Genomic DNA, 228,419 nt, shown 5'->3' with positions numbered 1-228,419 from the left:
ATAACCGGACAGCACTAAATCATTGCCGGATTTGCGGAACTCGGTTTCCGACAATTTAATGCCTTCCATACGTAAAGTATCATTAACCGAATTGGCCGAATATTCATAGACAGAGTCCTGCCCATGACCTTTGGCAAACACATAAGTATCCGAGCCATCTCCACCGTTCAGGTAGTCATTGCCCGCACCGCCGATTAAGGCATCGTTGCCACGATAGCCATACAGCGTATCATTACCTTCGCCACCCTCTAAACGGTCGTTACCGTCGTTGCCATACAAATAATCGTCACCGGCAAAACCTTGCAGAGTGCTGCCGTAGCTGAAAGCCTGAAGATTATCGTTGCCTTCACTGCCGTTTGATACCAACGCCTTTACGACTTCTACATTCAACTTACTGCCGTCAGCGAACACAATCTCATCCACCTGGTGGCCGCTGCTGGCATCTTGATGGAAATAGCTGCTGATGGTTACCCGGTCATTGCCCTTTTTGGCGGCAATCACCAAATCGTTATTGTTGCGGCTGAAGCGGAAGTCGCTTTGCACCGTATCGGTAAAGCGGATGGTGTCTTTGCGGCCGGCGGAGACATCGTAGTTATACACCGTGTCTTGGCCGAAGCCTTTGGCAAAGACATAGGTATCGGAACCTTCGCTGCCGTTCAGGTAGTCATTGCCCGCACCGCCGATTAAGGTATCGTTGCCACGATAGCCATACAGCGTATCATTACCTTCGCCACCCTCTAAACGGTCGTTACCGTCGTTGCCATACAAATAATCGTCACCGGCAAAACCTTGCAGAGTGCTGCCGTAGCTGAAAGCCTGAAGATTATCGTTGCCTTCACTGCCGTTTGATACCAACGCCTTTACGACTTCTACATTCAACTTACTGCCGTCAGCGAACACAATCTCATCCACCTGGTGGCCGCTGCTGGCATCTTGATGGAAATAGCTGCTGATGGTTACCCGGTCATTGCCCTTTTTGGCGGCAATCACCAAATCGTTATTGTTGCGGCTGAAGCGGAAGTCGCTTTGCACCGTATCGGTAAAGCGGATGGTGTCTTTGCGGCCGGCGGAGACATCGTAGTTATACACCATGTCTTGGCCGAAGCCTTTGGCAAAGACATAGGTATCGGAACCTTCGCTGCCGTTCAGGTAGTCATTGCCCGCACCGCCGATTAAGGTATCGTTGCCACGATAGCCATACAGCGTATCATTACCTTCGCCACCCTCTAAACGGTCGTTACCGTCGTTGCCATACAAATAATCGTCACCGGCAAAACCTTGCAGAGTGCTGCCGTAGCTGAAAGCCTGAAGATTATCGTTGCCTTCACTGCCGTTTGATACCAACGCCTTTACGACTTCTACATTCAACTTACTGCCGTCAGCGAACACAATCTCATCCACCTGGTGGCCGCTGCTGGCATCTTGATGGAAATAGCTGCTGATGGTTACCCGGTCATTGCCCTTTTTGGCGGCAATCACCAAATCGTTATTGTTGCGGCTGAAGCGGAAGTCGCTTTGCACCGTATCGGTAAAGCGGATGGTGTCTTTGCGGCCGGCGGAGACATCGTAGTTATACACCGTGTCTTGGCCGAAGCCTTTGGCAAACACATAAGTATCCGATCCACTGTCTCCGGTAAGAGAATCATTGCCCGTACCGCTAACTAAGGTATCGTCACCATCACCGGCATACAGGTAATTGTATCCTTCCCCGCCATCCAAACGGTCATCCCCATCCCCACCGTATAGATAGTCATGGCCTGAACCGCCTGTGAGCACATCGTTACCGCCGTTGCCATATAACCTGTCATCGCCGTCGCCGCCGTCCAGGGTATCGGCATCAGCGGAACCGATCAGCCAGTCATCACCGGCCAAACCGTTCAGCGTGCTGCCGCCGGCATAGGCATATAGCCCATCATTTCCTTCGCTGCCTTGCTGTACCAGCACCTTGACCGCTGCCACATCCAGTTTGCTGCCGTCAGCGAACACGATTTCATCCACCTGGTGGCCGCTGCTGGCATCTTGATGGAAATAGCTGCTGACGGTTACCCGGTCATTGCCTTCTTTGGCGGCAATCACCAAATCGTTATTGTTGCGGCTGAAGCGGAAATCGCTCTGCAGCGCATCGGTAAAGCGGATGGTGTCTTTGCGCCCGGCGGAGACATCGTAGTTATATACCGTATCTTGGCCGAAGCCTTTGGCAAAGACATAGGTATCGGAACCTTCACCACCGGTAAAGGAATCATTGCCCGCCCCGCTGATTAAAGTGTCGTTGCCATGATGGCCATACAGTGAGTCATTACCATCCCCGCCTTCCAAACGGTCGTTACCGTCTTCACCGTACAGATTGTCATTGCCGGCACCTCCGATCAGCACATCATTGCCGTTGCGGCCGTACAGGTAATCATTGCCGTCGCCGCCGTCCAGGGTATCGGCATCAGCGGAACCGATCAGCCAGTCATCACCGGCCAAACCGTTCAGCGTGCTGCCGCCGGCATAGGCATATAGCCCATCATTTCCTTCGCTGCCTTGCTGTACCAGCACCTTGACCGCTGCCACATCCAGTTTGCTGCCGTCAGCGAACACGATTTCATCCACCTGGTGGCCGCTGCTGGCATCTTGATGGAAATAGCTGCTGACGGTTACCCGGTCATTGCCCTTTTTGGCGGCAATCACCAAATCGTTATTGTTGCGGCTGAAGCGGAAGTCGCTTTGCACCGTATCGGTAAAGCGGATGGTGTCTTTGCGGCCGGCGGAGACATCGTAGTTATACACCGTGTCTTGGCCGAAGCCTTTGGCAAACACATAAGTATCCGAACCTTCGCCACCGGTAAAGGATTCGTTGCTCTTACCGGAAATCAGCAAATCGTCGCCTTGGCCGGCGTTCAGGTAGCCTGAGCCGTGACCATTGAAATTAAAGCCCCACATCACATCATTGCGCTCGCCGCCGGATGTTCGGCTCAATGCGTTCACAGCATCTTTGCCCAGGCTGTCCGTCCATTCCGCCAGTGTCCCCGCAGTCTTGGCTTCGTCGATAAAGCGTTCCATCAGTGCCTTGCCGGCCACCGCCCAATCGCTGGCTTTGCCATACGCCAAAAATTCGCCCAAATCCACAAAAGCCTTATGCGCATTTTCGGTGTGGACTTGCTCAAACAGGGCGGAGACGCCGCTGTAATCCAGTTTGAATTCGTTATTCTCCAGCGTAAAGCCGATGGCGTTCAGATAGGGCTGCAAACGGGTTTGGAACAGCAGGCCTTGGTAGAGATTGGCCGACAGGCTGTCGTAAGTGGTGCGGGCTACCTGAATAATGTTTTTCGCCTGATCTTCAGTGGCGTAAGCCAGACGGCGCGAATCCTGGCCGGTAAACGCATCCAAAATGCGGATTTTGTCTTTGAGCGCATCAAAATCATTCAGCGTCTGCTCGGACAACACCACCTTGCCCTCGCGGATGGCTTGGATTTGGGAAGGCGTCAGCGCCAAAGCCGGCGCGCCGTTGCGGCGGGTATCGCCCCAGCCCTCGTCCGGGTTGCCCGTACCGCCGCCGCCCCAATCCGGCAGCAAAGCCGTGGGCAGGCTTAAAGTGGGGGTATAGCTGCCGTAGCGGCTGTCGGTCTGCGCCCAGGCCGCCATCAATTGATCCAGCTGCGCCATCTGCTCCGCCTTGGTCTCGGCAGCGGCATAAGCCGCCAATACGGCAGACAGGCTACCTGAAAGCGCAGCGGCCTCGCGTAAATCGCGCACACGCCCCATGCCTTGCAGATTCGGCGCCTGTCGCTGCTCGTCGGTCAACTCAACCGTTTCGCTGTGCCGGCTGAAGAGCAGATCGGCGGCCAAATCCAAATCGCCCATTTGCGCCGTAGTGCCGTCGGTTTTGGTATAGCTGCCGGATTGGGCGAGAAAGTTGCCGTTGCCTAAATGGGTATTCGGTGTGGTGTGCGCCAGATTTAGCGCCTGAACGCCGACATCGGCCAGGGCAAACAATTCGCCGCTTTGGCTGATGCCGTCTTGATTGAGATCGCGCCAAACGCGCAGGGAAGAGAAAGCTTGGTCGGCAGCATCTACTTTGCCGTCACCGTTGCCGTCCAACTCCGCCAAAGCCGCATAACCGTGTGCGGCGCGGCTGCCGTCGGCCAATAGGGTGTTGTCGCCGAACAGTTCGCCGCCATTGTCAATCATGCCGTTGCCGTTGCGGTCGTAGACCAAAAAGCCGTCATCGGCGGCCACCCAGCCGGTGGCGGTGCGGATGCCGTCTCGGTTGTGGTCGAACAGGCTACCTGAAAAGCGGTTGGTGCCGACGGTTTCGAGGCCGTCGCCGTCGAGGTCTAGGGCGAGGGGGTCGTAGGAGTAGGATTGGCCGGAGCGGTTTTGCTCATTCCAAGGATTTAACCAACCAAAGGAAGAGTTGCATAGTAAGGGGTCATCCAAAAACCAGTTCCTAAATCGTTCTTGAGCATATTGCCTAGCCATATCGCGAAGACTGTCAAGTAATTCATCTTTAAAGCGTCCTACGCCTTTTTCATTAATACTGTCTCCTAAACCTCGGGCCAAGGAAGAAGCCAGTAGGCTGGCGGCCTCACCGGTTGATTTACCTTCAATAATCAGATAATTTTCAATATTGATACGGTTGGTATCCATAGCCAAACCAAAGCCCCATATCCCGCCCTTGTCTATGATGTTGTGAACTAGGGTATTGATTTGTAAATCAATAGCGGCTTCTTTCGAAACGCCGTTGTTTTCTAAAGCACGAGTATAGCTTTTTTCAATTTCGTATGTGTCGGGAGTTTTTCCATTATTTCCCTTAATATATTCTGCATAGTTACGAAAATGACTAAGTGCCACATCACTAAACTTCTCTCTCCGTACATCTGTTCCTACGGTCTGATCCCAAACATGTGCCACTGCATTTTTCATCCAAGCGTGCATTCCTTTTGGTTCCCCATTGGGATCGACAATTGCGGCGGCATCATCGGCATAACGGTCTCCCAATCCGGCTAAATATTTCCATCCGCCAGCGGTATTTCCCAAATCAACGTATTGCATTAATTGCTGGATTTGTTCCGGAGTAAGCTGAATCGGTTTTTTATTTCTTTGGCAAAACATGGCATTTCTCCTTGTACTAATTAACAATCATACTTTCAATTAATTGGTTCAAACGTTGGTTAAATTGAATGGCATCATTAATGGGAAATTCATTTCCAGGTTCATAATCTAAGTAGTAATGCACATATAAGTTATTACGACAAGAAAATGCTTGCACAACAAACTTACCATTATGATCTTCTTTTCTAATTCCTAAAATTGTTTTCTCGTTTTCATCTTCAAAATAAATGTCTTTGCTCCTTGTAGGATTAGAATTATTTTCAAAACCAATATAGCCGCTAGGTAGTCCCGACATATAAGTATAGCCATGATTAAGCGATTCCTTCATACGTTCAAGACTATTTAGATTTTTACATTTCTCTCCACTATAAATTAACATGCTAACGGCATCCGATCCTGTTCCGTTATCATGATTTTTAAAATGATGCTGTGTTTTTTGGTTATAGGGCGATAAAGTTTCCATTTCAGCCACCATTAAGCGTAAAGGCTCTATTTCATGACGATTGTCATTATTTTGCAACCACATTTGTTTTACTTTATTTGAATATTCATATAAATAACCATAAGGCACATCTAAATGTACTCCTGCCACATCAAAACGGACGGTATGTTCATACCCGCTTACCGGTACATCCACTTCTTGCTTTTGTTTCATTTCGGTTTCTCCTTGAAAACAGGCATTTAATAAAAAAACGCTACACATCCATAAATAAAGAAGTTTTAATTTTATTTTCACGATACCCCCGCTTTCATTTATTGCATATCGTTAATATATCCGTATGATTGGGCATAAAAAGCAGCTATTTAGGCTACCTTAAAACCCCATTCCCATATAGCATCATTTACCACCTCGACATAAGCCGCCAATACGGCAGACAGGCTACCTGAAAGCGCGGCGGCCTCGCGTAAATCGCGAAGCCGCCCCATGCCTTGCAGATTCGGTGCCTGCCGCTGCTCGTCGGTCAACTCCACCACTTCGCTGTGGCGGCTAAACAAATGGTCAGCGGCCAAATCCAAATCGCCCATTTGCGCGGTGCTGCCGTCGGTTTTGGTATAGCTGCCGGATTGGGCGAGGAAGTTGCCGTTGCCTAAATTGGTATTGGGTGTGGTATGCGCCAGATTGAGCGCCTGAACGCCGACATCGGCCAGGGCAAACAATTCGCCGCTTTGACTGATGCCGTCCTGATTGAGATCGCGCCAAACGCGCAGGGAAGAGAAAGCCTGGTCGGCAGCATCTATTTTGCCGTTGCCGTCGGTATCCAACTCCGCCAAAGCGGCATAACCGTGTGCGGCGCGGCTGCCGTCGGCCAATAGGGTGTTGTCGCCGAACAGTTCGCCGCCATTGTCAATCATGCCGTTGCCGTTGCGGTCATACACCAAAAAGCCGTCATCGGCGGCCACCCAGCCGGTGGCGGTGCGGATGCCGTCGCGGTTGTGGTCGAACAGGCTACCTGAAAAGCGCTGAGTGCCGACGGTTTCGAGGCCGTCGAGGGCGAGTGGGTCGTAGGTACGGATTTGGCCGGAGCGGTGGAGATTATTATAGTCAGCCGGCTCATTAAACCATCCCTGATTTATTCCCACTCCTAGTATTCCTAAACCAGCACTAATTATTAGTCCAGGTATTGCCACTGGGGCTCCTACAGTAAATGCACCAACAGCACCAATAATTGCGACGGCATTTCCTGTAACAGACAAAATATCTCCAGGGCTAATTTGTTCTCCATTTTTTGCATCAGTTAATATTTTACCTATAGTTAATACCATTGATGCAGGAGCTAATGCTAATGTTGTAATAGGGTTAAATGTGGCAGCTGTCGCAACTATTTGTCCTGTATTGCTCAGAATGTTGATATTACTAGGGTTGTTTGCCATAGATGCTGCAGCATCTGTAGTTGTGATAATTGCGACACCTCTTTCGATTGTTTTTCCAACACCCATATCCTTAAATCTCCTAAATAATAGAAATAATTAAAAAAAACGCAAATAAAATTGATATATTGCGATAAGTTAAATACCTTCTTAAAAAGAAATTGCTATCTGGTGATTTCTTTAATTTTACTTCATAAATATATTTAATAGTAAGAGATGATATTAAGAAATAACCCCATCCTATCCAATAAAAGAAGCCAATCTTTTTGGAAATATAAAAAGACCATGGAAGTTGATTGGTGTAAGCCATTTTATTAACTATAAAAAATAATAGAATTATAGTAATTAAAATACTTAATTTATCCATTAATGATTGTATCTTGGTATATTTTTCCATATTTTTGTTTTGATTTTTAACTAATTTTCGTTTTAATTTCTTGATCAAGTTAGATTGAATACTTGTATCCGACAGGAGGCTAAAAATACGACAGACCGCTGATGGCGTGCAATGTATCCCAAATCTCCCTTGCCGTAAAGCCAAAATAAGTTTAAAGCACTATTTATTATATTGTCATTATATGTTTGAATTTATTAAAAATAAATTCTAATTCTCTCTGCTTAGGCTACCTGAATTCTGCCCCCGCTGCCCCAGCAACAGTCATTGGCTGTCCGCCGCCCCATGCCTTGCAAATTCGGTGCCTGCCGCTGCTTGTCGGTTAACTCAATCGCTTCGCTGTGGCGACTGGAGAGGGGATCGGCGGCTAAATCCAAATCGCCCATCTGCGCCGTGTTGCCGTCCTGATCGAGATCGCGCCAAACTCGCAGGGAAGAGAAGTCACGGTTGGCAACATCTGCTTTGCGGCTTTATGTAAGCCGTTTGAGGGAAACGTAGCTGAACGGCTTTTTGCTTGCACAGACCAAATAAACTGAAAGCACTCATCTGTTCATTCTTTTTATATGTATGAATTTATTCATCTTAAATCCCATCTTGGCCTGCTTGGGCTACCTGAAAGCGTGCCGTCGTCCATGCCAATTTGACCGGCTGCGGCTGCCGTTACTGCTGCGGTGTTGCGGCTTGATTGCGCTCTAGACTCTTTACACCCAAAGTGGCTTGCGCTACTATCCGCCGCACTTGTTGTTGGCAACCTATCTGTTTGAACAGGTAACGGTTTTTCTTTTATCTCTCTCTGATTTTGCTTGGTGTGCGTATGTCTTTCCGTTTGCAGGCTTTCCGCGATTTGTGGCGTCGTTATGCCGCCGTTTGGCGCAGTGTTTGGCCGCTGCGTTTCCAATTGGATCCGCCCAAACGTAGTGAAGACGAGTTGGCTTTTTTGCCCGCCCATTTGGAATTGACCGAAACGCCGTTGTCCGCCGCACCGAAATGGGCGGCGCGTTTTATTATGTTGTTTGCGCTTTTGGCGTTGGCTTGGGCCTTAATCGGCAAAATGGACATTGTGGCGGTGGCGCAGGGCAAAACGGCGCCGGACGGGCGCAGTAAGACGATTCAGTCTTTGGAAACGGCGCTGGTACGCAAGATTGCGGTGGCCGACGGGGAGCATGTGCAGGCGGGGCAGGTGTTGGCGGAATTGGAGGGGGTCGGCTCGGAGTCGGATGCGGTGCAGTCGCAGCAGGCTTTGCAGGCGGCGCGTTTGAATACGCTGCGTTTGCAGGCGGTGTTGGCGGCGGTAGCCTCGGGCCAGCCGCCGCGTTTGGACCGGCAGCAGGCGGCGCAATGGCAATTAGGCGACGAGGCGGTGACGGCGGCAGAGGTGTTGGCGGCTAATCAGTATCAGGCATGGTACACGCAGGATGCGCAGTTGCAGACAGAATTACGCGCTCGGGAAGCGGAGGCGCGCGCGGTACAGGCGCAGGCGGACAAGCTGGCGCAGATGACGGCGATTGAGGCGCGGCGCACGGCGGATTTTAAGGAGTTGCTGGCAAAGAATTTTATTTCGCAACACGCTTATTACGAGCAGGAGGGCAAGTGGATTCAGAGCCGCCACGATTTGGCCAGCGAGCGCAACCGTTTGCAGCAGATTCGGGAGCAGATGCGCCAGGTGGCGCAAAGCCGGCAGTTGAATACGCAAACGCTGGAGCGCGATACGCGCGATGCTTTGCGGCAGGCGGAGGAGCAGGCCGAGCAGTTGGCGGGACAGGCGGAACGGGCGGGGCAACGCCGCCGTTTGATGACCTTGACCGCGCCGGTGGACGGCACGGTGCAGCAGCTGGCCGCGCATACGGTGGGCGGGGTAGTAACGGCGGCCCAACCGATTATGGTGGTGGTGCCGGACGAGGAGCGGATGGAGGTGGAGGTGATGGTGCCGAACAAAGACATCGGCTTTGTGCGCAGCGGGCAAGACGTGGTGGTGAAGATCGAATCGTTTCCTTATACCCGCTACGGCTATCTCACCGGCAAGGTGGCGAGCGTGGGTTTGGATGCGGTGGCGCATGAGCAGCTGGGTTTGGTGTTTCCCGCCCGCATCACGCTGGATGAGCATCAATTGGTGGTGGACGGCCGGCCGGTCAAGCTGACCGGCGGCATGAACATCACGGCGGAAATCAAAACCGGACGGCGGCGGGTGATCGATTATCTGCTCAGTCCCTTGCAAACCAAGGTGGACGAAAGTTTGAAAGAGCGTTAGGGCTGGGCCTAATAGGACGGTAGCCGGCAGGCTACCTGAAAGCGGTTGCCGGCGGTTTTCAGGTAGCCTGTTTCTTGTACCTGTTCATGGTATTGGGGCCGGACGGTGTGACGGCATAAGACGGTTCGATTATTTTAGGCGGTGTTGACATATGGGGCGTGTGCTTCGATTCCCCCGGCCGGGTGTGTGGCTGGGGCTGTGTTTGGGTTTGTGGGCGGCCGAGGGTGCCGCTTTCGATTTGCTGGAAGCGTTTGCCGCCGCCAAAACCCATTCCGCCGATTATGCGGCCGCCCGTTATGCGGGTGAGGCGGAGGCGGAGCAAAAGCGGCAGGCATTGGCGCCCTTGCTGCCCCAGGCGTCGGCCACGGCGCATTACCGCCATCAGCCTGCTTCGTCTGCCGCCGACAGCAGCAGCCGCGGCTGGCAGGTGCAGGTGTCGCAAGTGCTGTTTGATCCGGCGCTGACGGCGCAATACCGCCAAGGCCGTTTGGCGGCGGAGGCGGCCGCTTGGCGGGTGAAAGAGGCGGAAAGCCGTTTGCTGTTGGAAGTGGCGCAGGCCTATTTGGCGGTGCTGCAACAGCAGGATAGCCTAGCGGCCATCCGGGAGGAGAAAGCGGCCTATACCCGCCAACGCCAGCAAGCAAGGGCGCTGTTCGACAAGGGAGCGGCCACCATTGTGGATGTGCACGAAGCGCAGGCCGGCCACGATGCGGCCTTGGCCAAGGAAATCGATACCGTCAGCCGTTTGCAGCTGGCGCGGCACCGATTGGCCGACCTGACCGGCTTGACCGAGACCTTGCCGCAGGCCTTGCCGCCAGCCGGCCCGCCGGCGGACTGGCTGGCCGGCCGTTCGGAAAGCGATTGGCAAACTCTGGCCCGACAGCACAATCCGGAACGGCAGTTGCAACAATTGGCGCTGGAACAGGCACGGCAGGCTGTGGCGGCGGCGCGTGGCGGACACAGCCCCAAACTGAGCCTCAACGGCGCTTATCAGGATCACCGCAACACCCAAGACTACGGCGGATTCGACCGGCATTACCGCAGCAGGGGCGGCAGCGTATCCGTGCAACTGAATATCCCGCTCTACAGCGGCGGGCAAACCGCCAGCCGGGTGCGCGAAGCCGCCGCCCGCGAACTTCAGCAGCGGGAACTGCTGACAGCGGCCGAGCGGCGGGTGCGCCTGGCCGTACATCAGGCGTACCGGCAAACCCATGATGCCCGTTACCGCATTCTCGCCCATCAGCGGCTGTGGGAGAGTAACCGAAGCAAACTCGAATCCGTCCGCCTGGGCCGTCAGGTGGGCGTGCGCAGCAATCTGGACGAATTGCAGGCGGTTCAGGCCGAAGCTGAGGCGCGGCAGCAATTGGCAGAAGCCCGCTACGGACAAATCATGGCGTATTTGCAGTTGCTGGCGCACAGCGGTACGCTAACCGACGAAACCGGCTGGGCGGTACTGCGCCAACGCCTGTACGGGCCGGCCCGTCCGTCTGATCCGTCTGATCAGAGCAGCAGCCGGGCACGGTAATCATCAAATCAAGCGGCTGCTTAGGCTGAAGATGGAAGCGGAAACGGTGGTTACCGGCAGCCACAAGGCTACCTGAAAGCAGTCTGCTACCGTTCTAAACGGCTTTCAGGTCGCCTCTACAAATGCCTCAGCGGCGCTCTGCGTCATGGGGGCTTTCAGGTAGCTTTTGCGCTTGCTTGTATCCAGGTAAGCGATTGCTTATTTGAACGACAAAGGGCTACCTGAAAAGTTCTCAGGTAGCCCTTTATCTTTAAAAGCCGGATGCTTGCCTCAAGCCAACGGCGCAGCCGCCAGCAGGGGCTGGTTTTGCGTGGCGGCCAAGGGGGCGGCCGCGCCGCCGCTGCCGGCGCCGAAGGCGGCCATGGCATGCACCAAGCCGCTTGCGCTGTCGGCCAGCAGGGCCTGCACTTGGTCGGGTTTGAGAATTTGGCCGTCGGCAAACTCCCAATTCACCACCGCCTGCGCGGTTTGGCTTTGTCCATCGGCAAACTGATTCTGAATCAGAATGCTGTCGCTGCTGTCGTGTTTGCGGATCCACAGGTCTTTGCCTTCGCGTTTGAAACCGACCTCGGCCAGCTTGGTGTCTTTGAAGTAGATATGGTCTTCGCCGCCCTCGGCTTGAATCGTGTCTTGCCCCCAGCGGCCGGAGAAGACATAAGTGTCGGCACCGGCCCCGCCGTTGAGTACGTCGTTGCCTTCTCCGCCGTTGATGACGTCGTTGCCGCCCATGCCGAAAATGGTGTCGTGGCCGCCGTAGCCATTGAGGTCTTCGTCACCGTCAGTGCCGACAATGCGTTCGCCGTTGGCCGAACCGTTCAAAGCCAGTTGCACCACATCGGCCGGTTTGATGATGGTGCCGTCGGCAAACTCCCAGTTCACCACGCCTTGTGCTTGCCAATCCGTATTGTCGGCAAATTGCTTGACAATTCGCACGCTGCTGTTGCTACTTGCTTTTACCAACAGCAAATCTTGGCCGTCCCGGATAAAGCGGATTTCCGACAACAGCGTGTCGCGGAAATACATATGGTCTTCGGCTTGTTCGGCATAAACGGTATCCTGCCCCCATTCGCCGCTAAATACATAGGTGTCGGCACCGGCACCGCCGACCAACACATCGTTGCCGGCTCTACCGTTGAGAATGTCGTTGCCGGCACCGCCCGTCAGATGATCGTCGGTAAAATAGCCGTGCAAATCGTCGTTTCCGTTACCGCCGATGCGTCTGCTGCCCTTTTCGGTAAACAGAATCCGCAGATCAATTTGTTCGTTGCTGCTGCGATCCGCCAAAAACAGCGGCTGCCAATTTACGGTGGCGGCTTGATGGTCGAGGTGGTAGCCCGAAATATGCAGGGCATCGCCTTCAATACCGTTGCGCATCACCAAACCGTTGCGGTCGAAATCAAACGACCAGTCGGCCAAAGCGTCCAGCACAATCGTGGACGTGCCTTCCGTGTCGTCCACCGTGGTTTTGCCGTCGCCGTTGTCGACAAAATAAACGTCGTCGCCTGCCTGCCCGTTCAGATAATCGGTGCCGGTGCCGCCTATCAGATGGTCATTGTCGTCGCCGCCGAGTATAAAATCATCACCGGCATTGCCGTACAATTCATCGTGTCCGCTGCCGCCCCATAAAGTGTCGTTGCCGTAGCCGCCATCAAGAAAATCGTTACCGGCTCCGCCGTCGAGAAAATCGTTGCCGGCCATATAGTCGGCCGCTTGATCTGGACGAACGCCCAAGTCACCCCACAGCTTATCGTTGCCATCGCCGCCATAGAGGTGGTCGTCGCCCCAAGCGCCCACCAATTGATCTGCGCCTGCGCCGCCGTAGAGGGTGTCGCCGTGGTCTTGGTCATTGTTGAGTGTGCCGGCGCTGTGTGTCTGATAGTCGCCTATCAAGGCGTCGTTGCCTTCATCGCCGTATAGCAAGTCCTTGCCGGCACCGCCGAATAAACTGTCATCCCCTTCGCCGCCTCTTAAGATATCCTCATCTTCACCACCGTCTAAGTAATCATCACCCTTGCCGCCATCCAATTGATCGCGGCCGGAGATTTGGGGATTACGCTCGGCTTCTGATTTGAAGTCGTCTCCCCATAGGCGGTCATGGCCGTCCCCGCCAAGTAAAGTGTCTCCGCCGCTGCCGCCGATAAGTGCGTCATCGCCATTACCGCCATCCAAATAATCGGCACCGTGATCAGCCAGCGACGTGAGGTCTCCGTCATCGCCCCATAATTGGTCGTCTCCTTCTTCGCCGTATAAGAAGTCACCACCACCGCCGCCAAGAAGATAATCGTTGTCCGTTCCTCCGTATAACCAGTCGTTACCGTATCCCCCTTCCAAGCTATCCTCGCCTGCCCGACCATAGAGATAGTCGTTGCCGTTGAGCTCTTTGTTACGCATGCGGTCTGCGTCGTCGCCCCACAACCTGTCGTTGCCCTCGCCGCCGTCCAGATAATCGTGGTTGCCGCCACCGACTAATTGATCATTGCCGCCACCGCCGTAAAGCGTATCCCGCCCGTGGTAACGGACATCCAAGTAAGCCGCTCCCGCGGCAAAACGCTGGTCATAGTCTGCTTGGTCGCCGTAGAGGGTATCGTTTCCTCCGCCGCCATAGAGCGTATCGTCATGGCCGTCCCCCACCAGAAGGTCGTTTCCTTCGCCGCCGTCCAAAACATCGATCCCGTGTTCTTGTGCCGGCACGTAGTCCAAAGTGTCGGTTTGGAGTATGCCGTCGCCGAACAAGAGGTCATCGCCGGCGCCGCCGTAAACCGTATCGCTGCCGTTCATGGCGCGGATAAAATCATTGCCGGAAAAGTAAACAATACGGTTGGCAGCGGCATCGTATTCCGCACCGTCACCCTCAATCACATCGTTTTGATTGCTGCCGTAGATATAGTCGTCTCCGTTTCCGCCGCTGATCCGGTCGCCGCCGGTTTCCGCCGAATCCTGCGTAAATTGACTGGCACCGGAATACACCACGGTATGCTCCCCCTTCCGGCGGTACACCCCCCATTTACTGCCGGCAAAAATCACTTTCTCACCGTCAGAGGGCATCTGCCACCGGTCGTTCGGTGAAGTGCGCAAACCAAAATTCAGGCTAGAGTTGGCCATAATAAAGTCCATGCCGTCACCACCGCGCAAGGTGTCGGCTCCGCCGCCGCCTACCAAGAAATCATTGCCCGCACCGCCTTCAATCACATCATTGCCTTTTCCGCCGTCCAGCGCATCGTGGCCGAGGCGGCCTTCGATATGGTCGCCTAATCGGGAGCCGAAAATAATATCGTCAAAGCCGTCTTTTTCATAAATGCCGTTGTTTAGGCGGCCGTCTGGCAGACGTTGGGTGGCCGACCATTTATAAGTGTTGTAGCCCGGCTCGCCCAGTTTCACATGCAGATCAATTTCAGTGCCGATCAGCTTGGCGCGGAAATCGCCCACATAAGCGCGCAGCGTGGAGGCGGCAGACTGATTGCCCATCTCCAGCCCCAACATGCCCGGCTGCCAGTTTTGTATACGCACCGTAAACGCCGAGGTGGGAGAATGGTGGCTGATGATTAAGGTATTGTTGTCCAATAGGCTGTAGGCAATATAATTGGCCTCGTCATACCAAGTATTGCCGTTAAGCAAGCGCCGGCCGCCGCTCAAACGCAGCCCCTTCCATTCCAAATGCCCAGCGTTATCGGCATCCGCAATCAGATTATGGCTGCCGTTGGCAATGCGGTACACATCATGGCCTTGGCCGCCGGCCAAAATATTGTAGCCCGTGCCGCCGTCCAGCGTATCGTTGCCTGCGCCGCCCAACAAAACATCGTCGCCGCTGCCGCCGGTAAAGACATCGTTGCCCGCGCCGCCGGCCATCAACTGACTGAGCGCGCTGCCGGCAGCATCTGCGTTTACGCCTTGTTGCCCGGCAGCCAAACTCCATTGCTGCTTGTCGGCCAGCGAAGAAGCCGGCCGCTCGATGCCGTGCGCCGCCAATACTTCGGCCAGCCAGGGCAGGGTGTATTGATGCGAGCGGTTGCTGGAAACCGTGGTGCCGTTGGCACGGGTATTGATGCCGCCGCCGTAGTCCTCGCCCGCCGCATGGATATAGCGCAGCAGGCCATCGGCCGCCTGTTGGAAAAACGGCTTGCCTGAATAGCGGTAGTCTTCGCTTTGGTAGTAAAACCATTCCAGTAATTGCACTGCCACCATTTGCCGAATGGGTGTAGCGGTGGGCTGTACTTCTAACAAACGCGCCAGTTCCGCACCCAATACATCCAATACCGGATAGCCGTTAATAAGCTGTTCATTAGCATCATTGCCAAATTGTTTGTCCAGGCCGCCGATATGCTGTTTCACTAGACGCGTTAAAATATCTTGATTCTCTGAATATTCCGCATCGGGCTCGGCATATAGCTCCGCATCAAACAGCAGTTTGAAAAACTCGGGGTTGGCCGCCAGACTTTGGCGCAAAGCCTCGCTGTTCAGCACGGCTTGCAGCAGCGTAATAGAATGTAATTTCTTTGCTTCTTCAAAGCTGGGGGCATCGGGGTGGCCTAAAGATCCGCCTCCAAACCAAAAGAGCAGAGCCTCAATGCCCAGTGTACTTGGAAAATCATGGCCTGAAGCCAGCCTGTGCTCTTGCCCTTCGCCGATAATCGCACCAAAGTCATGTTTTATATCAAATGGATAGAATTCATCTCCTATGCGTTGGGCATTGTCGCGTAGCGGTTCTAAAAATTCGCCGCCAACATGCCAACTGCTCACATTTCTTCTGCGGTTGGAAAACAGCTTCTGGATTTCTTTGTTATCTGAAGGAGGTAGATCGGAAGTAGATACTGTGGGGTAGATATAGTCATATAGTGCGGCATTCTCATATTTTTCCTTTTGCATCAGTTCATGAATGCGCGATAAAACGCCACGGCTAAATGCGGCAGCTTTAAACGGTGCCGGATCAAACACCACTGCCCGCTTGTCAAAAAATATCGACATCAGGGAAGCCAAACCGCCGCCCAAAGAATGGCCGGTAAAAGAGACTTCCGCATTCGGATGTTGTTTGAGCGTTTCCAATACCAACCGAACGGCCTGAAAAATTTGAGGGCTGGCAATGCCTAAAGCCGTAGGGATATTGGCTACGCCAAAATCTTTAATCAGCGTTTCATTGCTGCCGGTAAAGGCAATCACGATTTGATTGCCTTTTTGATACACGCCGGCGGAAAAGCCGGTAAGCGGATCATCGTCCTGCCAGCGGATTTCTTCTATGTCGGTAGGAATAGTGATTTTATTTGCCCGAGTACGGTCATAAACGCGGGCGGCCAATTGGGCATATTCTTTCTCAGTAAGCATGGTTTTTCTCCGTTTTAGTTGATTTTTGGATTAACATCCTGAGCGATAAGAAGTATCAATGATTCGATATTCTGGAGCTGCCTCTCCCCCTTTCTCCCATTCCGGTTTGTCACGTAAGCGCAGAATTTCCGGCATTTCTTTTTTGATTCGCCACTCAATATTCGGCCGACGCAGATTCAAGCCCATATCGAATTCCACTTGTTGCCAAACCCCGTTATAAGCCTTGTATTGGCGATAGGCAAAACTGCTGTTCCAGTCGAAGCAATGCCTAGGAATCACCACCATAAACCAAACCCCGTGCTCATCCCGATCCAAGACCATCGGTTTCCATTTGTCCGACCATACGGGCGGCGGGGGTAAGCCTTTGGCATCCAGCACCTCCACTTCGTTTTTTAAAATCTTGTCATCGCTCTCCGGCAGAAAGCCGCCTTCCCGCACAGCCAGCCGCCGCTCCACCAAAATCACCGTGCCGTCGCTCAGCGCCACTTCCTCTTTCCAGCTTAGCCGCGTCATCGGCTCCAATTCAAAACAGCCCGCCAGCCACAGCGCGGCGGCGAGGAGTAGGCTGTAACGGTAAAGTTTGCGCATGGGTATTCTCCTGATGATTGCGGATGGTGCAGGCAGCCAAGGCTACCTGAAAAGCCAGCGTGATGGAATAGGCTGACTACTCAAGATTTACGGCTTATTATTTGAAGGAAAAAGAAAAAGATGTGCGCGGTGTCAGGAGAGGCAGGGCTAAGCCTTAAGGGAAGCCGGTTTCCGTATCGCGACTGCTTGCGGGATTGGTCCGATTTGGGAGTGAGGGCTGGATGTTGGTGAAGAAATTTTACGAAAATTGGAATAAATTAACGGATTGAGAGGCAATGACGGTTTTCAGGTAGCCAAACCGCCGCCCAATGAATGGCCGGTAAAAGAGACTTCCGCATTCGGATGTTGTTTGAGCGTTTCCAATACCAAGTGCACTGCCTGCATAATTTGGGCATTATTGCTACCGAGAGCAGACGGAATATTGGCCACGCTAAAATCTTTAATCAGCGTTTCATTGCTGCCGGTAAAGGCAATCACGATTTGATTGCCTTTTTGATACACACCGGCGGAAAAGCCGCTTTTTGGATCATCGTCTTGCCAGTGGATTTCTTCTATATCGGTGGGCAGAGTGATTTTATTCGCCCCAGTACGGTCATAAGTACGGGCGGCCAATTGAGCATATTCTTTTTCAGTAAGCATGGGTTTTCTCCGTTTTTAGTTGATATTGAGATTAACATCCAGAGCGATAAGAAGTATTAATGATTCGATATTCTGGAGCAGCCTCCCCTCCTTTCTCCCATTCCGGTTTGTCCCGCAAACGCAGAATCTCCGGCATTTCTTTTTTGATATACCACTCGATATTCGGCCGGCGCAGATTTAAGCCCATATCGAATTCCACTTGTTGCCAACCGCCGTTATAGGCCTTGTATTGGCGATAGGCGAAACTGCTGTTCCAGTCGAAGCAATGTCTGGGAATCACCACCATAAACCAAACGCCGTGTTCATCCCGATCCAAGACCATCGGTTTCCATTTGTCCGACCATACGGGCGGAGGGGGTAAACCCTTGGCATCCAGCACCTCCACTTCATTTTTTAAAATCTTATCGATACTTTCCGGCAGCAAGCCACCTTCCTGCACAACCAGCCGCCGCTCCACCAAAATCACCGTGCCGTCGCTCAGCTCCACCTCCTCTTTCCAGCTTTGGTGGGTGAGCGGCTCCAATTCAAAACAGCCCGCCAGCCACAGCGTGGTGGCCAGGCAGAGTCCGTAATGGCGAAATATCAACATAATGGCTCCTTGGATGTGTCCATTGTGAATTGCATTTTCAGGTAACCTGAAGGCTACCTGAAAAGACGGCATGATGGAATAGAATTCCTATTCAATATTTACCGCTTATTATTTGACGGAAAAGGAAAAAGATGTGTGCAATAGAAGGGGAAGTAGGGCTAAGCCTTAAGGGAAGCCGGTTTCCGTATCGCGACTGCTTGCGGGATTGGTCTGACTTGAGAGTGAGGGCCGGATGTTGGTGAGGAAATTTTACGAAAATTGAAATAAATTTACGGATTGAGGAGCAATGACGGTTTTCAGGTAGCCAAGCCGCCGCCCAGCGAATGGCCGGTAAAAGACACTTCCGCATTCGGATGTTGTTTGAGCGTTTCCAATACCAACCGAACGGCCTGAAAAATTTGAGGGCGGCAATGCCTAAAGCAGCAGGAATATTGGCCACGCCAAAATCTTTAATCGGCATTTCATTGCTGCTGGTAGAAGCAATCATAATCTGACTGCTTTTTTATAGACATTTTATAGACGCCGGCGGAAAAGCCTATGAAAGGAAATGAAAATGTGATAGCCGATAAAGCAAAGCAAATCTTTAAGAGACGATGAATTAAATTTAGGGGGAAGAATCAGTGCTGATAGGGAAAATTCATTGAGATTGAAATAGTTTAACTTAGATACATAGCGATGTGGTGTGATTGCTTTTGTACTACTCTTTCCAAGCATACTCCTCTAATGCCATTGAGCAGATATTTTCGGCATATTCTGATAAATCTTACGGCGCTCCGATCTGTTAATGTTTCTTAGTGATTTCCCGCGTCGCCAAAACTGTTAATTGCTGTCGATTATATAGGAGATAGCTGCTTGATTATCATGTCTAGGAAAAATAATAGGATTGTGGGAACTAATGATTAAAGTTTATGCTGAATTGTACACTTCTCAAAATTAAAAATTTTTTACATTATATGTCTTTATGTTGATATGGTATCAGATGTGACACTATATTATTAAGGGGCTTAGGAAGCAAAATTCATTTTAAGAGATTCTCGCGCAACATTCCCAACAGCACTTTATACAAATCGTCATGCCTGTGATTGAAGCGGAACTCAGTTTCTTTTAAATGCAGGTAAAACGTATGCTTCGGCACCCCGTTAAATGGTACCAAGCGATGCTTCGCGTAGCTCCAAAAAGATTCGATACCGTTGATATGCTGAGCGCCGCGAGCAAATTCATTATCACCATGACGCACTCTGAAGTGCTTCGCGAAGCCCATATCGACCAATCCCTGATAACCGCGCCATCCATCAGTATGAATGACGCTCTCAACAGAGATATGTCCTCTGATAACCTTTTGTAACGTTGCTTTTGAAGCATCGGAAACGATTTCGGTATAAACCTTGTCATCTCGTTTGAGTATGCCGAAAACAATCGTTTTACCGCCTGCACCTTGCCCGCGTTTGCCGCGGATACGTTTGGCACCGAAATAGGATTCGTCCAATTCCACTATGCCGCACAAAGGTGTCTGCCGCTCACATTCGTCAGCCAATCGTCGCCGTAGTTTCAGGTACAGGCTGTTGATGTTTCTGACACTGATCCCTGTCAGTTTGGCGGTGTCGGAAGCGGTCAGATCCAAGGAGAAAAGCCGCAGGATTTGCCGGAATTTGGGCTCGGTAATTTTGCTGAACTTTTGGTATTTGTTTTTTAATTTCATTTCAGAAGCTTATCACTGAATTTGGTGATTTTGCTTCCTAAGCCCCTAATTAATTACTACCCAGCCGATCTGAAGTAATTGGCACACTCTTGAGCCGAGAACAGATCAACCAGCTGCCCCATGCGCTGCCACAGCGCACCCACCGTGCGCTCGCCCGCCCTGCGCAGCAGCGCCTTGAACTTGGCAAACAGCTTCTCGATGGGGTTCAAATCCGGCGAGTACGGCGGCAGATAGCGAATGCTGGCGCCCACGCCTTCGATGGCTTCTCGCACGCCCGCCACTTTGTGGCTGGAGAGGTTGTCGGCAATGACGATGTCGCCAGGGCGAAGTGTCGGGCACCGAAAGGTTTTGACCCACGCCAGAAACACGGCGCCATTGATGGGGCCATCGGTCACCATGGGGGCCGTCAGTGCATCACAGCGCAAGGCGGCAATGAAGGTGCTGGTCTTCCAGTGCCCATGCGGGGCGCTGGCCACGCAGCGTTGACCGCGCGGGGCGCGCCCGCGCAGCGGCGTCATGCAGGTGCTGCTCCAGGTCTCGTCCAGAAATACCAGGCGCCTGGCATCGAGCCGGGCCTGCTGCTGTATCCAGCTCGCCCGTGCCTGCTGCACGTCTTCACGTTCCTGCTCGCTGGCGTGCAGCGTTTTTTTTGAAGCTCAGCCGCCATTTGTTGAGCTGGTGCCACAAGGCCGAGGGTTTGATGCTGATGCCATGCTCGCCCAAACGCTCGCACATTTGCACCAAGGTCAGATCGGGATCGGCCTTGATCCAGTCGCGGATCATGCCCTCTACTGGCGCCAGTCGGGAGATGCGCTTGCCGCCTTGCTGCCTGCTGCTGCGCTCGCCTTCTTTTTCGAAGCGATCACGCACCCGATATACCCACATGCGGCTGACTTCATAACGACGGGCAATGGCGCTGGGGCGCTCTCCGCGCTCCAGCGCTGCCACAGCACTCGGTCTCGAAGGTCTTGCGAATAGGCGCGCATCTCATGCTCCGACTGGTAGAAAACCCTATTATGTAACATTCTCAATCAAAAATGCTCTAGGTACTCATTTAGGTACCAAACCCAGAGTGGATAAAAATAATACCCTGATAAATCAGGGTATTATTTAAGGGGCTTAGGAAGCAAAATCACCAAATTCAGTGATAAGCTTCTGAAATGAAATTAAAAAACAAATACCAAAAGTTCAGCAAAATTACCGAGCCCAAATTCCGGCAAATCCTGCGGCTTTTCTCCTTGGATCTGACCGCTTCCGACACCGCCAAGCTGACAGGGATCAGTGTCAGAAACATCAACAGCCTGTACCTGAAACTACGGCGACGATTGGCTGACGAATGTGAGCGGCAGACACCTTTGTGCGGCATAGTGGAATTGGACGAATCCTATTTCGGTGCCAAACGTATCCGCGGCAAACGCGGGCGAGGTGCAGGCGGTAACACGATTGTTTTCGGCATACTCAAACGAGGTGACAAGGTTTATACCGAAATCGTTTCCGATGCTTCAAAAGCAACGTTACAAAAGGTTATCAGAGGACATATCTCTGTTGAGAGCGTCATTCATACTGATGGATGGCGCGGTTATCAGGGATTGGTCGATATGGGCTTCGCGAAGCACTTCAGAGTGCGTCATGGTGATAATGAATTTGCTCGCGGCGCTCAGCATATCAACGGTATCGAATCTTTTTGGAGCTACGCGAAGCATCGCTTGGTACCATTTAACGGGGTGCCGAAGCATACGTTTTACCTGCATTTAAAAGAAACTGAGTTCCGCTTCAATCACAGGCATGACGATTTGTATAAAGTGCTGTTGGGAATGTTGCGCGAGAATCCCTTAAAATGAATTTTGCTTCCTAAGCCCCTTAATTAAATCGAAACAGCTCTAATGCCAAACACTCCCCGCATACCGGCCCTTTCGGTGTTCCGCTAACCCGCTGACCGTTGGCTGTATCGGTAGAGACCATGCAGAGAGCCAATCAGGTACTTCAAATACGACTCTGCTGCCGTCCATAAGCTAACCGACACTGATCCCGATTAGCCTCCTATTTCCTCCATCCCTTACGCAGAAAAGGCGATTGGATCGTCGGATCGGATGCGCCGTACAATTTTCATCAAGTGGATGCAGCCCCTTAGGGTATTTGCCGGGCGTGCAATCAGCCTTCAAACAATCTAAGACCGCTGCCCCATTTGCGAAGTATTTCTGCATTGTGCGTTTATGTGCTATGTGTTTAGTCTCGTAATTAATTGGTTCAGATTCATTCCGAACCATTCAGGCTGGCCGTCCCACTGTTTGCAGATGAATTCGCAGGGTGAGACCTTTGCAAAACCTCTATCTGCGGCGCATTTCTGCGTTGTGCACTGCTCGCTCGTTTGCCTACATAGATGATATGTCTTCGCTCGCTGCTCTGCTACGCATTGAACTGCGCCGCAGATAGAGGTTTTGCAAAGGTCTCAGGGTATGAGCTCTCCTTCAAGATCTTAAGCTTAATAAAAAACCCGGAACTTATAGATTAAAGTACCGGGTAATGAATTTTTCAATCAATTATAAATTTTACAAATTATAGTTTAGAAAATTTCTCTCCAACTAATGCGCCTTATATTCTGCTCATTAGGGAAGAAAACTTTGGAAACAAAAGGACTGCCATCAGTTGTTTTACCAACTTGAAGTGCCTGATTATTAGGTCCATAGATAATACCGGCTCCACCACTCAGATCTTGCTTTAATCTATATCCTGCTGAATTGGGATTGTTAGTGGTAAATTCTTTAATAACGCCACCACTATCAACTTTTAAGGGATATGTATAACCTGTAGATTTGGTACTACTACAAGACAACGTGGGGGAACTTCCATTAATATAAGTATTTAAAATTAAATACTTATCCTTTTCAATATGGATATTATAAATAGCTTGTTCATATTCTATAGATCCATCAGGCGGTGGTTGCGTAATAGAACCCAAATCCAAGTACCAACCATCATGAATATTCCAGTCAATTTTATGATCAGTCAGAGAATCATCATTACCAAATGACTGCTTTAACAACCTGGTGTGCACAATTTCTGGTGTAGTATTGCCACCACCACTGGGAAAATTCTTAACAGAGCGATCCCTTAATCCATACACACTTTGCACGGCATTAGCATAGGTAACACCCGCTCCTAAGTAGCCTTCTTTCCGCTGTCCCGTACCGAAGCTCAAGACAGGATCACGATTAGTCTTTGCATCTATAGCCACGCCAATTTTAGTGGTAATCGGTTGCTGGGTGCGGGTAGTAAAAATTTTCTGAGGCTGGCTATTGGCCCATGTTGTGGGATTGTCTGAGCTAAGATTGAATCTCCAGACATTCCCTTTTAAATCACCCGCATAAGCATAATCATATATTCTATCTCTATCTAAATCCACTGGTGTCACATAGGCAATACCATTTGGATTATCTAAAGTACCCGTCTCTCCAGTACTGATAAACGTAAATGAGGGTTGACCGGTCGCATTATCAATGGACATTACATAAATACCTGCAGGTCCATCATTAGCCGTACAATTTCCATTTGCTTGATCAACCGACGAACACCAACCATTACCAAATACCGCACCCCAATTTCCATCATGGAAACGGCCAAAGACCGGGGTACCATATGTGTTACCTAAATTTTTCCAAATAGGATTGGCTGAATCATAAGACCACTCGCCAACAACGCGAGCCCCTGCGTTAGTATTCCTGCTAGTAAATTCTGCTGGATCCGTAACATCCAATGCATAAATAGCATTGCCACCAGCTCCCAAACCGCTCATCAACCACGTATGCCAAGACCCTCCATAAAATACATCTCCAACTGCCGGAGCTGCATCATTATAGAAGTTATGTGCATATTGAGGATGACTGAAGTTTAGGCTGTCGTTAGTCTTATGAATGATTCGCTGCAGCACTGCTGAAGGCATATAAGCCAACACTTCTGCACCATCATTATTGGCCGAATCAAAACTGCCGTCGGCTTTATTACTACCGGCGCGGAAACCATGTAAGAATCCATCATTTGAACCTGCGTATACTACATGACCACGCTGTTTATGAGTATTACTAAATGCGGTGTAGCTCTGCCCGCTATTTTCAGGCATAGCTGCAACAGGATAGCGATAATCTTGCCACCTTTGCTGATACTTGCTATTTGACGGCGCACCTACCCAAGTCGGGCTAGAGTTGATCACATCAGCTAAAAGGCTTTTTCGCGCCCTAAACAAACCAAATCCAGCCCTGATCTGTTCTTGGCTAATATCACCTTTCAGATATTCCAAACGCTGTTGTGCAACTCCAGCGGCGTCACTCGGCATCTCTAAGCTGTTTTGCTGTGTAGAAGAAAGATTATTCCAATCTAAGCTAACACCTTGGCTTCCATTCCAAGTCCAAAACACACGTGTGCGCCTATCTTGGGCGGATACGCTACTTTGAGTGGAGTCACAAATACTGCTTTTATGCAATTGATTACCGCCATTCAATTTACAAGCAGCATCCCAAGTTGCCTTCGTATCAAATGCATAAGTATCAGTAGACGCACTATATAGGAGACGATAAGCCAAAACCTGTCCTGTCCAATATAGCGGGTTATACGAAGAATAGAAGAGATGGCTATCGCTAACCAACTTTCCGTCTGGCAAATTGATAGAAGCATCACCCTCCGATTGGCTAGCAGGAGCAGCCTTAAAGCATGTTACCTCGTGATTATTATGCGAACCACCGGTAGCACCCATAAAACCAAAGCGGAATGCCCTAGGTAAAGGACCGTTTTGAGCCACTACATCATAATCCAACATAACCGGCTGATATGTACCAGCGTTATAGCTATACCAAACGCTGGCTTTGCCATCTTCGGTAATTCTGATTCGGTATTGAATCGGTCTAGCCTGGCTTCTGCTTCGAATATGCGAACCATTAGTGGCCATTGGCTGAGTCAGAACAGAGTGTTGAAAATATTTATAGTTATACAACTTCAACTCAGATCTAGATGGATTATCAACAGGATAAGCATCACTTAACCGAACAGGGTTGCGACCTGCAGGTACAAAATCCCGGCTTATCGTATATGCCCCGTTCCTACATATACTTCTTATAGCATTAGCAATTTCTTGCCGTTGTTGAGCATTCAGTGCAGCAGCTGGGGTTGCCGTATGCCAGCGGGCACGCCATCTATTTTTAACATCATTAGGCACAATTCCCCATTGCATACGGTTATAAGCGTCCTGCAGAAAACGATCAGGATTTGACATATAGCCATAATTGATAGAGCCGGCACCACGGATACCGATGGTATTGGGCGTAAGATTATCCTGACGGGCAGGGTTAGTGAAGCCCGTGTTGGTATTATCACCTCGATTGACATAGTTGCCCCATTCATCCATACCGATGCCAAAATAACCCCCATCTACACCACTGAAAACAGGGTTGGCATTAGAGCAAGAATAACCCAATGAACCTCCACTAGCACCTAAAGTGGGCGGCTTATCGGCATCCGCCAAGAAAAAGGTCATACCATCCGCCCCGGTACCACCCCATGTGTAAGTGGTAAAGGTAATGTCAACCCCATCATTGGTTCCGAATTCAAAATTCGACACAATACCGCCTACACGGTAACGTTCAGTAGGTGTCAAACGCAATGCGCCATTTCCGGCCCGGTCATTTCCTGTTCTACATCTAGGAGGATCTCCTGCTACCGTTCCCGTGGGTTTTATCGTCCCTACACCTGCAGTCAAACAAGCAAAATTGTCTACTGTCGCATTTTGTTGGATCGTGTACTGGGCATGTATTACGCCGTCACCTGGTAAGGGCATTAACCAGTCATTTTTTAAGGTTTCGCCGGTAAAGTCTTCCTCAATCACCAGCGCTGAAGCTGTTATTGGCATTAATACGGCCGCCAGCAAGCCGACAATTGGCTTAACTGGAAAAGTCTGTTTTTTGTTAACCCGCATAGCAAACCTCCGCTTGTATTGGTTTTCTCTATTTAAAATTAAAACATTAGCTGAGCCGCTTCATTCAGCACTCAATAATTTCAGGTAATTGATTAGCGTGCCAAGATTGAGCAAGAACGCCGATTCCGAGAAACCGGATTGATTTCAAATCATAAATATATTGTAGCGTATTCCGAGTTTGGCGAAAACTTGGGAGCGTCAAATTTCCAAGCAAATAAGATGCCAGATAAGCCATATTTTCAGGCCGCCACACGCCTGCAAGTTTCATACCCCCACCCATTCTTAAGCAAATAATCAATCTACTGGCATATTTTCCCGCTTTCAGGTAGCCTTCCGCCATCCCTTGCCGGATGACACGTCCTCCCGTACAACTAATCTCAACTGATAAGGAGAACACTGATGACAAAAAAACTGCTGGCCGCCGCCTTGCTATCTGTCGTGCTGGGCGCTTGCGCCACCACTGCACCCGACGGCAATGTGCCCGCCAATACCGCAGCCTTAAGCGCCGCTGCCGATTATGCCGGCAAACAGCTGCGTCAAAGCGAGCAAAAAATCATTGCCTATTACAACGCCGACGGCGAACTGACCCAACAGCCGATGCGCGGCGGCTACTACCGCATGCTACTGGGCCGCAACGCCGACGGGAAAGCCGTGGTGCAGGATTTCTACCAAGACAGCCAGACCAAACAAATCAATGCCGTGGTGGTGCCTGACGACAAAGATTTACAAAACTTTGATGTTGCGGTTACCGAAGGGCGCACCATTTGGTACACGCCGGAAGGGCGGGTGACAAATTTTGTCGATATTCAAAATGGCAAAAGCCTGCGCGGCGGCTATTATGACGAACAAGGCCGCTTGGTATTGAGCATTGAAGGCGACCCGCAAAGCAGCAAATGGAGCCTGACCGGCTTCTACGAAAACGGCAAACCGATTTTCATCACACACACCCAAAACGACAAAACCAACAATCTGTATTTCTACGAGGAAGGCGGCAAAATGGCCCAAATCAACCAGATTGAAGGCAATGTCGCATTCTGGAACAAAGACGGCAGCAACGCGGAAAACAGCGAAATCGCCACCGTATTGCAGAAAACACTGGAACGCTCAGATTATTTGATGCGCAAATACCTGCGCTAAGCCGGATAATGTTTTCCTGCTCACGATAAAGGCTACCTGAAAACCCTTTCAGGTAGCCTGATTTTATTCAAACAAAAATCAATCGTCGGATTCGCGGCGGATAATCAGCAGCGGCAGGCTGGTTTCGCGCATCACGGTTTCGGCGAAACTGCCCATCAGCAAGTGCATCAAGCCGCTGCGGCCGTGCGTGCCCAACACCAGCAAATCGGCTTTTTGCTCGGCAGCATAGTCCACCAAGCTCTTGGCCATATCACGGGTGTTTTTATTGATGACCAGCAGATGTTGGTGAACTTTGGCATCGGCGCCCAACACTGCTTTGGCCTGCTCGGCCGCCGCTTCCAAAATTTTATTGCCCTGAGTGGTGGCCACGGCTTCGTAGCCTTCGTATTGCAGAAATTCCGGCGCCATGGTGGCCATGTATTCGGCAGGGTTGGCCACGTGCACCAAGGTCAGCTCCGCATTGTTCATTTTGGCCAAACCGCAAGCATGGGCCAAAGCGTTCTGAGAGGTACGGCTTCCGTCCACGGCGATCGCAAGGTGTTGATACATGAGTTGTTCTCCTTATCATAAACGCCCCTCAGGGCAAAGTAGGCATCCTGCCGCGCCGGCGCACACCGCATAGGCGGCGTGCCGCCTGCTTGGCAAAGACTGCTATACGGTATAATAGCCGCCAATGCGTACCCACGCATCCTTTTTTTAGCCGTTTTTTGACTTGAAACAGATGATTGAGCATTCTCCCGCTACCGAGCGCCGCTTCGGCGGCATTTCCCGGCTGTATGGCCCTGCCGTCCTCAAGCGTTTTGCCAGCGCACACGTCTGCGTGGTGGGCGTGGGCGGCGTCGGTTCTTGGGCGGTGGAAGCTTTGGCACGCAGCGGCATCGGCACGCTGACGCTGATCGATTTGGACAATGTGGCCGAATCCAATACCAACCGCCAACTACACGCCCTGAGCAGCGATTTCGGCAAAGCCAAAGTGAGCGCATTGCACGAGCGCATCTGTCAAATCAACCCGACCTGCACCGTGCACGAAATCGAAGATTTCGTCACCGCCGACAACCTGCCCGAGCTGTTCGCCCAACCGTTTGATTTCGTCATCGACGCCATCGATCAAATCCGCGTGAAAGCCGCCATGGCCGACCATTTTGTCCGCCAGCGCCAACCCTTTGTCATCAGCGGCGGCGCGGGCGGACAATGCCATCCCGCCCTCATTGCCTGCGCCGACCTGAGCCGCGTTACCCACGATCCCTTGCTGGCCAATCTGCGTTACACCCTGCGCCGCCACTACGGCTTTCCGCGCGGCGGCGACAAAATGCGCGTGCCCTGCGTGTTTTCCACCGAAAACGTCACCCCCCCGCAAAGCGGCGCTGCTTGCGCGGCCGACACCGCGCCGCAAGGTTTGTCTTGCGCCGGCTACGGTGCCAGCATGCTGGTGACCGCCGCATTCGGCCTGCATTGCGCCCACGCCGCCATCGAACATTTGGCGGCGCAGGCTACCTGAAAGGCAGATGCTTCAAATGAATGCCGCCCCGCCGCTTTCAGGTAGCCTTGCTCCTGCTCCGCCCGCCGTGGCCTGGCTGTTCGGCCAACCGGTTACCGACGTGCCGCAGGATTTGTTTATCCCGCCCGACGCACTGCAAGTGGTGCTGCACAGTTTCGAAGGCCCGCTCGACCTGCTGCTCTACCTCATCCGCAAGCAGAACATCGACGTGCTCGACATCCCCATGCTCAAAATCACCGAGCAATATTTGGCCTACATCGCCCAGATGGACGCCCGCGATCTGGACCTCACCGCCGAATACCTGCTGATGGCCGCCGTGCTGATCGAAATCAAATCGCGCCTGCTGCTGCCCCAACCGCCCGCCGCGGAAGACGAAGAAGCCGGCGACCCGCGCGCCGAGCTGGTGCGCCGCCTGCTGGCCTATGAGCAAATGAAACTCGCCGCCCAAGGCTTGGACGCCCTGCCCCGCGCCGGCCGCGATTTCGCTTGGGCCTGGCTGCCGCTGGAAATCGCCGTGGCTGCCAAACTGCCCGAGGTGCACACCGCCGACCTCACCCAAGCCTGGCTGGCCATACTTTCCCGCGCCCGCCACCACCGCAGCCACGCCGTGGTGCAGGAAGCCATTTCCGTGCGCGCCCAAATGAGCAGCATTTTGCGCCGCCTGCAAGCAGGCGGCTGCCGCTTCTGCGAACTGTTCCGCCCCGAAGAAGGCGCTGCCTATGTGGTGGTGAACTTCATCGCCCTTTTGGAATTGGTAAAAGAAGGCCTGGTGTGCGTGGTGCAGGAAGCCGACGCCTTCGGCGACATCGACATCAGGCTGCAAGAGGGCACCCTTCACGATACGCCGGCCAACACCGATCCGGAATCGCTTGCTCAGGCTACCTGAAAACAAACCCGCCCATGCCGCATGACGCCGTGCGCCCGCCGCCATCTTTACACACCGCCGCCAATTCGGTTTAATTGGCCGCCGTTTATTCCTTTACCATGAACACTCACCCCCCATTCCAAACCATCATGCCGCACAATCCCGAAATCTACCGGCTGCTCAGCCAGCATTACGTCAGCCTGCCCCACTGCATTGCGCTCGGTCTGCGCTACGAAGACATCGACGCCGGCCGCTCCGTATTAAGCATAGCCTGGCAGCCCCAACTGGTCGGCCGCCACGACCGGCAAACCGTGCACGGAGGCGTCATCACCACCCTCATCGACGTCGCTTCCGGCTGCGCCGTGGCCGCCCGCTTGGAAAAAGCGGAAATCATCGCCACCCTCGATATGCGCATCGATTATATGCACCCCGCCGAGCGCAACCGCCGCATTTACAGCCGCGCCGAGTGCTACCGCCTGGCCGGCCAAGTGGCCTTCGTGCGCAGCATCTGCTACCAAGACCACCCCGACGAGCCCATCGCTCTGGGCACCGCCACCTTTATGCGCACCCCCGTTCCCGCCGCCGAGCAAGCCAAACTCCACGCCCTGCTGAGCCAATCATGACCACATTCACCCTTTCCCAAGAACGCACCGCCCGCGCCGCCGAAATCATGCCCTACGCCGCCTTTATCGGCCTGCAATGCGGCGAAGACGGCCAAGGCGTCCCGCTGTTTGCCCTGCCCTACAAACGCGACAACCTCGGCAACATCTTCCTGCCCGCCCTGCACGGCGGCCTGATCGGCGGCTTTATGGAAAGCTGCGCCGCCCTGTTTCTGCTCCAACAGGCCGACTTGGCTCAACTGCCGAAAATGGTCGATTTCTCACTCGATTATCTGCGCAGCGGCAAACCCGAAACCCTGTACGCCCGCTGCCTGCTCACCCGCCAAGGCAGCCGCATCGCCAACATCGCCGTAGAAGCCTGGCAGGCCGACTCCGCCAAACCGGTGGCCGTGGCCCGCTGCCATTTTCAAATGCCCGACGCCGATTAAGCGCCCCGCCGCCCCAAAGGCTACCTGAAACCGTTCTCCCCTGATTTGACAAAGAAAACAGCCGAAAATAGAATCCCGCCTACCTTGGTTTCACCCGAACGCCACCCACCGCAGCCATGAGCAAACACGTTCTTCTTGTGTCCTATTCCCAAACCGGCCAGCTGTCGCGCCTGTGCGACAGCTTCGTGCGCGACTTGGCTGCGGCGGACGACATCCACGTCGAGCGGCTGGTTTTGCAACCCGAGCGCCCATTCGCCTTTCCTTGGCGGTTTATGGATTTTTTCAACACCTTCCCCGAAACCGTCCACCTGCGCCCCGCGCCCAACCGCCCTTTCAGCTTGGCGCGCGAGCGTTACGATTTGGTCATCATCGCCTACACCGTGTGGTTTCTCTCGCCCGCCCAGCCGATTACCGCCTTTCTGCAATCGGCACAAGCGGCGAAAGTGTTGCGCCACACCCCGGTCGTCACCTTAATCGGCTGCCGGAATATGTGGCTGATGGCACAAGAAAAAACCAAAAAACTGCTCGACAAAACCGAAGCGCGCTTGGTGGGCAACGTGGTCAAAATCGACCAATGCAGCAGCGCCGCCAGCTTCATCACCACCCCGCTGTGGATGCTCACCGGCCGCAAAAAAGCCGTCTCCTGGCTACCTGAAGCCGGCATCAGCGAGGCCGAAATCGAAGACGCCGCCCGCTTCGGCCGCCGCATCGCCGAGCAGCTGCGCAGCGGCGGCCCGCTCGATGAAACCCTGCTGCAGGGCATGGGCGCCGTCAAAGTAAACGAAAAGCTGATTCTCAGCGAACGCTTCGCCCACCGCAGCTTTTATTTATGGGGCAAGCTGATTATGGCCGCCGGCCGCCGCTCGCCGCTGTTGCGCCGCGCCATGGTGGCTTTTTACGTGGTGTTTCTGATTGCCATCATCCTCACCGTGGTGCCGGTGAGCGCCCTGCTCAAACGCCTGCTCGCCCCCCTGATGCGCGACAAAATCCGTCGCGAAAAAGCCTATTACAGCTGGCCTTCCGGCGAATAAACACACGGCGGCCGCAAATTGCCCGCCCTATTTTCAGATAGCCCGAACATGAACCGACCCAGCCAACATTGGCGCGCCGACGATTATGCCCGCCATGCCCGCTTTGTTGCCGATTACGGCACACCACTGCTGGATCTGCTGGCAGCGCAAGCCCACGAGCGCGTTCTTGATTTAGGTTGCGGCGACGGCGTGCTGACGCGGCAAATTGCCGCCTGCGGCTGCGATGTGGTCGGTTTTGACGGCAGCGCCGAATTGGTGGCCGCAGCCGCCCGCCTCGGCCTCAAGGCCATACAGGGCGACGGCCAGCAGCTGCCGTTTAATCAGGAATTCGACGCCGTGTTCTCCAACGCCGCCCTACATTGGATGACCGATGAAGCAGCCGTAGCAGCGGGAATCGCACGCGCCTTGAAACCCGGCGGCCGTTTGGTGGCCGAGTTTGGTGGCCACGGCAATATTGCCTTGATTCAACAAGCGCTTACCGAAGCCTTGACCGCCCACGGGCTCGCACCACAGCCGTGCTGGTATTTTCCCACAGCCGAAGCCTACACCGCCTTGCTGGCACAGCACGGCCTGCAAACCGTACACTGCCAATTGTTCCCGCGCCCCACGCCACTGCCCACCGGCGTAGCCGGCTGGCTGACCGCCTTTGCCGACCCTATGCTGCCGGCCATGCCGGAGCACACGCGGCAAAGCGTTCTGCAAGCAGCAGCCTCCTTGGCCGAAAGCCGCCTGGCGCGAGAAAACGGCCTGCCGGTGGCCGATTATGTGCGCCTTCGGGTGGTGGCCTTTAAGCAGTAAACCTAAACAGTAAATCGTTCCGCCGGTAGGCTACCTGAACGCCTTGCCCGCCGGCGGACACCACACCACTTACCACAAGAGAACACAACTTGACTGCCTTATCCGACGTTTACCTCACCCACATCGCCGCCTTCCTGCCCAACGATCCTGTGGACAACGAGCAGATGGAAGCGGTATTGGGCATGGCGGGCGATTTACCCTCGCGCGTGAAAAAAATGATTCTGCGCTCCAACGGCATCCGCAGCCGCCACTACGCCATCGACCCGCTCACCCGCGCCGCCACCCACACCAGCACCGAGCTGGCCGCCGAAGCGGTGCGCGGCCTGTTGGCCCAAGGCATCGCGCCGGCCGACATCACCAGTCTCGCCTGCGGCACCTCTTATCCCGACCAAATCATGCCCGGTCAGGGCGTGATGGTGCACGGCCTGCTGCCCGAAATCCCGCCTTGCGAAGTGGTGACCACCGCCGGCGTCTGCGTGGCCGGCATGGCCGCGATGAAGCAGGCCGAACGCGCGGTGCGCACCGGCGAGCACCATCTGGCGGTGGCGGTGGCTTCCGAAGCCGCCTCCGCCGTGATGCGCGGCGAAAACTTCCGCAGCGAAATCGGCCACCAAAAGCTGGCAACCGCCAAGCCGGAAATCGGCTTTGAAAAAGACTTCCTGCGCTGGATGCTGTCGGACGGCGCCGGCGCGGCGGCACTGAGCAACCGGCCGCTTTCAGGTAGCCTGAATTTCAAAATCCACTGGATCGAGCTGTTTTCCTATGCCAACGAAATGCCGGTGTGCATGTATGCCGGCGGCGAAGTGGCAGACGGCAGTTTCACCGGCTGGAAAGGCGTGCCGCCGGAAGAGCGCGAACAACGCAGCCTGATGGCCATCAAACAGGATGTGAAGCTGCTCAACGAACACATCATCCATTACACAGTGGAAAAACCGCTCGCCGCGCTGATCCCCAAACACGGCCTGCGCGCCGAAGACATCGACTGGTTCCTGCCGCACTACTCCTCCGGCTTTTTCCGCGACAAAGTGGCCGCCGGCCTGGAAAACGCCGGCCTGCCGATTGCACAGGAAAAATGGTTTACCAATCTGCACGAAAAAGGCAACACCGGCTCCGCCTCCATCTACATCATTCTGGAGGAATTTATGCGCCGCGCCGATGTGCAGGCCGGCCAGAAAATCCTGTGCTACATTCCCGAAAGCGGCCGCTTCTCCAGCTGCTTTATGCTGCTCGAAGCCGTTTAGGGCGTGTCGTCATAATGCTTGCGAAGCGGTTTTTTGAGGCAAAATCTGCAGCTGCAAGGCAAAAAGCGCAGCAAGATTGGACATCTTGCGAGCATTTTTAACGCCGCAGATGCGGGTTTTGACCAAAAATACCGCCGCAACGCTTTGTGACGACACGCCCTAGAACCTTTCAGGTAGCCTGACCGCCCAAACGAGCCCCGCCATGAAGATTGACGACATCCCGCAGGACAACAGCAAAACCTACCACGGCCACCAAAAAATCATCTATGGCACGCGCAACGGCCAATACCAAGCCGCCACCAGCACCGGCTGGCAGGACGAAGCCTACGCCACCGAGCAGGCCGTGGCCGACTTGGACGAGCAAACCGCCGCCGCCCGTCGCGAAGTGGAACAAGGGCAGCGCTCCCCGCTCTACTACTATATGTTCCGCTACCGCCACGACGAAACCTCGCTGGCGCAAAGCACCGGCCTGTGGCGCTGGCAGATACGCCGCCACTTCCGCCCCGAAGTCTTTGCCAAGCTGAACCCCGCCACGCTGGCCAAATACGCCCAAGCCTTCCAACTCAGCCCGGAAGCGCTACGCCGCCTGCCCGACGATCAGGCTACCTGAAAGCGCACCATGCAAGACTTCCCCCACCAACACACGGCCCACTGCGAAAGCGGCGTGGTCTCCACCCTGCTCACCCGCCACGGCTACGCGCTCAACGAAGCCCTGGTCTTCGGCCTCGCCTCGGCGCTCACCTTTGTTTACGTGCCCGTGGTCAAACTGGCCGGCATGCCGCTGATTTCCTACCGCATGGCGCCCAAAGGCATCATCAAACGCTGCTGCCGCGCTTTAAAGGTGCCCTTGCGGATGCGCAAGTTCTCCTCGCCCGAAGCCGGACAGCAGGCGCTGGATGACGCCCTGGCCGAAGGCAAACTGGTCGGCCTGCAGACCTCCGTGTTTTGGCTGCCCTATTTCCCACCCGAAATGCGCTTCCACTTCAACGCCCACAACCTGCTCGTGTACGGCTGCGACGGCGGCGACTACCTCATCAGCGACCCCGTGTTTGAAACCGTGCAGCGCTGCCCCGCCGCCGACCTCCAACGCGCCCGCTTCGCCAAAGGCGCACTGGCCGCCAAAGGGCTGATGTACACCATAGACGTCCAAGCGCCGTCCGATTGGCGCCGACGCCTGCCCGAACTGTTGCGCCGCGCCATCCGCAAAAACGCCAAACATATGCTGGCGCCTGTGTTTTTCGTCGGCGTACGCGGCATCCGCACCGTGGCCAAAACCATCGAACGACTGGCCGAGAGCAAACAGCCGGAAAAATACCGCAAACTCTATCTCGGCCACATTGTGCGCATGCAGGAAGAAATCGGCACCGGCGGCGCCGGCTTCCGCTATCTCTACGCCTACTTTCTCGAACAGGCCGCCGACATCTGCCAAGAGCCGGCCTTCCAAGCCGCCTCCGAAGAAATGACCGCCATCGGCGATGAATGGCGTCAGTTTGCCAGCCTGTGCGTGCGCCAGTGCCGCAAACCCTCGCCCCAAGGTTACCGCGAAACCGCCGACTTCCTGCGCCGCCTGGCCGACCGCGAAGAAGCCCTGTGGCGGCGGCTGGCCGATCAGGCTACCTGAAAGCCGAGCCCGCCATGATCCGCATCGAACAGCTGTCCCACCGCTACCCCGGCGCCGCCGCGCCCGCGCTTAACGGCGTCAACCTCGACATTGCCGAAGGCGAAACCCTCGGCCTGCTCGGCCCCAACGGCGCCGGCAAAACCACCCTGATGTCGCTGCTGGCCGGCCTGCAGGGCGTGCAGCAAGGGCAGATTTTTTTCGACGGCATCCCCTTTGGCTGCCTCAGCAAAGCGCAGCGGCACCGCATTTCGCTGGTGCCGCAGGATTTCGCCTTCTATCCGCTGTTGAGCGTGTGGGACAACCTCAAATTTTTCGCCGCCCTGTATGCCGTCAAAGACCGCGCCCATCTCGAGCGCCTGCTGGAGCAGACCGGCCTCGCCCCCCACCGCGGCAAGCTGGCCAAACACCTCTCCGGCGGCCTCAAGCGGCGGCTCAACTTCGCCATCGGCCTGATCAACCGCCCGCGCATGATTTTTCTCGACGAAATCACCGTCGGCATCGACCCCGAATCGCGCCGCTTTATTCTGGAGAGCGTGGCCGAACTGGGCCGCCAAGGCGTTACCGTCATCTACACCTCGCATTATCTGCAGGAAATTGAGCAGCTATGCCAAAAGCTGGCCCTGCTCCACCACGGCCGCCTCATCTACCAAGGCAGCGTGCCGGACATCCTGCAGGCCAACAGCGCCGGCAGCCTCAGCGTGCGCACCGAGCCGCCGCTGGCCGAACACGACCTCGCCGAACTCCAAGGCTGCCGCGAAGCCGACGGCAGCGTCCGCTTCGATACGCCGTCTGCCGAGCCGCTGCTCGCCGCCCTGCACCAACGCGGCTACCGCCTTTCGGCTTGCCGCTTCGGCTTTGCCTCGCTGGAAAGCTTTTACCTCGATTTTTTGCAGCGCTCGGCTGCCGAAACGCCTTTCAGGTAGCCCGAACAGCATTCTCCAGCCAGGCTACCTGAAACCGATTCCATCTTTGCCCCCACACCCATCATGCTGATTGCCGCCATCACCAAAGAACTCAAACTGCTCAGCCGCGACCTGCACGGCGTGGCGGTGCTGTTTATGATGCCGATTGTGTTCATGCTCATCATGTCGGCCGCCCTGAGCAGCAATCAGGACAACCTCAACCCCAACGCCCAAATCGTGCTCTTGGGCCCGCCGGACAACGCGCTCAACCGCCAGCTGCACCAAGCGCTGCAAAACGAAAACCTCAATGTGCGCGCCGCGCCGCAAAGCGAGCTGGCCGAATGGCAAACCGCCCTGCAGCAGGGCGGCATCGACCTTTTGCTGCTCAACCCCAACAGCGAACAAACCCCGCTGAGCGAAGAAGCGCCGCTGCGCCTGTGGCTGAACCCCGACACCGACCGCGGCTGGCTGCTCGGCATCAAAGGCACGCTGCAAAAACATTACACCGAGCAACGGCTGGCCGCCTATTTCGACGGCAACGACATCGAATTGGACAACAACCGCAACTACACGGTGCGCAAAATCCAAGACGAGGTAAACGCCGAATTGGACGACAAATTCAACCAAATCAGCAGCTATCTGAGCCGAGACCTGTGGCAGGAAACCTACCTCAACCGCCAAGGCAGCGAAGTGGCCCGCCCCAACTCCGTGCAGCACAGCGTGCCGGCCTGGCTGATTTTCGGCATGTTTTTCATCATGATTCCGCTTTCCAACGTGATGGCCATGGAGCGGCAGACCAACACGCTCACCCGCCTCAATATGGCCCGCGCCCCCGCTTCGGCGCTGATAGCGGCCAAAATGATTCCGTATTTCCTCATCAACCAGCTGCAGTTCGCCGGCATGGTGGCGCTCGGTTATTGGGTGCTGCCCAAGCTCGACATGCCCGCCTTCACCCTGGCCGGCAGCCTATGGCCCTATGCCGCCCTGTCGGCCGCCGTCAGCCTGGCGGCCTTGGGCTACGGCCTCTTGGTGAGCGTACTGGCGCGCAGCACCGAACACGCCGTGGTGTTGGGCGGCGGCGGCATCATCATCATGGCCGCGCTGGGCGGCATCATGGTGCCGGTGCACGTGATGCCCGAAGCCATGCAGCAGATTGCCCAGTTTTCGCCGATGGGCTGGGGGCTGGAGGGCTTTCAAAAACTGCTGCTCAACCACTATACTCTGCCCCAAATCCAACCCTGGCTGCTGCGGCTGGCCGGCTTCGGCCTCGCCACCCTCGCCGCCGCCGCTCTCCTCTACCGCCACCAATTAAAAACACAGGCAAGATTCTGATGGCTTACCGCTTCACCCTCGAACCCGACAGCTTAGAACGGGAACTGAAAAAACTCATCCTGCAGGAAACCGAAAAAACCGACGACGTCGATTCCGCCGCCTTTACCGACGACGCCCCGCTGTTCGGCCCGCAAAGCCCGGTTGGCCTGGATTCGCTCGACGCCCTGCAAATCACCGTTGCCCTGCAGGCCCACTTTCAGGTGCGCCTCAACGGCGACCGCATGGTGCGCAAACACATGGGCAGCGTGCGCGATTTGGCCGCCTTCGTGCGCGCCGAACACGGCTCGGCTTAACTTCCATAACCACATTCCGGCTTTCAAAACCTGTTCAAAGTCTTCTTGCGCAGCGGTTTTTTGAGGCAAAAACTGCAGATGCGAGGCGAAAATGCGCGCAAGATTGAACATCTTGCAAGTATTTGCAACGTGGCAGATGCGGAATTTTAACCAAAAATACCGCCGCAACGGAGACTTTGAACAGGTTTTCAGGTAGCCCCACCACACCTCACACACATGCCCCTTCCCGTTTATTTATGCGGCGGCAGTTACGACTGCGCCCAAGGCCGCAGCGGCGAGCCGAACCTGTTCAGCCATCCCGACGCCGCCTTCCGCCCGCCGCAACCGCAAACCGTTTCCGCCCTCGGCAGCCGTCAAGCGCTGCCGTATTTCAAAGCCTTCGCGCCCGATCTGCTCACGCTGCCCGATTTGTGCCGTCTTGCCGAAGCACACATTCTGGCCGCCGCCGAAGATGCCGGCTGGCTACCTGAAGAGCTGGCGCACATCCCCCTGTTTATCGGCTCCACGTCCTACGTCATGTCCGACCGCGAAGCGCGGCAAACCGCCCACGGCCCGCACACCCGCTACGCCTTCGACCAAATCGCAGGCTACCTGAAACAGCGCTTCGGCCACCCCAATGTGTTCAGCTTCGCCACCTCCTGCACCTCCTCCGCCCAAGCCTTGGTGGCCGCCGCCCAAACCGTGGCCAACGGCTTTTCACCCCGCGCACTGGTGCTCGGCTTCGAGAGTTTCAACCGCATGACCTTCGAGCACTTCCACGCCATGCACCTCCTGGCCGAACACAGCGGGCGGCTGCCTTTCCAACAGGTCGACGGCATGATTTTGGGCGAAGCCGCCGCCTGCGTTGCCCTCCGTGCCCAAACGGCCCGCGCTTACCAAGCCCGCCTGCTCGGCCCCATCGGCCAAACCGACTGCCACAGCCTCACCGCCAGCAGCGAAGCGCCGCTGCGCCGCCTGTTGGCCGACTGCCTGCGGGCGGCGGGCCTCAGCTCCTCAGACTTATGCGCGGTCAAAACCCACGGCAGCGGCGGCAGCAGCGACGACATCGAAGCCGCCGTGCTGGCCGATCTGCTGCCGGAAGTGCCTGCCATCCTGCTGAAACCCTATACCGGCCACACCCTCGGCGCCACCGCCGCCCTGGAAAGCGCCCTGCTGCTGCACGCCCTGCGCCGCGGCTCTCTGCCCGCCCTGCCCGGCAAGCACGCCACCCATCCGAACTTGCCCACCCTGCACGGCCGAACCTTAGACAACGGCGCTTACCTGCATTATTTCTTGGGTTTCGGCGGCAGCCACAGCGCCTGGGTGCTGGATTGGCAAACCTGATTGCGAGAACCCCATGCTGTCCGTTTCCGACACCGTTTTCTACCTCAACGCCGCCCATGTGTACCGGGCCGCCGCAGACGACACCGATGCCGAACTGCGCCGCCGGCTCAAACAGCAGTACGGCATCGATGCCCGCCGCCTCAGCCGCTTCACCCAGCTCGTCCTGCTCGGCGCCCTGCCGCTGCAAAACAGCCTGCCGCCCGACACCGCCGTGTATTTGGCCTCGCCCTTCAGTTCGCCCGGCAAAATCATCCGCCTGCGCGAAAAACTGCATCGGGACAATCTGCCTTCGCCGCTGGATTTCATGGCCAATCTGCACAATGCCGCCACCTTCCACCTGATGCAGGCGCTGGGCTGCCACGGCAGCAGCGTGTTTGCCGCCGCCGACGCCAGCCATCCCGCCCGCCCGCTCTATCCCACGCTCAACCACCTGCTCGCCCATCCCGAGCACAGCGTGCTGCTGGGCTGGGCCTACGAGCAGCAACAGCCCGGCGAAAGCGAAGGCAGCCTGTGGTGGCACTTGTCCTGCCGCCCCGGCAGCAATAACATCGCCTGCCTGCGCTGGGCCAACCACACCGAAACCACCACCGCCCCGCCGCCGGCCGCCGACGGCGCGTTCTTCGACAGCGCACTCGCCTTCCACCGACTCGCCGCCGACCACGGCCTCACCCTGCCATCCGACGGCATTTTCCCCGCCCTGCAAATCCGCCCAAGCGCAGCCTGAACCGTTTTCAGGTAGCCCCCAACCAAAGAGCTACCTGAAAACAACCGCCGCGGCATATACCCTTTGCTTATAAGCATACAAACACAAATCATTTGTTTCCCCGTGTCATTGTCCGTATCATGCGGCCGTCATCAGATTAAACAGAAGGAATCCGCACATGAACATCGCCAATAGCATCACCGACCTGATCGGCAACACCCCGCTGGTTGCCCTCAACACCCTGGCCGCCGGCCTGCCCGCCCGCGTGGCCGCCAAGCTCGAATTTTTCAACCCCGGCAACAGCGTCAAAGACCGCATCGCCGTGGCCATGATCGACGCCGCCGAGAAAGCCGGCAAAATCAAAGCCGACACCGTGATTGTGGAGCCCACCAGCGGCAACACCGGCATCGGCCTGGCCATGGTGTGCGCCGCCCGCGGCTACAAACTGGTCATCACCATGCCCGAAACCATGAGCAAAGAGCGCCGCATGCTGTTGCGCGCCTACGGCGCCGAACTGATCCTCACCCCCGGCGCCGAAGGCATGGGCGGCGCCATCGCCCGCGCCCAAGCACTGGTGGACGCCCACCCCGAGCAATATTTCATGCCGCAGCAGTTTGAAAACCCGGCCAACCCCGAAGTACACCGCCTGACCACCGCCGAAGAAATCTGGCGCGACACCGACGGCCAAGTCGATATTTTCGTCGGCGGCGTCGGCACCGGCGGCACCGTTACCGGCGTGGGCGAAGTGCTGAAAGGCAAAAAACCCGGCGTACAGGTGTTTGCCGTCGAGCCGGAAGCCTCGCCCGTATTGAGCGGCGGCGAAAAAGGCCCGCACCCGATCCAAGGCATCGGCGCCGGCTTCGTGCCTAAAATCCTCAACACCGGGGTGTACGACGGCGTGATCCGCGTGCCCAACCAAGCCGCTTTCGACACCGCCCGCGCCGCTGCCGCCAAAGAAGGCCTGCTGGTGGGCATTTCCTCCGGCGCCGCCATTTGGTCGGCCTTGGAACTGGCGAAAAAACCGGAAAACGAAGGCAAGCTGATTGTGGTGGTGATCCCCTCCTACGGCGAACGCTACCTCTCCACGCCCCTGTTTGAAGACTTGGCTTCTTAAACCTGAGCAAAAGATACGGGCTACCTGAAACCGATTTCAGGTAGCCCGTATCTTTTGCCCGCCCCCGCTTTTTCCGCCCGACAGAGGTGGTAAAATGGCGGCCTGATTTTTTGCCGACAATGGCGGCCCAACCATGAAAATCCTGATTCTCGGCAGCGGCCAAGTAGGTGCCACGGTGGCGCAAAACCTGGCCGAGCTGCCCCACCACGATGTGACCGTCATCGACAACAATCCCGAAGCCCTGCGCAGCATTAGCAGCAAGCTCGACGTACAAACCCTGGCCGGCAACGGTTCCTCGCCCGCGGTGATGGCCGAAGGCGGCGCTTACGACACCGACCTGCTGCTGGCGCTCACCCGCAACGACGAAAGCAATCTGGTGGCCTGCAAACTGGCCGCCACGCTGTTTAACATTCCCAACCGCATCGCGCGGGTGCGAGCTTCCGAATATCTGGAATACCGCGGCGAACAGGCCGAAGAAGACAGCCCTTCGGCACTGGAAGTGTTTGAGGTCACCGAATCCATCTGCCCCGAGCAATTGGTCACCGAGCGCCTGATCGGCCTCCTCAACCACCCCAGCGCCTTACAGGTGTTGAAGTTTGCCGACGACAAAGTACGCATGTTGGTGCTGCGCGCGCAAAAAGGCGGCCTGCTGCTCGACAAACCCATCCACGCCATCCACGAGCACCTACCGGCGGACGTAGACTGCCAAATCTGCGCCATCTACCGCAACAACAAGCTGATTGTGCCCACCGCGCAAACCGTGATTCTGCAGGGCGACGAAGTGTTTGTGGCCGCCGCTACCGAGCACGTGCCCGCCGTTTTGCGCGAACTGCGTCCGCTGCAACAGCCCACCCGCCGCGTGATGATTGCCGGCGGCGGCAACATCGGCTACCGGCTGGCCAAACAGCTGGAAAGCCAGTTCGACATCAAAATCATCGAGGCCGACGAAAAACGTGCCGAATGGCTGGCCGAGCAGCTCGACAACACGCTGGTGCTGCAAAGCTCGGCCACCGACGAGAGCCTGCTCTCCGGCGAATACATCGACGAAATCGACGTGTTCTGCGCGCTGACCAACGACGACGAAACCAACATCATGTCGGGCATGCTGGCCAAAAGCCTGGGCGCAAAGCGGGTGATCGCCATCGTCAACCGCTCCAGCTATGTGGATTTGCTGCAGGGCAACACCATCGACATCGTGGTGTCGCCGCATTTGGTCACCATCGGCTCGATTCTGGCCCACATCCGCCGCGGCGACGTGGTCGCCGTCCACCCGCTGCGCGGCGGCAGCACCGAAGCGGTGGAAGTGGTGGTGCACGGCAACACCGACACCTCGAAGCTGGTCGGCCGCCGCATCGAGTCCATCCGCTGGCCCAGCGGCTGCCATGTGGCCGCCGTGGTGCGCGGCGATGAAGTATTCATGGGCCACAAAGACATCGTGCTGGCCGATGGCGACCATGTGATCCTGTTCGTCTCCCGCCGCCGCGTGGTGCGGGAATTGGAAAAGCTGATTCAGGTGAAAATGGGCTTTTTCGGCTGAAGCAAGTGTCAAAAAAGTGCCGTCCCGATTCGGGCGGCACTTTTTACTCAATACCATCGGCAGTGGCGGTTCAGGTAGCCTGCCGGATGCTCAGCGTTTGCCGTAAGCGGCATCGAAGATGCCGATGATGTCTTCCAAGCTGGCTTGCACCGGATTGGTCAGGCCGCAAACGTCTTTCAGCGCGTTTTCGGCCAAAATGGTGAAGTCTTCGCGTTTCACGCCCAGCTCTTCCAGCGATTTGGGAATGCCCACCAAATCGGCCAGTTTCTTGATGGCCTCAATCACACCCAAGCCGGCCAAGTCGGCATTGTTGGCGGCCAAGGCTTGGCCCACTTGGTTCAGGCGCGCTTCGGCGGCACGCATATTGTAGGCTTCCACATGCGGCAGCAGCAGCGCGTTGCAGACGCCGTGCGGCAGGTCGTAGAAACCGCCGAGCTGGTGCGCCATGGCGTGCACATAGCCCAAAGAGGCGTTGTTGAAGGCCATGCCAGCGAGGAACTGCGCATAGGCCATTTGTTCGCGGGCTTCCTGATTGTTCGGTTCGGCCACGGCGGTGGGCAGGTAGGCGGCGATCAGTTCGATGGCTTTGATGGCGCAGGCATCGGTAATCGGGGTGGCGATGGTGGACACATAAGCCTCAACCGCGTGGGTCAGCGCGTCCATGCCGGTGGCAGCGGTCAGCGACGCAGGCATGGCCTCCATCAGCGAAGAATCGTTGATCGACAGGGTGGGGGTTACGTGTTTATCGACAATCGCCATTTTCACGTGGCGGCTTTCGTCGGTGATGATGGTGAAGCGGGTCATTTCCGAAGCGGTGCCAGCGGTGGTATTGATGGCCACCAAGGTCAGCTGCGGTTTGTCGGATTTGTCCAAACCTTCGTAGTCTTCGATTTTGCCGCCGTTGGTGGCCACCAAAGCAATGCCTTTGGCCGCATCATGGGGCGAACCGCCGCCCAGCGACACCACGAAATCGGCACCGCTCTCTTTCAATACCGCCAAGCCGGCATTCACATTGCCCACGGTAGGGTTGGGCTGTACGCCGTCAAACACTGCCGACTCGACGCCGGCTGCGGCCAGTTTGTCGGCCACCAGCTGGGCCAAACCCAGCGACACCAAGGGTTTGTCGGTAACAATCAGTGCTTTTTTAAAGCCGAGACGGGCAATTTGGGCCACGCCTTCGTCTAAGGCGCCGGCGCCGATCAGGTTGCGGGTAGGCATAAAAAACTGAGAAACGGCCATGGTTGTGCTCCTTGATAGTGATGGTGGGGCTCCGTTCACACCTGTTTCAAGACGGTAGGCAGCGGAGCAGTACGCTTCAGGAAACCGGATACGGCCAGTTGCCTGACTTCGTTTTGAATTGTACGCCGCCCCTGCAGCTGCGACGTGCCGTAACTTTGCGCCAAGTCAAACTTCGCGCAAAAAATACGGCAAGGGCGCAAACAACAAGGCGGCAACTGAGTTGCCGCCTTGTTGCGGTGAGGCCATTTGGCCCATTCACCTTCATGCGCTGTAATGGGCCAAGATGCCGACAAACACCACCCAGCCGATGCGGTTATTGCTCAGAAAGGTGCGGAAGTGCTGCCAGCGGTCGCCGCGACGCATCTCGTGGTATTGCCCCCATTGATGCCACAGCACATAAAGCAGCGCCAGCCAATACGGCCATAAAGCCTCCATCCACACGCCCACCCCCGCCATCAACAGCACAAACAGCCCGTGGCAGAACATGGTGGCGGCCACATCATGGCGGCCAAACGTGATGGCCGAAGTGCGGATGCCGATTTTCAAATCGTCCTCCTTGTCCGACATCGCATACACCGTATCGTAAGCCAGCGTCCACGCCGCATTGGCCGCATACAGCACCCAAGCCTGCCACGGCACTTGGTTTTGCACCGCGGCAAACGCCATCGGAATGCCGAAGGAAAACGCCAGCCCCAGATAAAATTGCGGCAGCGGGAAAAACCGCTTGGTAAACGGATAGGTCAACGCCAAAAACAGCGCCGGCAGGCTCATCAGCCAAGTGAGGCGGTTGAGCGGCAGCAGGCATAACGCCGCCAAAAGGCACAACAGGGCCGTCAGCCACAGTGCTTCTTTTTCCTTCACCCGGCCGGCGGCGAACGGACGCTGATTGGTACGCGCCACCGCGCCGTCGAAGTGGCGGTCGGCAAAGTCATTGATCACGCAACCGGCGCTGCGCATCAAAAACGTGCCCACAGTAAACGCCGCCACAATCGGCCACGGCGGCAGGCCGTCGGCGGCAATCCACAAAGCCCACCAAGTCGGCCACAGCAAAAGCAGCGTGCCGATGGGTTTGTCGGCACGCATCAGTTGGAGGTACACGCTCAGGCGGTCGGCCCAAACGGGCGGCAAAGCGGCGAAAAGGGTTTGCATCATAGCGGCGCTTCCTCCGTTCAAACCGCGCGCCCGTAGCCGCTGGCTTCTATTAAGAAGCCAAAGCCCAGCAGCAGCAACACGGCCAGCAGCGTTACCGCCACCATCACAATCAGATAGGCTTTACAGAAATTGGCTTTGTTCGGATGGGTGCGCCCGTCAAATGCCCACACCAACAGCAGTACCACATTCAACAGCGGCACGGACAACAACACCAGCGTCAGCAGCCAGTCGCCCACCGTCATCACCGGTGCAACAGCCTTGTCATCCGCCGGCGGCAAAGGAGGTTGGTAAGGAGCATTCATCGCTTCGCTTCCTGCTTCAATCGGTTTAATCCAAGGGAAAAGTCAAACGTAGGTCGAATACTTGTATCCGATCAAGCTTACGACTACCTGAAAGATTTTTCCTAAGCGCATTATCCATGTGTCGGATTAAGAATCCGGCCTACCTGACTTTCAGGTAGCCTGCTTCATCCAGATAGCCACAGCGCCCAGCCGATCACGGCCGCCACATTCAAACACACCGTCAGCCAAAACACCCGCAAAAAACCGGGCTTGCGGGTTTTGTGGCGCAAAAAAGCCTGTGCCAACCAAGCGCCCGGCCAGCCGTTGGCCAAGGCCAAACCGTGCAACAGCCGCTCCGGCACCCGTCTGAAGCCGCACACCGCAGCGGCTTTATCATAAGCATAAACCGCAAACAGCAAAGCGGCAGCCGGCAGATAAGACAGGGCCGGTAACAAGGGCAAACGGCCGGTAATCACCAAGGCGGCCAAAATACCGGCATACAGCACCAGCCCCAACGCCGCCGTCACACGGCCGCGCCACCGGTACGGCATCCCAGGCTTCAGCCGCCGCGCCATTTTTAGGCTACCTGAAAAAACCTTGCAGGGCGGGCAAAAAGCATTCGGTCAAACCCAACACCTCACCGCCGGCGGCAAACAGCGAACGGCGCGCCCACACGCTGCCTTCTGCCGCCGCTAACCAGCCCGCAGGAACGCGGGCAAAGGCAAACGGGCTGCGCGAAGCGCGGATGCCGCCGCCGAACAGCTGCGCACCCAAAGGCTGGGTGCCGCAATCGAGCACCTGCTTCCAGCCCGCGGCATCGTCGGCACACACGCTGCGCGCCCACACCACCGGCTCGCCGTCCAGCAGCAGGTGCACTTCGCGGGCATAAAACGCCGCCGCTTCGGCCGGCAGGCATTCGTCCGCCCACAAATCCCGCGCTTTCCCCTGATGGCGCACCTGCACGGCAAACGCCGCTCCGGTGGCCATCAGAGCGGCGGTAAGCGACTGTTGGCGCATCAACTCGGCCAAGGCGGGCGCCACGTCGGAAAATTGCGGCCGCCAGTCGAGCGGCGGGCGGGCAGCGGAAGGATGCTTCATCGGTTTCAGGTAGCCCCTGTGGGGCAAAAACGCTAAGATGGGCGGCATTGTACACCGAAAGGAAAAGCGCATGAATCTGATTCTCTGGCGGCACGCCGAAGCCGAAGAAGGCCACGACGACCTGCAACGCCGCCTCACCGAAAAAGGGCACGCCCAAGCCCAAGCCGCCGCCCGCTGGCTGCGCGGCTACCTGCCCGAACACGCCGAAGTGTGGGCTTCAGAAGCCCTGCGCAGCCAGGAAACCGCGGCCGCCCTCGGCCTGCCTTACCGCATCGTGCCCGCGCTCAATCCCGTCAATGCGGTGGAAAAACTGCCCGCCCTGCTGCACAGCTGCCGCAGCCGGGACTGCATCGTCTGGGTGGGCCACCAGCCGTGGATCGGCCAATTGTGCGCCTATCTGCTCAACCGCCGCTGGACTGACGAGCCATATTGGTCGGTAAAAAAATCCGGCATCTGGTGGTTCCAACTGGATTTCGACGCCGAAGGCCGCCCCGAAGCCAAACTGAAAGCCGCCATCACCCCGCAAATGCTGCTGACTTGACACAGCAAAACTTGAAACCCGGCGCAAGGCACCCATGTAAGTGCCAGTTTTCACACACTCAAACACTCAAAAGGACCAGCCATGCCGAACACCCGCGAACCCCGCCGTCCCGAATCGTTCATTCCCGAATTCCGCCGGCGCCGTCTCGACGAAGGCAGCTTTTTGCGCAAACTGAAACGCTTCTCCCTGCGCCTCGGCCGCCCCGCCGTACAGCAGCTGTATGCGCTTTATTTTCTGTTTAAATCGCCGCATACCCCCAAACGCGCCAAGCTGATTATTGTGGGCGCACTGGTGTATTTCCTCAGCCCCATCGACAGCATCCCCGACCTGCTCGGCCCCTTGGGTTTCAGCGACGATTTGGCCGTTATCGCCCTAGTTTATGCCCAAATGAAACAATACCTCACCGAAGACCTCAAAAACCGCGCCAAAATCGCCGCCCAAAAACTCATCGACAATAATTCATAAACTATTTTCTGCTTTTTTCAGGTAGCCTTTCAGGCTACCTGAAAGCTTTTTCCCATCCATATCCATAAAACAAAACACTGCACGCCATGTCCCTCGCCTTGCACCTGCCCCGCCTGCAACGCCTCGGTTTCCTCTGCGAAACCGTCCGCCCCGAAGCGTTGAGCCGCCCCGAGCTACCGGTTTTCAGTTCGGAGCTCGCCGCCGAACTCGGCATTCCCGACTCCGTGTTCGTCCAAGCCGACACCGTGGCACAACTGAGCGGCAGCGCTGCGCGCTACGACCCCGCCCCCATCGCCACCGTTTACAGCGGCCACCAATTCGGCGTGTATGTGCCGCAGCTGGGCGACGGCCGCGCCATGCTGCTGGGCGACCTGGCCGCCCCCGACGGCAGCCGCTGGGAAATTCAGCTCAAAGGCAGCGGCAAAACCCCGTTTTCCCGCTTCGCCGACGGCCGCGCCGTATTGCGCTCCACCATCCGCGAATACCTCGCCTCCGAAGCCATGCACGCGCTCGGCATCCCCACCACCCGCGCGCTGGCCATTACCGTCTCGCCCGACCCCGTTTACCGCGAACAGCCAGAAACCGCCGCCGTACTCACTCGCGCCGCGCCCAGTTTTCTGCGTTTCGGCCACTTCGAATATTTTTACCACCGCCGCCAACACCAGCACCTCGCCCCGCTGGCCGACTACCTGATTGCCGAACACTACCCCGAATGCCGCACAGCCGAAAACCCCCACCTTGCCCTGTTTGAGACCGTTACCCGCCGCACCGCCGCCCTGATCGCCCAATGGCAGGCCGTCGGCTTCTGCCACGGCGTGATGAACACCGACAATATGTCGCTGCTCGGCCTCACCATCGACTACGGCCCCTACGGCTTTCTAGACGGCTTCAACCGCCACCACGTCTGCAACCATTCCGACGCCGGCGGCCGCTACGCTTACAAAGAACAGCCCTATGTGGCGCAATGGAACCTGCTCAAACTCGGCTCCGCCTTCCTGCCGCTGGCCGCCGAAGCAGAACTCATCGCCGTCATCGAAAGCTTTGTCGGCCACTACCAAACCGGCTACCTGAACGCCATGCGGCAGAAACTCGGCCTCAGCCACAGCCAGCCCGACGACGCCGAACTCGTCCACGACCTGCTCGACGTGCTGCAACAGGCCGAAGCCGACTACACCCTGTTTTTCCGCCGCTTAGCCGAAATGCCCGCCGAACACCAGGCCCCGCTGCCCGACAGCCTGTTGCGCCTGTTTCCCCACGCCGAGCGCCTCATCCATTGGAGCGGCCGCTACAAACGCCGCCTGCGCCAGGAAAACCTGCCGCCGGCAGAACGCAAACGGCAGATGGACGCCGTCAATCCGCTCTATGTCCCGCGCAACTACCTGCTCGAACAGGCCATCGCCCAAGCCCGCGACCACGGCGATTTCGACGGCGTCCGCCGCCTGAAGGCCTGTTGGCAGGATCCGTTTACCGAGCGCACCGAATACGCAGACCTGGCCGACACCCCGCCCGACTGGGCGGCCGACATCTGCATCAGCTGCTCCAGCTGACGCCCGCCGTTTCAGACACCCACCGTTTAAGGAATCCGCCATGACTGATTATCGCGCCCTGCTGCCGCTTTTCACCTATCTGGGCCTGCTCGGTGCCTGCGCCGCCGCTCCGGAGCAGGTTGCCGAACCCGGCCTCAAGAGGGTTTGGATGGTCAGCGAATGGCCCGGCTTCACCCGCGAAGCGCTCACCGCCGCCCAAGCCCGCCTCGACTTGAGCGCCCTGCCGCATGGCGGTGCCTACATGGGCTGCAACCGCCTGATGTTTCAGGTAGCCGACGTCCATCCCCTGCGGGCAAGCGGCAGCTTGAACATCGGCTCCGTCGCCGCCACACGCATGCACTGCCCGGGCCACATGGATTTGGAGCAGGCTTTCAGCCAGCACTTCCGCCGCTTCCAACACTACCGCTTAAGCGGCCACCGGCTGACCCTCGAAGATGCCGAAGGCAACACCATCCGCCTGATTGCCGAAGATTGGGACTAACCGGCCCTTTGATTGAAGCGGCCGGCCAGCGTCGCATCCGACGTATCCAAACGCCCGAACAGGCTACCTGAAACTTTCAGGTAGCCTGTTCGCCACAAACAATTCAACAGATTTGCCTCATCTCAGCCATATCCATAAAATTTGACGCCAAAAATTACTTTTAATAGGCATTAAATTCTGAAAAATAGAATTCATAAGCACATAATGCCATTATGAAAGTTTTTAAAAGCTTAAACCCCGCGCTACAATGCCGCCCGTTTTCCCCTCTATCGAGCACATCATGCTGAAACAAACCGCTATCGCCTTGCTGTTGGGCAGCCTCACCCTGACCGCCCACGCCCAAACACCCGCCGCTCCCGACACCCTAAACCGCGTTATGGAAAGCAAAACCCTGCGCGTCTGTTCCCCCGGCGACTACAAACCCTTCAGCTTCGACCACAACGGCCGTTTCGAAGGCGTGGATAACGACCTGATGGACGCCCTAGCCAAATCTTTGGGCGCACGGGTGGAAATCGTCAAAACCAGCTGGCCTACCCTGATGAGCGACTTTACCTCGGGCAAATGCGACATCGGCGTTGGCGGCATTTCCATTACCCTGCCCCGCCAGCAACAGGCCCTGTTTACCGAACCCTATTTCACCAACGGCAAAACCCCGCTCGTGCGCTGCGCCGATGTGGGCAAATACCAAACCGTCGAGCAAATCAACCGCCCCGAAGTGCGCATTGTGGCCAACCCCGGCGGCAGCAATGAAAACTTCGCCCGCACCGTGCTCACCCATGCCCGTCTGACCATGCATCCGGAAAACCTCACCATTTTCCAAGAGCTGATCGACGGCCGCGCCGACGTATTCGTGACCGAAGCTGCCGAAGCCATTGTGAAAAGCCACGAGCACAAGGGCGTACTTTGCGGCGTCAACCCCGACCGTCCCTTGCGCCCGGCGCAAAACGGCTGGCTGATTCCCGACCGCGACTTCCGCTTCAAAGCCTATGTCGACCAATTCCTGCACTTGGAAAAACTGTCCGGCAACCTTGACCGCACCATCCGCCGCTGGCTGCCGCAATAAGCATCGGCAGGGGGCGCCTGCCCAGGCTACCTGAACCAAAAAAATCCCGCACGGTAGGTTCGTCCGTGCGGGATTTTTTTGGTTCAGGTAGCCCGAATGCTTAAAACACCTTTCTCCGCCCTTCAAACACCTGAATGCTGTAATCGCACACCGTAGCGGCGCACTGCTCCATATTGACGGTTAAGGTATGGCTGCCGCTTTCCGCAGCCTGCCAGCCGAATACGGGGAAAGCATGGCTTTCCTGATTGGCCTTCAGCACACTGCCATCGTATAGCAAAAGCAGATCGATGTCGCTGCAACGGCGGTCGCAATCGGCAAAAAACGTATAATGCCGGCCGGCGCTCAGCTCAATCTGATAAGGCCGCGACTGCCCGTTGGGCAAGCTGCCGCTGATGACCTGATGCGGCTTGGCGGACGGGTCTTCCTTGCTCATCATATCGCTGTTCATTTGCTGCGCCTGCAACAGCCAATCGCTCTTGGCCGATGCCGCGGCGCTGAACAGCAAGAAAAACAGAAACAGTTTGCGCATGGGTCAAAACCAGTCAGAAGATAAAGATGGGGGCCTTGGTGCCGGCGGCAGCCAACCCCCGCCGCTTACTCGGCCGCTTGGCTGTGATCGGCCTCATAAATCACCACGCTGCCTTCGAAGGCATGCACAGTGGCGGCGCAACGGGAACGGGAGCAGGTTTCCATGCTCAAATGCAGCGTATGCGTGCCGCTGCGGGTGGCCCGCCAACTGAACAGCGGCTGGTCGTCCGCCAATCTGTCGGCGCGCAATTCACGTCCGTTGTGACTCAAAGACAAATCAATATCGGAACAGGCTTGGTCGCAATCGCCGTAGAAGGTGTACACCTTACCGGCGCGCATGGTCACCGGCAGGGTGAACACTTGCCCGGCCGCCAGGTTGGTGCGGCGCAAAAACAGCTCTTTGGCGCCCGGATCGGCGTTTGCCACCACTTCGCGGTTGACATCGTGCGCTTCCTGCAGCACATCGGCTTGTGCCGGCAATACGGCCAAGGCCAGCAACACACCCAAACCCCATGTTTTCATGATCTTCATGGTCCTTACTCCCAGTTTCTCGGTTTTTATGCCTTTCCTTCCGCATCAGGCTACCTGAAGGTTTCCGCTGAGCAGACATTGGCGCCGCTCGTTTTCAGGTAGCCTGACCGGGGAAAGTTAAAGACGGGTTTGATTAATCTTCGTAAACCATTTTGCTGCCTTCGAAGATGTGGGCGCTCACGGCGCAATCTTCGGTACTGCATTCTTTCATCGGAATGGTCACGGTGTAAGCACCGCTGCGGTTGGCGCGCCAGCTGAACAAGGGCACGCTGTCCGCCATCGTATCGCTTTTCACTTCGCGGCCGTTGCGGCTGAGTGTCAAATCGATGTCGGAGCAGGCATTGTCGCAGTCGCCGTAGAAGGTATAGACCTTGCCCGCGCGCAGGTTCAGCGGAATGGTCAGCGTTTGGCCTTGCGGCAGACGGGTTTCGCGCAACATCAGCTCGCGAGCGCCCGCGTCTTTGTGTTGCACCACTTCACGGTTGGTTTTATGGGCATTTACCAAAGAAGTGTCCAAGTCTTTGTTGCTTTCGAAAATTTGGGTGCTGTAGCGGCATTTATCGGTATCGCAATCTTCCATGGATACGGTCAGCTTGTATTCCCCGCTTTGGCTGGCGCGCCAAACAAATTCGGGGGCGTCGCCCGAATCGGTGAGCGAACGGATGGTTTGGCTGCCGCGGCTCAGGGTCAGGTCGATGTCGCTGCAGTCGGTGTCGCAATCGGCAAAGAAGGCATAGTATTTGCCGGCGGTCAGCTGCACGGTTTCACTGTGTTTTTCGTCTTCGGCCAAGCTGTGGGTGAAAATCGGGCGCTCTACGGCGGTGGGGTCGGCTTCGAGAATCTTGTTGCGGTTGACTTTCTGCGCTTCCGGCAACCAATCGCCGCCGCTGCCGCCGCTGCTCACCACTTGGGTGCCTTCAAACGCCTGCACGTGGGCACGGCAGCGCGAATCGCTGCAGTCTTTCATCAACACTTCCACTTGGTAAGCACCGCTCTTGTCGGCCACCCATGAGAATACCGGCGCATCGCTGCCGCCGCGCTCGCTGTGCACCTCGGTGCCGTTCAGGCTGACGGTCATGTCGATGTTGCTGCAGTCGGTGTCGCAATCGCCGAATACGGTGTAGGTTTTGCCTGCCTGCACGTTCAGGGTGGTGCGGCCGGTTTCGCCTGCTTTCAGATTCAGATGGCGCAATTGGATTTCACGGGCTTGGGCATCGGCTGCTTTCACCGTGTTGCGGTTGATTTCCTGCGCGCTGCTCAGATAGCTGTCTGCCGCCCAAGCCGGCACGGACAAAACGGCCAATACGGAAACTAAAGCAAGTTTTTTCATGGTATATCCTTCACATTAAGAATGATTAAGTAGGCGATTCCATTTCGGAAATCCGCAGCGGAACCAACCGTCCCGCCGCAATGAGCGGCACTTCCCGCACCATGCCGGCGAAACGGGCAGACAAATGCCCGCAAACCCTTGCCAATTATGCCTGCTAGTCCGATTTGTTGCCAAGCAAATTTAAGCGGTCAAGCAGGATTTTCAGGTAGCCGGAACGTCTGCCTTATGTTGCTCTGCAACATCCGTCCGGCGGCGCTTGCGCTTGCTCGGACGAGATAGCCGCCTTTCGGAAAATCTGCTAAATTGCCGCCGCAATCAGGCGGAAAAGGTTTCCGCCGAGTATGGTTTTTTCTGCCCGGCCCCGCCGGGCGAGACGAAACCGTATTCGCTTCAGACAGCTACAAACAAAGGAGAAATCATGAGTCATCTCGACTGCATCCGCAACGACATCCGCAATATGCGCGCCTATCAGGTGGCCGACGTACCGGCCGGCTTTATCAAGCTGGACGCCATGGAAAGCCCTTACGACTACCCCGAAGACATGAAAAAAGAGCTCGGCCGCACCTTGGCCGAAGCGCCGATCCGCCTCTATCCCAACCCCGCCACCTGCGGCCTGCTGCAAGTGCTGCGCGACACCTACCAAATTCCGGACGAAGCCGATGTGGTGCTGGGCAACGGCTCCGACGAGCTGATCGAGCGGCTCACCATGTTGGTGTCCAAGCCCGGCGCCAAAGTGCTGGCGCCCGCTCCGTCTTTTGTCATGTACCGTGTGAATGCCGAATTTTTCGGCCTCGAATTCATCGGCGTGCCGCTGCGCGAAAACTTCACCATGGACTTGGACGCCATGCTGGCCGCAGTCAAAGAACACCAGCCGGCCCTGGTGTTTATCGCCTACCCGAACAACCCCACCGGCGGCCGCTTCGCCCGCGAAAAAGTGCAGGCCATTATTGATGCCGCACCCGGCATTGTGGTGGTGGACGAAGCCTACGGCGCCTTCTCTTCCGACAGCTTCCTCGGTGAAGCGGGCAAAATTCCCAATCTGGTGGTGCTGCGCACCTTGAGCAAAATCGGCTTCGCCGGACTGCGCATCGGCTACGCCAGCGGCACACCGGCCTTGATCAACGAGCTGAAAAAAATCATCCCGCCCTACAATATGAACCAGCTCAGCCTGGCCGCCGCCGAGTTTGCCCTGCAATACCGCCCCTTCATCACCGAAAACATCAACAAGCTCAAAGGCGAACGCGAACGGATGCGCACCGCCCTGCACGCCTACCCCGCCATCCGCGATTTCCCCAGCGAAGCCAACTTCCTCACCCTGCGCGTGCCGGATGCCAAAGCCCTGTTCGACAAGCTCTACGAGCACAACATCTTGATTAAAAACCTGCACGGTACCCATCCGCTGCTCGACCAATGCGTGCGCATCACCATCGGCCTGCCCGAGCACAACCAGGCCGTGCTGGCCGTATTGGCCGAAATGTACGGCAGTTAAGCAGTTCGTTTATTAATCCTATTCAATATTCTCGCCCGTTTTCAGGTAGCCTCTTTCCTATGCAGGCTACCTGAAAACCCATACGGGCTACCTGAAAAGGCGCCTGCCAAGCCTGCTCCAATATTCCCCGCCCCTTCTTCCTCTTCCTGACGGCACCGGCTCCCCGCCCGCCGCCATTCCGCTATATAATGCCGCTCTTTCCACCGATTGGGCGCCCCCATGCTGATTCACCCCCAATTCAATCCGGCCATCATCGAATTCGGCCCGCTGGCCATCCGCTGGTATGCGGTCAGCTTTATCGTCGGCTTCATGCTGTTCATGTGGCTCGGACGCCGCCGCATCCGCGCCGGCCACACCGTTTTCACCCAAGAAATGCTCGACAATTTCTTTACTTGGGGCGTATTGGGCGTGATTTTGGGCGGCCGTTTGGGCTATGTGCTGTTTTACCGACCCGACTTCTACTTCGCCCATCCGATGGAAATTTTCAAGGTTTGGCAGGGCGGCATGTCTTTCCACGGCGGCTTTCTCGGCGTGTTGATTGCCATGGTGCTGTTTGCGCGCAAATACCGCATCAGCGTACTCAAAGTGTTCGACTTCATCGCCCCGCTCACCCCGCTGGGCTTCGCTGCCGTCCGCCTCGGCGGCAACTTCGTCAACGGCGAATTATGGGGCCGGGTTACCGACCCCAACGCCTTTTGGGCCATGGGCTTCCCGCAAGCCGCCGCAGCCGACCACCAACTGGTATTGGCCGACCCCGAACGCTGGGCGGCGGTGTTCGAACAATACGGCATGCTGCCGCGCCACCCTTCCCAACTCTACCAAGCCGCACTTGAAGGCCTGCTGCTGTTTGCCGTGCTGTGGTGGTTTTCCGGCAAACCCCGCCCCGACGGACAAACCTCCAGCCTGTTTCTGCTCGGCTACGGCGTGGCGCGCTTCATCGCCGAATTCGCCCGCGAGCCGGACGACTTCCTCGGCCTGCTGTCATTAGGATTGTCGATGGGCCAATGGCTGAGCCTGCCGATGATGATACTCGGCCTGGTCGGCATGATTTGGTTCGGCCGCCGCCGGCACCCGGCCCAAACCGCCGCCTAAAATCGGCCGCCGTACCCACTTCAGGCTACCTGAAATCTTTCAGGTAGCCTGAGACCTTTGCAAACCCTCAGATGTGGATGCAGTTCAAGGCGTAGCAGCACAGCGGGTGCAGACATATCACACGATAGGCAAGCGAGCGAGCAGCGCACAACGCAGAAATGCACCGCAGATGGGGGTTTCGCAAAGGTCTCAGCCTGAATCTTTGCCGCCCTGCTCACCTTCCTATTCCATAACGCACATTAGATTCATTGCCCCTACCCGGCACAGAAAAATTATTTTTAATAAAAAATCAGAATCTTAAATAAAATTTTTCACCCCAACCTGATTTTTTTGTCTGCCGAAAAAGCCTCAAAACCGTTTTCTCGAACCCCAACACCACCGTTTTTTCATCACAAACGAAACCGCCCCCATCCCGAGTATTGCCCTGCTGCTGCCAAAGCACACGAAACGAAAAGCAAACATTCGTTTTTGTGGGCTTGCGAACACCGGTGCCGACATCCGGCCGGGGCTAGCCAAAGCCGCAAAAAAGGGGTACATTTACTGCACTGCAACAAACGCAGAAACCATATAAAACGCTAATCAGAACAAAGGATTGCATCATGTCTCAATATCAAGACCAAATCAAAGCCGCTTCACAGGTTCAAACCGAAGCCGGTAAGGGCTGGCATGCCATCAACCCCGAATACGTTGCCCGCATGCGCCTGCAAAACCGCTTCAAAACCGGCTTGGACATTGCCAAATACACCGCCGCCATCATGCGCCGCGACATGGCCGAGTATGATGCCGATTCCGCCAACTACACCCAATCGCTCGGCTGCTGGCACGGCTTCGTGGCCCAGCAAAAACTGATCTCCATCAAAAAGCATCAGAAAACCACCAACAAACGCTATCTCTACCTGTCCGGCTGGATGGTGGCCGCCATGCGTTCCGACTTCGGCCCGCTGCCCGACCAATCCATGCACGAAAAAACTTCCGTGCCCGCGCTGATTGAAGAACTGTACACCTTCCTGCGCCAAGCCGATGCCCGCGAACTGGACCTGCTGTTCACCGATTTGGATAACGCCCGCACTGCCGGCGACAAAGCCAAAGAACAAGAAATCCTGAATAAAATCGAAAACTTCGAAACCCACGTAGTGCCGATTATTGCCGACATCGACGCCGGTTTCGGCAACGCCGAAGCCACTTATCTGTTGGCGAAGAAAATGATTGAAGCCGGCGCTTGCTGTATCCAAATCGAAAACCAAGTGTCCGACGAAAAACAATGCGGTCACCAAGACGGCAAAGTAACCGTACCGCATGTGGACTTTCTGGCCAAAATCAATGCCGTTCGCTACGCATTCTTGGAATTGGGCGTGGATAACGGCGTGATCGTTGCCCGCACCGACTCTCTGGGCGCCGGCCTGACCAAACAAATCGCCTTCTCCGCCGAACCGGGCGATTTGGGCGACCAGTACAACAGCTTCTTGGAAGGCGAAGAAATTACCGACCTGAGCCAAGTGAAACCCGGCGACGTAATCGTGAACACCAACGGCAAAACCATCAAGCCGACCCGCCTGCCCAGCAACCTGTTCCAATTCCGTAAAGGCACCGGCATCGACCGTGTGGTATTGGACTGCATCACCTCTTTGCAAAACGGCGCAGATTTGTTGTGGATTGAAACCGAAAAACCGCACATCGGCCAAATCAAAGAGATGGTGGACAAAATCCGCGAAACCATCCCGAACGCCAAACTGGTGTACAACAACAGCCCGTCTTTCAACTGGACGCTGAACTTCCGCCAGCAAGTGTTCGACGCATGGAAAGAAGCCGGTAAAGACATTTCCGCTTACGAGCGCGACAAACTGATGAGCGCCGATTACGACGACAGCGAATTGGCAAAAGAAGCAGACGAACGCATCCGCACCTTCCAGAAAGATGCGTCAGCCCAAGCCGGCATCTTCCACCACCTCATCACCCTGCCGACTTACCACACCGCCGCCCTGTCCACCGACACTTTGGCCAAAGGCTACTTCGCCGAAGAAGGCATGCTGGCTTACGTGAAAAACGTTCAACGCCAGGAAATCCGCAACGGCATCGCCTGCGTGAAGCACCAAAACATGGCCGGTTCCGATATTGGCGACAACCACAAAGAGTACTTTGCCGGCGAAGCCGCGCTGAAAGCCGGCGGCAAAGACAACACCATGAACCAATTCTCCTGATTCTTCTGTAATCTGTGATGTTTTAGACGGCCTTTCGGCCGTCTCTTTTTATGCCTGCCCGACACGCCCTTGCACCACAGCTCCTCCCTATCCGCCGCAAATTTGACGCTTCTCGGCCGAAGGCGTATAAACGGGCTGCACTCTTGATTATTTATTTTCGGGAAACCGACGCCGGCTCCGGCGCTGCTTCGGTTTCCCTTCATTTCCCCCAACCATAAGGAAGCATCATGAAAACCTATTTGCCCGCTTTATTGGCCTCCGCCCTGATCCTTGCTGCTTGCGGCGGCGAGTCTGCCCCTTCCGCCCCGCCTGCGGCTTCTGCCCCTGCGGCCGCCTCCGCACCCGCTTCCGCACCGGCCGACCACAGTCACCATGCCGCTTCCGAAGCCCCCGTGGCCGAAGCCTCCGCTCCTGCCGCCGCAGCCGCGACCGGCTGTACCGTGGCCGTGGAAACCGGCGACGCCATGCAATACAACACCAAAGAAATCAACATCCCGAAAAGCTGTGCCGATTTCACCATCATCCTGAAACACACCGGCACCATGCCCAAAGCCGCCATGGGCCACAACATCGTGATCACCAAAGCCGGCGACATGAACGGCGTCAATAGCGACGGCATCAGCGCCGGCGTAGACAAAGGCTACCTGAAACCCGACGACGAGCGCGTGATTGCCGCCACAAACATGATCGGCGGCGGCGAAGAAACCAGCGTCACCTTCCCCGTCAGCAAACTGAGCGCGGATGGCGAATACAAATTCTTCTGCACCTTCCCCGGCCACGCCGGCGTGATGAACGGCCAAATCAAACTGGTTGACTAAACCCCTTATCCCGCCCTCAGGCTACCTGAACTGCGCCCCGCGGCCGTTCAGGTAGCCTGAGGGCGGTTTGTTCCGACTAACCGGCCAATCTAAAACCTCCCTTTCCCACCCCACACCATGCACGAACTCCACCTTTCCGCCCAAAACAAAGCCGGGCGCTATGCCGAACTGCTTCCCCAAATCGAAGCCCTCATCAGCGGCGAAACCGATGTAACCGCCAATCTGGCCAACACCGCCGCCGTGCTCAAACACAGCTTCGGCTGGCTGTGGATCGGCTTTTATCTGGTCCGCGGCCGAGAGCTGGTGCTCGGCCCCTTCCAAGGCCCGCTGGCCTGCACCCGCATCCCTTACGGCCGCGGCGTATGCGGCCAAACCTGGGCCGAACGGCAAACACAAATCGTGCCCGACGTCCACGCCCATCCCGACCACATCGCCTGCTCTTCCCTGTCGCGTTCCGAAATCGTCGTACCCGTTTTCAATGCTGCCGGCGAAGTGTGCGCCGTACTGGACGCCGATGCCGACACCCCCGCTGTCTTCGACGAAACAGACGCCCAAGGCTTGGAAGCCGTCTGCGCCTTGCTCAGCCGCCATCTGTTTGCAAACAGCCCATAAGCGGCCGCTAAAGGCTAACTGAAACGCATCGCCTGCTTTCAGGTAGCCTTTAGCGACGCAACGCTCTATAATTGCGCGTTTTCATTCTCATCCGGCCACCCCAATCTGCGGAGTCCACCATGAATTTCGAACAAGCACGCTTTAATATGGTCGAGCAACAAATCCGTCCGTGGGACGTGCTCGATTTCGACATCCTCGATGCCCTGTCCGACCTGCCGCGCGAACGCTTCGTGATGCCCGAGCAACTCGGCTATGCCTATGCCGACACCGCCCTGCGCCTGCCCAACGGCGGCCAGATGCTGGAGCCCAAAGTCATCGCCCGCCTGATGCAGGGCCTCAAGCTGCAAAAATCCGATACCGTGCTCGAAATCGGCACCGGCTCCGGTTACGCCACCGCCCTGCTCGCCACCCTGGCCGGCCGCGTGATCAGCGTCGATCTCGACGAAACCCAGCAGCAACGCGCTGCCGCCGTATTGGCCGAACTGGGCATCACCAATGTCGAATTCCGCGTGCTCGACGGCTTGCACGGCTTGGGCGACACCTTCTCCGCCGTTTATGTGGGCGGCTCCTGCCCGGTCATGCCGGAAAAATTGAAACAGCAATTGGCCGAACACGGCCGCATGGCCGTCATCGTTGGCGAAGCCCCAGTGATGCGCGCCACTTTGGTCGAACGCACCGGCAGCGACACCTTCAGCGAAACCGTGATGTTCGACACCGTCGCCCCGGCGCTGCACAGCAAGGCCACACCTGCGCCCGGCGCTTTCCGCTTCTAAGCCACAGCAAACAGCCCCGCCTTCGCGCCGGGGCTGTTCTTTCATCTGCCGCCACACACTTGCGACCCGCTCTTCTTTCAGGCTACCTGAAACCGCACACACCTTCTGCCGCTATGTCCGCCATCCAATCCCTATCCGTACACACCCTGCAGCAATGGCAGCAGGAACAACGCCGCTTCATCCTGCTCGACGTGCGCGAAGACGATGAAGTCGCCTTCTGCCGCCTGCCCGGCAGCCTGCACCTCCCCATGCATCTGGTACCGCTGCGCCACAACGAGCTGCCCGACGACCAAGCCATCGTGGTGTACTGCCACCACGGTATCCGCAGCCTTCAGGTAGCCCGTTTTCTCGAACACGCCGGCTTTGACGAACTGTACAACCTCAGCGGCGGCATCGACGCCTGGTCGCAACTCATCGACCCCGAACTGCCCCGCTACTGAAGCGGCCAATGCAAAAAAAGCAGCCCTCCAAGGCTGCTTTTCATCAAAAATGGCGCACCCAACAGGGATCGAACCTGTGACCTCCAGCTTCGGAAACTGACACTCTTCCAACTGAGCTATGGGTGCTTAAGGGGCGTAAGATTAGCGCAAAACGGCCGACAAGGCAAAACAATTTTCTCGCCGATGCTGCCCGATATTTCCGCCTTTTTTGAGTTAAGCCAAATTTTGCGATTGGAAACCCCTACCGAATTCAGTATAATCCCGCAAAATATTGTAAACCCGTTTACAGAAATCAGAACACGCGGCCGAGCGGCGCACACCGCCCAACCCGCGGTTTTATAACACAGCAATCACCACCAAAACGGCGAGGCCCACCTCAAATGAACTCTCACCCAAACAGCGTAAAAGGCTCTGCTCTGACTACCCTAATCGGCGGCATCGTCATCTTGCTTGCCGTCTTGTTTTTCCTGGTTAAACTGGCTACCGGCGGTTACTACAGCGATGTGGAAGACATGAATCCCAACGCTGTGGAAACCCGCATCAAACCGGCCGGCGGCCTGCTGCTCGGCGACGGTACGCCTGTGGGCCAACGCGAAGGCAAGCAGGTCTTCGACAAAGTCTGTATCCAATGCCACGGCGCCGATTCCAATGTGGCCTTCTCTCCCAAAATTACCCACAACGCCGATTGGGCGCCCCGCATTGCCAAAGGTTTTGAGACTTTGGTGAAACACGCCATCGACGGCTTCGTCGGCCCCCAAGGCGGCTCGATGCCCGCTCGCGGCGGCGACACCACGCTGACCGATGACGAAGTGGCCCGCGCCGTTGCCTACATGGCCAACGAATCCGGTGCCAGCTTCAACGCACCGGCCGTACAGAGCGAAGGCGGAGAAGCCGCCGCCTCCGGCGAACAAAGCGCCGCAGCCGGCGACAGCTCGGCTACCGGCAAAGCCGTGTTCGACAAACTGTGCGTTGCCTGCCACGCCGCCAACTCCACTTTCCCGAATTCCCCCAAAATCACCCATAACGACGACTGGGCACCGCGCATTGCCCAAGGCCGCGAAACCCTGCTGAAAAACGCCATCCAAGGTTTCAAAACCATGCCGGCCAAAGGCGGCGACCCCAGCCTCTCCGATGCCGAAGTAGAAGCAGCCGTCGCTTATATGGTGAACCAATCCGGCGGCACCTTCTAAAGTTTCCTGCCAGCACGCCTTCGGGCGTGCTTCTCTTTTTCCGATGCACGCTATGCAAGCCGAACAACTTTTCCGCACCCTGCCCGCCGGCCAGCCGCTCGACATCATCGGCGACGTCCACGGCGAAATCGACGCCCTGCTTTCCCTGCTGCACCACTTGGGTTATCGCACCGACGGCAGCCACCCGCACAACCGGCTGCCGGTATTTGTCGGCGACCTCTGCGACCGAGGCCCCGACAGCCCTGCTGTTTTGGCGCTGGTTGAACAATGGATGGCCAACGGCCGCGCTCAAGCCGTGCTCGGCAACCACGAAATCAACCTCATCACCCACGACCCGAAAGACGGCTCCGGCTGGTATTTCCCCGAACGGGCCGAACGCGATGCCCGCCAATACGCTCCCTGGCGGCACCACCCCGAACCGGATAAAACCGCTTTGGCCGAACGGTTGGCACAATGGCCGCTGGTTCTGCTGCGAGACGACATCCGCATCGTTCACGCCGCCTGGCTGCCCGACGCCCTTGACGACATCCGCGCCAATCTGCATCAAGCCGACACCCTGCCCGGCCTCTACCGCTTCTTCGAGCAACGTATGGAAGAAGAAGCCAAACAAGCCGATTGGTATGCAGGCTACCTGAAAGAGCAAGAAACCCATGCCGCCCAGATAGAGCAGCCCGACGCCGAACTGCCTTTTCTGCTCGGCACCGCGCAATACGACCTCCACCGCAACGGCAGCAACCCCATCCGCAGCCTGGTCAGCGGCATCGAAACCGCGGTGAATGCCCCTTTCTACGCCAACGGCCGCTGGCGCTTCACCACCCGCCTGCCTTGGTGGCAAACCTACCACAGCCCCACCGCCGTTGCTTTCGGCCACTATTGGCGCCGCTGGCCCAACCTCGGCCAAAACCGCCTGTTTGACGAAGCCGCCGACAGCCCGCTCGGCACCAGCCGCAACGCCTACTGCGTGGACTACGCCGTCGGCGCCCGCTGGCGCAGCCGCCGCCACGACGGCGATCCGCAGGCGTACCGCCTCGCCGCCCTGCGCTGGCCGGAAAAAACGCTGCTTTTCGATAACGGCGAATGTGCCGCTTTACGCTGAACCAAGGCATCTCGTCTCCCCATCCTCCGCCTACTCCCCAACGCCGAATACGATGACCGACTTCACCTTTTGGCACTATCTGGCCATTTTCCTGCTCGGCATTGCCGCCAGCATCATCAACATCATGGCAGCCGGCGGCTCCAATCTCACCTTGCCGATGATGATGGCTTTCGGTGTCCCGCCCGACATCGCCAACGGCTCCAACCGGGTCGGTATTTTCCTGCAATCGCTTACCGGCCTGCGCGGTTTTGCCAAGGCGGGCAAAATGCCCACCACCGATTTGCGCGGCATCCTGCTGCCCACCCTGGCCGGCGGCCTACTCGGCTCCCTGTTGGCCGCCTTCCTGCCCAACAGCCTACTGAAGCCGCTACTGTTGGGCGCCATGTTGGCCGTCGCCACCCTGATGGCGGTCAAACCCAATCTGCTGCTGGCGGGAGAAGGCCGCCACGCCAAGACAGTGCGCGAAACCCCGAGAGCCGCCGCTTGGCTATTTGCCGCCGGCGTGTACGGCGGATTTGTGCAGGCAGGCGTTGGCTTTCTGATGCTGCCCATTTTGGTCGGCCTGCTGCATTACGATCTCTTACGCGGCAACGCGCTGAAAATTGCCTGCACCCTCGGCTTTACCTCGGTTGCCTTGGCCGTGTTTCTGGTTAACGGCCAAATCTGGTGGGGCATCGCTCTCAGCCTGGCGGCCGGCAACATCATCGGCGCCCAACTCGGCGTGAAGCTGGCCCTTTCCATTCCCGCCGAACGGATGCGCTGGCTTCTGTTTGCCATGACCTTGGCCGCCGTAGTCATGGCGTTTCTGAAGTAGCCCCACACCCGCCAAGCAAACAGCCGAAACCGGCCATCGGTTTCGGCTGTTTATTTGCCATCGTTTATCGGTCTCAGGCTGAGACCTTTGCAAACCCCCCAGATGTGGATGCAGTTCAAGGCGTAGCAGCACAGTGAGTGCAGACATATCATATAGATAGGCAAGCGAACGAGCAGTGCACAACGCAGAAATGCGCCGCAGATGGGGGTTTTGCAAAGGTCTCAGGCTACCTGAAAGCCAAAACTAATACCCTTAACGCTTCTTCAACAGCAATCCACTCTCGATATGCGGGGTAAACGGAAACTGGTCGAACAAAGCCGCGCGTTCAACACGGTGGCTGGGCAGCAAGGCATCCAGATTGGCGCGCAAGGTGTCGGGGTTGCAGGACACATAAATAATGTGCTCAAAGCGGCTCAATAAAGCCAGCGTATCGGCGTCAATGCCGGCGCGCGGCGGATCAACAAACACAGTGGAAAAACGGTAATCGGCCAACTCGATGCCCTGCTCTTTCAAACGGCGGAATGCACGCTGCCCTTGCCAGGCTTCGGTAAACTCCTCTGCCGACAAGCGGGCCAGCCGGATATTGTCGATGCCGTTGGCCGCCATATTCCATTGCGCCGCCTGCACCGATGTTTTCGATACCTCGGTGGCCAGCACCTGATTGAAATGGCGCGACAAGGGCAAGGTAAAATTGCCGTTGCCGCAGTAGAGTTCCAACAAATCGCCACCCAAACCCTGTGCGGCCGAACACGCCCACGCCAACATCTGGCGGCACATCTGTGCATTGGGCTGGGTAAAGCCGCCTTCTGGCTGGCGGTATTGCCATTGCCGCCCCTCCACTTCCAACACTTCGGTCACAAAATCCTGCGCCAACACCACCTTCTGCCCGCGACTGCGGCCGATGATCATGATGCCCAGCGCCTGTTGCAAGGCAGTGGCGGCAACCTGCCAAGACTCATCCAGTTTTTTGTGGTAAATCATGCTGACCAGCATCTCGCCGCTTAAAGTGGCGAGAAATTCGCATTGATACCAGCGGTTTTTCAACACCGGCATCTTTTTTACCGCCTCCAGCAAACGCGGCATCAGGCGGTTAATGGCTTCGGCCGCCGGCGGAAAATCTTGCAGACGGATCAGCGAAGCCGCCCCCGCTTTCTGGCCGGGCGCAAACATGGCATAACTGATTTCTTCGCCTTCATGCCAAATGCGGAATTCTGCCCGCATCCGATAGTGCTGTTCGGGCGAGGCGTGCACGGCCCAATCCGGCATGGCAATGCCTGCAAACAATTCTTGCAGGCGGGCGGTTTTCTCGGCAAGTTGCGCCGCATAGCGCGGGCTGTGATGGGTGTTCATGAGCAGAAGGTTATCTCAGATTAAACAATACGGTTAATAAATCTTCCCGGCAAAAAATACAGCAGGCTACCTGAAAGCTTTCAGGTAGCCTGAGCGCCAAGCGCAGCAAGCGGCATCTTATTTGCCCGCATTGCGGCGGTTGAATTGGATGCCGAGCTGTTTGAGCTTGCGGTAGAGATGGGTACGCTCCAAGCCGACTTTCTGGGCCACCCGGCTCATATTGTAGTCTTCCTGGGCGATGTGGTATTCGAAATAGCGCCGTTCCAAATCTTCACGCAATTCGCGCAGCGGCAGATCAAAATTGAAACCGCCCACCATCTCGGTCGGCTGATTCAGCGTGAACTGCTTGAGCACGGTTTGCACGGCATCCACGCCGATTTCGTTTTTATCGGCGGTTAAGGTGATGCTTTTCACCACGCTGCGCAACTGCTCGAAATTGCCCGGCCAGTCGTATTGGCGCAGGGCATTGAGGGCGGCGGTGTTGAAACGCACCGACGACGCCACCTCACTGCCGGCGGAGAGCTCGTTGATGATCTGGCCGACCAAAAACACAATGTCGTCGGGTTGGCTGCGCAGCGGCGGAATCGACACCATCAGCGCGGAAAGTTGGTTGAGCAGACGGCTGTCCTGCTCGGGCCGCACCAACAGCTCCTGCAAAGGCTGGCTGCAGGCGCAGACGATGCGCACATGGTAGCGTTCGGCCTTGCCCAACATAAACAGAATGCCCTGCTGCACGGTTTTGCCGTACTGGGCGATGTCGCCCAAATACAGCACGCCGTTGCCGGCTTTTTGCAGCAGTTCGATGGGGGTGCTGCTGATTTGTTCGATTTTGCCGGGCTCTACCCACGGTGTGTTGCCGTTGTGGAAGTAGCGGGCCACCATTTCAAACGGCGAACCGGGCTCGCCGGTCAGCAAAACGGGCGATTGGGTGCGGGCGGCGCGCTCCAGCTGCTGGTTGAGCGCTTTGATTACCTCGCTGTTGCCCAGCTTGTCCAGCGACATACTGGAAGCGGCCTGCACTTCGCCGTGTTTCAAGGCCCGTTCCACTGTGGCCAACAATTTTTGCAGGGCAATCGGTTTTTCCAAAAAATCCAAGGCGCCGATTTTGGTGGCCTCGACTGCGGTGTCAATGCTGGCGTGACCGCTCATCATCACCACCGGCATATTGAGCTGGCCGGATTTGGCCCATTCTTTCAGCAGGGTGATGCCGTCGCAGTCGGGCATCCAGATATCGAGCAGCACCATGGCCGGCCGGGTTTGGTTGCGCAGCTGGCGGGCCTCCTCGGCGTTCTCGGCCAAAGTCACCGTATAGCCTTCGTCTTGAAGGATTTCAGACAGCAAATCGCGGATGCCGACTTCATCGTCTACAATCAAAATATCACTGCTGCGCATCGTTCTCCACCAATAGGGGTAAGGTTATTTTCACACACGCTCCGCCATCGCGGCGGTTGGACAAGCTGATCCGGCCGTTGTGTTCTTCCACGATTTTTTTTACTACCGGCAAACCCAGCCCGGTACCGGAAGGCTTGTCGGTCACATAGGGATCAAAAGCATGGTGCAGCATATGCTCGCTGAAGCTTTTACCGTTGTTCAACACAGTCAGGACAATCTTGCCTTCTTCTTCCTGCGTGTCGATCTGTACTTCCGGCCGCTCGGCTTCGGCAGCGGCTTCGGCGGCATTTTTGAAAATATTGTGCAGCACCTGCCGTATGGCGCCGGCATCCGCTTCAATATAGGCCTTTATATTACTCAAATTGGCTTGAAATGTACAACCCGCGCCCTCGTAGAGCAGCAGCAGCTCTTCAATCAAGCGGTGCAGATCGAGTTTTTCCAGATTCAGTTTCGGTGCTTTGGCGTAATTGCGGAAAGCTTCCACCATATCTTTCATGGCGGCTACCTGATTGACGATGGTATCGGTGGCGCGCATCAGCATGGCGGCGTCTTTATCGGCCAGTTTGTCGGCCAGCTTCCACGCCAGGCGCTCGGCTGAGAGCTGGATGGGCGTGAGTGGATTGCGGATTTCATGCGCCAGCCGCTGCGCCACCTCACCCCACGCCGCTTCTTTTTGGGCGCGTACCAAAGCCGTGACATCGTCGAACACCAGCACCGTACCGGAACCGTTATCTTCCGGCAGCCGGGTGGCTTTACCCAATAAAATCCGAGCCTCGTCGGCGGAAGTATAAGGAATCTGTACGGCTTGATCGGCCTCCACCGTATCCAAAATGGTGAGCAGCACCTCGCCGACCAAAGCACGCTCGATACCCTGTTTGTGCCAGGCATGAACATCACTGCCCATCCAAGCCGACACGGCCTGCCCCAATATCTGCTCTGCGCTGTCGTTGCAGGTTTTCAGGTAGCCTGCTTCATCAAGCGTGACCACGCCGCTGGTCAAGCTGGACAGCACACATTCCAAATAATGCCGTGCCGCCTCCTGCTCGCTGCGCGCCACATCCAATTGGGCCGTCATGTGGTTGAACAAAGTGGTCAGCCGGCCCAATTCGTCATTGCGGTACACCTTCTGCATCTGCGTGTAATCACCCTGCGCCACCGCACGTGCGCCGGAAGCGAGCGCCAGAATCGGCGCCACAAAACGCTGGGCAAAATACAGCGCAATCACCAGCGCCAATAAAATTGCCAGCAGGGTGGCCACCAATAGAGTAAACAGGAAAAACGTCTGCAGCCCTTCTTTGGCATAGCTCACTTCGGCATAGCGGGCGCGGGCAGACTCGATCAGGGTCACGTCATCGGCCACCTGCTCGGGCACCGGCTGGCGGAAAAACAGCACATACCTCTGGCCGTGGATTTCCGGCAAGGCCAGCCAGCCCTGCGCATACAGCACATTGCGGATGCTCTCCAAATTACGCACCGAGCCGTTTTGACGGATGGCCGCCAAAACTTCCTGACTCAGGTGCGGCGGCATCAAATCGCTTTGGCGGCGGAATTCGGCCGCCAATTCACGGGTAGCGGCGTCATACAGGGCCAGCTGGCTGAAAGCCTGCTCTTTGTCCACATACTGCAAAGCCGCCCGCGCATCCTGCTGCAAAGACATTTCGCCGATTAAGGCTACCTGAATACTGCCGGCCCGACGCACCGAAGTATCCAAAGACAAATCCAGCGCCGATTTGCTCAAACTCAGGCTGCGGGCCAGCGCTTCTTCGGTTTCGTTGCCGAACCAAGAATTGATGCTGTGGGAAATAAACTGCGCCGACACACCGAACAAAAACAAACCCGGCAACACCGCCACCAGCATAAACATCAGCGCCAGCCGGGTGGCAATCTGCGAGCCGAACACCCGCTTGCGCCGATTGCGCCACAATTTCCACAATTGAACCAATAATACCGACAATAAAGACAACAGCAACAAGCCGCTGAGCCCCAGCACCCACCAAAAATACTGCGACAACTTGCTGCCATGTCCGGTGGCCAGGGCCAACACATACAGGGCCAAGGTTCCCAATACCGCCACCACCATTAAAAATCGGCGCATCTTTTCGGCCACCTCAGCGGGTATTGACGGTGAGTTTCTGCCAACCGGAATCCAGCTGCCAGTTTTTGGAGGTCACGCCGTTAATTTGGAAGGGGCGCGGCAAATCGCTGATGCTGAGGCTGAGGCGCACATCGGCGGCCACCTCTTCCGCTTTGGCATCCGACAGGGCACCCTTGTTCAGCACCTGCCAGTTGGCCACCGCACCCACGGCGCGCAAAGCGTTTTGCAAGCTGCCGTACTCGGTGGAAAAAGTGCCTACGGTCACGCGGTAGCCGTCGGTCAGCGGATGGTAAGTGAGTTTGTAATTGATGGTTTGCGCCGAACCCACCAGTTGGCTGAGACGCGAACGGTAGGCCGTCCAAGTGGGCGACTGCAAACGGTAGCTGAGTTCGAAATTGAGCGGCACACCTTGTTTTAAGGCTACCTGAAGCTGATCGGGCAGATCGGTTTGAAAACGGCTGTTGATGGAAAGCTGCCCGTTTTGGGTTAAAGACGCAGTAGCACGGGAGGCGTTGATGCCTTCTGCCGAAGCAGAGGCTGCGGCCAAGGCCAAACACAACGCTGCCAACCCCGCTCCGAAACCACGCCGGCGGCAGGCACATTCAGCCTGTCTGCCGTCCGGCAGGCGCGGCAAACGCAACAGGGCGGGCCGTATTTCAGCCCATTTTGTCGAGAAGCGCGTAGTAAAAGCCATCTTGTCGGTCATTCGGTAACAGGGTTTCGCTGCGCTGGCACACCGCATCGGCATGCCGTTGTAGAAAATACTGCAGCTGGCCGTCGTTTTCTTCATGAAACAGCGAGCAGGTGGCCAGCAGCATCCGTCCGCCCGGCTTCACCAGCTGCCAGAGCTGGTCGAGTAATAGCGTTTGCTGGGCGGCGGTTTTCGCCGCATCTTGCGGACGGCGCAACCATTTGATGTCGGGGTGGCGCCGCACCACTCCGGAAGCAGTGCACGGCACATCGGCCAACACGGCGTCAAACGGAGGGCCATCATAACACGAAGCCCATGCCGCTGCGTCAGCCGCTTCAGTGTGCGCCTGCAGACCCAGGCGCTGCAAATTGTCACGCACCCGCTGCAAGCGGTAGGCATCAATATCCAAGGCAGTCAAACGGCAATCGGCCCATTCCAACAGATGCCCGCTTTTGCCGCCCGGCGCGGCGCAGGCATCCAATACCCTCTCGCCATCGTGCACATCCAGCCATTCGGCGGCCTGCTGCGCCCCCCAATCCTGCACCGAGACCACACCCTCGGCAAACAGAGGCAGAGCGTCCACTGGCACCGCCTCGGCCAACATCAGCGCATGGCTGCCCAACACCGTGCCGTCCATGCCGTACTCGCGCAACACGTTCAGGTAGCCTTCCGCATCCATACGGCGGCGATTGACCCGCAAAGTCATCGGCGGATGGCGGTTGAACGCAGCGGCAATATTATGCCAATGCTTCGGATAATCGGCACGCAAGCGCTGCAACCACCACGCCGGCAAATTGTACTTGCCGACTTCATTGCCGGCCGCGGCACGCAGCAGCGCTTCGCGCTCGCGCAAAAAACGGCGCAGCAGGGCGTTACACAAAGATTTGTACTGCCCTTTGCCGATACGCGAAGCCGCCCGCACCGCCTCATTCACCACCGCATACTCGGCGTTGCGGCTGTAAGCCAGCTGATACAGCGCCACCAGCATCAGACTGCGGATATCCGAACGCTGTAAAGGCTTATTCAGCATACTGTCCAACACCGCATTGAGGCTACCTGAAAAGCGCTGCACACCGAAAGCCAGGTCTTGCAAAGCGCCGCGCTCCTGCGCCGTCAAGCCGGGATGCTCGCGACGGATATCGGCCAGCACATCAGACAAATTGCGGCCGTCTTTCACCGACTGCACCGTTTGCGCGGCCAAAGTCTGCACCGAAGACAAACTCATGCATCCGCTCCGAAACGGCTGCCTGCCGCCAAATGGCGGCCGGCGGCAAAAGCCGACGCGCTCATGCGCTTGCCGCCGGCCGGCTGCACGGTTTGCAGGGATAAAGCGCCTTCGCCGCAAGCCACCACAATGCCGTTGCCGTCCGCACGCAAGACGGTGCCTGGTTCGCCCTTGCCTTCGGCCGGCACCGCCGCCCAAATTTTCATCGGTTTGCCGCCATAATCCAGCCATGCGCCCGGCACCGGATTGAAGGCGCGGATTTTGCGTTCGATGACCGCCGCAGGCTGCGTCCAATCCACTTCGGCTTCGGCTTTGCTTAATTTTGGCGCATAAGTCACCCCTTCTTCCGGCTGGGCTTGCGCCACCCGGGCCTGATAATGTTGCAAATCAGCAACAATCGCAGCCGCCCCGATCGACATCAAAGCGTCATGCACCTCTTGGGCCGTATCGTTTGCCCGAATCTCATAAGAATGGCGGCTCAACACGGCACCGGTATCCAAACCCGCATCCATCTGCATGATGCAAACACCGGTTTCGGCATCACCGGCCTCAATCGCCCGCTGTATCGGCGCCGCACCGCGCCAGCGCGGCAGCAAAGACGCATGGATGTTCAAACAGCCGTAACGCGGAATGTCCAACACCGCCTGCGGCAAAATCAAACCGTAAGCGGCCACCACCATCACATCGGCTTCGCACTCGCGCAGTATCTGCCAAGCGGCTTCATCACGCAAAGTCGGCGGCTGCTCTACCCGCAATCCCAAATCCAACGCCGCTTCTTTTACCGGCGAAGGCTGCAGCTGCATGCCGCGCCCTTTGGGGCGGTCGGGCTGGGTCAGCACCAGCGGAATCTCAAAACCGGCCTCGGCAATTGCCTTCAGGGCAGCGGCGGCAAAATCCGGCGTACCGGCAAAAATCACTTTACGAATCATGCTTTCAGGTAGCCTTCCACGCTCACAAGGTATGCTTTTCCATTTTGCGCATTTTGGTTTTGATGCGGTCTTGTTTCAGACGGGACAAATATTCCACAAACACTTTACCGTTTAAATGATCGATTTCGTGCTGGATGCAAATGGCCAACAAACCGTCTGCCTGCAGAGTGTATTTTTCGCCGTGCTCGTTGAGGGCTTCCACCGTCACGTTTTCCGCACGGGTCACCTTATCGTAAATACCGGGTACCGACAAACAGCCTTCCTCATACACGGTTTCGCCGTTCTTCTCGATGATCATCGGGTTAATCAGCACGCGCAGCTGACTGCGGTCCTCCGACAAGTCCATCACGATTACCCGCTCGTGCACATTTACCTGCGTGGCGGCCAAACCGATGCCGCGCGCCTCATACATGGTTTCCGCCATATCGGCCACCAGCCGGCGGATGCGGTCGTCCACCTCCGCCACCGGCTTGGCCACCGTGTGCAGGCGTTCGTCGGGATAATGCAAAATATTCAGTAAAGCCATTTGCTGCTACTCTCAATCAATGTGTGGGTTGTTTGGCCTCTCAGCCCTAAAAACTCGGCTTATTTCGGGCGGGATACTGGCGTAACCGCCCTAAAATGTTCTATGATTCTGTTAATTTCAGCTACAACAACGTAAATAAAGCGTTATTCGAAAAATCCGACTTTTCAAAATCAAAGGGAAACATCTTATGCAAAAACGTATTATAACCCTGCTTTGCGCCATTGGCTTAACCGTTTCTCCGCTGATTGCCAGCGCCCAGCAAATCCGCCTGCGCGCCGACGCGCCCGCCCGCTATACCGTCCGCCAAGGCGATACTTTGTGGGGCATTTCCGGCAAATACCTGCAACGCCCGTGGCAATGGCGCCAACTGTGGGGCGCCAACCGCAGCAGCATACGTAATCCGCATCTGATTTATCCTGGCCAAGTGCTGGTGTTGAGCTACGTCAACGGCCAACCGCGCTTGGGCGTGGAAAGCGGCATCCCCACCATCAAACTGCAGCCGCGTATGCGCGAAACCTCTTCGGGTTACGGCATTTCCACCATCAACATGAACTACTACCGCATGTTCATGCGCCACCCGCAGGTCATCCCGCAAATGGACACCAAAGACGCCCCGCGCCTCATCGCCGGGCCGGGAAACAAAACCATGTATTCTTTGGGTGACCGCGTGTACGCACACGGCGTGAGTGAACCGGGCGAATACTTGGTGTACCGCCCCGTCAAAGACATCCGCGATCCCGACACCGGCAAATACTTAGGCCAACAAGTGGTGTTCACCGGCAAACTGGCCACGCTGCCGGTGACCAACAGCGCGCTCGACGCCCGCTCGGAACAGGATGCCGAACAACTTCCCGACAACGAATACTACACCCGCCTGCACCCCTTGGTGCGCATCCCCACCCAAACCGCCCAAGCCCTGCAGATCCGCGAGCAAGTAGCCGAAATCCGCAAAGGCGATTTTCTACTGCGCTATAACGGCGAAGAAGATGCCTTCAATATGATGCCCCATGCACCGGCCCAGCCGATTCGCGCCAAAATCGTGAACATCTTGGAAGGCGTGAGCGAAGCCGGCCAATTCAGCACCATTACCCTCAACAAAGGCTCGGCAGACGGCTTAAACAAAGGCACCGTATTGAGCATTTACAGCCAACGCCGCCAAGTCCGCGTGGACAGCAGCGACCGTCCCACCGGCAAATTTGTCAGCATTCCTTCCGAGGAGCTGGGCTTGGCCATGGTATACAGCGTGGGCGAGCATGTGTCATCCGCCATTATTCTGGAGTCCACCAGCAATGCGTCTGTGGGCGACTTGGTGGCCGAACCCAGCCGCGATTTGGACAACATGAGCAACGACACCCGCCATGTGCCGAATACCCCTCAAGGCCCGTACAACTACGAGCACCATCAATTCGATATCCGCAGCAATATCGATCCGACCCGCTAACACATGGTTTTTTCTGAGCCAAAGGCTACCTGAAACCGCTTCAGGTAGCCTTTATTGATGCGCTACCCGAGCAAAACAAACGCTGCCTGCTTGTCATGCTTTCCAACAATCGTCAGTTTGGATAAGCAAACCTGAGACCTTTATAAAACGCCATCTGCGGCACACTTCTGCATTGTGTGTTTCTGCCCCGAGTACCGCTCACTCGCTTAGCCTTGTATGTAATAGGTCTGTCCTACGGAGATTGCTAGCGTTCACACTCACCGCACTACTACGCCTTGCACTGCATCCGCACCTGGGCTTTTTGAAAAGTCTCAGGCTACCTGAAGCCTTTCAGGTAGCCTGTTTTTTGATTGGGCAGGTTTACGCCAATTTGGCTGCCACATCGCGCAAAGCGGTGCGGACACCTTCTTCAATCACCGGATGATAGAACGGCATATCCAGCATTTGGCCGATGGTCATTTCCTGCTGGTGCGCCCACGCCAACAAATGGGCCAAGTGCTCGGCGGAAGGGCCGATGCCTTCTGCGCCGAGGAAACGGCCGCTGGCACGATCGGCATAGACGCGCAAATGCCCCTGGTTCACCAGCATCACGCGGCTGCGGCCTTGATTGTGGAACGATACCTCGCCCACTGCTATGGATTGGGCAAAATCCTCTCCATATTGCTGCTCCAGTTGGGCGAATTTGGCACCCACGGTCATGATTTGCGGACTGGTAAACACCACGCCGATCAGGCTGCGGCGCAAACCGGGGCGGATGTCTGGATAGCGGCCGGCATTGTCGCCGGCAATCTTGCCTTGGTCGGCCGCTTCGTGCAGAAGGGGAATTTGGTTGGAAGCATCGCCGGCAATGAAAATATGCGGGATGCTGGTCTGCATGGTCAGCGGATCGGCTTCAGGCACGCCTTGTTGGTCGGTTTGGATGTCCAAAACGTCCAAGCCAATCTGGTCCACATTGGGGCGGCGGCCAACCGCAGCCAGCAGATAATCGGCCGTCAGCACGCCGCTCTCGCCGTCTTGCGTCCAAGCCACTTCCACCTGCCCCGCTTCATTCAGGCGCACTTCGGTTTCTGCATTCAGGTGCAACACCAGCTCTTGGCCGAAAATGTCACGTGCTTTTTCCAGCACCACGGGGTCGGAAATGCCGCCCAAAGAGCCGCGCATGCCGAAAATCTCGACGCGCACGCCCAAGCGGCTCAGTGCCTGCCCCAACTCCAAGCCGATCACGCCCGGGCCGAAAACGGCCACGCTCTCAGGCAGGGTATCCCATGAAAAAACGTCGTCGTTCACAATCAGACGATCGCCCAAGGCTTGCCACTGGGGCAGAATCAAGGGGCGGGAACCGGTGGCAATCACAATCCGCTCGGCATGGATTTGGGTGTGATCATCCACCTGCACAGTGTGCTCGTCGATGAAGCGCGCTTTGCCCAAGATACGGCGCTCGGCCGGCCATTCTTCCACATCGCTCAACACGAAGCCGACAAAGCGGTCGCGCTCTGATTTGACGCGCGCCATCACGGCCTCGCCGTTAATGCGGATGCTGTCTTGATCCAGCGTCACGCCGAAAGGCTCGGTGTGGCGGGCGTGATGGGCGGCCTCGGCGGCGGCAATCATCAGTTTGGACGGCATGCAGCCGACGCGGGCGCAAGTGGTGCCGAAATGGTGGTCTTCGATCAGATAAACGTTTTCGGTGTGCTGGCGCGCGTTACGGAAGGCGCTCATGCCGGCCGTGCCGCCGCCAATCACCACCACATCGGCATTCAGTTGTTTCATTATGGTTTCCTTAAAAATAAAAACAGGGTTTCGATAAAATGGATAAGCGTTTCAGGTAGCCTGTTTGCTCCGGCACAAACTGGTACAAACTCAAGCAGGCTACCTGAAAAGCCTGAAGGGAATTAAAGAGCCGCTTATCCAGCGGCTCCCATGGGTATGTGTTTATGGTGTATTAGGCAAAGTATTTTTCCAGCTCTTCGCTGCCGCCGATGTATTTACCGCCGATAAATACTTGCGGAGCGGAAGTTTTGCCGGTAATGGCGCGTACGGAAGTGGTGCTGGCGTCTTTGCCCAACACGATTTCTTCGTAAGCGAGGCCTTTTTCTGCCAGCAGTTCTTTGGCTTTGGCGCAATATTGGCAGCCGGGCTTGGTGAAGATGGCCACAGACTCTTGTGCTTTCCAGTTCGGATCGATGTGTTTCAGCATGGTGTCGGCATCAGACACTTCGAAGGGGTCGCCTTCTTTTACCGGCTCGATGAATACTTCTTCAATCTTGCCGTCTTTTACCAACATGGAGTAGCGCCAAGAGCGGTCGCCGAAGCCCAGCTGGTCTTTGCTCACCAACATGCCCATGCCTTTGGTGAATTCGCCGTTGCCGTCGGGCACGACTACGATGTTTTCGGCTTCTTGGTCGGCCAACCAAGCGTTCATCACGAACGTATCGTTTACCGAAATGCACGCAATGGTATCTACGCCGCGGGCGTAAAACTCTTTGGCCAGCTCGTTATAGCGCGGCAGGTGGGTGGAAGAACAGGTGGGGGTAAAGGCGCCGGGCAAGGAGAAAACGGCTACGGTTTTGCCTTTGAACAGATCGGCGGTGGAAACGTCTTTCCAAGCATCGCCTTGGCGGGTGTGGAACACCACGTCGGGCACATTTTGACCAACCAGTTCGTCACGGGTTTTGATGTTGACTGACATAAATCTCTCCTTAGCTAAGAGAAGGTGTGAAAATTAAAGATAAATTAAACTTGCGCAGTATAGCGGCTGCTGACGGATTTGTATAATTTACAGTTCAAATAATACAAATTGATTTGCACTATAACTGTTCCAACTGCCTCCCGACTCTTGCCGGCTGCCTGAGCAGCAAGGGAAGCTGACTGACCGCAACAAGCCATCAAGCGCCCTGCGCCTGTTTTCAGCTTGGGCAAGTCGGGAGATTTTCAAGTCGGCTCCGATGAGAGAATACGGTTTCACATTCCCCACCCTCTCGGTTTACAATTCAGGCTACCTGAAAGGAGCGGCACGCATGAACGTGTATCGGAAAATTTTATTGTCTGTGGCAGCTTTGGCTGCTTTTTGTACGGCCTTCTCCCTGTGGATGCAGTACGGCTTCGGCTTCGATCCCTGTGTCATGTGCATTGTGCAACGCATGGCCATTTTATTTGCCGGCCTGGCGGCCTTCGTTTTGGCCTGGCTGCCGCAACGCCGAATGTGGGCGCGCCTTACCGCCGCCGTCGGCGTCAGCATCCCCGCTGCGTGGGCGGCTTGGACGGCCGTGCAACAACTGCACCTGCAAAGCCTGCCGCCGGCGCAACAACCTTCCTGCGGCGCCCCTTGGACCTTCCGCCTGCAAAACGCGCCTTTGTTTGATTGGTACGAACCGCTGATTCGCGGTTTCGGACAATGCGGGGTGATAGAAAAATTTCTGGGCGTACCGTTTCCCTGGTGGTCTCTGCTCGCCTGCGCCGCCATGCTGGCCGCAGTATGGGGCGGCTTGTGGTACAGCCGACGTTTTGAACAATAATGGTTGATCTATGAATGTCATCAAATTGGTGGTGGGCCTCGGCAATCCCGGCCCGGAATACGCCGACACCCGCCACAACGCCGGCTTTTGGCTGGCGGACGAACTGGCCTGGCAATGGAAAGCCGCCTTCAAAGAAGAAAAAAAGTTTTTCGGTGAAACCGCACGCGCCAAGCTGCCCGGCGGCGAAGTGTGGCTGCTGAAACCGAATACCTATATGAACCGCTCCGGCCAAGCCGTGCAGGCCCTGGCCCAATTTTATAAGATTGCGCCGCAGGAAATTCTGGTGCTGCACGACGAATTGGACATCGCGCCCGGGCGCATCAAATTTAAACTCGGCGGCGGCAACGGCGGCCACAACGGCCTGAAAGACATTCAAGCCAAGCTGGGCAGCGCCGATTTCTACCGCCTACGCCTCGGCATCGGCCACCCGGGCGAGCGCAACGAAGTGGTGAACTACGTTTTGAAAAAACCGCGCGCCGAAGAGCGCGAGCTGATTGATGCCGCCGTGCGCCGTTCGGCAGAAAACATGGGGCTGATCCTCAGCGGCGACTTTGCCGCCGCACAACGGCAGCTGCATGCGGCCGCCTAACGGCAGATACCGCCGCTGCTCATCCGCTTAATCCGCTTCACACACGCTTGAAAATACATCAAAATCAGCCTTCACCCGACAAACCGGATTTTAAGGATTAAGAACAAGGAGAAGAAAATGAGCACCATGCTGAAAACCGTATATGGCTTGGCCGTTGCTTTGGCCGCCGCCCCCGCACTGGCCGGCCCCGCGCAAACATACCAAGTCAAAGACCCGTATCAGCAGCAGCACTTGGAAATTAGAGGCAACCGTTTCGACATCAACACCGTTGGCGCCAACAGCAACCTCTGTCAAATTGACGGCCGCTTCCAGCGGCAAGGCAACCGGGCGGTTTTCAAAGACGGCGAGGGCTGCGAAGTCCGCTTCCGTTTTGAGCACGACCGCGTGACGGTAGACAGCCCTACCGAAGCCGCCGCCACCGCCTGCCGCCACAATTATTGCGGCCATAACGTTATTTTTACCGGTGAATACAGCCGCCTGCCCGCCGCCTGCACCGATCAAGGCATCAAAAACAGCGAACAGCGCTTTCAGGTAGCCTACCGTGCCGGCCGCTTTGCCGAAGCGGCTCGGATTCAGCAACACAGCCTGAACCGCTGCGAAGACTTTATGTGGTTCATCGACCGGATGAGCGCCCGCAACAATTTGGCGGCAGCGCACAAAAATGCCGGTGACCAAGCTGCCTGCCGCCGCGCCTTGACCCCCTTTGTCGCCGACCCGGCGAAAGGCCCCGACATCGAATTCAATCTCTCCACTATTTGGCGCGAAGATTTCGACCGCCAACTGCAAGCGGCGCAATCCCACTGGCAGCAATGCCAACCCTAGCCGCCGTTTAACGGGCAAGGTCCGGCACCCTGCCCGCACGGCCAACGCCATACCGACGGGAAACCGACAACGGTTTCCCGTTTCCGGCAGGCGGCATCCCAAGCGCCTCCTGCCGGCTTTTCAGGTAGCCCCATTCACCAAAACATCATGAAATACCAAGACCTCAGAGACTTTATCGCCATGCTTGAGCGCGAAGGCCGGCTCAAGCGCATTGCCCGACCGGTGTCGCCGCATCTGCAAATGACCGAAATCGCCGACCGCGTATTGCGCGCCGAAGGCCCGGCCTTGCTGTTTGATCAGCCGGTGCGCCCAGACGGTTCGCGCTATGGTTTTCCCGTGCTGGCCAATCTGTTCGGCACGCCCGAACGGGTAGCAATGGGCATGGGTGCGGCGGATGTTTCGCAATTGCGCGAAATTGGCAAAACGCTGGCTTATCTGAAAGAGCCGGAGCCGCCCAAGGGCATAAAAGACGCCTTTGCCAAATTCCCGCTCTTGAAAGACATTTGGAGCATGGCGCCGCATGTGGTGAAAAAAGCGCCGTGCCAGGAAATCGTGATCGAAGGCGACGACGTCGATTTAAACACCCTGCCGATTCAGCATTGTTGGCCGGAAGACGTGGCGCCCTTGGTCACCTGGGGGCTGACCGTGACCCGCGGCCCGCATAAAAAACGCCAGAATCTGGGCATTTACCGCCAACAGTTAATCGGCAAAAACAAGCTGATCATGCGCTGGCTGGCGCATCGCGGCGGCGCACTGGATTTTCAGGCGCATAAAAAAGCCCACCCCGGCGTGCCCTATCCGGTGGCGGTGGTGTTGGGCTGCGACCCGGCCACCATTTTGGGCGCGGTGACGCCGGTGCCGGATACCTTGAGCGAATACCAGTTTGCCGGATTGCTGCGCGGCTCGCGCACCGAATTGGTGAAATGCATCGGCAGCGATTTGCAGGTGCCCGCGCGTGCCGAAATCGTGCTCGAAGGCGTGATCCACCCCGACGAAACCGCGCTGGAAGGCCCGTATGGCGACCACACCGGCTATTACAACGAGCAGGATTGGTTCCCCGTGTTGACGGTGGAACGCATCACCATGCGCGAAAATGCCGTGTACCACAGCACTTATACCGGCAAACCGCCCGACGAGCCGGCCGTGCTGGGCGTAGCCTTGAACGAGGTGTTCGTGCCGCTGCTGCAAAAGCAGTTTCCCGAAATCGTCGATTTCTACCTGCCGCCCGAAGGCTGCTCTTACCGCATGGCGGTGGTCAGCATCAAAAAACAATACGCCGGCCACGCCAAGCGGGTGATGATGGGCTGCTGGAGCTTTCTGCGCCAGTTTATGTACACCAAATTCATCGTGGTGGTGGACGACGATGTGGATTGTCGCGACTGGAAAGAAGTGATTTGGGCCATCACCACCCGCATGGACCCCGTGCGCGATACGGTGCTGGTGGAAAACACGCCCATCGATTACCTCGATTTCGCCAGCCCGGTTTCCGGCCTCGGCGGCAAAATGGGCTTGGACGCCACCAACAAATGGCCGGGCGAAACCCAACGCGAATGGGGCCGCGTGATCCAGCGCGACCCGGCTACCGTAGCGGCGGTAGACGCCATGTGGAGCGAATTGGGCCTCTGATTCCCTCCGACTGCCAACAGGCTACCTGAAAACATTTGGCTGCGCAGAAACTGCGTTGCCCGTTTTCAGGTAGCCTGTTTTGCGTTTCTGCGCCTTAGCAGAAGCCTGTTTCGGGCTGAGACCCTTCCCCTTTTCGCTTTTTCTTTTCCGCAGTGCAGCACAAGTTGCACGCTGGGCACAATTTTCCTGCACTCTGGTACAAGTCAGTCTCGAGCCTTCGCTTTAATCTGCGTCCCTAGCGGAGCCTTCCCCGCCATATCACAAACCTTCCGTTTTCTACATCGGAATCCGCCCGCCGCCCGAGCCGCTTCGGCAAACGGCAGACAATCCAAACCACTATAAAGGAGAAACCTCATGGCCGGTGTGATGCAAAACCCCAAGCCCCAAGCGGCCGACGATGCCGTTTCGGATGTTTCCACCGAAATCGTCAGCGAACACGACCGCGCTTCCAAAGGCTCGCTCACCATGGCTTGGTGGGCGGTGTGCAGCGCGGTGTTTTTCATTGTGGTCGGCATTGCCATGGCGCGCGCCTACGGCACCATGAACGCCATCATCGGCCTGTTGGTGACCGTGGTGTGTTACAGCGTCATCACCGCAGTGCTCACCCGCTACGCCATCCACACCGGCTTGTCGGTGGGGCTGTTTTCGCGGGTGTTGTTCGGCGCCAAAGGCGCGGCGCTGGCGACGCTGATTTTCTTTGCCACCGCCATTTACTATGCCGTGTTTGAGGGCGCGGTGATTGCGGTGGCGCTCAACCATATGTATCCGGGCATTTCCTACACCGTCGCCGCGCTGATTGTGGTGCTCTACAGCGTGCCCTTGGTATTCGGCAGCGTGCAAAACTGGCTCGACAAATTTAACGGCGTGCTGCTGCCGTTTTACGTGCTCGGCCTCTTGGGCGCGGTGGCGCTGGCCACGGCCAAATACGGCTACAGCAACGACTGGCTGTCGATGGGCCCGGCCGACGCCTCGCCCTGGGGCTGGTGGAATGTGTGCGTGTATTACATGGGCGTGTGGGTGATCACCATGTTTGCCTTCGATTATGCGCGCTTCGGCAAAAAAGAAGACGTCCAATACCACACGCTCATCAACTTCGGCGCGCCGTTTTACCTGGTGGCCTTCGTGCTCAGCGGCCTGGCCGGCATCTATTTGGTGAGCATTATTCCGCACGGCGAAGAATTGTCGGAAATCACCATTGCCTTCAGCCTCATCGAGCTGATGGGCATCTTCGGCCTGATCTTTGTGTGGATTACCCAAACCCGCATCAACACCGCCAACTATTTTGTGGCCACCACCAATATGCAGGCCTTCTTCAAAGACACGCTGCGCCTGAACTGGAGCAAGATGGTGTGGGCGATTGTGGTGGGCGTGGTGGTGTTTTTGCTGATGCTGGTGGACGTGTTTGCCTATCTGTTGCAGGCCCTGGCCTATCAAGGCATTTTCGTGGTGGCCTGGGTGGCGATTGCGCTGACCCACATCCTGCACCCGCGCCGCATTCAAATTTTTGGCGAAGTGCCGCAAATCCGCAGCGCAAAACTGCCTGCCTTCGAGCGCAGCGGTCTGGTGGCCTGGTTCGGCGCCACCATCGTCGGCGTGATTCTGATGAACATCGGCGGCGTGTGGACCAACTGGTATGCCACCGTCACCTTCTTCACCGCCGCCATCCTCTATGCGCTGCTGATGCCCAAACACAAACAAAACGTGATTGCCGATTAAGCCCTGCTTCAGGCTACCTGAAAGCCGCCTGAGGGTTTCAGGTAGCCCACAGCCCCACCGATGGATTCCGTTTCATCATTCAATAACGAGGAGTAAACCATGAGCCACATCGATCCCATCACCCTATCCGTGGTGCGCGGCGCGCTGGAAACCGCCCAGCGCGAAATGACGCTCACCCTGGAGCGCACCGCCCGCTCCAGCGTGTTCAATCTGGCGCACGACTACAGCAACGCCCTGTTCGACCATCTGCCGGAAATGATTCTGCAAGGGCAGGACATCCCCATTCACCTAGGCTCGCTGATGCCGGCCATGAAAGCGGTGGCCGAATATTTCGGCGACGACATCCACGAAGGCGACGTGATTTACCACAACGACCCGGTGATGAAAGGCAGCCACATTCTCGACTGCTGCATGTACAAACCGGTGTTCTACGAAGGCAAGCTGGTGTTTTGGGCGGTGTGCAAAGGCCACGTCACCGACATCGGCGGCCCGGTGCCCGCCGGCTACAACCCCGACGCCAAAGAAATCTACGCCGAAGGCCTGCGCATTCCGCCGGTGAAACTGTGGGACAAAGGCAAACGCCGCGACGACGTGATTAACCTCCTGCACAGCAATATGCGCGCCCGCCACAACCAGGAAGGCGATTTGAACGCCCAATACGGCGCCTGCCGCGTGGGCGAGCGCAATATGATCCGCCTGCTCGACAAATACGGCGTGGAAACCGTGCAGGCGGCGATTGCCGAACTGAAAAACATGGCCGACCGCCACATGCGCTCGCTGATTGCCTCCATTCCCGACGGCAGCTACCGCGGCGAAGCGGTGCTGGAAGATTCCGGCCACGGCATGGGCGACCTCACCATCACTGCCGACATCACCATCAAAGACGACAATGTGCACATTGCCATTTCCAGCCCGCCGCAAGTGCCTTATTTCATCAACTCCTACGAAGGCAACTCCATGTCGGGCGTGCTGCTGGGCCTGATGATGTTCGCCCAAGTGCCGCCGCCCTACAACGAAGGCCTCTACCGCTGCGTCACCGTAGACATGGGCCCCAAAGGCACGCTGTGCAACGCCAAAGAGCCGGCCCCGCACGTCAACTGCACCACCACGCCGATGGAAACCCTCACCGACGCCGTGCGCAAAGCCTTTGAGGCCGCCGCCCCCGACCGCATCAGCGCCTCCTGGGGCCACGCTTCCGGCATCAACATCGCCGGCATCAACCCGGACACCGGCGAGCAATACGTTACCATGGTGTTGGCCTCCATCATTTCCGGCGCCGGCGCCACCCAAGTGATGGACGGCTGGCATGCCTGCGGCCCGCTGTGCTGCTTCGGTGCCTTGAGTTCCGGCGACATCGAATTGCTGGAATACCAATACCCGATTCTGATCCACAAATACGGCCTGACCCCCGACTCCGGCGGCGCCGGCCGCTACCGCGGCGGCTGCGGCACGGTGTGGGAAGTGGAGCCGCTCAACCACACCATGACCGTGATCGCCTTCGGCGAAGGCCGCCAGATTCCCACCATGGGCGCGGCAGGAGCGCAAGACGGGCTGCCCGAGCGCAAACTCGGCCGCCTCGAAATCGACCTGCCCGACGGCAGCACCGCCGTACACATCCAAAACACGCTCACCACCATCGAGCCCGGCCAGCGCGCGCGCAACTACAACCCCGGCGGCGGCGGCTACGGCCACCCGCATGATCGCCCGGCCGCCGATGTGGCGCTGGATGTAAAACGCGGCATCGTGTCCGCCGAAGCAGCCGAGACCGAATACGGCGTGGTGCTGAATGCCGACTTCAGCGTGGACGAAGCCGCCACCGCCGCCCGTCGCGCCGCCTGACGCCACTCCGTAGGGCGGGCATCCCTGCCCGCCTAAGCAACACACCGGCTTTCAGGTAGCCCATCTTCACCACAGGCTACCTGAAAGCCCCCAAAAATTGAAAACCAATCATACAAAGGAAACACCATGAAAAACGAATTCCGACTGGGCGTGGACGCCGGCGGCACCTTCACCGATTTCGTGCTGGCCGAGCGCGACGGCAGCATCCATCTGTTCAAAGCCCCCTCCACCCCCGAAGACGGCACCTTGGCGATTGCCGCCGGCCTGGCGCAGATGGCGGAAAAATTCAACCGCCCGGTGGAAGACATCATCCAAAACTGCGACTTCTGCATCAACGGCACCACCGTGGCCCTCAACGCCCTGATTCAGCTCAAAGGCGTGAAAGTGGGCCTGCTCGCCACCGCCGGCCATGAAGACAGCATCGAAATCCGCCTCGGCCACAAAGAAGAAGGCTACCGCTACGACGCCAGCTATCCGCCCGCGCCGCAACTGGCGCCGCGCGAACTGCGCTTCCCGGTGCGCGGCCGCATCCTCGCCGACGGCAGCGAGCGCGAACCCTTAAACGAAGACGACATCCTCAAAGCCATCGAAGCCTTCAAACGCGAAGGCGTGGAAGCCGTGGCCATTTCCTTTGTATGGTCAATCAAAAACCCCGCCCACGAACAACGCGCCAAAGCCCTGATTCAACAGCACCTGCCCGATGTGTTCGTCTGCTGCGGCAGCGAAGTGTATCCGCAAATCCGCGAATACACCCGCACCTCCACCACCCTGGTCAACGCCTACCTCAGCCCGGTGATGGCCGCCTATGTGCGCAAAATCGACCAATACTTCAAAGACCTGGGCGCAGCGCAACCGGTGCGCTACTTCCAGTCCAACGGCGGCCTGGCCGTGGGCGACATCATGCGCGAACGCGCGGTGAACGCCATCAACTCCGGCCCCGCCTCCGCCCCGCAAGCCGGCCTGTTCATCGCCGCCCCCTTCGGCATCGACAATGTGATTACCGTGGACATGGGCGGCACCTCGTTTGACATCACCCTGGCCAAAGGCGGCCAAACCAGCCTCAACCGCGACATCGACTTCTTGCGCAACCGCATCGGCGTGCCTATGATCCATGTGGAAACCCTGGGCGCGGGCGGCGGCTCGATTGCCCACGTCAACACCTTCGGCATGCTTGAAGTCGGCCCGCAGAGCGCCGGCGCCACCCCCGGCCCCGCCTGCTACGGCAAAGGCGGCACCCGCCCCACCGTCACCGATGCCAACCTCGCCCTGGGCTACCTGAAACCCAATGCCGTGCTCGGCAAAAGCGTGACCCTCGATGCCGACAAAGCCCACCGTGCGATTAAAGAACACATCGCCGACCCGCTCAACATCGACACCGCCCACGCCGCCTACGGCATCAGCGCCATCGTCAACCAAAACATGGCCAACGGCATCCGCCGCATCACCATCGAGCAAGGCTACGACCCGCGCGACTTCGCCCTCATTTGCGCCGGCGGCGCCGCCGGCATGCACATCATCCCGCTGGCCGAAGAAATGGGCATCAAACAGGTGCTGGTGCCCAAATTCGCCTCCTGTCTGTGCGCCTTCGGCCAGATTATTTCCGATGTGAAATACACCTATCTGGCCACCGAAGCCATGCTGGTGGCGCCCGACGCCGACTTCGACTCGCTCAACGCCACCTTAGCGCGCATGGAAGCCGAAGGCATCAAACGCCTGAAAGAAGACGGCTTTAGCGATGCCGACATCGTCATCGAGCGCAGCATGGAAATGCGCTATCTGGGCCAAATCCACGAATGCACGGTGCAGGTGCCCAACGGCAACATCGACGCCGACTTGGCTCTGGAGATTCTCGATGCCTTCCACCGCCGCCACGAGGCGCTGTTCACCTACTCCGAAGCCGACAGCCCCGTGGAGCTGGTGAACGTGGAAGTCACCGTGCGCGGCTGCGTGGAGAAACCGCAAATTCCGCATATTCCCAGCGCCACCACCGGCGTGGAAGACGCGCTTACCGAGCACCGCAACATGATCTTCGACGGCAGCCACCACTGGATCAACAGCCCGGTGTACGACGGCACCCGCATTGGCGCCGGCCACACCGTACACGGCCCGGCCCTGATTGAAGAGCCCACCACCACCATCGTCATCAAACCCGGCTGGCAGGCCTATCTGCACGAATCCGGCACCTATTTGCTGACACCGGAAGAATAATTCCGCGCCAAGCCAGCAACAGCCTTTCAGGTAGCCTTCGGGCTACCTGAAAGGCTGAGACCTTTGCAAAACCCCCAGATGTGGATGCAGTTCAAGGCGTAGCAGCGCAGCGAGCGCAGACATATCACACGATAGGCAAGTGAGCGAGCAGCGCACAACGCAGAAATGCGCCGCAGATGGGGGTTTTGCAAAGGTCTCAGGCTGAACGCCGTATACCATCCCGGCAGACATTGCTATCGGCCAAAACCAAATTTTTTTGAATTTTTAACTAAAAAAGTCCAGTAAACATCATTTTTTAAAACGGTTTTTACCTGTTCAAAATTAAATGTTATATTTGCCGACACAAAAACAATAGCGTCAGAGGCAAAACCGATGAGCACCCACCACCAGCATTTCTCCACCCTCAACCTGCCCCCCGGCCGCAACAGCTGTCGCGCCTGGCAGGAAACCGTGTGCCGCACCCTGTTCGACCTCGACATCAGCAGCAGCCGGCCACACTTCAGCGGCTCACTGGAAAGCAAACGCATCGGCCGCCTCGACGTGGCCCGCATCAAAGCCGACCCCGCGGTTTACACCCGCACCCGCGCCCATCTCGACCGCGCCACCGAAGAAGAATTTCTCATCACCCTCAACACCCACAATCCGGTTACCTTCCGCCAGCTCGGCCGCGACACCGTGTGCGGGAGCGGCAATTTTCTGCTCGAGCTCTCCCACGAACCCTACGATTTCATCGCCCGCCAAAGTATGGATGTGCACGTTTTCAAAGTGCCCAAATCCCTGCTGAAAGAATACATCCGCCAGCCCGAGCGCTATTGCGCGCTCGATTTCGACGGCCACAGCGGCATCGGCCTGCTGTTCCGACGCTACGCCCTCAACGCCGTGGCCATGCTCTCCGACCTCAACGGCGCCGATGCCGATATGGTGGAAAAACAATTGCTCGAACTGTTCGCCCGCGCAGTGGAAAAAGACGCCCGCGTGCTGGCTTCCGCCGACTCCGCTGTGCGCGCCGCTCACCTTTTGCGCATCGAGCAATACGCCAACGCGCGTTTGGACCGCAGCGACCTCTCGCCCGAGCAAACCGCCGCCGCCTGCCAGATTTCCGTGCGCTACCTGCACCTCTTATTCAAAGACACCGGCACCACCTTCTCCGACTGGCTGCGCAGCCGCCGTCTGGAAACCGCACGCCACCGCCTGCTGCAACCGCATTTCAACGGCACGCTCGCCCAATTGGCTTACAGCCTCGGCTTCACCGACCAATCCCACTTCTCCAAAGCCTACCGCCGCCACTTCGGCGAAAGCCCGCGCGACACCCTCAACGGCCGCAACAACGCCGTTTAAACCCGCCGTCACCCCGCTTACCCGCTTCATCGGACAAAATACTGGCAGCAGGCAAAATAAAACCTTTGCCACACCGGCCAACCTTACCGCTCAAACTCAGGCTGAGACCTTTGCAAAACCCCCATCTGCGGCGCATTTCTGCGTTGTGCGCTGCTCGCTCGCTTGCCTATCTAAATGATATGTCTGCGCTCGCTGTGCTGCTACGCCTGGAACTGCATCCACATCTGGGGGTTTTGCAAAGGTCTCAGGCTACCTGAAAAGCCCGCCGATTGTTCAATGCCGCATATCCCGCTACAATAGCCCCCGTTTTTCCACTTGCCGTTTTCCTTCCATTCTTTTCAGGTAGCCTTTTATGAATCCAGCCGCCGAACGTGTGTTGCAACACTTTCAGGAGAGCATTGCCGCCAAGCAGCAAGCCGCCGAATTGCTGGCCGAACCGGTGGCCGCCGCGGCCGGCCTAATGCTGCAATCCCTAATGGAAGACGGCAAAATTCTGGCCTGCGGCAACGGCGGTTCCGCCGCCGACGCCCAACACTTTGCCGCCGAGATGACCGGCCGTTTCGAACGCGAGCGCATGGGCCTAGCCGCCATCGCCATCACCACCGACACCTCCGCGCTGACCGCCATCGGCAACGACTACGATTTCAAGCGCATCTTTTCCAAACAAGTGTCTGCCCTAGGCCGCCCCGGCGACGTACTGCTCGCCATTTCCACCTCCGGCAATTCCGCCAACATCGTCGCCGCCATCGAAGCCGCCCATGAGCAAGACATGCGCGTAGTGGCCCTAACCGGCCGCGACGGCGGAAAAATCGCCGGCCTACTCGGTGAAGACGACATCCTGCTCAACGTGCCGCACCAACGCACCGCCCGCATTCAGGAAATCCACATTCTCATCATCCACGCCCTGTGCGACCACATCGACAACGCCATCTTGGAAGGCCTGTAAACCGCTTCTCCGACAAGGAAAACCGTATGAAACCTTATGCCCGCGCCTTACTGCTGTCCACCGCTCTCGCCACCACCCTGTCCGGCTGCGCCGCCGCCCTGCTCGGCGGCGGGGCGCTGGGCGTGATGTCCGCCACCGAACGACGCAGCACCGGCGCCCAAGCCGACGACCAAGTGATGGAACTGCGTGTGCAGGAAAGCGCTCTCAAACACCTGCGCGCCAATAACAGTGTGCCCGGCTTCGAACCCCGCCTGTCGGTAGTCAGCTTCAACCGCCACGTCCTGCTGATGGGCTTGGTGTCCAACGAGGCCGATAAAGCTTTTGTCGAGCGCGTGGCCCGCGCCGAACAAAATGCGGCGCAGGTTTACAACCATATTCAGGTAGCCCAAGCCCACCGCAGCTTCGGCGACGTCAGCAACGATTCCTGGATCACCTCCAAAGTCCGCACCACCCTGTTGGGCACCGCCGGCATTCCCTCCAACCAAGTCAAAGTGGTCACTTACAACGGCATTACTTATGTCATGGGCATCCTGACGCCGGCCGAGCAGCAGCTGGTCAGCCAGACCGTCAGCACCACCGCAGGCGTGCGCCAAGTGGTGACGCTCTACGAAACCTTTGTTCCCAACCGATAAGGACATCTCATGACCGACAACACTCCGCCCAAGCCCGCCAAAAAACGCGGCCTGTTCGGCAAGGTCATGTTCGGCCTGCTGCTGCTGACCGCCATCGTGGTGGCGGTACTGGTATTTCTGGCCTGGCAGGCATTGAGCCACCCCGGCACACCCGCCGGCGGAGCCGCCTCCGACCCGAATAACGGCAGCGTAGAAATCTGGCAGCCCAACGGCGCGGTTTCCGCCAGCCAGGTATATGTGCCGGTTACCGGCAACCTGCCGCCCGCCGCCAGCGAAGCGGCAGTGGAAAGCACCGAAGCGGATACGACACCCACTCGCAATGAACGGGCGGAAACCGCACCGGCGGAAACGCCGGTAACGGCCACTCCCGCGGCCGAAGTGCCGCTCCAGCCGGTCAACACTCAGTCCGCTGAAACCGAAATCAAACCGGTCAACACTCCGCCGACCCGCCAACAGCAGCGCCCTGCCCCGCGCCGCCAGCAAGGCAACCCGGAAAATCCGGTGGACAATCTGTTTTAATAAACACGGCGCCAATCACACAGGCTACCTGAAACCTTATCCGCTTTCAGGTAGCCTGATTTTTTCCCATCAACGGGGAATACATCTTTAGAATGACGTGTGTGGCTTCCACCCTCAATAAAACAGCGCAGTCCATCAGTCAAACTCAACCAAACAGCAAAAAACCTCTGCACATTCATGCAGAGGTTTTTTATTTTATTTTGGCGCGGTGGACGGGGCTCGAACCCGCGACCACCGGCGTGACAGGCCGGTACTCTAACCAACTGAGCTACCACCGCGCACTGGAAACTTGGTGGGTGATGACGGAGTCGAACCGCCGACATTCTGCTTGTAAGGCAGACGCTCTACCAACTGAGCTAATCACCCTTGAAAACTGTTTCCGCATCGCTGCGAAGCGCGTATTAAAACAAAACTACACCTCCTGTGCAAGCCTTTTCTCAACCGCAGCAAACAGAAATCCAGCAGTCTATTGTTTACAAATCGAATTATGTTAAGAAGTTTTATCTTTTCTGCCGCCAACTCCTCGGTATTTTCTGCCCGCCTCCTTATTCGACAATCGCGCACCTGCCGCCCTTTGCCTTTATAATGCCGGCCGTCAAAGGATTCCCATATTTATGAACGCCGCCATCCACACCCGGCAACCCGACCCCCAAGCCGAACAAACCCTGCTCGCCGCCGGTACACCACCGCTGCTGGCACGGCTGTTTGCCGCCCGCCAGGTTTCCCGCCCCGAAGAGTTGGAAAACCGACTCAACCGTCTGCTGCCCTATCGGGATTTGAAAAACATCGAGGCGGCTGCCTGCCGTTTGGCCGACGCACTGGCCCGCCAAGAAAACATCCTCGTTTTGGCCGACTACGATGCCGACGGCGCCACCGCCTGCGCCCTCGCTATGCTCGGACTCAGCCGCATGGGCGGACAGGTAAACTTTCTCGTACCCAACCGTTTCGAGCACGGCTACGGCCTCACGCCCGAACTGGCCGAGCTGGCCGCACAACAGCAAACCAAACTGCTGTTGACGGTGGACAACGGTATCGCCAGCATCGCCGGCGTACAACGTGCCCAAGCGCTGGGCATGGACGTGCTGATTACCGACCACCACCTGCCCGGCAGCGAACTGCCCGCCTGCATCATCGTCAATCCCAACCAGCCCGGCTGCCGCTTTCCCAGCAAAAGCCTGGCCGGGGTGGGCGTGATGTTCTACGTTTTGAGCGCTTTGCGGGCAGAGTTGCGCGCGCGCGACTGGTTTGCCGAACAAGGGCTACCTGAAATTCAGCTGGCCGAGTTGCTCGACTTAGTGGCCGTCGGCACCGTGGCCGACGTGGTCACGCTCGACCACAACAACCGCATTCTGGTGGAACAAGGACTCAAACGCATGCGTGCCGGCAAAACCCGTCCCGGCATCCGCGCCCTGTTTCAGGTAGCCAAACGCGACATCGCCAAAGCCAAACCCTTCGATCTCGGCTTTGCCATCGGCCCGCGCATCAATGCCGCCGGCCGCTTGGACGACATGAGCGTCGGCATTGCCTGCCTGCTGGCCGAAGACGATGCACACGCTGCCCTGCTGGCCGAAGAGTTGAACGGACTCAACCGCGAACGGCGCGAAATCGAGCAATCCATGCTGGCCGAAGCGCAAAATTTGGCCGAACAGATTGCCGTCAACGGCCGCTTCGGCATCACCGCTTTCCGCGAAGACTGGCACCAAGGCGTGGTCGGCATCGTCGCTGGCCGCCTGAAAGACCGCTTCCACCGCCCTGCCATCGTGTTCGCCCCGGCCGACAACGACGAAATCCGCGGCTCGGGCCGTTCCATTCCCAAGCTCCATCTGCGCGATGCCTTAGACCTGCTCAGCAAACGCCACCCCGATTTACTGTTGAAGTTCGGCGGCCACGCCATGGCTGCCGGCTTAAGCATTCGCGCCGCCGATTTCGGCCGCTTCGAAGAAGCCTTCGAGCAGGTATTACAGGAACTGCTCGACGAATACGACCTAACCCGCACCTTCCTCACCGACGGCAGCCTGCCTTCCGCCGCACTGTCGGTGCAAACGGCCGAAAGCCTGGCCGAACCGGTTTGGGGACAAGGCTTCCAGGCACCGAGTTTTTACGATGAATTCGACGTACTCTGGCAGCGCGAAGTCGGCGTCGGCCACCGCAAAGCCGGCCTCAGCCGGCACGGCCGCACCGTAGAAGCCATGTTTTTCCGCTGTCCCGAGGCGCTGCCGCCCAAAATCGGCACCGTTTACCGACCGGTGGCCAACGAATGGCGCAACCAAACCGAATTGCAACTGCATATTGATTATTGGGAAGCTTGTTAGCGTGGTTTGACAGCCAATGCAATATCGACCCCCCTTCTTGCTAATTGAACTGCCCTGCTCCTCGCCTCCCAACCACCTTTACCACGCCGGCTCTGCCGCCGGTGCCGCCAAACAGAGCACAGTCTGGCGCGAAAAGAACAAAACTGTTTGGGCAACGCCGCGAGTCTTCTAGCGTCCGCAAAAGCGGGCACGGCGAGAGCAGCGTGCATAGCAAACCGGCCACTACAGCCGTTTTGATGTCGATGCCGTTCAAGGTATCGCAGCGCAAAAAGTGTGAACGCCAAAAATTCCTGCGGAACAGACAGTTCAACTACACGGCTAAGCGGACAGTACTCCCGGGGCATAAACAACGCACAATGCAGAAAGACACCGCAGATGGGGGAAGATTCCGAGGGGCGAAGTAACGGAAACCTTGTGGGCGGAGGATAAGATCTAAAACGCCTTTCTGAACATGGCGTCCAACAACACCCTAAAACGCATCTTCGGCAGATTTCGGGCTACCTGAAAACACTTTCAGGTAGCCCGAAGTATGCTTAAACAATTCACTTAACATGACTTTCTGATTCTTAACGATTGCTTACCCTTTGCCGCATTGTTATACTCGCGCTTTTGTTTTTATTCAGGTGTAATCGAAACATGAATGCTGTGGTTTTGGCCGTATTGGTCATGCTGTTGTTATCGGTGGCCAGGGTGCATGTGGTGTTGAGCCTGGTCATTGGCGCGTTTGTGGGCGGCTTGGTGGCCGGCCTGCCTTTGGCCGACATCAAAGACGCCGTATCCGGCGAAGTGCTGACGCAGGGCGTCATCACCCATTTCCAAGCCGGTTTGTCTGGCGGTGCCAAAATCGCTCTTTCTTATGCCATGTTGGGGGCCTTTGCCATGGCCATCACCCATTCCGGCCTGCCGCAGCAACTGGCCGGCGCTGTGGTGCGGCGTATGGAAGGCAACGGCCGGCGCGACACCATTCCGTCCGCCGTCAACTGGGTGAAATGGGCGCTGATCGGCGCTTTGCTGGTGATGGGCGTGATGAGCCAAAACGTGATTCCCATCCACATCGCCTTTATTCCGATGATGGTGCCGCCGCTGCTGCTGGTATTTAACCGCATGCAGATCGACCGCCGCCTGCTGGCCTGTGTGATGACTTTCGGCCTGGTGACGACTTATATGTTCTTGCCCGTCGGCTTCGGCGCCATTTTCCTCAACGAAATTCTGCTGGCCAATATCGACAAGGCCGGCATGAACGTGAAAAACCTGTCTGTGATGCAGGCCATGGCCATCCCCGCTTTGGGCATGGTAGCAGGTTTGCTGGTGGCCGTATTCATCAGCTACCGCAAGCCGCGTGTTTACCGCAACACCGAAGCGGATTTCCGCGCCGAACAGCGGGCTGAAAACCAACCGAAAATCTCCCCCTACCGCAGCCTGGTGGCCGCCTTGGCGATTTTGGTTGCCTTCGTGGTGCAGCTGGTTTACGACGACGCCCTGCTGCTGGGCGCCATGCTCGGCTTCGCCGTATTCATGGCGCTGGGCGTGGTGCGCCGTCAGGAAGTGGACAGTGTGTTTGACAGCGGCATCAAAATGATGGCGATGATCGGCTTCATCATGATTGCCGCACAAGGCTTTGCCGAAGTGATGAAGTCCACCGGCCAGATCCAATCGCTGGTGGACAGCAGCGCCTCCCTGTTTGCCGGCAACAAAGGCGTGGCCGTGCTGGCCATGCTGCTGGTTGGTCTGCTGGTTACCATGGGCATCGGCAGCTCGTTCTCCACCCTGCCGATTATCACCGCCATCTATGTGCCGTTGTGCATCAGCATGGGCTTTTCGCCGCTGGCCACCGTTGCCATCATCGGCACCGCCGGCGCCTTGGGCGATGCCGGCTCACCCGCTTCAGACTCCACCCTCGGCCCGACTTCCGGCCTGAATGTGGACGGCCAGCACGACCACATTTACGACAGCGTGATCCCCACTTTCCTGCACTACAACCTGCCTCTGCTGGCTGCCGGCTGGATCGCCGCCATGGTGCTGTAATGAATCATCCGGAAGAACGGCTCACCGAGCTGGAAATCCAGCTGGCCCTGCAAAACGAATTATTGGACAGCCTGAATGGCACGGTAGCCAAAATGCAGCAAACATTGGATCTGCAACAGGCACAGCTGCGCTGGCTGTATAGCCGGCTGAACGAAGGCAGCAGGCAACACGGCGACAGCCCGTTCGACCCTGACGCCGAACTGCCGCCGCATTATTGAACCGCCGGAAAAAGATTCAGGCTACCTGAAAACTGTTTCAGGTAGCCTGATTTCATGCCGAGACCTTTGCAAAACCTCCAGATGTGGATGCAAGTTCAAGGCGTAGCAGCGCAGCGAGCGTGAACGCTAGGAATCCCTGTGGGACAAACATATCATCTACACGGCTAAGCGAGCGAACAGCACACAACGCAGAAATGCGCCACAGATGGGGGATTGGCAAAGGTTTCATGCTGTTCAAGCAATAAGCAGAGACCAAGACCCTTGCAAAACCATCCGTTCCGGGACAGTCAAGCAAACACACATTGTTATCCAACCTCCCACATCTCAAAATCAGCTTGGTAGCAACCCCATCCAACCCCGATTCATTAAAAACTTCAGGTAGCCACAGGCTACCTGAAGTCCAAATTCAACCATCCTGCCAAACAACAACCCTTAAGGTTTAGCGGTTGCCGGTTTGGCCGCTGCAGGCTGTTGTGCCGCCGGACGGTTATTGGGGCGGGTTGCCGGTTGGGCCGCAGGCCGTTGCGCAGCCGAACCGCTCACGGTCACCTGCTCGGAAATGCGTTGGAATGTGACACCGCTGCCGATGCCGCGGACGTTTTTCAGCTCTTCCACCGATTTAAACGGACCGTTGGCATTGCGGTATTCGATGATCGCATTCGCCTTGGCCGGGCCGATGCCGTTTAAGGTTTGCAGCTCTTGGGCCGTGGCCGTATTGATATTGACTTGCGCCCACAACAGCGAAACATTCAACAAAGTAAACAACATGAACAGCAGTTTTTTCATGGCCATACTCCTTTGAATATCATCAATAAAAAAGGCACCGTTTTCGCAAACGGTACCAATAGAGTAAAGTGTCTTTATTTATTCGGCAAGCGGTTTTACATAACAATCAATCGTCAAAACCATGCGGATTGTTTTTTTGCCAACGCCAAGCGTCTTGCATCATCTCTTTCAGCCCGCGTGTGGCCTGCCAGCCGATCTCTGCTTGCGCACGGGAAGGGTCGGCATAACATTCGGCAATATCGCCCGGCCGGCGCGGGCACAAGGCATAAGGCACGGTTTGGCCGGATGCCGCCTCAAAAGCTTTCACAATCTCCAACACCGAATAACCGTTGCCGGTGCCGAGGTTATAAATATGCGTGCCACCCAAGCCCGCCTTAGCCTGCATGGCTTTCAAATGTCCGTCGGCCAAATCCACCACATGAATATAGTCGCGCACACCGGTGCCGTCTGCCGTCGGATAATCGCTGCCGAAAACCGACAACCGCTCCAGCTTGCCGGCCGCCACTTGGCAGACATAAGGCAGCAGATTATTCGGAATGCCGTTGGGTTGTTCGCCAATTCGACCACTTTCATGCGCCCCGATGGGATTAAAATAACGCAGCAGGATCACACTCCAGCGCGGATCAGCAGCCTGAATGTCCTGCAAGATACGCTCCACCATATGTTTGGAAGTACCGTAAGGATTCGTTGTGCCGCCGGTGGGAAACGACTCGGTAATCGGCACGCTGGCGGGATCGCCGTAAACAGTGGCCGACGAACTGAACACAATATTAAACACGCCGGCTTTAGCCATTTCCTCTGCCAGAATCAGGCTACCTGAAACATTGTTGTCGTAATATTTCATCGGTTCGCGCACGCTCTCGCCCACCGCTTTTAAGCCGGCAAAGTGCATCACGGTTTCTATCGGATGGCGGTCAAAAATTTGCCGCAACAATTCACGGTCTAGAATATCGCCGCGATAAAAAACCGGCTCTTGGCCGCTAATCTCAGCAATGCGCTGCAAAGACTTCTCGGAAGCATTGCAGAGGTTATCTAACACCACTGTTTCATAACCGGCTTCTAACAATTGGAGCACCGTATGAGAGCCAATAAATCCGGCACCGCCGGTTACCAAAACTGCCATGATTGTTCCTTATTTGTAATGATGTTTTCAGGTAGCCATCCAATACAAAGGCTACCTGAAAACATTTAGCGCGCGCCGAAACCAGTGAGCATGGTTTTAATGGTTTTAAAAAAAATCAGCACATCTAATGAAAAAGAAAAATGTTTGATGTAGTAAAAGTCGTGCTCTACTTTAACTTGTGTTTCATCTACGTTAGCAGCATAACCATGCATTACCTGAGCCCAACCGGAAATACCCGGTTTAACCACATGGCGATAATTATAAAAAGGTATTTTTTCTTCAAATTCATCTACAAAAGCTTTTTGCTCTGGCCTGGGGCCGATTAAGCTCATGTCACCTTTGATAATATTAAAAAATTGAGGTAATTCATCAATGCGTACTTTTCGGATAAATCTTCCTACTTTCGTTACACGCATATCGCCGAATGCCGCTAACTTAGCTCCATCTTTTTCAGAATCTATACACATGCTTCTGAACTTATAGATTTTAAATTCTTTACCACCCAAACCGACACGATTTTGCACAAATAATACAGGCCCAGAACTTTCCAATTTAATGGCTATTGCTGTCATCAACATCAAAGGCAGAGTAATCGGCAGGCTGACCAAAATACAGATAAAATCCAATAAATATTTAATCAGCATATAATTTTTTGACGGCAACAATGATCCTAAGCTGTTTTCATACATATGGTGAATTTTCAACCGCCCAGTCAGGCTCTCTTCTATCGCTCGAATATGATAAACAGGTATGCCTTTTAATACTTGTTCCGCTAGAAATTTTTGCCAATCGGCATGCAAATTTGGATCATGCAGGTCTGCCACGTAACCCTGTATCTGAGATGGCGGTATGTCAATTGGATTCGCCAATTCAATCCAGTGAACGTCAGGTAATAAATTAGCATTGGCTGCTTTTGAAAATGGTAAATAAGCCAAAACTGGCTGCTTGCGAGTCCTCAGTCTAAATCCCCACAAGCATACTGCATAAGAAGTAATAAAGCCAAGCAGCAAAAACCATAAAGAATAAGGCAGCCCCAATATCTTCAACACTGCCCAAGCAGACAAGAACCACAAGACTGAATTAGGCAGCACTGAAAATACTGACTTCCTACCGGGATAGTTGGTAATCGAAAACAGAGATTTAGCGCTAACGAAATGAGCAATTGCCACCGCTAACATACTGATAACATAGGCATGCCCCTGATATTTTCCTAACCAGGGCAGCAAAATAATATATGGCAAGAAAGCGCTGATACCTACCCCAAGCCATAAACGGATAGGAAACGAATACAAAAATCTACTCATGTCAATATAATTTCATTTAGTTGTTCTCAGGAAAATAGAATAAAATTTGACTAATAAAGTACTTGGCATTATTCGTATACCTGCACGAACTAAAAATAGAATATAAGCAGATAAAGGAGATTGAATTTTTAATTTCAATTTCAAGTCTAGCAGCTGCTTCTCACTTTTAATGTACTGCCATCCGCGACGCCGCTGATGCATTCCATTACCAATACGGGCGTACACTAAAATATCTGGAATATTGGCTACTTGATAACCAACACCGATAACACGCAGCCATAAATTATAATCTTCCATAAACAAATGATGCTGGTAGCCTCCTAAGGACGTAATCACATCTCTTCGGTAGGCTACAGTCATATGGTTAAATGGACATCTTCGTTTAGAGTATTCAAGAACTTCCTGATGTGTCTCAGGTACATTCTTTACTACATTTAAATCATATGGTTTTTGATTAAACTCAAGGATTGAGCCACCCAAAATAGCAACACATTGATTTTTTTGTATAAATTTTACCTTCCGCTCAAACCGATTAGGTACACAAATATCGTCGGTGTCCATACGAAACACCCAATCATGGCTGCAATGCTTCAAACCTTCATTTAATGCTTTTCCTAAGCCGACATTTTGAGGCAAAGGAATAACTTTAATAGGTAGTTTGGATTGATACGTCTCAACAACGTGTTGTAACTCAGCTGTAATTGGTCCATCAAATACCAACACGATTTCATTTGCCTGGATAGTTTGCCGAAGCAAACTTTGCAGGCACTGCTGTAAAAACTCAGCCTCTTCCCGAATATAAAGAGACATCAAAACAGAAAATGGAATCATAAGGTATCAGCCAGCCAACAAAACAATCGCTAAATGCATATGTTTTCTAAAAAATACATTTAAACTAAAATATCTATACAAATGCCTCAGAAAAATCATCCCATCGTATTTTTCTGAGGCATGAGTCTTTTAGATCATCACTCCTGCAAAACCCTAAAACCGCTCCAACTCCGGAAACGGCATTTGTCCGTTTTTCACATGCAATTTGCCATATTCTGCGCAACGGTTTTTGGTGGGAATATTTTTGTCCGCATTCAGCAAACCGCTGGGGTCAAACGCATATTTGACGCCCCAAAATGCCTCGCGTTCCGCATTATTGAACTGAACGCACATCTGATTGATTTTTTCCATCCCCACCCCGTGTTCGCCAGTGATGGTGCCACCTAGGCGCACGCATTCTTCGAGAATTTCGACGCCGAATGCTTCGGCCCGTTCCCATTCGCCTTCATTGGCACTGTTGAACAGAATCAGCGGATGCATATTCCCGTCGCCGGCATGGAACACATTGATACATTGCAGATTGTATTTCGGCTCAAGGGCGGCAATATATGCCAGCATTTGGCTGATGTGACGGCGCGGAATGGTACCGTCCATGCAGTAATAATCGGCATTCAACTGTGCTGCAGCCGGAAACGCATTTTTTCGGCCCGACCAAAAAGCCAAACGTTCAATTTCGTTGCGGGACACTTGCAAACGGATGGCGCCGCTTTTCTCCAATACTTCTTTCATGCGGCCGATTTCTTCCGCCACTTCTTCCGGCGTGCCGTCGGCCTCGCACAGCAAAATGGCTTCGGCATGGGTGTCGTAGCCGATATTCAGGTAGCTGTCCACCGCTCGAGTGCAGGGGCCGTCCATCATTTCCAAACCGGCGGGAATGATGCCCGCTGCAATCACATCGGCCACCGCATTACCGGCCTTACCCATATCGTCAAAGCTGGCCATCACCACTTGCGCAAGCTGCGGGGTGGGAATCAGCTTCACCACCACTTCGGTTACCACGGCAAACATGCCTTCGCTGCCGATAAATACGGTCAGCAAATCCAAGCCGGGTGCGTCCAAAGCGTGGCTGCCGAATTCCACCACTTCGCCGCTAATCGTAATCGCCCGAACTTTCAGTACATTATTTACGGTCAGGCCGTATTTCAAACAATGTACGCCGCCAGAATTTTCGTTCACATTGCCACCGATGGAGCAGGCGATTTGGCTGGAAGGATCGGGCGCATAATAAAGTTTGTAACGGGCGGCGGCCTCGGAAATGGCCAAATTGCGCACGCCCGGCTGCACCGTGGCGGTACGCGCGGCTTGGTTCACTTCCAGAATGCGGTTGAACTTGGTCATCACCAGTAACACGCCGTTCTCCTGCGGTAACGCGCTACCGGCCAAACCGGTGCCTGCGCCGCGCGGCACAACGGGAATATTCAAGCGGAAACAGGTGCGCAATACTTTTTGCACTTGGGCTTCGGTTTCCGGCAACACCACAATCAACGGCCGCACGCGCAAAGCCGACATGGCGTCGCACTCATAAGGCGTGATTTCGGACTCGGTCACCAATACTTCCATTTCCTGCCATTCGTCCGCCAAAGTGCGGACGATGGACGCACGTTCGTCGGCAGTGAGTTCGTGTAAAGAGCGCATCGTGTTCCTAGATTGATCGTTATGGATGAAATAAAGCGGAAATGTACCATAAACCGCTTACCGCCGCAGCGGTTACACTCACAATACAATGAGAGAACTTGATAATTCATAAATAAAAAACACGCACTTTTACCGAGAGCGCAATAATGAAGGCTACCTGAAACCTTCAGGTAGCCTCTTGCCATAGAGATTTAAGCAGTGTCAGCGTTGCCGCGCCTTAAACCGCGGATTGCTTTTGCAAATAACATACACTTTGCCTTTACGCCGCACAATCTGGCAGTCGCGATGACGTTTTTTGGCCGATTTCAAAGAAGACAGTACTTGCATCATTTATCCTTTTTCAAGGCATTCATCATATTGCCGTAACGCTGGGTAAACACGCTGGCTCGGCCTTGTTTGCTGTGTTCGCGCTGGCGACCGGTATAAACCGGATGTGAGGCCGACGAAGTATCCAGCATAAAAACAGGATACTCCTGCCCGTCCGTCCATTGCATGGTTTGGGTAGTGGGCGCACAAGAACGAATCAACCAACCTTCATTGGCACTGCTGTCGTAAAACAACACGGTACGGTAATTTTCAGGGTGGATGCCGGGTTTCATGATCAATCTCACTTTTGATTGTTATAATATAACATTATATGAAACCTTGCCGGCAAAATCAAGAATTATTCTCAAACATTCTTAACGATCGTTTGTTACGCACACCCCATCAAACATCCCCTATCTTGCATGGCTTATAATCCCAAGCGTTCCGACACCACATTGCGCCATGTCCATCGAAAAAATCTATTATGCCGGCCTCACCTTACTGCTGGCAGTATCCATGCTGCTCAGCCCGTTTTTTTATGTCCGCCTCCGCAAAACCGCCCGCCAAAGACCAACTGCCGCCCGTTGGCGAAAAGTCTGGTTGGCGAACCTGCTGGCTACACTTCTGGTCTTACTCATCTGGTGGTGGCTTCGCGCCTAACGAAACGTGCCCATCAGGTCAAACGACGCAGGCTACCTGAAAGCCCGACCAACTATCCGCCAGACAGCTTTCAGGTAGCCTGACCCAAGCCGCCGGAGCGGCCTATTCCCTGTCCTCTTCACTCCAGGCATGCTGCAAGGCATAGCGGATGTGCTCGCCGGAGAAACCGCGGTAGGCCAAAAAGCGCTGGGCACGAGCATATTCTTGCGGTGTGGTCGGCGGCACTTTGCATTTTTTGCGCAACACTTCGCAGGCCGTCTGCCGCTCCGCATCGGGTTCCGGCAACACCGCCGCAATGGTTTCCTCATCCACACCCTGTTGGCTCAAACTTTTTGCCAGCCTCAAGCGGCCGTAACGACTGCTTTTGCCGTGCACATAACTCTCGGCATAACGGCTGTCCGACTGCCAATGCCGCTCAGCCAACTCCTGCAGTAAGGCATCTACCTCTTCCGTTTCCTCGGCATACGGCAACAGCTTGCGCCTCAATTCGGCCTTCGACATTTCCCGCCGAGACAAATAAGCCAACGCCCTGGCGCGCAGCGACTTAACCGGCTTCACGGGCCGCTTTCAAAACAGGGGCCAGATAATCGTAGATTGCCGGCAAATCGTTTGCGATCCAATCCGGCCGTGTGGCTTCATCGGCAGCCAAGGTATCCATATCGGCATAACCGTGCCGCACGCCGATGCTGAAACAACCTGCCGCCTTGGCCGCCAAAACATCGTTGGCCGAATCGCCCACCATGACCAACTCCTGAGGCGACACCCCCAACACCTCGGCAGTATGCAGCAAAGGCAGTGCCGACGGTTTACGCTCCGGCAAGGTATCGCCGCCCACAATCAGGCTGAATTCATCGGCCAAACCCAACTGGCGCAACAACGCCACCGCCAGCACTTCGCTTTTATTGGTCACCACCGCCAGCGGCAGCCCCAGGCTTTTCAGCAAACCCAAAGTAGTCACCGCCCCGGCATACGGCCGGCTGAATACGCTCAGGTGCCGCGAATAGTAATCCACAAACACCGCCAAACCACGCTGCCATTGCACCTCGTCTGCCACACCGTCCCGATTCCCGCTCAGCGTACGGTGCACCAGCACGCCGATGCCGTCCCCCACAAAAGAAGCCAAAGTGGCATCATCCAACAGCGGCAAACTTTCGCTGCTGCGCACCGCATTGGCCGCAGCTGCCAAATCGGCTATAGAATCTACCAAAGTACCGTCCAAATCAAACGCCACGGCACGGATGTTTTTTGCTTTCGTCATTTCCAACTCTTTCTTCAATTGACAACCTTCAAATAACAAGCAGATTCTAACTTTTCAGGTAGCCTAAAGAAACTGCCACCACACGTCATGCTTTCCGGTCAGTCAGCAGTGGGCTGAGACCTTTGCAAAACCCCCAGATGTGGATGCAGTTCAAGGCGTAGCAGCGCAGCGAGCGCAGACATATCATCTAGATAGGCAAGCGAGTGAGCAGCGCACAACGCAGAAATGCGCCGCAGATGGGGGTTTTGCAAAGGTCTCGGGCTACCTGAAAACGCCCTTCTCATACCGAGTTGGATTGGTACGGTTTGCTTTTTTCTAAATTTCATCAAAAAAGAATATTTTTGCACTTTTTCGGCCATGCGTCTTATGTCCTACATTTACTTTACACTTGTAAAGGCATATACTTACTGTGCAGTCGTAAAGCAAAGGGAGCTGTTCGCAACTTGTGCCGAACCGGTAATTCGGCTCAAGCGCTTTTCGGAAATGCAACTTGCAGGGATGTCCCGATCTAGGGTTCGCGAGTGCCGGCTCTGATGTCGGCGGATGAAATATTTTCTTTTAACTTGTGGAGATTTGTCTCATGAACTACGATAAAACCGTAGCAGAAATGTTGAATGTAGACGGCGCTTTAGCCGCCGCCGTAGTGGATTATTCAAGCGGTATGTTATTGGCCGGCGGCGGCAGCCCCGCCATCGACTTGGAAATCGCTGCAGCGGGCAACACCGAAGTGATGCGTTCCAAAGTAAAAACCATGCAAATGCTGGGTTTGAAAGACACCATCGAAGACATCCTGCTCACCTTGGGCACCCAATACCATCTGTTGCGCCCGCTCGCGCACCACGAAGGCCTGTTCCTGTACTCTGTACTGGACCGCTCTAAAGCCAACTTAGCTTTGGCACGCCGTTCATTGGTTAATGCCGAGCGCAACTTAGGTTAAACATTCCAAAATAAACAGATTTGACACAACCGGTCGTCAGAAAGACGGCCGGTTTTTGTATTTTTGCCATAAATTTTGTTTCCATCAAAACAAAAACTATACTCAAGCAAGCGCTAAATTTATACTCCCTGCGCATTCTGCTGGTTATCCGGCCAAAGCATTCCCGGCCTGAGCAACACACATCAAGCAGTTGCCCAAATCCGTTACCGAACGGAAAAGAACAGGAGCGAAACCGACCGCTTCAATCAATTTAATGAAATGGAGATTGTTATGAACTACGATAAAACCGTATCCGAGATGCTCAATGTTGACGGCGCTTTGGCCGCCGCCGTGGTAGATTATTCCAGCGGCATGCTGCTGGCCGGCGGCGGCACCCCTTCTGTCGATTTGGAAATTGCTGCCGCAGGCAATACCGAAGTGATGCGTTCCAAAGTGAAAACCATGCAAATGCTGGGTTTAAAAGACACCATCGAAGACATTCTGATTACCTTGGGCACCCAATACCATCTCATCCGCCCGCTGGCCAACCACGAAGGCCTGTTTCTTTACTCGGTATTAGATAAATCCAAAGCCAATCTGGCACTGGCCCGCCGCTCCTTGGTAAACGCCGAGCGCAATCTGGGCTAACACACACAAATAACAGACATCAAACCAAACCGGCAAGCCAAACTATGGCTTGCCGGTTTCTCTTTATTCATTTTCACCATTATCGGCGGCTCCCCTACTCATCTTATCTGCTGGCAAATGCCATGCAAGCCGGAAAAAAACGCGCGAAAATCAGATTAGCTTACGGCTGAGCGGACAGCGCAGCCTGTCACCAATATTGCGAAAAAAATCAACGCCAATTTTGTCCATCTCAATATCGATTAAGACGTATCGTCAGAAGCTAGGGAGAAATGGAAAGAGCCGAAAGCAAAGCTCTCTTTTTTGTGGCTAATGTCCGGGTCAAGCCTTTATTTGCCGATGCAGAAACGGGAAAAGATCACGCCCAAGAGGTCGTCGGCGGTGAATTCGCCGGTGATTTCATTGCAGGCGGCTTGTGCCAAGCGCAGATGTTCGGCCAACAATTCGAGCTGATGGTTGCCGCACAGCGCGGCCAGCGCCAGTTCTGCCTGCGCCTGATGCAGGGCATGCAGGTGGCGGCTGCGGGCGAGAAACAGGCTTTCGCTTTCGCCCTGCCAGCCGATTTCGTCAAGCAGGGCTTGTTTGAGCAGGTCGAGACCGGCGCCGGTTTTGGCGGAAAGGCGGATCACCGTGTCGGCGCCGCTGAGACTACCTGAACGGCCCGCACCGGGTTCGGTGCCGCGCAAATCGATTTTATTGTGGATTTCGATGCGTTTCAGGCTTTCAGGTAGCCTGTCGAGAATGGCACGGGTAGTGGGGTTGATGCCTTCCTGCGGGTCGATCAGGATCAACGCCACATCGGCTTCCTGCACCGCCTTCTGGCTGCGCTGGATGCCGATCTGCTCCACCACGTCGTCGGTTTCGCGCAGGCCGGCGGTATCGATAATGTGCACCGGCACGCCGTCCAGCGTGATCTGTTCGCGTACGGTGTCGCGGGTGGTGCCGGCGATGTCGGTTACGATGGCGATGTCGTCGCCGGCCAGGGCGTTGAGCAGGCTGGATTTGCCCACGTTCGGCGCGCCCACCAGCACCACGTTCATGCCTTCGCGCAAAATGGCACCCTGCTGCGCCTGTTGCAGTACGGCGGCCAACTGGGTTTGCAGCGCGGCCAGTTTGCCTTTGGCGTCGGCGGCTTCGAGAAAGTCGATTTCTTCTTCGGGGAAGTCTAAAGTGGCCTCCACCAGCATGCGCAGGGTAATCAGGTCGTCCACCAGGCGGCGGATGTGATCGGAAAACGCGCCTTTCAAGGAACGCAGCGCCATGCGGGCGGCCGATTGGCTGGAGGCGTCGATGAGGTCGGCCACGCTTTCGGCTTGGGCCAAGTCCAGCTTGTTATTGAGGAAAGCGCGCTTGGTGAATTCGCCCGGTTCGGCCAGGCGGGCACCGAGCTGTAGGCAGCGTTGCAGCAGCATCTGCATCACCACCGGCCCGCCGTGCCCCTGCAATTCGATGACGTCTTCGCCGGTGAAGCTGGCCGAGGCAGCAAAATACAGCAGCAAACCGTTGTCGATGGCGTCTCCTTGTGCATCGTAGAAATCGGTATAGACCGCCATGCGCGGTGTCGGCGTTTTGCCGCCGCTCAGGGTTTGCGCCAGCGGCAGCAGGTCTTTGCCCGACAGGCGCACCACGCCGACGCCGCCGCGGCCGGGCGCGGTGGCAATGGCGGCAATCACGGGCAGGGAGGAGGACATGGCAGACACCTATGGGGAAGTTTGAATTGCTGCCGATTATAGCTTTGGCGGTAAAGCAAAGCCAATGTGCGGCGAAGACGTCTGAAAAATAGGTTTACCCTGCTTTCAGGTAGCCTTTACAATAAAGCGGTTTCCAATTAACCCGCCAATAAAAGGATGCAGACCATGCTCAGTCCCGAACAAGTACAAGCCATGATTCAAGCCGTTGTGCCGTGCGAACACTTGGAAGTGGAAGGCGACGGCCACCACTTTTTCGCCCATATTGTTTCTTCGGCTTTCGAAGGCAAAGCGCGTTTGGCGCGCCACCGTCTAATTAAAGACGGATTGGCCGACAAACTGGCCAGCAATGAGCTACATGCTTTGTCAATCAGCACAGCCGCCACACCGGCAGAATGGGCGGCCAAACAAAACCGTTAAACCTGCCGTTTTAAACAGGAGGGCGTGATGAAAGCGTTTGTGTTAATGTGTGCCTTAATCGGCGTGGCTGCCACTGCGCAGGCGAAGGATCTGTTTATTTGCCACAATTCGGATATCCATGTGCTTGTCAGCCGCAGCGGCAACACGCTGCACTACACCGCCTGGCCGGATGGCGGCTCGCGCAGCCGCCCGGCTTTGCGCTTGCGCGGCGGCGTGCAGCGTGCGGAAGGAAGCGGGGTGTGTGCCCACCGGGTATGGACCTTCCGCAGTGGCCCTTACCGTTATCAAGTGAGCGACGGCGGGTGTTATTCCGATGAGGCGCCGGAGGATTACACCGGCCGCGTAACGGTGTCACGCAACGGTGAAACGGTATCGCGCTTTTATTGCCATGATCTGTAAACGGCCGATGTAAAAAAATGAAACGCGGGCGCGGAATGCGGTCAATAAACCTCCGCATTCCGCTTATATCGAATGAAGCTGTTGAATGAAACGGTTGGCACTCTGAGAAATTGCTTTATAATACGCAGCATCGCAGATAACCGTTTTGGCAGATAAAGGAAAGATGATGAGCAATCAAGAAAATGTTTCTTTGGAAACCCTGATGCAGCAGAAAAAGGAATTGGAAGCCCAAATCCAACGCAAAATCACAGCCGACCGCAAAAAGAAAATCAACGAAATTTTATCGATGATGAATGCCTTCGGCATCACCGTGGCCGATTTGGAAAAAGGCGGCCGTAAAAAAACCGGCTCAGCCTGTTATAAAAATCCGGAAACCGGCGCCACTTGGGGCGGCATCGGCAAACGCCCGAAATGGATTGTGGAAGCCGTGGAAAAAGGCATCGACATCAAAACATTTTTGGTATAAGCCGCTAAACGAACAGGCTACCTGAAAAGTTTTTCAGGTAGCCTGTTCGTTTACGGTAAAAGAAAATAGGCTGAATTATCAGCCGCCGGCCAAAGCCCGGCGCATGGCTTGGATTTCCGCCGCATAATCGGGCTTGCCGAAAATGGCGGAGCCGGCCACAAAGGTATCGGCACCGGCAGCGGCCACTTCGGCGATATTGTCGGCCTTGATGCCGCCGTCTACTTCGATGCGGATGCGGCGACCGGTTTCGTTTTCGTAGAGGTCGGTGAGCGAACGGACTTGGCGGATTTTGGTGAGGGTTTGCGGAATAAATTTCTGGCCGCCGAAACCGGGATTCACCGACATCAACAACACCATGTCCACCTTGTCCAGCACATTTTCCAACACATACACCGGGGTGGCCGGATTCAGCACCAAGCCGGCTTGGCAGCCGAGTTCTTTAATTAAGCCGAGGCTGCGGTCGATGTGGCGGCTGGCCTCGGGATGAAAGGTAATGATGTCGGCGCCGGCTTGAGCAAAGGCTTTGATCATGTCGTCCACCGGCTCCACCATCAGGTGCACATCAATCGGCAGCTGGGTATGCGGGCGCAAGGCGGCGCACACCATCGGCCCGAAAGTGAGATTGGGGACGTAATGGTTGTCCATTACGTCGAAATGAATCCAGTCGGCGCCGGCGGCGGCCACTTGGCGGACTTCTTCCCCTAAGCGGGCGAAGTCTGCCGATAAAATACTGGGGGCGATGCGGTAGTCAGTCATAATCAACCTTTTACAAAAATTTAAGCAAAACAGCAGGGTGTTTTTTAATAAATACAAATAAATTCAAAATGCGGCAGGTAGGCTGAATTTACATAAGCTTACTATAAGTATACCCTGTTTCACGCGCTGCTTTGTATACTGGCGGCCAATTTTCACCGCCTGCTTGCCGGGCATTATAGACCGCTCTATGCCCATGCGTTCCACCGCCTTTTACGCCCGAATACTGCTTTGCGCTGCCTTATTGTCCGGCAGCGCGCTTGCTTATGCAAACGGGCAAGGCTGCGACATCCGCCAATTGTCTTTAAGCGCCGAACAGCAGGATCAACTGCGCCGTTTGCGTGCCGACTACCGCCACCGCTCCGAAGCCTTGCTAATGCAGATGCGCAGTGCGCGCCAGTACGCAGCAGGCGGCCCGCGGGCAGTGCTGACCGCCCCCACCTTCGATGAAAACTTAGCCCGCCATTATGTGAACGGCAAATACGCTTTGCAGATGCAGCGCGAAATCGAAAGCCTGCGGGCGCAACACGCCATGTTCCAAGTGCTCACGCCGCAACAGCGGCAGGAATGGTTGCTGCGTTGCGTGCAAAGTTAAGCAAACAGCCGCATGAAAAATCAACAGATACCGTATTCGGTGACAAGCTAAATCTAACATTACTTACATAATTTAACCTTTCAAGCATTGGCCAACAACCTGCCGTTTACATATCTTAAACCCTGCGGCCGAGCACAAGCCGAACCACTACCGCCCTCCGGTTGGTGGCTACCTATCGGCCGCAAACTGCTGCGCACTTTGCAACCGCTAGGCAGCAGAATGAATGCGTTTGTCGAAGGGTTGGCCGCTTTTGAGAATGGCGTAAGCATACTTGACGATTTTCACCATCATCAACACATAGACCTGCTTCGGATGCTTGCCCTGCTTGATTTTGGCTTCAAACCAAGGCCGCCACAGCTTGCTGTTCAGGCAGGCAGCGCGTGCGGCAGGATATAGGGCTTTTCTAACCGATTTATCGCCCATCTTGGACAGCTTATGCGCCTTAACACTTGTCCCCGACTGTTTGATAATCGGAGACAGACCGAGATAGCTGATCAGCTTCTTGGCCGAGGCAAATTTATCCATATCCACCAGCACCGACAACAGCCAAGCCGCTGTTGTTTTGCCCACCCCGACAATGCCGGTCAGTAGTTTTTGCTGTTGGTGCAATCCGGCATCGGACTCAATCACGCTTTGCAGCTCAGCGCGGCAATTCTCTATTTCCGATTGAATCGCCCCCATCATGCGTTCAATGCTGGGCTTCACACGCTCATCGGCCACCTGATGGCGGTTTTGTTCGGCATTCAGCAATACCAGCAACTGATCAATGCGGCGGTTCAGATTCTTTAGGTTTGCCCGCGATACCGGCAATGGCCGCCAAGCAGGCGGGCTTTCTTTTTGGCAGTAGAGAGCAATCAGGCGAGCATCTTGCTTATCTGTTTTGGTGCGGCGCAGATTGTAATCGGCATACAGTTTGATGCTCAGCGGGTTAACCACGCTAATCTTAATACCTTGCTCAAATAGGGCATTGGCCAAGGCCAAATAATAATTGCCCGTGTACTCACAGCAGGCATGAATGCAGTAGCTTTGTTTTTCGTATTCGCGGATACGCTCAATCAATGTTTCTATACCGGACGGATTATTCTTTACTTGGATAATATCCCGCCCGCCGAAACAGGCGTCTATGGTCAGTTTGGACACATCAAGACCCACAGCAAGCAGTTTCTCCACTCTTTCTATTCTCCAATCCTTATATGATGGCTCAAAGGCCAAAGATACCGTTATGATTCGCGGCAAAGGGATGCCGCACCCGCCAATCTTTCGTAATTGCTTATACAAGGCTACATGCAGGCGTGGTGCGGCGATTGACTGTATCACTGAGCCAATACCGGCGCATCGTTGCTATACGCAATATTCTGACGCGGCTGCCCGTCTAAGGCCAGTATCTGCGGCCGTTCTTCCGGCGGCGCTTCGGCAGGGCGGCTATCGGCCGTTTGCCGCTGTTCCCGATACGGATCAAACGGCAAGCCTTCATGGGCATATTCACGGCACAGGGCTTCGGGAATTTCCCTGATTTTGGTTGCCTGGTCGGTATAGCAGGCGCAGCCGCTTTTGCCGCCGTCTATGCAGGCTGCCACCCGCTCAAATGCCTTCACTTGACGGACGCCGTTATAAATGGGCTTGGATTCGGGTTTTTCGGCCAAGGTGGGTACAAACATTTCCGGCGTGAGATTGCCGCCGTTGGCATAGCTGCCTACAGTATCCGGTACACCGGCAGCGGCAGGATCGGAAGCGGCCTGTTCTAAGCCGGGAACTTCCCTATCAGCGCTGTAGTTTTGCTTCAGCATTTTGTACGAGACAAACAAGAATATGGGGGCCAATACCAAGGCCAGCGGCAAGACGTACACCCATTTGCTGCGCTTGGTTTTGTTTTCGGTGTGAACTTCGGCAGAGTCGTAAAGGTCATAAACCGAATCATCCAATTTGTAAATACTGGCAAAAGCGTCTTTGGCTTGCGTGATTGGGTTATTGGCGCAGTATTTCCATTCAAGCAGGGTACGCATACCAAGCTTGTTTGCGGCAATGTGCCAATGCTTTTTGACCAAGCCGCGAAGATTCAAATCAAGATATTTCGGATTTTGGGTCAGCACAAAAATATCAACGCCAAGATGGCGGTGGGTATTCAACCACTCGACATTAGGCGGCACTTTGGCGCCCGGACTGCGGGCAGGCCAAACATCTTGCGCTTCGTCAATGATTAAAATGCTGCCGTGGTTTTCCGGTTTCTCTATCCAGTCGTAAACATCATGGAACGACAGTTTTTCATCGGTGGACGCTGATTGTTCTTTCAGTTTCGACGATACCGGAATATGCGACAGTTTCAGCCCTTTGATGTTGGTGAACACTTTGCGGCTGATGCCGTTTTCATCCGGCTGAAACATCGGGTCTTTTGCCATCATGGAAACGAGTTTCAGCGTTTTACCGGAACCGGGCGTACCGGTGATCAATACCACTTCTGCCATTTATTTCCCCTTCCCCAGACTGGTGCCGAGCTTGGTCATACTTTTGAAGGTCAGGATGAAAGCCAATGCGCCGAAAAATATATTCAGCACGACCCCGCCGCCGCTCAGATAAAAGAATTGCAAGACCGCTTGCGGCGCTCCGCTGACGGCATTGAATATTTCATCCTTGAAGCGGTTCACGACAACATCCAAACCGACATAGGTAATGGCGGTCAATCCCAAGGCGGTAAAGATGCGCCCGGCTACAGACAGCAGCATAGGCAATAACGCAGCGAGAAATTTCATAGCCTACCCCTCAAATAGAACTGGAAACGGTACGGATACAGAAAAAACCGGCTACTACCCACGCAAGGGCAATAATCAGATACCGCAGGCGGGAGGCCACTTCGCAGGCTTGGGTGAACTCCCAAGCGAAGGTTTTGCTGGCACCCATGATGTCAATCTGAAAGTTGACCGGGGCGGGGCATTGGCCGTCTGTGGGGAAACGGTTCTCAGGCTGGAAATCAATCCGGACGGTTTTTTGCGGCAGGCTCAAATCGCCGGCGTCCATCGGCTCAGGCTGTTCGTCGCAGGCCATGACGTGGGGGTATTTCCGGCAGAGGTCATCTTTCTCCTGTTCGCCCTGATTGCCGGACTGGCTGCCGCTGCCGGCATTGTTTCCGGCACTATCGCCACCACCGGGGGCGGTGTCGGTGCCGGTGGCCGGCGGATTGTCAGGAGCAGGGGCGGCGGGACTGTTAGGCTGGAGATCGGGGCGGTCGGTCAGGGTTTCGCGGACGCAGCTTTGACCTTTTTCACAGTCGTAGAATTCCCAGCGGGCTTGCTTGGCTTTGCCATCTTGCGAGTCAGTGAAGGGCTGACTGTTAACGATAGTGCCGGGCAGGACGTGGACTTTGGGCGCGGACCAATCGCTATCGGACAGATCGGCGGCTTGCAGGACGGCTTCGGGGTTTTGGGCGGCGATGGGCTCAAGGAAACGCTGAAATCCTGCATCGGTCATAGGAGCACCGCCACCCGTAGAATAGGTCATACCTCGATGAATAACTTTATTAGGGGATCTTAAATCCTGAAAATCGACAAATAAGACATAATTAAGTTGATCGTACTTACAACTTACAACATCACCAAGATATTGATTTGCGGCAAAATGAGATCGTTTAACTCTTGGACAAAAATAATTTTCAATATCGGATTTTTGGACAAATTTCGGGCCAGCAATCATATTAGATTCAGACATCACGTACATCCCGTTCTGAATACAGACACCATAAGAGGACATACAGGAAATACCGGGTGATATTAAATTATTTGATACGGGATCATATTCATAGCCCTGCTCAATCAGGCTATCGAGGATTTGACCCAGGATCAAAGAGCCAACAAGACCCTGAGGCGTGAAGCGGGCGTAGCGGAGCTTGCCCAAAAGATTTCTGGCAACAGCCGCCGCCCTAGCAGAACGAGTAACAGTAGCAGGAACATTTCCTGATAAACGGCGATAATTCCCGTCAATAATAGATATTTTTTCTGTACGAACATAGGTATTAGACCCATTAACATAGGTATTAACACTTTGAGTTGCAGTACGATATGTTACAGAAACATTTTTCCCATTCACATTAACATTAGCTGTTGACGTTTTCGGAATCGTGCTCACTTGGGGGAAAGCCGTCTGCATAAAAAATAGCAGAAAAATCAGAAGGCTCAATAATACAAGCCATCTTAAAATGAAAACCTTGCGAATCGTGGGAGCAAATGAAATAAGAGTTATCCGGAAAGAATACATAGTATTTACCATTCACATAACGATTCAGATAATAAGCAACATTATCTAGAAATTTTTCTGAATCAAAATTCTCAACCCAATGAGAAATAAAGACTTCCGCTAAATTTTTCCCAAAATATTGCTTACGAGAAGCAATATCGCTCAATGACTCAATCTTGATAAACATCTTCGAATCCTAACATTGTTAAATAACGTTAGGAATGTACCACATCAAGGCTTCAGCACCAAGCCAGAGAACACCACGGCAGCGAAGCCGAGCAACCACCAGAAATCAATCATCATTCCACCCCTTGCGGACTACCGAGACTTTTCACAAAATTCAACACGAGCCGGAAGCCGAATACCACGGCCATCAGGATAACGAACGCTGTACCGATCTGCGCCCCTTCTGAAAATTGTTGCATCGGATCGCAGGGCGGATGCGACAGGGTGATTTTTTGGCCGTTGAGATACCAGCCGAGACCTTTGCAAAACCCCCATCTGCGGCGCATTTCTGCGTTGTGCGCTGCTCGCTCACTTGCCTATCTCTATGATATGTCTGCGTTCGCTGCGCTGCTACGCCTTGAACTGCATCCACATCTGGGGGTTTTGCAAAGGTCTCCAGCCGTCTGTTTGTCTCTGTGGCCGCACAAGCTGCCCGTCTGCGGAAATGGCAGGGGAAGCGGCGGACAGAATCAGATCGTCTGCTTCGCTTTGCGAACCCAGGCATTGAATGCCGACACGATAGCCCATGCTTCCCCCTATTGTTTATTTGACGCCTTTAATCATGCTCCAAGCCATCTTGAAGCCTTGGATGGCGAGAATGACGGTAATGGCAGCCATGCCGACGGCAGACACCATGGCAACAAAGCCCATGATGACGCTGGCGACTTGGGCGCCGATGGCGGCGGCATCAAAACCGCCTGAGCTTGGATTGGCCGCAGCCACGGAAGAGACAGCCAGCAGCGAGCCCAGTCCGAGGGCAGCCGGTGCGGCTTGTTTGACTTTTGCGCCGTAGCGCACAATTTGATTCATGCGTTTCATGATGTTTCCTTTCGTTGATTACAAAAAAGCTGCTAGGGTGGGATTTTTCGGGCGCAGCCGATACCCGAAAGCATCAACCGAAGAAGTACCAAAGCGATGCCACGAACAGAATCAGGCAGGCGAAGAAGGTACTGATCAGCATGGGGATGGACATTTTCATTTCTCTTCCTTTCTTAGAGAGGGATGGGCGGCTTGTGAAAGGATTTTTGCGACCGCCGCCCGGGAGCCGCAGAAACGGACATTATTTGCTTTCAGGTTTGCCTACCGGTTTGAAGCTCATTACCTGATGCAGGGTTTTGTTGCCTTTCTTAACCGGCATAATTTCCAATTCCGCTTCCAAAGGCAGCTTGCCCTTGTATTGCAGCAATTCCTTATGCGCGGCTTCATCACCAAATTCACATTCGAGGGTGTCGAAGCCGAATTCATTGGCCGAGCCGCTGAATACGGGGATTTCAACGGCAATGCGGGTATAGTCGTAAGATTGGCCGTTTTCGGTTTGGCCTTTATTCCATTTCACTTTTTTAACAAGCACTTTCATGATGTTTCCTTTCATTGGCTGGTAAAGTCAGGATTTAAAATGCTCATGGGGACGGCGTAGCGGTCATATGCCCATTCTTCATAGGTGCGACGGCGGTAATGGCTGTCGTCTTGAACTTGGCCGAATTGGGCGGTTAATTGTTGACGCTGTCTTTCGAGCAGGTAATCCTGCATACTGCGGTGCTGCATGCGGGATTCTGGACGCGGCTCAATGCTTAAGCCGAGGGATTCGATGATTTCCATTTCACTCAGTGGCAGGCGCTGGTGCAGATGGAAGAAACGATCACGCGCTTCGAGAAAGCGGCAATCAAAGGCTTCAGGGGTCAGACGCTTCGGCAGTTTGGCCGCAGGGTTCAATAAGGCATCAACCACTTCGTCATTGCTGAAACCGAGGTGCTTCAATAGCTGGATGGCAGGGCTGCACTGAATCGAAGCATATTTGACAACATGCTCAAGACCAATTTCCTGCTGCTTTTTTACCAGTTCGCACTTTTCGGGGGTTTCTTCATAACGGCGGAAAAGCTCATGGAATACGGGATAGGCACCGGTCAGATATTCACCGGGGTTAATCAGCACTTCATGATCAATCACAATATCCCGATTCCGCATACGGAATTCGACACGTACCCACGGGCTTTCAGAATCGCCCTGCTCTTTGCCTTTTTCGTAGATCACACAAATGCGGGAGCCGTTTTTCATGCTGCCGACCACAAAGGTTTTGCCCTTGTTCAAATGCGGTTGCAGCCAATCGGCACCGATGCACTGGCCTTGCGGTGTGGTATGAACGGCAGTAAAGCCACCGTTTTGCCAATCCTGATAAGCTTGATTGACGGTATATTCACCGTTCAAAAAATCATGGGATAAATCGACGCGGGTAATTTTGGCGTAGGGCGCACGTTCCTTCATCCACTGGTACAAACGGGTTTCCCAGCCGTCTAATGCTGCGGCCAAACCATGACCGGTAAAATGAAGCAGCACGGTTTCTTTTTGACGCTTACCGCCGAATGCGGCATAACCGTAATTGATGCGCTCACTGCCCATTTGCCACGAGACGGCATAACCGTTCATGCCGTTTTTCTGAAATGACAAACCGTAGCCCATAATTTCGGCCATATCGGCGGAAATGGTAGCGGCCAGTTCATCTTCGGTGCCAAGCTGCCCTTCACGGATGAAAACGGATTCGGAAACCGTGAAACTGAGGGTATCGATGAAAGCCGCCGTACCGATGCCGCGACGAAGCGGGATTTCTTTGGCCTTGCCGTTGACCATTACGAAAGTGCTGTACATTTCGCTGATGGCTTCAACCGGAGCAGCCGCCCCTTCTTCCAGTCCCCCCGTGTTACTAGCGGGGGGTGCCTTCGGCGCGCTTGCGGCGTCTGCGGCAGAGCCGCTAACCGCCTCCAGCACGCACGAGGCATCCTGCGGCGCAACCATGCCCTGAATATCGGCAGCAATGGGAGAAGGAGCAAAAGACTTGGCAGACATCAAACCACCTCTTCGATATACAGAGACACACCCAGCTTTTCAGCGTGGGTAATAGCGGACAATCGGAAAACGGGCGAAACTTTGAGACCGTCCGAAGGGATGGCGGCCATATCGATAATGGTTGAGTGATCGGGAGAGAGACAGATAGACAGGGAAACAACCGTTTCACGGAACAGTGGGCAATACTGGTTATTCAGCAGAACGCAGGGATACTGGCGGACAATCGGCATGGCGGGTGCGGTCATGACTGCACCTCATCATAAAAAGGTACCTGCAACTGATTGGCATAAAAACTGCCCAATAAACAGGACTTCGCCTGTTCTAGCGACAAGGCAATATCAATATTTTGAATAACCGCACAACGGTTATCAGACAGACAAATCAGAACAATCAGAAAACTACCATCACGCTTTTGCACGATGCACGGATATTCACGATTCATAAAAAAGCCCCTTTCACTTGGCAGGTTTACCAGTGCAAGGAGCTGTATCAGCCTTATGAAAAGATGATGGATGCTAACCAAAGATACCGTTAGATTTACAACCCCTTACAGGGGGCGAATATATAAGGCTACCTGAAACGGCTTTCAGGTAGCCTGATTTGCGTTATCTGCGATAACTGGTAACAGGCCGCAGAACACCAGCGGTTTGCATTCACCGTTGGCCGCCGAATCCGTTACAATAGCGGCCTTTACGGCCATCCAAGCATGATTTTGAGAACACCATGACCATCAAAACCCGTTTTGCCCCCAGCCCCACCGGCTACCTGCACATCGGCGGCGTGCGCACCGCCCTCTACTCCTGGGCCTTCGCCCGCCACCACAAAGGCGAGTTCCTGCTGCGCATTGAAGACACCGATTTGGAACGCTCCACCGCCGAATCGGTCAACATCATCATGGACGGCATGCAATGGGTGGGTTTGGACTACGACAACGCCGGAGACGTGGTGTATCAAACCCGCCGTTTCGACCGCTACAAACAGGTCATCGCCCGCCTGCTCGAACAAGGCCACGCCTATTATTGCTACTGCAGCAAAGAGGAACTCGAAGCCATGCGCGAACAGGCGCAGCGCGAAGGCACGGCCACTTACGACCGCCGCTGGCGGCCCGAACCGGGCAAAACCCTGCCCGAGATTCCGGCCGGCCGCGAACCCGTGGTGCGCTTTAAAACGCCCACCGAAGGGGTGACCGCCTGGCACGACTTGGTAAAAGGCGAAATCAGCATCCCCAACAATACCTTGGACGACCTCATCATCGCCCGTGCCGACGGCACCCCCACCTATAATTTCTGCGTGGTGGTGGACGATTGGGACATGGGCATCACCCATGTGATCCGCGGCGATGATCATGTGAACAACACGCCCAAGCAAATCAATATCTTAAAAGCCATCGGCGCCGAATTGCCGCAATATGCTCACCTGCCGATGATTCTGAACGAGCAGGGCCGCAAAATCTCCAAGCGCAGCGGCGACACGGTGGCGATTACCGAGTTCGACCAAATGGGCATTCTGCCCGAAGCCCTGCTCAATTATCTGGCCCGTTTGGGTTGGGCGCACGGCGACGACGAATTCTTCACCATGCAACAGTTTGTGGAATGGTTCGACCTGAAAAACGTGTCCGCCTCCGCCAGCCGCATGGACGAGAAAAAACTGTATTGGATCAACGGCGAGCACATCAAAGCCGCCGACAACCGCAAACTGGCCGAGCTGGTGCAGCCCCGTTTGGCGGTGCGCAATGTCCACGACACCGCCCGCCCGCCGTTGGAAGACGTGCTCGCTTTGGTCAAAGACCGCGCCCAAGACCTCAACACGCTGGCCGACGAATGCCTTTATTTCTACCGCAAAGCCACGCCTGCCGAAGCCGATGTGCAGAAGTACTGGGATGACGAAGCCGCCGGCCGCATGCGGCGCTTTGCCGAGCGGCTCGAAGCCCTGCCCGAATGGAATGCCGAAAGCATCCACGCCCTGTTCAAGCCCTTCTGCGACGACGAAGGCATCAAAATGGGCAAACTCGGCATGCCCTTGCGTTTGGCCGTGTGCGGCACCGCCAAAACGCCGTCGGTGGATGAAGTGTTGTCCCTGATCGGGCGCGAAGAAGTGTTGCACCGCATCCGCAGCCATTAACGCAGTCGGGCTACCTGAAAGCCTCTTTTGCTTTCAGGTAGCCTTTTGCTGCTCCTCATTCATTATTTTCATTTGATCTGCTTTTCGTGAACCAACTGCTGCTTGATTTTCCACCGCCCTCTGAGCCGGCTTTCGATGCCTTTCTCGGCCAAGCCAATGCCGAGCTGCTGCACGTTTTGCAGGCCGGGCAGGCGCCGTTTGTGTATCTGTGGGGCGAAGCCGGTTCCGGCAAAAGCCATCTGCTACAGGCTTGGACGGCACAGGCCGGAGAACAGGGTAAGACGGCCTGTTATGTGGATGCGGCCGGGCAGGCGCTCACCGAAGACAAGGCACAGGCGGAGCGTTTGGCGGTGGATCAGGTGGAGTGCTTGGATGAAGCCGGGAAAGCCGTCTTGTTCAACGCGTTCAACCGCATTCGCCAAAGCGGCCAAGGCGCGTTGCTGCTCAGCGCTTCGTGTGCCCCGGCCGCTTTGGCGGTGCGCGAAGATTTGCGCACCCGCATGGGCTATTGTCTGGTGTACGAAATCCGGCCGCTGAGCGACGAAGAAAAAATCCACGCCTTAATCCAAGCCGCACAAGCCCGCCAGCTGCATATCTCGCCCGATATTTTCCGCTACCTGCTCAACCACTGGCGGCGCGACATCGACAGCCTGCTGCGCCTTTTGGACGCGCTCGACCACTACGCCGTCACCCGCCAGCGCACCATCACCTTAGCCCTGCTCAAACAATTGCTGCAACAACAGGATACCCCGTGAACCTCGCCATTTTCGACCTCGACCACACCCTCATCAATTGCGACTCCGACAACGAATGGCCGCGCTACCTGATGAAAAAAGGCCTGGTGGACCAAGCTTTTGTCGATATGAAAAACGAAAAGTTCTACCAAGATTATCTGCAAGGCCGCCTCGACATCGACGAATTTCTCGCTTTCCAGCTGGAACCGCTCAGCCGTTTCAGCCGCAGCGAGTTGGATGCCATGCACCGCGAATTCATGGCCGAATTCATCCTGCCCAACATCAGCCCGCTGGCGAGAATGCTGGTGAAGAGCCACCAAGACGCCGGCGACGTACTGCTGATGATTTCCGCCACCAACGAATTCATCATCACCCCCATCGCCCGCGAGTTCGGCATCACCGAAGTGATCGGCGTCAGCCTGGCAACCGACGAACAGGGCAATTACACCGGCGGCTATGTTGGCACCCCCAGCTTCAAAGAAGGCAAAATCACCCGCCTGCACGAATGGTTGGCCGCACGCGGCGAAACGCTGGCCGACTACGGCAAAAGCTATTTTTACAGCGACTCGCGCAACGATTTACCGCTCTTGGAATTGGTGAGCGATCCGGTGGCGGTCAACCCCGATGCGGTGATTGCCGAAACCGCCGCCAAACGCGGCTGGCCGGTGTTGAATTTTATGTAAGGCTGGCAATAGCCAACAGGCTACCTGAAAACGAGCGGCGCACAAACTCGCGTCGCTCGTTTTCAGGTAGCCTGTTGGCTGTGAATTCAGATAACTTTTTTGATTTCTTGCCGACCTTCCCCAATCACTATATCATCCCCCGTGCCGCTTGGCAGTCTGTTTGCCGTGCGGCATCTTTAAATATCGTTTGATTGGTTTTGGGAGGGACATCATGCAGAAAAAAACAGTTGTGTTGGCGGCACTAGCCGTCTTGGGCTTGTCGGCTTGCGGCAGCAGCGGTTCGGGCGGCGGTGTTTCGGTGGACGGCAGCCTATCGGGCAACAGCGGCTCGAATGGCGGCAATCAGACCGGAGGCTACCGCACTTCCTTGTCGTTTGTGCCTCAGGCGCAGCGAGCCGCGGTGATTCGAGAAAAAGTCGGTGATCCTTTAACGCAGCAAGATGTGGATGAATGGTATAAAGATTGGATGCAAAACACCGGCCGTTCGCTTGCTGAGGCAAAACGCACAGTAATCAGCTTCACGGTGAACGGCCAAAAACTGCCCGATTACAGACCGAAAGTGGGAACAGTGATTCCCTTGCAAGATCGCCTGCTCAACGGGCGGCAGGATGAGCCGGTGGCGTTGTATGATGTGATCACCAAAGAAACGGTAGACGGCCAAACCGTGTGGTCGGAAACTTCACGCATCATCAATATGCCGTATTCCATTACCGAGATATACCACATTACCAACAAAGGGGGCAGACCAGTCAACGAGATTCACGCCGGCTCTGACGGGCGACCCACCACGCCTGAAGAGTGGCGCAGCTTGGGCAATAACGGCGTGTTGAAATACGAAGGCATGGCAGCGGATTTGAACAGCCAAGGCCGCTTCCACTACAGCTTGAACTTGGGCAATAAAACCGGCAGCGGCCGCATCAGCGGCTTGACATACGGCGAGGTAGTGTTGGAGTCAGCCAAATTTAATGCCACCGATTTTCGGGTGCTTGGTTACGGGTCGGCACGCAAAGTGGGCGGCGGCAGCGGACAATATACTGCCGAGCTGTCCGGCCCGAAAGCCGAGGAAGTGGGCGGTTACATTTTCATGCATGATAACCACAACATCATCTTCGGCGGCCGCCAGCAATAAACAGACTCTGATTGCGCGGAAAGGCTACCTGAAAACTTTTCAGGTAGCCTTTTCTGCGGTTTAGATAGACCAGTTCAATTGCTGCCTAGGCGGATGAAAGGAAAGGAATGCAAACACACAAGCTGGCGGCGGCGTATTGTCTGGCTCTGATGCCGGCGGTACAGGCGCAGCCTTTATTGCCGCCGGCCGAGCCGGTGGTTTTTGAGCGCGTTTGGCCTCAAACGTGGCCGGAAACCGGGCCGGAAGAAACGGCGCCTTTGTTGCCTGCGCTGAACACGGTAGAAACGCCGGCCACTTTGGAAGCAGCGATTGCCCAAGCCATGCAAACGCGGCAATGGGCAGTTCTGGGCGATTTGTTGGCCCGCTATGCCGCCGTGCAGGGGCATAACCGAGACGTGTTGCGTTATGCACAAGGCGCGTGGCTGCGTTCGCAGCAACAACATGAAGCGGCGGCAGCGCTATATCGCGAATTGCTGGCAGACAGCCCGCATTTGGCCGTGCCTAAGCTGGAATTGGGCATTTTGTTGCTTGAAGACCGCCGTTTGCAGGAAAGCAAGGCGGTGCTGCAAGAAGTGCAGCCGGCTTTGCCCGAGCCGCTGACCGAAGCCGCGCGGGCATATATTCAAGCAGGCGAGCGCATGCAGGATTGGCGGTTTTCGGCGGGCGTGAGCTACGAGCAAACCGATAATGTCAATCAGGCCGCCGGAGAGGCGCAGCCGCTTTTGGGCGGTATCCGCTTTACATTGAGTGAAGACAGCCGCCCCAAGGCGGCGCACGGTGTGCGTTATTTTGCCCAAGCCGAGCAGGAGCGTAATGTGGCCGGCCGCCACTATCTGCGCTTGGCCGGTGATGCCGGCGGCATCCGCTATTGGGACAACACCGCCTACAGCGAGCAAAGCTACGGTGTAGAAGCGGGCTACCTGAACCACGGCATTGCGCACAGCTGGAGCCTGGTGCCGTTTTACCGTTTTAACTTGTTGGGCGGCCATGCCTACGGCAGGCAATACGGCGTGCGGGCGGAGTATGAACGCCGCTTTGCCGGCGGCCACCGTTGGTCGCTGCGCGCCACCCATACGCGCAAACATTATTCGGCCGCCCGCACCGAAGCCGTTTACGGCGGTTTCAACCATGCCTTGTCGGCCACGTTTTCGCGGGTGTTCTCGCCCGATGGCGCGGCATTTGCCGGCGTGGATGTGTCGCGCGATCGAGTGGCGGATGACTCGGAATCGTCTTGGCGCGGCGGCTTGAGCGCGGGCGGGACATACCGTACCGCCTGGCTGGGCGTGCGTAGTCACATACGCTACGGCTGGCGACGTTTTGACGAAAATTACCGCCTACACCTTTTCGGACGCTGGGCGGTAAACGAGCGGCGGCGCGACCGCGAATATCAGGCCGGGGTGTCTGTGTGGTCGCCAAAATTGGCCTGGCGAGGATTGACGCCACAGCTCAACTACCAATATCGCCGCACCGACAGCAATATTTCGGCTTTGTTTTCCCGGCGGCACAGTGCTTGGTTTGTGAGTGTGGAAAAGGTTTTCTGATGATGGAGGGCAAACCGCCCAACCGCAACAGGCTACCTGAAAACGAGCGGCGCACAAACTTGCGCCGCTCGTTTTCAGGTAGCCTGAGACCTTTGCAAAACCCCCATCTGCGGCGCATTTCTGCGTTGTACGTTTATGCCCTATGGGTACTGCTCGCTCGCTTGCCTATCTTCATGATATGTCTGTCCCACGGGGATTCTAGCGTTCACGCTCGCTGCGCTGCTACGCCTTGAACTGCATCCACATCTGGAGGTTTTGCAAAGGTCTCAGCCTGTTTTTGTATATGCAATGATTTAGAAGGTATAGCCGGTTTGCAGTTCTTCGTCACCCACCAGCTCGAGCAGCAGTTCATAGAACGGCGCTAAGGCCGCGTAGCGGCGGGTGGTGCGGCGCAGGTAGTTGAGGAAGCGCGGGATTTCTGGGCGGTATTTATCTTTGCCGTCGCGGTGCCACAGGCGGGCGAAGATGCCGGCCACTTTGAGGTGGCGCTGTACGCCCATCCATTCGAAATCGCGGTAGAAAACGTCGAATTCGGCGGGTACCGGCAGGCCGGCGGCGCGGGCTTTTTCCCAATAGCGCACGGCGATGTCGATCACGAATTCTTCTTCCCATTCGATAAAGGCGTCGCGCAGCAGAGAAACCAAATCGTAGCTGATCGGGCCGTAGAGTGCGTCTTGGAAGTCGAGCACGCCCGGCCGGCCTTGGGTGAGCATCAGGTTGCGCACGATGAAGTCGCGGTGTACGAACACCTGCGCTTGGGCATTGAGCACGGGCAGCAGGGCGGCCAAGCCTTGTTGCCAGAGCTGTTTCTGCTTGAAGTTCATGTTGCGCCCCAGCTCTTTGGCCATAAACCAGTCGGGAAACAGCTGCATTTCACGCCGGAACACGGCTTCGTCATACACGGGCAAAACGTCGGGCCGGCTGGATTTTTGCAGTTCCACCAGCGTATCTACGGCGTCGAGCAGCAGCAGTTGGTGCATTTCCGGCCGGGTATCGTGTTCGAGGGCGGCCAGATAAGGCACGCGGCCGAAGTCTTCCAGTGCGGCAAAGCCCTGCGCGGTGTCGTGGTGGAAGACCTGCGGCACATGGACGGTGGAGAAAATATCGCGCACCTGCAGATAGGGTTCGATGCTCATTTTGTCGGGCGGGGCATCCATGCAGACCACGGTGCGGCCGTCGCCAAAGGTGGCGCGGAAGTAACGGCGGAAGTCGGCGTCGGCAGCGGCAAAGGCGAGCGTGAAGTCTTGTTCGGGATAGCGCTGCCGCAGCCAGTTTTGCAATTCTTTTTCTCGTTGCATGATGGTTTTCGGTGGGAATCGGGTTAAAATGCGCGCCATTTTACTGGCAAAATCGAAATAGGGTGATTCTTTTGCTCCGTTTATTCCGACCGAATCCCGTGGCTGTGGCCGTGTTGGCCGCTTGGAGTCTTACCGGCAGCCTGGCCGCCGCGCCCGTGCCGCTGGCTCAGGAAGGAGTGCGCTGCGACAGCCCGGGTGCCCCCAAGCATCTGATTGAGCCGATAGGCGCCGATGCGGGAAATGCGCCCGCAGACGGCGCCACGCGCATTGAGGCAGAACGGGTGGCCGGCCAGAGCGATGTACGGGTGCGGGCGGAAGGCGATGTGGTGGTCTCGCGTGACGACCAGGTGATTCGGGCCGATTGGATCGACTACCATCAACCTCAGGAAACCGTACGGGCGGGGGAAGCCTTCACCTTGGAGCAAGGCAACGGCCGCGTCAGCGGAGAAGCGTTGACTTATCGTTTGGACACCCATCAGGGCGAAGCGAAAAATGCCCGTTTCGAGTCCGACGACGGCGAACGCCGTTTTCAGGGCAGCGGTGAAACCGTGCGGGTAGAAGGTGAAAACCGCTACCGCTTGGAGAACGCCCGCTTCAATACCTGCAATCCCGGCGACGAAAGCTGGTACATCCGTGCATCCAGCATCGAAGCCGATTATGACCGCAATGTCGGCGTGGCGCGTAATGCGGCATTGGTTTTGGGCGGCGTGCCGGTGTTTTACACCCCTTGGATCGATTTTCCGCTCAACGGCAACCGCAAAAGCGGTTTTTTGGTGCCGACGGTAAGCATCGGCTCGGACGGCGGCAGCGTGTCGCTGCCTTATTACTTCAATCTGGCGCCCCATTACGACGCCACGCTCACACCCACTCTCTACACCCGTCGCGGCCTTCAGGTAGCCGGTCAACTGCGTTATCTGCGACCAAGCTACCGCGGGCAAATGGATTTGGCTGTTTTGCCCAACGACCGGCTCAGCCGCCACGACACCCGCACCCAAGCCGATTGGGTACACCAACACCAATTCAGCAACAGCCTCAGCGGCGGCATCGATTTCCATCAAGTCTCCGATGACGACTACTACCGCGACTTCTACAAACGCAACGACATCGCCACCAACGTCAATCTCAACCGCCAAGCCTGGCTGAACCACCAAACCCGTCTGGGCGGCGGCCGCCTCGACAGCTATCTGACGGTGCAGAAATACCAGACACTGGCCAATGCCGACGGCTACGAAGACGCGCCCTACGCCCTGTTGCCGCGCCTGACCACCCAATGGTCGCGCAACCTGCCCTATGCCGACGTGAGCGTTTACGGCCAATTCAGCCGCTTCAGCCACGATTGGAAACAGCAAGGCAGCCGTTTGGTGCTCAGTCCGGCGATACGCGCCGAATTCAACCGCCCGTGGGGCTATTTGCGCCCCAAATTCCAACTGCACGCCACCTATTACGATTTGGACGGCTCCGGCGGCAAACCGGCCCGTTCGCTCAGCCGCGTGTTGCCGATTGTGAGCGTGGACGGAGGCCTGACCTTCGAGCGCCAGGCCGGCTGGCAGGGGCGGCGATATGTGCAGACCTTGGAGCCGCGCCTGTTTTATGCCTACATCCCCACCAAAGAGCAGGAAGACCTGCCCTTGTTCGATACCGCGGAAAACAGCTTCACTTACAGCCAGCTGTTCCGGGAAAACCGCTTTTCCGGCCACGACCGCATCAATGCCGCCAACTTCCTCACCACCGCCGTGCAAACCCGTCTTTACAATGCGGATAACGGCGAAGAGCGGCTGCGTGCCGGCATCGGCCAACGCCTCTATTTCAACCGCGACGATGTGGGCTTGGAAGGCCGGCGGACACGGCGCGGCAGCGGACGCTCCGATGTGTTGGCGTTTGCCGACGGCCGCCTCACCGACAGCATTTGGGTGAACGGCGATGTGCATTACAACACCACGCTGAATGTGGCCGACAAATACAACCTCGGCCTGCGTTACAGCCCCGAGCCGGGCAAAACCGTCAGCGTGCGCTACCAATATCGTCGCGACGGCGAGATTTACGACACTATCTACGGCAAAGTCCGGCAGGCCGATGTGGCTTTCCAATGGCCGGTGAGCCGCAATCTGTATCTGGTCGGCCGCCACAGCTATTCCTTCACCGAGCGCAAACCGGTGGAGCACTTGCTGGGCATGGAATACATCAGCAGCTGCGGCTGCTGGAGCTTCAGCGCCGTCGGCCAGCATTATGTGACCGGCGTAAACTCGAGCAAAAACGCCGTATTCCTGCAATTGCGCTTGCGCGACTTAAGCAGTTTGGGCAACAATCCGCTCGAACCCCTGCGCCAGTCTGTGCCTGGCTACACCGATATCGAAGAGGTAAACCGCAAATGAAATTGAAAAACCTGTGTTTGGCTTTGGGCCTGAGTCTGTCTTTTCAGGTAGCCTCTGCCGACGCCGTGCGTCCGGTGGACAGCATCGTGGCCGTGGTGGACAACGAAGTCATCACCCAACGCGAGCTTAATCAGGCCGTCGCCTACAACCGCAGCCAACAAGACCGCGACACCCGCCTGTCCGACCAAGAGCTGCAGCGCCAATCGCTGATGCAGCTGGTCAACCAATCGCTGCTGGTGCAGGCCGGCAAGCGCAACAATGTAAATGCCGGTGATGCCGAAGTAGAGGCCGAAATCGCCCGCATTGCCGCCGCCCGCCGTCAAAGCGTGGCACAGTTTGAAGCCGCGCAAATGCGCTTGGGCATCGACCGCCGCGGCCTGCGCCGCCAAGTGCGCGACAGCCTGATCGCGCAAAAAGTGCAGCAAAACCAAATCATGCGCGAAGCCAGGGTCAGCGATGAAGAAGTGGAAGCCGTGATTGCCCGCAATCCCGGTGCCGCCCTGCCTGAAGCCGAGCCGAAACCGCAATACCGTGCCCAGCACATTTTGATTACGGGCGACGGCGAGCGCGCCCAGCGCCTGGCCTTGCAAGTGGCGCAGGAAGCGCGCAGCGGTGTGGATTTCGCCCAACTGGCCCGCCAGTATTCGCAAGACACCAGTGCCCAACAAGGCGGTGATTTGGGCTGGATGGCTTCCGGCGAAACCGTGCCGGAATTCGAACGGGCGATGAGCGCGCTCAAGCCCGGCGAAGTCAGCCGCCCGGTGCGCAGCCAATTCGGCTGGCACATCATCCGCTTAAACGAAGTGCGCACCCCCAACTCCCGCGAAGACCGCATCCGCGCCGGTGTGCGTGAAGCCTTGGTGCAGGAAAAATCCCAAGCCGCCATGCAGCGGCTGCTGCAACAGCTGCATCAGGGCGGCTACGTTTCCATCCGTATGTAAGCAGCCGAAACAGGCTACCTGAACGCCGGCTGCGTTTCAGGTAGCCTGAGTCCTTTGCAAAACCCATCTGCGGCGTATTTCTGCGTTGCGCGTTTATGCCCTAAGGGTACTGCTCGCTCACTTGCCTCTCTGTATGATAGGTCTGTCCCACGCGGATTCCTAGCGTTCACGTTCGCTGCGCTGCTACGCCCTGAACGGCATCCACATCTGGGGGTGTTGCAAAGGTCTCGTCTTTTTACAGCGGCCGCCCGCCGGATTCAGATTGTCCAGGCCACCGTTCTTCCCAACCGTTCTTTCAGAAAGTGCCGTATGCGCCCTCTTGTTGCCGCCATCCGACTGGCTCATCTGCGCCACAATTATGAAACCTTGAAAACCATTCACGGCGGCCGCCTGTTGGCCGTGGTCAAAGCGAATGCCTACGGACACGGCGCAATACGCTGTGCGCGGGCATTGGCCGATTTGGCCGACGGCTTTGCCGTGGCCACGCCGGCCGAGGGCATCGAATTGCGCCAAGCCGGCATCGAAAACCCGATCGTGCTGCTCGAAGGCGTCTTTGAAGCGGCAGAATATGCCGAGGTGGACGCCTACCGTTTGTGGCCGGTGGTGCAGACGCAATGGCAGCTGGAAAGCCTACTGGCCCACCCGTGGCAGCGGCCGGTCAGCGTATGGTTGAAAATGGATTCCGGCATGCACCGCGCCGGTTTTTTCCCGCACAATTTCGCCCCAGCCCATCAGGCGCTGCTGCAAAGCCCGCACGTGGCCGATATCGTGAACATGAGCCACTTCGCCCGTGCAGACGAACCGGATAATCCGATGACCGCGCAACAGATGCAGGCTTTTGATACGGCAGTGGCCGATTTATCCGGCGCCTGCAGCCTGGCCAACTCGGCCGGCATACTGGCCCACCCCGCCGCGCGGCGGGATTGGGGACGGGCCGGCATCGCCCTCTACGGCATCGAACCCTTCCCCGGCGCGTGCGCCGATCTACGCCCGGTAATGCGCCTGAGCAGCCGCGTGTTTGCCGAGCGCACCCTGCAGCCGGGCGAACCGGTGGGCTACGGCGCAGCGTTTGTAACCGAACACTCCACCCGCGTCGGTGTGGTGGCCTGCGGTTACGCCGACGGCTACCCCCGTGCCTCGGGGAACGGCTGCCCGGTGGCCATCGACGGCCATGCCGGCCGCATCATCGGACGGGTAAGCATGGACATGCTGACCGTGCAGTTGGACGACCACCATCAAGGCGTCGGCAGCGAGGTGGAACTGTGGGGCGACCGCGTATCGGTGGCCGAAGTGGCCGAACGTGCGGGCACCATTGCCTACGAACTGTTGTGCAATGTGAAGCGCGCCACCTTTGTGTATCAGGAATAAAGCCAGCTGCAGAATAAAGAAAAAGCACGCCGAAAGGCGTGCTTATTTGCGTCAGGCTACCTGAAAAGCTGTGGCGTATGTTAATAACGGCCGACCACATCGATGATCATTACTTCCGATTGCGAGCCGAGGCGGAAAGGCACGCCCCAAAAGCCGTAACCGGAAGTGACAAAGTAATGGCCCAAGCCGCGCTGTTGGTAGCCGTAAGACAAATCGTAAATCCAATCGACAATAAAATTGGAGGGGAACACCTGCCCTTTGTGCACATGGCCGGAAACTTGGATGTCGATGGGCAGGGCTTGGTGCAAACGGATTTCGGTGGGGCGGTGGTCGAGCAGGAAAACCGGCTCACGAGTGTCCACCGACTTCAGCAGCTCGGCCGTGCTTTTGCGCTGCCGGTCCAGGTCGTCGGGGCGGCCGACCAGCCAGAAACCGGCGTCCAAGCGCACCACGTCGTCGTTCAGCACCCGAATACCGGCCGCTTCCAGTTCGGCACGGATGGCGTCTTGATGGCCGAACAGATCATGGTTGCCCAAGGTGGCATACACGCCGAGGGGCGCGCGCAGTTGTTGCAGATGACGTTGCATATTTTCCGAGCGGTAAGCGCGGGTGTCGTCGTCCATCAAATCACCGGGGAAGAGGATGATGTCCACCTGTTCCCGCTGCATGATGGCGCTGAGACGGTCTAGCTGGCGGGCGCCGAACAGTACGCCCAAGTGGGTATCGCTGGCCAGGCCGATGCGGACGGGACGGGGCAAGGGTTTGTCGATGGCCACCCGGTAATGGTGCACCACCGGTGTATAGGCGTTGTAAACGGAAATGCCCAACAGGAACATGAACAAAGCGGCCGCCAGCGGGCGCAGCAGGCTGCCCAAACGGGCGGGCGCAATGCGCCGCCGCAACAGCAGGTGCAACAGCCAAACGGCGCAAACGGTCAGTACGCCGTACCACAGCAGCACCATCCAGCCGGCGCTCAAACGGAAAACACCGGGCCAAACGCGCAACAGCGACAACAGCAACAGGCCGTTACCGATGCCGAACACCAGCCAGCGGACGGTGCGGCGGGCAGCGGGTTTCAGGTAGCCTTGCAGCAGCCAGAACAGCCCGCGGCTGCACAGCCAGCTGAACAATTGGAGCAAAAGAATGGCGATCAGCAGGAAATAAAGCACGGTGGTGTTTGCCCGCGGTGATAAAAAGCGGCATTCTAACACCGTCAGCGGTTCTTCGAGAGCGGTTGGCCAGGGTTTACGGTTATAATGGCGCCAGAAAAAATGCCACTCAGGAGATTACCGATGACCACCCCGCAAACCGCCATCATTCCCGACCACTGCCGCGCCGCCATTTTTATGGAAGCCGATACACAGGCTGCGCCCGCCGAGCTGGCCGAAGCCTGCCGCCGGAGTTTGGCGGCTTTGTCCGATCTGCAGACACAGTATCCCGATGCCTGCTTGGGCTTGACCATCGGTTTCGGTGCCGATTGCTGGCAAGCTTTCGGCCACACGGAAGAGGGAAAAGACATCAAGCCCTTCCGCGCTTTGGGCGGCGGTTTGGCGCCGGCCACCCAGCACGATATCCTGTTTCACATCCAATCTTTGCGCCCCGACGTGAATTTCTCGCTCGGCAAAGCCGTGCTGGAAGCCTTTGAGGGACTGCTCACCGTAGCCAGCGAAAACCACGGTTTCCGTTGGGTAGAAGAGCGCGGCTTGGAGGGCTTTGTGGATGGCACGGAAAACCCGCAAGGCGAAGAAAACATCCGTCAGGTAGGCGTCATCGGCGGCGATGCCCCCGATGCGGGCGGCAGCTATGTGCTGCTGCAGAAATACCGCCACGATTTGAAAAAATGGAACCGCTTGAGCGTGCCGGAACAGGAACAATGCATCGGCCGCAGCAAAGCGGACAACATCGAGTTTGCCCGCAGCGACCGCTTGCCCGACTCGCACCTCAACCGAACCAATCTGAAAGAAGACGGCGTCGGGCTAAAAATCGTCCGCCGCAGCCTGCCCTACGGCACGGTAAGCGGAGAACACGGCCTGATGTTCATCGCTTATTGCGCCCGCTTGTGGAACATCGAAGCACAGCTCTTGAGCATGTTCGGCGAGAGCGACGGCAAAACCGATTTACTGCTGACGCATGTGACGGCCGCGGTTTCCGGCGCCTACTATTACGCACCCTCTGTGGAACGGCTCAACAGCCTGTAAACCGGTTTTCAGGTAGCCCATGCTCACCGACAGCCATTGCCATTTGGCCGATCCCGCATTCGGCGGGCGCACCGATGCCGTGCTGGCGCAAGCCCGTGCGGCAGGGGTCGCCCGTTTTTTGGTGCCGGCGGCCCGTGAATCGGATTTTGCCGCAGTGGCGGCACTGCACCGCCCGCCGCAGATTTACGCTGCCTTGGGCGTGCACCCGTGGTATGCCGGCGAATGGCACACCGAAACCGGCGAGCGTTTGGCTGCGGCCTTGCAGGCGCAGCCGGAAATGTGGGTGGGAGAAATCGGTTTGGATTACCACCCCCGGCACCGCGCAAACGCGGCCTTGCAGTTGGCGGTTTTCCGTGAACAATTGGCGCTGGCCTCACGCTTGGAGCGGCCGGTGGTGCTGCACAATTTGAAAGCGACGGCAGATTTGACGGCGGAACTGAAACGGCAGCGCTTTGCAGCCGGCGGAATTGCGCATGCGTTTTCAGGTAGCCTGGAGGAAGCGCAGTTGCTGATACGCTGCGGCCTGCTCATCGGCATCGGCGCGCTGGTATTGAATCCGCATGCCCGCAAAGCCCGCGAAGCGGCAGCCAAGCTGCCCTTGGAATATTTGGTGTTGGAAACCGACAGCCCTTTTATGCCGCCGCCGGGAGAAGAAAGCAACACGCCGGCCAATGTTGCACGGGTGGCCGATGTGGTGGCGGCTTTGCGCGGCATCAGCCGGGAAACCGTGGCCGCGGCCACCGAGGCGAACATCGGGCGTTTGTTGGGATATGGGTAAGAAAACCGATTACCGTGGGCAGCTTGATGTCTTTACCGCCCGTTTGCCTAGTCATTCCTGACAAAGGCATTCTTTAGGCAAACAAATATTTTGATATTTATCGATCACTATCGCTGACAGCACCATGGATTGCTTTCAGCGATTTTTATTATTCCAGGATCTGTTGACACTTGGCTGATGCACCGGCGTGCCAAAGCTTCACAGCCTGAGACCTTTGCAAAACCCCCAGATGTGGATGCAGTTCAAGGCGTAGCAGCGCAGCGAACGTGAACGCCAGGAATCCCCGTGGGACAGACCTATCATACAGATAGGCAAGCGAGCAAGCAGCACACAACGCAGAAATGCGCCACAGATGGGGAGGTTACAAAGGTCTCAGCCTTAGTGGCTATGGTCGTGATGGTGATGCCCGTGTCCGCCCGGCTGCGCCGCTTCCTGCGCCGGGGTCTTCACGGTTACGGTAACCGTTTTGGCCGGCGCATGGCGGAAATGCAAGGTGAGCGGAAAGCGGAGGCCGCCGGCCAAAGGCTGTTTCAAGCCGATCAGCATCACATGGTAACCGCCCGGTTTGAGTTCGGCACGGCCGCCTTCGGCCAAGGGCAGGCCGCCTTCGATTTCATGCATCTGCATCCTGCCCTCGCGCATGCTGTGGGTATGGATTTCCACTTTCTCTGCCAAGGGGCTGCTGCCGCCTACCAAGGCATCGGTGCGGCCATCGTTGTGCAGCTGCATAAACACGCCGCCCGCCTGCTGGCCGGGCACGGTAAAACGCGCCCATGCATCGCGCACATGGATATCGGTCTGAGCCGCAGCGGCGCTAACCAAGGCCAAAGCGGCCAATAATACTTGTTTCATGAGCATCTGTTCCTGTTTGCAAAGGTCATACACAGCCGGCCCCATTTGGACCAAACTTGCGTCACATCAAGCATAAGCCTGCCACAGCGCCAAGCCCCACAACAGGGCCAGCAACACCAGCGCCAGCATTTGCGCCGCCGAGCCGACATCTTTGGCGATTTTCGACAAAGGGTGTTTTTCGGTGGACACGCGGTCGGTGAGCGCTTCCAAACCGGTGTTGACCAGTTCCACCACCAGTGAGAAAAACGAGGCCACCAACAAAATCATGCTCACCGGCAGGCTGAAGCCGGCCACGGCCAGCAACACCAGCAACACCGCATGCAGCCACACCAGCTGGCGGAACGCCGTCTCGTGGCGGTAGGCGGCAATGAGGCCGTCGCGCGAATAAATGGCCGCATTGAGAATGCGCCGCCAGCCGGTTTTGCCTTTTTGGCCGGCGGCGTAGGAAGAATGCTGCTCGGGCAAAGACATCCGTTACTCCGTTTCAGGTAGCCGCAAAAGTGCGCCACAGCGCCAGCAGCCACATCAGCAACAAAACGGCCAACAGCAGATACTGCGCCGCCGAGCCGACATCCTTGGCGCGCTTGGCCAGCTCATGCTGCGCCAAAGAGGTGTGGTCCACCGCCGCTTCGATGCCGGTGTTGATCAGCTCCACCACCAAAGACAAAGCGGAGGCCAGGATCAACACCAGCTGCACGGCCAAAGTAAACGGCAACAGCAGCGCCAGCAAGATCAGGATGCCGTTGATCCACAACAGCTGGCGGAAACCGGCTTCGTCGCAGGCGGCACGGATGCCGTCCCACGAATAACCCAGCGCGTTGATGATGCGGCGCAGGCCGGTTTTGCCTTTCATTTGCGCGGCGTAGCTCTGCACATCGGCGCAGTAAGCCTGCATTTTGTCGTGGGCACGGTCGTAGGCTTCATGCGCCTTGTCATACACTTCGTGTGCTTTGCTGCACACGTCTTGGGCATAATCGCCGGCCGGGCGGGACGGGGCCGCCGGGGTCTCGTCGGGAGTGGTGTGTTTGTTCATTATGAATAGGGTCGGGAGGCGGGAATCGGGCTACCTGAAAACCGCTTCAACGGGCGCTCCATTCGGCCACGGCGTCGATAAACAAGGCCGCCACATCGCAGCCTTGCTGCTGCATGATTTCTTGGAAACCGGTGGGGCTGGTGACGTTGACTTCGGTGAGGTAGTCGCCAATGATGTCCAAGCCGGCCAGTAAAATGCCGCGGCGCACCAATTCGGGCGCCAAGTTTTCGGCGATTTCGCGGTCGCGCGGCGACAAAGCCTGCGCCACGCCGCGGCCGCCGGCGGCCAAATTGCCGCGCGTTTCGCCCTGCTGCGGAATCCGTGCCAAGGCATACGGCACCACCTGCCCGCCGATCACCAACACCCGCTTGTCGCCGTGCACGATTTCGGGGATATAACGTTGAGCCATGATGGTGCGGCGGTCGTGCTGCATCAGGGTTTCCAAAATGCTGCCGATATTGGGGTCGTCTTGGCGCAGGCGGAAAATGCCCATGCCGCCCATGCCGTCCAAAGGCTTGACGATGATGTCGCCCTGCTCGGCCAAGAAATCGCGCACCTCGGCGGCACGGGTGCTGACCACAGTGGGGGCGGTATAGCGGTCGAAATGCAGAATCGCCAGTTTTTCGTTGAAATCGCGCATGGCTTGGCCGCTGTTGAACACCTTGGCACCCTGCCCCTCTGCCAGCGTCAGCAGCTGGGTGGCATACAGATACTGCAGGTCGAAAGGCGGATCGGTGCGCATGATGACGGCGTCGAAATCGCGCAAGGCGCACCGTTGCGGCGCGTGGGCGGCAAACCAATCACTACGGCCCTGATCGGCACCGAGAAAATCAACCCGGGCCGCGTGCGCGGTGACCACGCCGCCGCGCACCGACAAATCGCCGCTAAGGCCATGAAACAGCTGCCAGCCGCGGCGGGCAGCTTCGCGCATCATCACATAAGTGGTGTCTTTATACGTTTTGAAGCCGGCCAGCGGGTCGGCAATCACAAGCAGTTTCATGCACAGTCTTTCAAACGAAAAGCGGCCAGGCCGCAGAAGGCGCTTATGATATAAGCGGCGGGCAGCCGGGGCAAGGCGGAGTCTTTTCAGGTAGCCTGCAGGCTACCTGAAAAAGGGTTTACATCACGTCCAAAGTTTCGATGCCGAGCAATTCCAAGCCTTGTTTCAAGGTATCGCCGGTAAGCTTGGCCAGCTGCAGGCGACTGTTGCGCACGCTGCCTTCGGCCTTGAGGATGGGGCAGGCTTCGTAGAAACGGCTGAACAGGGCGGCCACCTGGTAAAGATACGCCGCCAAATAGTGGGGATGACAGCTTTCCGCCACATTGCACAGCACGTCTTCAAACTTGAGTAACTCCACCGCCAGCTGTTTTTCCAAGGGTTCGGTGAACACCGGCTGGGCGGCAGCGTCCCAGTCGCCTGCCTTGCGGAACACGCTTTGTACGCGGGTGTAGGCATATTGCAGATAGGGCGCGGTGTTGCCTTCGAAAGAGAGCATCTGATCCCAGTCGAACACATAATCGCTGCTGCGGTTTTTGCTCAAATCGGCGTATTTCACCGCACCGATGCCCACCACGCGGCCGATCTCTGCGGCCTCGGCCGGCGAGAGGGCCGGGTTTTTCTCGGCCACCAAGGCGGTGGCGCGTTCCACCGCTTCATTGAGCAAATCGACCAGTTTCACCGTGTCGCCGGAGCGGGTTTTAAAGGGTTTGCCGTCTTTGCCCATCATGGTGCCGAAGGGAATGTGTTCGGCCGTTGCGCTTTCAGGTAGCCAGCCGGCTTTGCGCGCCACGGTAAACAGCTGCTGGAAATGCAGGCTCTGGCGGGCGTCCACCACATACAGCAGACGGTCGGCCTGCAAGCGGCTCACGCGGTAGCGGATACAGGCCAAATCGGTGCTGGAATACAGGAAACCACCGCCCTGCTTCTGCACGATAAAGGCGGCCGGCTCGCCATCTTGGTTTTTGAATTCGTCGAGAAACACCACTTTGGCGCCGTCATCGTCCACGGCCAAACCTTGGGCCGTCAATTCGTCCACCACGGCTTGCAAATCGTCGTTATACATGGATTCGCCGGCCACATCGTCAGGCGTGAGCAGCAGGCCGAGGGTGTCATAGACTTGCTGGGCATGGCTCAATGAAATGTCCACAAACTGTTTCCACAGCGCCAAAACCCGTTCGTCGCCGCCCTGCAGCTTCACCACATAATCGCGCGCGGTGTCGGCAAACGCCGGGTCTTCGTCGAAACGCACTTTGGCTTCGCGGTAAAACTGCTCCAAATCGGCCAACTCGAATTCGGCATTGTCTGTTTGCTGCTCCACCATATACGCCACCAACATGCCGAACTGGGTGCCCCAGTCGCCGACGTGGTTTTGGCGGATCACTTGGTGGCCCAAAAAGCCCAGCACGCGGGCAAGGCTGTCGCCGATGATGCTGGAACGCAAATGGCCGACGTGCATTTCTTTGGCCAAATTGGGCGAAGAATAGTCGATGACCACGGTTTGCGGCTCACCGGTGCGGCGGATGTTGAAATGGCCGCTGTGCAGGGCGGCGTCCACTTCCTGCGCCAGAAAATCGGCCTTCAGGCGCAGGTTGATGAAGCCGGGGCCGGCCACTTCTGCCGATTCGATGAGGCGGTTGCCGGCCAATCGGTCGGCCACCTGCTGCGCCAGCTCGCGCGGGTTCTGCTTGCGCTGTTTGGCCGCGCCCATCACGCCGTTGATTTGGTAGTCGCCGAAATCGGCGTTTTTGGCCGGCTGCAAAACAATCGGGCTGCCGGAAAGGCCGGCGGCGGCAAAAGCAGCTTCGGCTTCTTGGGAAACAAGGGTGTGTAATCGCATCTTTTTCTCGTGACAATCAAACGGAGGCTACCTGAAAGCGGATGGAGGCTTTCAGGTAGCCTGTTTAAAACTATGATTAATGGGAATGGCCGGATTTAAGGGGCAGACGGCGCATCAGCCCATTGGTCCAGCTGGTCGCGCACATATTGGCGCGACATTTCTAGCGCCCGATAAATCTCCGCCCCCGCCGGTGCGGCGGACAACTCCGCTTTAAACAGGCGGCGCGCTTCGGCGGCCTCCCGGTTCAATACCCGCAGCCGGTCGGCATGGTTCTGATTCCAATGGCGGGTGCGCTCGTGCAGCAGGTAAGTAAAGGCAAAACTGCCGGAGCGCTGTTGGTGGTAAGCGTGGTCGGAAGCCAAATGCGCGGCCAAGATATTGTCCATCTCGCTGCATTCCGCCGCCGCTTGGGCTTCGGCTGCCTGCTCGTAGCATGTTTTGATTTCGTGTTGCAGATACTGGCCGCTGCGGCGGAATATCCGTTCCCAAGTTTGCGGCTCGAAAAATTCTTTATCGATGCCGTCGGCATTGGCGCGCCCGGCCAACAAAGCATCGCGCTCCCAGTCCATCGCCGCGGCCAAGGTGCCCGCCCGCAACAGCATTGCGGTGCGCTGCTGTTCGGGGAGATTCTGCCACTTCCCGACATCAGATTGGGCCAAGGCAGGCAGGGCCAAGGCCATCAGGCCGACGGCCAAACAAGTCTTCCATTTCTGCAGCACGACATCATTCCTTTCTTGCGGCAACGGTAGTGAAAACGGGCGCATTGTAAACCCTTCACGCCCTTAGGCGGTAGCCCTGCCTGCTTTCAGGTAGCCTTGAGGCTACCTGAAACCTGCGTGGCCGATCATTCTTATCTGGCCGCATATCTGACGGCCGCCATGCCCAACACCGTCCACAGCAAGCCGCCCAATGTGTGCAAAGCCAGCGTCAACAAGGCGGCGGCCCAATGTTCGGCCACGATGTTTTCCACCACTTCGGCGGAAAAAGCAGAGAAAGTGGTGAAACTGCCGAGCAGCCCCACCACCAGCAGCAAACGCCACGCTTCCGAAATACCCGACTGCCACACCCAACCCAAACACACGCCCATCAGCAGGCAGCCCAGCCAATTGACCAGCAAGGTGCCGAAGGCCAGTTTGTCGAAACAAGGGTTCAACCACAGGCCGAGTTGCCAGCGGGCCAAAGCGCCCGCAGCGGCGCCTGCGGCCACCAGGGCGATTTGGGCGGAAAGCGGCAGCGGCATGGCTTACAGGGCTTCGATCAAATGCTGCACCATTTGCGCCGAGTGCACGGAAGCGGTTTCCAAAAACGCCTCAAAGCTGGTGTCGGCCTGCTCGTCTGCCAAGTCGGACACCGCGCGGATTACCACAAACGGCACGCCGAACTGGTGGCAGCTTTGCGCAATCGCCGCCGCTTCCATTTCCACCGCCTGCACGCCGGCAAAACGGCTGCGGATGGCGGCCACGGCCTCGCTGCTGTGAACAAACTGGTCGCCGCTCACAATCAGCCCGCGGTGTACGCGCGCACCGGCAAAAGCCGCGGCCGCCGTTTCCGCGGCCGCACACAAAGCGGCATCGGAAACAAAACGCGCCGGCAGTTGCGGCACTTGGCCGTAATCATAGCCGAATGCGGTCACGTCCACATCGTGGTGCGCGGTCTCGGTGCCGATCACCACATCGCCCACCGCCAAGCCCTGCCCCAAACCGCCGGCGCTGCCGGTGTTGATCACGCAGTCGGGACGGTAGCGCTGCACCAACACGGCGGTGGCCGCCGCCGCATTCACTTTGCCGATGCCGCTCAAAGCCAGCACCACCTGTTTGCCGCCATAACGGCCGCTGTATAGGGTGAACGCACCGAAGGTTTCGGTGACTAGCTTGTCCAGACTGTTTTTTAAACGCTCGATTTCCGGCTGCATGGCGCCGATCACGGCAACGGTTTGTGTGTTCATGTTTGCGTGTTCCAAAATACGAAACGCACTGCCGCGGCAAACGGACAGTGCGCCAACAAATAAAAGCTTACTGGGCGGCGGGCGGCTCGGCAGCGGGTTTGGGTTCGGCCTGCTGCAGGCTCACGGCGCGCGCCGGAACAATAGTGGAGATGGCGTGTTTGTACACCATTTGGGTGACCGAAGTATTGCGCAGCAATACCACGTATTGATCGAAAGATTCCACTTGGCCTTGCAGCTTGATGCCGTTGACCAAGTAAATGGATACCGGAACATGCTCTTTGCGCAGTGCGTTCAAAAAAGGATCTTGTAACATTTGTCCTTTAGCTGTCATAGTGTGAAGACTCCGTTTTTATAATCATTAGATTTTTTAGAAAGGGAGGGCGATTGTAGCCGCGCCTTCATGATTTTTCCAACATTATTTATGTAAAAAGCACCAAAATATCCGCCGCTTTTCTGCGTCAAATCAAACAATCTGTTAAAAAAGACCGATTACTCTATTTTTCATCCGCCGTTTCAGGCTACCTGAAACCGATTGGCCGATCCGCAGGCCCTCAATCTCACACGGAGGCGCATATGAGCATCAAACAATGGCCGGAAGGCGAGCGGCCGCGCGAAAAGCTATTGCACAAAGGGGCCGCCGCCTTAAGCGATGCCGAACTGTTGGCCATTTTGCTGCGGGTAGGCACGCAGGGCATGAGCGCCGTGGACTTGGCGCGCAGCCTGCTGCACGAATTCGGTTCGCTCAACGGCCTGATGAATACGCCGGCCGCCGAACTCACCCGCCACAAAGGCATGGGCGAGGCATCGTTCTGCCAATTTGCCGTGGTACGCGAAATCGGCCGCCGCCTGCTGGCGGAGGAAATGCGGCAGAAGCCGGCTTTTACTTCGCCCGAAGTGGTGGCCGATTATTTGGTGTTGCAGTTGGCCGGCGAACCGGTGGAAATTGCCGCCGCCCTGCTGCTCAACCAGCAAAACCGCCTGATTGCGTTTGAAGAGCTGTCACGCGGCACGGTGGCCGAAAACACGGTTTACATCCGCGAGATTGTGCGTCTGGCGCTGCAACACCACGCGGCGGCCCTGATTTTCGCCCACAACCACCCGGGCGGCTCAGCCGAGCCCTCAGCAGCGGACATCGCCTTTACCCGACGACTGCATGCGGCGCTGGCTTTGGTGGACATTCCCCTTCTCGACCATTTCATTGTGGCCGGCAACCGCGCTTTTTCCCTGCTTGCCAACGGTGATTGGCGGCCTGAGGCTACCTGAAAAGCCAAACCGTGCGGCAGAATCCACTGCCGCACGGTCTGATCAGCCGCCATCCTGCTGGCGCGGCCATGTTGATCTACTGCAACTTCCAGTTCAAATTGAAATTACCGAAGTTTTGGAATTCGGGTTTGCCGTCGTAGATGGCCTGTTTGCGGCCGAACTCGTAACCCAAACCGAGCTTGTTGCCCACGCGCCAGTCATGACCGTATTTCAGCAGCCAAGTGTTCTGCGCCGCTTCGCCCGACTGCCAGAAGCGGCCCAAACCGCCGGTGAGCTGCTGGGTGAGGTGGACGCGGTAGGCCAGCGGCATGCCGTAAGACAGGTTCAACGAGCCGCTGACGGTGCTGCTGTGGCGCGGGTTGTAATAGTGTGCCTCAGGAATATCGCGGTTGCGGGTATGGTCTGCCCAAGCGCTGCCGGCCAAACGCCAGCGGTTGTGCTGCCAGAAGCTGTGCGACAGCCAAGCGTAGTAGTTTTGCCGCACGTTGTCGTCGTCAAACGTCATCACGCTGGCGCCCCCGCCGGCACGGGTATCGGCCGAATGGGCGTAATTGGCGCCGACGGTGTATTCGTTGGCATACACGTTTTGATTGACGGCCTTCACCGGCGTATTGGCGCTGTTGACCGCAGCAGCGGCCTGCAGGCTGAGGCGCTCGTTGGCGCGGTAATTGCCGCCGACGCGGGCATACGGCTTATCGTTCAAATGGGTGCCGTGGCCGGCCTCCACATTCAGGGTAAGCGGATGCAGATGGATTTCGCCGCCCAAGCCCACCCGGCCGGTACGCATTTCGTCGCCGTGGTTGGGCACATAATTGCTCTGCTGGGTCACATAAGCGCGATGACCGCCTTCGCTGCGCGGGCTGTATAAAGTGGCACTTTGCAGCCATTCCGTACCGTCGGCGGGCGAGGTGGTTTTGCTGGTTTGGCCGGAAAGACTCAGCTGGGCGGCGCGGGCATTATCGTAATGTTCCCAAAAGCCGCGGTAACGCGGATCTTGCCTGTCCATGCTGCGCGCCATTTCGGCGGCGGCACGCCAATTGCCGCTGTCGATCAGCGTCATGCCGATTTTGCTGTCGATACCGGCTTGGTTGTCGGGCGGCAGCTGTTCTTTGGCCTGACGGAACCACACCAGCGCTTCGTCGTTGCGGCCGTTCCATTGCGCCAAATCGCCGCGCAGCATCATGCCCCAGGGATCATTCGGTTTTTCCGCCAACCAAGCGTCCATCAGCTCGATGGCGCGGTCGAGATTGCCGTTCCAGGCTTCAAGGCGGACGTTCCAGAAATACTGTTTGTCGTAATACGGGTTTTCGATGCGGCGGGTGTGGGTGAAGTCGTTGGTGTAACGCTGCGGATTCCAGCGCTCCAGCTCTTGCTGGGCGTGGGTGTAGTAGCCCAAATCGGCTTGCGCCGCCACCAGATGCTCGCGCATGGCGGGCGAAATGCTGCCGCTTTGGGCCTGCTGGCGCTGCGCCAGTTCGGAATAAGTGTGGTAAGCCCCTCTCGGACTGCCTGACATCATCAAAGCCTGGGCGTACTGCGCTTTGACATATTCCGGCTGCTCGCCGTAGGGCTGCAGGGTACGGTAATCTTCTAAAGCCTGTTTGCTGTTATTGAGCGCAATCGCCGCAGCCATGCGGTCGCGCAGCGCGGCCAAATAAAGATCGCCGCCTTTTGGCGCTTCGTTCACCACTTGGCTCAGCTTGTCGTAAGCGGTTTGCAGGTTCTGCACATTGCCCGATTCGGTGCTGCTGCGCAGCAGGCTGACCGCTTGGTCTTTTTGCAGCCACAAACGGTCTTGGGCGTTGAATAAATGCGGATAACGCTCAATCAACTGCTGTTGCTGCGGGTAGGCGCGCAGCTGGGCGGCGGTGCGGTAAAGCGGCAACACCAAGTCTTCGCGCTCGGGATGGGCGGCCAATTGGGACTGCAGACCCAGCAGCTGATCAGTCAGGCTTTGGCTGCGTTGGGCCAGGTAATTGGCGGCTTGGCGGATATCGGCATCTTCGCCGAAACGGCCGCGGTAGATATCGATGTACTGCTTCGCCGCGCTGTATTGGCCGGCATCCACGGCCGTCAGTGCGGCGCCGAGAAAGCCGATTTTCAGCTGCGGCGCCGCCTGTTGCAGCTGGCCGTAATAAGCGGCAGAGAGCGCAAACTGTTTCTGGTCGCGGGCGGCTTTGGCCAGGTTTTCCAGCTCATCGGCGCTCAGCTGCGTCGGTGCGCATTGGGGGCAAACTGCCAGTGCATCGGCTTGTCTGCCTTGGCGCAGCAGAAGCGCAATCAGGTCGGCGCGCACGCGCGGGTCTTGGCTTTCGGCATACAGGCTTTGCAGGCCGCGTACGGACTCGGCCAAGGCGGCATCGCTGCTGCGGGCGTGTTGCGCCCAATGCTCGCGCTCGGCCTGAACATCGCGGGCCGAAGCCACGCCCGGCTGGGCAACCATCAGGGCAGACAATAAAACGGGAATCAAATTCGGGGTAAAACGCGACATCATAAAAACACTATACGAATACATTCAGGTTGCGCACTTTAATTCAATTTGCGCAGCTTGTGGGCAAATTTGCCCCGCAGCGGGGCGGATGCGGCAGGATTGTTGCGGCACCGATACGTTCGGCGGGCTCCTGAATGAACAAACGGTCACATCATCCGCCCTGCCGGCTTTTGCGCAGCAAAATGCGGACGGCGCCGTCGTTGTGCCGGTGCGGTTCGGCGTAGGCCAATACCTCGGGATGCTCCATCAGCCAGCGGCGCACCAGGGTTTTGAGCACCGGCGTAAAGCCGCGCGAACCCAAGCCGCTGCCGTGCACGATTTCGGCACACACCCCGCGCTTCTGCACATAAGCCACAAATTCGTTCAATACCTGCTGGGCCGACTCCTGCCGGTAACCGTGCAAATCGAGTTTGGCCACCACCGGCCAATGCCCGCCGAGCAGACGGCGGATATCGTCTTCGCCGCGGCCGTTTTTGCTGAACACGCGCGGCGGCTCGTCCCAGCTTTGGTCACCCACATAAAAATAGTCCGCCTCTTCCAGCCCTTCTTCTGGCTGCGCCCGCCGCTTAATCGGCGAAGTGTCGCGCGGCAAAACGGCGCGGTTGCTGCTTTTGAGCGGCACCACCGCGCCCACGGCAGCGGTGAAGTCCACATCCTCCACTCGTGCTTTTCTTTCCGCAGCCAAGCGTTCCGCCTCAGCCGCGCGCTCCTGCTTGGCCTGCTTGCCCAACTCTTTTAAAACATCTTGAAAAGACTGCTCCATCTGCAAGAATTCCGTTTCGGGTTTTCAGGTAGCCTCAAGTATAATGGAAAGCCGCCGGGCTTTTCATTTATCCTACCCCGCACTGTTTTCCATTCACACGGAGCCTCCCATGCAGCACACTTGTGACATCGTCGTTATCGGCGCCGGCCCTGCCGGCCTCAGTTTTGCCGCCGCAGCCGCCCCCAGCGGCTTGGACATCCTGCTGGTGGAACAAAGCAGCGAGGAAACCCTGGCCAACCCGCCCTACGACGGCCGCGAAATCGCGCTGACCCACCCCTCCCGCGCCGTGATGGAAAAACTCGGCATGTGGGCAAAAATTGCCGAAGACGAAATCTACCCGCTCAAAGCCGCCAAAGTGCTCAACGGCGGCTCTCCCTACACCTTGGACTTTCCCGCCCCCACCGACGGCAAAGGCCAGCTCGGCTTTTTGATTTCCAACCACAACATCCGCCGTGCCGCCTACGAATCGGCCAAAGCCTATCCCAACGTCCGCTTTCTCACCGAAAGCAGCGTGAAAGAAGCCCTCAACGGCAACGATAGCGTGACCGTTACCCTGGCCAACGGCGACACCGTTTCCGCCCGCCTGATGGTGGCCGCCGACAGCCGCATGTCGCAAACCCGCCGCCAGGCCGGCATTTCCGCCGACCTGCACGACTTCGGCCGCACCGTGATCGTGGCCCGTTTCGCCCACACCATTTCCAACGAAAACACCGCCTACGAGTGCTTCCACTACGGCCGCACCATCGCCCTGCTGCCCCTGGGCGAATACATGACCAACTGCGTCATCACCATCGACAACCGCCGCGTACATGAAGTGCTCGACCTTTCACCCGAAGCGCTCGCCGCCGATTTGGAAAAACAGCTGCACGGCAAACTCGGCACCATGTCGCCCGCCGGTAGCCGCCACACCTACCCCCTGATCGGCGTACACGCCCGCAGCTTCATCGCCCGCCGCACCGCCCTCATCGGCGACGCCGCCGTCGGCATGCATCCGGTCACCGCCCACGGCTTCAACCTCGGCGTTGCCAGCGCCGACTTGCTGGCCGAACTGATTGTGCAGGCCGCAGCCGCCGGCCGCGACATCGCCAACGACACCCTGCTGGAACGCTACGAAACCCGCCACATGCTGCACACCCGCGCGCTCTACCACGGCACCAACTTTATGGTGAAGCTGTTCACCAACGAAGCCCCGCCGGCCAAACTGCTGCGCACCGCCGTGCTGCGCCTGAGCAACAATCTGCCGCCGGTCAAACACCTGATTACCAAACAACTGACCGGCTAACACTTCATCGTTTTTCAGGTAGCCCGATGAGCGGAACAGGCCGAAACCTTTAGACAACCGCCCAATGTGGATGGGCTGTAAAGCTCAGCCGCCCAACAAGTGTGACCGCCGGGAATCCTTGTGAGAGAGACAAACCGGCTACAGGCTTAGGCGAGCGAACTGTCTCCTGAGGCATCAACGCACCACGCAGACATGCGCCGCAAATGGACGATTGCAAAGGCTTCAGGCTACCTGAAAGCGTTTATTTCCCAGCATGATCTTATCTGCCGCGCCCGAGCTGCGCCGGCACGCTAAAACCAACCCGCTTACCAAGGACACAACTTTCACAGAAAAAACATTGTTTTTCGGCCCCAAGCGCCCGCAACACTTGCCAAATACCGCACTCGGCGGCATAATGCGCGCCTTCTATGCCGGTGTAGCTCAGTTGGTAGAGCACCTGACTTGTAATCAGGGGGTCGCGAGTTCGAATCCTGCCGCCGGCACCACATTCACAAAAAGCAGCCTGCAAACGGCTGCTTTTTTCTCGTCTAATACCGTCTAATACAATAGACCAAGCCATTATTTATCAAAGATTTTATCTATCTTTCAGCCATACGGCTTAACCCGTCTGCTGTGCAATACCGTGTTATGCCGTCTGATTGAATAGACCTGAAATTTACGGTATTTTTTACGGTATCCCGAAAATACCGCGAAAAAATACCGTAAAAATGCCCCTGAATGACTTACAAATCAAGCGTTCCAAGCCTGCCGTCAAACCCTACAAGCTGACAGACGGCGGCGGCATGTATCTGCACGTTACCCCCGCTGGCGGCAAGCTGTGGCGCTTCGACTACGCCATAAACCGCAAGCGCAAAACGCTTTCCATCGGCAAGTATCCCGCCGTTTCCCTATCCGAAGCCCGCGCCGCTACCGAGAATGCCCGTTATCTGCTGGCACAAGGGCAAGACCCTGCCGCCGCCAAGCAAGAAGCCAAGCAGGCGCGGCAGGCGGCCTTGCTGAATACCTTTGCCGCCGTGGCCTGCCGTTGGCACACGGACAACCTGAACCGCTGGAAACCGAACCATGCCGCCCGCATCATGCGCTATTTTGAAGCGGATGTTTTCCCGCTGATTGGGCAGACACCGATTGCCGAATTGCGGGTAAGAGACGTGAAAGCCGTGATTGATGCCGTGGCCGCGCGGGGCGTGATTGAGACGGCAGAGAAAATCCGCCAATGGATAAGCAGCATCTGCAACTATGCCGCCATGCTGGAAATCATGGATGCCAACCCCGCCGCCCCGCTGGCAGGCTACCTAAAAAAGCCCGAAACAAATCACATGCCTGCCCTGCCGCGCGAAGAACTTGCCGAGTTTTACAGCCGTCTGCTGCTGGCCGATCTTGCCGCCCAAAACCGCCTATGCCTGATGCTGCTGATGCTGTGCTTTGCCCGCAATACCGAAATCAGGGGCGGCGAATGGGCAGAAATCGACTGGCAGGCAAAAACGTGGACGATTCCCGCCAGCCGCATGAAACGGCCACGGGCGCACTTGATTCCCTTGGCCGACTGGACGCTTAAACTGCTGGCCGAACTGCACAGCCTGACAGGGCAAGGCCGCTTTATGTTTCCCAGCCGTACCGCCAGCGGCTATATCAGCGAAAACACGCTAGGCACCATCATGAACCGCCTAGGCTACAAGGGCATTGCCACCCCGCACGGCTTCCGCAGCTTGGCAAGCAGCGTATTGAACGAACAGGGCTACAACCCCGATGCCATCGAACGCCAGCTTGCCCATGTTGAAGAAAACAGGATTAAGGCCGCTTACAACAGGGCGGAATACTGGCCGCACCGCGTGGAAATGATGCAATGGTATGCCGACTATTTGCGCGGCCACTACCGCCAAGCCTGCGCCCTAACTGCCGACGGCCAAGCATAGGGCTAGCTGAAACCGACCCGCGAAAGCGGTTTTTTTTGCGTCTGCTGTTTTTGCAACAGCGTTGCAATATGAATTTTTTTGAAGAAATCCACCTGATGATGAATGAAATTTTTTTAAAACGTTTTACAAGACTGCGGACAAATTTCCCAACACCATGCAATGCCGTGCAACCGCATAGCAGGGAATAAACCATGCAAGAAGCCGTATTACGGGCAAAAGACGTTGCCCGCAAAACGGGATTGTCGTTATCGGCGGTTTGGTACAAAGCCAATCCGAAACACCGCCTGCACGACCCCGATTTTCCGAAGCCGTTTAAGGTTTCCGCCAATGCCACGGGCTGGCTGGAAAGCGAAATCAACGACTACATCAAACAACTGGCCGAGCGCCGCCGAAACGAAAGGAAAACCGCCGCAAGCGCGAAATGCTGGCCGACTACCTGCAGACCGACGGCCTGCACACCCCTTACACGGTTACCGCGCAATCGGGCTGGGCAGCACGGCAAAGCGCCTATGTACTGCCCAGCGGCGAAATACTGGCCGCCGACAAGGGGAAACACGCCCCGCGCGTTATCTACAACGGCGACAAGAGCCAAGCCGCCGCCTATGCCGCCAACGGCACGCTGGCCGACTGGCAGCTTCAGGTAGCCCGCTATGCCGCAGGCAACAGCCGTTTGAGCTTGGCAATCGGCACCGCCCTTGCCGCCCCGCTGCTTGGCCTGCTGGGCATGGAATCGGGCGGCTTCCATCTGTTCGGCGATTCCCGCGACGGCAAAAGCACCGCCGCCCGCGCCGCCTTGTCGGTTTGAGGCAATCCTGCCGAACTGATGGCAAGCTGGACGGGAACCAGTCACGGCTTCGCCAATCTGGCCAATGCCCGCAATGACGGCTTTTTGGTATTGGACGAAATCGGTCAGGCCAACCCCCGCCACGTTTCGCAAACCGCCTATGCCGTAATCAACGGCATTGCCAAAATTCAGGGCGCCAAAGACGGCGGCAACCGCGAAATCAGCCGCTGGCGCGTGCTGCTGTTTTCCACGGGAGAAAAGCCGATGGATATTTTTCTTGAAGCCGCAAAAGCCGACTGGAACGCGGGGCAGGCCGCCCGCCTGCCTTCGCTGCCTTCCGATGCGGGCAAAGGCAAGGGCATTTTCGATACCCTGCACGGATACGAGAAAGGCAGCCACTTGGCCGAAGCCATAGCCGGAGCCGCCGCCCGCTGCCACGGCACGGCTGGCCGCGCCTTTGTGCGCCTGCTGTTGGACAATCCCGCCGCATTGGACGAAATCCGCAGTCTGCAAGCCGACTTTATGGCCGCCCTGCCCGATATGGACGGCCAAGCCCGCACCGTGGCCGCCCGCTTCTCTTTGGCCGCCGCCGCGCTGGAAATGGCCGCACGGCACGGCATTACGGGTCTGGCTGGCGGCTTGGCCTTCCCCGCCGTTAAGCAATGCTTCGATGCTTGGCTAGAACGCGCAGGCACGGGCAAGTTTGAAGACAGGAAAATCATGGAAAACGCCTTAGAATTTTCCCAGCGCTACTTTGACAGCGAACGCTTTATGCCCTTGCCAAGCCATCATTCTTTCTACTCGCCGACCAATTTTGCGGGCTACCGAAAAAAAGCCCTGCATGCGGAAAACGACAGCTTCTACATTTTGCCCGCCGTGTTTGTGGAAGAAATCTGCCGCGACTTCGACAAGGGCAAAGTCTGCGCCGTACTACACGCGGCAAGCTGGCTGAAATACAATGCCAAAGGCAACCGCTGGCAGCACCAAATCAAAGGCAAGGGCAGGTTTTACCTGATTTGCGGCGTGCTGCCGCCAAGTGAGCTAGAAGAATCGGACGAACTGTAAGGAAAATGGAATGAGACTGTTGTTGTTCGCTGTGATTATTGGGGTTCTGTGGTATTCGTCTTTGCTTTTTTGGATAGCGGCAAGTGTGTGTTTCCTGATTGCCGCCGCAATCGTGGCCGATTGGCTTCAGCATAGAGCGATGCAACGCGCCTTACAGCAAGCAAATCGAGAGCGCATGCAAGCCGTCAGGGTTTATCAGCGCCCCTATGATGAAGAGCGCAGCGCGGAAAATCAGGCATATTGGCAGCGACGTATGCGTAAGGGTGGATAATATTTTGATATTGCAACGGTTTGGCGGGAGAAAGCCCGCTTTTTTTGTCTGCCCGCGAGAAAAACACTATAGGAAAAACTGAAAAAGTAGCGGTTACCTCGGTTACCAACAAAACTTAACTATCTAAATCCAATACTGGCAAGGATTACAGCGGTAACCGTTGCAAAATTTAACAACGGTTACCCAGCAGTTACCGCGGTTACCGTTTTATAATCAATCAGTTAAAAATGCCGTAACCAGACGGTAACCACAGGTAACCACGTTAAATTATGTAATCGGTTACCATTTTATTTAAATTAAACAATGGATTAAATACACGGTAACCGAGTAACCGCAGTAACCGCTATGTTTTGCCTATCTATACACGTTTTTTTATGCCGCCCCGAAAATCGGCAACAGGGCAGCGCCCCTTATGGCCGAAAATGCAGGAAATGCCCGATAGCTGGCAGTATGAAAACTATTGCAGGCGGGATAATTCGGGATTATCTTGGATAAAGCGGGATGGCGGATTTTGTCGGATTGGGGCAACACAAACGGCATTTTTTGCCCTGAAGGTTTGAATATTACGGTATTTTTTACGGTATTTTATGATTTCGGAAAATGTATTTTATTAAATATCAATTGATTAAATGTTAAATTCATGTCTTGCCGCACTCATAAAACCTTGTTTTTATTAAAATTTGCCTTGAGCCGCCTATACCCTTGAGCCGCCTACACAAAGATTCGGGCTACCTGAAAACCTTTCAGGTAGCCCGAAGTGCCGTTATGGCGGCGGTCAGGTTTTGGGCAGCGTCACCCCCGTCTGCCCCATGTATTTGCCGTTGCGGTCTTTATACGAAGTTTCGCACACCTCGTCACTCTCGAAAAACAGCACCTGCGCCACGCCCTCACCGGCATAGATTTTGGCCGGCAGCGGCGTGGTGTTGGAAAACTCCAGCGTTACATAGCCTTCCCATTCCGGCTCGAACGGCGTCACGTTCACAATGATGCCGCAGCGCGCATAGGTGGACTTGCCCAAACACACGGTGAGCACGTTGCGCGGAATGCGGAAATACTCCACTGTGCGCGCCAAGGCAAACGAATTGGGCGGGATGATGCAGCAGTCGTCTTCCACGGTGACAAAGTTTTTCGGATCGAAATTTTTCGGATCGACAATGGTGCTGTTGATGTTGGTGAAAATTTTGAATTCGTTGGCGCAACGGATGTCGTAGCCGTAGCTCGAAGTGCCGTAGGAAATGATTTTGCGCCCGTCGGCTTCCTTCACCTGATTGGGCTCGAACGGCTCGATCATGCCGTGTTCTTCCGCCATGCGGCGTATCCATTTGTCGGATTTGATGCTCATCTTCATCCTTTGTTCTGTCAAAACGGCGGTACAGCGCACACACCGTCTGTTGTCCGTTGCGGCCTATTCCTGCCAGCCGCCCAGATAAGCGGCCAGCTCCTCCAGCATGGTGCTCAGCGCCTCGGCCATCAACACCTGCGAGGCAAACGCCAGGCTGGCGGCGTCGCTGCCGTGGCTGTCGGCTTCCTCCTGTAAAACATCCAGGTATTGGATGCGCTTGAGGGTGAAATCCTGAGTGAGGATAAAGGCAATCTGTTCGCGCCACACCAGTCCCAGCTGGGTCACGGTTTTGCCGTTTTTCACGTGCTGCACCACTTCGTCGGCGGTCAAATCCTGCTTCGACACCTTTACCGTGGGCGCGGCATCGCCCTGCCCTTTCAGCTCGCAATCGCTGTCGAGCTCGAAACCGCCTTCGGCCGCGCCTTTGAGCAGCCATTCGGTCATCAGGCTGCCGGGCGACTGTTTGGCATTCGGCAGCCGCGCTTCCAAACCGCCCAAGGCTTCGCGCAGCTTGGTGAGCATGGCTTCGGCCTTGGCGGCGGAAGCGTTGTTCACCAGCAGATAGCCGTGGCGGATGTCGAACAAGGCCTGCGAACGGCTGCTGCGGGTAAAGGCGCGCGGCAGCAGATCATCGGTAATCTGCTCTTTGAGTTCCTGCTTTTCCTTGCGGCCGACATTGCGCCCTTCGGCATTCTGGATTTCCGCCACTTTGTCTTCCAACACATCGCGGATCACGCCGGCCGGCAGCACTTTTTCCTCTTTTTTCAGCGCCACGCCCCAAGTGAAATCGGCAGGAAACACCAATTCGGGCGAAAAGCCCTGCGGCGCGGCAAAACCCTCGCTGAACCAGTCCAAACCCTGCACCGGCGCAAATTCGGCCTCCGCCAGCTTCGCCGCCAGCGTGTCCAAATCGGGCAGGGCATTTTTGTTGAGGAGATAAAAACTTAACTGCTTAAACCACATGGCTCGGCTTTCCTGCTGCTAAAAGCGCGGCATTATAGCCCAAATCCGCCCGCCTTCAATGCCGCCGCCCGCCGGCTTGACAGCCCGCCAAGGCGCAGTAATAATGCGCGCCTTTCCCGCACGCGCCCATCGTCTAGAGGCCTAGGACACTGCCCTTTCACGGCGGCAACCGGGGTTCGAATCCCCGTGGGCGTGCCAACCTTTCTTCACTACGAACCGTTGGTAGGCAAACCCATCCAGCTCCGCAAACCTTGGCGGGGCTTTTTTGTATTCCGGCAAAACATCGGCCTGCGGCTTAAAGCCCTTCATCACTGCCTATCGCCGCGGCTTATTCGGACTCAATCTTCTGCCGCATTGGCTTTTCAGGTAGCCTGCAGGCTACCTGAAAACGCTACGGCCATTGCCCTTATTGGGATTTGGGCTGCAGGCTTTGCAGATACAGCGCTTTTACCCGCTCAAACTGTTCCGCCGACAGCGTTTGGCGCAAAAATTCGGCGCAGCGGTTGCGGCTTTGCATGTGCATCAGTTCGGCCTGCGTGATTTGGTCCATCAGCGCCTCGCGCTGGCTTTGCAGCGCGTTGTGTAAAATGGCCTGGCGCAGATTGGCGCGCAGGGCCAGCAGGTTTTTCTGGATCGCCATGCGCACCGGCGCGGCTTCGCGGCGGTAGGCCGCCAGCGCCGCCGACTGCTCGGGGGTCAGCTGCAGGGCTTGTTCGTGGCGCATCACAATCGGCATCAGTTCGACAATCGGCGCGGTGGCGTCGCCGGCCGCCGGCGCGCCCTGCATGGCCACCGGTGCGGCGAGTTCCTGCGCGGTGTACAGTTTGCTGTGGTGGTGCGGCATGTGGGTGCAGCCCGCGCCCAAGGCCAGCACGGTCAGCCAGACAGCTGTTGGTTTCATGGTTTTCTCCTGTTCGGGTTGGGTAGTCAGCCGGCCGGCCGAGCACCTGCGCCAAGCCGGCGGCCGGAGCGATTATAGCCAAACAAGGCGCGGCATGGTTTTGTGTTGTCTGGATTTTGTGTATGCTTGCATCTTTTTTGGCCGCCGCCATGACCCACGTTCTCGTTATCCAACATCCCCGCCCCGACACCCTTGATCTGAGCGCGCTGCCCGCCAGCCTGCCCGCGCCCGTCCGCCATCGGCAAAACACGCTGCGCTTTGCCGTGGCGGCCGATTTCAGGCTACCTGAAAGCGCCGTGCTGGCGCTGCAGGCACAAGAGGCGGATGTCGGCGTGTTGCCCGATATGGCGTTTGCCGAATTGGGCCTGATTGTGAGCGATATGGATTCCACCCTGATCACAATCGAATGCGTGGACGAAATCGCCGCCGGCGTGGGTTTGAAAGAACAGGTAGCGGCGATTACCGAGCAATCCATGCGCGGCGAATTGGACTTCGAACAATCGCTGCGCCGCCGCGTGGCCCTACTGAAAGGGCTACCTGAAAGCGAGCTGCAGCGGGTGTACGACGAGGTGCTGCAATTAACGCCGGGCGCGGAAACCCTCTTGGCCGAATGCCGTACGCACGGGGTGAAATTCATGCTGGTGTCCGGCGGCTTCACCTTTTTCACCGAACGCCTGCGCCAACGGCTGGGCTTCGAATACGGCTTTGCCAACGAGCTGGTGTCGCACAACGGCCGATTAAGCGGCGAACTCAGCGGCCGTCTGATCGACGCCCAAGCCAAGGCCGACCTGCTCGCCGAATACCGCGACCGCCTCGGCCTGCGCCGCGAACAAACCCTGGCCATGGGCGACGGCGCCAACGATATTCCCATGCTGCAGGCGGCCGGTTTCGGCGTTGCCTTCCGCGCCAAACCGAAAGCAGAAGCGGCGGCGGATGTGCGCATCCGCTTCGGCGGTTTGGAAGCCGTGCGCGGCTGGTTCCGCTGACACGGCTTCTGCACCGCCCGCTGGGGCTACCTGAAACCCAAGCTACCTGAAACCCAAGCTACCTGAAATCATGAAACTGAACCGCACGCTGATTATTTCCGTCTTCATCGTGGCCAGTTGCGGGCTGGCCTACGAGCTGATTATGGCGGCGCTGGCCAGCTATCTGTTGGGCGACAGCATTCTGCAGTTTTCGTCCATCATCGGCCTGTATCTGTTTGCCATGGGCATCGGCGCGCACCTGACCCGCTACATCAAAGACGAAGACGCGCTCACGCGCTTTATCGAAATCGAGCTTTTGGTGGGCGTCATCGGCGGCCTCTCGGCGCTTTTGCTGTTTGTGGCCTTCGGCCTCTCCGCCGCGCCCTTCCGCACCCTGCTCTACGCGCTGGTGCTGATTGTGGGCACCGTGGTGGGCATGGAGATTCCGCTGGTGATGCGGGTGCTCAACCAGCAGCAGGCCGACTTCAAAGAACTGGTGTCGCGCGTGCTCACCTTCGATTATCTGGGCGCGTTGGCGGTGTCGCTGCTGTTTCCGCTGGTGTTGGCGCCGCGGCTGGGCATGGCGCGTTCGGCCCTGCTGTTCGGCCTGCTCAATGCGGCGGTGGCAGTGCTGACGGCCAAGATTTTCCGCCGCCAGCTGCCGCGCTATGCCGCCATCCAAATCCGCGGCACCGCCGTGCTGGCCGTGCTCGCCGTGGCCTTTATCTACGCCAACCACATCACCTTCCGCGCCGAACAGAGCTATTTCGGCGACCCGGTGGTGTATGAAAGCCATTCGCCCTACCAGCGGCTGGTGGTGACCCAATGGAAAGACGATGTGCGCCTCTATCTCAACGGCAACCTGCAGTTTTCCTCGCGCGACGAAGCCCGCTACCACGAGGCTTTGGTGCTGCCGGCGATGCAGATGGCCGAACGGCCGCAGCGCGTGCTGATTCTGGGCGGCGGCGACGGCCTGGCCGCGCGCGAAGTGCTGAAATATCCGTCGGTGGAACACATCACCCTGGTCGATCTCGACCCCGACATGACCCGCACCTTCACCACTTCCGCCACTCTCAGCCGCCTCAACGAACGCTCGCTCAGCCACCCAAAAGTACAGGTGGTCAACGACGACGCCGCCAAATGGCTGGAAAGCAACCGCCATCAATTCGACGTCATCATCATCGACCTGCCCGACCCCGCCAATTTTTCGTTGGGCAAACTCTATTCCGTGCCCATGTACCGCCTGGTGGCCCGCCATCTGGCGCCGCAGGGGCGGGTGGTGGTGCAGTCCACCTCGCCGTATTTCGCGCCCAACGCCTATTGGTCGGTGGTGGCCACGCTGGAAGCGGCCGGCCTCCACACCGCACCTTATCATGTGTATGTGCCCTCTTTCGGCGAATGGGGCTTTGTGCTCGCCGCCCGCGAAAACCACTTCCCGCTGCCGCAGCGCTTTGATGTGCCCACCCGCTTTCTCAACGCCCAAACCGCCGCCGAAATGTTCCGTTTCCCGCCCGATATGGCGCGGCGGCAGGTGGAACCGAACTATTTGAACACCCAGATTTTGGTCAGCTACTTCGAGCAGGACTGGAACGAAGTGATGCGTTAGAACCTGTTCATCAGCTTCCTTATTCTTGATTCAGCCCTCACCCCTTTTCAGGTAGCCTGCGGCCGTCATCTGTCCAGCCTCAGGCTACCTGAAAGCCGTTTGTCCGCCCTATGTCTGTTTCCCGCCGCCGATTCCTTGCCTACACCGCCGCCTTGGGCAGCTCCGCCGCCGCGGCCTGGCTCGGCCACCGCCACTTAAACCCAATGCCCAGCGTACAAGTAAACCGCCACGGCCTGCCGCTGGGCCACCTGCTGCGCGACCGCAGCCTGCCGCACAACATAGGCGCCGAACACCGCTGCCACACCCTCATCCTCGGCAGCGGCGCCGCCGGCCTCTCTGCCGCCTGGTATCTGGCCAAACACGGCCGGCGCGACATCGTGCTGGCCGAAGGCATGGAGCCCGACGGCAACAATGCCGGCTACTACCGCCACGGCCTCGGCGCCCCCACCGCCGCCCACTACCTCGCCCTGCCTTCCGCAGAAAGCGAATACGTGCGCGAAATGCTGCGCGACTTCGGCATCCTGCAAGCCGACGGCCGCTACCGCGAAACCGATTTGGTGCACGCCCCCGAAGAGCGGCTGCTGCACAAAAACCGCTGGCAGAGCGCGCTGCTGCCGCAGGAGGACGCCGACAGCCGCCGCTTTTACGCGCTGATCGAACAGCTGAAAACCGCCCGCGGCAGCGACGGGCGCAAACTGTTCGCCCTGCCCGTGGCCCTGTCTTCTCAAGACGCCGCCTGGCGCGCGCTCGACCGCCTCAGCTTCGCCGCCTGGCTCGACCGCGAAAACTACCGCTCCCCCTCGCTGCGCTGGTATCTCGACTACTGCTGCCGCGACGACTACGGCCAAGGCATAGACGCCGTTTCCGCCTTCGCCGGCCTGCACTACTTCGCCGCACGCGGCCCCGCCCAAGACACCGTGCTCACCTGGCCCGACGGCCTGGCCCATCTGTCGCGCCAACTGCGCCGCCACGCCGGCCTGCAGCCGGCAGACGGTTTCGCCCGCGCCCCGCAACAACCCTGCACCGTCAACGCCAGCGCCCTGCAGATTGAAGAACACGGCGACCACGTGGCCGTGGTGCTGCGCCACAACCTGAGCGGCGAAACCGTGCGCTTCCGCGCGCAGCAGGTGGTGGCCGCCATGCCGCTGATGGTGGCCGCCCGCATTCTCGCCGATGCCGCCGCTTACGGCTTTGGCCACGCCCTGCCCGAATACGCGCCCTGGCTGGTGGCCAACTTCGTGCTGCACCGATTCCCGGACGAACCAGCCGGCAGCGATTTGGCTTGGGACAATGTGGTGCACGGCGGCAGCGGCCTGGGCTATGTGGTGGCCACCCACCAACTGATCCGCGCCGCCAAACCCGAACGCACCATCTTCACCGCCTACACCGCCCTCAACCACGACCGCCCGCAAAACGTGCGCCGCTGGCTGTTGGCCGCCGGCGACCAAGAACTGCTGCACCACGCCGCACGCGACCTCACCGCCGCCTACGGCCGCGCCTTCTGGCGGCATGTGGAACATGTGGACATCAGCGTGCGCGCCCACGGTATGAGCGTGCCCCAACCGGGCTACCTGAACGACCCGCTGCTGCTCGCTCTGCGCCGCCACCGCTCCCGCCTGCACTTCGCCCACAGCGATTTAAGCGGCTATTCCGTGTTTGAAGAAGCCGTGTATTGGGGCGTGGAAGCCGCCAAACAGATTCTGGCGCAGCCGTAAACGCCGCTTCATGCCGCACCGCAGGCTACCTGAAACCGTTTTCAGGTAGCCCGATGAATCCCGTGCAAAAACCGGCACTCGGCATTGAAATTTTCCCTTATTTGCACTAAATTGCTGCCTTGCACAATAACAAGCTGTCCGCCATCCGTTTGCCGCGCGACAGGCCACCACACCCCACGGAACCACACCATGAGCACCAGCGCCCGCATCCGCGAAATCCCCTACAACTACACCTCCTATTCCGACCGCGAAATCGTGATCCGCCTGTTGGGCGAGCCGGCATGGGACACCCTGGAAAACCTGCGCTCGCAACGCCGCACCGGCCGTTCGGCACGCATGTTGTTCGAGGTGTTGGGCGACATTTGGGTGGTGATGCGCAACCCCTATCTGGTGGACGACCTGCTCGAACACCCCGAGCGTCAGGCCGCACTGGTGAAAGAAATGCGCCACCGCCTGAACGAAGTCTATAAACGCCGCGACGACAACAGCGACGTGCTGCGCTTGGTGCAGGCCGCCGAAAGCGCGGTCAACCGCTTTGCCGACAGTTTCGCCACCACCCAGCTCAAACGCGCGCAGATTTTGGAGCGCCTGGCCAAAATCACCAAAAAACACAACATCATGTTCGACGGCCTAGCGCGGGTGAGCCACGTTACCGACGCCACCGACTGGCGCGTGGAATACCCCTTCGTCGTCATCAATCCCGACAAAGAATCCGAAGTCGCCCCGCTGGTGCGCGCGCTGATCGAGCTGGACCTTACCATCATTCCGCGCGGCGGCGGCACCGGCTACACCGGCGGCGCCGTGCCGCTGGACGCCATGAGCGCCGTCATCAACACCGAAAAACTCGACCGCCACCACGGCGTGCAGTATGTGGCGCTGCCGGGGCTGGAAGGCGAACACCCCATCATCCACTGCGGCGCCGGCGTGGTGACCCGCCGTGTGGAGGAAACCGCCACCGCCGCCAAGCTGGTGTTTGCGGTGGACCCCACCTCCGCCGACGCCTCCTGCGTGGGCGGCAACGTGGCCATGAACGCCGGTGGTAAAAAAGCCGTGCTGTGGGGCACCGCGCTCGACAACCTGGCCTATTGGAAAATGGTCAACCCGCAGGGCGAATGGCTGAAAATCGAACGGGTGCGCCACAACTTCGGCAAAATCCACGACGAAGACACCGCGCTGTTCGACGTGCACACCCTCAAAGACGACGGCGAAACCATCGCCAAAACCGAACGCCTCGAAATTCCCGGCCACAAATTCCGCAAAGTCGGCCTCGGCAAAGACGTGACCGACAAATTCCTCGCCGGCCTGCCCGGCGTGCAGAAAGAAGGCACCGACGGCATCATCACCAGCGTGGCCTTTGTGCTGCACCGCATGCCCGCGCACACGCGCACCGTCTGCCTGGAATTCTTCGGCACCGTGGCCAACGCCACGCCTTCCATCGTGGAAATCCGCGACTTCCTGCTCGGCCACCCTTCGGTGAAACTGGCCGGCTTGGAACATTTGGACTGGCGTTATGTGCGCGCGGTGGGCTATGCCACCAAGGCCGCCGGCAAGGGCCGCCCGAAGATGGTGCTGATTTCCGACATCGTTTCCGACGACGAAGCCGCGGTGGAAGCCGCCGCCGAGCACATGGTCGAGCTGGCGCGCGCCCGCGAAGGCGAAGGCTTCATAGCCGTCAGCCCCGAAGCGCGCAAAACCTTCTGGCTCGACCGCAGCCGCACCGCCGCCATCGCCAAACACACCAATGCCTTCAAAATCAACGAAGACGTGGTGATTCCGCTGGAACGGCTGGGCGAATACTCCGACGGCATCGAGCGCATCAACATCGAGCTCTCCATCCAAAACAAGCTCAAACTGTGCCACGCCCTGCTGCAATACCTTTCAGGTAGCCTGCCGGTGGACAAAATGGGCACCGACCTGCCGCCGAGCGAGTTGTTGGGCGAACGTGCCGAGCACGCCAAAGCCCATGTGGAGGCCGTGCAGGCGCGCTGGCAGTGGCTGCTCGACCACCTCGACCAACCCCTGGGCGAATACCGCGCCCGCTTCGGCGAAGCGGTGAATGCGCTTTCAGGTAGCCGGGACAGCGACTCCTGCTTCATCACCATGCGCGACTTCCGCCTGCGCGTGTCGGTAAAAGAAGACATCATGAAGCCCCTGGCCGAAATCTTCAGCGGCCAGGCCGACAGCAACATCATGAAAGGCTTGGACAAAATTCACGCCAAAGTGGTGCGCGGTCGCGTGTTCGTCGCCCTGCACATGCACGCGGGCGACGGCAATGTGCACACCAACATCCCGGTCAATTCCGACGACTACGAGATGCTGCAAACCGCCCACAAAGCGGTGGCGCGCATCATGAACATCGCCCGCAGCCTCAACGGCGTGATTTCCGGCGAACACGGCATCGGCATCACCAAGCTCGAATTCCTCACCGACGAAGAAATGCAGCCCTATTGGGACTACAAAGCCAAAGTCGATCCGCACGGCCGCTTCAACCGCCACAAACTGATGAAAGGCTCGGATTTGCGCCGCGCCTACACGCCCTCTTTCGAGCTGTTGGGCTTCGAATCGCTGATTATGGAGCAGTCCGACTTGGGCAAAATCGCCGACTCGGTGAAAGACTGCCTGCGCTGCGGCAAATGCAAACCGGTGTGTTCCACCCATGTGCCGCGCGCCAACCTGCTCTACAGCCCGCGCAATAAAATCCTCGGCGTCGGCCTCTTAACCGAAGCGTTTTTGTACGAAGAGCAAACCCGCCGCGGCGTGTCAATGCGCCATTTCGACGAATTGCACGACGTGTCCGACCACTGCACCGTCTGCCACCGCTGCGTGAAACCCTGTCCGGTGAAAATCGACTTCGGTGATGTCACCGTGGCCATCCGCAACTACCTGCGCAAAGCCGGCAAACAGCGTTTCCACCCCGCCGTGGCCGCCGGCATGGCCCTGCTCAACGCCAAAGACCCGCGCACCATCAAAATCCTGCGCAAAGGCGTGGCCGAAACCGGCTTCAAGTTGCAAAACTTCGGCTACGAAATGGGCCGCAAATTCAAGCTCGGCGGCGAAAAACAGAAAGCCGAACCCGCCGCCACCCTCGGCAAACCGCCGGTGCGCGAGCAAATCGTCCATTTCATCAACCGCCCGCTGCCGCGCCATGTGCCGATTAAAACCGCGCGCGCGCTGTTGAACATCGAAGACGACAAAACCGTGCCCATCATCCGCAACCCCGCCATGCCGGAAGATGCGGAAGCCGTGTTCTACTTCCCCGGCTGCGGCTCCGAGCGCCTGTTCAGCCAAGTCGGCCTAGCCACCCAGGCCATGCTCTACCATGTAGGCGTGCAAACCGTGCTGCCGCCCGGCTACCTGTGCTGCGGCTACCCGCAGGCGGCCGGCGGCCAGGACGACAAAGCGCAGAAGATGATCACCGAAAACCGCGTGCTGTTCCACCGCATGGCCAACACCCTCAACTACCTCGACATCAAAACCGTGGTGGTGAGCTGCGGCACCTGCTACGACAGCCTCGCCGGCTACCGCTTCGAAGACATCTTCCCCGGCTGCCGCATCATCGACATCCACGAATACCTGCTGGAAAAAGGCGTGAAACTCGACGGCCTGCAGGGCCGCCAATACCTGTATCACGACCCCTGCCACAGCCCGATCAAAACCATGAACCCCACCCAAATGGCTTCCGAGCTCATGGGCAAGCCGGTGGTGTTGAGCGACCGCTGCTGCGGCGAGAGCGGCATGTTTGCGGTGAAACGCCCCGACATCGCCACCCAGGTAAAATTCCGCAAGCAGGAAGAAATCGAGAAAAACCTCAAGCAACTGCCGCAAGACGGCAGCCCGGTGAAACTGCTCACCTCCTGCCCCGCCTGCTTACAGGGCCTCTCGCGCTACACCGACGACAACCCGGTTGATGCCGACTACATCGTCATCGAAATGGCGAAAACCGTATTGGGCGAGAATTGGCAAAACGACTTCGTCCACCGAGCCAACAACGGCGGTATGGAAAAAGTATTGCTCTAAAGCGGTATAGGCAAAACTCAGGCTACCTGAAAATAGATTCAGGTAGCCTGAGACCTTTCTGTTCGGCGGCTTCTCCTCTTGGGCGCCACTCAAAGCGCCTTTTGATTACCTGGCCGCCAGCAACACCACCGCCTGCGCTTCGATGCCTTCCATGCGGCCGAGGTAACCGAGTTTCTCGTTGGTTTTCCCCTTCACATTGACCGCACCGATGTCCAAGCCCAAATCGGCGGCGATGTTGGCGCGCATGGCGTCAATGTGCGGGCGCAGTTTGGGCTGCTGGGCAATTACCGTGCTGTCCACATTCACCACACGCCAGCCGGCCGCCTGCACCGCGGCATAAGCGGCGCGCAGCAGCACGCGGCTGTCGGCATCTTTGTGTTCGGCCGCCGTATCGGGAAACAGCTTGCCGATGTCGCCCAAAGCCGCCGCGCCGAGCAAGGCGTCGGTGATGGCGTGCAGCAGGGCATCGGCATCGGAATGGCCGAGCAGCCCTTTGTCAAACGGTATGCGCACGCCGCCGAGAATCAGCTCGCGGCCGGCAACCAGTTGGTGGACATCATAGCCCTGTCCGATGCGGATATTCATAGTCTTCCTTTAAGTGAATGGTTTGCGGCATCACCGCAGAATCAGAGGCTACCTGAAAAGCCGCCGATGCGGTTTTCCGGTTTCAGGTAGCCTGTTCGGCCGCCAACAGCAGGCGGACAATGTATTCGTCCTGCGGCAGCGTCATCTTCAGATTGCGGCTGTCGCCCGCCACCAGTAAAGGCTGCACACCCAGGCGTTCGACGGCAGAGGCTTCGTCGGTAATGTCGGCAAAATCGGGGTGGCTCAAAGCCCGCTGCAGCAAATCGGCTCGAAACAGCTGCGGCGTTTGCGCCTGCCACAAACCCTTGCGCGACACCGTGGCCGCAATCGCCGAGCCTGCACCGGCGCGCTTCAGAGTATCGGCCACCGGCAAAGCCAGAATGCCGCCGGCAGGATGGCCGCCGGCTTGATCCAACAAACGCCGCAAGGCGCTGCGGGGCAAGCAGCAGCGGGCGGCATCGTGCACCAAAATACAATCGTCCGACCGGGCCAAGCCCTGCGCCAGCAAAGCATTCAATCCGTTAAACACGCTGTCGGCACGGCTTTCGCCACCGCAACGCAACCAGGTCACTCGGGCCGCTAGGTTTTCAGGTAGCCTGACTGCCTGCGCGTAGTACCCGTCTTGGGGCGACACCACCACCGCTACCCGCTCGATCTGCGGTTCGGCCAACAAACGGCGTAGCGTGTGTTCCAACACACTGCGGCCGTCAATCTCCACATACTGCTTGGGCCGGCCGGCGCCGAAACGGCTGCCCACGCCGGCGGCCGGCACCAAAGCCAAATAACGGCTCATGCCTCTCTCCGCCACAGGCTGCCGCCGTCGGCGGCTTGATCGAGGCCGTCGAGATAGGCTTCGTGCGCCGCCGTTTCGTCGGCATCGGCGTGCAGCACTCTTAAATGCGCCGGCCGCTCGGAAACAGCGGCAGACCGAAACTCTGCCCGAACATCGGTCTCTTCTTCGGCAAACTGATCCACCAAGCTGAACTGCGAACGGGTCATGCCCAAATAGACTTCGCTCAACAGCTCGCAATCGATGAGGGCGCCGTGGTAAACACGCTTGCTTCGGTCCACCCCCAGGCGGGTACAAAGTGCGTCCAACGAGTTTTTCTGCCCGGGATAAAGCTCTTTGGCCATGGCCAAGGTGTCGGTTACCTCCGCTGCCAGCTGGCTGGCGGTGGGCAAACCGGCTTTGCCCAATTCCATGTCCAAAAAGCCCATATCAAAGGCAGCGTTGTGGATCACCAAATCGGCACCGCGAATGAAATCGGCAATTTCTTCGGCCACCTCGGCAAACTTCGGCTTGTCGGCCAACTGCGCCAGGGTGATGCCGTGTACCCGCACCGCCTCTTCGGGAATATCCCGCTCCGGATGCACATACAGATGCAGATAACGGCCAGTGAGGCGGCGGTCGATCATTTCCAAGCCGGCAAACTCGATCAGGCGGTCATCCCTATCGTAATAAAAGCCGGTGGTTTCGGTATCCAGAATAATTTGGCGGGTGGGCTTCATGGCAACGGCAGGTATTTGAGTCAAAACAGGCCGCATCTTACCCAAAAGCCCGGCCCGCTGCCAGCTTCAGCCCGTTGGCCTGAGGCCGGCTCAGTGTCAGAAGGTCTGAGACCTTTGCACCCCCCCATCTGCGGCGCATTTCTGCTTTGTGCGTTTATGCTCTATGGGTACTGCTCGCTCGCTTGCCTATCTATATGATATGTCTGTCCCACGGGGATTCCTGACGTTCACGTTCGCTGCGCTGCTGCGCCTTGAACTGCGTCCACATCTGGGGGTTTTGCAAAGGTCTCGGCCTGACGATGTGCCGCCATTGGGCGGCGGCTGTCGCGGCCTGCTAAATCTTATCCGCTACCCGGCTTAAACGCTGGCTGACCGCAGGCCAGATGATTGTCGTTTCGGCAAACCGCTCGGCTCAACAATCGTAAAACCCACAGCAATTTAAACTTTATTCCTTTAAAAAACAGATTGATATTTAATCATTATAAAATAATAATAATTATCATTTGCTATTTAAATCAAGTTTGGGTAAGATACGCCACATGTTCAACAAAGCACAAGTTTGGTTGAATACCCTCTTCGGAGTATTGCTTGGCAATATTCCTCCCCTTTTGGTAGTGGTTTGTGTTCCTTTTGCGCCCCGTCTCATCGGGGCGATTTTTTTGTTCATTTTGCCGCGCACAAGCAAAATCCTCTTGTCTTTACAATTATTAACTGGCATTATCGCTCCTTCTTGCAATCCCTACGCCGGTGCCTGTTCCATATTACGGGAGCAAAACCTCGTTAATCAGGAAACCGGCCGGTACTTCACGATTCCCTTTAAGACAAGAAAAAGGAAACATCATGAGCGCTTCACATAAGCACACTCATGCCCAATGGGGCTCGCGCTTGGGCTTCATTTTGGCCGCCGTCGGTTCGGCAGTCGGCTTGGGCAACATCTGGAAATTCCCCTATATGGTGGGCTCAGGCGGCGGCTCGGCCTTCCTGTTCACCTATTTGTTCTGTATCGCCCTTATCGGCTTTCCGGTGATGGTGGCCGAGTGGATGATTGGCCGCCGCGGCCAAAAAAATGCCATGAACTCATTTGCCGATGTGGCGGCCGAAAGCCAACGCAGCCGCTCTTGGGGCTTGGTGGGCGCTTTGGGCATTCTGGCCGGCTTTCTGATTCTGTCTTTTTACAGCGTGATCGGCGGCTGGGCCGTAAACTATTTCCTGTCCGCCACCAGCGGCACGTTCAGCGGCATGGATGGTGATGCCACCGGCGCACTCTTTACCGGCATGCTGGGCAATCCGGGCAGCATGACCCTGTGGCACACCGTCTTCATGGTGCTGACCGCCGTGCTGATCGCCTTGGGCGTGACCAAAGGCATTGAGCGCGCCGCCAAAACCATGATGCCGCTGCTGGCACTCATCCTCTTGATTTTGGTCGGCTACGCCATGACCCAATCCGGCTTCTCCCAAGCCATGGAATTCCTGTTCTCGCCGGATTTCTCCAAAATCAACAAAGACGTCTTCCTCGCCGCACTCGGCCATGCCTTCTTCACCCTGTCTTTGGGTATGGGCATCATGGTGGCTTACGGATCCTACCTGGGCAAAGAAGTCAATCTGCTGAAAACCGCCACCATCGTCTGCGTATTGGACACCGTATTGGCCATGCTGGCCGGCTTGGCGATTTTCCCGCTGGTGTTCACCAACGGCTTGGACGTTGGCGCCGGCCCCGGTCTGATTTTCGTGACTCTGCCCATCGCCTTCGGCAATATGGCCGGCGGTCAAATTATCGGCATTCTGTTTTTCCTGCTGGTTGTGTTTGCCGCGCTGACTTCTTCCATCTCCCTTCTGGAGCCTACCGTTGAATTCCTGGAAGAGCGCACCTCGCTCAGCCGCGTGGCCGCTACCGTTGTGACCGCCATCGCCGCCTGGGCCATCGGTATCGCCGCCCTGCTGTCTTTCAACGATTGGAGCGGCTTCAAACTGTTTGACATGGGCATCTTCGACCTGCTCGACTACGTGACCAGCAAAATCATGCTGCCCTTGGTGGGCTTGGGCGGTATCGTATTCGCCGCTTGGCGCATGAACCAAAAAGTGGTGCGCGAAGAATTGGAAATCAGCGAATCCGCCATGGGCATCTGGAACATCGTGGCCCGTTTCATCGCCCCCATCGGCGTGATTGTGGTATTCGTGTACAGCCTGATCGCCTAAGCACGGTTACGGCATGACAAAAAAGGCTACCTGAAAACTTTCAGGTAGCCTTTTTAGGTTGGGTGATTCAGCTGTGCCGCTGCACAACCAAACGGCCTCCCTCCACACTTGAGCGCTTATCGGAGCGGCGTCAAACGTGGAAACTTTCGCCGCAACCGCATTCGTTTTTCACATTCGGGTTTTGGAATTTAAAACCTTCCTGCAAGCCCTCTTTGGTGTAGTCCAATTCGGTGCCGTCCAAATAAACATGGCTTTTCGGATCAACAAACACTTTCACGCCGTGGCCCTCAAACACCAAATCTTCAGCTTGAACCTCATCCACAAATTCCAGGGTATAAGCCATGCCGGAACAGCCGCTGGTTTTCACGCCCAAGCGGATGCCTTCGCCCTTGCCGCGTTTGCTCAGAAAATTTTGAATGTGTTTGGCGGCCTTCTCAGTCAGGGTAATCATGTTCACTTTCCTCATTCGGGTGTGCCGCGCCCGAAGCGCAGCGGTTTTTCGCCCAATCAACAGCGGCCGTGATGGCCGCTTTGGCCTGCGGGCTGTTTTTCCAACAACTGGAGCCGCTCAAAGCGGCCCCTTGTTCCAATATATCGACCACCTCGGCGGCAGCCAACGCCGCCACATCATCCAGCCCCATCTGCTGCAAACGCTTGAGCACAGACGGGCCAATGCCTTTTACGGCCAACAGGGAGACGGTTTCCTCACGGTTCAGCGGCATCATACGCTCCTCAGGCTACCTGAAAACGGCAGCATCATTGCTGAAAACCTGCTCATCATCTTCTTGCGCACTCTTGTGCAACGGTATCGAAGCAAAAACCACGAATACCGGGGGCCAATGCGCATAACAGGGAATATTTCTGTTGTCCCTTCAACGCAAAGCAACAGAGGCAGCAGGATATTGCCCCGATACCGCTGCAACGGAGATTTCAAACAGGCCCTTCGCCATCAGCAGTCAATATGCGCCGCAGCGTCTGTCCCGCCCTGCCGTTCACTTCAATGATGCAGCAGGGAAGCGGGCGACAGGTTTTATTGCGTTACAGTGGCCCGGATCAGTTTTTCGGCATTGGCCAGGCTGTTTTCCACTTCACTGTATTCGATGCGACTGCCGCGAATCAAATTGCGGGTGTCGTTATACACCACAGCCACTTTGCCGCCCTGCTCCGTTACCAAAACACGCAGCGGCAACTGCAGAGCGAAAGTCGGATCTTTCACCATCAGCGGCGTACCGGCTTTTGGGGTGCCGAATACGATGACTTTGGCCGGCTGCATATCCAGCCCGTTTTGCCGTGCCGCCGCCTGGTGGTCGATGACGGCAAAAATCGTCATCCCCTTGCTTTGAAAAGCGCTTTGCAGGCGGGCAACGGTATCGTCGAAACCGTAACGGCTGTCAAGCGCGTGACTGACCGGCGCTTGTTCGCCGCCCGCTGCCTGCACGGCGGCCGGCTGCGGGCCGGCATGGGCGGCCAGCGCCGCACAAGTAACCGCAACCAAGGCAAGAGATTTCCATTTTTTGCATTGCATTGTCTTTATCCTCATTCCTGCCGACACATTATGCCGGCTCAAATAGCCATTTAATCGGCACCGTGCTTCTTTTTGTAATCCGATACCGCGGCTTTAATCGCGTCTTCGGCCAAAATCGAGCAGTGTACTTTAACCGGCGGCAGTTCTAATTCTTCGGCGATTGCACTGTTTTTAATGGCGAGCGCCTCATCCAGACTCTTGCCTTTTACCCATTCGGTAATCAGTGAAGAAGAGGCGATGGCCGAGCCGCAGCCGTAGGTTTTGAATTTGGCGTCTTCAATCACGCCCTCTTCGTTGACTTTAATTTGCAGTTTCATCACATCGCCGCAGGCCGGCGCGCCGACCATGCCGGTGCCGACCGATTCGTCGTTTTTGTCGAACGAGCCGACGTTGCGGGGGTTTTCGTAATGATCAATCACTTTGTCGCTGTATGCCATGATGGTTTTCCTTTTCAGTATGTGGTTTGTGGCCGGAATGTTTAGGCTGTCAGGCTACCTGAAAGCCTGCCGGTTTAACGGCCGGCCGCCGGTTGGATCCAAAACCGGGGCGCTGCTTGCCGGTTGGTGGCGGGCAAGCGGGACTGGTATTCCTCCGCTTGCAAAACAAAAGGCGCAGGCGCATCCGCCGGTTTTGGGTTCAGACAATCGCGCTCCAAATGACGCCGCTGTTCTGCGTCGATCGGCGCCGGCTCGCCGAAATCTGTGCCCTGCATTTGCAAATGGCCGTGGTGGAACATGGCACTCATCGGAGCGTGCCGTATCCATGCGCCCGGTTCCAATCTCAACCAAAGATAAGGTTGGTCGCCGGTATCAAATTGGCTGATGCGGTAACCGCTCTCGGCAGAGCCTTCTGCGAAAAACACATAACGGGCACTGTGCGGCAAATCGAGCTCGAAAACGCCGCCGATGGCCTCAGGGCGGGATTCGGTGGCAAACAGCGGAGCCAGGTTGTCCGGCAAGGTCGGACGGTTGCTCCAGCCGAACAACACCGTGGTTTCACCGATACCGGCAAACGATTGACCGTCCACCGTCAGGCGTCGGGCGCGGGGAAACGGTTTGCCGGACACCGGATCGTCATCGCTGGCCCACAGCACATAGGGGCTGGGATAGGGCGACTCTGCCTGCAGAGACAGATGGTAACCGTTGTACAAATCCGTACTTTGCCAACGGCCGCCGACCGCCAAATCGACAGGCGGGGTGCGCAGGCGCTGGCAGAAACGCTGGTCGGGCAGCAAAAACAATTCCGTCACCATCTGCGGATGCACATCGCGGTATGCGCCGATAAAAGGCGGTTCAACCGGCTGCTGCGCCGAAGCACTGCCAGCCAGCAGGATACCGATGACGGCCAATCCCAGCCGTTTTCGGCCTGTTATCCGCTTGTTGTTGTCCATGTTCTCGAACCTGATACGGCTTGCTCAGCGCCCAAACCACGGGCGCTGCTGCGGCAGTTTGTCGATACGGTATTCGGCCTGCGGCTGAAACAGCGTTACATGCGGGTCATCCGGCACGCCGCTCAAGCAACCTTTGCGGACGGCATCTGCCTCTCCCCGCTCAAACGGGCGGGGGCGTCCCATATTGGCATCATTCAGCGTGAGCTCGCCGTTGTGGAAATAAGCTTCCCACACCGTGCCGGCCCGGGCGGCCTCTTCGCTCAAAATCAGCCGTACCGAGTGGCGCGGACGGCCGATGTCGAAACGGCTGATCCGCCAGCCGCCATCGGGCGCCGGATAACCCAAAAACAGGTAGCGGTGCGTCAGCGGCAGACTCTCCTTGGGGCTGAAAACACGTTGGTTGGGAGCGAACATCGGCGCCAAGTTGTCCGGTGTTTCGGGCCGGTCGCTGCTACCGAATACGGCGTCGCGTTGCAGCATAGAAAATGCAGCCGTGTTAATCAACAGTTCCGGCGCTTCCGGCTCTTCACCGGCAACGGTGGCGATTGGAGAGCGTGTGACCAACACAAAACGGCTGGGCAAGGTGCTCACGCGGGTAAACTTGAGACGGGTAACGGCGCCGTCCTGGCCCAAACGCTCCCACTTGCCGGGTGCGTAAACATCCATCGCCCCAGCAATCATGGCGAAGCAGAAAGTTTGGTCAGGCAGCACCGCCAGTGAAGCCATGCTGTCCACCGAGCCTTTTTGGTACATACCGACAAGCTCGACCTTCGGTGTTTGCGCCGCAGCAGCCGCGCTCACACCCAATAGGGCCAACAGGTAAGCAGTGCGTTTCATGTCCTTCTCCTGTGCAGACGCCGCGCCGGCCGGCAATCTTGATCAGTTTGCTGACTGCGCCCGCCGCACGGCAAAATGGTTAAGGTTTTTTTTATTATCTTTAATTTATCTTGATGTGCCTGTGTTTTGGCGAAGCAGGCTACCTGAAACCGTTTCAGGTAGCCTGAAGGGCTTTGTATCAATGTGCAGCCCATTCCACCGTATTCAAGTCTATGCCTTCCTGATGCATTTCCCACAAGGGCGAGAGTTCGCGCAATTTGCCGATTTTGGATTGAATCAGCTCGGCGGCAAATGTCACTTCTTCTTCGGTGGTCATGCGGCCGAAGGTGATGCGCAGGGAGGAGTGCGCCAATTCGTCGTTGCGGCCCAAGGCGCGCAGAACGTAGCTCGGCTCCAGCGAGGCGGAGGTACAGGCGGAGCCGCTGGATACGGCCAGCTCTTTCACCGCCATGATCAGGCTTTCGCCTTCGACGAAGTTGAAGCTCACGTTAAGGTTGGTGGCGACGCGGTGTTCTAAATCGCCGTTGATGTACACTTCTTCAATGCCTTCGATGCCTTTGAGGAAGAGGTCGCGCAGCTTGCGGGCGTGGGCGATGTCTTGCTCCAATTCTTCACGCGCCAAGCGGAAGGCTTCGCCCATGCCGACGATTTGGTGGGTGGGCAGGGTGCCGGAGCGGAAGCCGCGTTCGTGGCCGCCGCCGTGGATTTGGGCTTCGAGGCGCACGCGGGGTTTGCGGCGCACATATAAGGCGCCGATGCCTTTGGGGCCGTAAATTTTGTGGGCGGACATGGAGAGCAGATCGACTTTGGCGGCCTCTACGTCCACCGGGGTTTTTCCGCAGGCTTGGGCGGCATCCACATGGAAGATGATTTTATTTTCGCGGCAGATTTCGCCAATGGCGGGAATGTCTTGAATCACGCCGATTTCGTTGTTGACCCACATCACGGAAATGAGAATGGTGTCGGGGCGGATGGCGGCTTTGAGTTCTGCCAAATCGATCAGGCCGTTTTCCTGTACGCCGAGGTAGGTCACTTCAAAGCCTTGGCGTTCGAGTTCGCGCATGGTGTCCAACACCGCTTTGTGTTCGGTTTTCACGGTGATGAGGTGTTTGCCTTTGGTTTTGTAGAAGTGCGCCGCGCCTTTGATGGCCAGGTTGTTGGATTCGGTGGCGCCGCTGGTGAACACGATTTCTTTGGCATCGGCGTGAATCAGTTGGGCGATTTCGTAGCGGGCGTTTTCCACCGCTTCTTCCGCCGTCCAGCCGAAGCTGTGGCTGTTGGAGGCGGGGTTGCCGAACAGCTCGGTCAAATAAGGAATCATTTTTTCAGCTACCCGCGGATCAACCGGAGTGGTGGCGGCGTAGTCGAGATAGATGGGGGTGTGGATGGTCATGGTCGGTTCTTCCGTTGTTATCTGGTTTGCTTGTGTTTGGCGGCGGGCATCGGATTCAGGGCAATGGTGCGGCCGACGCCGGCGGCTTGTTTTTGGTCGAGCAGGTCTTGCAGGGAGACGCCGTTCAGGTAGCCTCGGATGGTGTGGTTGAGGTTTTCCCACAAATCGTGGGTCAGGCAGCGTGCGCCTTCGCGGCAGTTGCTTTTGCCGTTGCATTGGGTGGCATCGAAGCGGTCTTCCACCACATCGATGATTTGGGCGACATTGATGGCGGCAGCCGCTTGGCCGAGCACATAACCGCCGCCGGGGCCGCGGATGCTTTCCACCAGGCCGGCGCGGCGCAATTTGCCGAAGAGCTGTTCCAAATAGGACAGGGAGATGTTTTGCCGTTCGCTGACGGCATTCAGGCTCACCGGGCTGCTTTGCCCGTAGAGTGCCACATCCAGCATGGCGGTTACCGCAAAGCGGCCTTTGGTGGTCAGTCGCATGCTGTCCCTTGTCCCGAAATACTCAACGGGGGCGGATTGTGCAATAACCGAGTAATTCAGTCAAGTATTATCAGGCTACCTGAAACCGCTTGGCTCACCGCAAAAGCTCATCGGTAATCTGCTGCAAAAAAGCCAAACGGGCCGGCGACACCGTACCGGCTTCGGCCGCCGCTTTAACGGCACAGCCTGGCTCTTGGCGGTGGGTGCAGTTGTGGAAGCGGCAAGCGCCGACCCAAGGGCGCATATCGGGAAAATAGTGCAGCAGATCGGCCGCGGCCAGGTGATGCAGGCCGAACTCCTGCAGGCCGGGGGAATCGATCAGGCGGGTGTCCGCGTTCAGGTCGTAGAGCTGGGCGTGGGTGGTGGTGTGGCGGCCGGAATCGAGGGCGGTGGAGATATCGCCGGTGCGGGCGGTTTGGCTGCCTAACAGCGCGTTGGTGAGGGTGGATTTGCCCATGCCGCTTTGGCCGAGCAGGATATTGGTGTGCCCCTGCAACACCGGCCACAAGGCATCGGCCTGCGCCAAGGCGCTCAACACCAGCAGCGGATAGCCCAAGTTTTCGTAAAACGCCAGCTTTCCGCGCCACGCTTCGGTTTCGGGCAAATCGGCCTTGTTCAGCACAATCACGGCGCGGATGTCGGCCGCTTCGGCGGCCAGCAGGGCGCGCTGGAGAAAGGTTTTGCTGGGCGTGGGCACCGCAGCGAGCACCACCAGCAGCTGGCTGACATTGGCGGCAATCAGCTTGGTGCGCCAGGCGTCTTGGCGGTAGAGCAGGCTTTGGCGCGGCAGGTAGTCTTCAATCACCGCCTGTTCGTCGTTGACAGGCGTGAGGCGGACGAAATCGCCGCAGGCGAAATCCACCCGCTTTTTTCGGGTGGTGGCATCGAAGGTGCGGCCGTCGGGCGTGCGCACAATAAAGCGGCGGCCGTAGCTGGTGATGATTTGGGCGGTGTGATCGGGCATAAGCGGCCGGAGCGGCAAAAGGCGGCATCATAACAAGTTTTCCGCTTCGGCATAAGCCGTGCGGCGGCATGCTCGGCGGCTTTCAGGTAGCCCGGCGGTTTGGGGTACAATGCGCGCTGTTTTGTTTTACCTCGGAACCACCGTGCCGTATTGCCAGGTTGCGCTGAATGTGCCGCTGTCCAAACTGTTTACCTATGCCGTGCCGCATGATTTGACGGCAGGCACGCGGGTGGCGGTGCCGTTTGCCGGCCGCACGCTGGCGGGTATTGTTTGGGGCATGACCGACACGCCGGACGTGGCCGAAGAAAAAATCCTGCCGGTCAAACACATCTTCGCGCAAGAACCGCCGCTGCCGGAAAACTGGCGCGAACTGATGGCCTTCACCGCCCGCTACTACCATTATCCGCTCGGCCAAACCGTGTTCACCGCCCTGCCCGCCGGCCTGCGCCAAGCCAAACCCTGCAGCGTGCCCGAGCCGCCGCTGTATTACGCGCTCAACGCCGCCGGACGCGCCCAAACCGCGCCGACACACAAACGGCAGGCCGCCTTATGGCAGGCGCTGCGTTCAGGTAGCCTCACCGCCCGTGCCGCCAAACGGCTACATCCTCAGGCGGCTGCCCTGTTGGCCAAATGGCAGGCCGCCGGCTGGCTGACTGTCCATGCCGACACCCTGCAATGGGCCGTCCGCCCGACCGCGCAAACCCTGAACCCGCAGCAACAGGCCGCCGCCGATGCGGTGGTGGCCGCCGACGGCTTCTCACCCTTTCTGTTGTTCGGCATCACCGGCAGCGGCAAAACTGAAGCCTATTTCGAGATGATGGCCGCCGCTTTGGCACGCGGCAAACAGGTGCTGTTTCTGCTGCCGGAAATCAACCTCACGCCCCAGCTCTTGGCCCGCCTGCAACAGCGTTTCGCCGATGTGCCCACCGCCGTGCTGCACAGCCAAACCGCGGCAGGCGAGCGCAGCCAAGGCTACCTGAAAGCCCTGCTCGGCCAAGCGCGCCTGATCGTGGGCACGCGGCTGGCGGTGTTCACCCCCCTGCCCGATTTGGGGCTGGTGATTGTGGACGAAGAACACGACGCTTCTTTCAAACAAGACAGCGAACTGCGCTATCAGGCACGCGACTTGGCCCTGTGGCGGGCGCAACAGGCCGGCTGCGCCGTGGTACTCGGCAGCGCCACTCCCAGCTTAGAAAGTTGGTACAAGGCCCAAAGCGGCCGCTACACCCTGCTTACCCTACCCGAGCGCGCCCGCGCCGAATCCCGCCTGCCCGATATACGCCTGCTCGACGTGCGCCGCGAAGCGCTCGAACACGGCTTTTCCGCCGCCGCCATCAAGCTGTTGCAGGAAAACCATGCCGCCGGCGGCATGAGCATGGTCTATCTCAACCGGCGCGGTTTCGCCCCCGCCATATTCTGCGGCGACTGCGGCCATTTGTTCGGCTGCCCGCACTGTTCGGCCAAAATGGTGCTGCATCAGCGCAGCCGCCAACTGCGCTGCCACCACTGCGGCCACATCACACCCGTCCCGCGCCGCTGTCCCGACTGCGGCAATCAAGACCTCACCGCCGTCGGCTTCGGCACCCAGCGGGCAGAAGACCTGCTGCGCCAAGCCGTGCCGCAGGCGCAGGTGGTGCGGGTGGACCGCGACAGCACCTCGCGCAAAGACGACTGGGCCGATTTATACCGCCGCATCGACGCTGGCAGCATCGATATTCTGGTCGGCACCCAAATGCTGGCCAAAGGGCACGACTTCGCCCGCCTGAATCTGGTGGTGGTGCTCAATGCCGACGGCAGCCTCTACAGCGCCGACTACCGTGCGCCGGAGCGGCTGTTTGCCGAACTGATGCAAGTGGCCGGACGCGCCGGTCGCGCCGGGCCGGGCGGACGGGTATTGATCCAAACCCAGCTGCCCGAGCACCGCGTGTATCAGGCGCTGCTGCAACAGGATTACGCGGCCTTCGCCGACGGCGAGCTGGCCGAACGCGCCGCCTACGGCCTGCCGCCGTTTGCCTACGCCGCCGCCGTGCGCGCCGACGCCCCGCTGATGGCCGACGCGCTGGCCGTGTTGCAGCAGGCTGCCGACGCGGTGCTGCCCGTGCTGCCGGAAAGCGTACAATGCCTGGGGCCGGTGCCCATGCTGATGGCGCGGCTGGCCGGGCGGGAACGCGCTCAGGTGTTTCTGGAAAGCCCCGACCGCAAAGCCCTGCACCGCGCCCTTTCCGCCTGGCAGGAAGCCGTGCAGGCCGCCGCCAAAACCTGCGCCGCCTGTCGTTGGTCGGTGGATGTCGATCCGCTCGATATGTAAGCCTCCACCCCATCCCTCAGGCTACCTGAAAACCCCTTACCCAACCGAACACGCCACGGAAACCGCCGATGACCACCCGCCTAAACCGCCTCTTATTCGCCGCCGCCCTCGCCCTCTGCTTTCAGGTAGCCTCCGCGCTCGATTTCGGGCGCATGCGGCCGGACGAAGTGGCGGTGTATGTGCAAGACGTGGACAACGGCGAAGTGCTGCTGGCCCACCGCGCCGATGTGGGCATGAATCCCGCCTCCACCATGAAGCTGGTGACCGCCTTCGCCGCCTTCCGCGCCCTGGGCAGCGACTTCCGCTGGCAAACCGAATGGCGCAGCAGCGCCCCCGTCGGCAACGGCGCCCTGCACGGCGACCTCTATTGGGTGGGCAGCGGCAATCCCGTGTTCGACCAGCCCGACCTGATCGCCATGCAGCAACAGCTGGCGGCACAAGGCATCGCCAGCCTCAACGGCAAAGTGGTGCTCGACCGCAGCGTGTGGCGCGGCCACGGCAGCGCCGATGGCTTCGAGCACGATGCCGACCAAGCCTTCTCCACCCCGCCCGACCCGCACATGGTGGCCTACAAAGTATTGTGGGCCACCGCCGGGCAGGATGCCGACGGCCGGCCCGCCTTCCAACTCAATCCGCCGCTGCCCGGCATCCGCACCGACACCCTTCAGGTAGCCTGGACGGGCGGCCGCTGCGGCAAACTGGCCAACCACGTTTCCGCCGTGTGGGAAAACCAGTCCCTCGTTTTCAAAGGCCGCCTGCCGGCCGCCTGCGCGGGGCAGAAAATGTTCATCAACCTATTTGACGCGCCGCGTTTTGCCGAAGAGAGCTTCCGCGGCCATTGGCTGGCACAGGGGCTGGGCGGGCTGTACGGCTTCGGCCGCGGCACCGCCCCCGCCGGCAGCCGCGTGCTGGCGGTGAACCGCTCCAAGCCCTTGGCCGAAGTGCTCAGCGACATGAACAAATTTTCCAACAACCTGATCGCCCGCAGCGTTTTCCTCACCCTCGGCCAGCGCGAAGCCGGCGGCCGCAGCGCAGTGAACGCCGAAGCCGCCGTGCGCCGCCAGCTGGTGTCGGCCGGCCTGGACGACGAAGCCTTGGTGTTGGAAAACGGCTCCGGCCTGTCGCGCCGCGAACGCGCCACCGCCCGCTTCCTCGGCAGCATGCTGTATCAGGCTTACCGATCGCCCTTCCGCCAAGCCTTTATCGACACCCTGCCGATTGCCGGCGTGGACGGCACCCTCAAAACCCGCTTCCGCCAACTCGGCACCCCCCTACGCATGAAAACCGGCACCCTGCGCAATGTGCGCGCCCTGGCCGGCTACTGGCTGCCCGCGCACGGCCGCCGCCTGGCCGTGGTGGTGATCATCAACAGCGAGCGATCCGACGGCTACCTGCCCGACTTAGACGCCCTCGTCAACCGCATCGTGCGCGATCTGAGCACCGCCAACCGGCTTGAAAGCACGGGCGGCGCCCCCAATTAGGACCCGTTCAACAACTTCTTGCGCAGCGGTCTCTCGAAGCAAAAACCGCAGATGCCAGGCAAGAATACGCGCAAGATTGAGCATCTTGCCAGTCTTTGCAACGCAGCAGATGCCGGATTTGGACCGAACATACCGCCGCAGCGGAGATTTTGAACAGGTTCTGAGGCCAACCGCCGCCGGCCACCCCCATCCACCCTCACCGGAACACACCGCCATGAAACCCGTTACCATGTACACCGGCCGCTTCTGTCCCTACTGCCAGATGGCCAAAATGCTGCTGGCGCAGAAAGGCGTACACGAAATCACCGAAATTTCTGCCGACGCCCCCGAAGTACGCGCCCGCATGATCGAACTCACCGGCCGCCGCACCGTGCCGCAGATTTTCATCGGCGACACCCCCGTCGGCGGCTTCGACGACCTGCGCGCTCTCAACCAGCAAGGCCGGCTGGACGAAATGCTGGCAGACTGAAGCGTTTTCAGGTAGCCTAACGCCCGTTTTTCCACCCTCACAGAAAGAACGCCATGAGCGAGCAACAACAACCCGTATTCAGCATTGAAAAACTGTATGTGAAAGACCTGTCGCTGGAAGTGCCGCACGCCCCGCAAATCTTCCTCACCCAGGAAAGCCCTGACGTGGAACTGAAAGTGCACCACGAATCGCAAAAACTGGAAGACAATTTCTACGACGTCAGCGTGGTGCTCACCGTCACCGCCAAGCTGGCCGACGGCCGCGTGCTGTTTTTGAACGAAGTGGCGCAAAACGGCATCTTCCGCCTGGAAAACATTCCGGAAGACGACGTGAAAGTGCTGCTCGGCATCGCCTGCCCGAACATCCTCTACCCCTATGCGCGCGAAGCGGTTTCCTCCGCCATCACCCGCGCCGGCTTCCCGCCCGTGCTGTTGGCGCCGATCAACTTCGAAGCCATGTACGAGCAACAGCAAGCCGCGCCCGCCGGCAACGCTTAAGCCGTCCCGATACGCAAACATCAGGCTACCTGAAACGCTTTCAGGTAGCCTGATCTGTTTTGAGAGACGAGCAAACATTTGCGGGGCGGACATCGCCGCAAATCGCGGCAGCCTGAGACCTTTGCAAAACCCCCAGATGTGGATGCAGTTCAAGGCGCAGCAGCGCAGCGAACGTGAACGCCAGGAATCCCCGTGGGACAGACATATCATGAAGATAGGCAAGCGAGCGAGCAGTACCCATAGGGCATAAACGCACAACGCAGAAATGCGCCGCAGATGGCGGGTTTGCAAAGGTCTCAGCCCCTCATCGTGCCGACACCCCTGCCCGCTTCATACCGCCGCCGGCCACACCCGCGCCACCACTTCGGCCAAGGCCGATACCAACGGGTTTTCCTCATACTCGGCAGGATAAACGAAATTCAATTCGATGGCAGCAGCCACTTCTTCCACCACCGCCACCGGCAGGCCGCTGCCGATGGCTTTCACAGCCGCGCGGCGCGGCACAAAGGCCACACCCAAGCCTTGGGCGGCCATATCGATCATGGCCGATGGGCGGTCGCATTGGATGCGGCTAGGCGGCGACACCTTCAGCTGCCGCCACAGTTGCTGGATGTGTTTGCTGCTGCCGGAAGCGGCCGACATATCGATCCAGTTGCAGCGGTTCAAACTCTTGGGCAGACCGGCGCGGACGGTTTCCGCCTCGTCATGATGGCAGAGCAGCACATACTCCACCTGCTCCAAAGGCACGGCCTGCACGCTGCGGTAGGGGTTGCTGCCGAGAAAAAAACCGGCGTGCAGCTCTTTTTTACGCACCGCATTGATGAGGTCGCCGCTGAGGCCGAAACGGAATTTGAGGTGCACATCGGGCAGCTCGTCGCGCAGACACTGGGCCAGCTGTGCGGTTTTTTTACTGCTCAAGGGGTGGATGATGCCCACTTCCAGCACATCGGTGTGGCTGCCGGCCAAGCGGCTGGCGAAATGGTCGAGGCGGTGCATGTGGCGCAACAGGGCTTCCGCTTCGGGCAGCAGCGCACTGCCGGCGGCGGTGAGGCTCATGCCTTGGGCATTGCGTTCGAAAAGCTGTACGTCGAGATGCCGCTCGATGGCTTTGATTTGGGCGGAAACGGCCGGCTGAGAAAGGTGCAGGTTTTCCGCTGCCTGCGTGAGGTTGCCTTGGTGGGCAACGGCGACAAAGCTTTTTAACTGGTTGAGATCCATGGCGTGTTCCCTGCGTTGGATGGAGGGCGGAAGGGCTTGCGGTGTGCCGTCAGGCTTGCATTGTGAAGATACGTTTATTCTGAATGCAAATCAAGACTGCACAGCGAAACCGATACCGCTTTCACCCAAATATTGTCCATCCCCGCGGGCCGCACCATCCAAATAAGCGGCCGCCATGCGGGCAAAATCTTCGCGTACCCGCTGCATCAGCGGCGGCGATACTTGCCAGCCGTGCCAATACACCGGCACATCGGCAAAACGGCCGGGAGCCAAGTCGCACAGCAGACCGGCCGCCAAATCGTCACGGCTTTGGCAGTCGGGAATCATGCCGTAACCGAAGCCGAGCCGCAGCGCCTGATAAAAAGCGTTGTTCGAGGGCACCGTATGCTGTTGGCAATGATCGGCCCGGATGCCGAAGTGTGTCTGCAAAAAATCATGCTGCAAACGGTCTTTGCGGTTGAACACCAGCAATGGGGCCCGACGCAAGCTGCTGCGATCCACCCCTTCAGCAAACCATTGCGCCGCCGTCTCGGCAGCGGCCAACAGGCGGTAGCGCTGCGCCCCCAAATAGTGCACTTCGCCAGCATGCTGCGCCTGACTGCGGCTGCTGAGGGCGGCGTGCACTTCACCCTCGGTGAGCAAATCGAGGGTGTGGTTTTGGTCGTCGGCATACAGGCGGTACAGCAGCCGGTGGCGGTGTTTCAACTGGGCCAACACCGGCATCAGCCAGGTATCGAGAATGTCATAATTCACCGCCAGCCGCAGCACGAAAGGCTGCGGTTCGGCAGCCAGTTCGCGCTGCATTTCCTGCTCCAGCATATCGGCGCGGCGCAAATAGCCCACCAGCTTGCGCCCGGCAGGCGTGGCCCGCAGCGGCGGACGGCGGGTGAGCAAAAGACAACCGGTTTGCGCCTCCAATCGGCGGATGCGTTGGGACACGGCAGACGGGCTCAGATGCAGCTCGGCTGCGGCCTGCTCGAAGCTGCCGCTGGCCAATACCTGCAAAAAAGCGGCGGCGAGTTTGGGATCGGTGAGCATAATGGAAACCAAGATGGGGATGCGTTTTTTTCAGGTAGCCTGAATCGTATTGCAGCGCATGGCCGCCGAACGGATTTTGCGGCATAGTGCGGGCTCAGACAAGCAAGAGAAAAGAAGCGCCGATGTGGGCTTATTATCTGAAAGGATTGATGCTGTGCGCGGGGCTGATTGTGGCGATCGGCGCGCAAAACGCTTATGTGCTGCGGCAGGGCCTGCTCAAGCAGCAGGTGCCGCTGGTGGTGGCCTTTTGCTGCGTGTGCGATATGCTGTTGATCGGCGCGGGAGTATGGGGCTTGGGCCGGGTGGCCGTTGCTTCGCCCGGCTTGCTGCAGGCGATGACGTGGGGCGGCGGGCTGTTTCTGCTCGGCTACAGCCTGCTGGCCGCGAAACGCGCCTGGCAGGGCGGCGGGCATCTGGTGCTGGATACGGAGCACACCCGGCCGCAGCCGGCGGGCAAGGTATTGGCCACGGTGGCGGCGATGACGTTGCTTAACCCGCATGTCTACCTCGATACCGTGCTGCTGATCGGCGGTGTGGCGGCTGGTTTTGCCGCAGCGGAAAAGTGGGCGTTCTGGCTGGGGGCGGCCAGCATGTCGGTATTGTGGTTCTGCAGCTTGGGCTTCGGCGCCCGCCTGCTACAACCGTTGTTCCGCCGCGAGGGCGTGTGGCGGCTCTTGGACACGCTGATTGCGCTGATGATGGCCTATTTGGGCATCGGCCTGCTGCGGACGGTGTGGTAAATAGACGGTGTGGTAAATAACGGGCGCCCCACCGCCAAAAAGGCTACCTGAAAGCTTTCAGGTAGCCTTTTTGCATCATAAGATGAAACTCAAATTGCCTGTTCGGCCTTCAGCTTCAGCAATTCGCGGGCGGGCGATGTTTCCGGCAGCTTTTCCAAAGCCTGACGGTAAGCGGCCACGGCTTCTTCCGGTTTGCCTTGGGCAAGATACACATCGCCCTTGGTTTCCAGAATCTGCGCCTCGAATGCGGCATCTACCGGCTGTGCCAGCGTGGCGAGCGCGGCATCATACTGCTGCTGCTGGAGCTGCACGGTGGCCAAACGCTGGATGGCCAAGGCGCGGATCAGCGGTTCGTCTTGGTATTTCAACACCCAGTTCAGGTGGCCGGCGGCTTCGTCGTAACGGGCTTGGCCGTAGGCATAGCCGGCCTGCATCAGCGTGGCTTGGGCGGCCGATACGGTGGCGGGATATTCGCTTTGCAGCTTCACCAACACCTCGGCAGACTGGCCGTGCTGGCCAGCCTGATATTTCTGCGCCCAGTCGTCAAACAAGGCCACGGCTTCGCTGTTTTTGCCGTTTTGGTAGCTTTGGTACACCACCCAGCCCAAATACGCCAGGGCGGCGGCGGCCAGCACGGCAAACAGCCAGCGGCCCCAGCTGCGCCAGAAATGTTTGAAATTCTCGATTTCTTCTTGGTCTTTTAAATCGTAAACAGCCATTATTCAGTCCATTCTTTCAGGGTGGAAAGCAGGTGCCCGGCCGGCACGGTGGTCTGGCCGCGGCCGCCCTGCATGTCTTTGAGGGTAACGCTGTCCGCCGCCAGCTCGCTTTCGGCCACAATCAGGGCGAAGCGGCTGCCGCTGGCGTCGGCTTTTTTCATCTGCGCTTTCAGGCTTTGACCGCCGCAATACTGCTGCACGTTCCAACCCTCGGCACGCAGGGCGGCGGCGTGGCGCATGGCGGCCAACGTGCTGCCTTCGCCCTGCTGCATCACAAACACATCCGGCGCTTCGTCGCAAGGCAGGCTGCCGTATTCGCGCACCAAAAGCAGCAGGCGTTCGATGCCCATGGCAAAACCCACGCAGGCGGCGGGCTTGCCGCCCAACTCTTCAATCAGGCCGTCGTAGCGGCCGCCGCCGCATACCGTGGCTTGGGCGCCGAGTTTGTCGGTGGTCCATTCAAACACGGTTTGGTTGTAGTAGTCCAAACCGCGCACCAGGCGGGGGTTTTCCACATAGGCAATGCCCAGGCCGTCGAGCAGGGCTTTCAATTCGCGGTAGTGTTGTTGTGAGGCTTCGCCCAAATAGTCGGCCAAACGCGGCGCGCCGTTGCAGATGTCTTGCAGATCGGGATTTTTACTGTCGAGCACGCGCAGCGGATTGGTGTGCATGCGGCGGCGGCTGTCTTCGTCCAGCTGCGCCTCATGGGCTTTCAGGTAGCCCACCAGCGCTTCGCGGTGGGCGGCGCGTTCTTCTCGGTTGCCCAGGCTGTTGAGTTCCAACGTGAGGTGTTCGGCAATGCCCAATTCGCGCCACAAATCGGCGCTCATGGCGATGATTTCGGCATCGATGTCCGGCCCTTCAAAGCCCAGCGCCTCGATGCCGACTTGGTGAAACTGGCGGTAGCGCCCTTTCTGTGGCCGTTCGCGGCGGAACATGGGGCCGATGTACCACAGTTTTTGCGGGGCGTTATACAGGAGGTTGTGCTCCACCACCGCACGCAGGCAGGAGGCCGTGCCTTCGGGGCGCAGGCTGAGGCTGAGGGTGTCGTTGGAGTCGGCAAAGGTGTACATCTCTTTGCCCACCACATCGGTTTCTTCGCCGATGGAGCGCACGAAAAGGCCGGTCTGCTCCACGATGGGGGTGCGGATTTGGCGGTAGCCGAAGCGGCGCGTCCACGCCGCCACTTTGTCTTCAAATGCCTGCCAGAAGGCGGCGGTGAGCTTGAAATCTTTCTGCTCCACCGGCAGGAGATCGTTCATGCCTTTTACGGCTTGGATTTTTTGTCCCATGATGTTTTGCGGGTATGCGTTTGCTGAATTCGGAAACGGCGCATGATAGCACATCAGGCTACCTGAAAGGATGTTCAGGTAGCCTGCTGGTTTATCCTACCGGCTCATCAACCCAAAGCCTTGCGCGCGCCGGCGAACATTCTGTACCAGCCGGAAAGTTCGCTGTTTTGCCAATCGTCGGGATGCCAGCTCATTTGGGCGGTGCGGTACACGCGCTCGGGGTGCGGCATCATGATGGTAACGCGGCCGTCGGCATTGGTTACGCCTGCGATGCCTTGCGGCGAGCCGTTGGGGTTGAGCGGGTAGGTTTGGGTGACTGCGCCCAAGCCGTCCACATATTGCAGGGCGATGTTGAGGCCGTCTGCGCCCGCAGGAAGCCCCTGTGGGGAAATTTTGCCGCCGATATGGGCGAAATCGGCGCGGCCTTCGCCGTGGCTCACGACTACGGGGAGATGGCTGCCCTGCATTTCGGCCAGAATCAGCGAGGGCGATTTGGGCACGTTGACCATGCTCAGGCGGGCTTCAAACTGTTCGCTTCTGTTGCGTTTGAACTTCGGCCAGCCTTGCGTGCCGGGGATGATTTCCGCCAAGTTGCTCACCATTTGGCAGCCGTTGCACACACCCAAAGTGAGCGTGTCGCCGCGCTCGAAGAAGGCGCTGAACTGGTCGCGCAGTTCGGGGTGGAACAGGATGGATTTCGCCCAGCCTGCGCCCGCACCCAATACGTCGCCGTAGCTGAAACCGCCGCAGGCGGCGAGCATGTGGAAGTCGGCCAGTTTCACGCGGCCGGCCATCAAGTCGCTCATGTGTACGTCGTAAGCATCGAAGCCCGCGCGGGTAAAGGCGGCAGCCATTTCCACCTGTCCGTTCACGCCTTGTTCGCGCAATACGGCGATTTTCGGCTTGGCACCGCTCGCGATAAACGGTGCGGCGATGTCTTCTTTAAGGTCGAATTTCAGGTCGGCAAACAGCGCGCTGCGTTGGTTGTCTTCCAGCAGGGCAAATTCGCTGTCGGCGCATTCGGGGTTGTCGCGCAGGCGTTGGATTTGATGGCTGGTTTCTTGCCATGCTTGTTGTAATTTCAGACGGCTTTCGTTGAAAATCACTTCGCTGCCGCTGGAGATGTGCAGTGTGTCGGTATCGTTGGCTACGGCAATTTTTGATACCGCATCACTCAAACCAACGGCGGCAAATACTTGACGCACCGCTTCGGCATCGGCTTGGCGTACTTGCAGCACCGCGCCCAGCTCTTCGTTAAACAGCACGGAAAGCGCATCTGCGTTTTCAGGTAGCCGAACATCCAAGCCGCAACGTGCAGCAAACGCCATTTCCGCCAACGTAGCAAACAGGCCGCCGTCGCTGCGGTCGTGGTAAGCCAGCAATTTATCTTCGGCCACAAGCTGCTGGATCACTTGGTAAAACGCTTTCAGACGGCCTGCTTCGATATCCGGCGCTTCGCCTGCCATATCGTTATACACTTGGCTTAAGGCCGAGCCGCCCATGCGCGCTTTGCCGAAGCCCAAATCCACGGCCAGCAATACGCTGTCTGCCGTGTTTTTCAATTCGGGCGTAACGGTTTTGCGCACGTCCTGCACCGGCGCGAAGCCGGTAATAATCAGGCTCAACGGCGAAGTTACCGATTTTTGCGTGCCGTTGTCTTGCCACACGGTTTTCATCGACAGCGAATCTTTGCCCACGGGAATACTGATGCCCAGTTCCTGACAGGTTTGCGACACAGCTTCGACGGTGCGGTAGAGTTTTTCGTCTTCGCCGGCATTGCCGCAGGCGGCCATCCAGTTGGCGGAAAGTTTGATGTTGCCGATGTCGCCGATATTCACGCCGGCGAGGTTGGTCAGCGTTTCGCCGATGGCCATGCGTCCGGAAGCGGGCGCGTTAAAGAGGGCAACGGTCGGTTTTTCGCCCATGGCCATGGTTTCGCCTTTGTGGGTGTTGAAGCCCATCATGGTTACGGCGGCATCGGCCACGGGGGTTTGGTAACGCCCTACCATTTGGTCACGGTGGGTCATGCCGCCAACGCTGCGGTCGCCGATGGTAATCAGGAAGTTTTTGGCAGCCACGGTGGGCAGGCGCAACACGCGGTAGGCGGCTTCTTTCAAATCGATATGGCTACCTGAAAACGGTTTTTCCCCACAGGGACTTCCGTCGGTCGCAGACGGCCTTACGGTGTTGTCACTGCGGGTGGTTTTGGGCGGTTTTCCGAGCAAAACGTTCAGCGGCAAATCAACGGGATGGTTGCCGTACAAATCGTCGCGCACTTGCAGATGGCCGTCGTCGGTGGCGGTGCCGACCACGGCAAACGGGCAGCGTTCGCGCTCGCAGATTTGGCGGAACAAGTCTAAGTGTTCGGGCAAAATCGACAACACATAACGCTCTTGCGCCTCATTACACCAAATCTGCATCGGGCTTAAGCCGTGCTCTTCCAGCGGCACGTCGCGCAGTTTGAATATTGCACCGCGGCCTGCGTCGTTGACCAATTCGGGAAAAGCGTTCGACAAGCCGCCTGCGCCGACATCGTGAATGGCAATAATCGGATTGCCTGCGCCCAACTGCCAGCAGCGGTCGATCACTTCTTGTGCGCGGCGTTCGATTTCGGGGTTGCCGCGCTGTACCGAGTTGAAGTCCAAATCGGCGGCGTTGCTGCCGGTATCCATAGAAGAGGCTGCGCCGCCACCCAAACCGATCAGCATGCCGGGGCCGCCGAGTTGCACCAATAATGCGCCTTCGGGGATTTGGTCTTTATGAGTTTGGCCTGCCTGAATGTTGCCCAAGCCGCCGGCAATCATGATGGGTTTGTGGTAGCCGCGCATTTGGCCTTCGAACGCTTCTTCAAAGGTGCGGAAATAGCCCAAAAGGTTGGGGCGGCCGAATTCATTGTTGAACGCCGCGCCGCCGATGGGGCCTTCGATCATGATGTCGAGCGGGCTGCTGATGTGGTCGGGCTTGCCGTAGCCGCCTTCCCACGGTTGTTTGAAATCGGGGATGTTGAGGTTGGATACGGTAAAGCCGGTCAAACCCGCTTTCGGGCGTGCGCCTTTGCCGGTGGCACCTTCGTCGCGGATTTCGCCGCCCGCACCGGTGGCCGCGCCTGCGAAAGGTGCAATGGCGGTGGGGTGGTTGTGGGTTTCCACTTTCATCAAAATGTGCGTTTCTTCTTCGCTGAAGCGGTAGCCTTGCTGCTCGTCCGCACGCGGGTAGAAACGCTCGATTTTCGCGCCTTCGATGATGGAAGCGTTGTCTTTATAGGCCACAATCGTGCCTTCGGGGTGGGCATTGTGGGTGTCGCGAATCATGCCGAACAGCGATTTGGGCTGTTTTTCGCCGTTTAAGATGAAGTCGGCATTGAAGATTTTGTGGCGGCAGTGTTCGGAGTTGGCCTGTGCGAACATCATCAGTTCGACATCGCTGGGGTTGCGCTGCAAGGCTTGGTAGTTTTCCAGCAGATAGTCGATTTCGTCGGGCGACAATGCCAAGCCCAGTTCGCTGTTGGCTTGTATTAAAGCGTCTTTGCCTTTGCCTAAAACGTCAACGGTAGCAAAAGTTTGCGCTTCGGGGTGGGCGAAGAGCTGCGAGGCCGTCTGAAAATCGGGCAACACGCTTTCGGTCATGCGGTCGTGCAAGAGGGCGGCCCATTGCTGTTTTTGCTCGGCGTTCAACTCGCCTTTCACCCACACCGCCATGCCGCGCTCGATGCGTTCGATTTCACCCAAGCCGCAGTTGTGCGCGATGTCGGTGGCTTTGGATGCCCACGGCGAAATGGTGCCGATGCGCGGGGTGATTAAAAACAAATGCAGGCTGTTTTCGGCTTCGGGTGTTTTTTCGACACTTTCTGCTGCTAACAAAGCCTGCAATTTTGTTGCGGTTTCGTGGTTCAGCGCGGATTCGCTGCTCACAAAATACCAAAATTCGCTGCTTAATTCTGCTTTCGGCAGGCCGGCGGCCGCGGCTTTTTGCAGGAGTTTTTCGACACGGAAATCAGACAGGGCGGCAACGCCGCGCAAGGGCAATACGACGGACATGATGGCTCGTGCTCACACAAAATCGGAAAGATAAAAAGAGAGGCGGATTATACGCGAAAACGCCTTTCCCCCACCCAAGATTTTGCCCGCGCAGGCTACCTGAAAGCTGTCTGCCCGCCCGCAGGCGGCGCAGGCTGGCAGATACGGCGGGCTTGTGATAGCGTAAGGCCTGTTTCAGTCAGGCCGGCGGCGGTATTGGGAGTCAAGCATTCCCGCCACACGGCCATTTTACCGAGGACACCATATGAAAAAAATCGAAGCCATCATCAAACCGTTCAAGCTCGACGACGTACGCGAAGCGCTCACCGAAATCGGCATCACCGGCATGACAGTGAGCGAAGTGAAAGGGTTCGGCCGCCAAAAAGGCCACACCGAAATCTACCGCGGCGCGGAATACGCGGTGGACTTTCTGCCCAAAGTGCGGCTGGAAATTGTGCTGGCCGACGACTTGGTGGAGCACGCGGTGGAGACCATTGTGCAGGCAGCGCAGTCGGGCAAAATCGGCGACGGCAAAATTTTCGTGCTGCCGGTGGAAAGCGTGATCCGCATCCGCACCGGCGAACGCGACGAAGCGGCGCTCTAAACACCCGCCCCGGCCAACTTCAGGCTGAGACCTTTGCAAAACCCTCAGATGTAGATGCAGTTCAAGGCGTAGCAGCGCAGCGAGTGTAAACGCTAGGAATTCCTGTGGGACAGACATATCATGAAGATAGGCAAGCGAGCGAGCAGTACCCATAGGGCATAAACGCACAACGCAGAAATGCGCCGCAGATGGGGGTTTTGCAAAGGTCTCAGGCTACCTGAAAACAGCCGGCACCGTTATGCCACCGGTGCCGGCTGTTTGCTTTCAAGCCGAATCAGGCCACGCCGTAGCGGTCGCGGTAGGCCTGCACCGGCGCCAGGTGTTCGCGGAACTGTGCATCGTCCTGCAACAGCGCCAGCAAATCGCGCAGACTGGCAATCGCCACCACCGGCAGGCCGTATTGCTGCTCCACTTCCTGCACGGCGGATAATTCTCCGCTGCCTTTTTCCATGCGGTCGAGCGCAATCGCCACCGCCGCAGGCGTGGCGCCGGCGGCTTCAATCAGCTTGACCGACTCGCGCACGGAGGTGCCGGCGGAAATCACGTCGTCGATAATCAGCACCCGCCCTTTAAGCGGCGCCCCCACCAGCACGCCGCCTTCGCCGTGGTCTTTCGCCTCTTTGCGGTTGTAGGCAAACGGCACGTTCACGCCCTGCTCGGCCAACATCATGGCGGTGGCCGCCGCCAGAATGATGCCTTTGTAGGCCGGGCCGAACAGCATGTCGAACGGCACCTTGCTTTCCAAAATCGCTTGGGCGTAAAAACGCGCCAGCGCAAGGGTGGCCGCGCCGTCGTTAAACAGGCCGGCGTTGAAAAAATAAGGCGACTGGCGGCCGGCCTTGGTGGTGAATTCGCCAAACTTCAATACTTCGCGCTCCAGGGCGAAACGGAGGAAATCCTGACGGAATGCGGACATGCTGTGCTTACCTTTGCAATCAAAATTCGAAAAGCGGGCATTATATCGCCAAAAGGCTACCTGAACGCCGCCGCCGCACAGAGAAACCCGCGCTGCTGGTTTTCAGGTAGCCTTCATAGGCGGTCTGGCCGCCACTGAGCTTAATCAAACCCGCTATATTGGAAAGGCTACCTGAAACCGCACACTGCGCTTTCAGGTAGCCTGTTTGCCGCAGGCCAATCATCAGGCAGCGGCAAGGGAATTTACCAATAACCGAGCAGTTTCCACCACAGGCCGCCGATCACCACAAACACCAGCAGGTTCACCACGCTCATCACAAAGCCGGCTTTCCACCATTCGCCCAGGGTGGTGTAGCCCGAGCCGAAAATCACGGGAGAGGTGCCGGTAGCGTAGTGGGTCAGCGTCATCATCAGGCTGGAAGCGGCCGCCATCAGCAGGGCGAACAGCATGGGCGGCGCGCCCAAGGCAATGCCTGCGGTGTAGAACGCGGCCAGCATGGCGGTGATGTGGGCGGTGGTGCTGGCGAACATATAGTGGGCATACATATAAGCCAGCAGCAGCAGCGCCGAAGCGGCCACCCAGTTCAGCCCCATCTGTTCGATGCCGCCTTCCAGCACGCCGGAAAACCAGGCAATCAGGCCGAGTTTATTCAAGAAAGTGGCCATCATCACGAGTGCGGCAAACCAAGTGACGGTATCCCACGCGCTTTTTTCTTTCAGCACATCGTCCCACGACAACACGCCGGAGAGCAACAGCAGCGACAGGCCGACAAAAGCGGTGGTGGTGGCGTCCACTTTCCAGCCGTCGCCCAGCAGCATGGCCGGCACGCCCGCCCACAAAATCAGCAGCAGCGCAAAAATGCCGAGCATGATTTTTTCACCGCGGTTCATGGCGCCCAATTCGTTCAGCCGCTCTTTGGCAAACTGCGCCGCATTGGGCGTTTCTTTGATTTCGGGCGGGTAGATGAAATAGAGCACCAAGGGCATCAGAAACATCGCCGCCAAGCCGGGCAGCAGCATGGCCAAGGCCCAAGTGCCCCAAGTGAGGTGGATGTCGGAATTGGTGGCCTCCGCAATCAGGTTCACAATCAGCGGATTGGGCGCGGTGGCGGTGATGAACATGGCCGAGGTGATCGGATTGCTGTGGTAGTTCACCAGTGCCAGATATTTGCCGATGCGGCCTTGCGTGCCTTTTTCGGGATCGGAATCGTAGCTGGCGGCAATCGCTTTCATCACGGGGTGGATGATGCCGCCGCCGCGTGCGGTGTTGCTCGGCGTAACGGGGGCGAGCAGCAGCTCCGACAAAGCCAGGCTGTAACCGATGCCCAAGGTTTTTTTGCCGAACAGGGAAATAAACAGATAACCGATGCGTGCACCCAAGCCGGTTTTCAGAATGCCGCGCGAAATCATGATGGATACGCCGATCAGCCAAATCAAGGGGCTGGCGAAACTGCTCAAGGCGTCTTTAATCGCATCGGCGGGTTTGTCGGCGGTTACGCCGGTGAGCGCCACCAGCATGATGGCCACCATCGACAAAGCGCCAATCGGCATGGCCTTGCCGATAATGGCGGCAATCACGCCCACAAACATGGCCAGCAGTTTCCAGGCTTCGGGTTTGACCTCGGCCGGAGTGGGAATCAGCCACACCGCCACGCCCAAACCCACGGCCACCGCCATCGGAATCGGCTTGAAACCGAGTTTGCTCCGGTTCTCGTTTTTTTCGCTCATCGTGCACTCCTTGTGAATGTGATGCAGTTGAGGGGAGCTGCCGCCCGAAGGCAGCAAGCAACTCAAATGTAACAAGAATCGCACGGACAGGGTTTGACCGGACGCAAAGATTGGCCGCTTCGCACCGCCCGCGGCCAAACAAAACAGGCTTTCAGGTAGCCTGAAAGCCTGTCACCGCGTTCCTTAATCTGCCGCCAAGCCGTTTGCCTCAACATCGAAACGGCGCACCTGGCGGATAAATTCGCGCATTTTATGCGGGCATTTCACGCCCGGCGCGCTTTCCACCCCGCTGGAAACGTCCACCGTGCAGGCGCCGGTTTGCCGCAACGCCGCCGCCACATTGCTCGCATGCAGCCCGCCGGACAAAATCCACGAAACGGCCAGGCGCTCGGGCAACACCGACCAATCGAAAGCATGGCCGGTGCCGCCGTATTCGCCTTCCACATGGGCGTCCAGCAGCACGGCACGGGCATCGGCATAACAGGCGGCTGCCTGCATGATATCGGCCGTCTCGCGCACCCGCACCGCTTTCAGATACGGGCGTTGGAACTGGCGGCAGAATTCAGGCGTTTCGTCGCCGTGAAACTGCAATACGTCCACCGGTACTTGCGACAACACTTGGCGGATGCATTCGGCATCTTGGTTCACAAACAACGCCACGATGCTGACAAAAGGCGGCAAGGCAGCGGCAATCTCGCGGGCGGTGTCGATGCCGATGTGGCGTTTGCTGCCCGGATAAAACACCAGGCCGACGGCGTCTGCGCCCAATTCGGCGGCGGCTCGGGCGTCCTCCGCCCGGGTGAAGCCGCAGATTTTGATGCGTGTGTTCATCTTTCAGGTAGCCCCTGTTGTTGCAAAAACCGCTGCAAAGCGGCCTCGTCGAGATGCCAATGGCAGATTTCGGTGTCGCCGTGCAACAGCACCGGCACCAGCTCGTTGTAGCGCGCCTCCAGTTCGGGATCGTCGTCCACATCCTGCACGGCCAGCTCAAAGCCGTAGCGCGCCTGATACGGCTGCAAGTCGGCACGCATGCGGTGGCACAGGCTGCAATATTCGCGAAACAGCAAAGTTAACGTCATCGTCTGGCTCCCAAAATCAGGTTGAGGCTACCTGAAACAACCATTCCGGCACGGGCGGCGTGGCCACACCCCACTCGGGCGGATAATCCACGCCGGTCAGATACAGGCCGTCGGGCATAAAAGTGGGCGGCGCCTGCAAACGGCTGCGCGCCGCCAGCAATTCGGCAAAGCCCGCCACGCTGAGCCGGCCGCTGCCCACATACACCAGTGCGCCCATGATGTTGCGCACCATGTGGTGCAAAAAAGCATTGCCGTGCAAATCGAGTGTGATCAGCGACGGCGTGCCGCCCAGCGTGGCGCTGTAAAGGGTTTTCACCGGTGATTTGGCTTGGCATTGGGCGGCGCGGAAGCAGGAAAAATCATGCTCGCCCACCAATAAAGCCGCCGCCTGCCGCATTACCTCCAAATCCAAGCGGTAATGCGTCCACCCTGCCCGGCCCACCAATAAAGGGGAGCGCACCGGCGCCGACTGCAACACATAGCGGTAGCGGCGGCCGCAGGCGTCGAAGCGGGCATGAAAAACGTCCGGCACCGACTGCACCCGCCACACCGCCACACCCTCGGGCAGATGGGTGTTCACCCCGCGCACCCATGCCTGATCGAGCCTGTCGGCACGGCTGTCGAAATGCACCACCTGGGCCGTGGCGTGTACGCCGGTATCGGTGCGGCCGGCCGCCACCACCGTAACCGGTTCGCCGGCCATGCGGCTCAAAGCCTCTTCCAACGCGGCCTGTACGGTGGCCACGCCGTCGGCCTGTTTCTGCCAGCCGAAAAAGCGGCCGCCGTCGTAACTGAGCCACAAAGCGCGGCGCCTGAAGCCGTGGGAAGGCGGAGAAGAAATCATGTGCTCCATTGCGTTTGCAAAATCAAAGGTCTCAGGCTACCTGAAAGCCTGGCCGGACAACACCGGCCCGACCGATTGTAAAGACAAAACCAACCCGGGCAGTCAGCCCGGGTTGGCAGCGGTCATACCGTCAAACGGTTAACCCAATTCTTTCAGCAGGGCTTGGGCTTGCGCCTGAATGCTGCTGCCGTTGGATTCATTGACCAATTCCATCAAAGTCTGACGGGCCGTATTGGCATCATCAATTTCCAAATACATCTTGGCCAACTCCAGCTTCGCTTCCAGCGCCTCTTGCGGCAGCGAAGCCTGTTGCTGAACCGCTTCCGCCCAATCCAAGGCTTCGGCTTCCAGTTTGGCCGAATCAACCGGCTGAACCTCGGCACTCTCGAAAGCCGTGTCAAAAGACAAAGCGCTATCCGCGGCTTCCACGGTGGCGGGTGCAGCCGCTTCTTCTGCCGCCTGCAGGGCGGCAGGTTCGGCATCATCCACGAAATTCAGGCTGTCCAGATTGAAATCCAAACCTCCGGCTTGGTCGTCAAAACCGGGCGCCGGAGCAGGCTCTTCGGCGGCCACAGCCAAAGACAGATGGTCATCAACCGCAAAGTCTAAAGCAGACACCTCTTCTGCGCTCACTTCCGGCTGCCAATCTGTCTCAAAGCTGACCGCTTCCTGCTCCGCAGCGTAGGCGGTTTGTGCCAATGCGGCCGGTTCACCGACATCGAAAGACAAACCGTCGTCTTCCTCGGCACCAAACGGCAGGGCTTCAACCGGCGCCGTCACCTCGCCAACAGACGCGGGGGCTTGCGGCTGCGCAGACAGATCAAAATCAAACTCAGCAGCCTCCGGAGCCGTTGGCTCTTGGTCTGCCACAAACTGCGGTGCAAGCTCTGCTTCAGCCGCAGATGCTTGCAAGCTCTCTTCTACAGGCGGGGTTTCATCTTCCCACACCCAAGCCAAATCATCTTCAACGACCGGCGGCGCAGGCTCGGCAACCGGCGTATTGTGTGCGGCAGGCAATGCCTCATCACCGAAGTTTAGCCAATCGTCGGCAGACTTGGCCGCCACCGTAGCAGCTGCCGCCACACCGGCAGCCGTGGTGGCAGTTGCCGGCTCAGCAGAAGGCGGCTCGGCTGTCGGCGAGAAGGGGGTGGGGGTGGCCTCCTCTGTTTGGTCTTCCAACCAGCTCCAATCGTCTTCTTCTGCCACCGCTTCGGCTTTTGCTGCAACGGACTCAGTGTCCGGCGTATCGCCCAAATGCTGCTGCTCGGCCAATTGGTCGAGATTCAAATGCAGGTCGTCTTCTGCTACCGCACCGGCGGCGGCGGTCTGCGCCGTCTGGGTATCGGTTGCCGGAGCCGGGCTGTTGATGTCTTCGAAGAACAAATCATCTTCGTCATCGACGGGGGCGCCGGCTGCCGCTGCTCCCGCATGGGGTTTTCTACGACGGTTGGACAGCAGATAGGCCAGGCCGCCGAGAACAACGGCACCACCTGCTCCATACAACGCCCACTTCATCCAATCGGGTTGCTCTTCCTGAGGCGCAGGCGTTTCCGCCGCCGGCGCAGGTGCCGGTTCGGCCACCGGGGGAGCAACAGGCTCGGATACTTCGGCAGCCGCAGCCTCAGATGCGGCCGCTTCAGAAACGGCCACCGCTTCGGAGGCCGTCGCCTCGACAGGCGCAGGCACCGGTTCGCTAACCGCCGGCACTACCGGCTCTGCGGTTTCGGCAGGCTTCGCTGCCGGCTCGGGTGTAGCGGGCGGCGTGGCGCTTTCTGCGGCAGGTGGCGTTTGTGTTGCCGGCGCGGTTTGTTCTGCCGCTTGGGCAGACGGTGCCGCCGTCTCATCCGCAGCAGCACGCACACGGATTTGGCTGTCTCGTGCCAAACGGCGCAACTGGGCCGCTTCGGGAATAATCAGCGTTGTGCCGCTGTACATCAAATCGGGGTTGCCGTTGCGGAACGACTTGGGGTTGGCCCGCACCAAAGCATTGATGGTTTGGCGCAAAGTCATGCCTTCAGGCTGCACGCGCTGGGCGATGTCCACCAGCAATTCGCCGTCTTTCACCTGATAGCGCGAACCGCGTACCACTTCTACGCGGGCGGGCGCCTGCGCTGGGCGCGAACGGTTGCGCTCACGCTCGCTTTGACGGCGCGGCTGCTCTGCGGCACGCTCGCGGCCGGGCTTGGGCGCCTCTTGGGCCGCACGCCGCGCAGGCTGCGGCGCAACAGTGGGCGCCTGATAATCTTTGGGATCCAACATGGCGGTGTATTGGCGGTTTTGGTTGCCTACCCCGAGCCAAAAAGTAACGACCGGCTCTTTCATCGGTGCGCTCGAACGCAAGCGGATAACGGCACGGTCGCTGCTTTGTTGGACAACAGTCGCGGTCAGATTGGCACCGATTACGGCCGGTTTGACCGAGCCGGCCAAGGCCCGCGCTTCATCGCCGGTTACCACTACGGTGCCGGCAAAAGGCTCGTCCAAATTGGATTGAACCTGCAGGCCGCCCATGGCGGCTGAGGCATTGAGCGATGCCGCCAAGCCCAAAGAAGCGGCGATCAACTTCACTTTACACTGTTTATTAAACATTAAACCTCCCTTAACAGCCCGAATTGAATTTGCACCGACTTTTTCAGACGCGGCACCGCACCGACGGGGACCGCTTATGCGGTCATTCGCACAAATACATCACGGTAAGTCCAAACAATTCGGGCATCATATCGTTTCTTAAACCCGTGTGCCAAGCATCTTAAACGGTTTGGCCCTGTTTCAGACACGAAAGTGAAACATTTTTTACAAAAACTTGCCGACGCTTTTGTGAAAAGGCTACCTGAAAACCGTTTTCCGCATCCTGCTGCGGCAAAATGATGCATTCTTCCCTTTACACAGGTATGATTAGGGCATTTTTAAATTTAGAGCTTGCTCTTAATTCACTTAGGCGACGAGTTGATCTTTCCGCCTACCGGTCGGCAAGCCGCCCATACAGGCATCCCTGCAACAGGGTCTGCCCCATCAACCCAAGATTAGGAATACCGCACCATGCTGTTTATGCTGATGGCTTCAGATGTTGAAGATTCTTTAGAAGCCCGTTTGGCCGCACGCCCCGCGCATGTGGCCCGCTTGAAGGCCCTGCAGGAAGCAGGCCGTTTGGTATTGGCCGGCCCCTGCCCCCTGCCCGACAACGATTCGGCCTTTTCAGGTAGCCTGATTGTGGCCGAATTTGATTCGCTGGATGCGGCAGAAGAGTGGGCGGGCCAAGACCCTTATGTGGAAGCCGGTGTGTATGCCGAAATTCTGATTCGTCCGTTTAAAAAGGTGTTGCCGGAATGATTGCCGACACCATCCGCCAGCGCCTCGAGGCGGCCTTCGCGCCCACCACCCTCGAATTGGCAGACGAAAGCCACAAACACGTCGGCCATGCCGGCAACCGCGGCGGCGGCCACTACCGCCTGCTGATCGTCAGTCCGGCGTTTGCCGGCATGAGCCGCATCGCCCGCCAACGCGCTGTGCAAGAAAGCCTGCAAGACCTGTATGCGCAGGACATCCACGCACTCAGCATCCGCGCACAAACACCCGAAGAATACCGGGCTTAAAAGCGAACCGCCCCATCCGATTCGAAACCACCTAAAAAAAGTAAAGGACAGCAACATGATGAAAAAATCCGCCCTTGCCCTCTTTCTGAGCGCCGCCTTGGCTTCTGCTTCCGCAACGGCCGAAACCGTGGTCACTGTCAACGGTACCCGCATCGACAGCAGCGCCATCGACCAACAAGTGAAAATCATCGGCGAACAAAGCAACGGCCAAGTACAAGACAGCCCTGCCCTGCGCGAAAACATCGCCCGCCGCTTGGTTACCCGCGAGCTGATGATGCAGGAGGCGCGCCGCCTGAAACTGCACGAAACCCCGGAATACAAAAACATCATCGAAAGCGCCCGCAACGAAGCGCGCACTTCCGGCGAAGACCGCAAACCCACGTTTGCCAGCGACTGGGCCACTTTTGAAGGCAATGTCACCGCCCAAGCCCTGATTGCCCATATTCTGAACAACAACCCGGTAACCGATGCCCAAGTGCAACAGGCCTATAACGAAATCACCAACCGCTACCGCGGCACACAAGAAGTGCAGCTGGGCGAAATCATCGTCAACAGCCGCGATAACGCACAAAAAGTGGGCGAAGCCCTGCGCCGCGGCCAACGCTTCAGCGATGTGGCCCGCCAATACACCATCGACCCGCAAAGCAAATCACGCGGCGGCATCAACCCCGAATTTACCCCGTTGAAAGATTTGGAGGACGCCGCCCCCGAAGTGTATAACGCCGTCAAATCGCTCAACCGCGGCGCCTACACCCGTACACCCGTAGAAGGCAACGGCATCTTTGCCTTCTTCTACATCAACAACAAACGTGCGGTGAACGTGCCGCCGTTCGCCCAGCTGAAACCGCAAATCCAACAAGACCTGCAAAACCTGCTGATCGAACGCGAAATCGCCCGCCTCTACCAACAAGCCACCATCCGTTAATCCGTTTTCGTAGGACATTGATTCAATGAACAAACGCACCACCGCCTTCGCCGTGGCGGCCGCCTTGGCGGCCGGCTGGGCGATTGCCGCCGAAGCTCCCAAAATTGCCGATGAGCGCGTCGATATTCTGGTAAAAGAAATCGAGCAGCAACAGCGGGCCCAACAAGATGGACAGCCCGGCGCTCCCCAACCCGACACCGCCGCCATCCGCAAATATGCACTCAACCAACTGCAAAGCGTGGAAGTGCTGAAAAATGCGGCCATTGCTGCCGGCTTGGACAAAAAACCCGAAATCCAAGCACGCCTGGCCAATGTACAAGCCGAACTGTATGCCCACGCCTATACCGAACACCTGAGCTCGCAAATCACCGTCAGCGATGCCGACATCCGCCGCCTGTATGACAGCCTGGCCAGCCAAGTGAAGCTGCAACACGTGAAATTCGACAACGAAGCCACCGCCAACGAGGCGCTGGATCTGTTGCGCAAAGGCATGAGCTTCCCCGAACTGATGCGCCGCTATCCCACCGACAACGGCATCCAAGACGCTTGGATGAGCGTGCAGCAAATGCCGCCTGAAATCGCCGAAACCGTCAACGGCATGACCCGCGGCCAAATCAAACCGGTGAAAATGCCCGACGGCAATTTCTTCATCTTCAAACTGGCCGACACCCGCACCGACCCCGATGCCCCGCCCTTCAGCCAAGTGAAAGACATGCTGGCCGAACAAACCAAGCAGCAGCGCGTGCAGGAAGAAATCTTCAAGCTGTTGCGCGAACACGGCGTGGATCCGACCATGTAAGGCAATATGGCCTAACACGCAAACCAAAGGCTACCTGAAAGCACTTCAGGTAGCCTTAATCTATCTCCTTATCCCCTCAAACTGAGCTGGAGACCTTTGCCAAATTTCCCAATGTAGGGTAGCTCAAGGCCTAACCATGCAGCGAGTGGGCCGCAGCCAAGGCAGATACGCTGCAGGTCAGGATTCGCAAAAGCCTCTGACTCAATGGCGCACAGCTTTCAGACAGCAACCGGCAAGGCGGCAATTCTTTGCATCGCATCACCAAGTCCGCAGCAAGCTGTCTGCTGCATCAACAGACTTTATCTACGCCGGCAGCAGGGCGCCGGCCTCGTCCCGCCTTATGCCTTCCTCATCTGCTTAAGCGCCCGCAGGCAGCGGCGGTACCAGCGCTTCTGTTCAGCCCGGGCCGGCAGACCGTCGGCATAATTCCAACGGCGGTATTGCTGTAACAACTGCGTCAGCTCGGGTGTCAGCAGGCCGTTTTCGGCCAGCGTCTGCTCGGTTTCCAGCGGCCCCAAAGCAGCCAATTCCGCTTCATCCGCATCAATGAGACGGGATTTGAGCAGCGCAAAGCCGTCTTCCAAGGGATGGGCGCCGCGCCGCTGCTGGCGCCGCCACCACAGCCACAAGGGCCAGGCCGCCAAGCCCAACCCCACCGCGAGAAACAGCAGCAGGCTCGCCAAACCGAAGCCGCCCAACCCCAAACGGCGGAACAAATCGTTTTGCGCACTTTGGTCGTAATTCACCACCCATTGCTGCCAATAATACTGGCTCTGCGCCGAAACCTGGCTCAGCCAGGCCCAACTGCGGTTGCCCGCAATCAATTCCTGGTCGTTTTCGCTGAGCGCCGCATTCAGGCTCTGTTCGAGAAAATTCTGATTGGCCGCCGCCGTCGGGTCGATACGCAGCCACACCTGCTCCTGCGGCAGCCATACTTCGGCCCAGGCATGCGCGTCACGCCCGCGCACCTGCCAAAAGCCGCCGTCGGCATTGTATTCGCCGCCCAAATAACCGGTGACCACCCGCGCCGGCAAACCGGCCGCCCGCATCATCACCACAAAACTTTCCGCATAATGCTCGCAAAAGCCCTGCTTGGTGGCGAACATAAAATCATCGATGCGGTTCGGCCCCGTGGTCAGCAGCGGGCTAAGCGTGTAGGCAAACTGTTGGCGGCGGTAGTAATCGAGCACCCGCGCAATATAGTCTTGCGGCGAAGCCGACTGACTATGCAACTGCTGCGCCAACTGACGGATGCGCGGATTGGCTGTGCCCGGCAGCGCGGTCAAAGCCGCCCGGCTGCTGCCGTTCAGCCTTTCAGGTAGCCTGTCGCCCAAACCCGCCTGCAAATGGAAACGGCGCAAACCTTCATGGCTGTTGACGCGCACGGTATGCCCTTCTGCGTAGCGCATCTTGCTGCGCGACTGCGCCGCCTGCCGGCTGATTTGCGGATAATCCAAGGCCGGAATCCGCCCGCGCTCGTCGCGCAGAATCATGCTGTACGCCACCGTTTCCGCCGTAGTGTCGGAACGGGCCGCACTATCGGCATGATCGTTGTCGGCAGACCATTGCCGGCCGTCAAAACGGCTCATGGTGATCGCGCGCCAATACAGCTGGTGCCGCTGCGGCATAAAGCCAGCGTCGAAAGTGGCGTTAAACGCCAGCTGGTTGCTCTGCACCAACTGGCTGATGCTGCCCGGCTGCATGGTGTCGGACAAACCCGTTTGCGCCTGATGCTGCTTGGGCTGCGGAATGCGCCACAAAGGTTCGCTCAGACGCGGCACCGCCACGAACAACACCGCCGCCAGCGGCAGGGTCAGCAGCAGGGCGGTGGCGGCATGGCGGGCCGCCGGACGCGGCGGCATATTGAGCAGGGCCGCACAGGCGGCAATGCCGAACAATCCGGCCAGCAGCCATGCGCCGATGAGCAGGTTTTGGTTGAGCAGCACGGTGGCCCCGCTCAGGAACACCATGCCGATCAGCTGAATGTGCCAATCGCGCAGACGGCGGCTTTCATAGCTTTTCAGCAGCAACAGCAGCAACAGCAAAGCGCTGCCGCCTTCGCTGCCCACAATGGTGCCCAACTGCGAAAACACAAAAGCGCCCACCGCCAGCCCGCCGATGCCCACCAGCCACGGGCGTAACGGTCGGGCAGAACCGGCCAGCCGGCCCAGCTGCACGGCCCACAACACACCGAACACCGCCATCACCGGCCACGGCAGTGCAAACGCCAACGGCAGGCTCAGCCACAGCAGCAGGCAGATAAAACCCAAACGGGCGGCACGCGCAGGCGCTTGGTCGGCAGAGGCAGTCAGCGGTTTCGACATGGTGAAAATAGCTTGAGTAGAAGGCAGCACTATTGTACGGGAGGCTACCTGAAAGCAAAACCGTTTCCCTAAGCACGCCTTGCCGGCGGGCAGGTAACACCGTTTATCCCAAGCAAACCGCCGCCATGCCCACCGGTGGCCTGCTTCGGTTTTCAGGTAGCCTGAGACCTTTGCAAAACCCCCATCTGCGGCGCATTTCTGCGTTGTGCGCTGCTCGCTCACTTGCCTATCTATATGATATGTCTGCGTTCGCTGCGCTGCTACGCCTTGAACTGCATCCACATCTGGAGGTTTTGCAAAGGTCTCAGCCTGCACGCAAAACGCCCCGCGCGGCACAGCGAAAATCTGTACCGCGCGGGGCGTGAAGAAAAACCGTTTAGCCGATGGCAGGCAGGGTTTTCGCCAAAGCCAAGGTATTACCGATCAAACCCAAATCCTGCTCGGCAAAGCAGGCGTTTTCCAGAATCAGGCCGCCGTGCGGGCGGGCGGCATGCAGGCTCATGCGCATTTGAGCGGGCGTGAAGGGCAGGCCACGTTCGCGCGCAAATTCGGCGGCGCGGCGGTTGGCGGTTTTCAGCATCGGAATCAGGGTCACATCCAGATGGAACACCCGCACGCCCAACACCAAAATACGGGCGGCAAACCAATCGGCTTCTTCGGTGAACACCTCGGGGCTGCGGCCGTCGAAACGGTGGCGTTTGGCCGCAATCAAACATGCCACGGTACGGATTTGCGGCAGCAGGGCTTCGCTGAGCATAAACGCTTTGCCGGTCGGAGCGGCGGTTTGCAAGTCGGCACGGTGCTGGTTGCCGTCCACCGCCAGATACCAGCGTTGCAGCTCAACGGCGGCTCGAGTTTGGGCGGCGGGGCGGCATTCGTTTTTCAAAGCGGCGTTCATGGGAGGTTCCTTATCGGCTGGTCGGCTCATGGTGTCGTTTCTACAATCGAGCGGCCTGCCGGGGCAATAAAAAAACCGCTCGGTGGGTTTCCGGGCGGTGGCTTTTCTATTCGCTGGCTGTGCGTTTTAGGCGCACGCGAAAAAGTACCGCACGGCTGTGTGGTACCAATAAAAATAAGCGAAAGAGAAGCGGTTTTGCGTATTCATGGTGCGGCACTTTAATGCAGCGCAATCGGCGGTGTCAAGCTTTTTCTGCCGCTTCGCCCCACCTGGGCAGCAGGCCGTGCGCCACGCCGAGCTGGTCGAGAATACGCGCCACCACAAAATCCACCATGTCTGCAACGCTTTGCGGGTGGGTGTAAAACCCGGGTGCCGGCGGCAATACGGTTACCCCCAAACGCGCCAGCTTGAGCAGATTCTCCAAATGGATGACCGACAGCGGCGTTTCCCGCGGCACCACCACCAAAGGCCGCCGCTCTTTGATGCACACATCCGCCGCCCGCTCCAAGAGATGATCGGAGGTTCCGGCCGCCACCGCCGCCACCGCGCCCATGCTGGCCGGGCAGATCACCATCGCATCGGCCGGGTTGCTGCCTGAGGCGGGCGGCGCAAACCATTCGTCGCGCCCGAACACCAGCAGTTTGTTTTCAGGTAGCCCGAAGCGTTCGCACAGCACAGCGCGGCATTGTGCGGGCTGAGAAGGCAGCGTGAGACCGCATTCCTGCTGCGCCACAATCTGTGCCGCCTGCGAATACAGCAGCCAAACCGTGATGTCGGCACGCACCAGGCATTCCAGCAGCCGCAGGCCGTAAGGCAGGCCGGAAGCGCCGGTCCAAGCCAGCGTAACGGTGCGGACGGGGCGCGGAACAGAGGGGTAAAGCATGGTTAAACGCTTTCTGGATGGTTTGCAGGGCTGTTATTATAGCCGCTTTCCCAACCTGTCCGCGTCACGGAGGAAACATCTTGAACCCCCGCCTACTGCTCTGCCTGCCGATTCTGCTGCTGACCGCCTGCGCCCTGCCCCAGGCCGCCACACCGGAAGCCGCCGCCATCCGCAAAGACCAGGCCAATATCCGCTACGACGAGGACGTCAAGCTGGGCAACAGCCGCACTTCGTACGACTTCCGCAGCCTGCCCGAGCGCCCCACTCAGCCCGACGTGAACGTGGACAGCAGCCGCTCCACCGAAGCGGTGGTGCAGTGTCTGAAACAGCAACTGCAAACCCGCTTCCGCCTGCCCGACGATTTCCTGCAAATCCGCAGCTACACCAACAACGTGCAAACCGTGGCCCTGCACAATCCCTTTACCCGCAAAGACGGTATTTTGATGGATGTGCACCAACGCGGCGTCGGCAGCGCCACCATCAAGCTGTATGCCAACGGCACCACCCTCTCGCGCGCCTGGCGCAACCTGCCCAATAGCTGCAAATAAGCGCCGTCCCGCAGGCTACCTGAAAACCCGCGTTTCCGTTATGATGCCGCCACGGCAGGCCAAGATGCCGCAATGCTCGAACAAACAAGGGAGTCACACATGAAAAAATATCTGTTGCTGCTGTTGCTCGGCTTCAGCTCGGCCGCTTGGGCGCAACGCTTCCCGGTGGACAATATGGAAGTGGCGGTATTGAAATCGGCCCAATTCCCGCAGGCGGAACTCACCAGCCAAGGCTTTTCTTGGCTGCGCTTGCTCAGCTTGGGCTGGCTGGACGGCGCCCAAACCTTCAATATGGTGCAGGGCGTACGCATCAAAGACGAAAACAACCGCTTCATCACCCACGGCATGCTGCCGCAGCACGCCGGCAAAGTGGTGGCGCTGCGCCGCAACGGAGCGGGCGAGATCATGGAAATCTGGATTCTCACCCCGATTGAACATCAGGCTTTCCAAGAGCGCGCCGCCCGCCTTCAACAGCAAAACGGCGGCCAGTAAAACAACATACCGTTTCCGTAAACAATCCGTATAAGCAATACCATATACCCAAAAGGCTACCTGAAAACATTCAGGTAGCCTTTGCTTTGATCTGCCTCAGCAAGAGATCAATGGTCGCTGGCTTCCGCTGCGCCGATGCCGGTCATCGCGCGGACATATTGCGCTTCGTAGCCGGCACGGTCGGCCTTGGCCTGTTCCGATTGGTCGGTCACCGACACAATCCACGCCACGATGAAGGCCAACGGGATGGTGAAGATGGCCGGGTTGCCGTAGGGGAAGATGGCGCTTTCAAAGCCCAGCACTTTCACCCACACGGTCGGGCCGAGAATGATCAGCAGCGCCGCGCTGAGCAGGCCGGCAAAGCCGCCGACCACGGCACCGCGGGTGGTCAGCCCCTTCCAGAACATCGAAAGCATCAGAATCGGGAAGTTGCCGGACGCGGCCAGCGCAAAGGCCAAGCCCACCATAAAGGCCACGTTTTGGTTTTCAAAGGCAATGCCCAAGATGATGGCCAACACGCCCAAAGCCAAGGTGGCGATTTTCGACATTCTCATCTCTTCCGCGGTGGTGGCGTGGCCTTTTCGGATCACCGAAGAATACAGGTCGTGGCTGACGGCGGAGGCACCGGAGAGGGTCAGCCCCGCCACCACGGCCAGGATGGTGGCAAAAGCCACGGCGGAAATAAAGCCGAGGAAGTAATCGCCGCCCACCGCTTCGGAAAGGTGTACCGCCGCCATATTGGTGCCGCCGATCATCTCGATCACCGGTTTGCCGTCGCGCATCACTTCGTGGAAGAAGTTGGGGTTGTCTTTGGTGACCAACATGATGGCGCCGAAGCCGATGATGAAGGTGAGGATGTAGAAATAACCGATGAAGCCGGTGGCCACAAATACCGATTTGCGCGCTTCTTTGGCATCGGGCACGGTAAAGAAACGCATCAGAATATGCGGCAGGCCGGCGGTGCCGAACATCAGCGCCACGCCGAGGGAAATGGCGTCGATCGGGTTTTTCACCAAGCCGCCGGGCGCCATGATGTCCAGCCCTTTTTCGTGGATTTGGGTGGCGTTTTTAAACATGATTTCCGGGCTGAAGTCGGCCGCTTTGAGCACCATAATCGCCATAAAGCTGGCGCCGGAAAGCAGCATCACGGCTTTGATAATCTGCACCCAGGTGGTGGCCAACATGCCGCCGAACAGCACATACAGCACCATCAGTACGCCCACAATCACCACCGCCCAATGGTAGTCGAGGCCGAACAACAACTCGATCAGCTTGCCCGCGCCCACCACTTGCGCAATCAGATACAGCGCCACCACCAACAGCGTGCCGGTGGCCGCAAACACGCGCACCGGCGTTTGTTTCAAGCGGTAGGCCGCCACGTCGGCAAAGGTGAATTTACCTAGGTTGCGCAGGCGCTCGGCAATCAGAAACAGCACAATCGGCCAGCCCACCAAAAAGCCGGTGGAGTAAATCAGGCCGTCGTAGCCGGTGGTGAACACCATTGCGGAAATGCCGAGGAAGGAAGCGGCAGACATATAGTCGCCCGCCAAGGCCAAACCGTTTTGAAAGCCCGAAATGCCGCCGCCGGCGGTGTAGAAGTCTTTCGACGATTTATTGCGCTTGGCCGCCCAGTAGGTGATGTAGAGCGTGGCCGCCACAAAGATAAAAAACATGATGATGGCCGGCACATTGAGCGCCTGTTTTTCCACATCGCCGGTCAGCGCGTCGGCCCACAGGCTACCTGAAAGGCCCAACCACAAGGGCAAGGTTTTCCATGCTTTCATTGGCGGCCTCCTTTCATCACTTCGTCGATCACGCGGCGGGTCATGCGGTCGAATTCGCCGTTGGCTTTGCGCACATAAATGCCGGTAATCAAAAAAGAAAACACAATCACAAACAGGCCGATGTAAATACCCCAGGTAGTGATGCCGCCTTCCGACACGGGAACGGCAAAGCTCTCCGGGCTGATGCCGATAAAGGCGATGTACACCACATACATCACAAACACCAAGGCCGAAAAGCCCCAGCCGAGCACGGATTTTTTCCGCGCCATTCGGCGGAATTCGGGATGCTCCAGAATCCGCTTTGCCGTTTCTCTTTCCATGATTTGACTCCTTTGTCTGCCCGGCCGCCGGATGCGGCGGAACGGTAGCGCATTAAAAAACAGCCCCGTCTGCTTAGGCCAATTTTTTTTTTGAATGAAACGCATCATCCCTGCTAATGATTAGAAAATAAAGATATGTTTTCTATCATATTTATCGACAATCAAAACAAAAGAAAGCCATTGCACCCCCTGACGGCGATGCGCTTCACCGCCAGACAGCGCCAAGAAGATGATCAGCGGGAATCCCTGCGGGAAAGAGCTGTCCGATACCCAGCAAAGCAAGCGAACACATCCTGGGGCATACAGGCACCACAAAATGCGCCGCAGATGAAAATTTGGCCATGGCCTGACGCGATATTTGCCGAAACAGACGGCTGCCGCACCCTGCCCCTGCCCTTCAGGCTGAGACCTTTGCAAAACCCCCATCTGCGGCGCATTTCTGCGTTGTGCGCTGCTCGCTCGCTTGCCTATCTATATGATATGTCTGCACTCGCTGCGCTGCTACGCCTTGAACTGCATCCACATCCGGGGGGTTTGCAAAGGTCTCAGGTGTAGAAATTAACCGAGTTGTTTACACCACAGGTTGAGAAAAATAAGCCTGCAGTACCTCAAAGGGCGTATCCCCCTTCAGACTGCGGTGCGGCTTCACGGTGTTGTAAAAGTTGACGAAACGGCATAGCTCTTTTTGCCTGTGCTCCGGGCTGTCAAAGGTCTGCTTCTCGTGCCACATCTGCATTATCGTGCGAATGACCCGCTCCGCTTTGCCGTTGGTTTGCGGGCGGGCAGGACGGGTAAACTTCTGAGTGATGTTGTTTTCGTAACAGGCAAGACCGAAAGCGTGATTGGCCGAACCTTTGTATTCCGTGCCGTTGTCCGAATAAATGCATTCAATCAGATACGGGCAGGGTTCGATCCACTGCTCCCGCAAAAACTTGGCTGCGCTATCGGCCGTCTTGTCCGGCAAAATGGCGGCATACAGTTCGCGGGAAAAGTCATCAATGGCGACAAACAGGTAGTCGCGCCGGTCGGTGGCTTTTTGTCCTTTAAGTAGGGGCAAACGTTTGTCATCGACGTGCACCATTTCGCCCGGATAAGACTTGTTGTAGCGTTTGGCTTGCTGTTTGAGCTTCTCCTGGATGGCCTTCTCGACTTTGGCCAGACGTTTCATCCCGTAACGGGCTTGTTTGAAACGGTTGTTGACGCTGGTTTGGGGCTTGAGCAACCGCCCCCGGGCGGCGCTCAGTGCGCGGTAAATCGTGACCCGGCTGACCATATAACGGCGGGCAAGAGAAGTCACGCTTTCTTTGTCTTGTGTGTAGGCCAACCAAATGGCTTGGCGGTGGTGCGGGGTAAGTCGGGTGCTTTTATGCATGTTCATGTGCAGTATCATCCTTCAATACTGTAAACAACGCGACGAATTTCTACATCTCAGGCTACCTGAAACACCCGCACCGACAGAAATGCGCCGCCGGCGGTCAAACTTGTTATAATCCTGCCGCGATCCATACCGATAAAAAAGCCCAAGCCATGAGCCAAACGCCCCTTCTCGACACCATTGATTCCCCGCAAGATTTACGCCGCCTTCGCGAAGAGCAACTGCCGCAGCTGGCCGACGAACTGCGCACTTTCCTGCTGGAGAGCGTAGGCCGCACCGGCGGCCATTTCGCCAGCAACCTCGGGGCCGTCGAACTGACTGTGGCGCTGCATTATGTGTACGACACCCCGCACGACCATCTGGTGTGGGATGTCGGCCACCAAAGCTATCCGCACAAAATCCTCACCGGCCGCAAACAGCGCATGCACACCATCCGCCAATGCGGCGGCCTGGCCGGCTTCCCCAAACGGGCCGAATCGGAATACGACGACTTCGGCGTCGGCCACTCTTCCACCTCCATCGGCGCCGCCTTGGGCATGGCCGTGGCCGACCGGCTTTCAGGTAGCCCGCGCCGCAGCGTGGCCGTAATCGGCGACGGCGCCATGACTGCCGGCCAGGCATTTGAAGCGCTCAACAACGCCGGCGCCATGGACACCGACCTCTTGGTCATTCTCAACGACAACGAAATGTCGATTTCCCCCAACGTCGGCGCCCTGCCCAAATACCTCGCCTCCGAAGTGGTGCGCGATATGCGCGGCGCCCTGCGCAGCATCAAGCACAAATCGGAAAAAGTGCTCGACAAACTGCCCGGCGCGCTGGACATCGCCCAGCGCGTGGAAAACCGCATCCGCAGCATGGTGGACGAAGTGCAGGGAGGGCAAAACTCCCTGTTCAACAACTTCGGCCTCGATTACACCGGCCCGGTGGACGGGCACGACGTGCGCAAGCTGGTGGCCGTCCTGCGCGAGATGAAACAGCGCAAAGGCCCGCAGCTGCTGCACGTGCTCACCCGCAAAGGCCAAGGCTACCCACTGGCCGAAAACGACCCCGTCGGCTTTCATGCCGTCGGCAAATTCAATCCCGCCGAAGGCCCGTCCAAACCGGCTGCCCCCGCCAAACCCAGCTACACCCAGATTTTCGGTGACTGGCTGCACGACCAAGCCACCGCCGACCCGAAACTGGTGGCAATTACCCCCGCCATGCGCGAAGGCAGCGGCTTGGTGGCCTTCGAGCAGCAGTTTCCCGAACGCTATTTCGATGTCGGCATTGCCGAGCAGCATGCCGTTACCTTCGCCGCCGGCCTCGCCTGCGAAGGTGTCAAACCGGTGGTAGCGATTTACTCCACCTTCCTGCAACGCGCCTACGACCAACTGATTCACGACGTGGCGCTGCAAAACCTGCCTGTGCTGTTAGCCATCGACCGCGCCGGCATCGTCGGCGCCGACGGCCCCACCCATGCCGGCGCCTACGATTTGAGCTACCTGCGCTGCATCCCCAATATGGTGGTGGCTGCCCCCAGCGACGAAAACGAATGCCGCCTGCTGCTCTCCACCTGCTACGCCCTCAAGCAGCCGGCCGCCGTGCGTTACCCGCGCGGCAGCGGCTGCGGGGCCGCCGTTACTTCAGGCTTGGACACCGTACCTTTAGGCAAAGGCATCGTCCGCCGCCGGGGCAGCGGCACCGCCGTGCTCGCCTTCGGCAGCATGGTGCAACCCGCGCTGACCGCCGCAGAAACACTCAATCTCACCGTGGCCGATATGCGCTTTGTGAAGCCGATAGACGAAGCACTGATTATCGAGCTGGCACAGCAGCACGAACGCCTGGTCTGCATCGAAGAAAACGCCGTACAGGGCGGCGCCGGCAGCGCGGTATTGGAAGTGCTGGCACAACACGGCCTCTGCCGTCCCACCCTACTACTCGGCATCCCCGATGTGGTAACCGAACACGGCGACCCCGCCGTCTTACTCGACGACATGGGCTTGAGCGCCGGCAAAATCGAACAGCGCATTGCCGCTTGGCTACCTGAACAGGCTTGATACCCAACGGCCGCAAACCGCCGCACCGGTTTGCGGCCCCTTCTTTTTCCCTCATCCCCGAATGCCACACTTTATTCTGCAAAAAACCGAAGCCAGCCAATTCGGCGACTACCTGAGCTTGGTGCAAAACCCCCGCATCATGGCCTTGATCAGCGGCCGGGCATTGGGCGCAACGGAAGCCGAAACCCAATACGCCGCCATACAGGCCCGCAACCTGCTGCATCCGGCCTGCGGCTATTTCTACCTGCGCGACCGCAACGGCCAGCTGATGGGTTTGTGCAAACTGCAAATCAACCGCCCCAACGCATCCGAAGCAGAAATCGGCTACCTGCTGCACCCCGACTACTGGGGGCGCGGCCTTGCTTCCGCCGTCTGCACCGAGCTGCTGGCTCGGGCCCACGAGCTGCGATTCATCCATCGCCTGCGCGCCCTCACCGACCCCGCCAACCACGCCTCGGCGCACATCCTGCGCAAACACGGTTTTGCCTTACAAGCCGAGCCGGTCAGCGAACACGGCTACCAACGGCAACTGTGGTTATTGCCGCTCCCACGCGCAGAACATCGGGCTACCTGAAAGCAGGCGGCATCCGCTCCAAACCGGTTCCTTCATTCGCCATACCGCCGCTTTGGGCCACCCATCAGGAGAGGACATGGACCATCACGATTTCACCCGACCTTACGCCGCCCCTAAGATACCGGAAGAAAACGATTGGCCCACCCAGGCTGACGACGGCTATCTGGGCGAAGCACGAGTCGTGCCGGCCGGCCGTGCAATTGCCTGGTTCCGCACCGCTTGGCTCGTTTTCAAACGACAACCTGTCTTATGGATGGTTGCCGGCCTATTCTATCTTGTCGTCCATTTGTTTTTTGCCTTCATCCCCTATGTCGGCGGCATTTTGCAGATGGCCGCACACATCTTTTTGGTCGCCGGCTTTTCCTATGCGGCTGACCAAGTGAACAAACACGGTCGTTTTACCTTCGACGATATTTTGAACGGCTTTCAAAACCATGCCGGCCGGCTGGGCGCACTGGTGGGTTTATCACTCGCCTATATGCTGTTGATGGCTGTTGCGTCCGTCGTGATGGTCATGCTGTTTAACGCCCTCGGCGGCATGCATGAAGGCACCGACAAGCTTTATTCCGCCGTCTTCATGGCACTCACTTTTCTGCTGACCCTGCTCTATGCCGCCACTTTCTATTTGGCACCGGTGCTGATAATTTTGCAGAACGAAACCGTTAAACGTGCATTGGGCTTAAGCTGGCAGGCCTTTGCCCGCAATATCGGTGCCGCCAGCCTCTGCCTGATTCTGTTCACGCTGGCGGTAGCAGCTGGCATCTTGACGTTTGGCCTCGGCTTTCTGGTGTTGATACCGATGATTCTGGTTCTGCCCTATACCACTTACCGCGACGTATTTTTCAAGAAACCGTAAGGCAGACAATCGCTCAGCATGTCGGGCAAACCAACAGGCTACCTGAATACGTTCAGGTAGCCTGAAACCTTTGCAAAACCCTCAGATGTGGATGCCGTTCAAGGCGTAGCAGTGCACAACGCAGAAATGCGCCGCAGATGGGGAAAAGGTTGCAAAGGTCTCAGCCGTTTGCCCGATGCTCTCTTCCCCGCTCAACCTTGCTGCGCCGACACCCGGCGGTTGAGATGATACACCGCCAAGCCGATCAGCAAGCCCCAAAAAGCGCTGCTGATGCCGAGCAAATTCATGCCTGAGGCGCTGGCCAGCAGGGTGAGCAAAGAAGCCTCGCGGGTGGCTTCGTCCTGCCAGGCGGCCAACAGATTGGCCTGCAGGGTGCCGAATACGGCGATGCCGGCCAAGGCGGTGAGCAATTCGCCCGGCAAAGCGGCAAACAGCGACACTACCATGCCGCCGGCCGCCCCCGACAGCAGATAAAACCCCGCCAACAGTACGGTGGCCAGATAGCGGCGCTGCGGATCTTTATCCACTTCGCCGCCCATGCAGAGGGCGGCGCTGATGGCGGCCAAATTCACCATAAACGTGCCCAGCGGCGCGGTCAACACGGTGGCTGCGGCGGCGGCGCTGATCAGCGGTTTGGCCGGCGTCTGATAACCGTAGGCGCGCATCACCGCCATGCCCGGCACATTCTGCGTGGCCAAAGCCGCAATAAACAGCGGAATGCCGACGCCGATCAGATGGCCGGCATGCCATTGCGGGGCCACCCATTCCAAATGCGGCGGCACGGCCCGAAGCGCCTGCCAATCGAACAGGCCGCCCAAAGCGGCATACGCGAAACCGGCCAGCAGCATCAACAGAATGCCGTAGCGCGGAAAACGGATTTTGGCGAGCAGATACACCGCCAGCATCAGACCGACCAAGGCGGTTTGGCTCTGCATCGCCACAAACACGCGGCTGCCGAAATTGATCAAAATCCCCGCCAGCATCGCCGCCGCCAACGTGGCGGGAATCTGCCGCACCAAGCGGTCGAAAAAGCCGGTGGCCGACACCAGCCACATCAACCCGGCCGCAAACATAAACGCGCCCACCGCCTGCGGCAGCGACACGCCCTCCAAGCCCACCATCATCGCCGCGCCGGGCGTGCACCAAGCAATCATCACCGGCGCGCGGTGGCACACGCTCAAGGCCCAGGTCAATACTCCGCACACCAAGCCGAGTATGGTGAACCACGAGGCAATCTGCGCATCGGTGGCGCCGAAAGACTGCGCCGCCTGATAAATGATGACGGCGCTGCTGCCGTAAGACACCAGCATGGCGGCCACGGCGGCGGAAAAATGGGCGGAGGTAAACGGCGGTTTCATCACATCGGCAAAACAGGAAAGCGGCAGACTCAACACTAAAAACAAGGGCGAAAACAAACCGGCGATACAGCGGACAAGAAGAGGGTTTCAGGTAGCCTGACCGTCTGCCGGCCAAGCGCCCTCTTCTGGCCACAACACGGGCTGGCATTCGATGTCCTGCAGATGGGACACGCCGATGCCCACCAAGCGGTAGTGCCGGTCGGGCGGCAGCTTGGCCGACAAGGCCGCGGCGGCGGCGGCCAATTCCGCCGCCCGTGCAAAAGGCGCGGAATAAGTGGCGGAGCGGGTGATCACCTGAAAGTCGGCGGTTTTCAGCTTGAGGGTAAGGCTGCGGGCGGCATAGCGTTTGCGCGCCAGCTGCCGCCACACTTCTTCGGCAATCCCCGGCAGCATCGGCAACAGGCCGGCCAGCGGCACATCTCGCGCCAAGGTGTGCTCCACCGACACCTGCTTGTATTCGCGCTGGGGCCGCACCGGCCGCTCGTCGATGCCGCGCGCCAAATCGTACAGCCGGTGGCCGTAGCGGCCGAAATGCAGCACCAGATGCTCACGCGGCCATTGCGCCATGTCGGCGATGGTGCGGATGCCCAGCGCAGCCATTTTGGCGGCGGTCACCTTGCCTACGCCGGGAATCTTGGCCGGCGGCAGCGGATGCAGGAAACGCAACACCTGCTCGGGCGCCACCACGGTTTGCCCGTTCGGCTTGCGCCAATCGGACGCGATTTTGGCAATCAGCTTGTTCGGCGCCACGCCCGCCGAGGCGGTGAGCCCGGTTTCCGCCCAAATCTCGGCGCGGATGGCTTGGGCGATGTCGCGGGCGTAGCGGTGGCCGCTCAAAGGGCGGCTGACATCCAAATAGGCTTCGTCCAACGACAGGGGTTCAATGATGTCGGTGTGGCGGCGGAAAATAGCGTGAATCTGCGCCGACACCGCCCGATAACGCGCAAAATCAGGCGGCAGGCACACCAGCTGCGGGCAGCGCCGCCGCGCGGTAGCCAGGGCCATGGCGGAACGGACGCCGAATTTGCGCGCCTCGTAATTGGCCGCGCACACCACCGAACGCGCGCCCTCCCACGCCACCACCACCGGCCGGCTGCACAGCTCGGGGCGGCGCAACAGTTCGACGGAAGCAAAAAAAGCATCCATATCGATGTGGATGATTTTGCGCAGCGGAACGGCAGACATGGCAGACGGCAATCGGGGAAACGGGGGCGCTATTGTAATCAATCCGAAGCGCCGACGGCACAAAAGGCTACCTGAAAACGGCTGCAACGCCGTTTCAGGTAGCCTTTAGCGGTTCAGAGGGGTGCGGTTCGGCAAGCTGCGGCTTAAGCAGCGATCTCTTCCAAACGCAAGCAAGCCACCAGGCGACCCTGCCATTCGCGCAGCACCGGCTCTTCCCGTGCACAGCGCTCGGTGGCGTGCGGGCAACGCTGGTGCAGCGCGCAACCGCCGGGCGGGTTGAGCGGGCTGGGCAACTCGCCCTGCAGCTTGAGGTCGGTTTTGTGGCCGTTCACGCTGGGCGCGGCCGCCAGCAGCGCTTGCGTGTAAGGATGCTGCGGGCTGCTGAACACGGCCTCTTTGCTGCCGTGTTCCACCGCTTTGCCCAAATACATCACCATTACTTCGTCGGCCACATGCTGCACCACGGAAAGATTATGCGAAATAAACACATAGGCGGTGTGGAATTCGTCCTGCAAATCCATAAACAAATTCAGCACCTGCGCCTGAATCGACACGTCCAGCGCCGAAGTAGGCTCGTCGGCCACCACGATTTTCGGGTTCAGCATCATCGCGCGCGCCAAAGCGATGCGCTGGCGCTGGCCGCCGGAGAACATATGCGGATAACGCTGGGCGTGCTCGGGGCGCAGACCGACCTTCTTCATCATTTCCACCACTTTCTCATGCTTTTCGGCACGCGAGAGTTTGGTGTGGATGGTGAGCGGCTCGGTGAGCTGGTATTCGATGGTTTGGCGCGGGTTCAGGCTGCCGTAGGGGTTTTGGAACACCATCTGGATTTCGGTGCGCAAATCTTTCAGCGCACGGCGGCTCAGTTTGGCGGTGCCCTCGCCGTTGATCAGCAATTCGCCGCTGCTGGGGCTTTCGATCAGAGTGAGCTGGCGGGCCAAAGTAGATTTGCCGCAGCCTGATTCACCCACCACGGCCAGCGTTTTGCCGGCCTGCAACTGAAAGGAAATGCCGTTGAGGGCTTTGACGAATTTTTTCGGTTTGCCCAAGCCCTGCGACACCGGATAGTGGCGCGCCAGCGACTTGGCTTCGAGTACTACGGGTTGGCTCATGCGGCGTTTCCTTTGGGCGGGTGGCGGTGGATGCAGCGCACCACGCCGTATTCATGGGTTTGCAGGGCGGGCGGGGTGTGGCAGCGCGCTTCGGTGTAGGGGCAGCGCGGCGACAGCAGGCAGCCGGCCGGCCGGTCGTATTGGCTGGGCACCACGCCGGGCAGGCTGTGCAGGCGGCTGTGGCCGACCGACAGCTCGGGAATCGCCGCCAGCAGGGCTTCGGTGTAGGGATGGGCCGGTTCGCGGAAAATATGCGGCACCTGATTGGTTTCCACCACCTGCCCCGCATACATCACCGCCACATCGCGGGCGTTTTCGGCCACCAAACCCAAGTCGTGGGTAATCAGAATCATGGCCATGTGTTTTTCGCGCTGCAGCTTGGCCAACAGCGCCATGATTTGCGCCTGCACGGTCACGTCCAGCGCCGTGGTCGGCTCGTCGGCAATCAACAGCTGCGGCTCGCAGGCAATCGCCATTGCAATCATCACCCGCTGGCTCATGCCGCCGGAGAGCTGGTGCGGATAGGCTTTCAGGCGGTTTTTGGCATCGGGAATCTCCACCAGGTCCAACAGTTCCAACACGCGCTGGCGCGCGGCGGCGCCTTTCAGGCCCAAGTGGGCCTTCAGCACCTCGCTGATCTGGGTTTCCACCGTGAAGCTGGGGTTCAGGCTGGTCATGGCGTCTTGGAAAATCATCGAAATGTCTTTGCCGATGATTTGCCGTTTGGCCCGGGCCGACAGGGTTTGCAGGTTTTGGCCGTTGAATTCGAGACGGTCGGCGGTGATGGTGGCCGAAGCGGGCAGCAGGCCCATCAGCGCCATCATGGTGACCGATTTGCCGGAGCCGGATTCGCCCACCACGGCCAACACTTGGCCTTTGGCTACCTGAAACGAGACGCCGTCCACTGCCCGGAAAGCGCGCTCGCCGCGGCCGAAGGTCACGGCCAGATTGTCGATATGCAGTAAGGGGCTGTTCATCTTAGGACACCTGTTTCAGTTTCGGGTCGAGGGCATCGCGCAGGCCATCGCCGGTCAGATTGATGGCGAGTGCCGACAGGAAAATGGCGGAGCCGGGGAAAATCGCCAGCCAAACATTGCTCTGAATGTATTGGCGGGCGGTGCCGAGCATGGCACCCCATTCGGCATCCGGCGGCTGAACGCCGAAACCGAGGAAGCCGATGGCGCCGGCTTCCAAAATGGCCGCAGAGAAAATCATCGAAGCCTGCACAATCAGCGGCGCCATGCAGTTGGGCAGCACGGTGATGAACAACAGGCGCGGCGTGCTGGCGCCCATCACGCGGGCGGAGGTAACGTAATCGCGCTGCAGCTCCACCATGGCGGTGGCGCGGGTGAGGCGGATAAACGGCGGCAGGCACACCAGGGCGATGGTGATGATGGTGTTGGTCATCGACGGGCCGAGAATGGCGGCGATGATGATGGCCAAAAGCAGGCTGGGATAAGACATCAGGATGTCGTTCACCAACATCACGCCTTTGCCCCACACCCGCGGCCAGAAGGCGGCGGATAGGCCCAAGGTCACGCCGGCGATGAGGGCGAGAATGGTGGCGCACAGGGCGATAAACAGCGAATAGCGTGCGCCGTAGAGCAGGCGCGACAAGGTATCGCGGCCGGCGTCATCGGTGCCGAACAGGAAGGCGGCGTCGCCTCCGCTCAGAAACGAGGGCGGCAGCTGCTCTTTGCCGTTAAAGAGTTCGTAAGGATTGTGCGGTGCCAGCAGCGGCGCGAAAACGGCCAGCAGCACCATGGCGGTGAGGATCAGCAGCCCCAATACCGCGCCCTTGTTGGCAAGGAAAGTACGGTAAAACAGCTGCCATTGGGTAGGCGGCTTGGGCGCAACAGTGGGGGCGGTTGCGGTGTGTGTACTCATCAAAGTGTTCCCGGAAAATCGTTATCGGAAGGCTACCTGAAACAGGCGGAGCGGTTCAGGCAACCTGCAGCTTAAGCGTGGCGGATGCGCGGATTGATCAGGCCGTAGAGGATGTCCACCAGCAGGCTCACCAGCATCAAGGCGGTGGCCACCAAGAGGATGCCGTTTTGCACAATCGGATAGTCGCGGTTGTGGAAGCCTTCCAAGAGCCAAGTGCCGACGCCCGGCCAGCTGAAGATGGTTTCGGTGAGAATGGCGCCGGCCAACAGGGTGGCCATTTGCAGGCCGACCACGGTCACCACCGTAATCAGGGCGTTGCGCATGACGTGCACCAAGACCACGCGGGCGGGCGACAAACCCTTGGCTCGCGCGGTGCGCACATAGTCTTCGCCCAGCACTTCCAAAAAAGCGGAGCGGGTCATGCGCGCAATCATGGCCAAGGGAATGGTGGACAAGGCAATGGCGGGCAGAATGAAGTGTTTCACCACGTCGATGAAGGCGCCGGGCTGGCCGCTGGTCAGCGAACCGAGCAGCCAGGAGCCGTACAGCGGTTTGACATCGAGAAACTGGAACACGGAAATCACGCCAGACACCGGCAGCCAGCCCAGATAATGGGCAAACAGGCCGGTGAGAATCGGACCGAGCAGGTAGATCGGCATCGAATAGCCGGCCAGCGCACCGCTCATCAGGGTGTAGTCCAGCCAAGTGCCGCGGCGCAGGGCGGCGAGGATGCCCAGTGTCACGCCGAGCACACTGGCGATCACGATGGCGCACAAGGCCAGCTCGAGAGTGGGCACGAAATGGGAGAAGAAATCGTCCAGCACCGGCGAGCGGTCGCGGAAGGATTGGCCGAAATTGCCGCTGAAGATGTCTTTCAAGTAGTTGAAATACTGCACCGGCAGCGGCTGGTCGAGGCCGAGCCGCTTCATGGCGGCGGCGTGCACGGCGGGATCGACGGCTTTTTCGCCCATCATCACTTCCACCACGTCGCCCGGCACCATGCGGATGAGGGAAAAAGTGGACAGGGTCAGGCCGATATAAACCGGTATCAGGATCAGGATACGGCGCAAGATAAAGGAAAACATTGGCAATGCTCTGTGTGGTTGGGCCGGCTTCTTGTGTTCTGCCCGCACCCGAATCAAACGGCGTAGGCGGCCGGCAAATGGTATTGACCTGCCCGGCCACTGCCGGACAGAGCAGGCTTTCAGGTAGCCTCAGGCTACCTGAAAGCCTGAAATCGAAACATCGAGAAACAGCAGGCGGTCTCATCCGCCAGGTAGGAGCCGCAGCAGCAAGGGCGGTTCCCCAGACAAAAAGCTGCCGACAGGCTTTAGGTAGCCTGCCGGCAGCAGAGTGGCTTACTGCTCGATTTTCACACCGTCGAAACGCATACTGCCGAAGGGGCTGATTTCGAAGCCCTTCACATTCGGCGTGGTAAACACGGTTACCACGGAGTGTGCCATGGTGGTCCACGGCAGCTCTTGCTTGAAGATCACTTGCGCTTGGCGGTATTTCTCTTCGCGCACCGCTTTGTCGGTGTTGGTGCGGCCTTCGGTCACCAGTTTGTCGAACTCGGCATTACACCATTGGGCATAGTTGTTGCCGCCCACCGCTTTACAGCTCAGCAGGGTGCCCAGCCAGTTGTCGGGGTCGCCGTTGTCGCCGGTCCAGCCCACCAGGAAGGAATCGGCCTCGCCTTGTTTCAGGCGTTTCAGGTACTCGCCCCACTCGTAGCTGGTGATCTTGGCGTTGATGCCCACTTTGGCCCAGTCGGCTTGGATCATTTCGGCCATCAGCTTGGCATTCGGGTTGTAGGGGCGCTGTACCGGCATCGCCCACAAGGCGATTTCGGTGCCCTCTTTCACACCGGCTTCGGCCAGCAGCTGTTTGGCTTTCTCAGGATCGTAGGGCGCGTTTTGCAGGGTGTCGTTGTAGCTCCATTGGGTGGGCGGCATCGGGTTGGTGGCCGCAGTGCCGGCGCCTTGATAAACGGCGTTCAGAATGGCATCGCGGTTAATGGCCATGTCCAAGGCTTGGCGCACGCGCAGATCGCTCAACACGGGATGCTTGGTGTTGTAGCCCACATAACCTAAGTTGAAGCCGGGTTTGTCGATGATGGTGACTTTACCGCTTTGACGGGCCGCTTCGATTTCGGCGGTTTTCGGATAAGCGGAAACGTGGCACTCGCCCGCTGCTACTTTCTGGGCGCGTACGGCAGAATCTTTGGTGATGGCGAAGACCAAATTATCGATGTGAATGTCACCGGCATTCCAGTATTCGGCATTACGCGCGTAACGGATTTGGGCGTCTTTGTTGTAAGACACGAACTTGAACGGGCCGGTGCCGACAGGTTTGTTGTTGAAATCGGCGGCATTGCCGTTTTTCGCCAGCTGGTCGGCATATTCGGCCGAACTGATATAGGCAAACGGCATGGTAATGTTTTGCAGGAAGGAAGCGTCCACTTCTTTCAGCGTGATGCGCACGGTGTGGTCATCCACTTTCTCGATAGACGCGATATTGTCGGGCAGACCCATGTCTGCGGCATAGGGGAACTCGGCCGGATAGGCTTTGTTGAATTCGAAGTTCGGGTCGGTCAGACGCTTAAAGGTGAACACCACGTCGTCGGCATTGAATTCACGGGTGGGGGTGAAGTATTCGGTGGTGTGGAATTTCACGCCTTTGCGCAGGAAGAAGGTGTAAGTTTTGCTGTCGTCAGACACTTCCCATTTTTCGGCCAAGGCAGGAATCGCATCGGTACCGCCGCGAACAGTTTCCACCAAACCGTTGTAGATCGGGTAGGCGCTGGCGTCAAAAGACGTGCCGTCGGTCCATTGGGCGGGGTCGAAACCGCTGGGACTGCCCTCGGAGCAGTAAACTAGGGTGGTGTTGCCGCCGGCTTGAGTGGTGGCGGGCGCACTGCCGTCTTTGGGGGCTTCGGCCGCTTTTTCGCCGCCGCAGGCAGCCAAACCCAGCAGCACGGTGGCCGCCAGGGCAGATAATTTGAACATCTTGGTTTGCATGGTGTACATCCTCTATGAAATACAGATTGGTCTGATTGTCTGCCCCCGGAGCAGCCGGCCGAAACACATAGGCCGTGCGCTCCCAACTGCAATGCCGGGCAAAAGCGGGCGTAATATATCCGTAACTTAAGTGTAAGTAAAGTGTAAATATCGAGTCGCTTTGTGTTGCTGCGGCGCAGCACACCAAGCGACTCGGCGAAAGGTCGGGCTACCTGAAAGCCGCATCAACACCTGCCCACGACCGTCTGGCGCAGCGGTTTTGCCGGGCAAGCGCGCGCGCAAAGATCGCGAACAGGTTTCAAGACATCAGCGGGGCGTATCCTGCGGCTCGACTTTACTGATGGTAAAGCCGGTGAAGCCGTAGATCAGGGTCAGCGCCAGGCTGAGGGTGCAGAAGAAGGCATAGGGAATATAGTCCACCACCGCCACACCGAGGATGCCGGCCAAAAACACGCCGTACACGCCCCAAGGCACCAAGGCGTTGATCACGGTACCGGAGTCTTCGATGGTGCGCGCCAGGTTGCGCGGATGCAGGCCCAAGCGTTCGTACACCGGTTTAAAGGTGTTGCCGGTGAGCAAGAGGCTGAGGTATTGCTCGCCGATCAGCACATTGATGCCGAAGGCGGTGGAAGCGGCGGCGAAGGTGGCGCGGCCGGTGCTGGTGAGCAGGTGGCGGATACCGGCCAGCAGCGCCGGCAACACGCCCAAGCCGTTCAGCAGACCGCCCAGACTCAAGGCCAGAATCACCATGGTTTGGGTAAAGAACATGCTCTGCATGCCGCCGCGTGACAACAGCTTGCCCACGCTGCCCAAATCCAGGTTTTCCGCCGGTTTGTAGCCGGCGAAGAAATAGCCGCCCACCTGATCAATGCTGGGGCTGCTGTGGATATAGGTAATCACCAACGCGGTGAAAATGGTGGCGATGATGGTATACACCGCATTCACTTTTTTCAGCGCCAGACCCACCAGCACCACAAACGGCAGCAGCGCATACCAGTGCACCAAACCGCTGGCCAGCAGGTTTTGCTGCATGGCGGCCACGTCGGCCAAATCGGCTTGGGCCACGCTGCCGGTCAGCATCCACAGGATGACGGCGGTCAGAATCCAGGCCGGAATGGTGGTGTACATCATATTGCGGATGTGGTCGAACAAATCGATGCCCACAATCGAAGCGGCAATGCCGGTGGTGTCGGACAGGGGCGACATTTTGTCGCCGAACAGCGCACCGGACACCACGGCACCGGCCACAATCGCCGGATTGGCGTCAAAGGCTTCGGCCATGCCCATAAAGGCCACGCCGGCGGTGGCGCAGGTGGTGAAACCGCTGCCCAAGGCCACGCCGATCACCGAACACAAAATAAAGGCCGACAGGTAAAACATTTGCGGCGAAATCAGATCAAAGCCGTAATACATCAGCGTCGGAATCGCGCCCGACATCATCAGCGCCGCCACCAACAGGCCGATAAAGAAAAACAGGTAAATGGCGCCGATGCCCGACACCACGCCCTCGGCCATTTTGGCCTGCATGTCGTTAAAGCTTTGGCCTTTGAATTTGCCGTAGGCCAACAGGCCGCACATCACCAGGGTGATGGAAATATGCGGCACCCAGCCGAAGCCGATCATGGTCACCGCCATCACGGCAATCACCAACAGGGCGATGGGCACCGCCTCTTTGGGCGCAATGCGGATTAACGGGGTATTCATGGTTTCTCCTCTTAATAATCTTGCTTTTTTTCACGTGGCAAAGGCTTTCAGGTAGCCTGAACACGAGCGGCTACCTGAAAGCCCGAAAGGTTTAATAGCGGGTATTCACGCGGTTGCGGATGGTGCCGAAGATGTTGTTGCCTTGTTCGTCCAGCATTTCCACTTCCACCACGTCGCCGTGGTCCATAAACGGGGTTTGCGGCGCACCGGTTTCAATGGTCTCGTACATGCGCACTTCGGCCAGGCAGCAATAGCCCACGCCGCCGTTGGCCACCGAAGAGCCGTGCAAATCGCCCTGCTTGTTCGACACCGTGCCCGAGCCGATCAGGCTGCCGGCGGCCATGTCGCGGGTTTTGCACACATGGGCCAGCAGCTGGCCGAAATTGAAGGTCATGTCCTGGCCGGCATTGGGATAGCCGAACAATTCGTTGTTCAGCTTCACCCGCAAAGGCAGATGCACTTTGCTGTCTTGCCAGGCCTCGCCCAATTCGTCGGGTGTCACCGCCACCGGGCTGAAGGCGCTGGCCGGCTTGCTTTGGAAAAAGCCAAAACCCTTGGCCAATTCGGCCGGAATCAGGCCGCGCAAAGACACGTCGTTCACCAGCATCACCAGGCGGATGGCTTGGGCCGCTTCTTCCGCGCTGGCGCCCTGTTTCAAATCGCCGCTCACCACCACCACTTCGGCTTCAAAGTCGATGCCCCATTCGGGCTTGGCCAAGATCTCGTCGCGCGGGCCGATAAAGCTGTCGGAGCCGCCCTGGTACATCAGCGGGTCGTCGTAAAACGAGGCCGGCACTTCGGAATTGCGCGCCTTGCGCACCAACTCTACATGGTTGAGGTAGGCCGAGCCGTCGGCCCATTGGTAGGCGCGCGGCAGCGGCGAATGGCATTGTTCGGGGTCGAAGGCCTCGCCCTTTTCGGGATGGACGTTCAAATCGTCGTACACCGCTTTCAGTTCGGCTTCGGCGCGGTCCCAGTTATCGAGCGCGGCTTGCAGGGTGGCGATTTCAGGCAGCACATAACGGCTTAAATCGCGGCTCACTACGACCAAACGGCCGTCGCGGCCGCCTTGTTTCAATGTGGCTAGTTTCATGAATTCATCCTTTTTTCTCTGATAACGGCGTTCAGGTAGCCTGAAGGGCTACCTGAAACCGGATCATACGGCTTATACCTCGGGCGGCTCGGTGCCGTCGTGTATCCAGCGGGCATGCTGCGGGGCGCGTTTGGTTTCGGCCCATTCGTTGAGCATGTCCCATTTCACCTGGTCCAGCGCGCGGTTCATTTTCGGCGTGCTCACTTCGCAGGCCAGCTCGATGCGGTGGCCGCTGGGGTCGAAGAAATAAATGGAGTGGAACAGGGTGTGGTTAACCGGCCCCAATACGTCCACGCCGCCGGCAATCAGCTTGTCTTTGGTTTTGAGCAGGGTGTCCATGCTGTCCACCTTCAGCGCCAGATGCTGCGTCCACAGCGGGGTGTTTTCGTCGCGCCCCATCTCCGGTTTGGTGGGCAGCTCGAAAAAGGCCAGAATATTGCCGCCGCCGGCATCCAAAAAGATGTGCATATAGGGGTCGGGCTCGCCGGTGGACGGCACTTTGTCTTCGGCAATCGCCAACACAAAGCCCATGTCCAGGTGTTTTTGGTACCACTCCACCGTTTGTTTGGCATCTTTGCAGCGGTAGGCCACGTGATGCACGCCTTGGGTTAATGCCATGATGTCGCTCCTTTGTGGTTTCAGGTAGCCCCTCAGGCTACCTGAAAGCGTTTATTCTGCTTCTGTTTATTCCACTTCTAATGCGCCGCGGCGGATTTGGTCGCGCTCCAGCGATTCGAACAAGGCTTTGAAATTGCCCTCGCCGAAGCCTTCGCGGTAGTCGCCCTTGCGCTGGATAAACTCGAAAAACACCGGGCCGAGCAGGGTTTCGGAGAAGATTTGCAGCAACAGGCGCGGCTGGCCACCTTCGGTGGTGCCGTCCAACAGAATGCCGCGGCTTTGCAGCTCGGCCACCGGCTCGCCGTGTCCGGGCAAGCGCTCTTCCAACATTTCGTAATAAGCGGCATTGGGCGCGGTCATCAGCGGAATGCCAGCGGCGCGCAGCTTGTCGATGGTGTCGAGCAGGTTGTCGCTCAACAGCGCAATGTGCTGGATGCCTTCGCCGCCAAACTGCATCAAGTATTCTTCAATTTGGCCGCCGCCCTGCTTGGCTTCCTCATTAAGCGGAATGCGGATCAGGCCGTCGGGCGCGGTCATGGCACGGCTGGTGAGCCCGGTGTATTCGCCCTTGATGTCGAAATAGCGGATTTCCTGGAAGTTGAACAACTTCTCGTAAAACTTGGCCCAGAAGTCCATGCGGCCGCGATAGACATTGTGGGTGAGGTGGTCGACGATTTTCAAGCCGTGGCCCACCGGATGGCGCTCGACATCAGGCAGGAATTCAAAATCGATGTCGTAAATCGATTTGCCGTCCTCAAATCGGTCGATCAGATACAGCGGTGCACCGCCGATGCCCTTGATCGCCGGCAGGCGCAATTCCATCACCGAAGTAGGGATGTCGATGGGCTGGGCGCCCAACTCCAGCGCGCGTTTGTAGGCCGCTTGGGCGTCGCGCACGCGAAAGGCCATGCCGCAGGCGCACGGGCCGTGTTCGGCGGCAAAATACGCAGCTTGGCTTTTGGGCTCGCGGTTGACAATAAAATTGATGTCGCCCTGGCGGTAGAGCAGTACGTCTTTGGAACGGTGGCGGGCCACCAGGGTAAAGCCCATTTTTTCAAACAAAGGCTCCAGCACGCCTGCTTCGGGGGCAGCGAATTCAACAAATTCAAAGCCGCACAAGCCCATAGGGTTGTCAAACAAATCGGCCATCGTCTATTTCTCCTGTAAACGGTTGATCACATCGGCGGCCATCTTAAAAGTCGGCGTATTTATCAGGCAAACAGTTTTTTTTGATTAATTTATTGAAAAAATCGATTAAACAAAGCTGGCATCTTGGCAAGCCGCCAGGAAGCGGACGCAAAAGCACGATGCAAAAAACCGCCCCTTCCGGATGGCAGAAGCGGCGGCTACCTGAAAACAAGATACTGGGCGCTTACAGCAACCATTCAATCGGCAATAAAGCGCAAAACCACACAGCAAAACGTTTGAAGGCACCGGCTTGGGGCTCGGTATCGAATGTGCGCAGTTCGCCGTTTTCCTGAGTTTGCCAATATAAGCCCTGTTCGGGCGTCTTGAGCACACTATAGGTATGGGCCGCATGGTGCTGTTGCAGGCCGTCCGCCAATTGCCCTGCCAAAGCCGGACTGTCGATCAGCAGGCCCATTTCGGTATTGAGCGCGGCTGAGCGCGGATCCATATTGAAAGAGCCCACAAACAGCGTGCGCCGATCCACGGCAAAAGTTTTGGCATGCAGGCTGGCACCGCTGCTGCCGGTCATGCCGCCGTGGTGGTCGGTGGTCACCGTTACCTCGGGTTTGAGTTCGAACAGTGTGACGCCGGCGTCCAGCAGCGGTTCGCGGTATTTGGCATAACCGGCGTGCACCGGCGCCACATCGGTGGCGGAAAGCGAGTTGGTCAGCACCTGCACGTTTTTGCCGCTGCGGGCGATGCCGCCGAGCAAATCCGCCCCTTGCCGGGTGGGCACGAAGTAAGGCGACACGATCAACAGCTCCTGCTCCGCCGCCGCCATCACCGGGCTGATGTGCGCCACCACAGTATTGTCCGGCAAGGCTTTGCCCAAACCCTTGGCTGGATCGTCGCTCACCAAGGTAGCATCGGCCCATTCCAACGGCAGGGTGCCGGCCGCAAGATGTCGTGCAAAATCAGATTGTGCCAGAGCTTTCAGGTAGCCTTGGGTATCGGCATCCTGTGCAGGCGCACTATTTAATACCTCGGGTGCAGCCTGAATAATGCTTTCCACCGGATAACTGGATTCGCTGGCCCAGTAGCGGTCGAAATCCTGCTCCACTGCTTGTGCCGCCGGGCCGACGGCCGCCACATCGAGATCGGCAAACATGACGCCGTTGCCGGCGCCGAAATATTCGTCGCCGACATTGCGCCCGCCCACAATGGTCACCACCCCGTCAGCGCTGAAGGATTTGTTGTGCATCCGGCGGTTGAGGCGGAAAAAATCGCTCAAGTATCCCAGCGGGCGGAACCCTCGTTGCATAAAGGGGTTGAACAGCCGCACTTCGATGTTCGGGTGTGCATCAACCGCGGCCAGCAAACCATCCATACCAGCGGTGTTGTTGTCGTCCAGCAGCAGGCGTACGCGCACGCCACGTTCCGCGGCCTGATACAGACTGTTCAGTAATAAGCGGCCGGAAACATCGCTGTGCCAAATGTAGTATTGAACATCGAGGGTGTATTGTGCGCTTTGCGCCAGTGCCAACCGCGCCAAAAACGCATCTTTTCCGTCACGAAGCGGATAAATGCCAGAGCGGCCCGGATGCATCTCGATCTGCGGCAGCAGATGGGCAGCCAATTTACTGTCTGGACGGATAGGCAGAGCCTGAGAAGAACTGCGCTGACGATTATCGGGCAATGATTTACGGGTAACCAAAGCCGTCACCACCAGCACCACCACAAGCAGCAACAAAAACAATAGCATTTTTCTTAACATCTGATCCCCGTTGAAGTCTGATGGCCGATTCATTGGCCGATTTTGCTTTCCTTCAACTGACTTACGCCACCAAGCAACAGCAAAGCAAAACCATTTTAAAAAAAAGCCTGTCCTGCATCTCTTTCCTGCCGAGATGCGCCGTCAAAAATACCGCAACGGCTCACTCCGTATTTGCTGCGTTAGCACACAAGGGGAAAGGAAATGAATGCCAAAAGAAGCCCAATCTTGCACTGCCGGCTATTTTGACTGACGATGTCTGGCATTGTTGGATTTTGCTTAGGTGATGAGACAATCTCCCCCAGCAAAAAACCGCTTGCCAAGCCCTCTGCCGATACGCCCGCATAGAACCCGTCAACACCCTTGTTACTTAGCCTTCGCCCCAAAGTTTTTCGATGTCATAGAAATCCCTTGCCGCGGGCAACATCACATGGACCACCAAGTCCCCGGCATCCACCAGTGCCCACTCCCCGGCCTCTTCACCTTCGGCACCCAAGAGTTGGTAGCCTTTCTCCTTTAACGCGACCGCCACATGGTTGGCCAAAGCCTTTACCTGACGAGTGCTGTCGCCACCCGCCACAATCATGCGGGCAAACAAGGAAGTTTTGCCCGAAGTATCGATAATCACGATGTCTTTTGCTTTTACATCTTCTAAAGCCGCCACAGCGGTGTCCACCATGTCCTGCAAATATTGCGTGTCTTGTGTGTTCATCAGTCTTCCGATTGGTATTACATCATAAATGATTGGCAGAATTTTATCCCAGTGCGTCAGGTTCGCCAAATGCCTTGTTGGCATTTCTTTCACGGCGTTGGGGCTACCTGAAAGATTCAAGCTGATTAGGGATTCCGGCATAATCGCTTGCCGGCACCCTGGCCGCCCAATTGCCTGCACCCTTCCCCTCAAACAAGCACAATCAATCCTTTACTGTCCCGTTACGTCCGCACAAGTAAAAGCCCCCTGATATTCAGGGGGCTTTAGTAATGGGGTTTGGCGGTGACCTACTTTCACACGGGTATCCGTACTATCATCGGCGCTGAGTCGTTTCACGGTCCTGTTCGGGATGGGAAGGCGTGGGACCAACTCGCTATGGCCGCCAAACATAAACTGTCAAATTGGTAAGCCGTTATGAAGCGCTGCTTCACTTATTTATTGTTTAATCAACGGTGCGATGATGTGTCATCAAGTCTTATGTAAGCTTTTATCTTTTTATTACTTTGATTCGTGATGTTGGATATCGGTTTGCCGATATCCGATGTCCGAATCCAAAGTTCTTCAAATGATAGAGTCAAGCCTCACGAGCAATTAGTATCGGTTAGCTTCACGCATTGCTGCGCTTCCACACCCGACCTATCAACGTCCTGGTCTAGAACGACTCTTCAGGAGGGTCAAGCCCTCAGGGAAGTCTCATCTTCAGGCGAGTTTCGCGCTTAGATGCTTTCAGCGCTTATCTCTTCCGAACTTAGCTACCCGGCGATGCGACTGGCGTCACAACCGGTACACCAGAGGTTCGTCCACTCCGGTCCTCTCGTACTAGGAGCAGCCCCCGTCAAACTTCCAACGCCCACTGCAGATAGGGACCAAACTGTCTCACGACGTTTTAAACCCAGCTCACGTACCACTTTAAATGGCGAACAGCCATACCCTTGGGACCGACTACAGCCCCAGGATGTGATGAGCCGACATCGAGGTGCCAAACTCCGCCGTCGATATGAACTCTTGGGCGGAATCAGCCTGTTATCCCCGGAGTACCTTTTATCCGTTGAGCGATGGCCCTTCCATACAGAACCACCGGATCACTATGTCCTGCTTTCGCACCTGCTCGACTTGTCGGTCTCGCAGTTAAGCTACCTTTTGCCATTGCACTATCAGTCCGATTTCCGACCGGACCTAGGTAACCTTCGAACTCCTCCGTTACTCTTTGGGAGGAGACCGCCCCAGTCAAACTGCCTACCATGCACGGTCCCCGATCCGGATTACGGACCTGGGTTAGAACCTCAAAGACACCAGGGTGGTATTTCAAGGACGGCTCCACAGAAACTGGCGTCTCTGCTTCTAAGCCTCCCACCTATCCTACACAAGTGCCTTCAAAGTCCAATGCAAAGCTACAGTAAAGGTTCACGGGGTCTTTCCGTCTAGCAGCGGGGAGATTGCATCTTCACAACCATTTCAACTTCGCTGAGTCTCGGGAGGAGACAGTGTGGCCATCGTTACGCCATTCGTGCGGGTCGGAACTTACCCGACAAGGAATTTCGCTACCTTAGGACCGTTATAGTTACGGCCGCCGTTTACTGGGGCTTCGATCCGATGCTTGCACATCTTCAATTAACCTTCCAGCACCGGGCAGGCGTCACACCCTATACGTCCACTTTCGTGTTAGCAGAGTGCTGTGTTTTTAATAAACAGTCGCAGCCACCGATTCTCTGCGACCCTCCAAAGCTTACGCAGCAAGTGCTTCACCTCAGAGGGCATACCTTCTCCCGAAGTTACGGTATCAATTTGCCGAGTTCCTTCTCCCGAGTTCTCTCAAGCGCCTTAGAATTCTCATCCTGCCCACCTGTGTCGGTTTGCGGTACGGTTCTGATTCAACTGAAGCTTAGTGGCTTTTCCTGGAAGCGTGGTATCAGTTACTTCTTGTCCGTAGACAATCGTCATCACTTCTCGGTGTTATGAAGACCCGGATTTGCCTAAGTCTTCCACCTACCGGCTTAAACAAGCTATTCCAACAGCTTGCTAACCTAACCTTCTCCGTCCCCACATCGCATTGAATCAAAGTACGGGAATATTAACCCGTTTCCCATCGACTACGCATTTCTGCCTCGCCTTAGGGGCCGACTCACCCTACGCCGATGAACGTTGCGTAGGAAACCTTGGGCTTTCGGCGAGCGGGCTTTTCACCCGCTTTATCGCTACTCATGTCAACATTCGCACTTCTGATACCTCCAGCACACCTTACGATGCACCTTCTCAGGCCTACAGAACGCTCCCCTACCATGCGCGCTTCATTAAATAAACTCCACTTTAATAAATGCTTTCCGTCGCTTCGCTCCGGCAAGCTATCTGAATTCATTTAATGAAGCGCGCATCCGCAGCTTCGGTTACAGATTTGAGCCCCGTTACATCTTCCGCGCAGGACGACTCGACCAGTGAGCTATTACGCTTTCTTTAAATGATGGCTGCTTCTAAGCCAACATCCTGGCTGTCTGGGCCTTCCCACTTCGTTTACCACTTAATCTGTCATTTGGGACCTTAGCTGGCGGTCTGGGTTGTTTCCCTCTTGACAACGGACGTTAGCACCCGCTGTCTGTCTCCCATGATTGCACTTTCCGGTATTCTTAGTTTGCCATGGGTTGGTAAGTCGCAATGACCCCCTAGCCATAACAGTGCTTTACCCCCGGAAGTGATACATGAGGCACTACCTAAATAGTTTTCGGGGAGAACCAGCTATCTCCGAGTTTGTTTAGCCTTTCACCCCTATCCACAGCTCATCCCCGCATTTTGCAACATGCGTGGGTTCGGACCTCCAGTACCTGTTACGGCACCTTCATCCTGGCCATGGATAGATCACTCGGTTTCGGGTCTACACCCAGCAACTGATCGCCCTATTAAGACTCGGTTTCCCTGCGCCTCCCCTATCCGGTTAAGCTCGCTACTGAATGTAAGTCGTTGACCCATTATACAAAAGGTACGCAGTCACCCCATTAAGAGGCTCCCACTGTTTGTATGCATCAGGTTTCAGGTTCTATTTCACTCCCCTCCCGGGGTTCTTTTCGCCTTTCCCTCACGGTACTGGTTCACTATCGGTCGATGATGAGTATTTAGCCTTGGAGGATGGTCCCCCCATCTTCAGACAGGATTTCACGTGTCCCGCCCTACTTGTCGTATACCTAGTACCACTGCTGGAATTTCGAATACGGGGCTATCACCCACTATGGCGGACGTTTCCAAGTCCTTCTTCTATCCCAACAGCTATCGTATACAGGCTCCTCCGCGTTCGCTCGCCACTACTTGCGGAATCTCGGTTGATTTCTTTTCCTCCGGGTACTTAGATGGTTCAGTTCTCCGGGTTCGCTTCGCTTATCCTATGTATTCAGATAAGGATACCGTACAGAATACGGTGGGTTTCCCCATTCGGACATCACCGGATCATAGCTCTATTGCCAGCTCCCCGATGCTTTTCGCAGGCTTACACGTCCTTCGTCGCCTATCATCGCCAAGGCATCCACCTGATGCACTTATTCACTTGACTCTATCATTTGAAGAACCTGCTGACTTCGCTAAACCTTCCGTTGACAAGTCGGTTTAACTTAGGCTCTCTACTTTGATAAAGCTTACTGCTTGTTGTGTGTTCGTCTGTGCCTTTTGCACTCACAGACAAACGATACAATCATCACCCAAATTACTGTGGTCTCACCCTTGCCTTTGCAGGCTGCCTGAAGACAAATGAATCGCTTCGGGCGGGTAAAACCAACATTGTCTTTGTTTGTTGATTTCGGCTTTCCAATTTGTTAAAGATCAATGCAACTTTTAATCGCAAATAAAAACCAGCTCTTCAAACTCGTTTTTATTTGCCATCAGCTTTTGGTGGAGGCAAACGGGATCGAACCGATGACCCCCTGCTTGCAAAGCAGGTGCTCTACCAACTGAGCTATGCCCCCAATCTCTTGGTGGGTCTGGCAGGACTTGAACCTGCGACCCCACGCTTATCAAGCGTGTGCTCTAACCAGCTGAGCTACAAACCCAGATTACTCCAACTTCGTCGGGTTCCCCCAACCAGTTTCGCATCTCTAATTCACAGTTTACCGATAAGTGTGAATGCACCAAGCCCCGTCTTTTCTCTAGAAAGGAGGTGATCCAGCCGCAGGTTCCCCTACGGCTACCTTGTTACGACTTCACCCCAGTCATGAAGCATACCGTGGTAAGCGGGCTCCTTGCGGTTACCCTACCTACTTCTGGTATCCCCCACTCCCATGGTGTGACGGGCGGTGTGTACAAGACCCGGGAACGTATTCACCGCAGTATGCTGACCTGCGATTACTAGCGATTCCGACTTCATGCACTCGAGTTGCAGAGTGCAATCCGGACTACGATCGGTTTTTTGGGATTGGCTCCACCTCGCGGCTTGGCTACCCTCTGTACCGACCATTGTATGACGTGTGAAGCCCTGGTCATAAGGGCCATGAGGACTTGACGTCATCCCCACCTTCCTCCGGTTTGTCACCGGCAGTCTCATTAGAGTGCCCAACTAAATGATGGCAACTAATGACAAGGGTTGCGCTCGTTGCGGGACTTAACCCAACATCTCACGACACGAGCTGACGACAGCCATGCAGCACCTGTGTTACGGCTCCCGAAGGCACTCCTCCGTCTCTGGAGGATTCCGTACATGTCAAGACCAGGTAAGGTTCTTCGCGTTGCATCGAATTAATCCACATCATCCACCGCTTGTGCGGGTCCCCGTCAATTCCTTTGAGTTTTAATCTTGCGACCGTACTCCCCAGGCGGTCAATTTCACGCGTTAGCTACGCTACTAAGGTGTCATGCACCCCAACAGCTAATTGACATCGTTTAGGGCGTGGACTACCAGGGTATCTAATCCTGTTTGCTACCCACGCTTTCGAGCATGAACGTCAGTATTATCCCAGGGGGCTGCCTTCGCCATCGGTATTCCTCCACATCTCTACGCATTTCACTGCTACACGTGGAATTCTACCCCCCTCTGACATACTCTAGCCTGCCAGTTCAGAACGCAGTTCCCAGGTTGAGCCCGGGGATTTCACATCCTGCTTAACAAACCGTCTGCGCTCGCTTTACGCCCAGTAATTCCGATTAACGCTCGCACCCTACGTATTACCGCGGCTGCTGGCACGTAGTTAGCCGGTGCTTATTCTTCAGGTACCGTCATCACTCCAGGGTATTAACCCAAAGCTTTTCTTCCCTGACAAAAGTCCTTTACAACCCGAAGGCCTTCTTCAGACACGCGGCATGGCTGGATCAGGCTTGCGCCCATTGTCCAAAATTCCCCACTGCTGCCTCCCGTAGGAGTCTGGGCCGTGTCTCAGTCCCAGTGTGGCGGATCATCCTCTCAGACCCGCTACTGATCGTCGCCTTGGTAGGCCTTTACCCCACCAACTAGCTAATCAGACATCGGCCGCTCGAATAGCGCGAGGTCCGAAGATCCCCCGCTTTCCTTCTCAAAGCGTATGCGGTATTAGCCATCCTTTCGGACAGTTATCCCCCACTACTCGGTACGTTCCGATGCGTTACTCACCCGTTCGCCACTCGCCACCCAAGAAGCAAGCTTCTCTGTGCTGCCGTCCGACTTGCATGTGTAAAGCATGCCGCCAGCGTTCAATCTGAGCCAGGATCAAACTCTTATGTTCAATCTCTAACTTAATAACTTCTGGTCTGCTTCAAAGAAACCAACACAATGTAGTTAATCTACATCTTGTCTGTTTTTGTCGCAGTGTGAGGCTCAATGCACTCACACTTATCGGTAATCTGTACTGTTAAAGAGCAAAATTTTTGCTGCCGAAGCAGCGAAGAAGGCGAACTATACGCCCCCAGCCAAACACAGTCAACCACAAATCACAAAAAAATCCCACCCAATACAACACTACCATGAATAAAAAGGAAATTTTGTCAGGGCCTCAAACATCCAAACACCGAAACAAACAGGCTACCTGAAAATAAATGCGCCGGTTTCTGCAGCGAGAAACATTCAGGTAGCCTTTCAAAAACCGTCTCCCCACACTTGCGCCTATACTTATCCGGCACAGATTGCTATATTCCGGCATATTTTTGATGACCCACTTGAGCCATTCAATATACAGGAGGCTGCGCCGTGCAAAACCTACAATTTCCCTTGGATTTCAAATTTAAAATCCTCACTCCTTCCAACGACTTCAGCGTTTTCGACGCCCGCGGGCAGGAGGTAGCCTACACCCGCCAGAAGATTTTCAAGCTGAAAGAGGGCGTGGAAATTTTCCAAAACGCTTCGCGAAAACAGCGTCTTTATCAGATCAATGCCGACCGCCTGCTCGATTTCAACGCCAACTACCGCATTACCGACGAGAGCGGCCAATTGCTCGGTTCCGTGCGCCGCAAGGGCATGCGCTCGCTGTGGCGCACCCATTATCAGGTTTACGATGCCCAAGGCCAGTTTTTGTACGACATCCGCGAAACCAACCCTTGGATCGCCGTGGCCGACGGCTTAGTAGGCGAAGTTCCGGTGTTGGGCTGGCTGACCGGCTATTTCCTCAACCCCAGTTACAGCATTACCGATGCCGAAGGGCAAGAAGCGTATCTGCTGAAAAAAACGCCTTCCTTTATGGAAAGACGTTTCAGCCTGGAAAAACGCAGTCAAGCCCCGCATGACGAATTGGTTACCCTCTCCACCATGATGCTGATGCTGCTGGAACGCAGCGACGGCTAACCCTGCCGCCTGCCTTTTCAGGTAGCCTTCATGGGCTACCTGAAAACATTTCCACCACCTCCCAATACAAACCACAAACAGGCTACCTGAAACCACCCCAAGCCATGAAAACCGCCAAACGCTATCCCTTTTTAACCATCCTGCAATCCCGCTTTCTCCTCAATCTGGCCAACCACAGCAGCTTCGCCCAACTGCCCGACGAAAAACAATTCCGCCTGTGGGCATGGCAGGCCATCAAACAACACCACCGCCGCGCCGACATCAGCCTGGTGCTGCTGGATGAAGCAGACGCCCGCCGCTACAACCGCGACTACCGCGGCAAAGACTACGCGACCAATGTATTGAGTTTCGAAGCCGCCGAACAAGAATGGCTTACTCCTGCAAACCGCAGCAACTCAGACACCCTATACGGCGACCTCATCATCTGCCCGCAAGTGGTGGCGCGCGAAGCCGAGGAACAAGGCAAACCCCTCGCCGCCCATTTCGCCCACCTTACCATACACGGCGTACTGCACCTGATGGGTTACGACCACATCGACGCCGCCGAAGCCGAAGCCATGGAAGCACTTGAAATCCGTTTGTTAAATCAGTTAGGATACCCCAACCCTTATTAACCGGACACGCACAGCATATGGACGACAGCCAGTCGAAACCCAATTTTTTCGAACGCCTCATCAGCCGCCTCAGCGGCGACACCCCCGACTCTCCCGAAGACGTGATGGCCCTGCTCAGACAGGCGCACAACCAGCAGGTATTCGATGCCGACACCCTGCAGCGACTGGAAAAAGTGCTGGATTTCAGCGAACTGGAAGTGCGCGACGTGATGATGACCCGCTCGCAAATGGACGTGGTCAAAGCCGGCGACAGTCTGGAGCGCATCATCGCCTATGTAGGCGAAACCGCCCATTCCCGCTTCCCAGTGATTGCCAACGACAAAGACAATGTGCTCGGTATCCTGCACGCCAAAGACCTGCTCAAGCACACCCTCAATCCCGAACATTTTAAAATTGAAAACACCTTGCGCCCGGCGGTGTTCGTACCCGAGGGCAAATCTCTCAACACCCTGCTGAAAGAGTTCCGCGAACAGCGCAACCACATGGCGGTAGTGGTGGACGAATACGGCGGCATCAGCGGTCTGGTGACCTTCGAAGACATCATCGAACAAATCTTGGGCGACATCGAAGACGAATTTGACGAAGACGACGATGCCGACAATATTTTCGCCGTATCCGAAGAACGCTGGCGCATCAAAGCGGTCACCGAAATCGAAGACATCAACGAATTTTTCAGCACCCGCTACAGCAACGAGGAAGTGGACACCATCGGCGGCTTGGTGATTCAAGAACTGGGCCACCTGCCCGTTCGCGGTGAAAAAGTCACCCTCGGCCCGCTGCAGTTTACCGTGGCACGAGCCGACCACCGCCGGCTGCACACCCTAATGGCCGTGCGCGTAAAGGCCGAATAACTTTGTTCCAATAACAATCAGGCTACCTGAAACTGTTCAGGTAGCCTGATTGGCCT

At 57.4% G+C, this 228,419-nt stretch carries 213 protein-coding genes, 7 tRNA genes, 3 rRNA genes and 12 pseudogenes (1 of these 235 only partly in view); 106 read left to right on the top strand and 129 right to left on the bottom strand.

Translation table 11 applies throughout. The features are described from left to right. From H3L94_RS12305 to H3L94_RS02670, 4 genes and pseudogenes are all read right to left on the bottom strand, one after another. Nucleotides 1-5,097, bottom strand: partial view of a calcium-binding protein gene (locus H3L94_RS12305; protein WP_425325924.1) — the 5' portion only. The gene continues 234 nt to the left of window position 1, outside the view; 5,097 of the gene's 5,331 nt are visible here — the first part of the coding sequence; its start codon is at nt 5,095-5,097; the stop codon falls past the left edge of the window. A gap of 16 nt (nt 5,098-5,113) precedes the next feature. Then, nucleotides 5,114-5,833 carry an RTX iron-regulated FrpC family protein gene (locus H3L94_RS02680; protein WP_182122559.1) on the bottom strand — a complete coding sequence of 240 codons (720 nt, stop codon included), beginning with the start codon at nt 5,831-5,833 and terminating at the stop codon, nt 5,114-5,116. A 119-nt stretch (nt 5,834-5,952) separates the two neighbouring features. Next, nucleotides 5,953-6,849 (bottom strand): annotated as a pseudogene (locus tag H3L94_RS02675) (EF-hand domain-containing protein); the annotation flags it as partial. Between the two features lie 735 nt (nt 6,850-7,584). Next, nucleotides 7,585-7,746: a hypothetical protein gene (locus H3L94_RS02670; protein ID WP_182122558.1), complete on the bottom strand. Its 162-nt coding sequence runs from the start codon at nt 7,744-7,746 to the stop codon at nt 7,585-7,587. A 428-nt stretch (nt 7,747-8,174) separates the two neighbouring features. Here H3L94_RS02670 and H3L94_RS02665 point away from each other — a divergent pair, with 428 nt between their 5' ends. Together H3L94_RS02665 and H3L94_RS02660 are read left to right on the top strand one after the other, a co-directional pair. After that, nucleotides 8,175-9,608, top strand: a complete 1,434-nt coding sequence (locus H3L94_RS02665; RefSeq protein ID WP_182122557.1) for an HlyD family type I secretion periplasmic adaptor subunit — start codon at nt 8,175-8,177, stop codon at nt 9,606-9,608. A 151-nt stretch (nt 9,609-9,759) separates the two neighbouring features. Then, nucleotides 9,760-11,133: a TolC family outer membrane protein gene (locus H3L94_RS02660; RefSeq protein ID WP_182122556.1), complete on the top strand. Its 1,374-nt coding sequence runs from the start codon at nt 9,760-9,762 to the stop codon at nt 11,131-11,133. 270 nt (nt 11,134-11,403) lie between these two features. Here H3L94_RS02660 and H3L94_RS02655 read toward each other — a convergent pair whose 3' ends face one another. From H3L94_RS02655 to H3L94_RS02625, 7 genes and pseudogenes are all read right to left on the bottom strand, one after another. Continuing rightward, entirely contained in the window at nt 11,404-16,449 is a 5,046-nt protein-coding gene (locus tag H3L94_RS02655; protein WP_182122555.1) for a Tle-like phospholipase domain-containing protein, read from the bottom strand. A 30-nt stretch (nt 16,450-16,479) separates the two neighbouring features. After that, the gene (locus tag H3L94_RS02650; RefSeq protein WP_182122554.1) at nt 16,480-17,037 is read right to left on the bottom strand and encodes a hypothetical protein; all 558 of its coding nucleotides are present in this window, start codon (nt 17,035-17,037) and stop codon (nt 16,480-16,482) included. Between the two features lie 285 nt (nt 17,038-17,322). Next, nucleotides 17,323-17,676, bottom strand: a complete 354-nt coding sequence (locus H3L94_RS02645; protein WP_182122553.1) for a Tle-like phospholipase domain-containing protein — start codon at nt 17,674-17,676, stop codon at nt 17,323-17,325. A 31-nt stretch (nt 17,677-17,707) separates the two neighbouring features. Beyond that, a complete protein-coding gene (locus tag H3L94_RS02640) occupies nt 17,708-18,265 on the bottom strand; it encodes a hypothetical protein (RefSeq protein ID WP_182122552.1) in 558 nt (185 codons plus the stop codon). A gap of 91 nt (nt 18,266-18,356) precedes the next feature. Then, nucleotides 18,357-18,752, bottom strand: coding sequence for a hypothetical protein (locus tag H3L94_RS12300; protein ID WP_244958814.1), 396 nt, complete (start codon nt 18,750-18,752; stop codon nt 18,357-18,359). A 531-nt stretch (nt 18,753-19,283) separates the two neighbouring features. Beyond that, complete coding sequence (locus H3L94_RS02630) at nt 19,284-19,964, bottom strand: IS1595 family transposase (protein WP_182122551.1); 681 nt, start codon at nt 19,962-19,964, stop codon at nt 19,284-19,286. 56 nt (nt 19,965-20,020) lie between these two features. Beyond that, nucleotides 20,021-20,950 (bottom strand): annotated as a pseudogene (locus tag H3L94_RS02625) (IS630 family transposase). A 174-nt stretch (nt 20,951-21,124) separates the two neighbouring features. On the opposite strand from H3L94_RS02625, the gene H3L94_RS02620 reads away from it, so the two are divergent. Continuing rightward, the gene (locus H3L94_RS02620) at nt 21,125-21,805 is read left to right on the top strand and encodes an IS1595 family transposase (protein ID WP_182122550.1); all 681 of its coding nucleotides are present in this window, start codon (nt 21,125-21,127) and stop codon (nt 21,803-21,805) included. 722 nt (nt 21,806-22,527) lie between these two features. On the opposite strand, the gene H3L94_RS02615 is transcribed toward H3L94_RS02620, so the two are convergent. Next, entirely contained in the window at nt 22,528-25,926 is a 3,399-nt protein-coding gene (locus H3L94_RS02615; protein WP_182122549.1) for a PilC/PilY family type IV pilus protein, read from the bottom strand. Nucleotides 25,927-25,990: 64 nt separating this feature from the next. Beyond that, nucleotides 25,991-26,332 carry a hypothetical protein gene (locus H3L94_RS02610; RefSeq protein WP_182122548.1) on the bottom strand — a complete coding sequence of 114 codons (342 nt, stop codon included), beginning with the start codon at nt 26,330-26,332 and terminating at the stop codon, nt 25,991-25,993. On the opposite strand from H3L94_RS02610, the gene H3L94_RS02605 reads away from it, so the two are divergent. Then, nucleotides 26,326-27,063 (top strand): hypothetical protein, encoded by a 738-nt coding sequence (locus H3L94_RS02605; protein WP_182122547.1) that lies wholly within the window; start codon nt 26,326-26,328, stop codon nt 27,061-27,063. The genes H3L94_RS02610 and H3L94_RS02605 overlap by 7 nt on opposite strands. 78 nt (nt 27,064-27,141) lie before the next feature. On the opposite strand, the gene H3L94_RS02600 is transcribed toward H3L94_RS02605, so the two are convergent. After that, nucleotides 27,142-27,612, bottom strand: a complete 471-nt coding sequence (locus H3L94_RS02600; protein ID WP_009118730.1) for a universal stress protein — start codon at nt 27,610-27,612, stop codon at nt 27,142-27,144. Between the two features lie 172 nt (nt 27,613-27,784). Here H3L94_RS02600 and H3L94_RS02595 point away from each other — a divergent pair, with 172 nt between their 5' ends. From H3L94_RS02595 to H3L94_RS02565, 7 genes are all read left to right on the top strand, one after another. Then, on the top strand, nt 27,785-28,561 hold the full coding sequence (locus H3L94_RS02595) for a tRNA threonylcarbamoyladenosine dehydratase (protein WP_182122546.1): 777 nt from the start codon (nt 27,785-27,787) through the stop codon (nt 28,559-28,561). A gap of 16 nt (nt 28,562-28,577) precedes the next feature. Further along, on the top strand, nt 28,578-29,447 hold the full coding sequence (locus tag H3L94_RS02590; protein WP_182122545.1) for a segregation and condensation protein A: 870 nt from the start codon (nt 28,578-28,580) through the stop codon (nt 29,445-29,447). A gap of 98 nt (nt 29,448-29,545) precedes the next feature. Beyond that, nucleotides 29,546-30,049 (top strand): PaaI family thioesterase, encoded by a 504-nt coding sequence (locus H3L94_RS02585; protein ID WP_244958812.1) that lies wholly within the window; start codon nt 29,546-29,548, stop codon nt 30,047-30,049. Beyond that, on the top strand, nt 30,046-30,474 hold the full coding sequence (locus H3L94_RS02580; RefSeq protein ID WP_182122543.1) for a PaaI family thioesterase: 429 nt from the start codon (nt 30,046-30,048) through the stop codon (nt 30,472-30,474). Before H3L94_RS02585 ends, H3L94_RS02580 begins: the two co-directional genes overlap by 4 nt. Nucleotides 30,475-30,590: 116 nt before the next feature. Next, the gene (locus tag H3L94_RS02575) at nt 30,591-31,505 is read left to right on the top strand and encodes a dialkylrecorsinol condensing enzyme (protein WP_182122542.1); all 915 of its coding nucleotides are present in this window, start codon (nt 30,591-30,593) and stop codon (nt 31,503-31,505) included. A gap of 48 nt (nt 31,506-31,553) precedes the next feature. Then, nucleotides 31,554-32,303, top strand: coding sequence for a class I SAM-dependent methyltransferase (locus H3L94_RS02570; RefSeq protein WP_182122541.1), 750 nt, complete (start codon nt 31,554-31,556; stop codon nt 32,301-32,303). An 89-nt stretch (nt 32,304-32,392) separates the two neighbouring features. After that, nucleotides 32,393-33,544, top strand: a complete 1,152-nt coding sequence (locus H3L94_RS02565; protein ID WP_182122540.1) for a beta-ketoacyl-ACP synthase III — start codon at nt 32,393-32,395, stop codon at nt 33,542-33,544. 9 nt (nt 33,545-33,553) lie between these two features. Here H3L94_RS02565 and H3L94_RS02560 read toward each other — a convergent pair whose 3' ends face one another. After that, nucleotides 33,554-33,700 (bottom strand): hypothetical protein, encoded by a 147-nt coding sequence (locus tag H3L94_RS02560; RefSeq protein ID WP_182123186.1) that lies wholly within the window; start codon nt 33,698-33,700, stop codon nt 33,554-33,556. Nucleotides 33,701-33,746: 46 nt separating this feature from the next. Between H3L94_RS02560 and H3L94_RS02555 the strand changes: the two genes are divergently transcribed. The 9 genes from H3L94_RS02555 to trkA all read left to right on the top strand — a co-directional run bounded on the left by H3L94_RS02555 (nt 33,747) and on the right by trkA (nt 42,369). Further along, entirely contained in the window at nt 33,747-34,154 is a 408-nt protein-coding gene (locus tag H3L94_RS02555) for a DarG family dialkylresorcinol biosynthesis protein (protein ID WP_182122539.1), read from the top strand. Between the two features lie 9 nt (nt 34,155-34,163). After that, on the top strand, nt 34,164-35,165 hold the full coding sequence (gene darH / locus H3L94_RS02550; protein ID WP_182122538.1) for a BtrH-related acyltransferase DarH: 1,002 nt from the start codon (nt 34,164-34,166) through the stop codon (nt 35,163-35,165). A 14-nt stretch (nt 35,166-35,179) separates the two neighbouring features. Next, nucleotides 35,180-36,088, top strand: coding sequence for an ABC transporter ATP-binding protein (locus tag H3L94_RS02545; protein ID WP_182122537.1), 909 nt, complete (start codon nt 35,180-35,182; stop codon nt 36,086-36,088). Nucleotides 36,089-36,151: 63 nt separating this feature from the next. Continuing rightward, on the top strand, nt 36,152-37,399 hold the full coding sequence (locus H3L94_RS02540; RefSeq protein WP_182122536.1) for an ABC transporter permease: 1,248 nt from the start codon (nt 36,152-36,154) through the stop codon (nt 37,397-37,399). Further along, the gene (locus H3L94_RS02535; RefSeq protein WP_182122535.1) at nt 37,399-37,692 is read left to right on the top strand and encodes an acyl carrier protein; all 294 of its coding nucleotides are present in this window, start codon (nt 37,399-37,401) and stop codon (nt 37,690-37,692) included. Before H3L94_RS02540 ends, H3L94_RS02535 begins: the two co-directional genes overlap by 1 nt. Nucleotides 37,693-37,908: 216 nt before the next feature. Beyond that, nucleotides 37,909-39,015 carry a beta-ketoacyl synthase N-terminal-like domain-containing protein gene (locus H3L94_RS02530; protein WP_182122534.1) on the top strand — a complete coding sequence of 369 codons (1,107 nt, stop codon included), beginning with the start codon at nt 37,909-37,911 and terminating at the stop codon, nt 39,013-39,015. 13 nt (nt 39,016-39,028) lie between these two features. After that, nucleotides 39,029-39,739, top strand: coding sequence for a hypothetical protein (locus tag H3L94_RS02525; RefSeq protein WP_182122533.1), 711 nt, complete (start codon nt 39,029-39,031; stop codon nt 39,737-39,739). Nucleotides 39,740-39,896: 157 nt separating this feature from the next. After that, entirely contained in the window at nt 39,897-40,832 is a 936-nt protein-coding gene (cysK, locus tag H3L94_RS02520; protein WP_182122532.1) for a cysteine synthase A, read from the top strand. Between the two features lie 133 nt (nt 40,833-40,965). Beyond that, the gene (gene trkA / locus H3L94_RS02515) at nt 40,966-42,369 is read left to right on the top strand and encodes a Trk system potassium transporter TrkA (protein ID WP_009118747.1); all 1,404 of its coding nucleotides are present in this window, start codon (nt 40,966-40,968) and stop codon (nt 42,367-42,369) included. A gap of 90 nt (nt 42,370-42,459) precedes the next feature. Here trkA and H3L94_RS02510 read toward each other — a convergent pair whose 3' ends face one another. The 5 genes from H3L94_RS02510 to H3L94_RS02490 form a co-directional block, all read right to left on the bottom strand. Continuing rightward, nucleotides 42,460-43,608 (bottom strand): iron-containing alcohol dehydrogenase, encoded by a 1,149-nt coding sequence (locus H3L94_RS02510; RefSeq protein WP_182122531.1) that lies wholly within the window; start codon nt 43,606-43,608, stop codon nt 42,460-42,462. A gap of 261 nt (nt 43,609-43,869) precedes the next feature. After that, nucleotides 43,870-44,760, bottom strand: a complete 891-nt coding sequence (ubiA, locus tag H3L94_RS02505; RefSeq protein ID WP_182122530.1) for a 4-hydroxybenzoate octaprenyltransferase — start codon at nt 44,758-44,760, stop codon at nt 43,870-43,872. 17 nt (nt 44,761-44,777) lie between these two features. Further along, complete coding sequence (locus H3L94_RS02500; RefSeq protein ID WP_009119315.1) at nt 44,778-45,062, bottom strand: hypothetical protein; 285 nt, start codon at nt 45,060-45,062, stop codon at nt 44,778-44,780. A gap of 164 nt (nt 45,063-45,226) precedes the next feature. Beyond that, on the bottom strand, nt 45,227-45,592 hold the full coding sequence (locus H3L94_RS02495; protein ID WP_182122529.1) for a DUF1294 domain-containing protein: 366 nt from the start codon (nt 45,590-45,592) through the stop codon (nt 45,227-45,229). Between the two features lie 31 nt (nt 45,593-45,623). Next, nucleotides 45,624-46,139: a chorismate--pyruvate lyase family protein gene (locus H3L94_RS02490; RefSeq protein ID WP_182122528.1), complete on the bottom strand. Its 516-nt coding sequence runs from the start codon at nt 46,137-46,139 to the stop codon at nt 45,624-45,626. A gap of 70 nt (nt 46,140-46,209) precedes the next feature. Between H3L94_RS02490 and H3L94_RS02485 the strand changes: the two genes are divergently transcribed. The 5 genes from H3L94_RS02485 to H3L94_RS02465 all read left to right on the top strand — a co-directional run bounded on the left by H3L94_RS02485 (nt 46,210) and on the right by H3L94_RS02465 (nt 50,236). Further along, the gene (locus tag H3L94_RS02485) at nt 46,210-46,680 is read left to right on the top strand and encodes a SixA phosphatase family protein (RefSeq protein WP_244958811.1); all 471 of its coding nucleotides are present in this window, start codon (nt 46,210-46,212) and stop codon (nt 46,678-46,680) included. 81 nt (nt 46,681-46,761) lie between these two features. Next, entirely contained in the window at nt 46,762-47,145 is a 384-nt protein-coding gene (locus tag H3L94_RS02480; RefSeq protein WP_182122526.1) for a YkvA family protein, read from the top strand. An 86-nt stretch (nt 47,146-47,231) separates the two neighbouring features. Beyond that, nucleotides 47,232-48,692 (top strand): protein adenylyltransferase SelO, encoded by a 1,461-nt coding sequence (locus H3L94_RS02475; protein ID WP_182122525.1) that lies wholly within the window; start codon nt 47,232-47,234, stop codon nt 48,690-48,692. A gap of 40 nt (nt 48,693-48,732) precedes the next feature. Continuing rightward, on the top strand, nt 48,733-49,173 hold the full coding sequence (locus H3L94_RS02470; RefSeq protein ID WP_182122524.1) for an META domain-containing protein: 441 nt from the start codon (nt 48,733-48,735) through the stop codon (nt 49,171-49,173). Nucleotides 49,174-49,453: 280 nt separating this feature from the next. Next, nucleotides 49,454-50,236 (top strand): transporter substrate-binding domain-containing protein, encoded by a 783-nt coding sequence (locus tag H3L94_RS02465; RefSeq protein WP_244958810.1) that lies wholly within the window; start codon nt 49,454-49,456, stop codon nt 50,234-50,236. A 100-nt stretch (nt 50,237-50,336) separates the two neighbouring features. On the opposite strand, the gene H3L94_RS02460 is transcribed toward H3L94_RS02465, so the two are convergent. The 3 genes from H3L94_RS02460 to H3L94_RS02450 all read right to left on the bottom strand — a co-directional run bounded on the left by H3L94_RS02460 (nt 50,337) and on the right by H3L94_RS02450 (nt 52,625). Continuing rightward, complete coding sequence (locus H3L94_RS02460; protein WP_009118756.1) at nt 50,337-50,765, bottom strand: hypothetical protein; 429 nt, start codon at nt 50,763-50,765, stop codon at nt 50,337-50,339. 65 nt (nt 50,766-50,830) lie between these two features. Further along, nucleotides 50,831-51,295 carry a hypothetical protein gene (locus H3L94_RS02455; RefSeq protein ID WP_182122522.1) on the bottom strand — a complete coding sequence of 155 codons (465 nt, stop codon included), beginning with the start codon at nt 51,293-51,295 and terminating at the stop codon, nt 50,831-50,833. A gap of 133 nt (nt 51,296-51,428) precedes the next feature. Beyond that, a complete protein-coding gene (locus tag H3L94_RS02450; protein ID WP_182122521.1) occupies nt 51,429-52,625 on the bottom strand; it encodes a hypothetical protein in 1,197 nt (398 codons plus the stop codon). Between the two features lie 418 nt (nt 52,626-53,043). Here H3L94_RS02450 and hisC point away from each other — a divergent pair, with 418 nt between their 5' ends. Continuing rightward, nucleotides 53,044-54,114, top strand: coding sequence for a histidinol-phosphate transaminase (gene hisC / locus H3L94_RS02445; protein ID WP_009118761.1), 1,071 nt, complete (start codon nt 53,044-53,046; stop codon nt 54,112-54,114). 219 nt (nt 54,115-54,333) lie between these two features. Beyond that, nucleotides 54,334-55,206, top strand: coding sequence for a prolipoprotein diacylglyceryl transferase (gene lgt, locus H3L94_RS02440; protein WP_182122520.1), 873 nt, complete (start codon nt 54,334-54,336; stop codon nt 55,204-55,206). 20 nt (nt 55,207-55,226) lie between these two features. Here lgt and H3L94_RS12290 read toward each other — a convergent pair. Then, nucleotides 55,227-55,390, bottom strand: a pseudogene (locus tag H3L94_RS12290) (lipoprotein signal peptidase). A gap of 415 nt (nt 55,391-55,805) precedes the next feature. Here H3L94_RS12290 and H3L94_RS02435 point away from each other — a divergent pair. The 5 genes from H3L94_RS02435 (at nt 55,806) to H3L94_RS02415 (ending at nt 60,047) form a co-directional block, all read left to right on the top strand. Continuing rightward, nucleotides 55,806-57,404, top strand: coding sequence for an isocitrate lyase (locus tag H3L94_RS02435; protein ID WP_182122519.1), 1,599 nt, complete (start codon nt 55,806-55,808; stop codon nt 57,402-57,404). Nucleotides 57,405-57,631: 227 nt separating this feature from the next. Next, nucleotides 57,632-58,222 (top strand): azurin, encoded by a 591-nt coding sequence (azu, locus tag H3L94_RS02430; RefSeq protein WP_182122518.1) that lies wholly within the window; start codon nt 57,632-57,634, stop codon nt 58,220-58,222. A gap of 117 nt (nt 58,223-58,339) precedes the next feature. Further along, a complete protein-coding gene (locus H3L94_RS02425; protein ID WP_009118766.1) occupies nt 58,340-58,834 on the top strand; it encodes a GAF domain-containing protein in 495 nt (164 codons plus the stop codon). Nucleotides 58,835-58,953: 119 nt separating this feature from the next. After that, entirely contained in the window at nt 58,954-59,607 is a 654-nt protein-coding gene (locus H3L94_RS02420; RefSeq protein WP_182122517.1) for a protein-L-isoaspartate O-methyltransferase family protein, read from the top strand. Nucleotides 59,608-59,720: 113 nt separating this feature from the next. Continuing rightward, entirely contained in the window at nt 59,721-60,047 is a 327-nt protein-coding gene (locus H3L94_RS02415; protein ID WP_182122516.1) for a rhodanese-like domain-containing protein, read from the top strand. Between the two features lie 50 nt (nt 60,048-60,097). Here the strand turns inward: H3L94_RS02415 and H3L94_RS02410 are convergent. Continuing rightward, a tRNA-Arg gene (locus tag H3L94_RS02410) sits at nt 60,098-60,173 on the bottom strand. A gap of 254 nt (nt 60,174-60,427) precedes the next feature. Between H3L94_RS02410 and H3L94_RS02405 the strand changes: the two genes are divergently transcribed. From H3L94_RS02405 to H3L94_RS02395, 3 genes are read left to right on the top strand one after another with little or no spacing between them, the layout of a single operon-like run. Further along, nucleotides 60,428-61,237, top strand: a complete 810-nt coding sequence (locus H3L94_RS02405) for a c-type cytochrome (protein WP_182122515.1) — start codon at nt 60,428-60,430, stop codon at nt 61,235-61,237. A 52-nt stretch (nt 61,238-61,289) separates the two neighbouring features. Then, a complete protein-coding gene (locus tag H3L94_RS02400; RefSeq protein ID WP_182122514.1) occupies nt 61,290-62,333 on the top strand; it encodes a metallophosphoesterase in 1,044 nt (347 codons plus the stop codon). 52 nt (nt 62,334-62,385) lie between these two features. Then, nucleotides 62,386-63,147 (top strand): sulfite exporter TauE/SafE family protein, encoded by a 762-nt coding sequence (locus tag H3L94_RS02395; protein WP_182122513.1) that lies wholly within the window; start codon nt 62,386-62,388, stop codon nt 63,145-63,147. A gap of 75 nt (nt 63,148-63,222) precedes the next feature. Here the strand turns inward: H3L94_RS02395 and H3L94_RS12285 are convergent. The 8 genes and pseudogenes from H3L94_RS12285 to def all read right to left on the bottom strand — a co-directional run. Next, a pseudogene (locus tag H3L94_RS12285) lies at nt 63,223-63,363 on the bottom strand (lipoprotein signal peptidase); the annotation flags it as partial. 36 nt (nt 63,364-63,399) lie between these two features. Further along, on the bottom strand, nt 63,400-64,497 hold the full coding sequence (trmA, locus tag H3L94_RS02390) for a tRNA (uridine(54)-C5)-methyltransferase TrmA (RefSeq protein WP_182122512.1): 1,098 nt from the start codon (nt 64,495-64,497) through the stop codon (nt 63,400-63,402). 117 nt (nt 64,498-64,614) lie between these two features. Next, on the bottom strand, nt 64,615-65,889 hold the full coding sequence (locus H3L94_RS02385; RefSeq protein WP_182122511.1) for a sigma-54-dependent transcriptional regulator: 1,275 nt from the start codon (nt 65,887-65,889) through the stop codon (nt 64,615-64,617). Continuing rightward, nucleotides 65,876-67,984: a sensor histidine kinase gene (locus tag H3L94_RS02380; protein WP_182122510.1), complete on the bottom strand. Its 2,109-nt coding sequence runs from the start codon at nt 67,982-67,984 to the stop codon at nt 65,876-65,878. The genes H3L94_RS02385 and H3L94_RS02380 overlap by 14 nt, the downstream gene beginning before the upstream one ends. A 13-nt stretch (nt 67,985-67,997) precedes the next feature. Continuing rightward, nucleotides 67,998-68,552: a DUF4390 domain-containing protein gene (locus H3L94_RS02375; RefSeq protein WP_182122509.1), complete on the bottom strand. Its 555-nt coding sequence runs from the start codon at nt 68,550-68,552 to the stop codon at nt 67,998-68,000. An 88-nt stretch (nt 68,553-68,640) separates the two neighbouring features. Continuing rightward, nucleotides 68,641-69,900, bottom strand: coding sequence for a 16S rRNA (cytosine(967)-C(5))-methyltransferase RsmB (gene rsmB / locus H3L94_RS02370; protein WP_182122508.1), 1,260 nt, complete (start codon nt 69,898-69,900; stop codon nt 68,641-68,643). Continuing rightward, on the bottom strand, nt 69,897-70,829 hold the full coding sequence (fmt, locus tag H3L94_RS02365) for a methionyl-tRNA formyltransferase (protein ID WP_182122507.1): 933 nt from the start codon (nt 70,827-70,829) through the stop codon (nt 69,897-69,899). The genes rsmB and fmt overlap by 4 nt, the downstream gene beginning before the upstream one ends. 22 nt (nt 70,830-70,851) lie before the next feature. Then, entirely contained in the window at nt 70,852-71,355 is a 504-nt protein-coding gene (def, locus tag H3L94_RS02360) for a peptide deformylase (protein WP_009118779.1), read from the bottom strand. A 187-nt stretch (nt 71,356-71,542) separates the two neighbouring features. Between def and H3L94_RS02355 the strand changes: the two genes are divergently transcribed. Beyond that, nucleotides 71,543-72,796 carry a LysM peptidoglycan-binding domain-containing protein gene (locus H3L94_RS02355; RefSeq protein ID WP_182122506.1) on the top strand — a complete coding sequence of 418 codons (1,254 nt, stop codon included), beginning with the start codon at nt 71,543-71,545 and terminating at the stop codon, nt 72,794-72,796. Nucleotides 72,797-73,156: 360 nt separating this feature from the next. On the opposite strand, the gene H3L94_RS02350 is transcribed toward H3L94_RS02355, so the two are convergent. Together H3L94_RS02350 and H3L94_RS02345 are read right to left on the bottom strand one after the other, a co-directional pair. Further along, nucleotides 73,157-74,566 (bottom strand): dihydrolipoyl dehydrogenase, encoded by a 1,410-nt coding sequence (locus H3L94_RS02350; RefSeq protein ID WP_182122505.1) that lies wholly within the window; start codon nt 74,564-74,566, stop codon nt 73,157-73,159. A 172-nt stretch (nt 74,567-74,738) separates the two neighbouring features. Further along, a complete protein-coding gene (locus H3L94_RS02345) occupies nt 74,739-75,485 on the bottom strand; it encodes a glutathione peroxidase (protein WP_009118784.1) in 747 nt (248 codons plus the stop codon). A gap of 328 nt (nt 75,486-75,813) precedes the next feature. Here H3L94_RS02345 and H3L94_RS02340 point away from each other — a divergent pair, with 328 nt between their 5' ends. The 7 genes from H3L94_RS02340 (at nt 75,814) to capA (ending at nt 85,111) form a co-directional block, all read left to right on the top strand. Then, nucleotides 75,814-76,311, top strand: a complete 498-nt coding sequence (locus H3L94_RS02340) for a disulfide bond formation protein B (protein ID WP_244958809.1) — start codon at nt 75,814-75,816, stop codon at nt 76,309-76,311. A gap of 10 nt (nt 76,312-76,321) precedes the next feature. Beyond that, nucleotides 76,322-76,900, top strand: a complete 579-nt coding sequence (pth, locus tag H3L94_RS02335) for an aminoacyl-tRNA hydrolase (RefSeq protein ID WP_182122503.1) — start codon at nt 76,322-76,324, stop codon at nt 76,898-76,900. Between the two features lie 117 nt (nt 76,901-77,017). Next, nucleotides 77,018-77,722: a hypothetical protein gene (locus H3L94_RS02330; RefSeq protein WP_182122502.1), complete on the top strand. Its 705-nt coding sequence runs from the start codon at nt 77,018-77,020 to the stop codon at nt 77,720-77,722. A gap of 147 nt (nt 77,723-77,869) precedes the next feature. Continuing rightward, nucleotides 77,870-79,348: a 4-hydroxy-3-polyprenylbenzoate decarboxylase gene (gene ubiD, locus H3L94_RS02325; protein ID WP_182122501.1), complete on the top strand. Its 1,479-nt coding sequence runs from the start codon at nt 77,870-77,872 to the stop codon at nt 79,346-79,348. A 354-nt stretch (nt 79,349-79,702) separates the two neighbouring features. Beyond that, nucleotides 79,703-81,064 carry a purine-cytosine permease family protein gene (locus tag H3L94_RS02320; protein ID WP_182122500.1) on the top strand — a complete coding sequence of 454 codons (1,362 nt, stop codon included), beginning with the start codon at nt 79,703-79,705 and terminating at the stop codon, nt 81,062-81,064. Nucleotides 81,065-81,163: 99 nt separating this feature from the next. Then, nucleotides 81,164-82,903, top strand: a complete 1,740-nt coding sequence (gene capB, locus H3L94_RS02315; protein ID WP_182122499.1) for a caprolactamase subunit beta — start codon at nt 81,164-81,166, stop codon at nt 82,901-82,903. A 126-nt stretch (nt 82,904-83,029) separates the two neighbouring features. Next, nucleotides 83,030-85,111: a caprolactamase subunit alpha gene (gene capA, locus H3L94_RS02310; RefSeq protein WP_182122498.1), complete on the top strand. Its 2,082-nt coding sequence runs from the start codon at nt 83,030-83,032 to the stop codon at nt 85,109-85,111. 42 nt (nt 85,112-85,153) lie between these two features. On the opposite strand, the pseudogene H3L94_RS12280 reads toward capA, so the two are convergent. Continuing rightward, nucleotides 85,154-85,338, bottom strand: a pseudogene (locus H3L94_RS12280) (lipoprotein signal peptidase). Between the two features lie 145 nt (nt 85,339-85,483). Here H3L94_RS12280 and H3L94_RS02305 point away from each other — a divergent pair. The 5 genes from H3L94_RS02305 (at nt 85,484) to H3L94_RS02290 (ending at nt 88,546) form a co-directional block, all read left to right on the top strand. Further along, nucleotides 85,484-86,449 (top strand): AraC family transcriptional regulator, encoded by a 966-nt coding sequence (locus tag H3L94_RS02305; protein ID WP_182122497.1) that lies wholly within the window; start codon nt 85,484-85,486, stop codon nt 86,447-86,449. A gap of 65 nt (nt 86,450-86,514) precedes the next feature. After that, nucleotides 86,515-86,706 (top strand): lipoprotein signal peptidase, encoded by a 192-nt coding sequence (locus tag H3L94_RS12275; RefSeq protein WP_244958807.1) that lies wholly within the window; start codon nt 86,515-86,517, stop codon nt 86,704-86,706. Between the two features lie 95 nt (nt 86,707-86,801). Continuing rightward, nucleotides 86,802-87,395, top strand: coding sequence for a phosphoheptose isomerase (locus H3L94_RS02300; RefSeq protein WP_182122496.1), 594 nt, complete (start codon nt 86,802-86,804; stop codon nt 87,393-87,395). Nucleotides 87,396-87,421: 26 nt separating this feature from the next. After that, complete coding sequence (locus H3L94_RS02295) at nt 87,422-88,027, top strand: BON domain-containing protein (protein WP_182122495.1); 606 nt, start codon at nt 87,422-87,424, stop codon at nt 88,025-88,027. A 9-nt stretch (nt 88,028-88,036) separates the two neighbouring features. Then, the gene (locus tag H3L94_RS02290; protein ID WP_182122494.1) at nt 88,037-88,546 is read left to right on the top strand and encodes a hypothetical protein; all 510 of its coding nucleotides are present in this window, start codon (nt 88,037-88,039) and stop codon (nt 88,544-88,546) included. A 201-nt stretch (nt 88,547-88,747) separates the two neighbouring features. Here H3L94_RS02290 and H3L94_RS02285 read toward each other — a convergent pair. Both H3L94_RS02285 and H3L94_RS02280 read right to left on the bottom strand, forming a co-directional pair. Then, nucleotides 88,748-88,824, bottom strand: a tRNA-Asp gene (locus H3L94_RS02285). Between the two features lie 12 nt (nt 88,825-88,836). Further along, a tRNA-Val gene (locus H3L94_RS02280) sits at nt 88,837-88,912 on the bottom strand. Between the two features lie 248 nt (nt 88,913-89,160). On the opposite strand from H3L94_RS02280, the gene recJ reads away from it, so the two are divergent. The 3 genes from recJ to H3L94_RS02265 all read left to right on the top strand — a co-directional run bounded on the left by recJ (nt 89,161) and on the right by H3L94_RS02265 (nt 93,101). Beyond that, the gene (recJ, locus tag H3L94_RS02275) at nt 89,161-90,858 is read left to right on the top strand and encodes a single-stranded-DNA-specific exonuclease RecJ (RefSeq protein WP_182122493.1); all 1,698 of its coding nucleotides are present in this window, start codon (nt 89,161-89,163) and stop codon (nt 90,856-90,858) included. Between the two features lie 636 nt (nt 90,859-91,494). Further along, a complete protein-coding gene (locus H3L94_RS02270) occupies nt 91,495-92,883 on the top strand; it encodes a Na+/H+ antiporter family protein (RefSeq protein ID WP_182122492.1) in 1,389 nt (462 codons plus the stop codon). Next, the gene (locus H3L94_RS02265) at nt 92,883-93,101 is read left to right on the top strand and encodes a SlyX family protein (protein WP_182122491.1); all 219 of its coding nucleotides are present in this window, start codon (nt 92,883-92,885) and stop codon (nt 93,099-93,101) included. Before H3L94_RS02270 ends, H3L94_RS02265 begins: the two co-directional genes overlap by 1 nt. Before the next feature lie 21 nt (nt 93,102-93,122). Here the strand turns inward: H3L94_RS02265 and H3L94_RS12270 are convergent. From H3L94_RS12270 to H3L94_RS02230, 8 genes and pseudogenes are all read right to left on the bottom strand, one after another. Beyond that, a pseudogene (locus tag H3L94_RS12270) lies at nt 93,123-93,330 on the bottom strand (ATP-dependent exonuclease). A gap of 203 nt (nt 93,331-93,533) precedes the next feature. Continuing rightward, complete coding sequence (locus H3L94_RS02260) at nt 93,534-93,887, bottom strand: ComEA family DNA-binding protein (protein ID WP_182122490.1); 354 nt, start codon at nt 93,885-93,887, stop codon at nt 93,534-93,536. 106 nt (nt 93,888-93,993) lie between these two features. Beyond that, entirely contained in the window at nt 93,994-95,010 is a 1,017-nt protein-coding gene (gene galE, locus H3L94_RS02255; RefSeq protein ID WP_182122489.1) for a UDP-glucose 4-epimerase GalE, read from the bottom strand. A gap of 65 nt (nt 95,011-95,075) precedes the next feature. Beyond that, complete coding sequence (locus tag H3L94_RS02250; protein ID WP_182122488.1) at nt 95,076-96,314, bottom strand: exopolysaccharide biosynthesis polyprenyl glycosylphosphotransferase; 1,239 nt, start codon at nt 96,312-96,314, stop codon at nt 95,076-95,078. A 12-nt stretch (nt 96,315-96,326) separates the two neighbouring features. Beyond that, entirely contained in the window at nt 96,327-97,145 is an 819-nt protein-coding gene (locus tag H3L94_RS02245; protein WP_244958805.1) for a glycosyltransferase family 2 protein, read from the bottom strand. Between the two features lie 153 nt (nt 97,146-97,298). Further along, nucleotides 97,299-98,780, bottom strand: coding sequence for an FAD-linked oxidase C-terminal domain-containing protein (locus tag H3L94_RS02240; protein ID WP_182122487.1), 1,482 nt, complete (start codon nt 98,778-98,780; stop codon nt 97,299-97,301). Between the two features lie 201 nt (nt 98,781-98,981). Beyond that, entirely contained in the window at nt 98,982-99,107 is a 126-nt protein-coding gene (gene ykgO / locus H3L94_RS02235) for a type B 50S ribosomal protein L36 (protein ID WP_004283474.1), read from the bottom strand. Continuing rightward, the gene (locus H3L94_RS02230; RefSeq protein WP_009118696.1) at nt 99,107-99,379 is read right to left on the bottom strand and encodes a type B 50S ribosomal protein L31; all 273 of its coding nucleotides are present in this window, start codon (nt 99,377-99,379) and stop codon (nt 99,107-99,109) included. The genes ykgO and H3L94_RS02230 overlap by 1 nt, the downstream gene beginning before the upstream one ends. Before the next feature lie 169 nt (nt 99,380-99,548). Here H3L94_RS02230 and H3L94_RS02225 point away from each other — a divergent pair, with 169 nt between their 5' ends. Continuing rightward, entirely contained in the window at nt 99,549-99,746 is a 198-nt protein-coding gene (locus H3L94_RS02225) for a hypothetical protein (RefSeq protein ID WP_182122486.1), read from the top strand. 102 nt (nt 99,747-99,848) lie between these two features. Here H3L94_RS02225 and recX read toward each other — a convergent pair whose 3' ends face one another. The 3 genes from recX to H3L94_RS02210 form a co-directional block, all read right to left on the bottom strand. Continuing rightward, the gene (gene recX, locus H3L94_RS02220) at nt 99,849-100,304 is read right to left on the bottom strand and encodes a recombination regulator RecX (protein WP_182122485.1); all 456 of its coding nucleotides are present in this window, start codon (nt 100,302-100,304) and stop codon (nt 99,849-99,851) included. Continuing rightward, entirely contained in the window at nt 100,291-101,004 is a 714-nt protein-coding gene (locus tag H3L94_RS02215; protein WP_182122484.1) for a phosphoglycolate phosphatase, read from the bottom strand. Before H3L94_RS02215 ends, recX begins: the two co-directional genes overlap by 14 nt. 98 nt (nt 101,005-101,102) lie before the next feature. Further along, nucleotides 101,103-101,288 (bottom strand): lipoprotein signal peptidase, encoded by a 186-nt coding sequence (locus tag H3L94_RS02210; protein ID WP_182123078.1) that lies wholly within the window; start codon nt 101,286-101,288, stop codon nt 101,103-101,105. Nucleotides 101,289-101,584: 296 nt separating this feature from the next. On the opposite strand from H3L94_RS02210, the gene H3L94_RS02205 reads away from it, so the two are divergent. Beyond that, a complete protein-coding gene (locus tag H3L94_RS02205) occupies nt 101,585-101,941 on the top strand; it encodes a hypothetical protein (protein WP_009119691.1) in 357 nt (118 codons plus the stop codon). Between the two features lie 270 nt (nt 101,942-102,211). Then, the gene (locus H3L94_RS02200) at nt 102,212-102,568 is read left to right on the top strand and encodes a hypothetical protein (RefSeq protein ID WP_040660417.1); all 357 of its coding nucleotides are present in this window, start codon (nt 102,212-102,214) and stop codon (nt 102,566-102,568) included. A gap of 326 nt (nt 102,569-102,894) precedes the next feature. On the opposite strand, the gene mnmE is transcribed toward H3L94_RS02200, so the two are convergent. Beyond that, a complete protein-coding gene (gene mnmE / locus H3L94_RS02195; RefSeq protein WP_182122483.1) occupies nt 102,895-104,256 on the bottom strand; it encodes a tRNA uridine-5-carboxymethylaminomethyl(34) synthesis GTPase MnmE in 1,362 nt (453 codons plus the stop codon). A gap of 165 nt (nt 104,257-104,421) precedes the next feature. On the opposite strand from mnmE, the gene H3L94_RS02190 reads away from it, so the two are divergent. From H3L94_RS02190 to H3L94_RS02180, 3 genes are all read left to right on the top strand, one after another. Then, a complete protein-coding gene (locus tag H3L94_RS02190) occupies nt 104,422-104,673 on the top strand; it encodes a BolA family protein (protein WP_040660372.1) in 252 nt (83 codons plus the stop codon). Nucleotides 104,674-104,700: 27 nt separating this feature from the next. Then, on the top strand, nt 104,701-105,072 hold the full coding sequence (locus H3L94_RS02185) for a hypothetical protein (RefSeq protein WP_182122482.1): 372 nt from the start codon (nt 104,701-104,703) through the stop codon (nt 105,070-105,072). Nucleotides 105,073-105,238: 166 nt separating this feature from the next. Then, complete coding sequence (locus H3L94_RS02180; RefSeq protein WP_182122481.1) at nt 105,239-105,538, top strand: H-NS histone family protein; 300 nt, start codon at nt 105,239-105,241, stop codon at nt 105,536-105,538. A 78-nt stretch (nt 105,539-105,616) separates the two neighbouring features. Here H3L94_RS02180 and rpe read toward each other — a convergent pair whose 3' ends face one another. Next, nucleotides 105,617-106,294, bottom strand: a complete 678-nt coding sequence (gene rpe / locus H3L94_RS02175) for a ribulose-phosphate 3-epimerase (protein ID WP_182122480.1) — start codon at nt 106,292-106,294, stop codon at nt 105,617-105,619. Nucleotides 106,295-106,481: 187 nt separating this feature from the next. Here rpe and H3L94_RS02170 point away from each other — a divergent pair, with 187 nt between their 5' ends. Beyond that, nucleotides 106,482-106,886, top strand: a complete 405-nt coding sequence (locus H3L94_RS02170) for a Spy/CpxP family protein refolding chaperone (protein WP_156787011.1) — start codon at nt 106,482-106,484, stop codon at nt 106,884-106,886. A gap of 207 nt (nt 106,887-107,093) precedes the next feature. Here H3L94_RS02170 and H3L94_RS02165 read toward each other — a convergent pair whose 3' ends face one another. The 6 genes from H3L94_RS02165 to H3L94_RS02140 all read right to left on the bottom strand — a co-directional run bounded on the left by H3L94_RS02165 (nt 107,094) and on the right by H3L94_RS02140 (nt 111,622). Continuing rightward, nucleotides 107,094-108,164 (bottom strand): IS110 family RNA-guided transposase, encoded by a 1,071-nt coding sequence (locus tag H3L94_RS02165; RefSeq protein ID WP_244958803.1) that lies wholly within the window; start codon nt 108,162-108,164, stop codon nt 107,094-107,096. 35 nt (nt 108,165-108,199) lie between these two features. Beyond that, on the bottom strand, nt 108,200-109,348 hold the full coding sequence (locus tag H3L94_RS02160) for a zonular occludens toxin family protein (protein WP_182122479.1): 1,149 nt from the start codon (nt 109,346-109,348) through the stop codon (nt 108,200-108,202). Next, nucleotides 109,349-109,633 (bottom strand): DUF2523 domain-containing protein, encoded by a 285-nt coding sequence (locus H3L94_RS02155; protein WP_182122478.1) that lies wholly within the window; start codon nt 109,631-109,633, stop codon nt 109,349-109,351. It abuts the gene before it with no gap. A gap of 10 nt (nt 109,634-109,643) precedes the next feature. Then, nucleotides 109,644-111,002, bottom strand: coding sequence for an IgG-binding virulence factor TspB family protein (locus tag H3L94_RS02150; protein ID WP_182122477.1), 1,359 nt, complete (start codon nt 111,000-111,002; stop codon nt 109,644-109,646). After that, nucleotides 110,971-111,297: a hypothetical protein gene (locus tag H3L94_RS02145; protein WP_182122476.1), complete on the bottom strand. Its 327-nt coding sequence runs from the start codon at nt 111,295-111,297 to the stop codon at nt 110,971-110,973. The genes H3L94_RS02150 and H3L94_RS02145 overlap by 32 nt, the downstream gene beginning before the upstream one ends. A 112-nt stretch (nt 111,298-111,409) precedes the next feature. Continuing rightward, complete coding sequence (locus H3L94_RS02140) at nt 111,410-111,622, bottom strand: hypothetical protein (protein ID WP_182122475.1); 213 nt, start codon at nt 111,620-111,622, stop codon at nt 111,410-111,412. Between H3L94_RS02140 and H3L94_RS12830 the strand changes: the two are divergent. Next, a pseudogene (locus H3L94_RS12830) lies at nt 111,597-111,737 on the top strand (lipoprotein signal peptidase); the annotation flags it as partial. The gene H3L94_RS02140 and the pseudogene H3L94_RS12830 sit on opposite strands and share 26 nt — an antisense overlap. Nucleotides 111,738-111,878: 141 nt before the next feature. Here the strand turns inward: H3L94_RS12830 and H3L94_RS02135 are convergent. From H3L94_RS02135 to H3L94_RS02115, 5 genes are all read right to left on the bottom strand, one after another. Then, the gene (locus H3L94_RS02135; RefSeq protein WP_425325935.1) at nt 111,879-112,145 is read right to left on the bottom strand and encodes a hypothetical protein; all 267 of its coding nucleotides are present in this window, start codon (nt 112,143-112,145) and stop codon (nt 111,879-111,881) included. A gap of 250 nt (nt 112,146-112,395) precedes the next feature. Then, entirely contained in the window at nt 112,396-112,692 is a 297-nt protein-coding gene (locus H3L94_RS02130) for a hypothetical protein (RefSeq protein ID WP_182122474.1), read from the bottom strand. A gap of 11 nt (nt 112,693-112,703) precedes the next feature. Continuing rightward, complete coding sequence (locus H3L94_RS02125; protein ID WP_182122473.1) at nt 112,704-114,176, bottom strand: replication initiation factor domain-containing protein; 1,473 nt, start codon at nt 114,174-114,176, stop codon at nt 112,704-112,706. Further along, nucleotides 114,176-114,421: a hypothetical protein gene (locus tag H3L94_RS02120; protein ID WP_182122472.1), complete on the bottom strand. Its 246-nt coding sequence runs from the start codon at nt 114,419-114,421 to the stop codon at nt 114,176-114,178. The genes H3L94_RS02125 and H3L94_RS02120 overlap by 1 nt, the downstream gene beginning before the upstream one ends. Next, nucleotides 114,418-114,618, bottom strand: a complete 201-nt coding sequence (locus tag H3L94_RS02115; RefSeq protein WP_182122471.1) for a hypothetical protein — start codon at nt 114,616-114,618, stop codon at nt 114,418-114,420. The genes H3L94_RS02120 and H3L94_RS02115 overlap by 4 nt, the downstream gene beginning before the upstream one ends. Before the next feature lie 281 nt (nt 114,619-114,899). On the opposite strand from H3L94_RS02115, the gene gltX reads away from it, so the two are divergent. From gltX to H3L94_RS12940, 6 genes and pseudogenes are all read left to right on the top strand, one after another. After that, nucleotides 114,900-116,297, top strand: coding sequence for a glutamate--tRNA ligase (gene gltX, locus H3L94_RS02110; protein ID WP_182122470.1), 1,398 nt, complete (start codon nt 114,900-114,902; stop codon nt 116,295-116,297). Between the two features lie 86 nt (nt 116,298-116,383). Then, complete coding sequence (hda, locus tag H3L94_RS02105) at nt 116,384-117,052, top strand: DnaA regulatory inactivator Hda (protein WP_182122469.1); 669 nt, start codon at nt 116,384-116,386, stop codon at nt 117,050-117,052. Continuing rightward, nucleotides 117,049-117,714 carry a histidinol-phosphatase gene (locus tag H3L94_RS02100; protein ID WP_182122468.1) on the top strand — a complete coding sequence of 222 codons (666 nt, stop codon included), beginning with the start codon at nt 117,049-117,051 and terminating at the stop codon, nt 117,712-117,714. The genes hda and H3L94_RS02100 overlap by 4 nt, the downstream gene beginning before the upstream one ends. A 211-nt stretch (nt 117,715-117,925) precedes the next feature. Further along, nucleotides 117,926-118,843, top strand: a complete 918-nt coding sequence (locus H3L94_RS02095; protein ID WP_182122467.1) for a factor H binding protein domain-containing protein — start codon at nt 117,926-117,928, stop codon at nt 118,841-118,843. 107 nt (nt 118,844-118,950) lie between these two features. Next, nucleotides 118,951-120,384: a surface lipoprotein assembly modifier gene (locus H3L94_RS02090; protein WP_182122466.1), complete on the top strand. Its 1,434-nt coding sequence runs from the start codon at nt 118,951-118,953 to the stop codon at nt 120,382-120,384. Nucleotides 120,385-120,476: 92 nt separating this feature from the next. Further along, nucleotides 120,477-120,681, top strand: a pseudogene (locus H3L94_RS12940) (ATP-dependent exonuclease). On the opposite strand, the gene amgK reads toward H3L94_RS12940, so the two are convergent. Then, entirely contained in the window at nt 120,678-121,682 is a 1,005-nt protein-coding gene (amgK, locus tag H3L94_RS02085; RefSeq protein ID WP_182122465.1) for an N-acetylmuramate/N-acetylglucosamine kinase AmgK, read from the bottom strand. The pseudogene H3L94_RS12940 and the gene amgK sit on opposite strands and share 4 nt — an antisense overlap. A 62-nt stretch (nt 121,683-121,744) precedes the next feature. Between amgK and H3L94_RS02080 the strand changes: the two genes are divergently transcribed. The 3 genes from H3L94_RS02080 to alr all read left to right on the top strand — a co-directional run bounded on the left by H3L94_RS02080 (nt 121,745) and on the right by alr (nt 126,363). After that, nucleotides 121,745-124,054: an LPS-assembly protein LptD gene (locus H3L94_RS02080; protein WP_425325923.1), complete on the top strand. Its 2,310-nt coding sequence runs from the start codon at nt 121,745-121,747 to the stop codon at nt 124,052-124,054. Next, nucleotides 124,051-124,995 carry a peptidylprolyl isomerase gene (locus H3L94_RS02075; protein WP_182122463.1) on the top strand — a complete coding sequence of 315 codons (945 nt, stop codon included), beginning with the start codon at nt 124,051-124,053 and terminating at the stop codon, nt 124,993-124,995. The genes H3L94_RS02080 and H3L94_RS02075 overlap by 4 nt, the downstream gene beginning before the upstream one ends. A 309-nt stretch (nt 124,996-125,304) precedes the next feature. Beyond that, nucleotides 125,305-126,363, top strand: coding sequence for an alanine racemase (gene alr, locus H3L94_RS02070; protein ID WP_182122462.1), 1,059 nt, complete (start codon nt 125,305-125,307; stop codon nt 126,361-126,363). Between the two features lie 80 nt (nt 126,364-126,443). On the opposite strand, the gene H3L94_RS02065 is transcribed toward alr, so the two are convergent. Next, nucleotides 126,444-127,532: a metallophosphoesterase gene (locus tag H3L94_RS02065; RefSeq protein ID WP_182122461.1), complete on the bottom strand. Its 1,089-nt coding sequence runs from the start codon at nt 127,530-127,532 to the stop codon at nt 126,444-126,446. Between the two features lie 123 nt (nt 127,533-127,655). Here H3L94_RS02065 and H3L94_RS02060 point away from each other — a divergent pair, with 123 nt between their 5' ends. Together H3L94_RS02060 and H3L94_RS02055 are read left to right on the top strand one after the other, a co-directional pair. Continuing rightward, nucleotides 127,656-128,561, top strand: a complete 906-nt coding sequence (locus tag H3L94_RS02060; RefSeq protein WP_182122460.1) for a Dyp-type peroxidase — start codon at nt 127,656-127,658, stop codon at nt 128,559-128,561. 19 nt (nt 128,562-128,580) lie between these two features. Further along, entirely contained in the window at nt 128,581-129,339 is a 759-nt protein-coding gene (locus H3L94_RS02055; protein ID WP_182122459.1) for a TatD family hydrolase, read from the top strand. A 148-nt stretch (nt 129,340-129,487) separates the two neighbouring features. Here H3L94_RS02055 and H3L94_RS12825 read toward each other — a convergent pair whose 3' ends face one another. The 10 genes from H3L94_RS12825 to hfq form a co-directional block, all read right to left on the bottom strand. Continuing rightward, the gene (locus tag H3L94_RS12825) at nt 129,488-129,691 is read right to left on the bottom strand and encodes an ATP-dependent exonuclease (protein ID WP_342355426.1); all 204 of its coding nucleotides are present in this window, start codon (nt 129,689-129,691) and stop codon (nt 129,488-129,490) included. A gap of 26 nt (nt 129,692-129,717) precedes the next feature. Next, on the bottom strand, nt 129,718-130,197 hold the full coding sequence (locus H3L94_RS02050) for a copper chaperone PCu(A)C (RefSeq protein WP_425325922.1): 480 nt from the start codon (nt 130,195-130,197) through the stop codon (nt 129,718-129,720). 60 nt (nt 130,198-130,257) lie between these two features. Beyond that, nucleotides 130,258-130,662, bottom strand: coding sequence for a diacylglycerol kinase (locus H3L94_RS02045; RefSeq protein WP_182122457.1), 405 nt, complete (start codon nt 130,660-130,662; stop codon nt 130,258-130,260). Between the two features lie 13 nt (nt 130,663-130,675). Beyond that, complete coding sequence (locus tag H3L94_RS02040; RefSeq protein ID WP_040661022.1) at nt 130,676-131,086, bottom strand: diacylglycerol kinase; 411 nt, start codon at nt 131,084-131,086, stop codon at nt 130,676-130,678. Between the two features lie 184 nt (nt 131,087-131,270). Beyond that, complete coding sequence (gshB, locus tag H3L94_RS02035) at nt 131,271-132,224, bottom strand: glutathione synthase (RefSeq protein ID WP_182122456.1); 954 nt, start codon at nt 132,222-132,224, stop codon at nt 131,271-131,273. Nucleotides 132,225-132,342: 118 nt separating this feature from the next. Continuing rightward, nucleotides 132,343-134,061 carry an arginine--tRNA ligase gene (gene argS, locus H3L94_RS02030; RefSeq protein ID WP_182122455.1) on the bottom strand — a complete coding sequence of 573 codons (1,719 nt, stop codon included), beginning with the start codon at nt 134,059-134,061 and terminating at the stop codon, nt 132,343-132,345. Nucleotides 134,062-134,156: 95 nt separating this feature from the next. Beyond that, nucleotides 134,157-134,780: a hypothetical protein gene (locus tag H3L94_RS02025; protein ID WP_182122454.1), complete on the bottom strand. Its 624-nt coding sequence runs from the start codon at nt 134,778-134,780 to the stop codon at nt 134,157-134,159. Nucleotides 134,781-134,911: 131 nt separating this feature from the next. Further along, nucleotides 134,912-135,301 carry a CrcB family protein gene (locus tag H3L94_RS02020; RefSeq protein ID WP_182122453.1) on the bottom strand — a complete coding sequence of 130 codons (390 nt, stop codon included), beginning with the start codon at nt 135,299-135,301 and terminating at the stop codon, nt 134,912-134,914. Between the two features lie 3 nt (nt 135,302-135,304). Then, nucleotides 135,305-136,006: a 5'-methylthioadenosine/adenosylhomocysteine nucleosidase gene (locus tag H3L94_RS02015; RefSeq protein ID WP_182122452.1), complete on the bottom strand. Its 702-nt coding sequence runs from the start codon at nt 136,004-136,006 to the stop codon at nt 135,305-135,307. A gap of 67 nt (nt 136,007-136,073) precedes the next feature. Continuing rightward, a complete protein-coding gene (gene hfq / locus H3L94_RS02010) occupies nt 136,074-136,337 on the bottom strand; it encodes an RNA chaperone Hfq (protein ID WP_009119575.1) in 264 nt (87 codons plus the stop codon). Nucleotides 136,338-136,579: 242 nt separating this feature from the next. Between hfq and radC the strand changes: the two genes are divergently transcribed. Further along, on the top strand, nt 136,580-137,269 hold the full coding sequence (radC, locus tag H3L94_RS02005) for a RadC family protein (protein ID WP_182122451.1): 690 nt from the start codon (nt 136,580-136,582) through the stop codon (nt 137,267-137,269). 76 nt (nt 137,270-137,345) lie between these two features. On the opposite strand, the gene pgaA is transcribed toward radC, so the two are convergent. Next, nucleotides 137,346-139,763, bottom strand: a complete 2,418-nt coding sequence (gene pgaA / locus H3L94_RS02000; RefSeq protein WP_182122450.1) for a poly-beta-1,6 N-acetyl-D-glucosamine export porin PgaA — start codon at nt 139,761-139,763, stop codon at nt 137,346-137,348. A 148-nt stretch (nt 139,764-139,911) separates the two neighbouring features. Beyond that, complete coding sequence (locus H3L94_RS01995; protein ID WP_182122449.1) at nt 139,912-140,523, bottom strand: Smr/MutS family protein; 612 nt, start codon at nt 140,521-140,523, stop codon at nt 139,912-139,914. A 109-nt stretch (nt 140,524-140,632) separates the two neighbouring features. Between H3L94_RS01995 and ubiM the strand changes: the two genes are divergently transcribed. The 6 genes and pseudogenes from ubiM to H3L94_RS01960 all read left to right on the top strand — a co-directional run bounded on the left by ubiM (nt 140,633) and on the right by H3L94_RS01960 (nt 145,838). After that, a complete protein-coding gene (gene ubiM, locus H3L94_RS01990; protein WP_182122448.1) occupies nt 140,633-141,805 on the top strand; it encodes a 5-demethoxyubiquinol-8 5-hydroxylase UbiM in 1,173 nt (390 codons plus the stop codon). Nucleotides 141,806-142,214: 409 nt separating this feature from the next. Continuing rightward, a tRNA-Thr gene (locus tag H3L94_RS01985) sits at nt 142,215-142,290 on the top strand. 222 nt (nt 142,291-142,512) lie between these two features. After that, entirely contained in the window at nt 142,513-143,718 is a 1,206-nt protein-coding gene (locus tag H3L94_RS01980; RefSeq protein WP_182122447.1) for a tyrosine-type recombinase/integrase, read from the top strand. 191 nt (nt 143,719-143,909) lie between these two features. Further along, a pseudogene (locus H3L94_RS01975) lies at nt 143,910-144,071 on the top strand (helix-turn-helix transcriptional regulator); the annotation flags it as partial. 68 nt (nt 144,072-144,139) lie between these two features. Next, nucleotides 144,140-145,567, top strand: a pseudogene (locus H3L94_RS01965) (DUF927 domain-containing protein). A 10-nt stretch (nt 145,568-145,577) separates the two neighbouring features. Beyond that, nucleotides 145,578-145,838, top strand: coding sequence for a hypothetical protein (locus H3L94_RS01960; RefSeq protein ID WP_182122444.1), 261 nt, complete (start codon nt 145,578-145,580; stop codon nt 145,836-145,838). A 775-nt stretch (nt 145,839-146,613) separates the two neighbouring features. Here the strand turns inward: H3L94_RS01960 and dcd are convergent. After that, nucleotides 146,614-147,180, bottom strand: a complete 567-nt coding sequence (gene dcd, locus H3L94_RS01955) for a dCTP deaminase (RefSeq protein WP_182122443.1) — start codon at nt 147,178-147,180, stop codon at nt 146,614-146,616. A gap of 63 nt (nt 147,181-147,243) precedes the next feature. Then, nucleotides 147,244-148,143, bottom strand: coding sequence for a recombination-associated protein RdgC (locus tag H3L94_RS01950; RefSeq protein ID WP_182122442.1), 900 nt, complete (start codon nt 148,141-148,143; stop codon nt 147,244-147,246). A 122-nt stretch (nt 148,144-148,265) separates the two neighbouring features. Here H3L94_RS01950 and H3L94_RS01945 point away from each other — a divergent pair. Next, nucleotides 148,266-148,341: transfer RNA gene (locus H3L94_RS01945), tRNA-Glu, on the top strand. A 208-nt stretch (nt 148,342-148,549) separates the two neighbouring features. On the opposite strand, the gene H3L94_RS01940 is transcribed toward H3L94_RS01945, so the two are convergent. After that, a complete protein-coding gene (locus tag H3L94_RS01940; protein WP_182122441.1) occupies nt 148,550-149,044 on the bottom strand; it encodes a hypothetical protein in 495 nt (164 codons plus the stop codon). 149 nt (nt 149,045-149,193) lie between these two features. Between H3L94_RS01940 and serB the strand changes: the two genes are divergently transcribed. From serB to H3L94_RS01920, 4 genes are all read left to right on the top strand, one after another. Beyond that, nucleotides 149,194-150,030 carry a phosphoserine phosphatase SerB gene (gene serB / locus H3L94_RS01935; protein ID WP_182123076.1) on the top strand — a complete coding sequence of 279 codons (837 nt, stop codon included), beginning with the start codon at nt 149,194-149,196 and terminating at the stop codon, nt 150,028-150,030. A gap of 70 nt (nt 150,031-150,100) precedes the next feature. Beyond that, nucleotides 150,101-151,615 carry a polyamine aminopropyltransferase gene (locus H3L94_RS01930; RefSeq protein WP_182122440.1) on the top strand — a complete coding sequence of 505 codons (1,515 nt, stop codon included), beginning with the start codon at nt 150,101-150,103 and terminating at the stop codon, nt 151,613-151,615. 110 nt (nt 151,616-151,725) lie between these two features. Then, the gene (locus tag H3L94_RS01925) at nt 151,726-153,330 is read left to right on the top strand and encodes an NAD(P)-binding protein (RefSeq protein ID WP_182122439.1); all 1,605 of its coding nucleotides are present in this window, start codon (nt 151,726-151,728) and stop codon (nt 153,328-153,330) included. A gap of 189 nt (nt 153,331-153,519) precedes the next feature. Further along, entirely contained in the window at nt 153,520-157,347 is a 3,828-nt protein-coding gene (locus H3L94_RS01920; RefSeq protein ID WP_182122438.1) for a DUF3683 domain-containing protein, read from the top strand. Nucleotides 157,348-157,452: 105 nt separating this feature from the next. On the opposite strand, the gene ispF is transcribed toward H3L94_RS01920, so the two are convergent. The 3 genes from ispF to dnaQ form a co-directional block, all read right to left on the bottom strand. Further along, entirely contained in the window at nt 157,453-157,932 is a 480-nt protein-coding gene (ispF, locus tag H3L94_RS01915) for a 2-C-methyl-D-erythritol 2,4-cyclodiphosphate synthase (protein WP_182122437.1), read from the bottom strand. Nucleotides 157,933-158,014: 82 nt separating this feature from the next. Beyond that, nucleotides 158,015-158,725, bottom strand: coding sequence for a 2-C-methyl-D-erythritol 4-phosphate cytidylyltransferase (gene ispD, locus H3L94_RS01910; RefSeq protein WP_182122436.1), 711 nt, complete (start codon nt 158,723-158,725; stop codon nt 158,015-158,017). Further along, on the bottom strand, nt 158,722-159,441 hold the full coding sequence (gene dnaQ, locus H3L94_RS01905; protein WP_182122435.1) for a DNA polymerase III subunit epsilon: 720 nt from the start codon (nt 159,439-159,441) through the stop codon (nt 158,722-158,724). The genes ispD and dnaQ overlap by 4 nt, the downstream gene beginning before the upstream one ends. Before the next feature lie 128 nt (nt 159,442-159,569). Here dnaQ and H3L94_RS12265 point away from each other — a divergent pair. The 3 genes and pseudogenes from H3L94_RS12265 to H3L94_RS01895 all read left to right on the top strand — a co-directional run bounded on the left by H3L94_RS12265 (nt 159,570) and on the right by H3L94_RS01895 (nt 161,637). Then, nucleotides 159,570-159,802 (top strand): annotated as a pseudogene (locus tag H3L94_RS12265) (hypothetical protein). Nucleotides 159,803-159,980: 178 nt separating this feature from the next. Continuing rightward, nucleotides 159,981-160,298 (top strand): hypothetical protein, encoded by a 318-nt coding sequence (locus H3L94_RS01900; RefSeq protein ID WP_182122434.1) that lies wholly within the window; start codon nt 159,981-159,983, stop codon nt 160,296-160,298. Continuing rightward, nucleotides 160,282-161,637, top strand: a complete 1,356-nt coding sequence (locus H3L94_RS01895) for a sodium-dependent transporter (protein ID WP_182122433.1) — start codon at nt 160,282-160,284, stop codon at nt 161,635-161,637. Before H3L94_RS01900 ends, H3L94_RS01895 begins: the two co-directional genes overlap by 17 nt. Before the next feature lie 130 nt (nt 161,638-161,767). Here H3L94_RS01895 and iscA read toward each other — a convergent pair whose 3' ends face one another. The 9 genes from iscA to rsgA all read right to left on the bottom strand — a co-directional run bounded on the left by iscA (nt 161,768) and on the right by rsgA (nt 168,234). Further along, nucleotides 161,768-162,088, bottom strand: a complete 321-nt coding sequence (iscA, locus tag H3L94_RS01890) for an iron-sulfur cluster assembly protein IscA (protein WP_009119738.1) — start codon at nt 162,086-162,088, stop codon at nt 161,768-161,770. Beyond that, nucleotides 162,072-162,359, bottom strand: coding sequence for a hypothetical protein (locus tag H3L94_RS01885; RefSeq protein WP_050797919.1), 288 nt, complete (start codon nt 162,357-162,359; stop codon nt 162,072-162,074). The genes iscA and H3L94_RS01885 overlap by 17 nt, the downstream gene beginning before the upstream one ends. Before the next feature lie 308 nt (nt 162,360-162,667). Further along, a complete protein-coding gene (locus tag H3L94_RS01880; protein WP_182122432.1) occupies nt 162,668-163,162 on the bottom strand; it encodes a DUF302 domain-containing protein in 495 nt (164 codons plus the stop codon). 50 nt (nt 163,163-163,212) lie between these two features. Next, on the bottom strand, nt 163,213-163,599 hold the full coding sequence (gene iscU / locus H3L94_RS01875) for a Fe-S cluster assembly scaffold IscU (protein WP_009119741.1): 387 nt from the start codon (nt 163,597-163,599) through the stop codon (nt 163,213-163,215). 74 nt (nt 163,600-163,673) lie between these two features. Next, on the bottom strand, nt 163,674-164,552 hold the full coding sequence (locus tag H3L94_RS01870; protein ID WP_182122431.1) for a hypothetical protein: 879 nt from the start codon (nt 164,550-164,552) through the stop codon (nt 163,674-163,676). 24 nt (nt 164,553-164,576) lie between these two features. After that, nucleotides 164,577-165,389 (bottom strand): hypothetical protein, encoded by an 813-nt coding sequence (locus tag H3L94_RS01865; protein ID WP_182122430.1) that lies wholly within the window; start codon nt 165,387-165,389, stop codon nt 164,577-164,579. 178 nt (nt 165,390-165,567) lie between these two features. Next, the gene (locus H3L94_RS01860; RefSeq protein WP_182122429.1) at nt 165,568-166,782 is read right to left on the bottom strand and encodes an IscS subfamily cysteine desulfurase; all 1,215 of its coding nucleotides are present in this window, start codon (nt 166,780-166,782) and stop codon (nt 165,568-165,570) included. Nucleotides 166,783-166,799: 17 nt separating this feature from the next. Beyond that, entirely contained in the window at nt 166,800-167,270 is a 471-nt protein-coding gene (gene iscR / locus H3L94_RS01855) for a Fe-S cluster assembly transcriptional regulator IscR (protein ID WP_009119748.1), read from the bottom strand. A gap of 94 nt (nt 167,271-167,364) precedes the next feature. Beyond that, on the bottom strand, nt 167,365-168,234 hold the full coding sequence (rsgA, locus tag H3L94_RS01850) for a ribosome small subunit-dependent GTPase A (protein ID WP_182122428.1): 870 nt from the start codon (nt 168,232-168,234) through the stop codon (nt 167,365-167,367). Between the two features lie 142 nt (nt 168,235-168,376). On the opposite strand from rsgA, the gene H3L94_RS01845 reads away from it, so the two are divergent. The 4 genes from H3L94_RS01845 (at nt 168,377) to secB (ending at nt 172,989) form a co-directional block, all read left to right on the top strand. Beyond that, a complete protein-coding gene (locus H3L94_RS01845) occupies nt 168,377-170,542 on the top strand; it encodes a primosomal protein N' (RefSeq protein ID WP_182122427.1) in 2,166 nt (721 codons plus the stop codon). Nucleotides 170,543-170,610: 68 nt separating this feature from the next. After that, nucleotides 170,611-172,023, top strand: a complete 1,413-nt coding sequence (dacB, locus tag H3L94_RS01840; protein ID WP_182122426.1) for a D-alanyl-D-alanine carboxypeptidase/D-alanyl-D-alanine endopeptidase — start codon at nt 170,611-170,613, stop codon at nt 172,021-172,023. 214 nt (nt 172,024-172,237) lie between these two features. Next, entirely contained in the window at nt 172,238-172,492 is a 255-nt protein-coding gene (gene grxC, locus H3L94_RS01835) for a glutaredoxin 3 (RefSeq protein WP_009119634.1), read from the top strand. A 53-nt stretch (nt 172,493-172,545) separates the two neighbouring features. Then, nucleotides 172,546-172,989: a protein-export chaperone SecB gene (gene secB, locus H3L94_RS01830; protein WP_182122425.1), complete on the top strand. Its 444-nt coding sequence runs from the start codon at nt 172,546-172,548 to the stop codon at nt 172,987-172,989. Between the two features lie 330 nt (nt 172,990-173,319). Here secB and H3L94_RS01825 read toward each other — a convergent pair whose 3' ends face one another. Next, nucleotides 173,320-174,207: a LysR family transcriptional regulator gene (locus H3L94_RS01825; RefSeq protein WP_009118705.1), complete on the bottom strand. Its 888-nt coding sequence runs from the start codon at nt 174,205-174,207 to the stop codon at nt 173,320-173,322. A gap of 90 nt (nt 174,208-174,297) precedes the next feature. Next, entirely contained in the window at nt 174,298-175,245 is a 948-nt protein-coding gene (locus H3L94_RS01820; protein WP_182122424.1) for an ArgP/LysG family DNA-binding transcriptional regulator, read from the bottom strand. A 122-nt stretch (nt 175,246-175,367) separates the two neighbouring features. Here H3L94_RS01820 and H3L94_RS01815 point away from each other — a divergent pair, with 122 nt between their 5' ends. After that, nucleotides 175,368-175,985 (top strand): LysE/ArgO family amino acid transporter, encoded by a 618-nt coding sequence (locus H3L94_RS01815; protein WP_009118703.1) that lies wholly within the window; start codon nt 175,368-175,370, stop codon nt 175,983-175,985. An 89-nt stretch (nt 175,986-176,074) separates the two neighbouring features. Here H3L94_RS01815 and H3L94_RS01810 read toward each other — a convergent pair whose 3' ends face one another. The 3 genes from H3L94_RS01810 to purL form a co-directional block, all read right to left on the bottom strand. Next, nucleotides 176,075-176,704, bottom strand: a complete 630-nt coding sequence (locus H3L94_RS01810) for a YfgM family protein (protein WP_182122423.1) — start codon at nt 176,702-176,704, stop codon at nt 176,075-176,077. After that, complete coding sequence (gene hisS / locus H3L94_RS01805) at nt 176,704-177,996, bottom strand: histidine--tRNA ligase (RefSeq protein ID WP_040661034.1); 1,293 nt, start codon at nt 177,994-177,996, stop codon at nt 176,704-176,706. The genes H3L94_RS01810 and hisS overlap by 1 nt, the downstream gene beginning before the upstream one ends. A gap of 107 nt (nt 177,997-178,103) precedes the next feature. Continuing rightward, nucleotides 178,104-182,033, bottom strand: a complete 3,930-nt coding sequence (gene purL, locus H3L94_RS01800; protein ID WP_182122422.1) for a phosphoribosylformylglycinamidine synthase — start codon at nt 182,031-182,033, stop codon at nt 178,104-178,106. A 244-nt stretch (nt 182,034-182,277) separates the two neighbouring features. Between purL and H3L94_RS01795 the strand changes: the two genes are divergently transcribed. After that, nucleotides 182,278-182,616 carry a P-II family nitrogen regulator gene (locus H3L94_RS01795; RefSeq protein WP_009119697.1) on the top strand — a complete coding sequence of 113 codons (339 nt, stop codon included), beginning with the start codon at nt 182,278-182,280 and terminating at the stop codon, nt 182,614-182,616. Nucleotides 182,617-182,637: 21 nt separating this feature from the next. On the opposite strand, the pseudogene H3L94_RS12260 reads toward H3L94_RS01795, so the two are convergent. From H3L94_RS12260 to H3L94_RS01760, 8 genes and pseudogenes are all read right to left on the bottom strand, one after another. Next, nucleotides 182,638-182,819, bottom strand: a pseudogene (locus tag H3L94_RS12260) (ATP-dependent exonuclease); the annotation flags it as partial. Nucleotides 182,820-182,890: 71 nt separating this feature from the next. Continuing rightward, on the bottom strand, nt 182,891-183,532 hold the full coding sequence (gene pyrE / locus H3L94_RS01790; RefSeq protein WP_009119698.1) for an orotate phosphoribosyltransferase: 642 nt from the start codon (nt 183,530-183,532) through the stop codon (nt 182,891-182,893). Nucleotides 183,533-183,572: 40 nt separating this feature from the next. Then, nucleotides 183,573-183,755, bottom strand: coding sequence for a hypothetical protein (locus tag H3L94_RS01785; protein WP_182122421.1), 183 nt, complete (start codon nt 183,753-183,755; stop codon nt 183,573-183,575). Nucleotides 183,756-183,774: 19 nt separating this feature from the next. After that, nucleotides 183,775-185,259, bottom strand: a complete 1,485-nt coding sequence (locus H3L94_RS01780) for a DASS family sodium-coupled anion symporter (protein ID WP_182122420.1) — start codon at nt 185,257-185,259, stop codon at nt 183,775-183,777. Nucleotides 185,260-185,442: 183 nt separating this feature from the next. After that, nucleotides 185,443-186,090 carry a phosphoribosylanthranilate isomerase gene (locus tag H3L94_RS01775; protein WP_182122419.1) on the bottom strand — a complete coding sequence of 216 codons (648 nt, stop codon included), beginning with the start codon at nt 186,088-186,090 and terminating at the stop codon, nt 185,443-185,445. Next, nucleotides 186,087-186,338, bottom strand: coding sequence for a glutaredoxin family protein (locus H3L94_RS01770; protein WP_182122418.1), 252 nt, complete (start codon nt 186,336-186,338; stop codon nt 186,087-186,089). Before H3L94_RS01770 ends, H3L94_RS01775 begins: the two co-directional genes overlap by 4 nt. A 16-nt stretch (nt 186,339-186,354) precedes the next feature. Then, nucleotides 186,355-187,191 (bottom strand): tRNA pseudouridine(38-40) synthase TruA, encoded by an 837-nt coding sequence (gene truA / locus H3L94_RS01765; RefSeq protein WP_182122417.1) that lies wholly within the window; start codon nt 187,189-187,191, stop codon nt 186,355-186,357. Nucleotides 187,192-187,320: 129 nt separating this feature from the next. Next, the gene (locus tag H3L94_RS01760) at nt 187,321-189,768 is read right to left on the bottom strand and encodes a FimV/HubP family polar landmark protein (protein WP_182122416.1); all 2,448 of its coding nucleotides are present in this window, start codon (nt 189,766-189,768) and stop codon (nt 187,321-187,323) included. Between the two features lie 450 nt (nt 189,769-190,218). Here H3L94_RS01760 and H3L94_RS01755 point away from each other — a divergent pair, with 450 nt between their 5' ends. From H3L94_RS01755 to H3L94_RS01740, 4 genes are read left to right on the top strand one after another with little or no spacing between them, the layout of a single operon-like run. Continuing rightward, a complete protein-coding gene (locus H3L94_RS01755; protein ID WP_009119705.1) occupies nt 190,219-190,509 on the top strand; it encodes a YciI family protein in 291 nt (96 codons plus the stop codon). Further along, nucleotides 190,506-190,772, top strand: a complete 267-nt coding sequence (locus tag H3L94_RS01750) for a BolA family protein (protein ID WP_182122415.1) — start codon at nt 190,506-190,508, stop codon at nt 190,770-190,772. The genes H3L94_RS01755 and H3L94_RS01750 overlap by 4 nt, the downstream gene beginning before the upstream one ends. Before the next feature lie 55 nt (nt 190,773-190,827). Then, the gene (locus tag H3L94_RS01745; RefSeq protein ID WP_182122414.1) at nt 190,828-191,697 is read left to right on the top strand and encodes a peptidylprolyl isomerase; all 870 of its coding nucleotides are present in this window, start codon (nt 190,828-190,830) and stop codon (nt 191,695-191,697) included. Nucleotides 191,698-191,722: 25 nt separating this feature from the next. After that, a complete protein-coding gene (locus H3L94_RS01740; protein WP_182122413.1) occupies nt 191,723-192,496 on the top strand; it encodes a peptidylprolyl isomerase in 774 nt (257 codons plus the stop codon). 338 nt (nt 192,497-192,834) lie between these two features. Here the strand turns inward: H3L94_RS01740 and H3L94_RS01735 are convergent, their stop codons facing one another. Continuing rightward, nucleotides 192,835-194,820: a transglutaminase TgpA family protein gene (locus tag H3L94_RS01735; protein WP_182122412.1), complete on the bottom strand. Its 1,986-nt coding sequence runs from the start codon at nt 194,818-194,820 to the stop codon at nt 192,835-192,837. Nucleotides 194,821-194,990: 170 nt separating this feature from the next. Here H3L94_RS01735 and H3L94_RS12820 point away from each other — a divergent pair, with 170 nt between their 5' ends. Further along, nucleotides 194,991-195,185: a lipoprotein signal peptidase gene (locus H3L94_RS12820; protein ID WP_342355425.1), complete on the top strand. Its 195-nt coding sequence runs from the start codon at nt 194,991-194,993 to the stop codon at nt 195,183-195,185. An 11-nt stretch (nt 195,186-195,196) separates the two neighbouring features. Here the strand turns inward: H3L94_RS12820 and H3L94_RS01730 are convergent, their stop codons facing one another. Together H3L94_RS01730 and H3L94_RS01725 are read right to left on the bottom strand one after the other, a co-directional pair. Then, the gene (locus H3L94_RS01730; protein WP_182122411.1) at nt 195,197-195,718 is read right to left on the bottom strand and encodes a hypothetical protein; all 522 of its coding nucleotides are present in this window, start codon (nt 195,716-195,718) and stop codon (nt 195,197-195,199) included. A gap of 241 nt (nt 195,719-195,959) precedes the next feature. Then, nucleotides 195,960-196,601: a flavin prenyltransferase UbiX gene (locus H3L94_RS01725; protein WP_182122410.1), complete on the bottom strand. Its 642-nt coding sequence runs from the start codon at nt 196,599-196,601 to the stop codon at nt 195,960-195,962. Between the two features lie 80 nt (nt 196,602-196,681). Between H3L94_RS01725 and H3L94_RS01720 the strand changes: the two genes are divergently transcribed. Both H3L94_RS01720 and H3L94_RS01715 read left to right on the top strand, forming a co-directional pair. Beyond that, a complete protein-coding gene (locus H3L94_RS01720) occupies nt 196,682-197,149 on the top strand; it encodes a hypothetical protein (RefSeq protein WP_244958800.1) in 468 nt (155 codons plus the stop codon). Between the two features lie 99 nt (nt 197,150-197,248). Continuing rightward, a complete protein-coding gene (locus H3L94_RS01715; protein ID WP_040660421.1) occupies nt 197,249-197,641 on the top strand; it encodes a hypothetical protein in 393 nt (130 codons plus the stop codon). 107 nt (nt 197,642-197,748) lie between these two features. Here H3L94_RS01715 and H3L94_RS01710 read toward each other — a convergent pair whose 3' ends face one another. The 3 genes from H3L94_RS01710 to H3L94_RS01700 all read right to left on the bottom strand — a co-directional run bounded on the left by H3L94_RS01710 (nt 197,749) and on the right by H3L94_RS01700 (nt 200,171). After that, nucleotides 197,749-199,425, bottom strand: a complete 1,677-nt coding sequence (locus tag H3L94_RS01710) for a cation acetate symporter (RefSeq protein ID WP_182122408.1) — start codon at nt 199,423-199,425, stop codon at nt 197,749-197,751. Continuing rightward, nucleotides 199,422-199,745, bottom strand: a complete 324-nt coding sequence (locus tag H3L94_RS01705) for a DUF485 domain-containing protein (RefSeq protein WP_182122407.1) — start codon at nt 199,743-199,745, stop codon at nt 199,422-199,424. Before H3L94_RS01705 ends, H3L94_RS01710 begins: the two co-directional genes overlap by 4 nt. Nucleotides 199,746-199,865: 120 nt before the next feature. Then, a complete protein-coding gene (locus H3L94_RS01700; protein WP_182122406.1) occupies nt 199,866-200,171 on the bottom strand; it encodes a hypothetical protein in 306 nt (101 codons plus the stop codon). Here H3L94_RS01700 and H3L94_RS12255 point away from each other — a divergent pair. Next, nucleotides 200,157-200,300: a lipoprotein signal peptidase gene (locus H3L94_RS12255; protein ID WP_342355424.1), complete on the top strand. Its 144-nt coding sequence runs from the start codon at nt 200,157-200,159 to the stop codon at nt 200,298-200,300. The two genes, H3L94_RS01700 and H3L94_RS12255, sit on opposite strands and share 15 nt — an antisense overlap. A 16-nt stretch (nt 200,301-200,316) precedes the next feature. Here the strand turns inward: H3L94_RS12255 and H3L94_RS01695 are convergent, their stop codons facing one another. Next, nucleotides 200,317-201,123 carry an integrase core domain-containing protein gene (locus H3L94_RS01695; protein WP_182122405.1) on the bottom strand — a complete coding sequence of 269 codons (807 nt, stop codon included), beginning with the start codon at nt 201,121-201,123 and terminating at the stop codon, nt 200,317-200,319. A 149-nt stretch (nt 201,124-201,272) separates the two neighbouring features. Between H3L94_RS01695 and dxs the strand changes: the two genes are divergently transcribed. From dxs to H3L94_RS01680, 3 genes are all read left to right on the top strand, one after another. Beyond that, entirely contained in the window at nt 201,273-203,156 is a 1,884-nt protein-coding gene (dxs, locus tag H3L94_RS01690) for a 1-deoxy-D-xylulose-5-phosphate synthase (RefSeq protein WP_182122404.1), read from the top strand. Nucleotides 203,157-203,217: 61 nt separating this feature from the next. Further along, entirely contained in the window at nt 203,218-203,730 is a 513-nt protein-coding gene (locus H3L94_RS01685) for a GNAT family N-acetyltransferase (RefSeq protein ID WP_182122403.1), read from the top strand. A gap of 76 nt (nt 203,731-203,806) precedes the next feature. After that, nucleotides 203,807-204,586, top strand: a complete 780-nt coding sequence (locus H3L94_RS01680) for a BPSS1780 family membrane protein (protein ID WP_182122402.1) — start codon at nt 203,807-203,809, stop codon at nt 204,584-204,586. Between the two features lie 191 nt (nt 204,587-204,777). Here H3L94_RS01680 and H3L94_RS01675 read toward each other — a convergent pair whose 3' ends face one another. From H3L94_RS01675 to H3L94_RS01620, 12 genes are all read right to left on the bottom strand, one after another. Continuing rightward, the gene (locus H3L94_RS01675) at nt 204,778-205,980 is read right to left on the bottom strand and encodes a benzoate/H(+) symporter BenE family transporter (RefSeq protein WP_244958862.1); all 1,203 of its coding nucleotides are present in this window, start codon (nt 205,978-205,980) and stop codon (nt 204,778-204,780) included. Between the two features lie 51 nt (nt 205,981-206,031). Beyond that, complete coding sequence (gene dinB, locus H3L94_RS01670; RefSeq protein ID WP_182122401.1) at nt 206,032-207,129, bottom strand: DNA polymerase IV; 1,098 nt, start codon at nt 207,127-207,129, stop codon at nt 206,032-206,034. A gap of 143 nt (nt 207,130-207,272) precedes the next feature. Beyond that, nucleotides 207,273-208,244 (bottom strand): peptide ABC transporter ATP-binding protein, encoded by a 972-nt coding sequence (locus H3L94_RS01665; protein WP_009119723.1) that lies wholly within the window; start codon nt 208,242-208,244, stop codon nt 207,273-207,275. Continuing rightward, a complete protein-coding gene (locus tag H3L94_RS01660; protein WP_182122400.1) occupies nt 208,241-209,221 on the bottom strand; it encodes an ABC transporter ATP-binding protein in 981 nt (326 codons plus the stop codon). Before H3L94_RS01660 ends, H3L94_RS01665 begins: the two co-directional genes overlap by 4 nt. 1 nt (nt 209,222) lies before the next feature. Beyond that, on the bottom strand, nt 209,223-210,131 hold the full coding sequence (locus H3L94_RS01655) for an ABC transporter permease subunit (RefSeq protein WP_009119725.1): 909 nt from the start codon (nt 210,129-210,131) through the stop codon (nt 209,223-209,225). Nucleotides 210,132-210,202: 71 nt separating this feature from the next. Then, nucleotides 210,203-211,216, bottom strand: coding sequence for an ABC transporter permease (locus H3L94_RS01650; RefSeq protein WP_009119726.1), 1,014 nt, complete (start codon nt 211,214-211,216; stop codon nt 210,203-210,205). 273 nt (nt 211,217-211,489) lie between these two features. Continuing rightward, a complete protein-coding gene (locus tag H3L94_RS01645) occupies nt 211,490-213,139 on the bottom strand; it encodes an ABC transporter substrate-binding protein (protein ID WP_244958797.1) in 1,650 nt (549 codons plus the stop codon). A gap of 318 nt (nt 213,140-213,457) precedes the next feature. Beyond that, nucleotides 213,458-214,855 (bottom strand): Na+/H+ antiporter NhaC, encoded by a 1,398-nt coding sequence (gene nhaC / locus H3L94_RS01640; RefSeq protein ID WP_182122398.1) that lies wholly within the window; start codon nt 214,853-214,855, stop codon nt 213,458-213,460. Nucleotides 214,856-214,946: 91 nt separating this feature from the next. Beyond that, the gene (locus H3L94_RS01635; protein ID WP_182122397.1) at nt 214,947-215,948 is read right to left on the bottom strand and encodes a fumarylacetoacetate hydrolase family protein; all 1,002 of its coding nucleotides are present in this window, start codon (nt 215,946-215,948) and stop codon (nt 214,947-214,949) included. A 72-nt stretch (nt 215,949-216,020) separates the two neighbouring features. Beyond that, nucleotides 216,021-216,566 (bottom strand): VOC family protein, encoded by a 546-nt coding sequence (locus H3L94_RS01630; protein ID WP_182122396.1) that lies wholly within the window; start codon nt 216,564-216,566, stop codon nt 216,021-216,023. Nucleotides 216,567-216,632: 66 nt separating this feature from the next. After that, a complete protein-coding gene (gene hppD / locus H3L94_RS01625) occupies nt 216,633-217,715 on the bottom strand; it encodes a 4-hydroxyphenylpyruvate dioxygenase (protein WP_182122395.1) in 1,083 nt (360 codons plus the stop codon). A 223-nt stretch (nt 217,716-217,938) separates the two neighbouring features. Continuing rightward, nucleotides 217,939-219,456, bottom strand: coding sequence for a phospholipase D family protein (locus tag H3L94_RS01620; RefSeq protein WP_244958795.1), 1,518 nt, complete (start codon nt 219,454-219,456; stop codon nt 217,939-217,941). A 32-nt stretch (nt 219,457-219,488) separates the two neighbouring features. Between H3L94_RS01620 and H3L94_RS01615 the strand changes: the two genes are divergently transcribed. Beyond that, entirely contained in the window at nt 219,489-219,752 is a 264-nt protein-coding gene (locus H3L94_RS01615) for a hypothetical protein (protein WP_182122393.1), read from the top strand. 83 nt (nt 219,753-219,835) lie between these two features. Here H3L94_RS01615 and rsfS read toward each other — a convergent pair whose 3' ends face one another. The 6 genes from rsfS to H3L94_RS01585 all read right to left on the bottom strand — a co-directional run bounded on the left by rsfS (nt 219,836) and on the right by H3L94_RS01585 (nt 225,846). Further along, the gene (rsfS, locus tag H3L94_RS01610; RefSeq protein ID WP_009119737.1) at nt 219,836-220,177 is read right to left on the bottom strand and encodes a ribosome silencing factor; all 342 of its coding nucleotides are present in this window, start codon (nt 220,175-220,177) and stop codon (nt 219,836-219,838) included. A gap of 274 nt (nt 220,178-220,451) precedes the next feature. Further along, nucleotides 220,452-220,564, bottom strand: a 5S ribosomal RNA gene (rrf, locus tag H3L94_RS01605). Nucleotides 220,565-220,747: 183 nt separating this feature from the next. Further along, nucleotides 220,748-223,712: ribosomal RNA gene (locus H3L94_RS01600) — 23S ribosomal RNA — on the bottom strand. 333 nt (nt 223,713-224,045) lie between these two features. Beyond that, nucleotides 224,046-224,121, bottom strand: a tRNA-Ala gene (locus tag H3L94_RS01595). 7 nt (nt 224,122-224,128) lie between these two features. Further along, nucleotides 224,129-224,205: transfer RNA gene (locus tag H3L94_RS01590), tRNA-Ile, on the bottom strand. Between the two features lie 100 nt (nt 224,206-224,305). After that, a 16S ribosomal RNA gene (locus H3L94_RS01585) occupies nt 224,306-225,846 on the bottom strand. Together the 16S, 23S and 5S rRNA genes with 2 tRNA genes alongside form the textbook arrangement of a ribosomal RNA operon. 461 nt (nt 225,847-226,307) lie before the next feature. Here H3L94_RS01585 and H3L94_RS01580 point away from each other — a divergent pair. From H3L94_RS01580 to H3L94_RS01570, 3 genes are all read left to right on the top strand, one after another. Beyond that, nucleotides 226,308-226,898 (top strand): LURP-one-related family protein, encoded by a 591-nt coding sequence (locus tag H3L94_RS01580; RefSeq protein ID WP_182122392.1) that lies wholly within the window; start codon nt 226,308-226,310, stop codon nt 226,896-226,898. A 104-nt stretch (nt 226,899-227,002) separates the two neighbouring features. Further along, nucleotides 227,003-227,512 carry an rRNA maturation RNase YbeY gene (gene ybeY, locus H3L94_RS01575; protein ID WP_182122391.1) on the top strand — a complete coding sequence of 170 codons (510 nt, stop codon included), beginning with the start codon at nt 227,003-227,005 and terminating at the stop codon, nt 227,510-227,512. A 17-nt stretch (nt 227,513-227,529) separates the two neighbouring features. Further along, on the top strand, nt 227,530-228,363 hold the full coding sequence (locus tag H3L94_RS01570; protein WP_182122390.1) for a CorC family transporter: 834 nt from the start codon (nt 227,530-227,532) through the stop codon (nt 228,361-228,363). The last annotated feature ends 56 nt before the right edge of the window (nt 228,364-228,419 follow it).

It is taken from the genome of Neisseria shayeganii, assembly GCF_014054965.1.
Taxonomy (GTDB): domain Bacteria; phylum Pseudomonadota; class Gammaproteobacteria; order Burkholderiales; family Neisseriaceae; genus Eikenella; species Eikenella shayeganii.
The sequence above is the reverse complement of the archived record's forward strand: the minus strand, read 5'-3'. Positions and strand labels throughout refer to the sequence as shown.

Excerpts from the sequence above, each read along its gene's own strand:
- H3L94_RS01695 (WP_182122405.1), bottom strand. The coding sequence starts at position 201,123 with ATGAACATGCATAAAAGCACCCGACTTACCCCGCACCACCGCCAAGCC.
- iscU (WP_009119741.1), bottom strand. The coding sequence starts at position 163,599 with ATGGCATACAGCGACAAAGTGATTGATCATTACGAAAACCCCCGCAAC.
- H3L94_RS02160 (WP_182122479.1), bottom strand. The coding sequence starts at position 109,348 with ATGGCAGAAGTGGTATTGATCACCGGTACGCCCGGTTCCGGTAAAACG.
- H3L94_RS12300 (WP_244958814.1), bottom strand. The coding sequence starts at position 18,752 with ATGATTGCTTCTACCAGCAGCAATGAAATGCCGATTAAAGATTTTGGC.
- H3L94_RS02260 (WP_182122490.1), bottom strand. The coding sequence starts at position 93,887 with ATGAAAAAACTGCTGTTCATGTTGTTTACTTTGTTGAATGTTTCGCTG.
- H3L94_RS01685 (WP_182122403.1), top strand. The coding sequence starts at position 203,218 with ATGCCACACTTTATTCTGCAAAAAACCGAAGCCAGCCAATTCGGCGAC.
- H3L94_RS01770 (WP_182122418.1), bottom strand. The coding sequence starts at position 186,338 with ATGACGTTAACTTTGCTGTTTCGCGAATATTGCAGCCTGTGCCACCGC.
- H3L94_RS02595 (WP_182122546.1), top strand. The coding sequence starts at position 27,785 with ATGATTGAGCATTCTCCCGCTACCGAGCGCCGCTTCGGCGGCATTTCC.
- hisC (WP_009118761.1), top strand. The coding sequence starts at position 53,044 with ATGAGTCATCTCGACTGCATCCGCAACGACATCCGCAATATGCGCGCC.
- H3L94_RS01775 (WP_182122419.1), bottom strand. The coding sequence starts at position 186,090 with ATGAACACACGCATCAAAATCTGCGGCTTCACCCGGGCGGAGGACGCC.
- H3L94_RS02420 (WP_182122517.1), top strand. The coding sequence starts at position 58,954 with ATGAATTTCGAACAAGCACGCTTTAATATGGTCGAGCAACAAATCCGT.
- hppD (WP_182122395.1), bottom strand. The coding sequence starts at position 217,715 with ATGGCCGATTTGTTTGACAACCCTATGGGCTTGTGCGGCTTTGAATTT.
- H3L94_RS02215 (WP_182122484.1), bottom strand. The coding sequence starts at position 101,004 with ATGACGAAAGCAAAAAACATCCGTGCCGTGGCGTTTGATTTGGACGGT.
- H3L94_RS02580 (WP_182122543.1), top strand. The coding sequence starts at position 30,046 with ATGACCACATTCACCCTTTCCCAAGAACGCACCGCCCGCGCCGCCGAA.
- rsfS (WP_009119737.1), bottom strand. The coding sequence starts at position 220,177 with ATGAACACACAAGACACGCAATATTTGCAGGACATGGTGGACACCGCT.
- H3L94_RS02200 (WP_040660417.1), top strand. The coding sequence starts at position 102,212 with ATGAACTACGATAAAACCGTATCCGAGATGCTCAATGTTGACGGCGCT.
- dacB (WP_182122426.1), top strand. The coding sequence starts at position 170,611 with ATGACCACCCGCCTAAACCGCCTCTTATTCGCCGCCGCCCTCGCCCTC.
- H3L94_RS02405 (WP_182122515.1), top strand. The coding sequence starts at position 60,428 with ATGAACTCTCACCCAAACAGCGTAAAAGGCTCTGCTCTGACTACCCTA.
- H3L94_RS02140 (WP_182122475.1), bottom strand. The coding sequence starts at position 111,622 with ATGCGCCGCAGATGGGGGTTTTGCAAAGGTCTCGGCTGGTATCTCAAC.
- H3L94_RS01710 (WP_182122408.1), bottom strand. The coding sequence starts at position 199,425 with ATGAAAGCATGGAAAACCTTGCCCTTGTGGTTGGGCCTTTCAGGTAGC.
- H3L94_RS02540 (WP_182122536.1), top strand. The coding sequence starts at position 36,152 with ATGCTGATTGCCGCCATCACCAAAGAACTCAAACTGCTCAGCCGCGAC.
- H3L94_RS01755 (WP_009119705.1), top strand. The coding sequence starts at position 190,219 with ATGCTGTTTATGCTGATGGCTTCAGATGTTGAAGATTCTTTAGAAGCC.
- H3L94_RS02470 (WP_182122524.1), top strand. The coding sequence starts at position 48,733 with ATGACTGATTATCGCGCCCTGCTGCCGCTTTTCACCTATCTGGGCCTG.
- ispF (WP_182122437.1), bottom strand. The coding sequence starts at position 157,932 with ATGAATATCCGCATCGGACAGGGCTATGATGTCCACCAACTGGTTGCC.
- H3L94_RS02230 (WP_009118696.1), bottom strand. The coding sequence starts at position 99,379 with ATGAAACCCGGCATCCACCCTGAAAATTACCGTACCGTGTTGTTTTAC.
- H3L94_RS02185 (WP_182122482.1), top strand. The coding sequence starts at position 104,701 with ATGAAAGCGTTTGTGTTAATGTGTGCCTTAATCGGCGTGGCTGCCACT.
- H3L94_RS01925 (WP_182122439.1), top strand. The coding sequence starts at position 151,726 with ATGTCTGTTTCCCGCCGCCGATTCCTTGCCTACACCGCCGCCTTGGGC.
- H3L94_RS01885 (WP_050797919.1), bottom strand. The coding sequence starts at position 162,359 with ATGCCGCTGAACCGTGAGGAAACCGTCTCCCTGTTGGCCGTAAAAGGC.
- H3L94_RS01760 (WP_182122416.1), bottom strand. The coding sequence starts at position 189,768 with ATGTTTAATAAACAGTGTAAAGTGAAGTTGATCGCCGCTTCTTTGGGC.
- H3L94_RS02250 (WP_182122488.1), bottom strand. The coding sequence starts at position 96,314 with ATGAGTAGATTTTTGTATTCGTTTCCTATCCGTTTATGGCTTGGGGTA.
- iscR (WP_009119748.1), bottom strand. The coding sequence starts at position 167,270 with ATGCGACTGACCACCAAAGGCCGCTTTGCGGTAACCGCCATGCTGGAT.
- def (WP_009118779.1), bottom strand. The coding sequence starts at position 71,355 with ATGGCTTTACTGAATATTTTGCATTATCCCGACGAACGCCTGCACACG.
- H3L94_RS02040 (WP_040661022.1), bottom strand. The coding sequence starts at position 131,086 with ATGCAGGCTTACTGCGCCGATGTGCAGAGCTACGCCGCGCAAATGAAA.
- H3L94_RS02460 (WP_009118756.1), bottom strand. The coding sequence starts at position 50,765 with ATGCGCAAACTGTTTCTGTTTTTCTTGCTGTTCAGCGCCGCGGCATCG.
- H3L94_RS01795 (WP_009119697.1), top strand. The coding sequence starts at position 182,278 with ATGAAAAAAATCGAAGCCATCATCAAACCGTTCAAGCTCGACGACGTA.
- H3L94_RS02050 (WP_425325922.1), bottom strand. The coding sequence starts at position 130,197 with ATGCTCATGAAACAAGTATTATTGGCCGCTTTGGCCTTGGTTAGCGCC.
- H3L94_RS02450 (WP_182122521.1), bottom strand. The coding sequence starts at position 52,625 with ATGAAAAAACTTGCTTTAGTTTCCGTATTGGCCGTTTTGTCCGTGCCG.
- H3L94_RS02015 (WP_182122452.1), bottom strand. The coding sequence starts at position 136,006 with ATGAACACACAAACCGTTGCCGTGATCGGCGCCATGCAGCCGGAAATC.
- H3L94_RS02205 (WP_009119691.1), top strand. The coding sequence starts at position 101,585 with ATGAACTACGATAAAACCGTAGCAGAAATGTTGAATGTAGACGGCGCT.
- ubiD (WP_182122501.1), top strand. The coding sequence starts at position 77,870 with ATGAAATACCAAGACCTCAGAGACTTTATCGCCATGCTTGAGCGCGAA.
- ispD (WP_182122436.1), bottom strand. The coding sequence starts at position 158,725 with ATGAGCCGTTATTTGGCTTTGGTGCCGGCCGCCGGCGTGGGCAGCCGT.
- H3L94_RS02295 (WP_182122495.1), top strand. The coding sequence starts at position 87,422 with ATGAAACCTTATGCCCGCGCCTTACTGCTGTCCACCGCTCTCGCCACC.
- H3L94_RS01645 (WP_244958797.1), bottom strand. The coding sequence starts at position 213,139 with ATGTTCAAATTATCTGCCCTGGCGGCCACCGTGCTGCTGGGTTTGGCT.
- H3L94_RS01650 (WP_009119726.1), bottom strand. The coding sequence starts at position 211,216 with ATGTTTTCCTTTATCTTGCGCCGTATCCTGATCCTGATACCGGTTTAT.
- rsmB (WP_182122508.1), bottom strand. The coding sequence starts at position 69,900 with ATGAGTTTGTCTTCGGTGCAGACTTTGGCCGCGCAAACGGTGCAGTCG.
- H3L94_RS02090 (WP_182122466.1), top strand. The coding sequence starts at position 118,951 with ATGCAAACACACAAGCTGGCGGCGGCGTATTGTCTGGCTCTGATGCCG.
- H3L94_RS02530 (WP_182122534.1), top strand. The coding sequence starts at position 37,909 with ATGCCCCTTCCCGTTTATTTATGCGGCGGCAGTTACGACTGCGCCCAA.
- H3L94_RS01730 (WP_182122411.1), bottom strand. The coding sequence starts at position 195,718 with ATGAACGCCGCTTTGAAAAACGAATGCCGCCCCGCCGCCCAAACTCGA.
- H3L94_RS02395 (WP_182122513.1), top strand. The coding sequence starts at position 62,386 with ATGACCGACTTCACCTTTTGGCACTATCTGGCCATTTTCCTGCTCGGC.
- H3L94_RS02350 (WP_182122505.1), bottom strand. The coding sequence starts at position 74,566 with ATGAAACAACTGAATGCCGATGTGGTGGTGATTGGCGGCGGCACGGCC.
- H3L94_RS01900 (WP_182122434.1), top strand. The coding sequence starts at position 159,981 with ATGTTCAACAAAGCACAAGTTTGGTTGAATACCCTCTTCGGAGTATTG.
- H3L94_RS02660 (WP_182122556.1), top strand. The coding sequence starts at position 9,760 with ATGGGGCGTGTGCTTCGATTCCCCCGGCCGGGTGTGTGGCTGGGGCTG.
- H3L94_RS01930 (WP_182122440.1), top strand. The coding sequence starts at position 150,101 with ATGAAACTGAACCGCACGCTGATTATTTCCGTCTTCATCGTGGCCAGT.
- H3L94_RS02240 (WP_182122487.1), bottom strand. The coding sequence starts at position 98,780 with ATGCGCTCTTTACACGAACTCACTGCCGACGAACGTGCGTCCATCGTC.
- H3L94_RS02125 (WP_182122473.1), bottom strand. The coding sequence starts at position 114,176 with ATGTCTGCCAAGTCTTTTGCTCCTTCTCCCATTGCTGCCGATATTCAG.
- capB (WP_182122499.1), top strand. The coding sequence starts at position 81,164 with ATGAGCCACATCGATCCCATCACCCTATCCGTGGTGCGCGGCGCGCTG.
- H3L94_RS01735 (WP_182122412.1), bottom strand. The coding sequence starts at position 194,820 with ATGTCGAAACCGCTGACTGCCTCTGCCGACCAAGCGCCTGCGCGTGCC.
- secB (WP_182122425.1), top strand. The coding sequence starts at position 172,546 with ATGAGCGAGCAACAACAACCCGTATTCAGCATTGAAAAACTGTATGTG.
- rsgA (WP_182122428.1), bottom strand. The coding sequence starts at position 168,234 with ATGCCCGATCACACCGCCCAAATCATCACCAGCTACGGCCGCCGCTTT.
- purL (WP_182122422.1), bottom strand. The coding sequence starts at position 182,033 with ATGTCCGTCGTATTGCCCTTGCGCGGCGTTGCCGCCCTGTCTGATTTC.
- H3L94_RS02400 (WP_182122514.1), top strand. The coding sequence starts at position 61,290 with ATGCAAGCCGAACAACTTTTCCGCACCCTGCCCGCCGGCCAGCCGCTC.
- H3L94_RS01865 (WP_182122430.1), bottom strand. The coding sequence starts at position 165,389 with ATGAAACGCACTGCTTACCTGTTGGCCCTATTGGGTGTGAGCGCGGCT.
- azu (WP_182122518.1), top strand. The coding sequence starts at position 57,632 with ATGAAAACCTATTTGCCCGCTTTATTGGCCTCCGCCCTGATCCTTGCT.
- dcd (WP_182122443.1), bottom strand. The coding sequence starts at position 147,180 with ATGAGCATCAAATCCGACAAATGGATACGCCGCATGGCGGAAGAACAC.
- H3L94_RS02455 (WP_182122522.1), bottom strand. The coding sequence starts at position 51,295 with ATGAAGATCATGAAAACATGGGGTTTGGGTGTGTTGCTGGCCTTGGCC.
- H3L94_RS01635 (WP_182122397.1), bottom strand. The coding sequence starts at position 215,948 with ATGAAACTAGCCACATTGAAACAAGGCGGCCGCGACGGCCGTTTGGTC.
- H3L94_RS02330 (WP_182122502.1), top strand. The coding sequence starts at position 77,018 with ATGAGCACCATGCTGAAAACCGTATATGGCTTGGCCGTTGCTTTGGCC.
- H3L94_RS02055 (WP_182122459.1), top strand. The coding sequence starts at position 128,581 with ATGCTCACCGACAGCCATTGCCATTTGGCCGATCCCGCATTCGGCGGG.
- cysK (WP_182122532.1), top strand. The coding sequence starts at position 39,897 with ATGAACATCGCCAATAGCATCACCGACCTGATCGGCAACACCCCGCTG.
- grxC (WP_009119634.1), top strand. The coding sequence starts at position 172,238 with ATGAAACCCGTTACCATGTACACCGGCCGCTTCTGTCCCTACTGCCAG.
- H3L94_RS01665 (WP_009119723.1), bottom strand. The coding sequence starts at position 208,244 with ATGAGCCAACCCGTAGTACTCGAAGCCAAGTCGCTGGCGCGCCACTAT.
- truA (WP_182122417.1), bottom strand. The coding sequence starts at position 187,191 with ATGGAGCACATGATTTCTTCTCCGCCTTCCCACGGCTTCAGGCGCCGC.
- H3L94_RS02385 (WP_182122511.1), bottom strand. The coding sequence starts at position 65,889 with ATGCGCAGCAGTGATATTTTGATTGTAGACGATGAAGTCGGCATCCGC.
- H3L94_RS02650 (WP_182122554.1), bottom strand. The coding sequence starts at position 17,037 with ATGCGCAAACTTTACCGTTACAGCCTACTCCTCGCCGCCGCGCTGTGG.
- H3L94_RS02465 (WP_244958810.1), top strand. The coding sequence starts at position 49,454 with ATGCTGAAACAAACCGCTATCGCCTTGCTGTTGGGCAGCCTCACCCTG.
- H3L94_RS01745 (WP_182122414.1), top strand. The coding sequence starts at position 190,828 with ATGATGAAAAAATCCGCCCTTGCCCTCTTTCTGAGCGCCGCCTTGGCT.
- H3L94_RS02380 (WP_182122510.1), bottom strand. The coding sequence starts at position 67,984 with ATGCGCCGATTTTTAATGGTGGTGGCGGTATTGGGAACCTTGGCCCTG.
- H3L94_RS01725 (WP_182122410.1), bottom strand. The coding sequence starts at position 196,601 with ATGCTTTACCCCTCTGTTCCGCGCCCCGTCCGCACCGTTACGCTGGCT.
- trmA (WP_182122512.1), bottom strand. The coding sequence starts at position 64,497 with ATGAACACCCATCACAGCCCGCGCTATGCGGCGCAACTTGCCGAGAAA.
- mnmE (WP_182122483.1), bottom strand. The coding sequence starts at position 104,256 with ATGTCCTCCTCCCTGCCCGTGATTGCCGCCATTGCCACCGCGCCCGGC.
- H3L94_RS02570 (WP_182122541.1), top strand. The coding sequence starts at position 31,554 with ATGAACCGACCCAGCCAACATTGGCGCGCCGACGATTATGCCCGCCAT.
- H3L94_RS02345 (WP_009118784.1), bottom strand. The coding sequence starts at position 75,485 with ATGTCAGTCAACATCAAAACCCGTGACGAACTGGTTGGTCAAAATGTG.
- H3L94_RS02475 (WP_182122525.1), top strand. The coding sequence starts at position 47,232 with ATGTCCCTCGCCTTGCACCTGCCCCGCCTGCAACGCCTCGGTTTCCTC.
- H3L94_RS01615 (WP_182122393.1), top strand. The coding sequence starts at position 219,489 with ATGGCCGATTCATTGGCCGATTTTGCTTTCCTTCAACTGACTTACGCC.
- H3L94_RS02075 (WP_182122463.1), top strand. The coding sequence starts at position 124,051 with ATGAAATTGAAAAACCTGTGTTTGGCTTTGGGCCTGAGTCTGTCTTTT.
- H3L94_RS02245 (WP_244958805.1), bottom strand. The coding sequence starts at position 97,145 with ATGATTCCATTTTCTGTTTTGATGTCTCTTTATATTCGGGAAGAGGCT.
- H3L94_RS01705 (WP_182122407.1), bottom strand. The coding sequence starts at position 199,745 with ATGGAAAGAGAAACGGCAAAGCGGATTCTGGAGCATCCCGAATTCCGC.
- argS (WP_182122455.1), bottom strand. The coding sequence starts at position 134,061 with ATGCGATTACACACCCTTGTTTCCCAAGAAGCCGAAGCTGCTTTTGCC.
- H3L94_RS02485 (WP_244958811.1), top strand. The coding sequence starts at position 46,210 with ATGAATCTGATTCTCTGGCGGCACGCCGAAGCCGAAGAAGGCCACGAC.
- H3L94_RS02435 (WP_182122519.1), top strand. The coding sequence starts at position 55,806 with ATGTCTCAATATCAAGACCAAATCAAAGCCGCTTCACAGGTTCAAACC.
- H3L94_RS02170 (WP_156787011.1), top strand. The coding sequence starts at position 106,482 with ATGCCCATGCGTTCCACCGCCTTTTACGCCCGAATACTGCTTTGCGCT.
- alr (WP_182122462.1), top strand. The coding sequence starts at position 125,305 with ATGCGCCCTCTTGTTGCCGCCATCCGACTGGCTCATCTGCGCCACAAT.
- H3L94_RS02585 (WP_244958812.1), top strand. The coding sequence starts at position 29,546 with ATGAACACTCACCCCCCATTCCAAACCATCATGCCGCACAATCCCGAA.
- H3L94_RS01825 (WP_009118705.1), bottom strand. The coding sequence starts at position 174,207 with ATGGATCTCAACCAGTTAAAAAGCTTTGTCGCCGTTGCCCACCAAGGC.
- amgK (WP_182122465.1), bottom strand. The coding sequence starts at position 121,682 with ATGCAACGAGAAAAAGAATTGCAAAACTGGCTGCGGCAGCGCTATCCC.
- capA (WP_182122498.1), top strand. The coding sequence starts at position 83,030 with ATGAAAAACGAATTCCGACTGGGCGTGGACGCCGGCGGCACCTTCACC.
- H3L94_RS01980 (WP_182122447.1), top strand. The coding sequence starts at position 142,513 with ATGCCCCTGAATGACTTACAAATCAAGCGTTCCAAGCCTGCCGTCAAA.
- ybeY (WP_182122391.1), top strand. The coding sequence starts at position 227,003 with ATGAAAACCGCCAAACGCTATCCCTTTTTAACCATCCTGCAATCCCGC.
- nhaC (WP_182122398.1), bottom strand. The coding sequence starts at position 214,855 with ATGAATACCCCGTTAATCCGCATTGCGCCCAAAGAGGCGGTGCCCATC.
- H3L94_RS02415 (WP_182122516.1), top strand. The coding sequence starts at position 59,721 with ATGTCCGCCATCCAATCCCTATCCGTACACACCCTGCAGCAATGGCAG.
- H3L94_RS02290 (WP_182122494.1), top strand. The coding sequence starts at position 88,037 with ATGACCGACAACACTCCGCCCAAGCCCGCCAAAAAACGCGGCCTGTTC.
- H3L94_RS01660 (WP_182122400.1), bottom strand. The coding sequence starts at position 209,221 with ATGAACAGCCCCTTACTGCATATCGACAATCTGGCCGTGACCTTCGGC.
- H3L94_RS02490 (WP_182122528.1), bottom strand. The coding sequence starts at position 46,139 with ATGAAGCATCCTTCCGCTGCCCGCCCGCCGCTCGACTGGCGGCCGCAA.
- H3L94_RS01995 (WP_182122449.1), bottom strand. The coding sequence starts at position 140,523 with ATGGAGCAGTCTTTTCAAGATGTTTTAAAAGAGTTGGGCAAGCAGGCC.
- dinB (WP_182122401.1), bottom strand. The coding sequence starts at position 207,129 with ATGTCTGCCGTTCCGCTGCGCAAAATCATCCACATCGATATGGATGCT.
- gltX (WP_182122470.1), top strand. The coding sequence starts at position 114,900 with ATGACCATCAAAACCCGTTTTGCCCCCAGCCCCACCGGCTACCTGCAC.
- H3L94_RS02180 (WP_182122481.1), top strand. The coding sequence starts at position 105,239 with ATGAGCAATCAAGAAAATGTTTCTTTGGAAACCCTGATGCAGCAGAAA.
- ykgO (WP_004283474.1), bottom strand. The coding sequence starts at position 99,107 with ATGCAAGTACTGTCTTCTTTGAAATCGGCCAAAAAACGTCATCGCGAC.
- ubiA (WP_182122530.1), bottom strand. The coding sequence starts at position 44,760 with ATGATGCAAACCCTTTTCGCCGCTTTGCCGCCCGTTTGGGCCGACCGC.
- H3L94_RS01920 (WP_182122438.1), top strand. The coding sequence starts at position 153,520 with ATGAGCACCAGCGCCCGCATCCGCGAAATCCCCTACAACTACACCTCC.
- H3L94_RS01895 (WP_182122433.1), top strand. The coding sequence starts at position 160,282 with ATGAGCGCTTCACATAAGCACACTCATGCCCAATGGGGCTCGCGCTTG.
- H3L94_RS02670 (WP_182122558.1), bottom strand. The coding sequence starts at position 7,746 with ATGGGCGATTTGGATTTAGCCGCCGATCCCCTCTCCAGTCGCCACAGC.
- H3L94_RS02545 (WP_182122537.1), top strand. The coding sequence starts at position 35,180 with ATGATCCGCATCGAACAGCTGTCCCACCGCTACCCCGGCGCCGCCGCG.
- H3L94_RS02555 (WP_182122539.1), top strand. The coding sequence starts at position 33,747 with ATGAAGATTGACGACATCCCGCAGGACAACAGCAAAACCTACCACGGC.
- lgt (WP_182122520.1), top strand. The coding sequence starts at position 54,334 with ATGCTGATTCACCCCCAATTCAATCCGGCCATCATCGAATTCGGCCCG.
- H3L94_RS02510 (WP_182122531.1), bottom strand. The coding sequence starts at position 43,608 with ATGGCCGTTTCTCAGTTTTTTATGCCTACCCGCAACCTGATCGGCGCC.
- H3L94_RS01870 (WP_182122431.1), bottom strand. The coding sequence starts at position 164,552 with ATGGACAACAACAAGCGGATAACAGGCCGAAAACGGCTGGGATTGGCC.
- H3L94_RS02130 (WP_182122474.1), bottom strand. The coding sequence starts at position 112,692 with ATGAAAGTGCTTGTTAAAAAAGTGAAATGGAATAAAGGCCAAACCGAA.
- dnaQ (WP_182122435.1), bottom strand. The coding sequence starts at position 159,441 with ATGAAGCCCACCCGCCAAATTATTCTGGATACCGAAACCACCGGCTTT.
- H3L94_RS01785 (WP_182122421.1), bottom strand. The coding sequence starts at position 183,755 with ATGATTGGCCTGCGGCAAACAGGCTACCTGAAAGCGCAGTGTGCGGTT.
- H3L94_RS02020 (WP_182122453.1), bottom strand. The coding sequence starts at position 135,301 with ATGCCGCTGCCGCTTTCCGCCCAAATCGCCCTGGTGGCCGCAGGCGCC.
- H3L94_RS01750 (WP_182122415.1), top strand. The coding sequence starts at position 190,506 with ATGATTGCCGACACCATCCGCCAGCGCCTCGAGGCGGCCTTCGCGCCC.
- H3L94_RS02600 (WP_009118730.1), bottom strand. The coding sequence starts at position 27,612 with ATGTATCAACACCTTGCGATCGCCGTGGACGGAAGCCGTACCTCTCAG.
- H3L94_RS01570 (WP_182122390.1), top strand. The coding sequence starts at position 227,530 with ATGGACGACAGCCAGTCGAAACCCAATTTTTTCGAACGCCTCATCAGC.
- H3L94_RS02590 (WP_182122545.1), top strand. The coding sequence starts at position 28,578 with ATGAATGCCGCCCCGCCGCTTTCAGGTAGCCTTGCTCCTGCTCCGCCC.
- dxs (WP_182122404.1), top strand. The coding sequence starts at position 201,273 with ATGAGCCAAACGCCCCTTCTCGACACCATTGATTCCCCGCAAGATTTA.
- H3L94_RS02265 (WP_182122491.1), top strand. The coding sequence starts at position 92,883 with ATGAATCATCCGGAAGAACGGCTCACCGAGCTGGAAATCCAGCTGGCC.
- H3L94_RS02190 (WP_040660372.1), top strand. The coding sequence starts at position 104,422 with ATGCTCAGTCCCGAACAAGTACAAGCCATGATTCAAGCCGTTGTGCCG.
- H3L94_RS01655 (WP_009119725.1), bottom strand. The coding sequence starts at position 210,131 with ATGAGTACACACACCGCAACCGCCCCCACTGTTGCGCCCAAGCCGCCT.
- H3L94_RS02535 (WP_182122535.1), top strand. The coding sequence starts at position 37,399 with ATGGCTTACCGCTTCACCCTCGAACCCGACAGCTTAGAACGGGAACTG.
- H3L94_RS01860 (WP_182122429.1), bottom strand. The coding sequence starts at position 166,782 with ATGACCATCCACACCCCCATCTATCTCGACTACGCCGCCACCACTCCG.
- H3L94_RS01815 (WP_009118703.1), top strand. The coding sequence starts at position 175,368 with ATGTGGGCTTATTATCTGAAAGGATTGATGCTGTGCGCGGGGCTGATT.
- ubiM (WP_182122448.1), top strand. The coding sequence starts at position 140,633 with ATGCAGCACACTTGTGACATCGTCGTTATCGGCGCCGGCCCTGCCGGC.
- H3L94_RS02495 (WP_182122529.1), bottom strand. The coding sequence starts at position 45,592 with ATGCCGTACCGGTGGCGCGGCCGTGTGACGGCGGCGTTGGGGCTGGTG.
- serB (WP_182123076.1), top strand. The coding sequence starts at position 149,194 with ATGACCCACGTTCTCGTTATCCAACATCCCCGCCCCGACACCCTTGAT.
- H3L94_RS02605 (WP_182122547.1), top strand. The coding sequence starts at position 26,326 with ATGACAAAAAAACTGCTGGCCGCCGCCTTGCTATCTGTCGTGCTGGGC.
- hisS (WP_040661034.1), bottom strand. The coding sequence starts at position 177,996 with ATGGGACAAAAAATCCAAGCCGTAAAAGGCATGAACGATCTCCTGCCG.
- recJ (WP_182122493.1), top strand. The coding sequence starts at position 89,161 with ATGAACGCCGCCATCCACACCCGGCAACCCGACCCCCAAGCCGAACAA.
- H3L94_RS02640 (WP_182122552.1), bottom strand. The coding sequence starts at position 18,265 with ATGTTGATATTTCGCCATTACGGACTCTGCCTGGCCACCACGCTGTGG.
- gshB (WP_182122456.1), bottom strand. The coding sequence starts at position 132,224 with ATGAAACTGCTTGTGATTGCCGACCCGCTGGCCGGCTTCAAAACGTAT.
- H3L94_RS02300 (WP_182122496.1), top strand. The coding sequence starts at position 86,802 with ATGAATCCAGCCGCCGAACGTGTGTTGCAACACTTTCAGGAGAGCATT.
- darH (WP_182122538.1), top strand. The coding sequence starts at position 34,164 with ATGCAAGACTTCCCCCACCAACACACGGCCCACTGCGAAAGCGGCGTG.
- radC (WP_182122451.1), top strand. The coding sequence starts at position 136,580 with ATGAGCATCAAACAATGGCCGGAAGGCGAGCGGCCGCGCGAAAAGCTA.
- fmt (WP_182122507.1), bottom strand. The coding sequence starts at position 70,829 with ATGATTCGTAAAGTGATTTTTGCCGGTACGCCGGATTTTGCCGCCGCT.
- H3L94_RS01950 (WP_182122442.1), bottom strand. The coding sequence starts at position 148,143 with ATGTGGTTTAAGCAGTTAAGTTTTTATCTCCTCAACAAAAATGCCCTG.
- H3L94_RS02120 (WP_182122472.1), bottom strand. The coding sequence starts at position 114,421 with ATGACCGCACCCGCCATGCCGATTGTCCGCCAGTATCCCTGCGTTCTG.
- H3L94_RS01810 (WP_182122423.1), bottom strand. The coding sequence starts at position 176,704 with ATGGCTGTTTACGATTTAAAAGACCAAGAAGAAATCGAGAATTTCAAA.
- H3L94_RS02645 (WP_182122553.1), bottom strand. The coding sequence starts at position 17,676 with ATGCTTACTGAAAAAGAATATGCTCAATTGGCCGCCCGTACTTATGAC.
- H3L94_RS02210 (WP_182123078.1), bottom strand. The coding sequence starts at position 101,288 with ATGAGAAGGGCGTTTTCAGGTAGCCCGAGACCTTTGCAAAACCCCCAT.
- iscA (WP_009119738.1), bottom strand. The coding sequence starts at position 162,088 with ATGATTACCCTGACTGAGAAGGCCGCCAAACACATTCAAAATTTTCTG.
- H3L94_RS01820 (WP_182122424.1), bottom strand. The coding sequence starts at position 175,245 with ATGCTCACCGATCCCAAACTCGCCGCCGCTTTTTTGCAGGTATTGGCC.
- H3L94_RS02135 (WP_425325935.1), bottom strand. The coding sequence starts at position 112,145 with ATGAATCAAATTGTGCGCTACGGCGCAAAAGTCAAACAAGCCGCACCG.
- pyrE (WP_009119698.1), bottom strand. The coding sequence starts at position 183,532 with ATGTCCGCATTCCGTCAGGATTTCCTCCGTTTCGCCCTGGAGCGCGAA.
- H3L94_RS01960 (WP_182122444.1), top strand. The coding sequence starts at position 145,578 with ATGAGACTGTTGTTGTTCGCTGTGATTATTGGGGTTCTGTGGTATTCG.
- H3L94_RS02115 (WP_182122471.1), bottom strand. The coding sequence starts at position 114,618 with ATGAATCGTGAATATCCGTGCATCGTGCAAAAGCGTGATGGTAGTTTT.
- H3L94_RS02095 (WP_182122467.1), top strand. The coding sequence starts at position 117,926 with ATGCAGAAAAAAACAGTTGTGTTGGCGGCACTAGCCGTCTTGGGCTTG.
- pgaA (WP_182122450.1), bottom strand. The coding sequence starts at position 139,763 with ATGATGTCGCGTTTTACCCCGAATTTGATTCCCGTTTTATTGTCTGCC.
- H3L94_RS02060 (WP_182122460.1), top strand. The coding sequence starts at position 127,656 with ATGACCACCCCGCAAACCGCCATCATTCCCGACCACTGCCGCGCCGCC.
- H3L94_RS02045 (WP_182122457.1), bottom strand. The coding sequence starts at position 130,662 with ATGTCTTTGCCCGAGCAGCATTCTTCCTACGCCGCCGGCCAAAAAGGC.
- H3L94_RS02145 (WP_182122476.1), bottom strand. The coding sequence starts at position 111,297 with ATGTTTATCAAGATTGAGTCATTGAGCGATATTGCTTCTCGTAAGCAA.
- H3L94_RS01740 (WP_182122413.1), top strand. The coding sequence starts at position 191,723 with ATGAACAAACGCACCACCGCCTTCGCCGTGGCGGCCGCCTTGGCGGCC.
- H3L94_RS02425 (WP_009118766.1), top strand. The coding sequence starts at position 58,340 with ATGCACGAACTCCACCTTTCCGCCCAAAACAAAGCCGGGCGCTATGCC.
- H3L94_RS01680 (WP_182122402.1), top strand. The coding sequence starts at position 203,807 with ATGGACCATCACGATTTCACCCGACCTTACGCCGCCCCTAAGATACCG.
- H3L94_RS02665 (WP_182122557.1), top strand. The coding sequence starts at position 8,175 with ATGTCTTTCCGTTTGCAGGCTTTCCGCGATTTGTGGCGTCGTTATGCC.
- H3L94_RS02155 (WP_182122478.1), bottom strand. The coding sequence starts at position 109,633 with ATGAAATTTCTCGCTGCGTTATTGCCTATGCTGCTGTCTGTAGCCGGG.
- H3L94_RS01940 (WP_182122441.1), bottom strand. The coding sequence starts at position 149,044 with ATGAAACCAACAGCTGTCTGGCTGACCGTGCTGGCCTTGGGCGCGGGC.
- H3L94_RS01630 (WP_182122396.1), bottom strand. The coding sequence starts at position 216,566 with ATGGCATTAACCCAAGGCGTGCATCACGTGGCCTACCGCTGCAAAGAT.
- H3L94_RS01620 (WP_244958795.1), bottom strand. The coding sequence starts at position 219,456 with ATGCTATTGTTTTTGTTGCTGCTTGTGGTGGTGCTGGTGGTGACGGCT.
- H3L94_RS01880 (WP_182122432.1), bottom strand. The coding sequence starts at position 163,162 with ATGCAATGCAAAAAATGGAAATCTCTTGCCTTGGTTGCGGTTACTTGT.
- hfq (WP_009119575.1), bottom strand. The coding sequence starts at position 136,337 with ATGACAGCTAAAGGACAAATGTTACAAGATCCTTTTTTGAACGCACTG.
- H3L94_RS02630 (WP_182122551.1), bottom strand. The coding sequence starts at position 19,964 with ATGAAATTAAAAAACAAATACCAAAAGTTCAGCAAAATTACCGAGCCC.
- H3L94_RS02575 (WP_182122542.1), top strand. The coding sequence starts at position 30,591 with ATGAGCAAACACGTTCTTCTTGTGTCCTATTCCCAAACCGGCCAGCTG.
- H3L94_RS02615 (WP_182122549.1), bottom strand. The coding sequence starts at position 25,926 with ATGCGGGTTAACAAAAAACAGACTTTTCCAGTTAAGCCAATTGTCGGC.
- H3L94_RS02305 (WP_182122497.1), top strand. The coding sequence starts at position 85,484 with ATGAGCACCCACCACCAGCATTTCTCCACCCTCAACCTGCCCCCCGGC.
- H3L94_RS02620 (WP_182122550.1), top strand. The coding sequence starts at position 21,125 with ATGAAATTAAAAAACAAATACCAAAAGTTCAGCAAAATTACCGAGCCC.
- H3L94_RS01780 (WP_182122420.1), bottom strand. The coding sequence starts at position 185,259 with ATGAGCGAAAAAAACGAGAACCGGAGCAAACTCGGTTTCAAGCCGATT.
- rpe (WP_182122480.1), bottom strand. The coding sequence starts at position 106,294 with ATGACTGACTACCGCATCGCCCCCAGTATTTTATCGGCAGACTTCGCC.
- H3L94_RS02500 (WP_009119315.1), bottom strand. The coding sequence starts at position 45,062 with ATGAATGCTCCTTACCAACCTCCTTTGCCGCCGGCGGATGACAAGGCT.
- H3L94_RS02225 (WP_182122486.1), top strand. The coding sequence starts at position 99,549 with ATGTCCATCGAAAAAATCTATTATGCCGGCCTCACCTTACTGCTGGCA.
- H3L94_RS02340 (WP_244958809.1), top strand. The coding sequence starts at position 75,814 with ATGAACGTGTATCGGAAAATTTTATTGTCTGTGGCAGCTTTGGCTGCT.
- H3L94_RS02480 (WP_182122526.1), top strand. The coding sequence starts at position 46,762 with ATGCCGAACACCCGCGAACCCCGCCGTCCCGAATCGTTCATTCCCGAA.
- H3L94_RS02320 (WP_182122500.1), top strand. The coding sequence starts at position 79,703 with ATGGCCGGTGTGATGCAAAACCCCAAGCCCCAAGCGGCCGACGATGCC.
- trkA (WP_009118747.1), top strand. The coding sequence starts at position 40,966 with ATGAAAATCCTGATTCTCGGCAGCGGCCAAGTAGGTGCCACGGTGGCG.
- H3L94_RS02655 (WP_182122555.1), bottom strand. The coding sequence starts at position 16,449 with ATGCTTACTGAGAAAGAATATGCCCAATTGGCCGCCCGCGTTTATGAC.
- H3L94_RS02270 (WP_182122492.1), top strand. The coding sequence starts at position 91,495 with ATGAATGCTGTGGTTTTGGCCGTATTGGTCATGCTGTTGTTATCGGTG.
- galE (WP_182122489.1), bottom strand. The coding sequence starts at position 95,010 with ATGGCAGTTTTGGTAACCGGCGGTGCCGGATTTATTGGCTCTCATACG.
- H3L94_RS01715 (WP_040660421.1), top strand. The coding sequence starts at position 197,249 with ATGAAAAAATATCTGTTGCTGCTGTTGCTCGGCTTCAGCTCGGCCGCT.
- H3L94_RS02525 (WP_182122533.1), top strand. The coding sequence starts at position 39,029 with ATGCTGTCCGTTTCCGACACCGTTTTCTACCTCAACGCCGCCCATGTG.
- H3L94_RS01700 (WP_182122406.1), bottom strand. The coding sequence starts at position 200,171 with ATGGGGGTTTTGCAAAGGTCTCAGCCTGAAGGGCAGGGGCAGGGTGCG.
- pth (WP_182122503.1), top strand. The coding sequence starts at position 76,322 with ATGAATGTCATCAAATTGGTGGTGGGCCTCGGCAATCCCGGCCCGGAA.
- H3L94_RS02355 (WP_182122506.1), top strand. The coding sequence starts at position 71,543 with ATGCAAAAACGTATTATAACCCTGCTTTGCGCCATTGGCTTAACCGTT.